The following is a 166793-nucleotide window of genomic DNA, read 5'->3' on the forward strand; positions in this document are numbered from 1 at the left end:
ACGTATAGTAAAAAATCAACAAGAGATGTTAAAAAGTGGAGAATTATTGGGGGATAAGACAACTCCAATGAGAGAAAGAGTAGTTAGCCTCTTACTAAAGATAGGAAGATTCCCCTACTCTACTAATAATGAAGTTGAAGTTTATAAAGATGGTATAGAAAAGTTTTCTAGAATGATTGAGGATATGGAAGCTGCTAATGACCATATACATTTGGAGTACTTTATTATAAAAGATAGTAAAATAGCAAGAAAAATTCAAGACGTTTTGATAAGAAAGGCAAAAGAAGGCGTAGAGATAAGGATACTTTATGACGATTTAGCCTGTTGGAGATTTAAGGTACATAGGTCATTTTTAAAAGAGTTAAAAAAGGCAGGAGTAGAATGTGCAGCGTTTTTCCCTACAAAACTACCTTTGATAGGTGGTCAATTAAATTATAGAAATCATAGAAAGATAGCTATCATTGATGGAAAGATTGGATATACAGGAGGACTCAATATAGGAGATGAATATATGGGAGAAGACAAAAAGTTTGGATATTGGAGAGACTCTCATATTAGAATCAAGGGAGCAGGTACTCATATGCTTCAGATTATATTTCTTATAGATTGGTACCTTACAACAGATGAGATAATGACAGAAAAAAGATATATGCCAAAGATGCCTGAATTAGGAGATGTTGCCTTGCAGGTAGTAGGAACTGGACCTGATAGTAAATGGGAAGATATACACTATGCATTTTTTTCAGCTATTAGTCAGGCACAAAAAAGAGTTTATATTGAAACGCCATATTTCATACCAGATGAAAGTATACTTAAAGCCATTAAAACAGCATCTTTGAGTGGTGTAGATGTGAGAATAATATTTCCAGAAAAGATTGACCATTTTATTGTAAACATTGCATCTTATTCATACTTTGATGAAATATTGGACGCAGGTGGCAGAGTGTTTCTGTATCAAAAAGGATTTATACATTCGAAGCTAGTTATTGTGGATGATGAGATAGCCTCTATTGGATCTTCAAATATGGATCTAAGAAGTTTTATGCTTAACTTTGAAGTAAACGCCTTTATATATGATAAGAAAGTAATAGAAGAAATTACAGAGCAATTTTATATTGATCAAGAAGATTCAAAGGAACTTTTAAGAGAAAACTTTAGAACAAGAAACATAGTTGTTAGATTGGCAGAGTCTATATCAAGATTATTTTCACCACTTTTATAAATTTATAAAAAAAATAGTCAGAAAATATCAAAATTAAGCTTTAGTTAAGCTTTTAGAATTATACTGTTAGCAGTTGAAGGGGTAGAGTGCTAATTGCGGTTTATCTCTTCAATTATATATAGCTTTTACGTAAAAGTTAAATTGATGTGCTAAAAATGAGATTTACAATTGTAAATTTTAATAGATAAAAATTAGAAAATTGGAGGGATATATTATGAAAATAAGACCTTTAGGAGACAGAATTGTATTAAAAAAAGCGGAGGCAGAAGAAAAGACTGCCAGTGGAATTATATTGACAGGAGCAGCTAAGGAGCAACCTCAGTTTGCAGAAGTAGTAGCAGTAGGTTCTGGAGTTGTAGATGGCAAGGAAATAACTATGGAAATAAATGTTGGAGATAAGGTAATCTATAGCAAATATGCTGGAACTGAAGTTAAGATAGAAGATGAAGAATTCATAGTAATCAAGCAAGATGATGTTGTAGGTGTATTGGAAGACTAGAAAAGAAAAAATCAAAAAACTAGATTTTAATTTATAGAAAATAATTTAGGAATTACTATTTAGATTAGAAAATATAGAAACTAAAGGAGTGGTAATTATGGCAAAAGAATTAAAATTTTCAAAAGATGCAAGAACTTCTCTAGAAGCAGGAGTAAATAAATTAGCGGATACAGTAAAAGTAACATTAGGACCAAAGGGTAGAAATGTTATATTAGATAAAAAATTTGGTGCACCATTGATAACAAATGATGGAGTTACAATAGCAAAAGAAATAGAATTAGAAGATAAGTTCGAAAATATGGGTGCTCAACTAGTAAAAGAAGTAGCTACTAATACAAATGATGTAGCTGGTGACGGTACTACTACAGCTACTGTTTTGGCTCAAGCAATAATAAGAGAAGGATTAAAGAATGTTACGGCAGGATCTAATCCTATTCCTTTGAGAAAGGGAATCAATAAAGCAGTTGAAGTGTCAGTAGAAGAATTAAAAAAGATTTCTAAAAAGATAAATACAAAAGAAGAAATTGCTCAGGTAGGTGCTATTTCCGCTGGAGATGAAGAAGTGGGTAAATTAATAGCAGAGGCAATGGAAATAGTTGGAAAAGACGGAGTAATTACAATAGAAGAATCAAAATCTATGGTAACAGAACTAGATGCTGTAGAAGGTATGCAGTTTGATAGAGGCTTCCTATCTGCATATATGGTAACAGATGTAGAAAAAATGGAATCAGTTCTAGAAAATCCATATATACTTATAACTGATAAGAAGATAAGTAACATTCAAGAATTACTTCCATTATTGGAACAACTAGTTCAAAGTGGAGAAAAGCTACTTATCATAGCAGATGACCTAGAAGGTGAAGCACTATCTACTCTAGTAGTCAATAAACTAAGAGGTACATTTGATGTTGTAGCTGTGAAGGCTCCAGGTTTTGGAGATAGAAGAAAAGAAATGCTTGAGGATATAGCAACTCTTACAGGTGGAAAATTTGTATCAAGTGAGTTAGGATTTGATCTAAAGGATATAGATTTATCTATGTTAGGTAGAGCCCAAACTGTAAAGGTAAACAAAGAATCTACTACAATAGTAGGTGGTGCTGGTGAAAAGCAAGAAATAGAAAACAGAGTAAATCAGATTAAGCGTCAAATAGAAGAAACTACTTCAGACTTCGATAAGGAAAAATTAGCAGAAAGACTTGCTAAATTATCAGGTGGAGTAGCAGTTGTAAAGGTAGGCGCTGCAACAGAAATAGAAATGAAGGAAAGAAAACTAAGAATAGAAGATGCTCTTAATGCTACAAAGGCAGCAGTACAAGAAGGTATAGTAGCTGGTGGTGGAACTGCATTTGTAAATATTGTTCCTGCAGTGGATGAAGTGATAGATTCACTAGAGGGTGAAGAACAGCTAGGTGCAAAGATAATTAGAAAGGCACTAGAAGAACCATTAAGACAGATTGCAAAAAATGCTGGACTAGAAGGATCTGTAATAATACAAAATGTTATGAACTCAGATACTCAGACTGGATTTGATGCAGCAAATGAAAAGTATGTAAATATGATAGAAGCTGGAATAGTAGATCCAACTAAGGTAAGTAGAAGTGCACTTCAAAATGCAGCTTCAATAGCAAGTGTATTCCTTACAACTGAAGCAGCGGTTGCAGATATAGCTTCTGATGATGATATGCCAGGAATGCCAGCTGGAATGCCAGGTATGATGTAATAAAATTTGCCAATAAAAGTCAAACTTAATTAAGAAAAATAAATTTATTAAAAAAATAAGAGAAATAAGCTTAAAAGCTACCGTATATACGGTGGCTTTTTTGTATATTTTTGCCAATAGACATTAAAAATATGATATAATAATGGGTATGTAAAAACGCAATTATTAAATATATATATATTGAAAGGAGCAAAATATGAAGCATGAGTTAGTTCTAGTCATCGATTTTGGTGGCCAGTACAATCAGTTAATAGCAAGAAGAGTAAGAGAAAACAATGTTTACTGTGAAATTCTTCCGTATACAACGGAAATAGAAAAAATAAAAGTTAAAAATCCAAAGGGAATAATATTTACTGGAGGTCCAAATAGTGCATACTTGGAAGAATCTCCAAAAATGTCTAAGGAAATATTTGAAATAGGAGTACCAATACTAGGTATTTGCTATGGAGATCAGTTGATGGCTCACCTATTGGGCGGAAAAGTTCAAAAGGGAGACAATCAGACTAGAGAATATGGAAAGACAAAGATAGATTATAAAGAATCTCCAATATTTGAAGGAGTAACTACAAATCAGGTATGGATGAGCCATACAGATTATATATCAGAAGCTCCAGCAGGCTTTGAAGTAACAGCTACAACAGCTAACTGCCCAGTTGCAGCTATGCATAATGTAGAAAAGAAGCTATATGGAGTTCAGTTCCATCCAGAAGTTGAACATAGCTTAGATGGAGATAAGATTTTAAGAAACTTCCTATATAAAATATGTGAAGTAAGTGGAGATTGGACTACAAGCTCTTTCATAGATGATAAGATAGCAGAAATAAAGGCAAAGGTAGGAGATAAGAAGGCTCTATGCGCACTTAGTGGTGGTGTAGACTCATCTGTTGCAGCAGTATTGATGCACAGAGCTATTGGAGATAATCTTACTTGTATATTCGTTGATCACGGACTTCTAAGAAAGAATGAAGGAAGAGATGTAGAGAATATATTTAGAGAAAAGTTCAGCATGAATCTTATAAAGGTAGATGCAGAAGATAGATTCCTAGGAAAGTTGAAGGGAGTAACAGAGCCTGAAGCAAAGAGAAAGATAATAGGAGAAGAATTCATTAGAGTATTTGAAGAAGAATCTCATAAGCTAGGTAGAATGGAGTTTTTGGTACAGGGAACAATATACCCTGATGTAGTAGAAAGCGGTCTAGGAGATTCAGCTACTATCAAATCTCATCACAATGTTGGTGGACTACCAGAAGATGTTGACTTCCAGGAAATAATAGAACCATTAAGAGAACTATTCAAGGATGAAGTTAGAAATATAGGTCTAGAATTAGGAATAGAAGAAAATCTAATATTTAGACATCCATTCCCAGGACCAGGTCTTGGAATAAGAGTAATTGGCGAAGTAACTAAGGAAAAATGTGATATCCTTAGAGAAGCAGATGCAGTATATATGGATGAACTAAGAAAAGCTGGCCTTTACAAAGAAATCTGGCAGGCATTTGCTACACTACCAGATGTTAAGACTGTTGGTGTAATGGGAGACGAAAGAACTTATGCACATCTAGTAGGTATAAGAGCCGTTGCTTCAAGTGATGGTATGACTTCTGATTGGTATAAGATTCCTTATGAAGTATTGGAAAGAATATCAAATAGAATAATAAATGAGTGTGAGGGAGTAAACAGAGTAGTTTATGACATCACAAGCAAACCACCGGGAACAATTGAGTGGGAGTAGTTGTAGGAGAGCCAGAAATCCTTGTTTATCAAGGGTTTCTGGCTCTTCTTATTTTTTTACTGCACTTTTATTGCACTTTTTTCATTTCTTTGTTTCGCAAGTAGTCTACAGTAAATTGATTCTTTGGTGAAGTATCATAATTTTGTTTTGCTTCTTTAAAGGAAATGGCTCCATTTAATTTGTTAGCTACCTCAAAATTACTGTTAGGATAAAGATGTCCATACGTTCCTAAAGTCGTCTCAATATCTTCATGTCCTAAACGGTCTTTAATGATGAGTGGGTTTTCTCCCATACTGATTAACAAGGAAGCATGAGAATGCCGTAACCCATGGATTCTGATTCGATGGATACCAGCCAGCTTAGCATAGCGTTCAATAGCATATGATAGTGTATGTTTTTGGGTAGGAATACCGTTATAGCTCATTACAAAGTCTGTCTGAATTAGATTTTGTTGTACTTCCTTCCATTCGGATAAATAAGTTAATGTGCATTTATCTAATACAATATGACGAACGCTCGCCTTTGTTTTTGGTTCAACAAATCTATAATTCGATTGATTCTTGTAATAGAGTGTTTTGTTGATGGTTAGTACTCCTGAGTCAAAATCAATATCTTCCCATTGAATGGCAGTAGCTTCACCAATTCGCATTCCAGTCATAAATAAAAACCACAGAGAGATAAATAAAAAGTGTTGATAGTAATCTTCTTTGTAAATTAGAGAGATTACTTTTTCAAATTCTTCTTTTGTCCAAAATTCAATTTTAGACTTTTGCTTTTTCACATTGCCAATAATCTTAGATGGATTTGTGGTGGTTATCCCAAGGACAATTGCTCGATCCATAGCAACTGAAAATAGTCCTTGAACAGCTCTTACATAAGAAGACTTACACTTCTTTGATAATTTTAGTTGCCAATTTTGCACATCAATAGGCTCAATATCGGAAACAGCCATTTTATCAAAATAAGAGAAATGCTTCTTAATAGTTGGTAAGCGATTTTCATATGTTCTGAGCTTTACCTGTGTCTTATACCATGGAAGGAAAATTTCAAAGATATAATGTTTAAACGTCATTTTATCCTTATTCTCACTTAATTCTTCTGGTTTCATCAATAGCAGTTTCGAATATTCTTCTCTTGCTTCTTTTTTAGTAGTGAATCCACTACGATATTTTTGAATTTTTTTCCCTTTAGAATCATAACCTAGATTTGCACGAAAATAATAGGTTCCATTCTTTGCTTTTTTTATTGGGTCTTTAACCATAGTTTTTACTCCTTACTGTGCAAAAACTACTCAGACCTGTTTTCATTTGAAAACCGAATTCCTAGAATTTCTTCAACAGCTTCACGAGGGACTCTATCTAGCTTTCGAGATTGATAGTAGATATGCCCTTTTGTAATCATCAATTCTTTTGCTTTTTTTATGATGTCTGCTGAAAAAGAAGTTCCATATCCTAGCTCAACTAAATCCTTTTTTGTGACCGTTATCATTATTACTCCTTTCCCAATTATAGGCTAGGAAAACTCCAATATTCACCTATAATTATATCAAATAGTTTTATAATAATACACTGACAAGAGAAGAATATCTTAGCAATCGAACAGCTCTAGCAAAGCTCACAGGAATTTCACTTCTGCATGGTTCTCATGTAGCCGTACCCATTGCCTGTGACGCTTCTAACGCTCGGACTATGGCTATACGGGAGTATCATTATCACGATAAGAAAGTCATGGCAGCAATCCTGCTAAAGATTACTTTCGAATTACTAACATGAATCGCTCACTAATTTTGTAGGTCATGGCGTGTTAGTTCATCAGCTCTTTTCTTACCGAAACGTATTCGATTGCCTTTATTTGGTTGTCAAAGAACGTTTGGCTTGTTAGCCTATCAAAACCTACTGAACACACAATATGCTTTGATGGAATAACAAACCTCCCAAATCGGGAAGCGTGGATACGATTCGACACGCTTCCACGAAAAAATGGGACTATTTAATTTCGAACGATAAAATCTTAGAGATGAGTTTCGTTTCCATTCTGCCACGTAGGGTTTCATCAATAACCATATGAGAATTTCCATATTCGTCTGTCATGCGACGTAATGAACGTTTTGAGGTATACCCTCGATAATGTTTAACAATCTGATTAATTGCTTCCACGTCGCCATCTGTCGCCTTTACAATGAGGGGGAAGGGGACCCTTGGATAGGCTGTTTTCATTCTTTACACTCCTTCATGAATTCTTTAATCATGGCTAGTCCACTTATTCGATGACGATAAACAGTCGAACGATTCAAATTTAGTAACTCCGCAATCTCCACATCACTCATATCCATAAAGTAATGAAGTAAAATAATGTTCCGTTTTTTCTCTGAAAGATGACGCAGGGCTTCACTTAATAAATCACTTTCAACATTGATTCTTAATCCAAATAATTTAAATAGTTGGAAATCAGTGACGTACGTATCAACAGTAGAAAAAGAGTTGACAAGGTAGTTATCTATATCAGAAAACGAGACTTCTTTTGCTGATAGTCTGTCTAGATGTTTGAAGTAATCTTTTCGTTCATCTTCAATAACTTGTTTGCAGATATAGTCAAACTGATTTTCTATGGTTTCTTGAAAAGAAGATGGTTTCATGCTTTTCACCCCCTTTCTGTCGTGAAAGGGAGTGGCATGTGCTTCTTTATCTCCCTTCATACTAAGCCCCGACACGAAAGGGGGATTTGTTGCATAAATGAAGAGAAATCCTAAAAGATATTTATTAAGTGACCAAAAAAGCACATAAACAGATTGTTTTCTCTGTTCATATGCTTTGATTTTTCTATCTATGTAATCTGCAAAACCACATTGATGGTCATATCTATCCAGTACAGGTGGATAAGTTTTTTTGATAAGAACTTAATTAAGAGAACTAGATGACAGATTATCTTTCTCATGGCGACTTTTCCCTCCATTAAGTCGCCAATTTTATCTACTTTCTAGGAGTATGACTAAATTTTATAAAGTTGTATAGGTAAATAAAATCAGCGACCTTTCTATTTGAAATTGGATTCATCGCATTAATAAATTCCACAGTGTTCTATAGGAACTCATAAACTATATAACATGTTTTTCTATACCTGTTTATGGTTATATAGGAACAGTAAAATGTATAGAGGTGATTTAGTATGCGTAAAAAAGAAGATAAATACGATTTTAGAGCCGTTGGTTTAGCGATTAAAGAGGCTCGATTGAAACGAGGTTTAACTCGTGAACAAGTGGGAGCATTGATTGAAATTGACCCACGGTACTTAACTAATATTGAAAATAAAGGGCAACACCCCAGCATACAAGTTCTTTATGACCTTGTATCGTTACTTCATGTTTCCGTTGATGAATTTTTCTTACCTGCTAATAACTTGGTAAAAAGCACCCGACGATTACAGATAGAGAAATACATGGATAGCTTTACAGACAAAGAACTATCCTTAATGGAATCTTTAGCCAGCGGTATCAACGAAGCAAGAAACATCGAAGACTAATTAAAAGAATCCATACATAACGGAAAGAGCCGATAAAATGAGATTGTATTAATCTCATTTTATCGGCTCTGCGTCTTTGCGTCTGGCTCTGTAATCACAGTTACTTTGAACTGCTTTATTTCAATTAAATTTTCTTGTCTGCATTTCGGACAATAGAGGGGGAATTTTTTAATTCAGTATCTTCCCTTATCTTTAATCGTGTTTTATTTCCACATACAGGACACAATATCCACTTGTAGTTTATAATAACTATCTCCTCCTTTACACTTTAATTCAAATCTTTATTAAAAAATATTTCATCTTATTTAACAAGAAACCATATTTATATAACAACATAAAATACACTAAGTTATTTTATTGAACATATATCGTACTTTATCTATCCGACTATTTGGACGACGGGGCTGGCAAACAGGTTCACCGGTAGTAACATGGTACCCTTTTAACTCTGTTAAACAAACACTACGTCCATTTGTAAAGAAAGTTAAATCACTACGATATTCTTGAATACACCGAGCAGGAATTTCTCCAATAATAATGACCTCATTATTTTTCAGTTGAGTATTTACGATATTTGCACAATATTTGGGAGCATCGTTATATGCCCGTGAAAGATATTCCTGTGGTGCATAAACTTTAAAACTAAGATATGGCTCTAACAATTCTGTTCCAGCTTTTCTAAAGGCTTGCTCCAGTACAATAGGAGTAAGCATCCGAAAATCTGCTGGAGTACTAACAGGGCTATAGTATAAACCGTACTTAAAACAGATTTTACAATCCGTCACATTCCAACCATATAATCCTTGTTCGCAACCATAGCGTATCCCTTCCATAACTGCATTTTGAAATGATTGATTTAAGTATCCAAGAGAAACCGAGCTCTCATACTGCATTCCACTTCCCAACGGAAGCGGTGATACAGATAAACCAATGGAAGCCCAGAAAGGATTTGGCGGCACTTCGATGTGAATGGTATATTCTGCATTTTTTAACGGTCTCTCCATATAAATGACTGTAGGCTCTTTTAGTTCTATCTCCACATGATACTTTTCTTGCAACAGTGCACTAATCACTTCCATTTGTACTTTCCCTAAGAAAGAAAGTATAATTTCATGTGTCGTAGAATCCACGTAATATCGTAGAAGCGGATCACTATCTGAGATTTCCAAAAGGGCATCAAGCAACATTTCTCTCTGTTCAGGTTTACTCGGTTCAACAGTTGTTTGTAGTAGAGGGTGCGGATTTTCAATCTTTTTTCTCTGTGGCAATAGTTTTGTATCTCCAAGAACACTATTTAACTTCAAAAACTCATTTTGCAAAATAACAATTTCTCCAGAATAAGCTCTATCAATCTTACATAATTCACCATTTATTGAAGTATACATTTCTGTAACTTTTATTTTTTCTTTTTCTGATACTCTAACCGAATCTCGTAAATGTAGTACTCCACTATAAAGGCGTATATATGCAAGACGTTGTCTTTTTTTTGTATATTCAATTTTGAAAACATTTCCGCAAAGTTCAGACGGACCTCGATGTGTTGATGAATAAAATTTATTAGTAATAACTTCTATAAGGTTATCAATCCCTATATTACTTTTTGCACTTCCATGATAAAGAGGGAACAGAGAACAATTCTGAAATCTTATGCTTTCCTCTTGTTCGAGTTCCAATGCTTCTAATGATTTACCGGACATATATTTCTCTAAAAGGTCATCGTTTCCCTCTATTACCGTATCCCATTGTTCAGATTCGGTAAAGTTCGTCACACACATATTAGGATACAGTTCTACCTTCTGTTTGATTACAATTTCGGCAGAAAGTTTCTCTTTAATATCCTGATAAACCGTTGATAAATCAATTCCATTTTGGTCAATCTTATTGATAAAAAAGATTGTGGGAATCCCCATTTTCCTAAGTGCATGAAATAATATACGAGTTTGTGCTTGTACGCCATCTTTTGCAGAAATCAGTAGAATTGCCCCATCTAAAACTGATAATGAACGATATACTTCTGCTAAGAAATCCATATGTCCTGGCGTGTCTATGATGTTCACCTTCGTATTTTTCCACTGAAAAGAGGTTATCGCCGTCTGAATTGTAATTCCTCTCTGACGTTCTAAAAGCGTATTATCCGTTTTCGTTGTACCTCTGTCCACGCTTCCTAATTCTGTAATCGCTCCACTGTTATATAATAAGCTTTCTGTTAAGGTAGTTTTTCCCGCATCAACATGAGCTAAAACTCCAATATTAATAATTTTCATGTGATTTTCCTCCATTCAAAAACCCAAAAGGGCATAAAAAACTAAGCCCTCCTAAAAAAGGACATCTAATTATTTGTTCCCGCTATCAAATTGACAGTTTATTTAAGAATACCTTGCCGCATATTTATTAACTCCTTTTAAATAGTCACTTAAATAATAGCACGTAAGAGCATATTTGTAAAGGAATCTCCAATTTTTTATCAAAGAGAGTACGTGATTACAAAGTATCTGTAATCATGTACCAATATTTGTTATTTTACAATCTTCCAATTATCTTGTTTTTCTAATATCAACTCAAATTGCGAGATTTGGGTTGCCTTTGTTTCTTGATCTAAATATTTCACAGCGACATTCACGATTACTTGGTTATCTTTTCTGGTAAAGATAGGATTCACCAATTCCTCGAAAACATATTCCTTGTTAATCATAGGTAACACATGATTACTTACATAGTAAGTCAATTCTTTTTCTGTGGCGGTAGGATAGAGCTGGAAGAACGTTTCTAAAAAGCTAATGATTTCGTCCATCGTTTCTGTATCTACTGTATGGTCACTTTCTAGCTGTTTGGGTTGGTAGTCCGATTTTTGAGGTTTCTTACTCATTGTCGGATTTTTGATAATAACCATATTATCTGATTCATCTATATGGACAACCACATGAAAGCTAGACGATATAGTTTCCTTGTCTTTGTCTTCGGTAATAACTTGTTCAACAGAAAACAGTACCTCAAAGGTGTTCTCATTCACTTGAGAAACCTGCCACACCTGTATATCGTTCACACTAGAACTAGTAGGAATATCCTTACGAATCATTTCTTCATTTAATACCTGCAATTCTTCCGTCAAATAATGGGTCAATTTCTCATTTCGTTTATCAATGGCTTCTTGGGATTGTTGCCACGAAAAGTAGTCTTTCGCAAAGGATTTCACAAAACTTTCTACTTGGTTGGTATCGACAATCTGCTGTTTAATGATTTCTGTTTCACGGACAGTATGAGTGTCAATGGCAGTAAAATTTTTATAGATTCCAAATCCGACACTACCAATCAATAAAACCCATAAAACAAAGGTTAATTTCTTATGCGTGCCAACTTTAATCATCGGAACTTTTCTTTGCTTGCTCGGTTTTTTAGATTTCTTTGGTTTCTCCTTCTTTTCTTTTCGCTCGATTTTTATAATCATTTGATTCATTCCTTTCTTAGTTATGAATAACACGTCTAGCCCCAATCAGATGGTCTTGCCAATAACGACTGCTTAAGTCGCCATAACCGATTGGGTCGCCTGCATGATAAAAGCGATTTCCCTCTAAATATATCGCCACATGAGTCACATATGTGCCTGCATTATAGGTTGAATGAAAGAAGATAAGGTCGCCTGCTTGGGCTTCTTCCATAGAGATTTCTTGCGTAGCGTCATACTGATCTTGGGCGACACGAGGGAGAGAAATGCCAGCTTTGTCATACACCCATTGTATTAAGCCACTACAATCAAAAGAGGTGGTAGGCGACGCCCCTCCAAAGACATAGGGAAACCCTTCGTATTTCAAGGCTTCGTCCATAATGACTTGCACGGTTTCATCATCAAATTCTGTTGGGGAAGTGTCGGTTAGGTATTGTGAAACCAACTGAACATAAAACTGATTTCCATAGTTATATCGCCAACCACCATTCACAGGTATGGCTATGGGATTGGGATAGTCTGCTTTTTGACCACCCGACTTCTCTTTAGAAAACTGTTCGGCTAATTCATAGGTATATTTTTTCCCATGACTCCTCACATAATTTAAAAAGCCACCGCCATAATTATAAGATTGGATAACAGAATCTATATCCACTCCTTGTTGTTCTGCACTGGTTAATAATTCACTGAAATATTTAACCCCTTGTTTGATGGACTCTTCGGTACTCAAACTGTTGGGCGGTAAACCCAAAGATTCGGAACTTTGCATAACATCTTCTGCTGTACCGCCCGATTCCACTTGCATAATGGCTAAGATATAAGAAACATAGTCTTCAATCCCATATTCCTTACCATATTTTTCAATCAACGGACGGTGTGCCAACACTTCTGGTGAAACGGTCACACCGCCTTGTGAAATAGAAGAATCCTTGTTGTTTTCGCCACTGTCCGTATCATCTGCAAAGAAAATGACTAGGAATAATAAGAGAAAAAAGAAGAGAGAGAAGACCACACTACAAATCACTGTTATTTTTAGCTTCATGTTTGTTGTCCTCGCTTATCCGTTCTTTTATTTAGCTTCCTCTGATTGAATTGCTTCGGTGGTGTCTTTTGTTTTTGCTCTTTTTTCAATGGTCGCTGATGATTTTCACGTTTAGTGTTTTGTGACAAAACAGGCGTGACGGTTTGCTGACGCTTGCGAACATGCTGCTGGTTATTCTGAACAGGAGATGATGGGTTTTCTTTTCGTCTTTTTTCTTTTGCTTTATCCAGCTCCAAACGCTTTTGAGCAATGTTCTTTCGTTTTTGCTCCTGCTGGTTCATACGCTGTTGTTTGCGTTGAGCTTTGGTATCTGCCATAGATTGTTTAAAGTCTGTTACATTATGAGTGACATTCTCTTTTCCTTGATGAAGGGCATATTTGACATGGGTTGGTGTCGCCTGTATCTGTTGTTTAGCCTGCTTTCTTTTATTGACTAGACGATTTTTCGTGTCCAATACATGGGCTGTCTTTTCACCTAATCGTTGCCCGATACCGCCTTGTTGCTTTTTCACATTGGAAAGTGCTGTTTCTTTCTTTGGTGTAGTCCGTTCATTTTGACGAGTATGGTTAGCTTTATTGGTTTGATTCTGCTTTGTTGTCATTGTCTTTTGCTTCGTTGACCCTGCTTTTCCACGAAAAATCTTACTCATACTGCGTTGAAATCTTCTGGTTTGTCGATTCATCATTTGACGAGGTCTGCGAAACACTTGTCTGCCCATGTTTTGAGAGTCGTTGCTTTGTAAAGAGAATAGGCTCATTAAATCGCCCAGTTTAAAATAAATCCCTGCAAAGGTCACAATTTGTAAAAACATAATCATGAAAAAGGGAGAACTTGCTGACAGCGAATAAAGCATAGTGGAAATACTAAAGGCAACGGTAATAATCAAGGTAATACCAGCCCTTGTCATAATCACATTAAATAACTTGGTAATGGCATGCCTGCCCATGCCATCAAAACTCGGCAACATACTTAATAGGAAACTGATTGGCAAAAACATAGCGAAAATAATAAATAGCACTTGCGAAAAAATCATGATTCCTGTTAGAAGGAAAACAAAAATCGAGATACCAATATTGAATACAAACAAAAAGAAGACTGTTCCTAATCTGGAAATCGTCTTCGGTAGGGTTAAATAGGTATTGTCATGATCTTCAATTTCTTCAATCACTACATTTTCTCTATCTTCACCATTGTTTGTATCTGGACTGGTAGACAATAAACTTTCCACACGTTCTTCCCCTAACGCTTCTACATCAGTGGAGCCATATTGAAGCAATAGCCATGGTTGCTTTACTTGAACAGAGAATAAGCTGTCACGTATCATGTCCACACTGTCTTTCCCTTGACTATCCGTGTTAGGAAGAACAATTTTTGTCCCAATATTCAGACTGGCGGTACTGACATCTTTGGAAAAATCATTGATTTTCGCAATATAATCGGGTGCATACGCAATAAAGGAAGCCGATAGAATAAACACCACGACAAAGTTTAAAACAGCTCGTATCACTTTCGTCGTTTCTCGCTTAACCAATCCTGTATAGGCAACATAGATTCCAACAATGAGAATAAAAAGAAGGAGGAAACCGACATAAAACCCTGAACTGGAAAAGCCATTCGGTGTAATGCCTGCAATCGTCTGCATGTTTTCGCCAATTGCTTGGGATGTTTGACTAATGAAATCTAAGGCATAGGCTTCTTTGACCAAATAGCCTGTGGCGTTGGAAAGATAAAGAGAAATCGTCCAAATGAAATTGGTAATGGCATACAGTCCATACATCACTGATTGCCCTATGCCGTCACTCCAATTCCACGGCAGCCAGCCCCAGCTATTGTCCACATAATAATCAAGCTGATAATGATTTAAACCATACTTGGAATACTCGTTGCTTGTATCAATGGTTTCATCAACTAAGCCTGTTGCTTGTACTGCATTGCCCAGCGTGCCTAATAAAAGTAAAATAACGCCCACACAAAGGAGCGTTATCCAACTATAGTGAAGAAATTTCTTTTGTTTTTGTGTCATTTTTCCCCCTCATTTCGCACAGGCGGTCTGGTATCAAAGGCATGAAGCAACTCTTCAAAAATCGGGTGAAACTGCATAACCCCTACACGACCATAGATGTCTGAAACTAAACATTGTCCATTTTCTAATTCACGTAAGCGTTTCTGATTGTTTTCATCTTCCTTGTCCACGCCAAAAAATTCTAAGGTCTTTTTGATTTCCACTAGGTCAGTGGAACGAAAGGCGAATTTCAAGCCAATATTATTCTTCATCTTTTCATCTAGTAAATCGTCGGCGTTTTGAGTAACGAAATAGACCCCTGCATTCATGGCACGCCCTGCCCGAACTAAACGCATAGATAGAGCTTTTCCTTGTGCCACTTGTAAAAAACTCCAAGCTTCATCAAGGTCAACAATTTTAAAAATGGAACGGTCAGAGTGGATAAAGTCTAAAGCAAAGGTACTAATGACAATCAGCATTGCCACACTTAATAATTCCATGGTGGTGTATTCTTCAAAAGAGCTATTGGAATCGGGTAAGACCAAATCTGCCACTTGAATAATATTGAGTTGTTTTTCCAAGCTAATGGATTGGGTGACATTGCCATCACTGAATAACAGATGGGCAAAATCATAATCGACAAAGCTTTCGATATGGTCAGCAATACTATTGCTGATGGGTGTATCTTCTTTTCGCAATTCATCAATTACCAATAACAACCCTCGTTGTTCGCTTTGAGTGACACTCCGAATCGCTTTACGCAGGACAGGAAACTTCTCGCTATCTCGGCTGGAAATGCCTGTTAAGAACGTGAGAATATCAATGGCTAGGCTTTCTGAATCTTTCGGGAGTTTTAAGATCACATAAGGGTCAAGTAACCCTTTATTGTCGTTCTCACTCGTGAGATTAACGATATTGATTTCATGGGCAATATCAGGTAAGGTTTCTTTCCATTTGCCACGTTCAGCTTTTGGGTCTACAATGATTGCCTGTCCGCCAAAGAGTACCGAATAATAGACCAGCATATTGTTAGAGAATGATTTTCCGCCACCTAATGAACCAATAAAAGCAGACGCTAACGCATTCGTCACAGAGCCTTTAATTCCTTGACTTGCAAGGCTGGGTTGGAGATAAATATTTCTGCCTGTATCGAGATTGTAACCGACGTAAATACCAGAATTTTCACCAAGCATTTGTGTAGCTCCGAAACCAAGACCAGCCAAAAAATCCGACGTGACATATTGAATATAGTCATTGATATATCGCTTGCTTGAGGGAATAAATTCATTATGCAAGCCTAGCATATCGCCAAAAGGTCGTACTAATTTGATAGACAAATCATCATAAAAATCTTTTACTTCATCACAACGTTGTTTCAACTCGTCCAGATTTTTTGCCGATACCCGTACCACATAGCTTAGTTTGTACATGGATTCTTTGGTTTGGTCTAGGTTGGTTTCTAATTCGTCGACAGATTCTAAAGCGTCCACCACATTGGTACTGGTTTCATTGTCGCTTTCCCATGCGTGACTATCCAAGTCTTTCAATTCTTTCTTTTTGTTGCGAACGGTAGACAGAGCTTTTTTATTAGCAACAATTTCAACATTCATGCTGGTATCAATCGGGAAAGTGAACTGTTGTTGCTGGTAATAAAAAATCTCACTATTGGGGAAATCCAATTCGCCGACGATACTGTTAATCGTAAAATACGCCACATAAGTGGTAGTATCTTCCTGTTCCATCCGTAAGTAGCGTTGCTTTTCTTCGATTAAACAGCGAGTGGGTTTAATAATATCGTATTTCTTTACCAACACTTTTTTATCTTCATATCGTTTGGGTAAATGGTAGTCGTAGTCATCAAAAGGAATCCCTGTTTGACCGTAAAGGTGGGCAATGATATACCCAAAATCATCTTTCCCCAATGGGCGAATGTGAAAGCGTCTGGATAATTTACTTTCTAATAACTGTTCCATTTTAGAAAAGCGTTCGATTTCTGACATAGGCATAGAAACAAAATCGCCCATCAACTTGTGATTCACGCCATGAAAGAATTCCGCAAATGCTTTTTGAATGTCTTTGCCAATATTTTTGACCGATACTTCCTGTTCATTCAGCAAGAGTTTAAAACCAATAAAAAAGCGATAGTCCACTTGATTGTCACCAATCATAGAAACTAACGCTTCGGTCTGTTCATCTATTTTTTCGTAAGCTATCTCTTTTAATCGTCCAGTGATTTCTTTTTTCGATTGTTCCTGTGTCGCTCGAATACTTGATTCGGTTGCTAGTTGCAGGGCATGAATCTTACCATCACGATTTTGGGCAATCAATTGACGGAAATTATCATGAACTTGAACTTTTTCATCGGAACTTAAAAAACTGTAATTATAGGGAATTAATTCATAATAAGCAAATACTTCGCCATCATGATTAAATACGAGATTATCTTCGATATATTTAATGGGGTGTGCCATTTAATTGTTCACTCCTTACAATCGTGATTGATTCATTCATTTTTTCTTTATTTAATCGTATTTGTTTGCCAGCATAGGTTATTTTAGGGCGTAGAGCATAGGTAATAATAGATTTTAAAAATCCATAGGGTTTCTTCCCGTCAAAGGTTTTTTGACACATGAACCAAGTGAGGACAACGGGAATCCCTAAGTATTTGAGTAGTGCTCCGTCAATCAAGGAAAGTGGTGGTAAACTGCCAAAGATTATAACGACAAACAAAGAAACGATAAACCATGTCATTTGTGTAAAGGTTATGGGAAAAGGGAGTTGTAAATCATTAATTGCATAAATCACTTTTTCTACTGACCAAATACTGGTGTAACTTCTTATTTTTTTCATGTCTTCACGTCCTTTCCGTAAAAATAGAAAAAGAGCAATCAAAATAGGTGATTGCTCTATAAAATAATAATTATTTTGTGACTTTTAATTGTTGAAAAATAGTTATTCTGAGTAAATCATCTAAAAGACAGCAGGTATGAAGTAATACCCAATTTAATCTACTGTATTCTGTATAGTCAAAATGAAAGTGTTTCATAAATTTTTGAGCGAATTTTTCTGCTTTTTCGTTAAAACCTTTGAAATCACCATGTCCGATTTTATTTCTCATTTGTCTTAATAATTTTGCTACTTCACTCGAAACCTCTCCATATTTCTTATCAAGATAAGGTATTAGTAATTTGTCAATTTCATTTGTATTCTGATTTGGTTTTAATAATACAAGTTCTAACAAAGTAAAAGTCTTTAAATAATGATTTTGATTATAACTATTATCACTATATATCCCGTTCATAATATAATCTAATTTGTAATAATCGTTTTCCGATTTTAGTATAGAATCAATTCGGTTGCCCATTTTTTTAAGTTCCGTAATGTAGTCGTCTGTAGTCCTGCACCCTTTAAAGTTTGAATCAATTCTAAAACTTAGATTTGATAATATCCTAGTATGCTCTTTAGGATTCATATTACTTGTATAAATGCAGTTCATATGAATACCATTTTGTATATCATGATTTACAAAGTTACTAAAATACATCACTTTTTCAGCGTAATCCTCTTCACAAAAACGACCATCAAAGCAATTGCTTGTCCAATCAAAAAAAGGCATATCCTGATATTCATAGTCAAAGAATAGACATATCATATTATCAACAAGGCATTGAAGACATGACTCAATAGAATCTAAATTATATTTTGTATAGTCTTCAACATTGGCGTGAACGATTTCTTTCAAATAAGATATAGAATATTCTGTTTGAAATGTTTTACCATACCTTTTCAAATTATCTGCCATGTCAACTTTTTGTTGTCGAATTTCTTGTAACATGTCTTCTATAATGCTTTCCTTCCAGTCATCAGAAACATTAGATATATATAGTTTCAATTTATCTGACAATTTTATTTTTGTTATTTTCCCATAAACATCTATTATTACCAATTGAACAATCCTCCTTAATTCAGAATGTATAAAATTATTATAGCAGTATTGCTAGTTTAGAGTAATCCATGTTAATTAGAATACTCAAATACTCCATGAGAGGTGATAAGATAATTTCCCTCTATTTCCATATCACGTCCCAAAGCTTGATAATCAATATAATTTTGTAAATTAGAAGGTACTTCACCAAGCTGTCCTGTTTCTTCCACGTAATAACGGGCGACATCTTCCATCGAATCACAATCACTATAACAATGAATATTCTCTTTGTTTTCCAGTAATTCTTCCAAGCTACTAAACCACATGCCTTGAATTTCTTTGAGTTCATTATAAATAGGTGTACCTTCGATTTCTTGAATGGCTTCACATAGACGGTTGATTTCACTAATCGGCGTGTATTCGTCCACATCAAAAGGAAGCTCAAAATCATGTATGGCGTATTCTTCGTAGTTCTCATTTAAACCGATTCTTTCTGCCATTTCTTCCTCATCAATTGGTGGAGTAAACCATGATCCAACTAATTCACCTTCATTATACCGTCCCAAATTTGCCACATAGACTTTCAATTCCAATTCTTATCACATCCTTTTTATAAAATATAGTCAAAAAAAAAGTAGCAATCAGTTAATGACGCTACTTATCAAGGTATCCGCTAATATAATCTGTAACTGTACTTGAAATACCTATTATTAGTTTTGCTTCTCTCTTTCCAATAATATTTGTATTAGGATGTGCAAGTGAATGCCTATTTCTTGCTTCATTAAGAGAGCTAATCATTCCATTTGATGACCTTATCGTTGTCTTCACTATATCAGCAAGTTCAGTAGGTTGAATTTCTTTTTCAATTAATTGTTGTATCCTACTATATAATTTAGATAGATTTTCGTCTCTAGGAACTGTAATTTCATATTTTTTTAGTATTTCAATTAAATATCCATGAAAAGCAGTGTGAACTCTGTCAAAGGCACGTTGATATTCACCATTACTCATGAAAGACTCAGCGTCTTCAATAGCTTGTGAAATCACATCACTAATTTTCAACTGACTAAAGTTAATTACTTCGTAATTCTCTGGAAGTGGTACTAAAATAGTATCCACTAATACATTATCACCTTGTTTATCATATATGGAGCTTGCTGTCTGGGTAAGCAAATCTTTATGACTTTCAAAAAAGTCTAAATCATCAAAAGGAGCTCTTATTTTAAGATAGGTGCAAAGCGTATTCCAATCCCTTTTGTATCCTTTATAATAAGTAAACTCGTTAGTCTCATCTAAAGTTACCTCTGATATTTTCATTTTAGAAACAATCTCGTTACCTCCTTCATAATAATTTGAAGAGCTCTTTCTTTCTAATGTTTTAATTAAAAGAGATTTAAATTGATCATTTGTAAACATATTCATGGATCCTTTCATAACAAAATATATACTTCCTATTTTATCATGAAAAATATCTGTTAAGCACCAATGATTCGGTTAAATAAGTTTAATAACACATCTTTCACGCCAGCTGCATTGAACACAAGTCCGACGGCGATTAAAGCAATAATCAAAAAGCCAATAAGTTTTGAAAATTCTCGTTTAAAACCTAAAAACAGTCCAATGACGACAATCGCTAACAATACCAATGACTGTGCATTATCCAAGAACCAGTTGTACAAATTCTGCCCAAAATTCATGTGATTGTCCTCCTTTCCTTAAGATATTTTTCTCGATAGTAGATATAGCTTTTTACACGCTTTAATAATTGAAAAGGAGTTAAATGCTCTCCATAAACAGTTATTCGACTGGTATAATTCTTATAAAATCTCACTTTGTAAAAATCATAGGTATAGATGGTATCACCAGCTTGCCGTTTTCCCTCAATAATGAGAGACGTATATTTCCCTGTATTTTGTATATACGCTTGAAACCCTAACTTCTTTAATTCTTCTGTTAAGAGGCTCATGTAATCAAATCCTCCATGCCTAGATGTTGTTGTTCAATTAATTTCTCATGTTTTTCTGTCAGTTTGGCTTCATGAATCATGGTGGAAATAATGGTTGTACCGTTGAGAATATCTAAAATGCTTGCGACTTTTAATGTAGGGGCGACTTGATGATGTAACCAGTTCAATGTTCGTTCAAAAGAATAAGGTTCTGGCTGTATGGTTAGGCGTAATGCTCCACGATTTTTGCCGATAAACCATTCCCAGCGTTCATTGGTTTGCCAATCACTCCGTCGCTTGGTTTCGTCCTTATCGGCAAAGCGAATATAACGATTGATAATCTCAAACGCTGTTTTTTCTGCATTTTGATGTTCCAACAAATCTTTCATGGCTTGAGTGGCTCTGTCGTTTTTCAAACGAATTTCAAAGCGATTCTTTACTTCTGCGTCTTCTAAGGCAATATCATTTTTCACGTATTGCTCATAATCTTTCTCATATATACAGAAATAGACTTCGCTTTTTAATGAGCCAATATAAAGGGTGTTTCCCATGTCCGGTTTTTCATCACGGTGAACCAATTCACCACTGCGATAATTTTTAAAGCTCCGAAAGACGGAAATACATTCTTCCTGTTTACATTTCTTTGCCAATTCTGGAATATTCAAAATCCCTGTTTTATCGTTGATGGCTAAATCCAAGCGTTTGAAAATACCTTTATGTTCCATGCAATCTTGAAAGAAACCATACCAGCTCCGATGTTGAGCCAATAGAAAGTTTTCAAATTGCCGACAGCCTTTTCCTTTCAGTTCTAATAAAACCCCTTTACTTACATCATGAGAGACTAGGACAACAATATCACCGAAACGATAGTGTTCGGGATAAGAATAATAGCCAAAGTCTTCGTGTAGCATATAATCCATATTCAAGCGTAAAACCTCACCGATAATTTGAGACACATCATTGGTAGGGAATCGAATCCGTACATAGTCGAATAACATCTCCAATGGGTTATCGGGATTGAAGCGTTCCAAAGCGTTCAGTAAATCTTCTTTCACCTGTTGAGTAGGGACTGCCTTGCCTGTTTCAATATCCGATAGGTAAGGTCTGGTAATATGAGAAGCAACCGCCAGTTTATTTTGAGAAACGCCATAAGCCAGTCGCTTTTCTTTCAATTCCTTAATCCAAATTTTTTCGTTTTCCATTCGCAAACCTCCAATCTAAAAAAGATGTAAACTATGACCCTTGAGTTTACATCTTTCCTATTTTCCGCAATTCCTTGTACCATCAACATTGGTTGATGAGAATTGCCTGTTTTCAGTTGTATTTGTGCCCCCCTGTTAGGTAGAGGGGGCTAAAGGATTGGCGTGGCTAACGCCACACCAATCAAAGCAAGTCTGAACCTGTACCTTTCACTTCGTGCGGTACAGGCTCAGATTGCTTTTTTTGAATGACTTTTCCTATTTCTCCTAAGAAATCATACCTTTTTGGTACAAGGGGTGTATAAAACTCACTAATCACACTTTTTCCTGTATCCACATAACCTCTTCCCTTGATGGGTTTTAAGAAAAATTGTTTTTGTGTATCGCTTCCAAACATCATACCGAAGCCCATTTCAGACATACGACCCAAAGCCACACGGAAGTTAAAGTTATCTCGAATACCATCACTAAAATATTTTGCGTCTGGACGCTGACAGGCAAGAATTAAAAAGAAGCCTGCTTGTCGTCCGAGCATAACAATTTGTTTGAGTTTATTCATAACTTGTGCACTATCACGACCTAACATATCCATCATCGCCACATATTCATCAAAAATCAGGAAGTTCGCAGGTAGACCAAGATACGCATAATTTTCTCCTGTTTTGTAGTTCGGGTGTTGCTTCATGGTTTCACTACGGGCAATCATATCGTCGTAAAATTGACTAATACATGCCAGCATATCGTCTTTACGGTAATAGACATTATCTATGACCGCTCCTAAGTCTGCCAAATCAGCATTTTTAGGGTCGAGAATATAAAGCTTCGCATTTGTATGCAGGAGAGATTCAATCAATGTGAGAATAAAATAGGATTTTCCACTACCCGTGCCCCCAGCAATTAACATGTGAGGGAGAGAATCAAACTCCCAATAGACCGATTCCATCAATTTGACACGTCCATCTTGAGCTACCACATCTTCAATGCCAATTCGATTGCCAATGGTGTCATAAAGTAGAACATACTCTACATAAGAATCTTTCAACGTTTTTTCCACTAATTCACAATACAAGCCTGTTTCTAGTTTGTTTTCTAAGTGCAAGAGCTGATCTTGATATTTCCCTAAAGTGATTTCTACATGAATATGGATCAGTCCATCTTTCATTCGGTAATACATTTTAGGAAAATGGCGGATTCGTTGTTTGGTTTTCTTGCTGGATAAGTCTTTAAAGAATCCCTCTGATTGAGTTTCTTCGGCTTCATACCAATGGTTTTCTAAAATCATACGAGCTAACTTTTGACGGTGCTCTAACTGTTTTATAGAATCTATGCGATAGTGATAATAGAGCCAGCTGATGAGTCCGCATACAAAAAAAGCAGTGAGAATACTGCTCCAAAAGTATGGCGTATGCAGTTGATAGAAAAATGTATCTAACTGAACTGTTTGCCAATTCACCGATTGTAACGTTCTCCAATGAAAAGGGAGTAGAACGACTAGAAAAACTATCAGCAATGAAATCAGCACAAAATGATAGACCAAGTCCTTATCGTTGGCTTTGATTCGCTTTCCTCTGTCATGAAGCAATGGCATAAAAATCCTCCTTTCCATCTATCAAAATAATTGTGTATTGTAGATACGAGCCTGTTTATCAAAAGTTGGTTGAGAAATGGCTTCATATTTCCGATAAGCGATTCGCTTTTCAAAGCGTAAATCTTTTTCTTTCGGATAATAATGACGTCGATAGAGCGTGTGTCCTAACAGTTTTTTCGCTTCTTTTGTCAACGGATAGAGATAGCGAAACATGCGTCCATTGATTTTCTCAATCCCTTTGTATTCGCAAAATGCCTGGGAAAGCCAATGCTTTTTCTCTACCTGTTCAAAACGAGCATTTTCCTCTAATAAAAGGCGAGCACTTCGAGGGTGTATCTTTTCCCATGACTGTTTATCACGATAGACACTTGTCTTGAAATACCCGCAGTAAAAGAAGTTGGACGCTTGATAGACATAGCCACATTTTCCCTCAATTCCATCTGCCAATGTATATAAAAAATGACAGTCCGTATGTTCTTTCAACCACTTAATTAGAGCTGAAAGAGCTTGACTGCCAAAATAATTGGTTTGATTCATTTCTGGAAGAAAACACATCTTTCCAATTTCTAAATAATCTGTGGTTTGAAGGGAACTGTCGGGAAAGAGTTTGCGTATGGTTTGTAGGGGTTGCGTACCCCAGCCTAATTCCACAACGCCTAATAATTTTTCTTCTGAAAAAATCCCTAGAAAGTATTTACACAATCTAGGGAGTATCTTTGAATAATGGTATTGCCGAATAAAAGAAATGGCTTCATCTTTCGGAATTTCTTTCAAAATCAATGGTGTGTTTGTCATAAGCAACACCTATTTTTCACTTTCGGACGCTTCTTTTTTATATTTCTGATGAGGTTTTGTCTGTCCTTTTAATACAAGATCGTCTGCTTTCACGTACCAATCAACGTCTGCCCCTCGAAAAGTAGCCGTCGCTACGGTATCTGCCACAGGATTGATTAATTCCACTTCTGCGTTGTAGTCAAATTCTTTCAAAGGAACAGAAGCGGGGATACTGACTTGTATCATGCGTCCTTGTCCTTTTGATTTTAAGTCATAGGTACGTTCTTTAATTTCTTCGGAAACCGAACCATCTTCATTTTGAATACGAACCTCACGACGTAAAGCGGAAAATTTCAATGTGCCAAATGTCTGGTCTTTTTCAATCACAATACCTTCTGCTAATCTCATATTTTTTCACCTTTCCTTTCTTAAGCTTTCACCATATCGTCTGCGTGCATAATGTAATTGGTAAATCCTCTATTGCCAATTTTATAACCTTCTGCGGTAATACGTGGGTTGATGAGTCTGACTTTTTCGTCGGATTCAAAATGTTTCTCGCCAGCTTCGGAGGGAAGAATGACAACAATATCATCTGCTCGTTGAATCGTTGAGTATAAATTGTAGCTACGAGAGAGAATAGTTGGTCTGCCATTGACTCGACGTTGTTCAATATTCCCTTCACCAGCATATTCTAATTGACCAAATGTTTTTTCCATATTGGGAATGACATATTTAAGTTCCATATTTTTACCTATCCTTTCTGTTTTTATGTTTGAATGAATCTTATTTGTGTGATGGTTTTAAAGGGGGGAGAGCGACCTTTTGATTCTTGATTTTTTATTTTCATAAGTTCACTTCCTTTCAAAATTGGGTAAAAAAATAGACGCTCCGTACTGAGCGTCCGATTCCTACTATATTTAAAACAACGACTACCTAGGTATTTTAAATATTATAATCAAATTCTATTTTATCTAATAATTGAGTGGGATAAAGCAAGTCTCCTTTACTCGTAAAATAACCCACCTCTGAGAAAAGAAATAAATTATTTTTTGCTCTTGAACAAATTACGTATAGTAGTTTTCTCGCTGAACTAATTCCTTTATCAGAAACATTAAAAATTTCATTCCAATGAGGAATTTTCCCGTTTAGAAGATTAATAGCGATAACAGTATCATACTCATTTCCTTTAACTTTATGTGCTGTAGTAAGTGTGATACCATCTCGAGATTTAAACATCTTCTTAAAACTAGATACACTACTAGATAATGAATTATTTTTTATCCGATCTTCTACTTCGTTAATAAAAAATAGATAGTGCTTAAAAATAGACGGGTAATTTTTCTCGTCAATATTAAGATTAACAAATATATGTTTGGTAACAAATTTGTATAAATCAACACCGTTGTCGTCTCCACTATACATTCTTTTCACACTGTTTATTAGCTGTAATAAATCTAAGTCAATAAAATAATCTTTAACTTCTATTCCAAATTCATTTTTTAATATAATTAAAATATCGTTTGCAATTAGCTTTCTTCTTCGAACCTTTTCACCTGATTCAGTAAAGTACAAAATTGCTAACTTGAAAAATAAACTATGATTATTTACCTTAATTGGTGATATATTTATAGCATCAAAATTGCAATACGGTAATTCTTTCTTTAAATACTCACCCAGTGAAAACAGAGGATAGTGTTGAGGAGCAAGTACACAAATATCTTTTTCATGAATGCCGCTTTCAATCTTTTCCTTTATTATATTTTTTATTATGTTGGGTAAATCCTCCTTAGTAACTTTGCAATCATAACTTATAAAACCACGGTCGTTTTTATTATTCCCTCTGCTTTCAATCTCGTAAGGACAACTCTGAAAATTAGAGTAGAAGTCTACTAATCTCTGATTAGACCTGTAACAGCCATGTAGCGTCTTTGATTGAAAAGTGTGACTAGTTAGCATTTCTAGTTCTTCAACTGATTTAGCTATACCATCTAATGATCCATAAATTGCTTGGTCAATATCTCCAACAAACATTGACTGAATTTGAGGGTTGTTTTGAAGTAATTTAGCTATTACATTGTATTGTAATTCTCTAGTATCTTGAAATTCATCCACATAAATCGCCCTTATATTACTAGCAATATTACGTGCAACGTTACTGTTTACAGTTAAAATTTTATACGCTACTAGTAAAATCATATCAAAATCAATTTCTTTATTTTTTTCCAACATAGTGTGATACATTTCAGAAACTTGAGTATACTGAACTTCATTAATTTTAAAATCATGAGAAAGTGACAAATCAATTTTGTTCAGTTCATACGTTTTGAGATTTAAATTCAGCATATTATTAATTTGGCTGACGTAAGCTCTTTGAGTATAATCATCAATAATTGTAAATCCTTTTGATACTCTTGAGAGATTCATTTTAAAAGGATAAATAATAAATTCAAGACAAAACTGATGTATTGTCCCCACCCAAATATTAATATCATCATCTATACTAAGTAAACTTAGGCGTTCCTTAATTTCTTCAGCAGCTCTATTAGTGTATGTGATAGCAATTATTCTTTTTAGTGATCCATCGTGTTTAATTGCTTGGTAAGCAATTTTCCTTGTAAGTACCCTTGTTTTCCCACTCCCAGGACATGCATTTACATAAAGGTTATCTTCACTTTCCACAACATCTTTTTGTTCTAAATTTAAATCATTTACGATTTTTTCGAAGATATTTGTCATTTTGAAACCTCAGCATAAAGTATTTTTGTGTAATTTTCTATCTGATTGATTAGATACACAACATCCTCATCTTTACCAAAGTACTCTAATAAAGAAATTATTGCTATATTCAAATCAGCTGTATCACTTGTTTTTAAACTAGCTGATAAAGCTGACAATTCTGTAGTTTCCTCGTACAAGTCGATTGTATGGAGTAGAATTTTTTTATAAATTGAGAGATCTACTATTTCCTGACATGCAAAAGCAATAGCATTAAGAATATACTTAGGAATTTTGATTAAAAAGTCAATTTTTTCACCTAACTCAATTGCAAACCACCCCTTACCAACATGATTGGCTAGTTTTAACATCGCTAAATTTCTTTCTAAATATTGTTCACTTTGTATTTCTTCTTTATAAGCAGTTATTGTTTTTTTATCTTTGAATGCGTCATCTATAATTGGACTGACATAAGTTAGAATATTTTCTTTATTCACATCTAAAAACTCAATTTCAAATGTTGTATTAGCATAAAAACAATTAACCCAATTGTTTTCATTAAAAAGGGAGGATAATTTTTCTTTTCTTGCTTGACCTTTCTCTTGTGCAGTGCTTTTATACAATCGATGTTCTGATGGGATTGCCTGTTCATCTAAATCAGTTACAATAGCACACTTTCTCTGTATTCTATCATCGTCAAACAAGCTAGCGATATATTCAAACGAAGTACTACCAACATTAATCAAACCTATTCCAAGTTCGTCTAAGTTTATACCAAATAATTTTTTTACTATTTGAGGAATAAGTATTTCTTCAGCATCTCCTTCAACTAAGATAACACCTTTAGAAAAAAGCAATCCATTTCTTTTAACATCTAAATATCTCTCTACTGCGTTTATTAGATTTAGATTGTTCTTTTTTAACTTTTCTTTAGCAAATGAGTTCAGATTATTTGCTGGATTCATAACGATAGATTTGCCATTAAACGATTTTAATACATTCATCCGAGATATTTCAGACACTTCAGCTAAATGTACAGAATGTGTGGTCATGAGAATCTGAGTATAGTTTTTTTGAAGATTTAATCCTTCGAACAGAGTTTTTTGAATATGATGATGAATATGAGCTTCTGGTTCTTCAATCAACATAATATTAAGTAGTTCTCTTGAACGACACGCTTCAAATTCGACTATTTTCAAAGCTAAATAAATCATATTTAGATGTCCTAACCCTAGTAAGTCTAAGTCGATATTTTGTTCTGGCTTCATTGAAAGAAATTTTGCTAAAGAACCCATATCATCTGACATAGTTGAGGAAAGAAGAAGATTAGGAGAATACACTGAACCAATTATGCTATTTAGTTGCCGATTAATATTTTCGCCAATTTTCCTAATTTCAGGAACACTGGTAATAGTCTCATTTAATTGCTGTATAATTGTTTTTAATGACTCAACATTATCTGATGATATTTTTGATTCAATTGTTTCCATGATTCTTTTGACAGGGTTTCGATTGTTTTTCATTTCTCTAAGAACATCTCGAAGAGCGTCAACATAAACAACCGAAATATGCTTGAAAATATCTGACATGTCAATTCTTGAGCCCAAAAGAGCTTCATCGTCTTCTTCAGGATTACTAGCTATATTGTCATTGAGTCTTCCTACCAATTTATCATAATTTTCATTGATACAGAAATTTAGATTTGATTTAGATGTGTAGTAAAATTCATAGTCGGATAGACGAATAGAATTTCTAAATTCGTTAAATTGATGAGAGTCTAATTCAGTGGAAATATCAAATAATTGCTTTCTAATAGCTTTGTTAGGTCTAATAAATAGAGAAATACTACCTACACCTTTATCTGCATTTGAAATCAATTCTTCTAAGATTGTTTGACTTTCAGAATTTAAAGAAATGGAAGCACAAATCTCATTGTCAAATTCTTCTTCGCTGATTCCTTCAAATGTCGCAGAGATAATAATCCAATGCCCTTGCCACCCATTTTGAATTCCATGAAAAAAATCTGATTCTTTCAGTGTTTTACTACTATAGTAATAACTATCATCTAATAAGATTCTCAATGCAGTAAGAGCATTGGTTTTCCCTGAATCATTCTCACCTATAATAGTATTTGTCTCATTATCGAATCGAAAGATTTCGGATTCATAATTTCTAAAATTTCGAATTTGAAGAGTAGATATAAACATAAGCAGATCTCCTAACTATTTAATTAATATGATTATATAGTAAGTTTATCATAAATTATGTTAGTAAAAGTTCTCATTATAAGGGAGCGTCAATAATTTTGTGTAAATGATTCTTCCCTACTGCAGATTGTTTCTAATTCTCAATCAGTTGGCTTAGCATTTGTTCAAGTTCGCCTTCGGCCTGTTGAAAGCCTTTATGACTGCGACCTAGGAATTTTTGGTTGTAAGTATCAAAAGACGAGACTAAGAAACGTTCCATCGACTCTTCGTTTTGGAACTGTTCCTTGCGGTGGCTGTATTTCTTGATTTGCTTATTAAAGGATTCAATCAAGTTCGTAGAATAAATACTCTTGCGTATGGCCAAGGGGAAATCATAGAAAGTGAGCAAGTGATCGTTCGAAAGAATCGATTCAACCACTTTTGGATAGCTGGTTTTCCTTTTTTCCGCAAAAGCACCACGTGCTTCCAACGCCACCTCTTTAGATGAGGCTTGATACACCATTTTAAAATCATCACAGACTTCCTTACGATCATCGACACGCACTTTGTGACTGATATTACGGGAAACGTGTACACAACAATGTTGAAAACGAGCTTTGGGATAGAACCGACTAATCGCTCCTACCATCCCCTTTAAGCCATCCGTGATGAACAGGAGGACATTTTTCAAACCGCGCTCTTGAAGGTCCAATAAAATTTCCTCCCAAATCGTGATGGATTCAGTCGGTGCAATCGCATAGCTCAATACTTCCTTTGATCCGTCCGGGCGAATGCCAACTGCGATATGAATAGCTTCCTTGGCGACGGTTTTCCGCTTTAACGGAATATACGTTGCGTCCATATAAATAGCAGCATAACGGTCATGAAGCTCCCGCCCTTTAAACGCCGTTACCTCTTCTGTAAATGATTTTGTTATATTGGACATGGTTTGGGGCGTGTAGTAATGCCCATACATTTTCTCAATCAAGTCTGCGATTTCCGACATGGTAATACCTTTTCGGAAGAGGTGAATGACGGTCTCCTCTAACGTGTCATTCGTCCGTCTATAAGCAGGAACAGTCTGTTGCTTGAACTCACCATTGCGGTCGCGCGGAATCTGGAGATGAAGTTCCCCATACTCGGTCTTGACCGTACGGTCATAGGAGCCGTTACGAGAATTACCCGTGTTAAAACCAATGCGATCATACTTTTCGTAATCTAGGAAAGCCGTTAACTCCGTTTTGAGAAGCGTATTGACTGCTTTCTCCAAATGGACACGGAATAATTCATTCAAATCGCCTTTGTTCGCTAGAGTCTTTAGAATTTCTGTAGTAAAATCGTTCATAGGGAAGTCCTCTCTTCTGTGAATGTGTTGTGGTAACTCTATTCTACAGAAGGGACTTCCTTTTTTCTATTTACACAAAATATTTTACACTCTCCATTATAACAATTGGGTTAAAAAGAAAATAGATAGTATTCTACCTCATATTTATTTGAAAGTAATATATAAAAGACGTTCAAATTCGAACGCCTCTCGTTAACCAAATATTGGATTCAGAATCTAGTTTTCATATATAAACAGAGTATGATTAGGTGCAAAAATTGCACTTTTATTGCACTTTTATTTTTATTTATAGTGTTTTACTGTTCTGTATATTGTTTTAACTCCCTTGATAGTATCGCATTCTGTTTTATACACTTTACGTTGAAAACAGAGTGGGAGTAGTTAAAAACAAACAAGAAAACCCATAAAACCAATGTTTGTAAATCTTTGAAATTCTCAACTGGAACGAAATTGGGTAAAAAAGTTTTTTAGAATAACTTCATAAATAGTGCCTAGTGGCTTACGAATAGAAACACCATAGAGATCTGAATAAGATTCTATGGTGTTTTTTGGTGTGTGTATTTATTTTTAAATCTAAACAGATTTCTAAAGGTATCGAATTCGATACGGTTAAAACTTGGGTTAAAATAATTGGATTATATACTTAGTATTGAATTGTTTTTAAACTAGTCGATTTCGACCAGTTTAAAATGAGGCTATACATTTATAGTGTAATAATTATTTTTTAAACCTAGACTTTTTAGGATAAGACAATTTCCAATTACTAAGTCCTACCTGCACCATGAAATGGCTATGGGAAGCAAAAAAGCTGTGTTTAAAGGGATTAGAGTTCATGATTTAAGGCATTCCCATGTATCTTTATTAATTGAATTAGGATATTCAGCAATAGCTATAGCATATCTATAGGTCATGAATCCATCGATATAACCTATAGATATGCTCATTTATTCCCAAGCAAACAAAATGATATGGCTAACTCCCTATCCACTATAAGAAAAAGCAACTTAGATGATGAATGGGAAAAATTATTGGAGGATGAAGATGAGTAAGGAAATAAAAAAACAAGTTAAAAGAAAGAGAAATAAGATAATTTCTTTTAGGGCAACAGAAAAAGAAGCTGACCTATTAGATAAGAAAGTAGAGATAAGTGGACTCTCCAAACAAGACTATATTATTAGTTCATTAACTGCCTCTACTGTGTCTATTAAAGCTGATTATAGACTTGAAGATAAATTTACTCTAGAAATATTTAGACTAGCAAAAGTTGTAAAGAAATATGGAAGATTGGAAGAGGGAGACCAAGAGATTTTAAGGTTTTTAATAGAAATTTACTATGAAATCAAAAAAGAAAAAAGCCTTTAGCACAAAGGCCAAAGGCACACCCCATATGGAATGTTTCTACCAAATTCATTTTACCATATGGGGTCTGTTTTGAACAGCATAAGGAGGTAAAAAGAATGGAAAAATATAAATATCTACCAGAAGAAATGAAAAAAAGAAAAAGATTTGTAGGTTGGAGAAAGGAAGAATTAAATGGTAAAGTAGCCAAGCTTCCCTTTTCCCTAATTGATGGAAAAGCTAATGATTGGAATCATCCAGAGCGATGGATAGCTTTTAATGAAGCTAAGACTATGAATGAGCCTCTAGGCTTTGTTTTAGTGGAGGAAGATAGGGTTATCTGTATAGACTTAGACCATGCAATTCAAGATGGAAAGCTAACTTCTATGGCAAAAAAAATTATAGAGAGTTTTACAGGGACATATATGGAGTTATCCCAATCAGGCCAGGGAATCCATATTTTTGTCCAAGGGACTATTCCAGATAATCTTAACTTATCAAGTAGAGGAATTGAGATATACAAGAAAAATAGATATATAGCTCTTACAGGAAATATAGGAGATGGATCCCTCTTTCCTAGAAGTAATAAACTTTTAGAAAAAGAAGATGAATTAAATAAGCTTTATAAGAAATGGACACAGGGGAAAGAATCCACCTTAAAACAAATTAGAGAGTATAAGTATGAGCCTTTAAACAAGTTTTCTAGACTTGATGACCTAAGCCTAGATGAAATACTAACCACCATGGAAAGAACCAATAGCAAGGCAAGTATGCTTATCTCAGGAGCTAGCCTAACAGGTGACCATAGCAGGGATGACTTTACCTTTCTAGTACTTGCTAGAAACTATACAGATGGAAATCCCAGCTTAATGAAAGAACTCTTTTTAATGACACATTTAAATCGCCTAGCCACCAATGAGAAAAGAAGGGATGATAGAAAGTATCTTGAATATGTAGAAAAGACTATAGAGAAAGTCTTAGGCCTTGGAAATTTTGTGGCCTTTGACTGGAGCAGACACTTTGAATACAAGAAAAGGACTAGGGCCTATGAAAGAGTTTAAACTAACTTTTCCTGAAATAGACCATTCCTATTCTTTAATCGATTTACAGAAAACAGTAAAAGGTAATGTAAAGCAGATTACAGGAAATATCGTCACAGTACTTCTTAATCCAAAATATTGTAGGGCTAAGAAAATATATGAAGGACAAATCTTCTATGATAAATTTACCAATGAGATTAAATTTCAAGGCAAGATTATAGGAGAAAAAAGTATAAAACCAAACCAAATTAGGCTATGGGATGACTCACTAAATAACAGGCTAGGACTTGAAATAGAAAAGCATTTTGGGCTTAATTACAATGCTAATAAAATGTGGGATGCAGTTAGTTTTGTAACCCATCAATATGAGATAAGTCCACCAAGACAGTATCTAAAAAATATTAATTGGAAGGGAGATAAAAATGCAATTCGAAAACTTCTTCCAACTTATCTAGGAACTGAAGATACAAAACTAAATGCCTGGATTATGGAGCATATGATTTTAGGTTTAGTAAAAAGAGTCTTTGAGCCAGGGTCTAAGTTTGATGAGATGATGGTCTTAGTAGGTGGTCAAGGAATAGGAAAATCTACCTTTGCTAGATACTTGGCTATTAAAGATGATTGGTTTTGTACCATTGAAAACATTCAAGGCAAAGATGCTGTCATGAACTTAATGGGAAAGACGGTTGTAGAAATTGAAGAATTTGTAGCCTTAAGAAATGCAAAGTCTGCCAATGAAGCGAAATCATTTTTATCTAAACTTAGTGATAGAATAAGAATCCCTTATGAGAAATTTTCAACAGATGTTCCTAGGACTTGTATTTTAATTGGAACATTAAACGAAAGAACTTTTTTAAATGACCATACAGGAGAGAGAAGATATTTACCTGTAGAATATCACAAGGAAAATAGAAAGAAGGCTATTTATCTAGACAAAGATTTTCAAGGTGAACAATCAGAAAAAGATTATTTAGATTCTATTAGAGAGGATTTTAACCAAGCCTTGGCCTATGGATACAAACTTTATAAAGAAAAGAAACATTCTTGGACCATGCCAAAAGAGCTACTTGAAGATTTTTATCAGGAACAAGAAAAGTTTAAGTATCTCAACCCAGATGTAGAAGATATTCGCTACTTCTTAGAAGAATACAAAGTAAAAACACAAGAGCCAAATATAACTTGTTTTAAGGAATTATCCATGCAAGGCTATCAGATTAAATCAAAATCCTTTTCTGAAATCATGGACAATTATTTTCCAGAATGGAAGCCAGTTCGCTCATCAAAGACTAAAAGAATTTCCCCTAGTGGAATATCTATACCAGTAAAACTTTATTATAAGAAGGAAGAAAAGATAGAAGAAAGTTTTGTAGAAGTAGATAAGGTTGATTTACCAAAAGAATGGCAAGAGTCGGAGCAGATAGAAATGGACACAGGAGAGAATGATAAAGAGAAATTGTAACTATGTAACTTGTAACCGAGATTTTAAAACCCTTAGAATTAGGCTGGTAGAAATGGAAGTCTAGTAATATCAAGGCTTGTAGGAATCAAAATAAGAATCAATGCCTTATTTGAGGACTTTTGAAATAGTAGGTTACAGTTACAATCCCCCTGTGCCTATTAAAACTTTAGTAGCAAGCACAGTAGCTGTACGGACAGCTACGGGAAAATTGTAAAAGTAAGTCCTGTTGGGCTTACTTCTACATATAAAATTTTCTACTTGTTCCTATCAGAATGATTTAGGGGTTCCCCCTAAGACCCTGTTTAAAATATAAAAGAAAAGGAGAAGAATATGGCGAATAGATATAGAAATGAAAGAATTGAAATCAAGCTGACCAAGGAAGAAAAAGAACTTTTCAAGAAAAAACTTGAACTAAGTAAATCAAAATCAATGGGACATTTTATAAGGAAAAGTGTTTTAGAAGCCCCTATATTTGTAATAGATATGAATGTTTTTAGGAAGATGCAGACCCTTATTGGGAGGAATGCAAACAATCTTAATCAGATAGCTAAAAGAATAAATACTACAGGAGTAATCTATAGGGAGGATATTTAGGATTTTAAAAAAGAAAATGATAATATATCAAAAGAGATAATGAAGATACAGAATATCCTAGCGAGAAAATATATTTAAAACTACTTACAGGTGTAATAAGAAAGGAAGTCTGTTATAATTATAGTAATGATTGAATTTACAGAAGGAGACAGGGATATGCAAGATTTTGGACAGGTGGTTTTCAAGATTAATCAAGTCTTGGAAGATAAAAACATAAGCAAAAACAAACTAGAAAAGGATGCTAATTTACAGAGGATTCAGCTCAATTCATATTGCAACAATAAAGTTAAGCGAGTAGATCTAGCTACACTAGCAAAGATTTGTTATGTTTTAGATTGTGAATTAAAAGATATTATGGAATATAGAAGAAAGTAAATATAAAATAAAAAGGAGAGAGAATATGACAGGAAAAATTTATAGTCAAATAGTCAGTTTTATTTGGTCTATTGCAGATGATGAATTAAGAGACGTTTTTGTTAGGGGAAAATATAGGGATGTAATTCTACCTATGACTGTACTAAGAAGATTGGATGCTGTATTAGAAGATACAAAAAAAGAAGTTATGGAAATGAAAAAAAGGCTTGATGAAATGGAAGTTTTAAATCAAACAGAGGCACTTTGTTCTGTATCAGGACAAGCTTTCTATAATGATTCTCCCTTTATACTTAAAGATCTAACCTCAAGAACTAAAAAACAGCAATTAGAAGCAGATTTTTTAGCTTATTTGGATGGATTTTCACCAAACATACAAGAAATATTAGAAAAGTTCAGATTTAGAGAACAGATTAAGGTTATGACAGATGCAGATGTTTTAGGAGATGTAATAGAAAAATTTGTAAGTCCCAGAATAAATATAAGTCCAAACCCAGTATTGGATGACAATGGAGATATATTACTACCAGGTCTTGATAATCATACTATGGGTACAGTTTTTGAAGAACTAATAAGAAAATTTAATGAAGAAAACAACGAAGAGGCTGGGGAACACTTTACACCAAGAGATGCTGTAAGACTTATGACTGATTTAATGTTTAAGCCTATAGCAGATAAAATAAGTGATGGAACTTATCTTTGCTATGATGGTGCTTGTGGCACAGGGGGAATGTTGACTATAGCAGATGAAAGGCTTAAGGAATTAGGGAAAAAGAATAATAAAAACTTTTCAATACACCTTTATGGTCAAGAAAGCCAACCAGAAACCTATGCTATAGCTAAGGCTGATATGATTTTAAAAGGTGATGGTTCACAAGCTAATAATATATCTTATGGCTCAACCTTGTCTGTAGATGCTAATCCAACTACGGAATTTGATTTTATGATATCAAACCCGCCTTATGGAAAGTCTTGGTCATCTGATGCAAAAAAAATGGGTGGAAGAAATAAACTAACAGACTCTAGGTTTGTGGTTAACTTTGGAGATGAAGAAGAGTTTAGGATGGTTCCTTCTCAATCTGATGGTCAAATGTTATTTCTAGCCAATAATATTGCTAAGATGAAGCACAGTACACCACTTGGTAGTAGAATAGTTCAAGTACATAATGGATCGTCATTATTTACTGGAAATGCAGGAAGTGGAGAGAGTAATTTAAGAAGATATATAATAGAAAATGATTACTTAGAGGCAATAGTAGCCTTACCTGAAAATATGTTTTACAACACAGGAATAGCTACTTATGTTTGGGTTCTTTCTAATAGGAAAGAAGATGGAAGAAAGGGTAAAATCCAGTTAATAGATGCTACTAGCTTTAAAAAACCTCTTAGGAAAAATCTAGGGAATAAAAACTGTGAAATATCAGAAGAATTAAGAGAAGAAATAATGAAAATGTATTTAGATTTCGAAGAAAATGAATTCAGTAAAATATTTGAAAATGAAGAGTTTGGATACTATGAAATAACAGTAGAGAGACCACTTAGGTTAAAGGTAACCCTAAGTCAAGAAAATTTAGACAAGCTAGAAGAAAGTCTAAAGAAGAATGATAAATATATATTTGACCTAGTATTAAAGCTAAAAGAGAAAGAAAGAAAAGAAGAATATTTAGATTATAATTTATATATAGAAAAATTAGAAAACCTAGCAGAAGAAAAGGATGAAAAATTTTTAGCTAGGCATAGAAAACTTATACAGGACAACTTAACTATAGCTGATGAAAAGGCTAAAAAGCTTATAAAGTCCTCAAAGAAAAAAGGTAAAGAAGATCCCATCTATGGAGTATTTAGAGAGGATAATCTATATATAGAATATGAACAAGATACAGATCTAAGAGATACAGAAAGAATTCCTTTAAACTATAATGGAGGAATAGAAGGATTTTTCAAGGAAGAGGTTATTCCCTATGTTGGGGATGCTTGGATAGATGAAAGTAGAACTAGAATAGGCTATGAAATAAGCTTTACAAAATATTTTTACAAGCCAGTAAAATTAAGATCATTAGAAGAAATAGTAGAAGATATAAAGGCTTTAGAAGAAGAGACAGACGGCTTATTAGATGAGATAATAGGGGGCTAGATAGAAATGAAATTTAAGCCTTATGAAGAATATAAAAAAGTAGATTTACCATGGATAGATAAAATACCAAGTCATTGGGAGATGAGTAGGATTAAGGATTCTATAAATTATAATACAAATGGTTACTGGGGAGAAGAACCAGAGGGTAATAAACATGACTATATATGCATTAGAGTTGCAGATTTTGATATGAAGAACTATTCTGTTACTAAAAATAAGCAGTTAACTAAGAGAAATATAAGGTTAGATAACAATGATAGAAGATTTTTAGAAAAAGGGGATCTCTTGATAGAAAAATCAGGTGGAGGAGAGAAACAACCAGTTGGTAGAGTTATACAATACAATATGAAAGAGAAAGCAGTATGTTCAAATTTTATATCTAAAATTAATATTAATAAAAAAAATATTAATAGTAAATATGTATTATTTTTATTAAATAATATTTGGGACACTAGACATATAATGCCATATATTAAACAAACAACTGGAATACAAAATTTAGATGATAAATCTTTTTTTAGTAATTATATTCAGATTCCCCCAAAAGAAGAACAGGATAAAATATCAGACTTTCTAGATTATAATTTAGGTAAAATAGATAAATTTGTAGAGCTAACAGAAAGGCAGATAGATCTTTTAAAAGAGCAAAAGGAAGTTATAATTAGTGATGCTGTAACTAAGGGAATAGATAAAGATGTAGAGTATAAGGATAGTGGTATAGATTGGATAGGAGAGATACCAGCGCATTGGGAAGTTACTAGGGTGAAATACATCGGTAAAATTTTAAATGGTGGCACTCCAAATAGTAGTATATCAGAATTTTGGAATGGAGATATTTTTTGGGTAACTCCTAAAGATTTATCTAAAGTATCCAAGTATATTTATTCTTCCGACAGAAAAATAACAAAAGAAGGATATAAAAATTGTTCTACATCATTAATTCCCAAAAATAATATAATAATGGCGACTAGAGCTCCTATAGGTAACATAAAGATAAATAAAATAGAAACAACAATAAATCAAGGATGTAAAGCTATCTTAGTGGATAAAAATCTAATTGATTTAGATTACTTATATTTTTTATTAAATAACTATCTAGAAGAATTACAATTACTAGGAAATGGGGCTACATTTGTAGAACTATCAACAAGTAATTTATCTCAATTTAAAATAAATATTCCTCCAAAAAAAGAACAAAAAGAAATTGTATCTTATATTGAAAAAGAAACTAGTAAAATAGATAGGACTATAGAGCTTTATAAAAGTCAAATAGAGTTAATTAAAGAATATAGGACTAGCTTAATAGCTAGTGCAGTTACTGGAAAGATAGATGTTAGGGATTTCTAGGAGGCGAATTGTTTGGCTATTACAAAACAAATTCCAATACCAGCTGATTTAGATGGATATATACTTTTGAAATGTCCATATTGTAAAGAGTTTTTTAAATTAAAAGCATCAGATATTAAGGCAGAGGAATATTATCAAATTTGGTGTCCCTCTTGTGGATTTATAGCTGATAACTATCATACAGATGAAGTCTATGACTTAGCTGAAAATATGGCTATAAATATATTTAATGATCTTATATTTGATGAATTGAACAAGATGAGTAAAAAGGTAAATAGAAATAATAAATATATTAAGCTGGAAACTGGGAAGAAACCAAAAGCATTGCCAGAGAATCCTATTAAAAGTAGGATAGATTTGTTAGAAATACAGACTTATAAATGTTGCAATAAAAAAGTTAAAATAAGTCCATTAGTAAAGTTTACAGTAAGTTATTGTCCTTTTTGTGGGAGGGATTATGATGAATATCGATAAAAAAGAATTGAAACAAACATCCTATGAATTTAGGAGTAAATCTAGTAGGTTATTAAGTTGCAATTTTGATAGCTTTAGTAGAGATTTAAATAGATTTGTAAATTTCATAGAAGAGGAAGAATTAATTTATGATTTTATTAAATCTTTTAATATAGATAATTTTAATATTGAAGATAGAATTCAAGAAGATATAGATAATAACAATAAATTTAATATTGGAAACACGGAGGAAGAAGAGATATATATAATATATCACCTTTTAAGATATTGTATTAAAATCGAAGGCCTTCCATATAGCTTATTATTAAAATATGCAAATGGTAGTAGGAGATATGATGATATGATTAAAAACTTTAATGATGAAGTTTCATTAATTTTTATAAATCATATTGGAGATTATTTGAATAAAATCAAGTTGGAAATGGGGTATGATGAGGAAATGAAGTACAATATTCACATGGGAAATAATGGACAAGTAAATATCGCTGAAGATAAGTCCACTATAAATGCTGTTCAAAATAATAATACTAATGATTTAGAAAAATTATCTAAGAATATAAAGGATATTTTAAGGGATTTAGATTTAGATAACCAAATTAAAGAAAACATAGAAGATAATATTGAAGTATTAGAATCTGAATTATTGGAAGAAAAACCTAGAAAAGGATTTATAAGGACAGCTATAGATGGTCTTCAAAATTCACTACCAAATATAAAGGATCATATAGAATTAACTGCAAATATAACAAGTATTATAGGATTTGCAATGGCTGTAATTAAATAAATAGGGGGTGAGATAGTTGTTTACTAATGTAAAAGAAGAGGGACTTGAAGATATAATTGTAGAATATCTTGTGGAAAACAACGAATATGAGCTTGGAAATACTGGAGATTATAACTTAGACTTTGCAGTAGATGAAGGAAGACTTATAAGGTTCTTAGAATATACACAGCCTCAACAAGTAGAGCTTTTAGGCATAAAGGAAAGTGAACATAAGAAGAAACAATTTTTTGATAGATTATCAAAAGAAATCACTAAAAGAGGAATTATAGATGTACTTAGAAATGGTATAAAAGTATATCCAGCCGATTTAATAATGTTTTATTTAACTCCGTCAGATATGAACCTAGAATCACAAAAAAACTTTAACAAAAATATTTTTTCTGTTATTAGACAGCTACAGTATTCTAAAAGTAATAGAAGATTGGCTTTAGACCTGGCTATTTTTATAAATGGTTTACCTGTAATTACTATGGAACTTAAGAACACCCTAACTAATCAAAACTATAAGGATGCTATATATCAATATAAAAATGACAGGGATTCAAAAGATTTACTTTTTCAGTTTAAAAGATGTATGGCTCACTTTGCAGTTGACGATAATGAGGTATATTTTTGCACAAAATTAAGTGGGAATAGTTCTTGGTTCTTGCCTCTTAATAAGGGTTTTCAAAATGGTAGGGGCAATCCTCCTAATCCTAGTGGCATAAAGACAGATTATTTGTGGAAGATAATATTAGAAAAAAATGAACTTACTAATATTATAGAGAACTATGCTCAACTAGTAGTAGAGGTGGATGAGCAAACTAAAAAGAGGAAAGAGAAACAAATATTTCCTAGATACCATCAGTGGGATGTTGTAAAGAAACTGTTAGCAGATGTTTATAATAATGGAGTGGGGAAGAAATATTTAATTCAACATTCAGCGGGAAGTGGAAAGAGTAATTCTATAGCTTGGACAGCACATCAACTAGTTTCTCTTGAAAGAGAAGGGAAAAACCTAGTTGACTCTGTAATAATAGTTACAGACAGGGTTATACTTGATAAGCAAATAAGAGATACCATAAAGCAGTTTATGCAAGTTTCTAGTACTGTAGGTCATGCTGAAAGCTCTGCAGATTTGGCAAGGCTTATTAATGAAGAGAAGAAGATAATTATAACCACTGTTCATAAATTTTCATTTATATTAGACGAGATTGGAACTTCTCATAGGGATAATAAGTTTGCAATCTTAATAGATGAGGCACACTCTAGCCAAAGTGGTAGTTTATCAGCCAATATGAATATAGCTCTTTCAGGAATTGATGAAGAAGAAACTACGGAAGATAAGATTATTAGAATAATGGAAGGCAGAAAGATGCTTGATAATGCTAGTTATTTTGCCTTTACTGCTACACCTAAGAATAAAACTTTAGAGATGTTTGGAGAAGAAGTTCTTAAAAATGGAGAAACAAAACATGAGCCTTTCCATAACTATAGTATGAAACAGGCCATAGAAGAAGGATTTATATTGGATGTATTACAAAACTATACAACTATAAAAAGCTATTATAAATTAGCAAAGATAGTGGAAGATGACCCTATGTACGATACAAAAAAAGCTCAGAGAAAGCTAAGAAATTATGTTGAGTCTAATGAATATGCTATAGGTCAGAAAGCAGATATAATGGTAAATCATTTTCATGAACAAGTAATAAATAAGGGCAAGATTAATGGACAGGCTAGGGCCATGGTTATAACCAGTAGTATAGAGAGGGCTATAGAGTATTATTATGCAATTGAAAAATCTTTGGCTGAAAGAAAAAGTCAGTATAAAGCTATTGTTGCCTTTTCTGGAGAGAAGGAGTTTAAGGGGCAAAAGTTAACTGAATCCAAAGTCAATGGATTTCCAAGTTCTCAAATTGAAAAGAAAATAAAACATGATCCCTATAGATTTTTAGTTGTTGCAGATAAGTTCCAGACAGGTTATGATGAGCCCTTACTCCATACTATGTATGTAGATAAACCTCTTTCTGGAATAAAAGCTGTACAAACGCTTTCTAGGTTAAACAGGTCTCATCCTGGTAAGGTTGATACATTTATTTTAGATTTTGTAAATGATGTTGATCTTATAAAAGAAGCTTTCCAATCCTACTATACAACTACAATTTTATCAGAAGAGACGGATCCTAATAAACTATATGATATACAAAGTGAGCTAGAATTTCATCAAGTGTATTCTGATTATCAAATTAAAGAACTAGTTGAAAAATATATTAATGGGGTTAGTCGTGAAAAATTAGATTATATATTGGATACTTGTGCTAAAGAATATAAGAAACTTGAAGAAGATCAACAAATAGATTTTAAAGGTAATGCAAAGGCTTTTGTAAGAACCTATGGTTTTTTAGCATCAATATTGCCTATTGGAAATATTGAATGGGAAAAACTTAATATATTCTTAAGATTATTAATTCCGAAACTACCTTCACCTAAGGGGGAAGACTTATCTAAGGGCATATTGGAATCCATAGATTTAGATAGTTACCGAGTTCAGGCACAAAAAAGTTTATCTATAGTTTTAGAGGATGAGGGTGATTATGAAATAGATCCAGTACCTACAAGTGGAAAGGCTTATATTGATAATCCAGAACTAGATTATTTAAGTAAAATATTAGACGTTTTTCATGATATGTTTGGAGATATAGATTGGAAAGATGAGGACCAAGTTAAAGATCATATATCAAAAATTCCAAAGGCTGTAGCAAAGGATAAAGCCTATCAAAATGCTATGAAAAATTCAGATAAACAAAATGCTAAACTAGAAAGTGAAAGAGCATTAGGTAGGGTTATTATGAACATGATGACAGATAATATTGAAATTTTCAAGCAATATCAAGATAACGATTCATTTAAAAAATGGCTTTCTGACTTAGTTTTTGATGTAACTTATAATACTGAGGGGAAAGAGTTTGATAGTGATTTAAGGATTTAAATAAATAAACAAGATTGCATCTATCTCAAATTTAAGGTAGGGTGATAACTTGATAGATTTTGATGATGATTTATTAGAAAAAATAAAATATAAGATTGATGTTAATGAAAACATAAAAGACTTTGTTTTAAATAATAATAATTATTTTATTATAAGTAGCTACGCACAATTGAAAGATTTAAATAAAATATATAGATTTATTAACATATTAAATAAGAAAAAGTCGGATAGTGAAAAATATGATGCTGAATTAGAAAAAGTGCTAGAAAACAATTACTTCATTATAAATTTTGACTTAGATTTAAAGAAAACTAAGGTAGAATTCTTAAACAAGGGTAATTTTCTTTATATAAGAAATAGCATCTTTTTTGGAGAACTAACAAATATTGTAGACATAGAAGATGAAGAGTGTTTTGAAGGTAAGTTGATATTAGATGATTGTTTTGTTAAAAAAGAAATAGATTTTATTTTTGACCCAGTTTATTTTGAAGCTAAGGGATGTAAATTTAAAAATACAATAAAAATTCATGATTTACCGGATGGTTTTGTAGCATCACATTCAGAATTTAAAGATATAGATTTAGAATCTTTTTCTTTGGATAAAGCTTATCTTTATGGCTGTTATGGAGATAGATTAAGTATTAACTTTGATTATTATGAACCTGATTTTAAATCATTAAAAATGGAAGATTGCACTTTTGAAGAAGTGATTGTTAATTCCAATGAATCTGCGAGTAAGGTCATAAGTGAAGAAATAATTTTAAATCGATGTAATTTTGATTTGTTTTATTTTAATAAATTACTAGGATTAAGATTAATAATCGATGGAAATAACATAGGAAATATTAGCGTTATAAAATCAATAATTAGTCAAGAATTTATTTTTACCAATCAATCATTTAACAGTATAAATCTAATTGATACTTACTTTACTGGGAAAACCTTATTTGATTTAGATTTTGTTGAATATGCAGATATGGACAAAACACTTAAGAATGATCTAACAGACGAAGAATTTCTTTATAATATTGAATCCTTTTTAAGAATTGCGGTGAATGAAGAAAATCCAGAAATAAAATTAAAACTAAAGTATTTTAAGGATTACCAAAAAAACAAAGTATATAATAGAGGCATAACGAGATTTTCAAACAATCTGTTGGATCTTACTACTGGATATTTTACAAATTATAAAAGAATAGTGATTACCATGGTTAGCATTATAATTATATTCGGGTTTATATATTCATTGTTTCCACGGAATATTTTAATAGATGGGCAATCGTTAAATTTCATTGCAAGTGGTGATTATTTGAGTATCTTATACAATTCAATGTATTTTTCTTTAATAACTTTTACTACTATTGTTTACGGTAATATATCTCCTATAGGAATATTAAAATTATTTTCAGGAATTGAAGGATTACTAGGTGTCTTAACTACTGCCTCTTTAATTACTGTTTTTGCAAGAAAGTTCACTTAAAATATAATATTTATTGAAGAATAAGAGCAAATAGGGAGGATGCAAGAATGGACAAGGATAAAATGTTTAATCTTATTCAAAAAGACATTGGTAAAATTGAACAACAGCTTAATAATAGAAATGGATCACAAGAACTTTGGAATGATTTACAAGTTAGATATTCAATGATTTTATCAGATCTTGTAAAACATGTGAAAGTTGGTGGCAAAATAGCAGCTGTAGGGCAGGAGTTTGATTATAGGCCTGAATTAAAGAAGCTGAAAACGGCTTTACTTACTTGGATAATGATGAATGAGGATAAATTAGAATTAAGCAAAGAAAATATAGATAATGAAGCGAAAGATTTACTGAATGAAGTGCAACAAGAATCAATAGAATCAGAATTAAGAAGTTTGATTATGGAATCAAAATTGTATATTCTTAAAAAAGATTTTACAGAAAAGAAAATTGGACTTGATAAAATATGGGATGCTTTTGAGCGATTAAAAACCATGAAATCTTCAGATAAGAAAAATTCTATAGAGCGAATTATTGATGAGATTTCGGGTGGGGATGAAGAATTAAAGCTTCAAATGGATGAAGAGTTTAGACTATTAACAAAGATAGGCAACGCTTATTCCATTAGACATCACGAAGTTGATCAAAAAAAATTTCCAAACAATGAATATATAGAATATTTTTATTTCCGTATGTTAGCATTAGTATCTTTTGTTTTAAATATGCTCAATATGGAGGAGTAAATTACACATCTTATTGGAACTGGGACTGGAACGGGTAAAATTAAGTTGAAATACATCTAAACTAGACGGATAGAACATAAATAAACGGCCAAATAATGGCTAATTTAAAAGCTTTTGCATATATTTGATGATACAAAATGTAGAGTGGGAATAAACTAAAAGTTTATAAATAATAAATTTTAAAATCAAAAGGGTTAAATATCACTTATACCAATGTGATATTTAGCCCTTTTTAATAATATTTTAATATTATGCGTATATAATTAAGAAAGCAGGTGATTATTATAGATACAATAATAAGTTTTTTAAGAATAATAATAGTAAATCTGGTAATATTTCAAATATTACCAGAGAAGTTTTCAAGCTTTAACTTTCTGATATCCTTATAAATTTAATAAGAAAGTAATTCAAGTATGTTTTATAATGTGTATTACAGCCAATTATAGATTAGTATTTAGTAATAAAAATAATATAATAGTAGTATTAAAGAATCTTACTAAATATGGAATTAGTATATCTATAATAATAATTATTAGCTTTTTATTTGATTCATTATTTGAATTTGGAAAAAAAGAAGAAACAAACAAAGAAAAACTACCTATATTAATTAGAGAGAGAGGATATGACCTAAATAGATTGAAATTGTATTTAAAGGAAAAAAATACAAATATAATAGGATTAAATGGGGATTTTGGCACAGGAAAATCACTTATTATAGAATATTTAAAGAAAGATTTGGGAAGTGAATATTATATTATAGAAATAGACGTTTTATCCTCTAACTCAGATGATATTCAAATTATATTAATGAATGAAATAGATAAGATTTTAAGAAATCATGGTATTTTTTCTAGATATTCACCTAAACTTAGAAGTTTTTTTAGTGAAAATAATATTTTAAGAAATATAGAGTTAGGTTTTTTTATGATGACACAATTTTTATAAACATGATAAAAGGTATAAAGAAAGAAATTCATTTATTAGAAAAACCTTTATTAATAATATATGAAGACTTAGATAGAATAAATAATTTTGAAGTTATTCAAAAGATATTAGGAATTTCTGAAAAGCTATCTTCTGAACATATAAAGATAATTTATCAATATTCTAAGAGAAATTTGGAAGGGATACTTGAAGTTGAACTTGGTAACCTTGAGTTATCAAGTAATTATCTAGAAAAATATATTCATAAAAATATAAATTTGACTAGTATAGGGCTATTAGAAATGATTAAATTTCAGTTAGATGCTAATAAGAAATACAATGAATATATAACATCAGATTTAATGATAAAAATACTACTTGTTCCTAAAGAATTTCAAATTAATGATTATAGGGGATCTCTTAAAATAGAATTTAAGTCTCATTTAATTAATATGCGTAGGGTGGAAAAATTTTTGAGTAGTACGTATACTTATATAAAAAATAATAACATAGACCCTGAAAAAGAGATTTTAATAAGAACAGCAACTGTCTTTTATTTGATTGAATATTTTTTACCAGAAAATTATTCTAATATAGCTGAAAATAGAGATTTAGAGGACATTTTTATATTTAAATATAATAATGAATATTATACTTTAAGCCAGATATATCAAAATAAATTGGATATAGAAACAATTTTTGAGGATCATTTTAACAAATTAAATATTTGGATTCTGGAATCATTAGGATACAAACTAACATTTAACTATCTAAATGAAGATCTAGCTCGAGAGCAGATAAATGACAATAAAAAGATAGAAAAAAGATTTAAAAATATATACTCAGCAGGTTTATTAAAATATACTAATTATGAGCTATATGCTAATAAGCTAATAGAAGATGTTTTAAGCTATGATAAAGTATTATAGAAGTCTAAATATAAATTATTTAAGAATTATATAAATAGTAGAGATGAATTTAGTATATTCTATTTTGGTATTAATGAAACCATTTCAATATCTAAAGCATTTAGTGTGATTTCTGCTAATCAAAAAGATTGGTTGAATTTACTTGAGTTTTTTCAGTTAGAAGATATGTTTGAATTTATAGATAAATCTATGTTTGAAGTTTTTTCGTATATAAATTTAAATGATATAGAAATAAATATAAGAATAGGTGAAATTATATCGGATGCAACAGTTATTGGAAATTTAAATGAGGATAAATATTTTATTATGTTTTTGAAAAGATATTATAGGAATTGGTATGGATTAACAACTTTGCCAAGTATAAAATTAATAGAATATAATAAAGTAGATTTGAAAAATTTAAAAGATCAAAAAATAATTATTGATATTTTAAAAGAACATATACAAATATTAGAAAAAATGAAAAATGATACATTGACTAAGGTTTTAAATAATAAATCTGAAATAGAAACAAACGTAAAAGTTACGAAGAAATTAATTGAAATTATAAATGAAAAGGAAAAAATAAAGGAAAAAGGAGTTTTAACAAAAGTAAGATCAATTGAACCAGAAGAAATCAAGTTATTAAAAGCCCTGAAAGAAGATGGAAACTTAAAAGAATTTGAATTAAAAGCAAGAGAGTATTATTCTGAAAAGAAGATAACAAAACTTCAAATACATAACTTATTAAAATAGAAAAAAGGTTTTGATTAGATCTCTATTTAGTTATTAGTGTATCAGAACTAATAAAATAAAAATAGTTATAGTTTTAAGATTTCACTTTGATCCTCCAACTAGCAATATAAAAAAAGATGTGTGGATTCCACACATCTTTTTAATTATACTATTTCTCTATATACAGTCGTGATCTATTTCCACTAAAGAAAATAAGAAATAACTTAAAGTATAAATTCTACAATTCAATGCCATCCAGCTTTTCTCCTGTAAGTGCTGTATATGACAGTTTAGGATTTTCAATAGTATATATTTCAAATACGCCGTCACCAACAGAGTATCCCATTTTAGAAAGCATAGGGAAAGACTCTATTGCTGCCTTTTGAGAGTCTTCTGTTGTAATAAATTTGGCAGAACATTCTATTCTTAGTGTGTTCATTTTTTCATCAATTGCACAAATTTCCATTTTTGGGTTTACTTGAAGTTGCTTGTAAATATTTTTTCTTTTATCAGAATAAAATGCTAGTTCTCCATTGTATTCCATAACAAAACCTAGGGGTCTAACATGTGGCTGATCCTCATCTACTGTAGCTGAATAAAACACCTTTGCATTTTTTAAAAATTCGATTACTTTCATTTCACTACCTCCAAAAATATATTGAGTTGTCGACTACTCTTTATTATGATATTATCAAAGATGTAAGTTTTATACAAGTACGCATTTTTTATTGATTAAGTACCAAAAAAGATACTATATATTAAGGAAGTGACCTAGTTATGATTGAAGAATTGAATTTTGATGGAGAAGAAAAATTAAATATTAAGAAGAAAGAAGAGTTGATCTGTCCTGTGCGATATTTTCTTGAGGTTGCAGGTGGAAAGTGGAAAAGCTCAATACTTTGTATACTATCCGACTGTGAATGTCACAGATATAGTAGGATAAAAAGAAAGTTAAATGGAATTACAAACACTATGTTGGCCAAATCCCTAAAAGAATTAGAAGCAGATGGAATGCTTGAAAGGATTCAGTATAATGAAGTCCCACCTAGGGTTGAGTATAAACTCACAGAAAAGGGTGAAGGAATAATGCCTATATTGGAAGATATGGCAAAGTGGGGATTTAAAAATGTTGGAGAAGATGCTTTTTGTGGAAAATGCAATTCTATAAAATAATATATAAGTAATATTTGCATATTTTAAAAAGACCTTATTTTAGTAAAGGTCTTTTTTATTTAAAAAAAATATTATCAATTAAACTTATCTTAAAGATCTTTATTTTTCAAACTTTTTCTGAGCAGAAATATTAATTGAGTAATAGAAATCAACATAATTAATAAACAGAGTATCAGATATACAGTTTGGACCATTTTATAATTTTGCTTAGCCCTCAACTCTTTGGTAATCAAATTAAAAAGAGCAAATAGTGTTATTGGTAAAGAGATAGCATTTTTAAAAATAGCACTCTGTTCATCTGAGGGAATATTATTTTTAGTGAGTAAAGTGCTTCCAAATATAAAGGCATTAAATATAATTAAAAGCATAATACAAAGTAGGATATAAAACTTGTTTAGTAATAATATAGTTAAAACTAAAAAAATGAAACTAAAAGGAAATGAAATAAAAATAGAACATACTAAAGAAACAAAAAAAGTAACAAAAAGGTTAAAAAATAACAATAAAGTTAGAAAAATAATGGAAAACAGAAAAAAATAAAGTATTTTAATGAAATTTATTTAATTAGAAAAAATAGATGGTATAAAGAAAAATAGGACAAAAAATAGAAAATTCTGAAAAAAATAAGGAGGTGTTTGTATGAAATACAGAAAAAATTTAGTACTGGCTTTATCAACATGTGTTTTGCTTGCTTTTTCGGCAGTCAATGGTCAAGCAGAAGGTAAGACTCTAGAAGTTAGAAATTTTGAAGAACTTCAAAATGCTGCAGCTGATGAAAATATTTCCAAAATTATGTTAATGCAAGACATTGAAGTTGATAAAAGTATTATTATCAATGCAGCAAAGAATATTGAGGGTGCTGAAGGTGTAAGTTTGAAGGCCAAGGGAAAAATAGCTATGATAAGGTTGGAGAAAAATGTAGATCATTTTGATATATCTAATATACAATTTGATGGTAATGAGATTTCAAGCGAGGGTATAGGCATAGGTAGAAATAGTTATAGGAAAGATATGGATATAAAAATAGAAGACTGTAAGTTTAAGAAATTTGAAGGAAGTGCATTAAGATTATCTTATGATTCTAAAATAAACAAAGCGGATATAGATATACTAAATTCACAATTTAAATCTATTAATGATAATAACAACACGAAAAATAGAAGTTCTGCCATAGTGGAAGTCAGGGCTATAAGAACAGATTTAAATGTTGAAAATTCTGTATTTGATAATAATACTTCGTCAATGGGTTCTGCAGGTATACGTGTATTAAATGATGATGATAAGACTGAAAAGGATTCATTGGGAAATATAAATATAACTGGAAGTGAATTTAAAAATAGTTCAACAAAAGATGAAGTTTCGGGAAATGGTGGAATACTATATTCAAATATCCATTCCACCTAAAATATTTAAAATAGTTGATTTGCCAGCACCAGAAGCGCCCAATATAACTACAAGTTCTCCTTTATCAATAGAAAAAGATACATTATTATTAGCTATTATTTCGCTATTTCCAGTTTTGTATCTTTTGTAGCAATTTCTAACTTCTATATATGACATTTATATATCCTTTCTTTTTAAATTTATTTTTTATAAAAGTTTAATTGAATTTTATTATCTTAGTAAAAAGTTTACAATATCAATAATTCTACATAATATTATTATATAGCATATATAGTTATGCCGCAATTAAATAGATTGAAAAATCAGAAAATAAATAAGCAAGATTGACAACTGGATTTCTATGTGATAATATTTAGGGGTAAAATTTTACCGCCGGGTATTACCTGTCAGCATTCCATTAGGCCATAGAAGGAGTGTTTGATGGGGATTTTTTTTGTAAAAATATTCATGAATTAATATTAATAGTTGTTCTATATTCTAAGTTGCAAGGAAAAGTAAATAAAATAATAATGATTTATTATATATTTTAAACATCAATATAAAAATAGTAAGATTAAAAAGAGTAGTAATAAATAATAATAAAGTAATAAATAATAAAGCAATAAATAATAAAGCAATAAATAGTAATAAAGCAATAAATAGTAATAAAGCAATAAATAGTAATAAAGCAATAAAGGATTATTAACAGTAGATAAGAGAAAAATAAGGAGGGGTTTATGACAAAAGATACAAGTATTTTTAAGCAATTTGCTAGATATTCATCATTAAATGTGTTTGGAATGTTGGCTTTATCTTGCTACATACTAGCAGATACTTTTTTTGTATCAAAGGGACTTGGTACAAATGGATTGACGGCACTAAATCTTGCAATACCAATATACAGTTTCATACATGGTTGTGGACTGATGGTTGGAATGGGAGCTGCTACGAAGTTTTCAATATATAGGATACAAGGTAAGAAAAAAGAGGCGAACGAAGCTTTTACACACTCTATTTTTTTAGGAGCAATAATAGCATTGATATTTTTCATGATAGGATTATTTTTATCAGAAGATATAATTAGATTGTTAGGAGCCAATAAAGATGTTTTTGATATGAGTAAAACATACTTACAAGTAATTTTATTGTTTGCACCTGCTTTTATGTTAAATGAAATTATGCTATGCTTTGTTAGAAATGATGGTGCACCTCAGCTTGTTATGCTCGCAATGCTTACAGGAAGCGTAAGTAATATAATATTAGATTATATATTTATTTTTCCATTTGGAATGGGAATTTTTGGTGCAGTACTAGCTACGGGAATTGCCCCAATAATAAATTTAATAGTACTGTCTCCATTTTTTATAAAAAAGGAAAATTCATTTAGTTTAGCTAAGTGTAAAATCTCTTTCGGCTTCATAACAGAGATACTTTCTACAGGCTTACCATCTTTGATAACAGAGGTTTCCACAGGTATAGTAATAATAGTTTTTAATACAATTATACTCTCTTTAATGGGGAATATTGGGGTAGCAGCATATGGAGTAATTGCAAATTTATCTTTGGTAGTTATATCTACATATACAGGTATAGCACAAGGAATACAACCACTTATAAGTAACTACTATGGTGGTAAAAAATATTTAGAATTAAAGCAAATATTAAGATATGCTATGATTACAATGTTGATTTTATCAATAGTGGTATATATAGTAATATATTTTGGAGCACCAGAAATAGCAGGAATATTTAATAGTGAAAATAATATGGATTTACAGAAAACAGCTGTAGAAGGATTGAAAATTTATTTTATAGCATGCCCATTTGTAGGATTCAATATTATAATGTCTGTTTATTTTACATCCACAGAGAAACCAAAGCCTGCAAATGCTATTTCTCTTTTAAGAGGATTTATAATTATTATACCTCTTGCATTTTTACTATCATATATGGTGGGTATGTTAGGTATATGGTTTGTATTCCCGACAACGGAATTAACAGTCAGTATAGTAGCTCTAGCCTCCTATATTTTGCTAAAAAAAAATAAGTAATGTTAGTAAGTAATATTTGCTAAATAAAAACTAATAAGTAAAAGTTAGTAAATAAAAGTGAGTGATTAAATAATAAATAATAATTAATAGGAGATACAAAAGAGTAAAATATTCGTATTTAAATTAATTAAAGTGAAAATATAGTAGGTTGAATTAACTTACTACATTTTTATATAGAAAAGCTATTACTTTCAAATTTATTTTGAGTTATCATATAAAAATGTTTAAGTAGACTATAGATATTTTTTAATAAAAAAGATATATTATATATAATTTAATAAATATAGAGATATGTATTTAATTAAAAAAAATAAGTAATGAAAAAGTAGAAAAATAGATTATTATTTATGAATGTGAGTATATCAGTATAGATAAAAATGGTTAGTTTAAGAATATTATGTTATAATATTCTTAATAAACTAACACTATATTTTTCAATAAATCTAGTTAAAATATTAGATTATATATTTCGAGCAAGGTGTTAGAAAATATTTTTTAGGAGGGATAAATATGTCAAAAGCTTTGATAATAGTTATTGCGATAATAGTTATAATTGCTCTATGGTTGATGAGTTCATACAACAAATTAGTAGGCTTAAGAAATAGTGCAAAAGAAGGTTTTTCTACTATGGATGTGTATTTGAAGAAAAGATTCGATATGATACCAAACCTTGTAGAAACAGTAAAGGGGTATGCATCTCATGAGTCCAAGACTTTGGAAAGTGTAATTCAAGCAAGAAATAGTATAGCAAATGCAACAAATATAAGTGATCAGTTAGAAGGAGAAAATATGTTAACAAATACCCTTCGTTCTTTATTTGCTTTATCTGAGGCATATCCAGATTTAAAGGCTAATCAAAACTTTATAGATTTGCAAGAAAAGATTCAAGGTGTTGAAGAAGATATTGCAAACTCAAGAAAATATTATAATGGAACTGTATTAGCACTAAACAATGCTATAGAAATGTTTCCTAGTAATATAGTAGCAAAAATGTTTAGATTCGAACAAATGTCTATGTTTGAAGTTTCTAATAAGGAGGAAAGGGAAAATGTTAAGGTTCAGTTTTAGTCACTTCAAAAAATATATGACTAAAAGTGAAATTTTCCATAAATTTGCATCAATATTATCATTAGCTACTTTATCTATTGTAATGTTTTTTGGACTAATGTCTCCTTCATATGCAGAGCTAGTAGAAGATAAGTCATATATTACAGATAGCTTTGTAACTGAGATACAGGCAAATGAAGATTATAGCTTTGATGTAACAGAAACTATAGATGTTGATTTTATTACACCTAAGCATGGTATTTTCAGATATATCCCAGTATCTACAGGAGAATACAAGGTAAAAAATGTTAAGGTAATTGGAGATGATTATGACGTAAGCAGTAATTATGATTCAAATAAAAAGTCTATAGAGATTAAGATAGGCAATAAGGATAGAGTACTTAATGGAAAGATGCAGTATATTATTAAGTATAAAATAGTAGGTATAAAGGCAGACAAGGCTTCAAGAGATTTTTTGAAGCTAGACCTTTTACCAACTGAATGGAATACATCTATAGGTAATGCAAAATCCACATTAAAGATGCCCAAGAGTGTAAATTGGAAAGATGCTGAAATTTTTTATGGTAGTTACGGATCTACATCGAAGTTAAATGATAATAATAGCAAATTTAAAATATCATCAGATGATAAGCAGATAACAGTAAGTGCTATGGGATTAAATGCATTCGAGGGAGTGTCCATAAGAAGTTATCTTGATAATGGATATTGGGTAGGAGCAAAAAATTATGATAGCTCAAAGAATATAATAAGCATTCTATTCATATTGTTTGCGACGCTAACATTTATACTATGGTGGCTATTTGGTAGAGATCCTCACTTTGTGAGAACTATTGAGTTTTACTCACCAGAAAATATGACTCCTGCAGAGATAGGAACATTTATTGATGGAAAAGTGAATAATGCTGATATGACTTCTATGATTGTATATTTTGCCAATAAGGGATATATGAAAATAGAAGATATAGACAAAGAAAACTTTAGATTTATAAAAGTTAAAGATATAGATCAAAAAGAAAAACCTTTTGCTAAGGTACTGTTTAATTCTATTTTTAAAGAAGGCGATTCTGTAACTACAAAATCAATGCCTAAAGACTTTGGAGATAAATTTGCTGTAGCAAAGGACTCACTTAGAGGCTTGTTTACTGGAGATAATAAAGTATTTTCAACAGGTTCGACTGTAGCGAAATGGATTTGCTCAGCCTTACTAGTAGTATTAGCGGTTACGATAGTTACTCTGTCAGTATCTGTGTCAGGAAAGATATACTATATATTATTTAGTGTAGCCCTGATACTATTTATAGTATTAGGTTTGGCGTTTTCTTCTATTGTAGTTTATGGAAAAAATTCTCTCAGTAAGAAACAAAGAAGCGGATACTTATTCTTTGGAGTATTGTCACTTTTAATAAGTAGTTTTATAATTGCTGTTTTATCCATAAAAGTTGTACAGAGTAATATGCTAGGACTTATATCAGTACTATGCTTTGTAATTTCATCTATATTTATTATTATAATGAGAGCCAGAACTAAAAAGAGTGCAGATTTATATGGCAGAATTATTGGATTTAGAGAGTTTATTAAAACTGCAGAGTTAAATAAACTAGAAGCTCTTGTTGAAGAGGATCCTAAATATTTTTTCAATATATTACCTTATGCATATGTGTTTGGCCTATCAGATAAATGGATTAAGAATTTCGAAAAGATCAAGATAGAGCAGGCAGACTGGTATAGTAGTAGCAATGAATTTGGAATGTACAATATGTTTATATATGCAAATATGATGGGAAGTATGAGTAAGTCATTTGAAAACACAATTGCATCTCAAGCATCGTCTATTTCTTCGGATATTGGAAGTGGAGGCGGCTTTGGTGGTGGTGGATTTTCAGGAGGCGGCTTCGGTGGAGGCGGCGGAGGAGCTTGGTAAATTAGCGACTCAAAACTGTGAATTCGTCATTTAAGCAAAGAATTGTTTTAGATAGAAGTTTATAAGAATAAATAAAAGGAGCAGATTTTCTGCTCCTTTTTTATATAAATTTATGCAAGATTTAATAATTTTGTAGCAACATTAAAATATACAAGTATAGATCCTGCATCAACGATTGTCGTAATCAAAGGTGCAGCCATTATAGCTGGATCAAGGTGTAATTTCTTTGCAAATAGTGGAAGTATCGATCCGATAATTTTTGCCATCAAAATAGTGGCAATAAGAGATATTCCAACTAAAAGTGCAATCATAGGATTTTTATATCTTATCATTATATATATTCCGTTTGTTATAGAAAGAGCTAAACCAACTAGTACAGCGATTCTAAACTCTCTAAACATTATTTTGAAAATATCTTTAAACTGTATTTCATCAAGTGCAATACCCCTGATAATTAAAGTTGAACTTTGAGAACCACAATTTCCACCAGTATCGGTCAACATAGGTATAAAAGAAACTAATAGAGGAAGGGCTGCAAAGGCATTTTCATATTTAGCAATAATTGTTTGGGTAATCATAGCAGATAACATCAAAAACATTAGCCAACCTATACGATTTTTAGCGTGGGTAAGGACTGATGTTTCAAAATAAGAAGTTTCACTAGGATTTAAGGTACTCATCAGCTCCATATCTTCAGTCGTTTCATCCAACATAACGTCCATAGCGTCATCTACAGTTACGATTCCGACCATAAAGCCCTGTCTATCCACAACTGGAATAGCAAGAAATCCGTATTTTGAGAATAGCTTTGCCGTTTCTTCCTGATCAGTATGTGTAGTAACAGATAAAAATTCTGTTGTCATAAGTTCTTCCATAGTCATATCACTATCCATAGTCATCAATTCTTTAGCAGTAACAATTCCGATTAACTTTCTATTCTCTAAGACATAACAAGTATATATAGTTTCCTTATGTATTCCTGTCTTTTTAATATGCGCAAGAGCCCCTTCAACTGTTGTATGTTTTTTAAGATTAACATATTCAGTTGTCATTATGCTTCCAGTACTGTCTTCTGGGTAGTTTAAGATCGTGTTTATTTGCGTTCTCTTATTAGAATCAACGTGTTCAAGTATACGAGTTACTAGATTTGCTGGAAGATCCTCAAGAAGGTCAACTGTATCATCCATATATAGATCATCAAGTATATCTTTTAATTCTTTTTCAGTAAACATTTCAACCAGATATGCTTGCATTGAGTTGCTCATTTCTGAGAATACATCAGCTGCTTTGGATTTTTCGATTAATCTAAACGCTTGAATGAGCTCTTTGTCATCTAAATCTGAGAGAACATCTGCAATATCCACCGTATTCATAGCTTGCAAAGCGCTTCTTACATCTTTAAACTTCTTTTCATTAAGAAGTTCTAAAAATTTTTCTTCATTCACAAAATCTCTCCCTTCGTATTTAAAATTTTATATATTTCAGTAAGCACAGAGTTTTAATAAAAAAATAAATTATAAAAAGAAATTAGTGCCAGTATACACAAATAACTCTTTATAATTAGAAATAAACTCGATAACTTTTGTTGAAAATCTATTTATAGGATAAGTAGATTTATTTTAAATAACTTTTCAACAGATAATTATACTTTATTAGAAATATTTATAGCTAACACAATTATAACTTGAAGAATAGTCTTAGTCAAGGAATAAAGCCTTACATTAAAAAGCTTCTGTATTGAGCTAAAAAATAAATATGTAAAGATAGCTAAAAAACTTTATATAAAAGATTAGTAAAGGAATTTGTAAAGATGTATGAAAAGTTTTATATACAAGACAGTAAAGTAATATGTAAAGATATGTATGAAAAGTCTTATATACAAGACAGTAAAGATGTATGAAAAGCTTTATATACAAGACAGTAAAGTAATACGTAAAGATGTATGAAAAGTCTTATATACAAGACAGTAAACAAATATATAAAGATAGTTGAAAAAGTTATCTGTATAAGAAATAAGAAGCCATATATATAAAAGAAATCAAGAAATATAAGTGCAAAAAAAAAGAATATATGTTATTCTATTCTATGCAAAAATTACTAAGGAGTGTGGTTTGATTTGTTAAAAAAAATAAATTTAAATAGAAACTTTATTAGAGAGTTTTTAAAAAATGCTTATAAGTTTTCAATTATGATGCTTTTTATATTAGCCTATATTAAAATATTTGGAGATGAAAATACTTTAATAGGTGTGAGTATATATGTAGGTTTAGCTATGTTTCCAGTCTGTGATAGCAATATGAAGAGATCTTCTATGTTATTAGTTATTGCCATAGTTTTTATTGGTTCAGGATTGGTTTCTCAGTTGGACGCCCTATCACCTTGGATATCTTTTCCTATTAATTTTTTATTTGTTTACTTGGTAATGATGATGACGAGTGAGCCGACGTATTTGAAGTTAAATATAGTAATGCTGCTTCCATTTTTATTTTGTCAATCCGTTCCAGTATCTCTAGAACAGTTTCCTACAAGAATGATAGGGATATTAAGTGGAACATTTTTGATGATTTTGGCAACATATTTTGGCTGGAAAAAAAGAGGTTTTGGATCAGAGGACTCAAAAAGCTTTAGGCAACAGTTATCACTAAATAAAAAACACTATAAAACAGGCATAAGAATGGCTACAGGTATTTCTATAGCAATATTAGTATCCTCAATACTAAAAACAGAAAAGGTACTTTGGATAACACTTGTTGTGATGTCACTTACTCAAATTAATTCTGAAGAAATGCTATCTAGAATAAAGTATAGGATATTAGGTACAGTTTTAGGGTCAATATTTTTCTTTTTAGCATTTGAGTACTTGTTAGGAAGGGAGTATGCTATTTTTATAGTATTATTATTTGGATTTATAGGATTCTTTTCTGATGAATATAAGCATAAGCAGTTTATAAATACAGTGTCTGCCATAAATGCATCTTTAATATTATTTAATACAAAAAATGCTATATGGAATAGATTTGCTGGGCTTGCTCTTGGTATAGCTATAGTTTTAATTCTATACTTTATAGAAAAGTTAATGGTGAAGAAATTTACTTTAGTTAGAGAAGAAAGTACAGTATAAACAAAAAATATTATAGAAAATATGCATTGTAGAAAAGATAGATCATAGAAAAAGATAGATCATAGAAAAAGATAGATCATAGAAAAAGATAGATCATAGAAAAGATATATTATAAATAAAAAAAGACAGATCACAGAAAAGATAGATTATAAAAAATATAAATCATAAAAAATATAAATCATAAAAAATACATATTATAGAAAATATATGTTATAGAAAATATATTATAAATAAAAAAAGACAAAGTCCTACTAAATTTCAATAGGCTTTGTCTTTTTTATATATAGGATAATCTAGTTTAGTATATATCGTTTTTATTTTTATTCATCATAAGACCAGTTTGCCTTCCAAGACTCATACTCTTCAGTTGAAATCTCTTCAGCCTTATGTTTATTTTGCATATCTCTCCATTCCTCTAGGGCATGATTAAAAACCTTGATATCTTCTCCTAAGAAGAATACACCATTAAGGCTAATATCTCTCTTTGAATCAATTATGATAGAACTAATTGAAAGAGGTATAGAATCCTCCATCTTAAATAGCAGACGTATAATATCTTCATTGCTATATGGATACTGTGCTTCTTTAAAATATTCTGATCTGACATCCAAAGCTGATGATATATTATTTAAAACATCATCTTTTGGTGATCTTATATCTAGCTCATATTGTCTAATACGAACATCATCTAAATTGGATTTTTCTCCTAATTTTTTCTGTGTTAAACCACGTAATTCGCGGAATTTTTTTAATAGATGACCTATTTTCATATAAATTCTCCTTTATCACTCATTATAAGAAACAAATTTGTTTCTATATATATACTACTATATAAATATACAAAAAGCAAATTAAAGATAGAAAGAGTCTATAAAGATAGTTCAAGTATCTTATTTTCGTATGAGGGCATATTTCTAGATTGTAGGAAGGTAAAAAATATAAAAATAGATATAAGTATCTTGTTTTTCGTGTGAGGGAAGTGCTTTTAGAGATATTTAGCATATAATTAAGAGTCAGAAAAGTATAAGTATATAAAGAATAAATATATATATGTATAGATTATAAAAATAATACAGATGTCTTGCTTTGAGCTGACAGTAGTATTTCTAGTTCTTATTTAGTATGTAGAATATCCAAAAAATAAAAAAGATAAAAAGGTAAATAAAAAATAGTACACCCAACTATTGATATAGCTTAGGTGTACCATTAAAATAAATAAAGTAAACATATATTTATACAGTAACAATCAGCTTGTTCTGTTAGAATATATTTAGGTTGAATATAGAAGAAACGGCTAAATTTACAAGCTGATTGTACAGTATTTTCAAACTAGAACTCATCTATAACTGTCAATTCTTCATTAACAGCAAATCCAAATCCATCATTACGTATTCTTCTTATAGTTTCTTTTACAAATTCATCGGCATTTTCTATAGCTTCTTCTGGAACCATTATACCTGTCTTTGTAACCTTGCCCTTTCCTAACATTTCAGCACCAATTATTAATGGAACAGCAGTAAGTGGAGCCATATTTCCAGCAACTCTACCTATATAGACTCTATCCTGTCCATCTTTTTTACCGTGTATTTCTGCTGCAGCACAGGCAGTAACACCCTTAAGAAATTCCTTAAGTTCTTCTTCGCTCATTTCTTTTCTAGAACTTTTTTGTGCAACTAATACTGCTAAGGCAAAATCTCTAGGTGAGATTGGAGTTCCCTTTATATTTAGTTCCTGCTCAGAAGTTAAGCCAGAAAGACCAATTTTTTTGAAACCTTCGTAGGCACTTGTTGGCTCAAGGCTAAATCTAACAGATACATTTTCTATATTAGGAATGTATCTAGGGAAAGTAAATACTTCTGGATGACCGATTCTAGAAACTTTTCTCACACCATATGGTTTACCAAAGTCAAAGTCCCACTCTCTTAAGAATGATGGTTCATTTTTCTTAACACCATCTTCTATATAAGGTGCGTTATGTATGCACTCTAACATATGTCCTAGCACAGCTGGTCCACCAGGTTCTTTCTCATCCGTAGCAAAATAGAAAATAGCTTCATTGATTGAGTCAAAATATCTTTCATTTGCACTACAAGCTAGCACAGATAAAAATCCTGGGCTTGCACCTAGTCCCATAATCATACTCAATCCTTTTTCTTTAGCTCTCTTAGGAAGGTCAGATTCAAATATATGATTAAAGGCTTCTATATCATCACAGAAATCTATATAATGTTTTCCGGCCTTGATTGTTGTGTCGATTATATCATATGCAAAAAGATGGTATGGTCCAGTACAGTTGGCTACAACATCACAGTCTTTAATCACTTCATATAGAGCATCTTTGTCTGTAACATCTACTTGAGCAGCACTTACTTTCGGGGAGTTTAACTCAGCAACGACCTTTTTATTTCTTTCTATGTTTCTTGATGATATTACTATTTCATCAAAAATACTTTCATGATTTAGCAAATCTCTTATACCATATAGTGCTTGAGATCCCGCACCGCCTAATACAACTAATTTCATAGAATAACCTCCTTAAAATTAATATAGCTATAAATCAGAAAACATTATATCAGTGTGATTCAGTAAACATCAAAAAACTATAAGCTTAGCAAATAACACATAATTAATAGAAGCTTAGCAAATAGTATATAGTCAAAAATTTTGATATTATTGATAAAATGTTTATCTAATTCATAAAAAATAATAGACAATATTACATAAATAATAATTAGTTAGTAATATTACTTCTTTCACTAATTATATCACTAAAACATTCAAATATCCATAGAATTGTCAAAAAATAAAGAATAATTAAACAATAAAAAAGAATTTGTCTGAATAAACAAAGGGTTATATTTTACAAAAAACCTATGTAAAAAAGAAAATTTAAAAAATATATAGAAATTTCTGATATATTTGATATAATATTTTCTATATGCTTTTTTAGAGTTGAAAAAAATGAAAAATATATTAAGGCTAGTAATTTTAATAGTTTATAAAATTAAATATATGGGAGGTAGAAAAATGGGATTTTTAAAAGGTAAAACAGCTATAATAACAGGTGGCGGAAGGTCAGTTTTAAAAGATGGTAGAAGTGGTTCTATTGGATATGGAATAGCAACTGCATATGCAAAAGAAGGAGCAAATATAGTTATTACAGGAAGAAATATTCAAAAGCTTGAAGATGCAAAAAAAGAGTTAGAAAGTCTATATGGAATAGAAGTTTTGTTTATACAAGCAGATGTGAGTGCTGGTGCAGACAATGAAGCTGTAGTAAATGAAGTAGTTTCAAAGACTATTGAAAAATTTTCTTCTATAGATGTGTTGATAAATGTGGCTCAGGCATCAGCTTCTGGTGTTACAATAGAAAATCATAGCTTAGAACAATTTGATTTAGCTATGTATTCAGGTTTATATGCTACTTTCCATTATATGAAGGCGTGCTATCCTTATTTGGCAAAGTCTAAAGGATCAGTAATAAACTTTGCATCAGGTGCAGGATTATTTGGGAACTATGGTCAGGGATCATATGCTGCTGCAAAAGAAGGTATTAGAGGACTTAGTCGTGTAGCAGCTACAGAATGGGCAAAAGATGGAGTAAATGTAAATGTAATTTGTCCTTTGGCTTGGACATCAAAGCTAGAAGAGTTTAAAGAAAAATATCCTGAAGCTTATGAAGAAAACGTTAAAACTCCACCAGTTGGATATTTTGGCGACCCTGAAAAACATATTGCTAGAGTGTGTGTTCAACTTGCATCACCAGATTTTAAATATATGAGTGGTGAAACACTGACATTGGAAGGTGCATTAGGACAAAGACCTTAGAATAAGAGGAATTATATTTTTTGCATGAATTGAATTATTAATCAAGTATAGATGATATAATACTAATATTAAGCAGAAAATATAGGAGGTCGAATATGAAAAAAATATTATCTAGTTTAGTGTGTTCGGCGATTTTATTGTCGCTAGGAGCTGTATCAAATGCAGCAGATATAGATGTTCAGAGAATTTCAGGTGTTAGCAGATATTCAACACCAGTAGAGATAAGCAAAACATATTTTGAAACAGCCCCAATAGTTGTTTTGGCAAGTGGGGAAGGTTATGCAGATGCTTTGGTAGGTGGATCGTTGGTTTCACAAGAACAAATACCGATGTTGCTTACAAGAGCGGCTAGTTTACCTAAAGAAACAAAAGAAGAATTAATTAGATTGAAAACAAAAAAAGTCTATATACTGGGTGGAATAAATACAGTTTCTAAAAATATTGAAACTTCATTAAAATCTATGAATATAGAAGTAAAAAGATTAGCAGGTAAAAACAGAATGGATACAGCAGGAGAAATAGCCCGCGAAAGATATCTTATAAATGCAAATGGGAAAGATGTACCGATGGGAGATTCTTATGTTGGTATAAATGCATATAATTATGCGGATGCTCTAGTTGCTGGATCTTTGATAGGTCAGATAAGAGGAGAAGTGCTATCTTACATATATCCATATAGTTCATCTAATCCTATGCCATACTATTTGGTGTTTGGAGGTAAGGCTTCAATACCAAGTTTTGATGAATATACTCAAAGAATAGCAGGTAAAAATAGATTTGAAACAGCAGTAGAGGCTGCAAAAAACTTCAAGACTCTTACGGGAAAAGATTTAAAGACTGTAATTTTGGTAGATGGAACTAACTATCCTGATGCTTTGGCGGCATCAACTGTGGCGGGAAAAGAATCTGCTGCAATAGTAACCACTTCACCAGAAAATCTATATAAAGAAAGTAAAAAATTTATAAGAAACAATGATATAGAAAAAGTAATAATAATAGGTGGAGAAAAGTCAGTTTCAAAATCAGTTGAATCGGAAATTAATGACTCTGAAGATGTATCCTCATCAACATTAGGTGGTTGGAAGGTAGAAAATAATAATAAGTATTATTATAGAAATGGTGTAAAATTAACTGGATGGCAGATTATAGAAGGAAGTAAATATTATTTCAACTCAAGCGGTGTTATGCAGACAGGATGGCACTTTGAAGATTATAATTCAAGCAAATACGGCAGAGTAAGTAATGCTAGATATCATTTGATGCCAGATGGAAGATTGGCTGAAACGGGAAGTGAATTTGATGGTTGGATTACAACAAAGGATGGTGTATCTGAGATACTAAGTTCTAAGGCAAGGGAAAATATTCTAAATAAAGTATCGAAAGATAGCCCTCAAGTCTTTCAAGAAATAAATAATAATACTATGATCTTATTTAGAGATAGCCAGATTAGTGGAGTATATGATATTTACCACATATCAAAGATAGAAGATTACTGGTCTGTACCATATGAAAATGGAATAAGAGAAGGATCAAACGAAATACTTGCTACATACAGCATAAATAGATATACAGGTGATGTAGCAAAGAAGTAAAAAGATCAACTATTAAAAATTAAAGACCAAATAATAAAAAACAAGTTAAATAGAATTTAAAAGTAAGTGAGTCAGTAAAATAAAAATAAGTAAAGAGCTAAAGAAAAAATAAAAAAATAAGTAAGTAGAAATTTAAAAATGATTAAAAAAAGTAAAAAAAAGAATATAGGAGCTCCTATATTCTTTTTTTTATTAGATTTTATTTTTTCATGATACTTGACAGGTCATCTATGACGTGTTATACTATGAGTAGTCAATAGTTGACGAGTCAATTGTTGATGTTTCATTTTTTGTCACATTATAAAGTGTAGATATTTTGTGATAAAATTTAAAAAAGTGATTTTATTGGGGGAACGATGGAACTAAGAGAGTTTAGTAGTTTACTGCATCGAGTCAAAAATCTAGAAAACAGATTAAGCAAGAATTTTGAAAAAAATACGGGCTTTAGTTTAACTAGATATGAGATGATGATGTTTTTAAAGGAACATAATTCCTGTTTGCAAGTAGATATACAGAGCTACTTAAAAATAGACCAAGCTGCTATTACGAGGCATCTAAAAATATTAGAGAAAAAAGGACTTGTTACTAGAGTTCGAAATGCCAAGAACAATAGAGAAATTTTCGTTTCACTGACAGACGCGGCTAGAAAGGAACTGGCAAATTGTCAGTTGAGCAGCGAGGAGAATAATGAGTTTATAAGATTAACGATAGCTAGGCAAGACTTAGAAGAACTAGAGGATGTTCTTGATAGAATAGAAGAAATTCTTGATAAATAATATAAATTATTTATCTTTAAATTTATAAAAATTGCACTAAAGACTGAACAGATTTGAAAAAATTGTATTATTTTAGAAGCATTTAAACGCAGGCAGGAAAATAAGTGTTTAAATATTAAGAGGCTATATAAGCGCTCAATAATTGAGCTATATAGTTGGTCAAAGTATAAATACTATCCTACCTGTATAAGATGTAGAATGTTTATATGGAGGAAATATAATGTTAGTAAATAATGATTTCTCAGATATTGTATTTAATAGAAGATCAGTAAAAGTATTTGATGAAAATTATAAAATCAGTAATGACGAAATGTTAGAAATGATAGAAGAGGCAACTAAAGCACCTTCTTCAGTAAATATGCAACCTTGGAGATTTATGGTAGTGCAGTCTCAAGAGGGAAAAGATAAGTTACGTCCATTGATAAGGTTCAATGTCAGACAAAATGATACATCATCAGCGATGGTGATTATATTTGGAGATATGAAGTGTTATGAAAAGGGCGAAGAAATTTATGGAAGAGCAGTTCAAGAGGGCCTGATGCCAAAAGAAATTAAAGATCAGGCTATGGGGTTATTTATGCCAGCATACAAATCCTACTCCAGAGAAAAAATGAACGATGTCGTTAAGATAGATGGTAGTTTAGCAGCAATGCAGTTTATGCTTGTAGCAAGAGCACATGGATATGAAACAAATCCTATAGGTGGATTTGAGGAAGATCAATTAGCAGAAGCATTCGGTCTAGACAGTGAGCATTATGTTCCTGTGCTAATCATTGCGATTGGTAAGGGAGAGTACGAAACTCACGGTTCCGTAAGATTGAACCCAAAAGAAATCACAACTTTTAAATAAAAAATTAAAAGATAGACCATATAAAGGCTGTTTCTTATGTAAAAACTAAGAACAGTCTTATTTTGTTTTCAATTAAATATAAAGAAAGTTAGAAGGTAAAATATAAAAAATAATTGTAGGTGCAGGTAATAGCAAAAGTAGTAATAAAAGATAGCTATGATAAAAAACAAGAGTAATAGCAAATAGATAGAATTAGTAACTATAAAATAAAAAGCAGTAATAACACAATCAGTAAAAACATTAGATATAATAAAAAATAAATCAAATAGCAAATAAATCAAATAGCAAATAAAAAAGGTGCTAGTATATACTAACACCTTATTATAATCATATATAAATTTACTTTTTAATAACAGTTACCACTGAGGATACAATGACACCAGCCAAAATAGCTTCTGGCAATCCATTTGTAACTGCGATGGCAGTGATAATCTTAGCAGGAGAACCAATCTGTCCTATAGCTTCAACATATCTTTGTCCATATATCAAATAAATTAATCCTAGTACGCCGACAGTATTAATTAAAGAAGCTAAAAAACCAGTTATCATGGCAGATATTTTTTTATTCTTACTTGATTTGAAAATACCTGTGAAAATATAATATGAAGCAAATCCCATAACAACTCTTGGTAATACTGAAATAATTGGATTCATCATTAAAAATGAAGTAACCGTTGGCATTGTAAAGGCTCTGATTAGGCTTGTCAATCCGAATATCAGGCCAATGGCAAGACCTACTATAGGTCCTTCAATAACTGCACCGATTATTACCGGTATATGCATAATAGTTGCATTAACTGGACCAATCGGTATAAAACCTAATGGGGTGATAGAAAGCATTATACAAATGCCTGATAGCACACCAATAACTACTAATCTTCTTACATCCAACCTTTTTTTTGTGTAAACATCACTATTCATAAGAAACCTCCGTTCCAGCTCATAAAAGATGCCGGACTTAACCTATTAAAATTATTTGCCTATTGGTCATATTCAACTGATATATGCCATTAAACATACTAATTTTAACAAAAAAAGTCTATAAATGTCAATCACTTTATAAAAGGGACTTATTTCAAAAATAATGTAAAACTTTAATTGTTAAAAAATAGATATAGTTTTTTCTTATTTAGATATATTAATTGATATAAAACAAGAAAAAAAGTATTTTATAATAGAAAAACAAAAAATAAAAATAAAGCTATATTTAATTGAATTTTCAAAAAAACAAGAAGGAATTCTATAGATTTAGCTTTAAAGAATCATAAAATTAATGATAGAAAGTAAGATATATGATAAACTTATTAGTAATTAAAATGTTTGGTGGTGACCATAATGATAGATAATTATGTGATTGATAGAAAAAAAGATATGTCACATTTAGCTAGAGCACTTATTGCTCAAGGTTTGATTTTTAATATTGTAGGATTTTTAATTTCAGACTTTATTAAAGATCAGGGAATATCAATAATATTTACAGCCATTTTAGGAATTTTGCCACTTTATTTGTATGCAGGAAGAGATAACTTTAATGTATATATAAAATCTGAAAGAAAAAAGTTTAATATAGTAGATATTTTGATATTATTTAGTATTATGATGCTTTTAAATACGCTATTTTCACAGATTTTTGATTATATAGAAGTATTTTTGAATTTATTTGGTTTAAGTGCTGTTTCAGAAGCTAATTCAGGTGAGGCATCTGCAACTGTGTCTATGATTGTATATGGAATAGTCATAGCACCAATTGTAGAGGAAATCATATACAGGGGCGTTCTTATGAGAAGTCTTGAAAAGTATGGTTCTTACTCGGCAATTATTATATCGAGTATTTTATTTGGGACAATGCATCAGGATATACTACAATCGCCTGTCACTATGTTTGTAGGAGTAATTCTAGCGTATGCAGCCTATAAATACTCAATTAAACTTTCAATAATACTGCATATATTAAATAATTTAATAGTGGAAATGTCTGCTCAGCTTAGTGGCTCAAAACTATTGTTGGTATATATATTTAATATATCTGTAAATATATTAATATCTTTTATATTTGTTGTATTTATATTTAAAAATAGGCAAAAGATAAAAGAAAAGTTGATTGATTTGAAGAAGTTATACTTGAGGATTAAAGAAAGAAATAAAGAATTTAAAATTAAAGGAAGTATAAGGACATTTTTCAGAACTAAATCAGTAATTGTACTTTTAATACTTGACTTTATTGTTATGTTTGCGGGTATTGTGCCAATGAAGTAATCTGAGTAAACTCGTTAAAATACTATTAATAGTTCACTTTTTTGTTTTTTTTTGGTAAAATAGAGCAAGCAAACGTATTCGCGCGCCGGTGAATATTGCTAAAATTAAATATTTATAAGCGAGGTGTAAGTTTTGAACAGTTATTTTTATAAGGATGAATTTCTAGGGGAATTCATCGGAACGTTCTTCTTAGTACTTTTTGGTTTAGGAGCTATTTGTGCATCTACAATCTTTGGATCTCACAGTGGATTATTTCAAGTAGCATTACTGTGGGGAGTGGCAGTAACGATTGCCGTATACGTGGGCAGACACCTCTGTAATGCACATTACAATCCAGCAGTATCAGTAGCTATGGTAGTGAGTGGAAGAATGGATGCCAAGAAGTTGCCAACTTACTTGTTATCGCAATTCCTTGGAGGATTTGTTGGAGCTTTGATGGTTTACATATTATTTAATCCTTCTATTGTAGCATTTGAAGCTAGCAATGGTATTGTAAGAGGCAGCTTTGAGTCTGTTACAACAGCCAAAATGTTCGGAGAGTTTTATGTTCAGCCTGGCGCTACTTCACAAGTAAGTTTTGGGCTTGCTATGTTTGCAGAAGTTTTCGGTACCTTTATGTTGGTATTGACTCTATTTTTGCTTACAGATAGTGCTAATGTTGCTAGACCAAATGACCAACTAGGACCATTACTTGTGGGACTTGCAGTTACTTCTGTGATTTGTCTGATAGCACCATTAACTCAGGCTTGTATAAATCCTGCTAGAGACTTAGGTCCAAGAGTTGTAACTATGATATTTGGTTGGGGTAAAAATGCCTTTCCAGATTCACAAGGTGGCTTTATATGGATATATGTTCTAGCTCCAATACTTGGTGGAGGTTTGGCAGCTGTGGCATTTTCAAAGGTTATTGAACCAGCTCTAAATAGAAGAAGTAAACTTCAGGAGAATGAACTTAAAGATATACTTGATGAGAAGTCAAGTATAGAAATTGCTGAATAATAGAAACTTCATGGCGCTTTTAAATTTTGTTGATCGTAGAAATCTCTCTAAATATAATTTAGGGGGGTTTCTTATTTTATAGATATAAAATACAGTAAAATACTGTAAGAGTATGAAAAATCAAGGCAAAAGATTAAAAGTGATTATTTATATTAAAATAATAACAAAAATATTTTAAAATAAAATTATAAAAATGAAAATTAATTTTATAACATGTTTTTATATTTTTATACAACTAAATATAAAAACATGTTATAATTATATATAAGTAGTTTATTAAATAATTATGTTGTATTTTAATCAAAAAATTTAATTAGTCAGCGGGGAAAGCGATATGGGTGAAAAAACAAAAGAATTGATTCATATTAATGAAGAGAAAACAGATGATGAAATATCCAGTAAATATAAAAATGAAAATATGGATATTTATACAGATATAAATGTGTTATCATATAACAAAATATTACACAAAAAAGATATATCTCCCCTTGAGTATTTAAAAGAAAGTTATCCAGAAGATATTAAAAAGGTTACAATGGATGACATTTTTTATAGTAAAATTTATATTGATTTTATTAAATATTGCTCTAGTAATGAGATTATTACACTATATGATTTAACGGATAGTTGTATAGAGAGTTTTTTAGAGAGTGTGGAGAACTTATCTGATAGAAATAAAATTGAGTTTAAAATAGAAAATATACTAGAAGATATGAAAGAAAGCTTCAATAGAAATTTCTTTGAACTAGACTATTTAAAGGAAAATTATGAGGATATCCTTAGAAATAGTCTTATTGAAAGTATTTTTGACGAGCGAAAATATTTGTTATTTAGAGAATTTTGCGTCAAAAATAAAATTGTAACGTTAATGGATCTTAGAAAAGAAGCTTTGGTTAGATTCACATTTAGCAAAAGTATAGGAAAAAGAAAGAAAGAAGAAATAATCCTAAAGATTGAACATTTTCTATTAGATATTTTAGGAGATGATGAGGATGGGAGTATTTTTAATTACATAAAAGAAAACTATCCAGAAGATCTTAAGGATTTGAAAATAAATGATATATTTAAGGAGTACAAGCATATAATGTTTAGAATTCATTGTGAAGATAATGATATTATCAGTTTGTATGATTTAAATATAGAGGCTCAAAAGGATTATTTTAATAAATTTAATATTAAGGATTCTAAGAAAAAATTAATAATAAACGCTCTTAAAAAAGAGTATTTATCGATTATAAAGAAAAATTTAATTTTATCTAGTGTTATACCGCAAGAAAAGAAAATAGGTATTGATGAATATTCACATATCAATGTCGAAAAGAATTATTTCAAGTTGATTCCTATAGATAATCTACTTCCAGATAAATATCTAGCATACGAATATATGAAGAAAAAACTTGAAGAAGATGGTGTTGAAAATTTACTAGATTTGATGGGATATGATATATCAAAGCTTAGATATGTTCCTGGAGTAGGTGAGAAGAGATATTCTGAATTTTTTGACCATATAAAGGAAAATATTAGAAAGGCAAAAGAAACTGTTAGAGTAATTGAAACAGAAAGATTTTTGCTTGAAGAAAATATTTACTCTGTGGTATCAGAAAAGACTGTTTGGGAAGTAATATCTGGAGTAGGGCTTAAGGTAGGTAGAAAGTCCTATAATCAAGATGAGATATCTCAGTATCAGGGTATGAGATATATTGATATCAAGGATTATAGTTTGATAAGATATCTTATTAACATAAAAAAGAATTTAGAAAAAATAATGAATATAGAAGAAACTGTAAGTGAGATGAAATTTTCTGAATATAGCGAGTTAGAGAAGACGATGCTTTTTGATAGAATAATTGGCAAAAAATCTTTAGAAGAAATATCTGAACTTACAGGGGAAAGTACGCTAAAATTAGACAAAATAGAAAAAGAAATTATTCAAAACATAAACAGGGTTTTAAAAGAAAAAAAATTCACAATAGCTTTGAGGGCTATATATGATAATTATAAGAGAATGCCTATAGAAAAATTAGATGATTATCTTGGAGAAAACGAGAAAATACTGATAGATTTAATAAAGGCAAATGTAGTCTATAATATATTTTATATAAAAGAATATAAAAGCATGGCCTATTTCAATTTAGAAGGAATAGCAAGTAATGTTGAGTATGAAAAAGAGCAGCTAGACTCATTCGGCGAAATTAGAAGTATTAAAAATATTTTTAGAAAATATAATCAAGTAAGTGTTGAGGATACTATATTTGCAGAAATATTTAAAAACTCGGAATGCAAAAGATTTATGAGGGAAAATGGTGTTTACTTAGTAGATGATTATTATTACAAAGAAGGAATAAGTAAGATAGATTTATTTGAATTCTATCTTAGATACTATCACAAGGAGCCTCTACGTCTGAATTCAAAAACTGTTCCAGAGTACAATAGATTTTTTAAAGAGAAGCTTGGAATAGAAATGAAGATGAACAGTAGAAGCCTTGAAGGTCTGGCTTCTAGGTCAGATAAAATAATACTTGTAAATCCTAGGACCTACTCACATATAGATTTGGTAGATATAGATGAAGTGACACTTTTACATATGAAGAAAATATTAGATTTAAGGTTATCAAAGAAAAACTATGTAAATGCCAAGGAAATATATGAAATTATGGAGGAATATTATCCAGGAACTTTTTATGGTAAGCATCATGTATATTCTTTGATCAATCATCATTTTGATGACTATAATACTAGTAAAGGAAACTCACTAGATATTACAACCAAAGGGAATCAAATATCAATGAAAACAGATGTTATTTTTGATATCTGCAAAGAGAATAACTCCATCATAAGTATAAAAGATTTAAAAGATAAGACTGATTGGTCTACAAATAGAATATATAATGCTATTGATAACTCCGAGGAAGTAATAAAAATGGGACCTAGCAAGTGTGTAATTATAGAAGATATACTAAATGAAGAAATAAAAGAAAAAATAAAAAAAATATCTTTGGAAGCATTTAAAGAAGGATATGCTTTTACAAAGAAACTATATAGTGAGTATATTTTAAAAGATGATGTTTTATCTGAATTTGTAGATAGATATGATATAAAACATCCCAAAGAGATTGCATCATTGATTAAATATATGAATGAAAATATAGTGGGAAATAATAATTTTCTATACTGTAAAAATCAAGATATAAAAAGTATAGAGGATGTAATAAGACTTAAGTACCCAAAATATTTGACGGTTGATAATCTAAGAGAACTTTTATCTAAGTTTGGATATTCTCAGATATCTATATATCAAACTGTTGATAGAATAGTAAATAAAGGAATATATATTCAGGTAGATAAGGAAACTTTTTTGGCTAAGGATAAATTCTTACTTGAGAATAAGGAAGTTGAAAAATTAGTAGAATTTGCTAAAGACACAATATCTAAAAATGGATTCTTTATTCCAAAAGAGTATATAAAAGAAATACAAAAAGATATAGATTTTAAGGAATTTGAGATAAATCAATTTACGATTTCAAATATATTGGAAGAAAATGGATTTAAAAAACTATTTAGATATAAGATGAAAAATTCTATGGATGTTATAGTTTTGGTGGATGAAGAATCTGAGTATAAGGACATAGATGAGCTAGCATATGATATTTTAAAAGAATCATATGAAGGTAATATGAATGAAAGAGATGTTTATGATTTTCTATCAGAAGTTGGTATCTATGAAGAAATTGAAGATCCAATATATAAAAAGATGTATAATGATATGAAGATGAACGGATATATATCAGTTGACGATGAGGGAAAGGTAATTTTAAAATAAAAATCAAAATATATAAAAAAGGCATAGAATTTATTTTATGCCTTTTTTAATATTCAAATTTATTACTTAATTAGATTTAATTTAAGTGAAACGCTAGCTATTAAAAATAATCTACGGACTTGCATACAAGATATAGATAATAATAGGAGCATGTGCTATAATAATAACTACATATTGAATAAGAAAAATAGAAATAAAATAAGATTGTTTATAAAATATTAATTAAATGTATTATATATTTAATTAATATAATCGATATTTTTTAAAATTTTAGAAAGAATTATAAAAAGATAGAGCTCCTTATCTATAAAAATATTATAGTAAGGCATTGCTATGTGAAGATTGCACCTTAACAAAAAGTTGAAAAAAATAAAAATAGTACGACGTTTATAGAATTATTTTAAAAATAAATATATAAATATTCGTAAAAAAATGGCTTCTTTTATAGAGTATTTTATTGAATTCGATGAAAAAATAAGTAAAAATATAACAAATAACTTATTTCAAAAAACTATTGAATATTGTATACAGCTATGTTATTATGAAGGTAATCTTTAATGATATTGAATATCATTAAAGCCTTATAGATTTATATTAAAACTAAATTAGTATTTGTATGGAGGTAGAAATATGACTGCTTGGAATGGATTTAAAAATGGAAAATGGTCAGAAAATGTGGATGTTCATGACTTTATTGATTTGAACTACACTCCTTATGAAGGTGACTCTAGATTTTTGGAAGGCGCTACAGAAAATACTGAGAAGCTTTGGGAAGAAGTTTCAGAATTATTTAAAAAAGAAAGAGAAAATGGTGGTATGTTAGATGTAGATGTGGATACAATATCTCAGATAGATGCATATGCACCAGGTTATATAGATAAAGATAGAGAAAAAATAGTAGGTTTACAGACTGATGCTCCTCTAAAAAGAGCAGTTATGCCTTTTGGTGGTATAAGAACTGTTGAAAATTCTTGTGAGGCATATGGATACAAACTAAATCCAGAAATTGAGGAGATATTTACAAAATATAGAAAAACTCATAATCAAGGTGTATTTGATGTATACAATGATGAGATGAGAGCTGCTAGAAAGTCAGGTATAATTACTGGACTTCCAGATGCTTATGGTAGAGGAAGAATAATTGGTGATTATAGAAGAGTTGCATTATATGGAGTAGATTTCTTAATTGAGAAAAAGAATGAAGAAAAACTTTCATTGGCAGATAAGCCAATGACTGAAGAAGTTATTCGTTTAAGAGAAGAATTAACTGAACAAATTGTAGCTTTAAAGAAGCTTAAGAATATGGCAAATTCATATGGATATGATATATCTAAGCCAGCAAAGAATGCTCAAGAAGCAGTTCAGTGGTTATACTTTGCATATCTAGGAGCTATAAAGGATCAAAATGGTGCAGCGATGTCTATAGGTAGAATTTCTACATTCTTGGATATTTACTTTGAAAGAGACTTAAAAAATGGAGTAATAACAGAAAAAGATGCACAGGAAATTATGGATCACTTTGTTATGAAGCTAAGAATGGTAAAATTCCTTAGAACACCTGAATACAATGAGTTGTTCTCAGGAGATCCAACTTGGGTTACTGAATCAATTGGTGGAATGAACGCTGATGGAAGAACATATGTAACTAAAAACTCATATAGAATGTTAAACACTTTATATACACTAGGGCCATCACCAGAACCAAATCTAACTGTTCTTTGGTCAACTAAACTTCCAAAGGAGTTTAAAGATTTCTGCTCTAAGGTATCTATAGACACTAGTTCAGTACAGTATGAAAATGATGATTTAATGCAGAAATTTACTGGAGATGATTATGGAATAGCTTGTTGTGTATCAGCTATGAGAATAGGAAAGCAGATGCAGTTCTTTGGAGCAAGAGTAAATCTAGCAAAGACACTTTTATACGCTCTAAATGGTGGAATAGATGAAAAGTCTGGTGCTCAGATAGCACCAAAGATGGATCCAATAAAGGGAGATTTACTTAACTATGAAGAAGTAAATGAAAGATTTGAAAAGTATTCTGAGTGGCTAGCAGGCCTATATGTAAATACTTTAAATGTAATTCATTATATGCATGATAAGTATTCATATGAATCACTTGAAATGGCCCTTCACGATATGGAAATTTTAAGAACTATGGCTTGTGGTATAGCTGGACTATCAGTTTGTGCAGACTCTTTATCTGCAATAAAGTATGCAAAGGTTAAGCCAATAAGAAATGAAGAAGGCGTAATAGTAGACTTTGAAACTGAAGGAGATTTCCCTAAATATGGAAATAACGATGATAGAGTAGACCAGATAGCAGTAGACATAGTGAGTGGATTTATGGATAAGATAAGAAAGCATAAGACTTACAGAGATGCTGTTCACACTCAGTCAGTTCTTACTATTACATCAAATGTTGTATATGGAAAGAAGACAGGAAACACTCCAGATGGTAGAAAGTCAGGAGAACCATTTGCACCAGGAGCAAATCCAATGCACGGTAGAGATTCAAACGGAGCACTTGCATCGCTTTCATCAGTAGCAAAGATACCTTATGAAGAGGCACAGGATGGCATATCTAATACATTCTCAATAGTTCCTAAGGCTCTAGGAAAGTCTGAAGAAGATAGAATGAGCAATCTATCAGCTATGATGGACGGTTACTTTATGCAGAAAGCTCAGCACTTAAACGTGAATGTATTTGATAAGGAAACTCTTCTAGATGCTATGGAAAGACCTGAAGAATATCCTCAGTTAACTATCAGAGTATCTGGATATGCAGTTAACTTTATCAAGCTAACAAGAGAACAACAGTTAGATGTAATAAACAGAACTTTCCATGATAAAATGGCTTAAAAGCAAAAGCAAAAGCAAAAGCAAAAGCAAAAGCAAAAGCAAAAGATAAAAATTGAAAATTTAAGAAGGGGGTTATGCTAAATAGTATGCCCCCTTTTATTAAAATATATATTATGTATTGGGGGATAACAGATATAGGAGGAGCATTATGATCAAAGGAAGAGTACACTCAATAGAAACATTTGGAACTGTAGATGGTCCTGGAATTAGATATGTGGTATTTACCCAAGGATGTAATTTACGATGTAGATTTTGTCATAATAGAGATACTTGGGAGTATGGAGAGGGCAAGCTAATGTCAGCTCAAGAAGTAGTAGATGATATGATGAAGTATAAAACTTTTATAGATGCATCTGGTGGAGGAATTACTATCTCTGGTGGAGAGGCAACTACTCAAGCTGAATTTGTCGAAGAGATATTTAGACTTGCAAAGGAAAAAGGCGTTCATACTTGCCTTGATACGAGTGGCTTTATAGATATTAAGTCTGTAGAATCTCTATTAAAGTATGTAGATTTAGTTCTTCTAGATATAAAACATACGGATACAGAAGTATCTACATGGCTTACAGGTCAATCATCTGAAAAAGCAATGCAACTGGCAAGATATTTAGATAAGGAAAACATAGCAGTATGGATAAGACATGTCTTAGTTCCCACAATAAGTGATGAAGAAGAGTATCTAAAAGATTTGTCTGACTTTGTAAAATCATTAAAAAATGTAGAAAAATTTGAGTTGTTAGCATATCACACTATGGGAATACATAAGTGGGAGCAGATGGGAAAAGAATATTCGCTAAATGATATAGAAGCGGCAACAGAAGAAGACCTTGAAAGAGCTTATAAAATTATGGATATAGATAATTTAAGATAAAATACTAGAATAATATTGACGATATATTTGGAAAAAGTATAATCAGTTAGTAGTTAGTAGTTAGTAGTTAGTAGTTAGTAGTTAGTAGTTAGTAGTTAGTAGTTAGTAGTTAGTAGTTAGGTAGATAAAATAAATGTTATCAATATAAATAATCCACAAGCTAAGATTAAATTCAAATTATTGTGGATTATTTATATTGTTTTTGATACTGTTATCAAAAACAATATATAAAAGCTTGGAATTTATAATATATATAAAGAAAAAAGTTATTATATTACTCTTAGATTATCCTAAAAAATTAGGGATATATAATATAATAAGAGTAAGATTAAAAGTAAGTGAAAAGAGTAAGTGAAAAGAGCAAATTAAAAAAGTAAGTAATAAGAGCAAGTAAAAGAGCAAGTAATAAAAGTAATAATTAAAAATAATAGCACAAAAAATATAAGTGAAAAATATAAGTAAATAAGTATATAAGAGGGGTAAATTATGGGGAAAAAATACCTACATATTCTATCTTATGACGGACTTTCAAAGGTAGATATAGATAAATTGAAGAGATTGACAAATTTTAAAAAGTACTTAAAAGAGGCATCAGGATGTCTAAATGTGTCAAGTGTATATCCAAGTCTAACATATTGTGCTCATACATCAATTACAACAGGAGTATATCCAAGTAAGCATAAAATTGTAAGCAATACCAAGCTTGAGCCATATAGAAAAAGTCCTGATTGGTATTGGTATGATAGAGATATAAAAGCGGAAACATTTCAAAGTCTAGCCAAAAAGTCTGGATATGATATATTATCTATATTTTGGCCAGTAACCGCAGCATCAAGAGATATCAAGTATAATATGCCAGAAATATTTGCGAATCGCTGGTGGAAAAAACAAACTTTTGTATCACTTTTTAATGGTAATCCATACTTTCAGTTTTTATTAAATTCTAAATTTGGAAAGCTAAGAAAAGGATTGAAAGAACCAGAACTCGATAATTTTTCTCATCAGTCATTTCTCTATTCACTAGAGCATTTTAGGGCGGATATAAATATGATTCATTATATAGACCTTGATTCCCAAAGACATGAGTTCGGATTTAACTCAAAAGAAGCGGATGCAGCATTGATGAGATTAGATATAAGACTAGGAGAGATAGTTGAAAAATTAAAGGAAATGAATATTTATGAAGATTCAGTAATAGTTATACTGGGGGATCACAGCAGCAAGGATGGACATAGCAATATATATCTAAATAATTTATTTTATAAGGCCAATTTATTAGAAAAAAATAAAGATGGAACAGTTAAAAAATTTAAAGTAATATGTAAATCTTTGGATGGCTCAGCTTATATTTATTCAAAGAAAAAATCAAAGGATAAAGAGATAATGGAGCTTCTCCTACCTTTGCTTAAAAATAAAATAATAGAAAAAATATATAGAGGAGAAGAAGCTGAAAGACTTGGAGCAGATCCTAACTGTAGATTTATGTTAGAAGCATCAGAAGGCTATTTCTTTGTAGATGGAGTAGCTGACGAGTTGATAGTAAGTGTAGATGAGATAAATAGCAATCGATCAATCGGGCAAAAAAAGGCACATGTTAATAATCATGGATATAATTCATCATTGAAAGAAGATTATAAGACAGTTTTTTTGATTTCGGGAAAAGGAATAAAGAAGAATATCTCTATAAATGAAATGAGCTTAATTGATGAAGGACCAACTTTTGCTAAAATAATGGGATTTGAGATGAAAAATTGTGACGGAAGAGTAATAGAAGAATTTTTGGAAGAGTAGATAGTTAAAAAGATGATATTTTTAAGAGTATTTTATTATATAGAAGGGAGCTAGGTACTATAGTTCTCTAGTGAATATTTAATAAATTCATAATATGAGTATTTAAAAAAGCTGTTGAGTATCTCAACAGCTTTTTCGGAGGTTTAGGATTTTATGCCTCAATATGAAATTTTAAAAAATGAAAATATTATGCTTATTAATAGTATAATATACTTTTCAGAAAATTTGTTTATTTAGAGATATTAAGAAGAGTTAAAGTAATTTATGAAGTATAATTAAAGATAAAAGTATTTTAAGGGATCTAAAAAATAAATATTAAAGATAGTAGTGTAGTAAAGTTAGTTACATAGTGAAAATAGTTAGATAGCAAAGTCAGTTATATAGTAAGGTCAATTAATTATCAAAAAAGTTAGATGACAAAGTCAGCTATATAGTAAAGATAGTTATCTAGTTATATAGTAAAGGTACTATATAGTAAAAATAGTTAGATAGTAAAAAAGATAGATATACAATATAAATAGATAAAAAAAGACAGCAGATATATCTGCTGTCTTTTTTGCATTAAAAATTTAGATGCAGTTCATTCCAATGTGGAGGTTCATGATGCTATAATAGAATTAAGAAATAAAAGAAAAGCATTAAACTTAGTTATAAGAAATAAAAAATACTAAAGTTGGTGTTATCAAAAATAATAGAACATAATATTATGTTCTATTATTTTTCTCAATAATTTATAACAATTACACTGTTTGAAATGTCAATACCAGAATACCACAACACTTTATATTATTGAGAACATATTAAATACCATACCTTTTTAAAATAGTTTATAGTAAGGAAATTAGTTGTTTTTAATGATTCAATACCAACCAATAAAATATAGATATAAATAATAACAACTAATTTTCGGCTATATTCTATATGCAAAGTAAATACAGTTTAGATGAAACTTATATATTATATAAGTTTTATATTAATTAAAATAAGTGATAATAATTTAATTATAACATGAAATCAAATAAAGATGAATAGCAGGTCTATAATAAAAAGAATATTTTAAATATTTTATAGAATTATTTCAAGATAGTTAGAAATTTATTAAAAAATTTATATTTAAAACACAGAAAATTTGGAATTATTTGCACTTTAAGATAAGAAATATAGTAAAGTTTTTTAGAATATTATAAAATTAATTTTATAAATAAAAATAATGAAAAGGAGGATATAGATGAGGATTTTAATGAAATTTAGTATGGATGAGACTTTTATGCCTACTGATTATCACAAAATGATAATTAGTTTTATAAAAAAGTCAATTAGTGAGTATTCTGAAGGAAGCTTTTTTGATGAGTTTTACAATGAAGATATTTCACAAAATACAAGAAAGGATTTTTCATGGAGTATGAAATTGATGAATCCTGAGTTTCATAGAAATAGAATAGAGGTTTTAGATAGGAAGTTTGATCTTACATTTGCAGCAGCAGATAAAATGAATATCTTGATCTTATTTAATTCTTTTTTAAATCAGAAAGGAAAAAAATTCAAAATTTCTAAAGAAAATTCAATAAAATTGGAAAAAATAAGCATTTTAAAGGAAAAAAATGTGGAAGGAAATGTTGCTCAGTTTGCACTTTATTCGCCACTAGTTATAAGAGAGCATAATAAAGAGAGTAATGTAGACAGATATGTAACTGTTGAGGATGAAGATTTTATTGAAGCATTTAAGTTAAATCTAGAAAGAGCATATCCAGCTTTAAAGAATGAAATTCAAGAAATGAAAATAGATACTTCTAGAATGAAAAAGCAGGTAATTCCATTGTTTGGTCATATGATAGAAGTTTCTTTAGGTAATTTTCTTGCTATGGCAGATAGAAACTTACTAAATTCTATGCTAATCAATTCAATTGGAAGTAGAAAAAGTGCAGGGTTTGGTTTACTAAACCTTATAGATTCGTGGGAGATGAGACTATGATAAGAAGAGATTTAGAAGGAAAATTTGATACAGTTTTAGAGTTTTCCGACTGGAGGTATTCTGCATCAGCAGTAGGTCTTATGAGATATTTTGAAGAAGAGGGAATAGACTATTCTACTAGCTATGAAGAAGAATACACTCTTGATGGAGAAAATAAAAGTAAAGTAAGAAATGATGTTTTATGTTATAACACAAAAGATATTTTATTAGATGATGAAGAAAATAGGGAAAGATATCTAGATTTTGTTGAAAAGTATTTTAAGTCTAAGATGCATCATTTAGGACTAAAGGCTTTGATTAAAAATGACACTTTAAGTGATGAGGATGTAAAGTCTATAAAGGATTTAATGAAGGCCAATGTCATAATGAAGAAAGTATTTAAAGGAATTGATATAGATATTAACTCTGATAAATCTTTTAAAAATAATGTATTAGATTTGATGGAAAAAAATAGATATAGCTTGATAGAAGAAACTTATAAAAATGGTATGGCGACATATAGAAATTTTTGCAATCAGAACTCTTTAGGAACAGCTGAGGGGAATGTTTGCAGACTAGTTGGCTACTATGTTGACTTACCTAAAAAGAAAAAATCAATGGCTTTTAATTGGGATTATGATACATATGTTTATGAAGACTGTCCAGAGTTTGACTATATTCCTTTTGGGTTCAGTAAAACTAGAGATGCATTTTTCATAAATAATAATTTTAGTTCAAAGGAATTATTAAAGGCCAATAATAACTTAAACAATTCTTTGTATCAAGAAAACGATATAAAAGACGATAATAAAAATGCTAGAAGTGCTTTGTTTTTATCTTCGTCAAAAGCCGCTGAATTTATAAATTATCAAGTAGAAATTGTAGTTAAAAATAGGGATAAAGACTATTTTGAAACAGTATTTGTAAGAGATTTAGCAATAGATGTATTTAAAAAGATATCTGACTCTGAAGATGAACTTATTGTAAAGGCACTTAGTAAAGCTTGTAAATACGGAAGGGATTCTTATCTAAATATAACGGATATTGTGGTCAATTCTATACTGAATATGGTAAGGCTAGACCAATTGATTGATAGACTTTTAAAGGATAAAAATGATCATAAGTTTTTAATTAGTCAATTGATTAGAATAAATACATATCTATATGAAAAAATAGATGGTGCAAGTGCTTTAGAAGAATTAAAGAAAAATATTAGTTTAGAAAAAGGAGTGTATAAGAATATGAATAAAGGTAATTACTTTGCTAAAAAAGCAGCTGATGAAGTAATAAGTAAAATTGAAAAAAATAAGGTTATAGGCTATAGAAATAAGTTAATATCTTGCCTTACATTCAAGGACTACGATCGTTTCTGTACAGTTTTGTTACAGCTATCAGCCTATAGTACTGTAAGTTTTGGATTTGCATATGATCTATTTGAAAACTTTGAAGAAAATAAAAACCTAGCATATACATTTGTAAATGCACTAAAAAAGAATGAAGTAGCTAAGGAAGTAAATGAAAAATAATAAATATGTAAACTGTTGTAAAAAATAGCTAAGTTATAAGAATAAATCATTAAAATAAAGCTTTTATCACGCTTTAAATAATATAAGCTTAAAGATAAATTGAAAAACCCAGAGTAAATTTACTTATAACAAAGGGTGATAAAGGCTATTAATATAATAAAATCAGGAGGAAAAATCATGAAAAATAAAGCTTTAACTATGACAATTGTAGCAAATATGACATCAAACTACGGAGAAGGTCTTGGAAATATATCTTCTGTTCAGAAGGTATTTAGAAACGGAAAAGTATATGCAACTAGAAGTAGAGAAAGTTTGAAAAATGCAATAATGGTTCAAAGTGGAATGTATGAGGATCTGGAAGTAGTAGTAGATGGAGCAACTCAAAAGAAAGTTGACGAAGAAAAAAATGCAAGTAACTGTAGAGCTCTAGAAGGTGGATATATGAGTACATCTCCTACAACAAAGATTAGAAAGAGTTCTTTTTATCTAACAGATGCAGTGGCTTGTGATGAGTTTGTAAATGAAACAAGATTCCATAACAATTTATACTTAGCATCTAGCTATGCAAAGGCAAATAATATAAATCTTCAAGAAGATGCCAAAAAATCTGGTTTGATGCCATATCAGTATGAATATGATAAATCAATGAAGCAGTATAGTATTACATTTGATTTGGATAAAGTGGGAGTAGATGCAAACTATGATGTAGAAGCTAGTAAAGAAGAAAAAATATTAAGAGTAAAAACTATATTAGATGCTATTGAAAATTTAGCATTAGCAGTGAAAGGAAATTTAGATAATGCAGAGCCACTATTAGTATTTGGTGGAATTGGTGACTATAAGACTCATTACTTTGAAAATGTAGTTAGGGTTGATAGAAATAAACTTGATATAACAGAAGATTTAAAGAGAAGATTGGATAATGGATATAGAGTGGGTCTTTTAAGAGGTGGAAACTTTGATAATGAAATGGATATTATTGAAGAATTAAAGCCTATTAGTATGGCAGAGTTCTTCAGTAAACTTGAAGAGGATGTGAAGGAATACTATGAATAAAAAAATCTTAAGGATAAAGTTACACCAAAATAAAGCTCATTATAGAAAAGAAGAAACTATAAATAATAAGATGACATATCCCCTACCACCATATTCAACAGTAATAGGTGCAATACATGCAGCCTGTGGATATGAAGAGTATAGACCTATGGATATAAGCATACAGGGGAGATATGAATCCATGGATCAAGAAATTTATAAAGATCTTGGATTTTTAAATAGTGTGATGGATGATAGAGGAGTGCTAGTAAAGCTTAAGAGCCCTAATAAATTAAATGACGGCTATAAAGAAATAGCAAAGACTCTAAAATCTAAGGGAAATAGCTTTAAGAAGAAGATAACAATTGATATATTAGATGAAGAAGAACTAGATGAATATATCAGGATATCAGATCTTAGAGAAGTTTTTCAGGAAGAAAATGCTCTTCTTAAGAAAGAGGATAAGGAAATAAAGGAAAAAGTTAAAGCTCTAAAGGCAAAGCAAAAAGAAGAGGACAAGTCTTCTCATATATATGAAATGATAGATCAGGAGATAAAGGAATTAAATAATTCTATAAAAGCCAAGAAAAAAGAGCTAAAAGAAAAAAAGGATAAAGAGTACACAGAACCAATGTCTTTTTATGCAAATTTAACTACTTCTATCAAAAGATATGAAATTTTGTATGGAGTAGATTTAGTACTACATATTAGAAGTGATGAAAAAACTATGGAAGAAATAATGGACAATGTATTGAATATTACTTCTATAGGAAGAAGCGAGGACTTTGTAGATAGTGTGGAAGCCAAGTTTGTTGAGATATCAGAAGATGAGGACTTTGTAGAGGAACCTTCAGAGTTACTTAGAAATTACAGTGGATATGTAGATTATGATTCTTTGAATGATGATATATTAGATGAAGAAAGCATATACTATCCAGAATCAATAAATACAGCAGCTTCTATAGCTACTAGAGGAACTTGTTACTATCTCAATAAAGATTATGAAATAATAAAAAATAAAAGAATTTTCAATAAGAAAAAGGTAGTATATTTATCAGGCTATAAAATAAATATAGATAGCAGCGAATACAATAGCGCCTACCCTGAAAGAGGAATATACATAGATGAAGACGGCTATGTAATAAGTTTAATGTAGATTTTTAGATTATTGCCCTAGTATTTATTAATATTGGGGCAGTAATTAAAACTTATATGAAATTGAGCAAAATCTAATATACTAATAAAAGTAAGTAAATAAATGAGAAGTAAAAGTAAGTAAAATAATAAATAAAAAAAATATAAAGCTTGAGTAAGAAATAAAAAGATAACTTTTATTTTAAGGTTGAATGTATAAATAAACAATAAAAACTAAAATGGAGGAGTATATGAAGAAAATAGATTACTTATATGTTGGAGATTATCTAGCTAAGCCTGATGAAACAATCAAAGAGCATACTGAAGAATTATTAAAAAGAAAGTCAGAGCTAATATCAAATGGATATTTAACTGATAAAAAAGAAATTGAAATGTTGGAAAAAGCGATAAAATTGCATGATATAGGTAAGTTTAATAGTCATTTCCAAAATAGGTTAATAAAAGGTGGAAATTTTAATCTTCAAATAGAAGTGCCTCATAATATACTATCCTATTATATATCAGATACAGATAAGAGTGAATTTATTGTGGACAAGGCAGTTATTGACCATCATAGCTATGACGATAACTTTAAAGTAGGATATGACGAACCTTTAGAACTAGTTAAAAGAGATATTCTTGAATTATACAATATCGATGAATTAAATTTATCTGCTGATGAAAAAAAAGAATTTATATCAAAACTAAAAAAAGAAATTAAAAAAAAGAGAAATTATTTAAATAAGATAAAATCTAAGACAAATGATCTTATAGATAATGGAGATTTAACTCCAGTTAAAATACTGGGATTACTAAAAAAGTGTGATTACTCTGCAAGTGCCCATATGCCAATAGAGTATCCAGCAGATTTTCTAGAAAATAAATTAGATGAAATGATGAATAGATGGAAATGCGAAAATAATTCTTCTTGGAATGAACTACAAAAATTCTGCATTGAAAAAAGAGAAGAAAATATCATAGCAATAGCATCTACTGGAATGGGAAAAACAGAAGGAGCACTATTATGGATAGGTGATAATAAAGGATTTTTTATATTACCACTTAAAACAGCTATAAATTCAATCTACAAAAGAGTTGTAGATTCGGTAGTTTCTGGTGAAGATATCAATAAAAGAGTTGCACTTCTTCATGGTGATAGTATGAATATATATCAAGGTACAGATAAAAAAAATGATATAACTGATATTATTTCATATTATAATGAAAGCAAAAGATTTTCAATGCCTTTAAACATATCTACTCCGGACCAGCTATTTGACTTTATATTTAAATCAAAAGGCTATGAACTTAAGTATGCGATGATGTCTTATTCAAAGGTTGTTATAGATGAGATTCAAGCATATAGTCCAGATTTACTAGCATCTATGATTTTGGGAATACAAAAAATTATAGATATAGGAGGAAAGGTTTCTATATTTACGGCGACTTTTCCACCATTTATTAAGGATCTTTTAATGAAGACAAAGAAAAATGGGAAAATTGTTGATAAATATAGATTTGAAGAGGCAAAGTTTGTAACTGAAGTTGATAGACATAATGTAAAAGTAATTGAAGAAGAACTTAATTCCAAAGATATTATAAAACATTACCAAGAAAATAATTCTGACCATAAGAAGTATCTAATAGTATGCAACACTGTGAAAAATGCTCAAAAGATATATGAAGACTTGAAAAATGAAGGCTTTGAAAATATAAACATATTGCATAGTAAGTTTATAAAGAAAGATAGATCAGAAAAAGAAGACAAAATTATGGATACTGGATCTACATTTTTAGAAAATGGTGAGTTTAATAATAAAGATGAGATATGGATATCAACACAGATTGTAGAAGCAAGTCTAGATATAGACTTTGACTATTTATTTACGGAATTATCAGATTTAAATTCATTCTTCCAAAGACTGGGAAGAGTCAATAGAAAAGGTAAGAAATCAATAGATAAATTTAATTCATTTATATACACAGAGATTGATAACAAGCTTTTGATAAATATCTATAAAGAAACAGGTTTTATAGATGAAGGCTTGTATAAACTAAGTAAAGAAGCCTTGCTTGAATTTAAAGAAGGAGTACTTACAGAAAGAAAGAAACAAGAAATGATAGAAGAGTACTTTACTACAGAAAAAGTAGTCGCCAAAGAAAGTAGATTTATGGATAAGTACTGGGAAACATATAATTATTATGAAGATCTTAATGAGTTTGAACTGTCAAATAAGATAGTTAATAGGAAGTTTAGAAATATTATTTCTTTTGATGTATTTCCAGTAGATATAGAAAAAGGACTAATCAATAAAGAAGAGATAGAAGAAATAATATCTCAGATAGAAGAAAATAATGAAAAAATATATACTTGTGAAAATAAAGAAGAAAGAAAAGGAATTATTTTAAAAGGATATGAACTGAAAGATAAGCTAATGCAGTATACTGTGTCAGTCGGAATATACGATATAAATAAAGGCGACTTAGAAAATGCCGAAAAGATAGAAATATCCAAGCATAGATTCATAAGAAAAGCAAACTGTCATTATAATGAGAAGGGCTTTCAGAGGTTGAATAAAGAGGATTATGATAACTGTGCAAATAGTAAAAAAGAAAAAGAAGAAGAATTTGATAGCTTTATATAAAATAGTATAAAAATTGCATCTTGAAAACTAAATATATTTTTGAATAGACATCTTTAGTAAAAAGCAAAGATAGCTTGAAGGGAAGTTCATATGAAAAAAGAAATAACAGGAATAATGATGTATTACTATATAGTATGTAAAAGAAAGCTCTGGTATTTCAATAGTGGATTGAGTATGGAACATACAAATGAAGATGTTTCAATTGGAAAGGCAATCGATGAAGAGTGTTACTATGATGAGGAAAAACATATAAATATAAGAAATATCATAAACATAGACTATATAAAAGATAAAAATGTAATACATGAAGTGAAAAAAAGTAAAATTGTTGAAGAAGCATCAATCCAACAAATAAAATATTATTTATGGTTTTTAGAAAAAGAAGGTGTTAAAGATGTAATGGGTATATTGGATTATCCCCTAATAAGAGAAATAAGGAAAGTGAAGTTGGAAGATGATGATAGAAGTAATATAGAAAAAAACTTAAATGAGATCCAAGAAATAATAGAAATGAAAACACCTCCAGAATTATGTAAAAAAAGTATATGTAAAAATTGTGCATATCATGATATTTGCTTTATTTAAGATAGTCGACATCAGATAAGTCAAAAAGACTGTTGAGTCGACTAAAGAAAGAAGTGTGTAGTATCAAATGCTCTGAACTTTATGATATACTAAAGGTATAAATTAGAGGAGTATCTCCGAGGTCGACAGAAATGGAACTTGAAAGCCAGTAACAGCAAGGCATTAAATCGTAGCTGTATTAAACTAACCAAAGTGGAATGTAAAGATTTTAGAAAGAAGCTGATAGCGCTAGAAATAGATAGTATTAAACTAACCAAAGTGGAATGTAAAGTTTCAATAATGGAGTTTCCACTTGCGTTTTGATTTGGGTATTAAACTAACCAAAGTGGAATGTAAAGTTCTTCCGCCTTTTAAGCTACCGGCTACTATGTTATGTATTAAACTAACCAAAGTGGAATGTAAAGATCGAAGCCATAAACTCATTTATAAAGGGATTAGGTGTATTAAACTAACCAAAGTGGAATGTAAAGTATAGTTACTGCAATGATACAACAATTGCAGTATGGGTATTAAACTAACCAAAGTGGAATGTAAAGACTACAAGTTGAACTAAACCAGTAAATAACGTTTTTGTATTAAACTAACCAAAGTGGAATGTAAAGTTGCGTCTGTAAATAGTAGGTTCGCTTTAATAAATACGTATTAAACTAACCAAAGTGGAATGTAAAGTTTGAATCCTCATTTACTTCTTTCTTTTCATCATTGTGTATTAAACTAACCAAAGTGGAATGTAAAGTGCTTTTGCATCTGAGAGATCACTATTTTTGTCAGGGTATTAAACTAACCAAAGTGGAATGTAAAGAAAGAAAGAAGATTTTAATAATTTCAAAAATGCACTTGTATTAAACTAACCAAAGTGGAATGTAAAGACCTTCTAAGCTCTGCATAAGCTTCATCAAGTGGGAGTATTAAACTAACCAAAGTGGAATGTAAAGTTAGACGACTCAGTAACATATACTATGACTCTAGAGTATTAAACTAACCAAAGTGGAATGTAAAGAATGTTGTAGACATTATAGTTGAGGATAAGTGGGTGTATTAAACTAACCAAAGTGGAATGTAAAGCTATTTTAAAAGAGGTTCTTCCACATATCTTATTGCTGTATTAAACTAACCAAAGTGGAATGTAAAGCTAGTTCAGTTAGTTCTCTCTTTATTATAGCCTTTTGTATTAAACTAACCAAAGTGGAATGTAAAGTATGCTGTGGTAAAAGTCACTTTAAAAGACTTAAGGGTATTAAACTAACCAAAGTGGAATGTAAAGATTGACGCCTCACCAACTAAGGCGATGTATATCGGGTATTAAACTAACCAAAGTGGAATGTAAAGAATCTGAAATCACTAACATGTCATTAAGATTGGCTGGTATTAAACTAACCAAAGTGGAATGTAAAGATGATTGCCGGAATAGGGGCTACAGTTAAAGTTGCAGTATTAAACTAACCAAAGTGGAATGTAAAGTAAGAACACGTTATTCTTACGTATTTACACGTTATTGTATTAAACTAACCAAAGTGGAATGTAAAGTTTTGTGTAAACTCGTAAAAATAAGCACCCTTATTAGTATTAAACTAACCAAAGTGGAATGTAAAGATTGCTATAACTATTCCAGTCAATGTGATTATGAATGTATTAAACTAACCAAAGTGGAATGTAAAGCTAAATTCCCAAATCTTTTCCCCCTCTGGAGATATCTGTATTAAACTAACCAAAGTGGAATGTAAAGAGTTCTTTCTTTATTTCAGTTATTGCTTGTTCACTAGTATTAAACTAACCAAAGTGGAATGTAAAGAAAGTGCTAGAGTCAATCACTACCGAGGCGGTGATTAGTATTAAACTAACCAAAGTGGAATGTAAAGGTCACCCATTTTTTAAAACGCTTAGCACTCTCTAGCGTATTAAACTAACCAAAGTGGAATGTAAAGACTATAGATACATTAAGGGTTTACTTGGCTAGTGGAGTATTAAACTAACCAAAGTGGAATGTAAAGAACGTTTCATTTTCTAACAATGCTTTAATACTATTAAGTATTAAACTAACCAAAGTGGAATGTAAAGGAGGGTATGGCAGTTGGTGTTGAGAGAAACACAGGAGTATTAAACTAACCAAAGTGGAATGTAAAGTCTTATCTAAATCACCTTTTGCAAGTATTTTAAATGGTATTAAACTAACCAAAGTGGAATGTAAAGTTATACGATTTTTAAATAATTCTTCAAGCTTAACATGTATTAAACTAACCAAAGTGGAATGTAAAGGCACTGCTAGATTATGAATATGAAGATAAAGATAAAGTATTAAACTAACCAAAGTGGAATGTAAAGACGACAGATTTAACTTTATCAGCTAATTGAGATGCTGTATTAAACTAACCAAAGTGGAATGTAAAGGTTAATAAGGCAGGTAATACATTTACAATCCTTATGTATTAAACTAACCAAAGTGGAATGTAAAGTGATTTATCAGCATAAAGTAATCATTATTTAGTGCAGGTATTAAACTAACCAAAGTGGAATGTAAAGTTAGCTATGTTAGTCTTAAAAGTCGCTTTGAACTTAGTATTAAACTAACCAAAGTGGAATGTAAAGTTTGATGTTGACTTTCTCAATAACATAAAAGTTAGAGTATTAAACTAACCAAAGTGGAATGTAAAGTCTGAATGCTTTGAACAACTTTATGCAACTAATATAGGTATTAAACTAACCAAAGTGGAATGTAAAGGGAACGATTGTAACAAGTCCCTCATCTATTGCTCTAGTATTAAACTAACCAAAGTGGAATGTAAAGAACTATAAAGGTTGTGCGATACTTCTACATCTGATTGTATTAAACTAACCAAAGTGGAATGTAAAGAATATATATTGGGTGTATATATAAATATATTAAGTCGTATTAAACTAACCAAAGTGGAATGTAAAGGTCACGCACACTTGCATAGTCAATTGCTCCTACAGTATTAAACTAACCAAAGTGGAATGTAAAGGAATATCTTTCAGAGTGGTTTCTAAATGAAGTTAAAGTATTAAACTAACCAAAGTGGAATGTAAAGACTATTGAAAAGATATTTGCTGATGAAAACTTGATAGTATTAAACTAACCAAAGTGGAATGTAAAGCAATTGTACTGCAAACACGGGATTCTCATTAAGTATTGTATTAAACTAACCAAAGTGGAATGTAAAGACTCAAAAGCCAGTCGGATTATTGAAAAAGTTAAGTATTAAACTAACCAAAGTGGAATGTAAAGACATTTGTAGAGTGGACTATTCAGCACTTGTATTTAAGTATTAAACTAACCAAAGTGGAATGTAAAGTTTTTATCTTTTACTTCATCTACTGTTTTTCTAACTCGTATTAAACTAACCAAAGTGGAATGTAAAGTAATATAATTACGATTAAGCCACTCTTTCTGTGAGTGTATTAAACTAACCAAAGTGGAATGTAAAGTTTAGTATAACAGTTATCTATTATAATACTTCTTTAGTATTAAACTAACCAAAGTGGAATGTAAAGAATTCTTTCGCGACAACGTCTAACACTGTCGTTTTGTGTATTAAACTAACCAAAGTGGAATGTAAAGACTTCTTTTTGTATAATCTCAGCTAACTGTGGAGCGCGTATTAAACTAACCAAAGTGGAATGTAAAGTTGTAAGTTGATAGATGTTGAAACTGGTGATAGCTTGTATTAAACTAACCAAAGTGGAATGTAAAGAAAAAAAGAATGGAAATGCTAGTTTTTATCCTTTGTGTATTAAACTAACCAAAGTGGAATGTAAAGGAAATAGAATTAAACAATTTACTGAGATTATTTAGGTATTAAACTAACCAAAGTGGAATGTAAAGTCAAATAGCTCTCCTGACATCTGTAAAAGCTGACTTGTATTAAACTAACCAAAGTGGAATGTAAAGCTTACTTTGAGCTTTTTTAAGAGCTTCAGTAACCCTGTATTAAACTAACCAAAGTGGAATGTAAAGTCTGCTTCTTCAATTATTTCAGATGTATCTTTTTCGTATTAAACTAACCAAAGTGGAATGTAAAGAAACTACCTTTGAAGATGTATATAACACTATTGGAGGTATTAAACTAACCAAAGTGGAATGTAAAGTACCACTAATGGATATGTAAGGGGAGCAGTATTAGAGTATTAAACTAACCAAAGTGGAATGTAAAGTATTCTTTTATTTCATTCTCAATGTCTCCAATTTCAGTATTAAACTAACCAAAGTGGAATGTAAAGCTCAATCCTTTTTTCAAGCTCTTTGTTTTTTTCTTCGTATTAAACTAACCAAAGTGGAATGTAAAGCTTTGACGGCGTCTAGCACTACTGCAGACTGTTGAGTATTAAACTAACCAAAGTGGAATGTAAAGGTCATTTGCCCCCATTTTCGTATTTGGCAGGTTTGAGTATTAAACTAACCAAAGTGGAATGTAAAGTTTGCTTTCTCCTTTTCGATTTTTTTTGTGTTTGTCGTATTAAACTAACCAAAGTGGAATGTAAAGCGAATCCACATATTACCGCTAGAGTCAACAGTCATAGTATTAAACTAACCAAAGTGGAATGTAAAGCTAACTTAGTAGCTTCCGAAACTCTCTTTTCTTCCGGTATTAAACTAACCAAAGTGGAATGTAAAGACGATTGACACATTAAGGGTTTATCTAGCTAGTGGAAGTATTAAACTAACCAAAGTGGAATGTAAAGTAAATTATATGGAAAATCAGATGTATTAGAGGGAACGTATTAAACTAACCAAAGTGGAATGTAAAGTTAGAAGGTCTAGCAGTCCCTTGATATTTCTTTATAGTATTAAACTAACCAAAGTGGAATGTAAAGTATGTCTTTCAAGCTAAAAAGGAAAACGTTCTTGATTTAGTATTAAACTAACCAAAGTGGAATGTAAAGTCCGAAAATACTTGTTTCACTCCGTCAAAAAATGCGGTATTAAACTAACCAAAGTGGAATGTAAAGCCATTTATTTTTAAATCTTTATAGTCTATCACTCCGTGTATTAAACTAACCAAAGTGGAATGTAAAGTATATTACGAACATTTTAAAGCTTTAACATTGCATCGTATTAAACTAACCAAAGTGGAATGTAAAGCAAGAAGCGATTTTAACGTGTGAAAATGGAATGCAGGTATTAAACTAACCAAAGTGGAATGTAAAGACTGAGGCTTGGTCTAGTAATTTTTGATGATCTTCAGTATTAAACTAACCAAAGTGGAATGTAAAGTACTTGATACGTATAGACAGTCATCATATCTTGTATGTATTAAACTAACCAAAGTGGAATGTAAAGGCTCATCTTTCTTGGGATATAGAGTTCACATATAGAGTATTAAACTAACCAAAGTGGAATGTAAAGAATGACAACTATTCTCAATGATATTTAAGAAACACAGTATTAAACTAACCAAAGTGGAATGTAAAGGAAAAGTATAAATGATTAGAGGTGATAAAGATTGTCGTATTAAACTAACCAAAGTGGAATGTAAAGGATAAACACGGACGGCGTAGCATTTTGTGGCGGTAAGTATTAAACTAACCAAAGTGGAATGTAAAGAGGTTAGTATTTTAGATGTGTAATGTAAATATAGTGCGTATTAAACTAACCAAAGTGGAATGTAAAGTATCCTACCCCCTGCACATCTTTTCAATATGATAAAGTATTAAACTAACCAAAGTGGAATGTAAAGAATGATTACTTTATGGGAGTAGGATTTAAGGGCGGGTATTAAACTAACCAAAGTGGAATGTAAAGGACACTATCCCTAGAAAGCTTCAGTTGCTTGTTGGAGTATTAAACTAACCAAAGTGGAATGTAAAGACATACATTATCTTTGCCAAATTTATTAGAAAGGACGTATTAAACTAACCAAAGTGGAATGTAAAGATATAATATCACAATATATATACTATTGTCAACTAAGTATTAAACTAACCAAAGTGGAATGTAAAGTACTTGTAGCACAATCCCTTCGAATTTCAAAAGCTATGTATTAAACTAACCAAAGTGGAATGTAAAGAAGAAAGAAGAAAAGGACACTATGACTACTACATCAGTATTAAACTAACCAAAGTGGAATGTAAAGTGAAATTAAATGGCACATCTGGGAAGGGCTATGGATGTATTAAACTAACCAAAGTGGAATGTAAAGCTAATAATGAATTCTACTTCATTCAATCTTTTTTTAGTATTAAACTAACCAAAGTGGAATGTAAAGATCTATGTTAAACTTTGCTTTATAGCTAGGCTCATGTATTAAACTAACCAAAGTGGAATGTAAAGATTGCTATATTCTCAGCTATTAATTGATTTAAAAAAGTATTAAACTAACCAAAGTGGAATGTAAAGTGTAGTGCAGATGTCATAAAAGAATGTCAAAAGCAGTATTAAACTAACCAAAGTGGAATGTAAAGATACTATTAATCTTGTTACTTAAAAAAACAGTTGCGTATTAAACTAACCAAAGTGGAATGTAAAGCAGGATGTCCATTGGGTGAAACCAAACGAACTAAAGGTATTAAACTAACCAAAGTGGAATGTAAAGCTGTTTTTTCGACTACTTCATACTTTAAATCCATTACGTATTAAACTAACCAAAGTGGAATGTAAAGTGGCTTGTATTGACCGTATCATTTTTAGAAGAGTTCGTATTAAACTAACCAAAGTGGAATGTAAAGTAAGTCATCGGTTAGTTCTTCATTCTCGCATTTATAGTATTAAACTAACCAAAGTGGAATGTAAAGCTTACAAGAGTATGGAAATGCTGTATATTACAAAGCGTATTAAACTAACCAAAGTGGAATGTAAAGATAAGTATGGATTTATTTATACTAAAAAAGCTTTAGGTATTAAACTAACCAAAGTGGAATGTAAAGATATAATCACCATGCTGGAGAAATGTTTACGGCAACGTATTAAACTAACCAAAGTGGAATGTAAAGGTTGCGGACATGCAAAATAACGTAAACAAACTTATGGTATTAAACTAACCAAAGTGGAATGTAAAGGATGGTGGGACTGCTGGGTATATTGCTAAGGTGTGGTATTAAACTAACCAAAGTGGAATGTAAAGACATTTATACCGTTTAGCTTAACTAGGTGTGAGTGGTATTAAACTAACCAAAGTGGAATGTAAAGTATTGTTTCATTTTGCTACCTCCTAAAATATTATTTAGTATTAAACTAACCAAAGTGGAATGTAAAGAGAGTACACTTATAGAAGTATGAGTGGTGAAAAATCGTATTAAACTAACCAAAGTGGAATGTAAAGATAGATGATAATATTGTATTTTAGACATAAAAATAAGGTATTAAACTAACCAAAGTGGAATGTAAAGAGGGATCTCTTATTATGACGTGACTCCGCATGGCGAAGTATTAAACTAACCAAAGTGGAATGTAAAGACTGACGGTCAAATAGGGCAATGGGATAAGTTTGATTGTATTAAACTAATCAAAGTGGAATGTAAAGAACTCTATTATATTGCCAAACTCTTCAATCTTTACTGTATTAAACTAACCAAAGTGGAATGTAAAGATAGACTTGGATACTCAAAGATAGCAAATGCGATAGCGTATTAAACTAACCAAAGTGGAATGTAAAGTTTTTTGATGATGCAATAGCAGCACTTAGATATGGGGTATTAAACTAACCAAAGTGGAATGTAAAGATCAATCATTTCCGGAGTATAAAAATAATCAAAAGAGCATTAAACTAACCAAAGTGGAATGTAAAGGCTGTTGTTAAAATTATGGATAATTTATTTTTATTACCGTATTAAACTAACCAAAGTGGAATGTAAAGACAGAGCAATAAGGGCTATAAATTGGGTTATTAAAGGTATTAAACTAACCAAAGTGGAATGTAAAGATTTTTATTAAAAAATAATATATTGTTATTTTACTTAAGTATTAAACTAACCAAAGTGGAATGTAAAGAATAGAGTGTGTCGAGAAATTCAATAAATTAAAGGTGTATTAAACTAACCAAAGTGGAATGTAAAGATTTGATAATTATGAGGATATTCATGTATCTATAAGGTATTAAACTAACCAAAGTGGAATGTAAAGCATCAAGATGCTACTTATGACTTTATAGATGTAAGTATTAAACTAACCAAAGTGGAATGTAAAGAGGACTTGGTGCAATAGGTGCTTTTGTAATTGATTTGTATTAAACTAACCAAAGTGGAATGTAAAGGGACAATGCACATTTACTATTATGCAAGAAACTGCGTATTAAACTAACCAAAGTGGAATGTAAAGGATGCACTGATTTAAGGAGGGAGCTAATGGAGGATAAGTATTAAACTAACCAAAGTGGAATGTAAAGAACAATAAGATAGTTAACCCTTATCCAAAATACATTGTATTAAACTAACCAAAGTGGAATGTAAAGATTAATCAAGTTTGCGATAAGATATTATGACGTTGGGTATTAAACTAACCAAAGTGGAATGTAAAGAATAGAATCTGAGATAAGAATGAGATTAGATGAATAGTATTAAACTAACCAAAGTGGAATGTAAAGTTGGCTAAAGCTAGGGGAGAGAAAAGACTATATTATGTATTAAACTAACCAAAGTGGAATGTAAAGTAGTTAGACATATGGAACGTCTAAAAAGATATGACCGTATTAAACTAATCAAAGTGGAATGTAAAGGTCTCTTTTTATTTAACTCAGTCCCTACAAAATTTTGTATTAAACTAACCAAAGTGGAATGTAAAGTTTTTGTCTTATATGATATTTTTATCAAACAACTTAGTATTAAACTAACCAAAGTGGAATGTAAAGTACACAATTAATATCATACGCCATTATCAATTACTTGTCAGTATTAAACTAACCAAAGTGGAATGTAAAGGTTGATTTGAACTGCTTTAACCTACGATAAATTTCTGTATTAAACTAACCAAAGTGGGATATAAAGGTTTTAAATTATTTCCAAATCAAACATGAATACAAGGTATTAAACTAACCAAAGTGGAATGTAAAGTCTACTTCTCTTTTAAACAACAAGCCGACTCCAATAGTATTAAACTAACCAAAGTGGAATGTAAAGACCCACCAACTGATACATTAAACATTACACTAATTCCAGTATTAAACTAACCAAAGTGGAATGTAAAGTTAATCTTTACGTTCTATTATCTATAGATGCAATTAAGTATTAAACTAACCAAAGTGGAATGTAAAGGATTTGAAAACACATTAGGACAACCTAATAAAATTGGTATTAAACTAACCAAAGTGGAATGTAAAGAATAGACTTGTACCAATTATCTTTACAAAACTAAGTAGTATTAAACTAACCAAAGTGGAATGTAAAGGTTGATTTGAACTGCTTTAACCTACGATAAATTTCTGTATTAAACTAACCAAAGTGGGATATAAAGGTTTTAAATTATTTCCAAATCAAACATGAATACAAGGTATTAAACTAACCAAAATGGAATGTAAAGTGTTTCTATGATTTTTAATTCAGTATTAATTATTAAGCTAAATAATAATCCACAGAAGGAGGAGTCTTATGAAGAAAAACATCTATATATACTCAGAATCTCAACTTAGGAGAAAAGACAACACAATTCAAATAAATTTGGATGGTGGAGGAAAAAAAGATATACCGATAGAGAGAGTATCTGATATTTATGTTATGACAGAGATGAGTTTTAATACTAGTATTATTAATTTGCTATCAAAATATGGAATTACCATGCATTTTTTTAATTACTATAGTTATTATACGGGAAGTTTTTATCCTAGGGAAACAAATGTATCAGGTAAGCTGCTAGTTCATCAAGTGGGGCATTTTATAGATGAAGAGTTGCGTTTAGAGATTGCCAAAGAGTTTGTACTAGGTGCTACAGATGGAATTTTAAGAAATTTAAAATACTATAATAATAGGGGAAAGGATCTTTCAAAATATATTAAGGACATTGATTTTCTTAGGAAAAAAATAAAATTACAGAATAATGTATCTGAATTGATGGGAATTGAGGGAAATATTCATAAGATTTATTATGATTCTTGGAATATTATAGTAAATCAAGAAATTGATTTTGAAAAAAGAGTAAAGAGACCTCCAGATAATATGATTAATACTATGATTTCATTTGTGAATAGTCTAATATATACAACAGTTTTATCTCAAATATATATTACTCAACTTGATCCAACGATTAGCTACTTACATGTTCCAGGTGAAAGGCGTTTTTCTCTTGCTTTGGACATAGCAGAGGTATTTAAACCTTTAGTTGGAGATAGGCTTATATTTTCATTGCTAAATAGAAATCAAATAACTGAAGATTGTTTTAGTAAAGACTTAAATTATCTCCAGATGACAAAGAAAGCTTCTCAGATAATTCTTAGGGAATTTGACGAGTCTCTCAAAAGGACTATAAAGCATAAGGAGTTAGGAAAAAGTGTAAGTTATAAATATTTAATGAGATTAGAGGCTTATAAGTTAATCAAACATTTATTGGGTGAAAAGGAGTATCAGAGTTTTAAGCTTTGGTGGTAATTTGTGTGAGGTGGATTATGTATATTATTTTGGTATATGATATAGCTTTGGATGAGAATGGAGCAAAAGTTTGGAGAGATACATTTAAAATTTGCAAAAGATATTTAACTCATGTGCAAAACTCTGTATTTGAAGGAGAAGTATCAAAGTCTCAGTTATTTGAACTGAAAAAAGCTTTCAAAAAGGTGATAAGAAAAGATAAAGATTCCTTGATTATATTTTCTAGTAGGGATCAGAGGTGGCTGGATAAGGATATTTTTGGTATATATAATGAGGATATGGATAATTTTATATAGACTTTAAAGAGTAAACTTCTTTTAATAAAGGTATTTACAAGAATTAAAGTTATATTTATTTATATAAAAAACATGGTTGATATTGACAGCTATGTTTTTTTGCTGTAAAATGAACAGTGTTCAGAGGAGGCGATTAAAGATGAATATAACATCTATTTCAAGGGAGAAAATCCTTGAAGAAAGTAAAAAAATAGTTTCGAATGAAGGTTTATCAGCAGTAAGTATTAGAAAATTGGCTTCTGAGTGCGATGTATCGATAGGTACTATATATAATTATTTTGAATCAAAGTCAGATCTTGTGCTTGCTGTGATAGAGGATACTTGGAAGGATATATTCCATATGTCTGAAGAAAATCTATACTTTGAAAATTTTTCTGAATGCGTTGACTTTATATTTAAGGCAGTGGAAAAAGGTGTTCTTGAATATAGAAACTTTTTTGATTTTCATTCAATGAGTTTAGCTGCTGTCAACAAAGAAAAAAGTAAAATGATGATGGAAAAGTACTTTATGCATATAAAGCATCAAATGTTTGAGACTTTGGACAAAGATAAGGGAATTAGAGAAGGTGCTTTTGATAGTAATTTTTCAAAAAAAGATTTTGTGGAAATTATATTTTCAATGTTGTTATCTTCAGTAATGGATAAGACTAACAATAGCGATGTTGTTGTTGAGATAGTGAGAAGGTGTATATACTAGGTATGTAATAATATTCTAGTATATTATTTTTAGAGGAATATGAACAGTGTTCATATTTGGCTTTACTAGATTATCTAGTTATTAAAGTTTTCTAGTTATTGAAGTTTTTAAGTTATTGAAGTTTTCTGGTTATTTAAGCTTTAGTAAGAGATATTTATATGTAATAAGAGTTAGGGGTGTTTTTATGAAAGTAAAAAAAATCAATTTATTGGCAATAGCATCTTTAGTGTGGTTGATAGCGGGATTTAATATTTTGAGAATAGGTGTTATATCTTATAAAAATCATGTGACAGTTCTGGGAATAGCAATATCTATAATTGTTTTTTTGTTATTCTGGACAAAAGTGTTTCATAAGCTTGTAAAAAAACATACGACTAGAATAATAAATTATAAGGAAGAAAAGCAATTGTTTTTTAAGTTTTTTGATAAGAAATCATTTCTTATAATGGCATTTATGATGACTTTTGGGATAGCATTGAGAGTGAGTAATTTGCTAGCAGATGTATATATTGCAGAATTTTATACAGGTCTTGGTACTGCTCTTAGTTTGGCAGGACTATTATTTGGAGTAAACTATATTAAAAATAGTAGTTGTCCTATTTTAAATTAGCTTCAGTTTTTATTAGGAAAGTACTGAATTTATATGCATTTACTTATATTAGGTCATTCATATAAACAATAAATTATTTTATAAATAAGGAGGTAATTATTTTGAAGAAATATATTAATCTATCATTTATATACTTTATATTTGCTATGATTGCGGGTGTATTTTACAGGGAATACACAAAATTTGTAGGATTTACAGATAGGAGTAGCCTTTCACTTGTTCATGGGCATTTACTGGCTTTGGGTATGATTATGTTTTTAATAGTGGCTTTATTTAGTATGAAGTTTGACTTTGAAAATAATAAAAAAATAAAGCTTTTCTATAAAATATACAATTCTGGAGTTATTTTGACGGCAGTGATGCTTTTTGTAAGAGGAATGGTTCAGGTAAATAACACTGTAATATCAAAGGGATTAGACGCTTCTATATCTGGTATATCAGGTATTGGTCATCTACTACTTTTGGTAGGTTTGGTGTTTATGTTTTTAGCTTTAAAGGAAGAGGCAGGAAAGCTCGAGTAGTTTTCTAGGGTTAAAAAATAATAAGTATTTAAATAAAGAGAGTATTACAAGGGAGGAATTAATATGCAAGCAATATTTGAAACTATTTTTGATATAGTTTATCTGCTAAGTGTAATTAGCTTGGGAATTATTATGATTAGAAAGAGTAAAGGAAGAGAAGAAATAAGGTTATTTGGACTGATGGCAGTAGTACTTGGGCTTGGAGATGCCTTTCATCTAGTTCCAAGAGCGTATGCACTTTGTACAAATGGATTGGAAAATCATGTAGTAGCTTTAGGAGTGGGTAAGTTAATAACTTCTATAACAATGACTGTGTTTTACTTTATACTTTATAAGATCTGGTGCTTGCGATATGATGTTGATATGGAGAAGGCTGGACTTACAAAGACAATATATTCTTTGGTGCTTTTGAGAGTAGTTCTATGTTTATTGCCACAGAATCAGTGGACAAGTGCAACTCCGTCGCTAGCTTTTGATATATTGAGAAATATTCCTTTCGCTATATTAGGAATAGTGATTATAGTAATATTTTATAAGAAGTCAAGAGAACATAATGACCACGCATTTAAAAATATGTGGCTAGCAATTGTTTTAAGCTTTGCCTTTTATATTCCAGTGGTTTTATTTTCAGGAGTATTTCCTCCTATTGGAGCCTTGATGATACCAAAAACTTGTGCTTATGTGTGGATTGTATGGATGGGCTACAAGGATATGAAAAATAAGGAACTAGTATAGAAAGTATTGTATAAAGTTAAAGTGCTAAAAATAGTATTAAATAAAAAAACTAATTTTAGATAGTATTAACAGAAAGTCAAAGTGCTGAAAAAGTTTTTATAGAAATAAAAAATTGAATTAAAAAGTATTATGAGAAATAAAAAACTGATTTAGATAGTATTATTAAAGATAATAAATTAGTATAAAGATATAAAAGCAGTCAAATATATTATTGGCTGCTTTTTTATTTAAACAATTAGAGATTAGTATATAGAAGTAAGAGTGTGTATTTATTAGAAGAATACTAAATAGATATATCTAAGAAATGACAGAGAATATATAAAAAAACAGTAGATAAAATAAGAATGCAAAAATATGAAAGTAGTTGATAATAATTATTATTCTTTGGGTATAGGTACTAATATCTCGTGTAGATATTTTAGATCTACAAAATGTTAATAATTTTAGGAGGACAAAATGTCAGATATTTTTGCAGTTAAATTAATAGATATAATAGATGAGGGAGATAAGAGAGTAAGCTTGTATTTTGATATACCAAAAGATTTTGTATGGGAAGCTGGTGCTCATATATCTCTTGCTTTAGAAGGTTATGACAAAAAAGGAAGTGTTAACAAGGACTATGTAAGAAAGTTTTCTATACAAACACTTATGAATGAGGGAAAGATAGGAGTAACTACCAGACTAGATAGCTCAGATTCTGTATATAAGGAGAAGATAGCTTCTCTTAAAATAGGAGATTATTGTTATATTATAGAGTCAGGATGTAGAATGAGTTTGAGAAGAGAAAATAAGGATATAGTACTTATAAGTATGGGGGTAGGTATGGCCACTATGAGACCACTAGTTCATGCTTTTGAAGAGTGCCCAGATGGAATTAGATCTCTTACAAATATTTGTGTAAATAAAACAGATAATATCTTATATAAGAATGAATTTGATAGTATGAAAGATATTTGTGATAGTCATTGCTGTCACAATAGAGAAGAGTTAAAGGTAGACTTGGCAGAGATATGCAAGGAAAGTAAAGATAAGATATTTTACCTTGTAGGAAGTAAGCCTTTTGTAGAAAATATGGTCTCTCAGTTGAGGGGACATAATGTAGCGAAAGAAAATATAGTGATCGATAAAAAGACAGGAGTTCTAGATGGAATTTATGCAGGTGCTAGTTTTAATTCCTACAAAGATTTCAAGAGTTCTAGTTCTTTTAAAGCTATAGAATTACCAAAAAAGCCTTGCGACTGTAATGGAAATTGTACTTGTAAGTAAAAATACATAAATGCTAATATAAATTTAAATATTTGAAAGTAATGATTTAGTTAGTCTGTGAAAGAAAATTAGCTTTTAAAAAAAGGTTTAAATAATAGTATTTTTTTTATTGAGAGGGTGTAATAAGCCCTCTTTTTTTATTTCAAATTTTAAAAATACAACATACAACTATTGATAAAAGTAATAGTTGTATGTTGATTTATAGTTATTTTATATAAAAACTATTATTTATTGTTATATTTTTATATAAATGCTATTCTTAATTAGAAGTATATCTATAAATTACTATATATATGCTTTTTAGTTATTGACTGTACTAAAAAAGGGGGTGGAAAGTTGATATATTTGGATAATGCGGCTACATCTAAAACAAAACCAGATGAAGTTATACAAGCAGTTATAGATGCTATGCACTCAGCTGGTAATGCTTCTAGAGGTGCAAGCAATGAAAGTCTTTCATCTGATAGAATAGTATTTCAAGCCAGAAAAAAAATATCAGAGCTATTCAATGTTTCAAATCCTCGACAGGTAGTATTTACCAAAAACTCAACGGAGGCAATAAATATAGCATTACAAGGCATTATTGAAGAAGGTGACCATGTAATTACAAGTTGTATGGAACATAATTCTGTTTTAAGACCACTTAATTATCTTAAAAGAGATAAAAATGTAGAGCTTGATTATATTCATATAGACGAAAATGGAGATCTTAAATATGAAGAAATAAAAGGACTAATAAAACTTAATACTAGAGTACTCGTACTAAACCATGCGTCTAATGTTACTGGGAATATAAACAATTTAAAGCTTGTAGGCGATATTTGTCGTGCAAAAAATATTATATTTATAGTAGATGTATCTCAAAGTGCGGGTTCATTTGATATAGATATGATAAGAGACAATATAGATGTAGTTTGTTTCACTGGACATAAGTCACTTTTGGGACCACAGGGAACTGGCGGTTTGTGTGTTAGGGATTATATATATATAAATCCATTGATGTCTGGAGGAACAGGGGTACATACATATGACTCATATCAACCAGATAGGATGCCAACTAGATTGGAGTCAGGAACACTAAATGCTCATGGAATTGCAGGTCTTGCTGCAGGTATTGATTATATAAACTCCAAGGGTATAGATAATCTTACAGAAAAAGCTACATTTCTTAGCAAAAGATTTTTTGAAGGTATTAAATCACTGGAGAATATAAAACTATATGGAAACTATAGCACAGATTATAGAGCTCCTATAGTATCTATGAACATAGGAGATATGGACTCTTCAAAGGTGAGTGCTATCCTTTCAGAACAGTATGATATTTCGACTAGACCAGGTGCACACTGTGCTCCACTTCTTCATAAATCAATGAATACTGTAGATCAGGGGATGGTGAGATTTAGTTTTTCTCATCAAAATACAATAGAAGAAGTTGATATAGCGATAAATGCAGTAAAGGAAATAATAGAAAAAGAAAACGTTACAACAATTTAGTAAGAATATTAATCAGTCAATGAAATCAGTCAATAACGTGTAATTATTAAATAATATGTTTGTAAAATTAAAAAAAGGAGAGTATTTTAAATGAATTTTGACAGCAAAAAAGGTTTGTTTTCATTAGGTATTATAGCTGGTATTGGTGCGGCTATACTTGCTGCTTTAGGAAATCCAAAGAATATGGCTTTCTGTATAGCTTGTTTTATAAGAGATACAGCAGGATCTATGAAGTTTCATCAGGCAGAAGTAGTACAGTATTTTAGACCAGAGGTAGTAGGTATTATTTTAGGGGCATTTTTGATTTCCCTTTACAAAAAAGAGTATAGATCAACAGCAGGATCATCACCAGCAATAAGATTTTTATTAGGTGTTATAATGGTTGTTTGTGCTTTGGTATTCTTAGGATGCCCGCTTCGTATGGTATTAAGAATGGCAGCAGGTGATATAAGTGCTTACATAGGACTTATAGGTTTTGTTGCTGGAGTATATACAGGGGTTGTATTCCTTAAAAAGGGATTCACACTTGGAAGAGCACATATAACAAAGAAGGAAAGTGGATATATACTTCCTCTTGTAGTAACAGTATTATTTATACTTAGCATAACAGTAACAACTTTATTTGTTACAAGTGTTAAAGGACCAGGTAGCATGCACGCTCCAGTAATTGCTTCTCTATTAGTAGGTTTACTATTCGGTGTAATATCTCAAAAGACAAGAATGTGTTTTGCAGGTTCAGTAAGAGATGTATTCCTAATAAGAGATTTTAGCTTACTTAGTATAATCGGTGGTGTATTTGTAGCAATGCTAGTATATAATGTTGCAACAGGTAACTTTGAATTTGTAGCTTTTGGACCAGTAGCACATGCACAGACACTTTGGAATATACTATCTATGTATGCAGTAGGATTTGCAGCAATATTATTAGGTGGTTGCCCTCTTAGACAGTTGGTAATAGCATCTACAGGATCTTCAGATGCAGTATTTACAGTGATAGGTATGTTTATCGGTGGAGCACTTGCTCATAACTTTGTATTAGCATCTGCACCTGCTGCTGCAGCAACAGCAACAGAAGCAGCTAGTATAGGTGGACCAGGACCAAACGGTAAAATAGCTGTAATAGTTTCTATAGTATTATTATTCATAATAGCTATGTGGGGACTTAAGAAAGAAAAAACAGCATCTAAGTAATTTTTAGTGAAAAATTAAGACATTTAATATAATTGATAAATATATTTGTATATAAAATAGGGAGGAATAGGAATGAAGGAAGTAGATGTAAGAGGACTATCTTGCCCAGAACCAGTGATAAGAGTAAAAGAGGCAATAGATAACAATAGTGCTGAAGAACTTAAGGTATTTGCTAATGAAGCTCACACAGTAAAAAATATTACAAAGTTTTGCAAGAAATTAGGAAAGGATGTTCATACTGAAGAGGTTGGTCTTGAATATGAACTAATTATAAAATAATGAATAGCAAGGAGAAAAATCTATTCGTAACTTTTTATACTACTGCTGAAGCGATGGCAATAGAACAATCGTGCAGCGATAACAATATAGAGGGTAAGCTAGTACCAGTTCCAAGAGTTTTATCTGCAGGTTGTGGAGTTGCTTGGAAGGGGAGACCAGAAGATATAGATATTACTACTCAAATATTAAAAGATGATGATATTGAGTGGGAAGAAATTACTATTTTATAAAATATTAGGGGACAGTTTTTACTGTCTCCTTTTTATATAGTTTGATTAAAAAGTAAGTAACTTAAAATAAAATACAATATATTTTTAAATATATGATATAATTTATTTTGTGACTAAAATTAGAATAGAGGTGAAAAATGAGTAGAGAAAATGAAAATAAATATATATTAGTACAGTTGTTAGGTATAGCCTTTCTTTGTAGCGCTGGTATTTGGGTCAAGCTTTCATCAGTAGGACCAATCAATCAGGGCTTTTATAGAATGCTTCTAACACTTATTATGATGTTTCCTTTTACCTTTAAAAGTTTAAAAGGAGTTACGAAAAGGCAGTTTGTCATGTCCTTTTTGGCAGGAGTATGCTTGGGTGGAGATGTTTTATTCTGGAATCTATCACTTATGAAGACATCAGTTGCAAATAGTGCACTGTTGGTCAACTTAACAGTATTTATAGTATCTCCAATTTCTTTCTTTTTATTTAAAGAGAAAATCAAAAAAGAGTTTGTTATAGGGTCTGTGATTGGATTTATAGGTGTAGTAATAGTAATATTTGCATCTGCAAGTGGGCATGGACAATCCAGTATTTATGGGAATTTACTAGCTATGTTGGCATCGGTATCATATTCGGGTTATGTTTTATTTGTTTATAAGGTAAGAGATCATCTAAACAACAATGCAGTAGTTCTTATTAGTACTCTTGGAGCAATGGTATTTTTATTTGGAACAATGGTCCCAACGGAAGGGATTCAAGTACCACCAAACACTAAAGAGTGGTTAATTGTTATAGGTTATGCGATTTGTACACAAATACTAGGTCAAGGCTTGGTTTCAATGTGTCTAGGAAAGCTAAATGCTACACTTGTAACTGTAATATCACTGATTGGAATAGGGATATCTTCAATATATGCATATATTATATTTGGTGAATCACTTTTAATGATGGAAATAGTAGGTATGGTGATCACTATTATAGGTGTATTTATAGCGAAAAATTCATCTCAAGGATAATAAACTTGATATTAAAAAAGAGATAATTGCAAAATGCAATTATCTCTTTTTAATTTAAATATTATTTTTCTAATTTTTCAACGGCTGACCATCTGTAGAAAGATTCGTCATAGTTTTTAACATTGTCATATCCTAGCATATTTAGGACCAGCTTCATGTGTGCAGAACGTATTCCTGCAGTACAGTAAGTTACAACATTATCTGATGGTTCAATTCCTTTTTCTTTAAAAATTTTCTTCAACTCATCATTACTTTTCAGATATCCGTCTTCATTGAATAAACTAGTAAAGTTTATATTGATAGCACCTGGAAGATGCCCACCATTTTTTTCACCGTATTTTGTAGCACCATCATACTCATCTTTTTCACGTACATCAATTATTTTATACTTATCATAATCTTTTTTAAGTTCTTCTGTATTTATAATCCCGCTATTATCAATAGAATCTATTTTAACATTGGCAGGTTTTATATCAGTCTGACCTTTTTGAGTTTCAACACCTGCTAATTTTATAGCATTGTATCCACCATCAACTATTTTAACATCTTTGTATCCAGAAGCCATTAATTCCCAAGCTATCCTTCCATCTTCGCCCCAGCCTTGATCTGCAGACGCAAATAAAACTACTGCTTTATCCATAGATACTCCTTTTTCAGAAAGTCTCTTGCCTAGCTCTTCTTTATCTAGTATACAACCCCAGTTTTCGTCTCCAGGCTCTCCAGTCTCAGTAGTAGCTAAATATTGCCAATCAAGTGGAATTGCACCCTTGACGCTTTCCTTTTTAGCAGCTTTTTCACCTCTAGCATCAATCAAAGTAATATCATTTAGATTATCCTTAACATAATCAGCACTTACTACATAGTCTCCTTTAAAAAGCTCAGTTTGACTAGTATTGTTTTCGCTCTTTTTCTCAGTAGTAGTATCGTTGGAATTACAAGCAATGAGAGAAAGACAAGCTGTAAGAAGTATAGCAGTTAAAATCTTTTTCATTTTTAAACCTCCAAGTAAATTATAGTGTAATTCAATCTTATAACATATAATAAATAGTGTAAATGAATAAAAAGTTGTATTGATTAAAAGTATACTTATAAAGCTTATAATATAGATAGGCTATAGAAATGAGTAAATTTATAGCTTATGATTTCTAAAATATAAGTTGTAAAAAAGTGATATTTGGACTATAGTATATTTAATATTAAAATCGAACAATTATAATAATAAGATAAGATATATATAAGGGAGGAAAAATCATTGGAAAAAAAATGGGCTTTGATTACGGGCGCAAGTTCTGGAATAGGAAGAGAGTTTGCAAGGCTATTGAGTGCAAATGACTATTCATTAATTTTAGTGGCAAGAAGACTAGAAAGATTAGAGGATCTAAAAGAAGAATTAGAATATAATTCTCAGGATGAAGATTTTGAGTGTAGAGTTATTCAAAAGGATTTAAGGGGAGTTTATGCTCTTAATGAACTTTATGATGAAACAAAGGATCTGAATATAGATATACTGATTAATAATTCAGGGTTTGGAGATCATGGTGAATTTGTAGATACGGATTTACAAAAAGAAATGGATATGATAGATGTAAATATTAAGGCTATGCATGTCTTAACCAAAAAATATTTGAGAGATTTTGTTAAGAAAGATAGTGGGTATATATTAAATGTATCGTCTAGTGCTGGTTTGATGCCTGCAGGACCTTATATGGCTACATACTATGCTAGTAAAGCTTACTCAACTAGCCTAACTTCTGGAATAGCAGCAGAACTTAGAAAGAGAAAAAGCAATGTATACATAGGGGCTTTGTGTCCAGGGCCAGTGGATACTGAATTTAATGATGTTGCAAACTGTAAATTTAGTATTGGTGGAATAAGCCCAAGATTTTGTGCTAAATATGCTTTAGAGAAGATGTTTTCTAGAAAAGAAATTATTATACCTTCTGTAAAAATGCAAATAGCAGCAAAGGTTGGTAAAGTAGCTCCTAGAAAATTGGTGATTGATATTTGTGGAAGACAGCAAAAAAGAAAAAATGGCGAAGTATAGTAGAAAGTAAGTTCTAGTAAAATGCTATTAAATATGAAAAGAGTTAGTAAAAATAGATATTACTTGATAACAATAAAATGCTACTAAATTAGGAATATAACTAGTAAAAATTCATATTGTTTAATAAGAATAAAGTGCTATTAAATAGGAATATAGCGAGTAAAAATTCATATTGTTTAATAAGAATAAAATGCTTTTAAATAGGAGTACTATTAAAGTTTTGTATTACTAACATAGCAAAATAAAGTTATATTAATTATTAATAGCTAGCAAAATTTTGAGGTTATTAAAGAAGAAAAATAACAATAAAATAATAAAAAATATTCTAAAAACCCCTTCTAATATTGCTTAGCAGGGGTTTTTAATTAAAGATCTAGATATTTTTTGAAAAGATAGAATAATTAATATTTTTTTTTAGAAATATGGAGTATAATGTATATTACAAAATATGGAATATACTTTATAATTATATTTAATTAGATTGTAATTAAATATAATATCAATAGCTAGCTTTAGTAAAGCCGTATAAATTAGAAAAAATTAAAACGATAGTCGATAGCTTAGGTGTGAAAAAATAAAGATGGATGTTATTTAAATAAAGATGGATATGTTTGAAAGAGATAGATGTATTTGAAATAAAGATAGATATGCTTTAAATGAAGGCAGCTATGTTTGAAATAAGATAGAGATATTTAAAATAGAAGTGGATAAATTTGTAAGGACAATAGATATATTTTAGAAAGGGGAGCAATTTTAAGTTGCTGTATAGATATGAAAATAAAAGAATATAAAGAGTTAGTAGATTATACTATGAAAAGAAAAAAATCGGACCTTGTATTGAAAAATGCAAATGTATTAATGCTTCAAACATCGGAAATTATAAAGGCAGATGTAGCTATTAAAGGTAAATATATTGTAGGCGTGGGAGAATACAATGGAGATATAGAGATAGATTGTAGTGATAAGTTTCTAGCTCCTGGATTTGTGGATTCTCATCTTCACTTTGAGTCTACAATGGCAAATCCAAATGAATTAGTTCACTATGCATCAATGAATGGAACGACAGCATTTATAGCAGATCCGCACGAGGCAGCAAATGTATCAGGTTTAAGAGGTATTGAATATATACTAGAGCAGACAAGGTTCAGCACTGGAGATGTATTTATTATGCTTCCGTCATGTGTTCCGTCCAAAGATAGTGAGGATACAGGGTATATAATGAACTCTGATGATATGAAAAAAATTATAGACAATAGTAGAATTTTAGGATTAGGTGAAGTAATGGATTGCAAGGCAGTTCTAGACTGTAAAGATTCTATGATGGAGAAATTAGAATTATTTGAGGACAAGCCAAAAGATGGTCATGTACTAGGTCTCAATGATTTGGAATTATCAGCCTATGCAATGTCTGGCATACTAACAGATCACGAGTGTTCATCATATGATGAGGCAATTAAAAAAATAAGAAACGGTATGTATATACATATTAGAGAAGGGTCTGCTGCAAAAAATTTGAAAAATATTGTAGAAGGTATTGTATCTAATGATATGGATATATCTAGGTTTAACTTTTGCACGGATGATAAACATATAGAAGATATTCAAAGAGAAGGGCATATCAGTTATAATATTAGAAAATCTATAGAGCTTGGAATGAAAGCGATCGATGCCTACAAGATAGCTAGCTATAATCCATCGCTATGCTATGGACTGTCTGATATAGGAATGATAGCTCCTGGGAAAAAGGCCAATCTTGTAATTTTAAATAACTTAGAAAAAGTTGAGATAGTAGATGTATTATTTGAAGGAAATATTATATCAAAAAATTATAAACAGACGACTAATAATAGAAAAATAGAAGATAAAAAAATAAAAAATAATAAGCTGGAAAATGACAAAATTAATTCTAGCAATCACATAAATTCTGATGATTTACATAGGGAAAATATTAAAAAATCAGCAAATATAAGCGAAATTATTGATGATAAATTTGATGATTTAATGGACACAATTCATATAGGTGAATTTAATAAGAGTATGCTTGCCTTTAAGAGTGAAAACTATGCGATTGAATTAGTAGATGGAGAGCTATTGACCAAAAAAATAAAGGCTAGTTCTGGAAAAGGGCATTTAAATAAGGTGGTAGATATAGAAAGACATCATAATACTGGGAAATATCATGTAGCTAAAGTTTTTGGATTTGCTATTAAAAATGGAGCTATTGCATCGAGTGTATCTCATGATTCTCATAATGTTATAGTAATTGGAGACAATGATAGAGATATAATGATAGCAATAGAAAAGTTAAAAGAAATAAAGGGTGGATACGTTTTAGTCGAAAATGGAAGTGTATATCAGTTTGTACCGCTTCCTGTTATGGGACTTATGAGCAATCTTTCAAGTGAAGAAGTTAATATCAGGATTTCTGATATGACCAAGAAAGCACATGAGATGGGAGTAAATGAGAATATAGAAGCCTTTATTACACTTTCATTTATAGCTCTTCCAGTTATTCCAGAGATAAGAATTACTACAAATGGACTTTATGATGTGATTGAAGACAAGTATTTAGATTAAGACCGAAATAAAAGTGTAAAGAATTTATATTAGAGCTAGAAGTAAAATATTTTTAGCTCTTTTTTAATGAAGAATTATTAAATGGCTTTAATAATAGAAAGTCAGCAAATAAAATTAAGTATTAAAAATTTCTATTGATAAAAAAATAGCTTTAAAAAGTATCCGATAATAAAATATAAAATAATATAATGTTAAAAAACATAAAAAAAGAGAGGATATGAGTAAGTTTTATCAATAAAACATAGTAAAAATATATTATGGAGTTGACAATAAAACTTACTCATAATATAATCAAGTTATAAATTAAAAAGGAGGATGTCGATGATTTTATAATAATATGGAGAAGTTGAAAATTTTAATAGGCCTTAAGGGCTTTATTTTAGTTGCCATATTATTAGTAGAATAGTCGTATTATCCTTATCTGTATATTTTGAGAAAAATATACTTTTTGACTAATCTGCCTAGAGCAGATTTTTTTAGTTATACAGAATTTAGCGAGATTAATTTGATGGAAATGATTTAATAATATATTTCTTGAAGATTAAGTTATAAGCATATCTGACTGACTTTACGACTCTATAAATAGTGGCAATATTAAAGGAGGAGTAGATATGTTTTATATAAAGAATTTAAATATATACATGAAAAAAGATTTAAGAAAGTTAATAGAAAATTTTAGTTTTTCTATAGAAGAAGGTGACAAAGTTGCTCTTATTGGAGAAGAGGGAAATGGAAAGTCAACACTTCTAAAAGCAATATATAATAAAGATTTATTAGAGGATTATGCAGATATTGAGGGTGAAATAAATAAATCAAAAGAGATTATAGCATACCTATCTCAGCAGCTTAGCAAAGAAGAGTTAGAGAGTACAATGACACAGTATCTGCTTTCTAAAGTAGATTATGAAGATATAGATTATAGTTTAGCATATAGGCTAAATGATGAGTTTGAACTAGAAGATCATTTATTTGATAATAGCAAGACTTTGAAGGATTTATCGGGTGGAGAAAGAGTTAAGTTTATGCTTTTATGTGAACTTTTAAAAAATCCAACGATATTACTATTAGATGAGCCAAGTAATGACTTGGATATGGAGTCTGTTTTATGGTTAGAAAATTTCATAAAAAATAGTAAGGAAAAAATTATATTTGTATCACATGATGAAGATTTAATAAGAAATTGTTCAAATGTAATTATTCACTTTGAACAGATTAAAAATAAAAGTGAGTTAAGATACAGTGTCTCTAGAATGAGCTATGATGAATATATCAAGAATAGAGATAGCATAATAGCAAGTCAAATAAAAAATGCAAAGAAAGATGAAGAAGAGTACAATAAGCAGATGGAGAGGTTTAGAAAGATAAATCAAAATGTCGAAAATGACCTAAGAAGTGTTTCAAGGCAGGATCCAGTTGCAGCTAAAAATCTAAAAGATAAAATGAGATCAGTGAAGTCTATGGGAAAAAGGTTTGAAAAAGAAAAAGAGAATATGACTAAGAGACCAGACTTTGAAGATAGCGTGCTTGTGAAATTTGAAGATGTAAGTATATCAAATAGTAAGCAGATTTTAGATCTTTACTTGGAAGAGTTGTCAGTAGAAGAAAAAATACTGTCAAAAAGCATAGATTTGAAAATATTTGGCCCACAAAAGATAGCAATTGTAGGTAAAAATGGAGCGGGAAAGACAACTTTATTGAAAAAAATATTAGAAAACCTTGATAGTAATAAAATAAAATATTCATATATGCCACAAAATTATCTAGAGGAGTTGGATTCAGAGATTACTCCTACTGAATATCTATCAGGGGAAGCGAGTAAGGATGAAATTACAAGGGCTAGAACTTATTTAGGATCAATGAACTTTACTAGAGAAGAGATGTTTCACCCTATAGAGAATCTTTCAGGAGGACAAAAAGCAAAGTTATTTTTTATAAAAATAATATTTGATAAAGTAAATGTTCTTATTTTAGATGAGCCAACTAGAAATTTATCTCCACTTTCAGCTCCAGAAATAAGAAGAGAGCTTAAAAAATTTAATGCTTGTATAATATCTGTATCACATGACAGAAAATATATAGAAGAAGTTTGTGATGAAGTATTTTATTTGGATGAAGAAGGATTGCAAAAAATAGATAAAGATGATTATTTGAGAGGCTTGAGCAAAGTAAGCGAAAAATCAAAGTAAAAAGCTTACTAAAGAAGGCAACTTGATGTAAAAAGTGAGTGCAAAACTAGAGTTAAAAGCTTATAAGAACTCGTTTGAAGAAAAAGTAAGTGCAAAAGTAGAGTGAAAACTTATAAGAGCTTATTTAAAAAAAGCAAGTGCAAAAGTAGAATGAAAATTTATAAGAATTTATTTGAAGAAAAAGTAAGTGCAAAAGCAGAGTGAAAGCTTATAAGAATAAGAACTTATTTGAAAAAAGAAAATAGAAAAGTAAATAGAAAATAAATTAATAAAAACTATAAAAGGTCGATTTCAACTAAATAGTGAAATCGACCTTTTATTTATAAATCTTTGATATAAAATTATATTTTAATCTGTTGTATTATCCGATTTTTTAATACTATATATAGAGCTATCAAGTATTTGAGGTGGTATAGAGTGAGTCATAGCAGGTACTGAATCTATTTTAAACTCCAGCTTTTCATTTTCAGTTATATTTTCGATTAAATTATTATTCTTTATTTTTTCTTTACTTATATTTAGCATTATCCTATCATTTGAAGTAATCATTTTTTCTCCTTCATTATCTCCGCTTATCAAGGATAAATCGCTAAGTTCAAAGGAGTAAGTATGGTCATTTTCTAGGATACTAACAATTTCTCCTTCATATGTAGAATACTTTTCTTCCTTCTTTTCCTTACTTACAGAATTAGAGTTATCCTTTTCTGTTTTTTGGTTGTTATTATTAGATGAACATGATATTAAACTCAAGCTAATTACTATTAAACTAAAAAACAAGCCGACTTTTTTCATATTATTTACTCCTTTTTATATATTCTTTATAAACAATATGTTATCAACAAAATAGAGTATAGTCAACAAAATAGAGTGAATAAGCAGAAAATTCAAGGAGCTTTAAAGTAGAAATTATTTAACTAAAAAGCCTAGGTTATCTAGTATATGCTCAACATCTAGTAAGGTAGATTTATTTTTTGCCGAAATGGTGTGATAATGATAATTTTCAGTGAGCTTTTTTAGTGGTTTGCTAATTCCAGACTCTATCTCAAATAAAAAATCATCAACATCTTTTCTACAGCTAATATTTAGATCAACTTTAATCACGCCATATGCCCTGTGAGATATAAATACATCTTTTACAGTGGCGCCTAAATCAACTATTGAGTATAGTTCATCTTTCATTTCTTGGTCGCTATGTGACACTTTAAATACTTTAGAAATTTCATTATTACATGTTTTTTCTAAGCAATAACCTTTATTAGTAGAGATTATTCTATTTTCCTCAGCCTTTAGTATTGCAATATCTTGTACAATAACCTGCCTAGATACTCCGAGTAGCTTGGAAAGTTCAGATCCACTAATTATATGATTGCTTGATTCGAGCAGTTTGAGAAGTTTCTCTCTTCTAGATTGAGTTCCATTCATCTATGTACCTCAGATTCTTAAGACTAAAGTCAAGACTTTTAGCAGAATGTGTAAGTGAACCACTAGATATAAAATCTATTTTAAGATTTCTAAATCTAGATATATTATCGATTTCAATATTTCCAGAACACTCTATAAGAGCCTGACCATCGACTATATTTATAGCCTCTTTTATAGTATCTATATCCATATTATCCAGCATAATAATATCCACATTTGAGTCTAGAGCTTCTCTAAGCATATCTAGATTCTCAACTTCTACTTCAATTTTTTTTATAAATGGTTCAGCTTTTCGAACTAACTCTACGGCTCTTTTAATTGAGCCTGCTGCATCTATGTGATTGTCCTTTAGCATTATTCCATCTGATAGATTATATCTATGGTTATTTCCTCCACCTACGCGTACAGAATATTTTTCAAAGATTCTTAGATTTGGAGTAGTTTTTCTAGTATCAACAATAGCTATATTAGGATCATCAAGTGCATCAATCATATTTTTAGTTAAGCTTGCAATACCACTCATTCTTTGGAGAAAATTCAGGGCAACTCTTTCGCCACTAAGCATAGAAGAGGCCTTACCTATTATTTCTAAGATAAGGTCACCGTGAGAGACTTCATCTCCTTCTTTTTTATAATCTACAAAAAATATTTCATCATCTAGTATTTTGAATGTTCTTTTGAATACATCTAAGCCAGAAACAACTCCATTATCTTTTGATATTAAAGAGATTTTGGCAAGTTTATTATCTTCGTATATAGCATTTGTTGATAAATCCCAAGAGGTAATATCTTCTCTAAGAGCGGATTTTATCACATCATCTATTTGAAAATTATTTAGCTTTGGCAAGTTCATCTTCATAAATCCTTTCTTTTATTATAAGAGATATCTCAGCATCTGATATAAGTGTTTTTTTAGTTAAATCCTCCATATAAGTTATAAGGGGAGGATTTTCTTTTATTATTGATTTTGCCGATCTTTTGGCAAAGACTACTCCTTCTAGTAGAGAATTACTTGCAAGACGATTTTTTCCGTGAACTCCTGTGCAAGCAACTTCGCCGATAGCATATAGGTTTTTCATTGAAGTTTTAGAATCCATATCTACCTTTATACCTCCCATAGTATAGTGCTGAGATGGTACAACTGGGATTGGGTCTTTCAAAGGATTTAAACCTATTTCAATTATTTTATTATATATATTTGGAAAACGCTTTTCTATTGAATCCTTCAAAGGATTTAAATCTAAGAGCTCATATTTTGTTCCATCTTTTTCCATTTCTTTTAGTATTGCCTTGGAAACTATATCTCTAGGATTAAGTTCATTAGTGAATCTTTCGTGCTTATGATTTATTAGTTGTGCACCTTCACCTCTCACTGATTCAGATATTAAAAATCTACGTCCTAATTTTTCTTCATATAGGGCAGTAGGGTGTATCTGTACATATGATATATCCTTAAGCTCAATATTATGCTTGATTGCAAGAGCTATTCCATCGCCTCTAATATGTGGGAAATTAGTTGAATTTTTATATATTCCTCCAATTCCACCTGTTGCCAAAACTGTAGATCTAGAATTAATTACTAGATTTTTACCGTTATGAATTGCATATATTCCCAGACACTCTTCATTTTTTTTGGATATTAAAAGATCAGTCATACTACAGTTTTCCATAATATTAATATTTTTACGCTTTTTCATTGTCTCTATAAGAGATTCCATAATAGATTTTCCTGTTACATCATCGTGGTAAAGTATTCTAAAGTTACTATGTCCACCCTCTCTAGTATAATAGGGTCCATTTTCATCTCCAGTAAAAACAACTCCTAGCTCTTGTAAGGTTTTTATAGCTGCATTTGATTCATCAACAAGTATTTCCACAGCTTCTTTGTCATTTTGGAAGTGACCAGCACGAAGAGTATCTTCAATGAAGCTATCTCTATCAGAATCACCTCTCATCACGCAAATACCACCTTGTGCAAGATAGGAATTTGAATCTATAAGACTTTTCTTTGTTATCAGTACTATATTTTGATCTTTTGGCAGGCTAAGGGCACATACTAAAGCAGCAACGCCTGAACCAACAATCACAACGTCGCAAGTAATATTTTCAAAATTATTCATTTTACTGCCCCATTTCTAGCATTCTATTTAGAGGAATTTTAGCCTTATCCACAATGCTTTTATCTACTATCACTTCTGTAGCTTTGCTTTTAAGAGCATCTATTATCTTACTTACTGAATTTAGTTTCATATCATGGCAGATCATACTGTCTATAAAATGAAAGTTCTTATTTGGACATTCTTTTTCAAGCATATATGAAATACCCTTTTCCGTAGCAATAATAAATTCCTGACAGTCATCTTCTTTTGCCATCTTAATTATCCCCTTAGTACTTCCAATAAAGTCAGCAAGAGATAATATATCACTATGACATTCTGGATGAGCTAGTACTTTTGCTTTTGGGAACTTAGATTTTAGTTCTTTTAATTCATTTACATCTATATTGTTATGAACAGGGCAGTAGCCGTCATTTGCTATAACATTTTTACTCTGAACGGACTTTGCCACATATCTAGCTAAATTTCCATCAGGTATAAAGAAAATATTTTTTTCTTCTAAGTTTTCGACTATTTTTAAAGCATTTGATGAAGTGACACATACATCACTTAGGGCTTTAATATTAGCAGTGGAGTTAATATAGCATACTACTGCCAAATCATCATATTTATTTCTCATCGCCTCAATTTTTTCTTTTGTTATCATATGAGCCATCGGACAGTCAGCTGTTTTATCAACTAGTAAAACATTTTTGTCTGGATTTAATATCTTTATACTCTCTCCCATAAAGTAAACACCAGCCATTACAATTGTTTTATTTTCCAACTTGCTCGCTAATTGAGCCAAAAAGAAAGAGTCGCCAATATAATCAGCGATTTCCTGAATCTCACTATCTACATAATAATGAGCAAGTATAACTGCATCTTCTTTTTCCTTTAATTGATTTAATATCTTGATTGTATTTTTTTCCAAGATAATCACCCCCCTAAACTTTTCTCAATCAGTATAACATAAGTATATACATGTGACAAGACATAAAACCATATACAAAATATTAATAATAAAAATAGTAAAAAATATAAAGAAAATTAAATGAAATTAAAGAATAAAAGAAAGAAGTAATACAAGGAAGTCTCCAGATAAAAGTTACGAGGCTAAGAATATTAAAAAATCTTCTGGAGATAACTCAAGTCCAACTAAACTAGTAAAAACAGCTGAAAAGGACAATTTTGTATTCAAGCGGATTGGAATATTATTCTTATTAGTAGGAGTATTTGTCTTTAACAGAAATAAAAATTAGGTAGAAATAAAATATGTTAAGTAATAAAAAAAGGGGCTTTTAAAAAGCCCCTTTTTCATATAAAAATCAAATTAATAAGTGATTTATAGACAATAGATTATTAAGATTATAATTTTTCATATAAAAATCAATAATCTATTTTTATGCTATATTTTCATTATCCTTTTTTTGAGTAAATTTCTTCATGAAAGGTATAAAGAAGCATGCTGTAACAGTTGCAGAAGTAATATCAGCTACTGGAGCTGCATATAAGACTCCATCTATACCAAAATATTTAGAAAAAATAACTATACAAGGCATCAAGACTATTACCTGTCTTAAAAGTGTTAATACCATTGCGCGTTTTGGCATTCCTATTGCTTGGAAGAAATTGGCAGCTATAATCTGGAAGCCAGCAACTATAATTCCCATAAACCAAATCTTTAGTGCATATACACTAAATTTCATCAATTCAGGTTCTCTATTAAACAATGATACTAGCAATTCTGGTATTAATCTTGAAAGTAAAAAGCCAACTGTAGAGATAATAAGTCCCGCTATTATAGCTAGTTTTACAGCTCTTTTTACTCGATCATACTTTTCAGCACCATAGTTGAAACTTACTATTGGTTGAAGCCCTTGATTTAGACCGATAATCGGAAGTATAAGTAGCGTTTGTAAACTATTTACTATTCCCATACCGGATACTGCGATATCACCACCGTATCTTATAAGATAAGTATTAAGTAGAAATGCTAATAAACTGTTTGCTAGCTGTAATAAGAATCCTGGCATACCAAGAGATGTAATCTCTAGAGCTAAAGAAGCTTCTAGTTTTAAATATTTCTTCTGTATTCTGTGCATTGCATCTTTTTTTAGAAAATGATAAATACTCCAAACCATTGATACAAACTGAGATGTTATAGTAGCTATTGCAGCACCGCTCATACCCATATTGAATCCGAAAATTAATATTGGATCTAGTATTATATTTATTCCTGCACCTATAAACATAGTAGTCATAGCAAGTTTTGGTTTACCATCTGCTCTAAGAAAGTTATTCATTCCCATACCAATTACTTGAAAAAGTGTTCCTAGCAGTATGATTCTCATATATTCACGTGCGTATGGAAGTACAGTTTCGCTGGCACCAAATATAATTAGAAGTTTATCTAAAAATACCTGTCCAAATATCATAATAAAAAGTCCCAAAATAATTAATAGAGAAGTTGAATTTCCTAGTGCTTTATCTGCTTTTTCTATATCACCTTTTCCTAGACTTATAGAAAATAAAGTTGCACCACCTTGTCCAAATAGTATACCAATTGACATCATTATAATCATAGCCGGGAAACATATAGTAATAGCTGCCAATCCATTTGCACCTAGATCAGGGCTATTACCTATAAATATTCTATCGACAACATTATACAGTGCATTTACGGTCATACCTATAATCGCTGGAAGAGAAAATTTATAAAGAAGACTAGAAATTTTCTCAGTACCTAAGGGATTGTTATATTGAACTTTTACTTCTTGAGAAGTAGTGTTGTTTTCCAATTTTATCACTCCTTTTTAAATAAATAATAACGCAAATCTGCGTTTTAAAATATTACTGTAAAGAAAAATACCTTTATAAAGAAAACAAGCAAAAAAATAGACTCATATTTAATATATGAATTTGCTCGTAAAGAGATATTTATAGCTCTTAATTTTTTAAATACAGTAATAAAAAGTTTTAATTAAGTTATTTATAATTAAACTCTTTTTTCTTTTCATCTATATATTCTTCTACGTTTTCTACCATTCTCTCTAGACAAGAGTAGGCAAGATCTTTTTCTTCTTGTGTCATATTATTAGTAAGTATCGCACTCCAAGCATCTAACACCTCAAAAACATCACTTTGGCTATTTTTACCTTTGTCAGTAAGGTAAATTCTATTAATTCTTTTATCATTTTTGTCTTTTTCTTTAGTTACAAAACCTTTTTTTATTAAAGATTGTATAACTCTAGCAGTTGAAGCCTTATCCATATATAAGTACTTGCATAATAAGTCTTGTGAGACTCCATCTTTATGATAAAGAGCATTTAAAAAGGGTTGTTCTGAAGCTGTTATATTATGTTTTTTTAAGTAAAAATTCTTATATACTTGACCTTTTCTATAAAGGATAGATATCAATCTTCCTGGACTTTTAATTTTTCTCATCTCCTATTTTAGTATAAATTATTATATGAACAAAAAATTTCAATATAGTTGTTATATCAACCATTATTTATTATACGGCGAAGTAGTTGCGTTGTCAACTATTTTATTTTGGGAAAACGAAGTCTTTTTTATTATTTTGAAAAGAGCAAAGATAAATACTAGTAGGTATGTTAAAAGCTAATAAAAAATAGCTTTATTATAGTATTTATTATATTGCGTTTAGAAAAATTATATGAAGAGTATAAATCCAATAAATCAAGAAGAGTATAAATCTAATAAATCAAGAAGAGTATAAACCTATAAATCAAGGAGGGGATAGATCTAATAAATTAAAAAAATAGAAATCTATAATTTATACAGTTTAGATATATATAAGTCAGATTTGCAATATAGCTTCTAATATTTTATAATAGAACTTTGAATAGTTTTTTGATTAACGAATAATTATAGAGTCTTGATAATAGTTTTGAAGGAGGAAAGATTATGATAAAGGCAATTTTTTTTGATATAGATGGAACTTTAATAAGTTTTAATACACATAAGGTTCCCCAGAGTACAAAGGATTCACTAAATAAATTAAGAGAAAATGGTGTGAAATTATTCTTGGCAACAGGGAGATCTCCTATGTGGCTAGAAATGATTAAGGATATGGTAGAGTTTGAATTCGATGGATACGTTATGATCAACGGTCAATACTGTATATTGAATGATGAAGTAGTCCATGAAATGAAAATACCTACTGAATCAATAGAGAAATTAATTCCTTATTTAGATGAAAAAAAGATTTCTTGTGAGTTTGTTGAACTGGATTATATGTATATAAATCATATCAATGACAGGGTAAAGGAGTTAAGAGAGTATTTAGGTGCTACAGCTCCAGAATCCCCAATTGAAAGTATGGAGAGAATATATAAAAATGATATTTTTCAGTTGTGTGCTTATATAAAAGAGGAAGAGGAAGAAGAGTTTTTGGAGAATCTACCAAAGTGCAGAGCTGTTAGGTGGAACCCAGTATTTGCAGATATAATTCCTGAAAGAGGCGGAAAAGATGTAGGAATAGGTAAAATATTGAAGCATCTAGGAATAAAAAGAGAAGAATGTATGGCATTTGGAGATGGTGGAAATGATATCTCTATGTTGAAATATGTTGGTCTAGGAGTAGCAATGGGAAATGCTGGCGAAGATGTAAAAGCTGTAGCAGACTATGTTACAGAAGATGTGGATAACTCAGGTATAAAACTTGCGCTTGAAAAATATAACATTCTATAAATCAAATAAATAAATTAGACAATAAATGATTATCTATTAAGGATAATATATAAATAATGTTAAGTAAGAAAAAAATCAATGAAAAATAAAAAATATATGTTTTATAAAAGAGTAAATTTTTTGAAAAATGTGTATTATAATGTGGACAATGTGGATAAATAAAATTAAATAATAGTATTTTAGTGAGATCTAAGATTTTATTTAAAATATTTACTGCTTAAAAATACAATAAAATAAAGAAAAAGACCGATAGTTTTTTTATCGGTCTTTTTATATTATACTAAGTGAAGAATAAATCTTCCTATTAAAGTAACAAAAATAAGTGAAATAATGGTTCTTTCTACAAATATAACAAAAATTTCCCATACTTTTACAGGTATCCTAGATCCAACAATTAAAGCTCCAACCTCACTCATATATATAAGCTGGGTAACTGAAACAGTTGCTATAACGAACCTTGTAAGTTCACTATTTATTTCCTTGCCTGCTATAATAGATGGAATAAACATATCAGTAAATCCAACAAGAATAGTCTTAGATGCAGATACAGCTTCTGGAAGTTGTAAAAGCTCTAATAAAGGTATAAATGGTCTTCCAATAATTTCAAATATTGGAGTATAGTTAGATACTATAAGTGCAATTGTTCCAAAAGCCATTACAACTGGAAGAACTCCAAGCCACATATCTATGGCATTTTTAATACCGTTTTTCATAAATTGAGCAAATCCATCATGACCCTTGGCCTTTTCAACTGCCTGATACAAGCCCCAGCTAAAGTAAGTTTCTCCTTCTGGTATACTTTCATCTAGTTTTTCAGCATTTCCATAATAGACATCCTTTTTTAGTGATAAAGGTGGTATTCTAGGAACGATTATGGCACATATAACACCAACTATACATATAGTAATGTAATATGGGACAAATAAATGAGCCATATCAACCTGTTTAAGGACTACAAGGCAAAATGTAATTGATACAGCAGAAAAAGTTGTAGCAATTATAGAAGCTTCTCTTTCTGAATAAAATCCTTCTTCATATTGTTTTGCAGTAAGCATTACACCTAAAGTACCATCTCCTAGCCAAGATGTAAAACAATCTACAGCAGATCTTCCAGGCAAAGTAAAGACAGGTCTCATTATCTTAGCGAGTAGAGTACCAATAAATTCTAATAGACCAAAGTCTAAAAGTAGAGGTAATAATAGGCCTGCAAATACAAATATAACTATAAGAGTAGTCAAAAGATTATTTAGTATAAAGTTTCCAGTATCATCAGAAATTATATATTCAGGTCCTATTTTTAATATACACATAATAACAAATATCATAGCTAAAATCCTAGTAATAAACCATATAGGACTAGGGTTAAACATATTCATTAGATACTGACTCTTTGGCTTATAAATTTTTAGCTTGACGAGTAAAGTAGCGATTGCCGATAACATAAGTACGGCAACTATAATTGCAGGAAGAAATGAGCCGATATGCTTCTGTATGAAAGATGCTATATAAGCGATTGGTATTGTAACTTTATTTTGATTTATATCAGGGTCAAACTCTGTTATAGGCAGCATAAAAATTACTATTCCTATAATAGATGGAATAATAAATTTTAAAATATCTGATACTTTATAATTCCTATTATTTTTTTGGGGAGAAGGATTCTCTCCGTTTTCTTGATTAAAAAAATTAAGTTCCTTATTGTAGATGCTTTGTGAAGGGTTACCACCGTCAGATGCAACTTTTTTTAAGGTTAACTTTTTTTGTTTTTTTTGCATTTTCATCTCCTTTTTAGCAGTTTTATTATATTATTAATTTCATAGATTATTAGAAAAGTCGCTTAATTTTAAAAATCCACTAAATTGATTATTGTAAATGATATAAATAATAATTGTTATACTCCAATCTGTTTATAAAAGTATGAAATCTATATAGATCTACAGTTAAATAATCTCATCGGGTATATCATCTGAATTATCAGCAGAAAGAGCGCTATTCTCTGTTAGATATTTTTTTATTAGGAAAAGTCCACCTATTGCGACTACACCCAATAAAATTTCAAACATACTATTACTTTTAGGAAGTAGCAACATTTTTCTGGCTATACCAAACAATAAAACTTCTAAAAGGGCAGTTTGTATATGTAGAGTTAGCATGACTGCAATTTCAACACCGATAACAAGTAGCAGAATCTGAGCGAAAATCTGGTTTAGTTGCGTATAATCTACAGGGCTATTAAAATTAATGATATAAAAACCATATATGATTCTTATAGTGTCAAAGATGCCTAGTAATACAGCAATTAAAATAACTATAGCTAGTATTGTTTCAAAAGCATAGGCAATTTTAAGAATATTTTTTTTCTTCTCTTGAGTTTTCATAAGTATTATCACAAAAAATGTGAATATTTCACCTCTCTTTCTAGTATTTTTACTAGTAGTAAAACAAAGCGACTTAATAAAAATAAATATCTAAAAAATATAGTATACTTAATATTATCATAAAATCATATTTATATATAGTATAAAATATATAGAATTAATTTAAAAACAGCAAACGATTTATAATAATTTATTTTTTCTTAATAAACTAAATATAATAATGATTAAATTTAAAAATACTTCAAATAATATTTTCATAAAAAATAGATAAATTTACTTTTTTTATATTTTGCTCTAAAATATAATTATAAATAAAAAATAAAAAATAAAAAATAAAAATAAAGGTTGGTGTGATTATGAAGCTAGGTATTGCAGGGGCAGGTATGATAGTAAAGGAAGCACTAGGAGTATTAAATGACTTAGACATAGATCTAAAGGGTATTTGTGCAAGAAAAAACTCAGAGGAAAAACTAAAAAAATTGTCTGAAAAGCACAATATAGCAAATTATTATACTGACTTTGATGATATGTTAAGAAATAGTGAGATTGATACAATTTATGTAGCAGTTCCAAATATACTTCACTATGAATTTTGTAAAAAAGCCTTAGAAGCAGGAAAAAATGTAATATGTGAGAAGCCCTTTACAGTAAGTTTAAATGAGCTAGAAAAACTTAATGATTTAGCAGTTAAAAATAACTTGATATTGATTGAAGCAATTACAACATTGTATCTAGAAAATTTTCTAGAGATAGAAAGGATTGTTAAAAATGGAGAGATTGGAGAAGTGAAACTAGTGTGTGCCAATTTTTCCCAGTATTCTTCTAGATATGACAACTTTAGAAAGGGAATTATATCACCTTCTTTTGACCCTAAATTTGCAGGTGGATCCTTGATGGATTTAAATATATACAATATACATTTTATATGTGCCATATTTGGGCAAGCTAGAGAAGTAAGATACATTCCAAGTATAGAAAAAAATATCGATGTATCAGGAGTGTTAATTCTTACTTATCCAGATAAGGAGTGTGTATCTATAGCTAGCAAGGCTTCAAATTGTACTAAAAATATGCAGATACAGGGAAGCAAAGCTACTATAAGTATGGATGTTCCAACTAATGGATGTGAATCATTTTCTATATATAAAAAGGGTGAAGGCGAAGAAGAGTTTAATCTTAATAAATATAATCATAGAATGTGTAGAGAATTTATAGAGATTGAGAAAATAATAGATAATAAAGATTTTAATATGGCTGAAAAAATGATGGAAAAATCATTGATAGTTATGTCAGTCGTTGAAAAAGCAAGGAAAGTTCTTTAATAAATAAATCCCACAAGGTATATACTTTGTGGGATTTTTATTGTCTAAGCTATTATAGAAGTAGCTTTTTAAAAGTGACTATTAAAATAAAAATATATTAGGCTTTATCTAAAAGCTTTTTATTTTTACCTCTATTCAAATTCTTTTGAACAATCAAGGCATTTGTCATAGCACCACTTACATTTAGCATAGTTCTTCCCATATCTAGCAGTGGATCAATAGCTATTATTGGATTGATTAGTGCAAAATGCTGACCTAAACCAACACCTGAAATACTTACAGATGCTGATGTGATAGCAGTTCCAGGTATTCCGGCAATTCCTATTGAACCAAGAGAAACTACTATAATACTAGTTACTATAAGATTGAAATCAATAGGAACTCCAACAGAGTTTGCTACAAATACTATCAACATTGCAGGGTATATACCTGCACAACCTTGCATACCAGCAGTTGATGAGAAACTAGCGACAAAACTTGCAGTGGCATCATCAACATCTAGATTATCAGTAAGTGTAGTGATAGTAGATGGAAGTACTCCCATACTTGATCTAGAAGTAAAAGCTAAAATAAGTGTTGAAATAGCACCCTTAAAGTACCATATAGGATTTATTCCGTGAATCATAAGGGCTACTGATTGAACAAGCAACATAATTATAACTGAAATATAAAGTATTACCATAAAAGCTACTACATCTATCATTGCTGAAAGTCCATTTTCTGCAATAGTGTTTGCAAGCAGAGGAACTACCGCAAAAGGCATAAAGCCAAGTATCATATCTGCCATATAAGATATTATTTTATGAAGATCATCAATTAAATTTCTAAATGTTGTTAATTGATACTCTGTATGTTTCATAATTCCACGAGCTGATATTCCAATAAGTATTGAACATATAACTATTGCTATAACATTAAAGTCCAATATAGCCTGGAATGGATTGGCAGGCAAGATATTTCTAAAAGTATCAACAACATTCTTTGTTTCCACGATCATACTTTCTCCACTTGATGATACTGAAGAAGTACCTAAACCATAGAAATATGATAGTAAAAAACCTATAGCAGCAGCTATTGCCAACATTATCAATGTAGTTATTATTGTATAGTTGGTTAACTTACTGATATCTGTGTTGGCGTCCAAGTTTATAATAACGTGTATTATAGAGATAGTGATCAGTGGTATAATCAACATTCTGATAATATCTATATAACCTCCACCAAATAATGAAAACCACTTTGTTGTTTCTGCTACGAACCCAATTTTCATTGGATCATCAGCAAATCCAGAAAAAATCTGAATTACAAGTCCCAACAAAAGACCTGCTATAGTACCGATTATTACTAGCTTAGAATAATCGAATTTCTTTATTAACTTTGCGATAATAAAGAAAATTAATGCTAAGAGTATAAGAAATCCTATTGTTTCAATATGAGAAATCATTAGAAAATCCTTTAAAAAACTTCCTTTCACTTTTTCTTCCTCCTGATTTTTAATTTTGCAATTTCCGAGCATTTACATCAGCCTAATCCCGAATAAAACGGATGTCTGAAATTCATGTCTCACTAAATTAAAAATTTAGCCAAACGATTATGCATAATCATTGTACTTTTAGTTAAATAATATATATATCAAAGAGTGTACTCTAAATATTTTATAAAACCAGTAAAAAACACTTCAAAATATTGCATGGATATATTATATATCAAAAAAAAGGAAAATGAACAAAAGATATTATATTTTTAGTAGATATAAAGAGAAACAATATTTCCATCCGTTAAGCATAGATTAAAAGTATAATTCAGGTAATAGCTAAATATACTTTATATTTTCTCGTTGAAAACGTTATTTTAAAAAGCATGACAAAAAATAGAAGAAATTTCATTATAAAATAATGCCAAAGCTTAAAAAGCTTACTGTTTATAATTCCTATAAAAAAGAAATAGTATATAATCTAGTTAATTTTTATAGGGATATATTTATGGGTATGTATAATATGGAAGGATAAATATTATAAATATATTTAATTCTAGATATAAGGATAGAATTTTGATATGTAAAAATATGGAGAGTAATATGATAAGAAAAATAAATAAAGATGCAAAAGGATTGATTGGTATTTTACTAATTGGAGATGAGCAATTAGATATGATAGAGAAATATTTATATCGAGGAGATGTTTTTGCAATATACAATGATAAAAAAATAATAGCAGCTTGTGTTGTAACTAAGGAAGGAGATAGAATATATGAGCTTAAGAATATCTCAGTTGATATAGAGTTTCAAAAGTGTGGAATTGGTCAAAAAATGATATCATTTTTAGAAAAATATTATTCAGATAAGGCGGATATATTACTTGTAGGAACAGGTGAAAGCCCTATAACTCTAGGTTTTTATAGAAAATGTGGATTTAAAGAATCTCATAGAATTAAGGATTTTTTTGTAAATAATTATGATCATCCTATATATGAGTGTGGAAATCAATTAATAGATATGATTTATTTTAAGAAAGAATTATGATTATATTTTTAGTTAAAGTTTTTTTAGAAAGATATATGTAGATACTTATAATATAAAAATAGTAAGTATAAATATTTTATTTACAAAAAAAGGATTATTTTCAAAAGAAGATCTAATAAAAAGGTGATAGAATTTAATTGAGAATACTTTCAATTGACAATCAATTGAAAAGATGTTAAATTATGATATAGTATTTAAAACAAAATAAGAATTTATAAAATAGGTCTAATTATTGATTAGATTATTTTATGTTTAATTAAAATATACTAAAGATAGTAGAAAGTTATATAGAGAATAAAAATAAGGGAGATGATTTGATGAGTGATAAGGGTTTAAGTGAGAAGCAAATATTGGAAAATAAAATGATAAACAAGGTATCTACAGTAGGTATATTTGGAAATATAGTCCTGACTGTATTTAAGTTATTTGCTGGTATTTTTGCACATTCAGGTGCTATGGTATCGGATGCAATGCATTCTCTTTCAGATGTATTTGCTACTTTGCTAGCTTTTGTTGGCGTAAAGGTAGCTAAGAAAAAGCCAGATAAAAACCATCCATATGGTCATGACAGGCTAGAAAGTATAGCAAGTATATTGTTGGCACTAATTTTAATAGGAACAGGCGTTGCAATAGGTATATCTGGAGTAAATAAAATTTTAAATAGAAATACTATTGCCATAGAAATTCCAGGAGTAATAGCCTTGGTAGCTGCTGTAGTATCAATAGTTTCGAAAGAGGCTATGTTTTGGTATACAAGATATTATGCAAAAAAACTAAATTCTCAGGCATTTATGGCTGATGCTTGGCATCATAGGTCAGATGCTATATCTTCTGTGGGATCGCTAATAGGTATTGGATTTGCAAGAATGGGATATCCAATCTTTGACCCTATAACAAGTATTTTGATTGCACTTTTAATACTAAAGGTAGGCTACAATATATTCACAGATGGATTTAGCAGAATGATAGATAGAAGTTGTGGTGAAGAAGTAGAAGAAAAAATAAGAGAAGTTGTAATAAGCCAAGATGGAGTAGAGGGAATTGATCTTTTAAAGACAAGAGAGTTTGGATCTAAGATGTATGTAGATATTGAAATATTAGCTGATGGAGATTTGAGTCTAAGAGAGTCACACTCAATAGCTCAGCGTGTACATGATGAGGTTGAAATACATATACCGGACTGTAAACATTGTATGGTTCATGTCAATCCAACAAAGAAAAATCCTTCAGATAATAAAAAAAATATAATATAATTAAAAAAATCCTCGCAGTTAAAATGATAATATATGTGGGGATTTTTATTTTTGAAAGAAATAGATATTGTTGTATAATATATTTAACTAAAGAATTTGATTAAAGGAAATGATTTTTAGAAATAGATATATAAAAAAGAAAAAATAGAAATAAAAAGTAGGAAAATTGAAGTCTCGATAGAAATTAAAAGTCTAACTAGAAATAAGGGAGAAATAGAAACTAAAGGTCTAGTTAGAGCAAAGAAGTATATAAATAAAAAAAAGTATATAACTAAAGAAGTATATAACTAAAGAAGTATATAACTAAAGAAGTATATAAATAAAAACCTAAATAGAAACTAAAGGTCTAGCTAAAGCAAAAAAAGATAGATAGAGAAGAATGTAGATAAAGAAGTATGAAAATATATAAGGTAAAAGTATATATTTTATGAGAAAAAATTATAGTGAGCAGGCTTTATAAGAGAGAATTTTATTAAAGATTGGAGAAAAGATATGTTGACAACAGTGTGTTACTTAGAAAGAGATAATAAAAGATTAATGCTACATAGGACAAAGAAGAAAAATGATATAAACAAGGGAAAATGGATAGGTGTAGGTGGCAAACTAGAAAAAAATGAAAGTCCTTTAGAGTGTATTAAAAGGGAAATAAAGGAAGAAACTGGGTATATAGCAAATACTTGTGATCTTAAAGGCTTGGTAGTTTTTAATTACAATGATAATGAATCGGAATTTATGTATTTGTATACTTGCGAAGATTTTTCAGGTGAAATGATAGAGTGCAATGAAGGAGATTTAAAATGGATAAGAAAGGAAGATATCAAGGATTTAAATCTTTGGGAAGGTGACAGAATTTTTATAGACTTAATTCATAATAATGCAGAATTTTTTTATCTAACATTAAACTATAAAGACGATGTCCTAGTAGATCACCAGCTAGAGTTTGAAGAGGATGAATTTGCAAGATTTGAAGTATTTGTTCCAGAAGACTATGTTCAAGCTATTGTAGATGAGCTAGGAAAGTACAAACTTATAGATCAGGGATATTATGGTTCAGCGTATTCAACTGTAAGTGTCTTGGGTCATTGGACTTCTCTAGATGGAGCTAATCCCTTTGATGGAGAACTTGGTAAGGAAACAGTGGCAAAAGAAAGTTTGATGAAATTTAGAGTGAAAAAAGAATTCAAAGAATTGGCTTATTATTTGGTTAAGAGAGCACACCCTTATGAAACGGCAGTAATAAATATTTTTTAATTCATAGTAAAAGTCAGTAATTTGTGTGAAAGAGCAGTGATAAATTTTCTAATCCATAGTAAAATCAGCAATATATATGTAAAAGACTCTTAATTCAAAGAAAAAATTATGAGGACAAAAATATAGCTATATGAAAAATGATGGACAAATCTATGAAAAGTAAAATATAGCCTGTAAATTTGGCAATAAATGAACTTGAAAAAGTTAAATAAATCTTATAGAAAGCTAGACAAATTAGGAGGGGTATAAATGATAGAGCTTATGAATTTAAAAATGATATGTGATTTTGAGTATAGAATAATAAAAAGTGATGAAAAAAATATGGATATATATGTTGATTTGGATTACAGAACTGTTGATATAAGAGATGATAAAATGGAGTTTTTTAATTCAAGGATACAGTTTCCAAAAGTAAAAGCTATGATAATGAGAATAACTTCAGACAGTGAAGTTATGACAATACACCTTTTGAGGGACATAGATTTACTGTCTGCATTTGCAAATTTTGAAGTGGATTATTCGGAAAACATTTTCAAAATTATAAAAAAGGATGAATATGTAGTTCTTGAAAAAGAAGAAATATAGTATTAAAATAAAAAAGCATATTTTACAACTTGAAAACGTTTTTAAAATTTAATTTAATTTAGAAAGTAAAACAAAAGTTTAGTAATGAATTGTTATGTTAGAAGTTGAATTTTTTTTGAAAAAAAGGCAACAGAAGTGTCTTTTAATGTTAAAATAGAAGTATGTATATAGTGAAATATATTTTCGTAGATCTAGATATTTTAAAGGTGAAATAAAGTTATAGTTAAAGAAAATTAGAATGCTTTTTAAGAAAATTATTAAAAAATATTTTAAAAACATAAACTATGACTCTTAAAATCAGATTATTTACAAAATAAAGAAAAAAAGATTTCTTATTGGATGAAAAAAATTTGTATTAGGGGGGGAATATATGTATAACTGAAATAAAGTTTTTTAGGGGAGCATATATATCTGAAATAAAGTTTATTGGAAGAAGATAAATAAACTAGAAAACACTATATATTAATTATTATTTTGATAGAAAAGGAGTTTTATAGCAATGGAAAAGTTAACAGTAGATTTCAACAACTTAGAAACACTTGATCAGTTTCATGAATTTATCAAGAAGAATTTAAACTTATCTTCGGAATATGGTGGCAATTTGGAGGCACTTCACGATGTAGTAGTTAATAGCAATATAAAGTTTGAAGTAATAAAGGGCGGACCTATTTTGATGGAAATGCAGGAAATAATTGCTGATTTACTAGGCCATAATATAAAAAATTAGAGTATTTGAAAAATATTAGGTAACTAAATTTATAATGTAAACTAGATAAAACTTAAAAAAATAAAATAAATTGTGCTTTTAAAATAAATAAAAATAAAAGATAATTAAAAATATTATTTATTAAAAGATAGATTTCAATTATTTTTAGTGTAGAAAATTTTCTAATCACTTTATTTTGCTTAAAAAATATTTTATGGGGTATCTTTCATAAGGAATAAACTTAATACTGACTAATACTAGCTATGGATTGGAAAATAAATAGCTAGTTGATTATAAAAATTAAACTATGAAAGGAGATGTGTATATTTATGGATTTTTTTAAAAGATTTAAAACAAATACGCATAAACCCGTTAAAGGAGTTAGAAATTTTTTGAAGTATGTAGGTCCAGGGCTATTGGTTACGGTTGGATTCATTGATCCAGGTAACTGGGCGTCAAATATATCTTCAGGAGCTGACTATGGATATGTACTACTTTGGATGGTAACTCTCTCTACAATTATGCTAATTGTACTGCAGCACAATGCAGCTCATTTGGGTATTGTAACAGGGGATTGTCTATCGGAATCGGCTACTAAAAATTTATCGAAAAAGGTATCAATTCCAGTATTAATAACATCTTTACTAGCAGTTATTGCAACCACAATGGCAGAAGTATTGGGAGGTGCAATTGCCTTAAAAATGTTATTTCACCTACCGATAGAACTAGGTGCAGTCTTAGTATCTATATTTGTTTTACTTATGATGTTTTCTCATTCTTATGCAAAATTGGAGAGATACATTATTGCTTTTGTATCTTTGATAGGTATATCTTTTATTATAGAGTTGGCTATGGTACCAGTAGATTGGAATGCAGCGGCAAAGGGATGGGTTACAGTATCTCTACCAGATGGTTCAATACCTATAGTAATGGCTGTTTTGGGAGCTGTAGTAATGCCTCATAATTTGTTTTTACATTCAGAGGTAATACAGTCTAGAGAATTTAACACAGCAGATGATAAAGTGATTAAAAAGCAATTAAAATATGAGTTCTTAGATACATTGTTTTCTATGATTGTTGGCTGGGGGATCAACTCGGCAATGATAATACTTGCAGCAGCAACTTTCTTCAAAAATGGAATTGCTGTTTCTGAATTAGAAAGTGCACAAAGACTTTTAGCACCGATGCTTGGAAATATGGCTTCAGTAATATTTGCATTAGCCTTATTATTTGCAGGTATATCATCAACTATGACAGCTTTGATGGCAGGTGGATCAATATTTGCAGGAATGTTTAATGAACCATATGATATAAAAGATTTTCACAGTAAATTTGCGGTTGTTGCGACATTAGTAATATCTACAATAATAATATTTTTTGTATCTGATCCCTTTGAGGGATTAATATATTCGCAAATGCTACTTTCTATACAGTTACCAATTACTGTATTTTTACAGATATATTTAACATCATCTGAAAAAATAATGGGTAAATACAAGAATACAGCATTTACAAAAGTATTATTGATAATAATTGCTATTATACTTACAATATTGAATGTTATGCTTTTCAAGGAATTATTATAGGAAATAAGATTTTTTAAAAAGTTTTTAAATAAAATTGATAATAAAATGAAAATATACAAATAAAAAGAGTCTGCATATGCGGGCTCTTTTTATTTAGATATTTATGTAAATTTTAAAGATATATATGAGATTTCTCTGGATGTTTATCAGCCCAAACTCTAGCATAACTACAGTCTAGATATGTTTTCCAGTTATTTTTCTCTATTATCTTAGCAGCCTCTTCCATTAACTTGCTAGCAATTCCCTGCCCTCTAAGAGAGGATGATACATAGGTAGAATCAATATTTACTGTATCTTCATCTACCATAGGAAATGTGATTTCAGCTACTATATGTCCATTCTCATCTTCTAAATATATTCTATGTTCTTCATATTTAAAATCCATATTCAAACCTCCTTAATATTTTCTTATATTTAATTATATCATATTAAGAGAAAAAATATTTAAAAATATAAAATTTTGAGAAAATTCAGCGTCTAAATTTTGCTTTTATCCAATGAGCGTTTAACAGCTGTGTATATAAGTAGTGAAGTGACTATTCCAAAAGTAGCCTGTAGTGAGTTTGCAGGAACAGCTGCCAGAGATGTTTGTATTCCATACATAAAGATCTCTCCTATAAAGTATCCTGATACCATAACTATTCCGCCAATAATAGTTCCAATAACATTTCCTTTTTTACCAGAAACCTTCTCTGCTATTAGTCCACATAGAAAACCTTCTAGACCTTTTGCTACAAGGGTAACTGGTGCATAAATAGCATAGCCAAGAATAACATCTGCAAGTGCAGATCCAACACCGCCTATAATTCCACCATGTTTTTTACCTAAATAAAGCCCAGAAAATAATACCACTGTATCTCCCATATTTACATATCCGTGAGCACCTACAACAGGTATTTGTACAATCATAGTCATAATAGTTGTAAGAGCCATTAAAATTCCACATATAACAAAATCTTTTGTTTGAAACTTATTTGCTTCATAAGTATGACTGCTCATAGTCTACCTCCAATTTATTTATAATATAGTTTTTTCTTTAACTATACTATATTATAAAAAGATACAATAATCAATTTGTATGTCAATAAAAAATACATTGTATCGATTCATTAATAAGAAAGTAGAAAAAATAATTCTTTGGAAAACAAAAATACTAAAAAGTAATGTATAATGAATATAGGAGTTTGTTTAAAAGGAGGTTCTAAATGTTAACAGAAGAACGTTTTAAATATATTTTAGATAAAGTGAAAATAAAGGGGACTGTAAAACTAAAGGATCTAGTTTCTGAGTTAGATGTGAGTGAGTCCACTATTAGAAGGGATCTCGATGAGTTAGAGGAGATGGAACTTCTAAAAAGAGTTCATGGTGGAGCAGTAGGAACTAAGAGTAATTTTGCAGCAGATAACACGATAACAGAGAGGATAACTCAGTATTCCTCTGAAAAGAAAAGGATTGCAAAGTATTGCTCTGAGTTGATAGAAGACGGTGATTTTATATATATCGATTCTGGTACAACGACTTATGAGCTAATACCATATTTAAAGGATAAGAATGTAATAGTTGTAACAAATGGTGTTTATAATGTTGAGAGATTACTAGAGTACAATGTAAAAACATATATACTTGGTGGAGGAATAAAAGAAATTACTAGGACTGTAGTTGGAGAGCAGGCTTTGAAGCAAATTGAGGACTTCAGATTTAATAAGGCCTTTATAGGTGCAAATGGAGTAACATTTAACGCAGCTATAACAACTCCAGATATAAGTGAGGCGGTCTTAAAAAGAGAAGCAATACTAAGGGCAGAAGAATCTTTTGTCTTGGTAGATTCAAGCAAGTTTGGCAAGGTATCATTTTCTAAAATCTGTGATTTAGAAGACGTTTCAATAGTTACAGATGCAGATAAAGATGAGATGGATGAGGATATATTAGAAGCTACAAATGTAATATTGATTTAGCAGTAAGCAAAATTTATATTTAAAAAAATAAAAAATATATCTTGAAAAGTACCTAGTTATTTATTAGGTACTTTTTTAATATTTATAAATTATAAAATTGACGAATTATGAAAGAAAGTGATTGTAAATAATGGTAATGAAGAGATATTTTGATAAAATATGAAAGAAAGTGATTGATTTATTACAATACAAATGCTATAATCAAATCAATCAATATAAAAAGATAAAAAGGGTAGTTATAAGTATAAGATGATTAAAATCTTTGTATGAAAAATATATGATTATACTTTGAAAGGTGGGAAAAGGATGATATATACTGTAACTCTTAATCCTTCAATAGATTATATAGTGCATGTAGAAAAGTTTATAGAAGGAAGTCTAAATAGATCCACAAAAGATTATATAAATGTAGGTGGAAAAGGAATAATGGTTTCAAAGCTTTTAAGAAATATTGGAGTTGATAATGTGGCTCTTGGATTTTTAGGTGGTTTTACAGGGGCATATATTAAAGATTGGTTTGAAGAAAACGATTTTAAGGAAAATTTCGTAGAGCTTGAAGAAAATACAAGAATTAATGTAAAGCTAAAGTCAGACAAGGAAAGTGAGATAAATGCTCAAGGACCACACATTTCAAATGATAAAAAAGAAGAATTTATCAAGAGTGTAGAGAATATAAAAAAGGGAGACACTATTATTGTATCAGGAAGTAATGCTTTAGGACTTGATGAAAGTATATTTTTCGAAATTATAAAAGAGTGCGATAAAAAAGGTGCCGATTTTGTAATAGATACAACAGGAAAGGCTTTACTTGAGTCAATTAAAAGATCTCCACTGCTTATAAAACCGAATATAGATGAGTTTGGAGAGTTATTTGGAAAAATATTTACAAGTAAAGAAGAATTAGCACCATATGCAAGGCAATGTTTAGATATGGGGGCCAAAAATGTAATTATTTCTCTAGGAAAAGATGGAGCAGCCTTCTTCAATAAAGATATTTCATACTATGCACCAAGAGTTGAAGGTCAGTTAGTAAATTCTGTTGGGGCTGGTGATTCTATGATAGCTGGATTTGTAGCTAGTATAAAATCAGGCAAATCTGAACTTGAGAGTTTTAAGTATTCGGTAGCGTGTGGAAGTGCTACAGCTTTTTCTCAAGATATAGCTGATAAAGAAAAAATTGAGGAGATACTTAAAAAAGTTAAATTAGAAAAAATATAAAATAACCATCTTAAAAATAAAGAGGGTTGTATTTAGAAAAAGTAAAGAGTGATTGTATTTAGAAAAAGTAAAGAGTGATTATATTTAGAATTAATATAGAATAATTATATTTGGAAAGGACGGTTATTATGAAAATTTCTGACTTATTGAAAAAAGAAATTATGATCATGGATTTGAGTGCAAAGACTAAGCAAGATGCAATTGAGGAAATGATTGCTAAGCTAAAAGAAAAAGATATGATAAATGATGTTGATACTTTTAGAAAAGAGATAATGAATAGGGAAGAATTATCATCAACAGGCTTGGGCGATGGAATAGCAATGCCTCATGCAAAAACTAGTGCGGTTAGTACTCCTTGTGTCTTGTTTGCAAGAAGCAAAGAAGGTATAGACTATGAATCTCTAGATGGACAGCCAGCATATTTATTTTTTATGATAGCAGCAGAAGATGGAGCGAATAATACTCATATAGAAACACTTGCAAATCTTTCAAGACTATTATTGAAGCCAAACTTTATTGAAAAATTAAAAAATGCTAAAACAGAAGATGAAGTATTAGAAATAGTGGCAATAGGGGAAGAAGAAAACAAGGAAAAGGAAAAAAAGAGAGAAGAAAAAAAGAAGGAAGAGGCTAAAAAAGAAGGAGTAGCTGAAGTTGCTCAAAAGCCACTTATAGTAGCGGTAACTGCTTGTCCAACGGGAATAGCACATACTTATATGGCAGAAGATGCACTAAAGGAAAAGGCAGAACAGCTAGGTATAGATATAAGGGTAGAAACAAATGGAAGTGATGGAGCCAAAAACGTATTGACATCAAAAGAGATTCAAAGGGCAGCGGGCGTAATAATTTCTGCAGATAAAAATGTTGAAATGGCAAGATTTGATGGAAAAAGAATGATCAAAACTCCTGTCAGTGAAGCTATAAGAAATCCAGAAAAGCTTATAAATAAGATTTTAAATGGAGAAGGAAAGCTATATCACTCAGATGAAAAGTCAAGTGGAGATGACGAGGAAGAAAAGTTATCTATAGCAAGTAAGATATACAAAGATGTTATGAACGGTGTAAGCCATATGCTTCCTTTCGTAGTTGGTGGAGGTATATTGATAGCAATATCCTTTATGGCTGAGCAAGCATTTGGGTCAAACAGTGAGATATTTAAGTTTTTACAAGAAATAGGTGGGAATGGTGCATTTTCATTTCTAATACCAATTCTTGCAGGGTACATCGCTATGAGTGTAGCAGATAGACCAGCCTTAATGCCTGGTATGGTTGGTGGATTGATGGCAGTGCATACAGGTTCAGGATTTATTGGAGGACTTGCAGCAGGTTTTATAGCAGGTTATGTAATATTGTTATTGAAGAAAATGACAGCTGGAATGCCGAAATCATTAGAGGGTGTAAAACCTATGATAATATTCCCAATATTTGGTTTATTGATTACAGGTGCAATAATGTATTTTGCTGTTAATCCAGTTTTTTCAGGGATTAATACTTCTATGAACAATGCACTTACAAACTTAGGTACAGGAAACGCAGTAATTTTAGGAGCATTGTTAGCAGCTATGATGGCAGTGGATATGGGAGGACCTGTAAATAAGGCGGCATATACATTTGCTATAAGTGTATTCACATCTACTCAGCAAGGCTACTTGATGGCAGCTGTAATGGCTGGTGGTATGGTCCCACCTTTAGCAATAGCACTTGCTACTAGCTTATTTAAAAATAAATTTACAGAAAAAGAAAGACATTCAGGTCTTACAAACTGGATATTAGGTTTAACTTTTATAACTGAAGGTGCCATACCTTTTGCAGCAGCAGAGCCATTAAAAGTAATAGCTAGCTCAATTATAGGTGCAGCAATAGCAGGAGGACTTACACAATTTTGGCATGTAAATGCACCAGCTCCTCATGGTGGAGTATTAGTAGCATTTGTAATGGAGCCTCAACATGTATTATTCTTCCTACTATCAATAGCTATTGGAACAGTTGTATCAGGTTTAATATATGGATTTTGGAGAAAACCTTTAGAGTTAAAGGAAAGTTAAAGGTTTATAGATTTTAAAAATAGATTATAATTAAAAACAGGGATTATAATTAAAAACAAAATACAAATAGGCAGCCATATGGCTGCCTATTTGTATTTTATATATTAAAATTCTAGTATTTATATTAGGATTGTTTCTAGTATTTATACAAAATCAATTCTTTATTTAGATATTCTCCATAGAAAATTTCAGATATAGATTCATAGCCCTTTTTTTGGACTTCAGCTTCTAGCCATTCCTTAGATTTGTTTAATCTAAAGAGGTCAAGGTAATTAATTTGTCCATCCTCTATTAATACCCAGCCAGTGTTGTCATCATACTTCATAATAGTAGTGAGCTGTCCGTTTGGTTCTAGCCAGATGGTATCAACTTCTGAGATACTGTGAATTCCCTTTTGATGAAGCCTTGACATAATATCATCCAAGTTAACCTTATTTTTCTTAAATTCATCTGTAAGAAATTTATTTGATTCCATTAGGAGAGTAGGATGACCCTTTATAGCTCTTTTTGCACGAAGATTTTTTTGTGTTATAAAATTTACCAATAGCATTAGACTTGTCCAAATAATTATAGCCATAAAAAACTTATAAAACTCTAAATCAAGATTATAGATTATTCCACCGAGAATTCCACCAAGTATATAGTTACCAATCTGATCAACTGCAGATTGTGGTGAAAGTTGCATACGTCCAAGCAAATTCATATATATAATAAGTGCTAAAAGTCCAATAGCTAGTCTTAATGTCATTTTTATAAATATAGAAAACATTATAAATACACCCTCCTAAAATATTCAAATAACTAATAAAAATTTTGAAATATGATAATTTTATATTAATATAAAATTCTATATAAATCAAGAATCAGAAGTAAATAGCTTTTTGAAAGGTGAATAAAGTAATATATAAAGCTGAAGTTAGAAACTCTAAAAATACAAATTTTTGATAGTGAAATTATGCTAAAAATAAAATTGTGATATAAAGTTGTAAAGAGAGCAAAAAGTATCAAATTCTGTGATATAATCAAAAATGTATGTAATTTTTTAAAAAGGAGAATAATTATGAAATGGGTAAGTGATAAAGTTGATTTTAAGAGCAGTATTGTGTTTAGTATTGCCATTTTAGGTTTTGGATTTATAATAAAGGGAATAGTGGATATTATAAAATCTATGTTAAAGTTGAATTTTACTAATTGGACAAGTGTAGTTACTAGGGGATACTTTTTTACAATTGCAGTAGTTATAGTTGGCACAATATTTATATTTTATAAGATGTATACTGAAACAGAAGCGAAGACTCAAGAAGAAAGCAATAGAAGGCAATTATTTTATAAAATGATAATGCTTTTGATGCTGCTTGCTACAATGCTTTCTTATTCAAAACCAGTATTTACAGTAGTTTTATTTACAACATCTTCAATAAATCTTATTATGCTAGGATTTATAATAGCGGTTACTTTTAAATTTTTAAAAAGACGTTTATAGTAAAAGATTGGATATTTTAAAAAGAATTTAAAAAAGAAGAGGGAAGGGAAATAAATGAAAAAGATTTTGCTAATTGCAACAGGTGGTACTATAGCTTCTAAACCAACAGATGTTGGCTTGGTACCAAGTATTACGAGTGATGAAATTTTGGCTTTAGCACCACATATTGCTGATTTATGTGAGGTAAGTGCTATTCAGTTGATGAATATTGACAGTAGTAATATGAGCCCAAATGGTTGGATAAAGATAGCCAATTGTGTTAAGGAAAATTATGACAAATATGATGGATTTGTTATTACACACGGAACGGATACTTTATCGTATACAGCATCAGCACTTTCATACTTGATACAAAATTCTCCAAAGCCCGTAGTTATGACAGGATCACAAAAATCTATTTATCTAGAAGATACAGATGCTAGAAAAAATCTGTATGATGCTTTTATATATGCCTGTGATGATAGAGCTTGTGGTGTGCATGTAGTATTTGATGCAAAGGTAATAGTTGGAACTCGTGCTAGAAAGACTAGAACTCATAGCTATAATGCATTTGATAGTGTTGATTATCCTATGACTGCGATTGTATTTAACGGAAGAGTAATATACTACATAGAGGAAAAAGTAAGTGGAGAGCCTATGTTTTTCGATAAATTAAATACAAATGTTAATATATTGAAGCTTGTTCCTGGAATTAGCCCAGATATATTTGAGTTTATAGGAAAGGCATCAGATGTCTTAATAATTGAAGGCTTCGGTGTTGGTGGAATACCTTGTTATGAAGGAGATAATGCCTTAGTTGAAAAAATGCAAGAGCTAAAGGCGCAAGGGAAGATTATAGTTCTATCAACTTCTGTTCCACATGAAGGAAGCAATATGGAAGTATATCAGGTAGGATATGAGATAAAGGGAAATCTTCATCTTCTTGAAAACTATAATATGACAACAGAGTCTACTGTATGCAAGATGATGTGGATTACAGCTATAACAAAAGATCCCAAAAAAGTTGAAGAGATGTTTTACCTTCCTATAGCTCATGATATTGTGTATTAATTTATAAGTTTGGAATTTTAAGTAGAGATTGAGTAGTATTATAAATAAAAAAGAGTATTATTTTTTAATAATACTCTTTTTTAATGAAAACAATTTTGAAATTTAAGCTAATAATATAAGTACTATTAAAATTTGCTTCTATGATATTTAAATAAGAAGTCCGACTCTAACTCCTTGTTCAATACAGCAGTAAGATTACTAGCTAAAAAATTTATTTCATATTTATTTTTTCATCTGAATCAAGTAATATCATGATGAAAGCTTGGCAAATCGTGCTGATAGAATAGTTAGAATACAAGATGGAAAAATTATTTAGTTTAAAGTAAAATCAATATTGATGTAATATTCTAAAAAATATGTTAAAATATAAATATGTACTAGATTTAGTATATTCATTTTCATGCATGAAAAGGAATATACTTTTATTTGTATAAATAATTTTCTGATTGATATTTAGAAAATACTATTGAGTGATTTAATATTTTAAGAAAGAGGTGATAAGATGTCAGAGAGTATATACAATGAAATACGAAGCGCATTTCAGGAATTTAACGAACTCCCTTACCAGTTTCAGCTGCTTCCAATGGCAGGAAAAGTAGAGGTAGACTATATGTTATGGAGTGAAGAAATTCTATCAAATGAAGACAAGGAAAGACTTTCTATCGCCGCTCTTAATAAAATAAAGGAGTTAATAGATAATAATAAAACAGAAATAAATCTATTAATGTATCTAAGGGAAAATCCATTGCATGAGTATATATATGCTTTTACAGATTTATTAAGAGTATATATTGAAGAGGAGTTTTTTAAAGTCGATGAAATCTATAATTTTGCTATAAAATTGGCGACTCAAAGTATATATGATGACTTGGTTAAGCTAGGTATTATAATACTTGGTAACTTTGAAAATGATTATAGTAAAAGGGTGCTTTTAACTTTAGGATATCATAGTGAGTTCACTTTATATGTTTTAGAGGCTATAAATAGATTTTCAGATTATAATAGTATAGTATATAACTTATTGAAAAATACTGATGGCTATGGTAGATTATGTTCTTTAATAAAGTTTAAAGCAGTGAAAGAAGAACAAAAAAAAGTATTAATTGAAGAAATTGTAGAAACTACGACCTGTGTAAAAAGGGATTGTAGCTTATTTATAATGACAAATACACTATTGGAAGATTATATCGACAATATAGTCATAGATAAAAATAACTTCACTGGCATTTCCTACCTCTTGGCATATTCATCATTTGAAGCTAATTTTAAGATGTTTAAGGTTAGCAAGCGTCTAATAGAAAAGTATCTCTTTAGTGCTTATAAATATGCAAAAGACTATATAGACTTTGCCGCAATAGCTATTATTAAATCAAACATAGCAACTGACTGGAGAGATTCCATTGACTCTGAAGAAAAGAATAATGGATGGTCCTTAAATGTTGAAAAGTCTATGGAGAAAAACTGCGAGGACCTAATAAAGAGATTTGATTATGAAAAGATAATGACAGAGGAATTAATAAATAATAATGATTTTGAAGTAGAAGATGCAAGTATGATGTTGTATTTACTAAAAGAGCTTCAATTTTCTTATGATTATATAGTAGATTCAAAAATATTTGAAATGATGTTTAGTAGAATGCCTTTTTATTTTGACATGATAGAGTATTTTCTTATAAATAATGAAAGAGTATATTATAAAGATATATATAACTTTATTATAGATATGGTTCCAGAAGAGGTGTTTAGTGAAAGTAGAAATGTTGATGATCCTAGTGTAAAGTATCTTCCAGATGTATGGATAGTGTATATTTTACAAGCGTTTAAAAATTCTAGAGATTATAATGAAGAGTTTTTTATTAAATGCTTATTTGCAAGATTTAAAGATGTAAGAATAAAAGCTGCAACAGTTTTAAAATACTTTAGAGAAGACTGGAGCGACAAGGTAATTATTGCTCTCAAAGAGATGATTAAAGAGGAGCCAGATAAGGATTTGGTCAAATATATAGAAAAAATGTTGATAAAATTCAAGCTTTTTAATATGAATGAAAGAAGTTCTGGATTAAGTGCGGGGCTTAATTCAAAAGTATCTATAGATAATGTAGATATTATAAATTTAACAGAGGATGGAAATGTTATAGCTCTAGAAGTCAATGATAAAAAGAATACTTCAAAAGTAGATAAGAAAGAAAAAAAGATAGAATTCTCTGAAGAAAGTACAGCTAAAACTGATGATGAAAAACATAATGAAAAAGAAAGTGATAGTGTAAGAAAAATAGATGACAATAAAACTATTATTGTAAAAAAACAAAGATATGTGGATGTATTTACTGATTTTGAAAAATCAGAAGATGATGTCAAAATATTATTATCTATACTAAAGGGTACTGAAGATAGAGACCTCTCAGTTCTTGAAGGAAGTATAAATAAGGGAGATATTTTGTATCTAAAAGCAGATCCAAATGATATATATGAGAAAAATACTATTTTAATTTGTAGCTCAAAAGGTTATGTTATAGGATATATATCAAAGACTCACGGGGAAGTGTTATATCCTCTTTTGAAGGATAGGAACAGCAAAATTTATGCTATTCTCAGGGATGATATCGGTGCACATAAGCCTAGAGTGGATATATACCTTCATGTAGAATAAAGACTATTGTATCAATCTAAATATTTTTTACAGAAATAAAGTTTGCTCATAGATAAAAAGCTTATATGCTTAATATATTGTCTCTAAAAAGATATGTATTTCCAAAGAGTTTAGACCATAAACATAAAATTTATCTAAATAGATATGAAAACTAATTCGTAAGTATAAAAACTATTCTTCCGATACATCACTGCTATGGGATTTAATTCATAAGCAAAAAGATTGTAGGGTGTGGATTTAAAAAGCATAAAATTTAAAACTCAATATAAGAAAAACATAAGAAATTAATATTAAAAAAAGAAGATAATATAGAAAGAAATATAAGAACTCTAAAAAAATTTAATAAACAAAAAACCAGTGTCTAGCAAGTCGAAAAAATAAGATTTGCTAGGCACTAAATTTTTGAAAAATACTGAATAAATAAAAAATACTTACAAAATTAATTTTTCTATGTTCCAATATCTATCTATGTTTGCTATAATTATGTTGATTCTAAAAATAGGAGGTATAGAGCTATGAATAAAAGAGTTGCTGTTATAAGTGCAATATTGGAAAGTCCACTTGCTTGTCAAAGTGATTTCAATAATATAGTTTCAGAATATAAGGATATTGTTAGGGGAAGAATGGGAATTCCTTTTGAAAAAGAAGGTATTTCTGTTGTTAGCATTACGGTACTAGGGACACTAGATGAAATCAATGGTTTGACTGGTAGATTAGGGAGTATAGAACATGTAACTGTCAAAACTGCTATTTCCAAGAAGGAAGCAATATGTCTATAATAAATAGTGAAAATAAAAAGAAAATAATAAATAAAGTTGAGGGAGTTTTAGAAAACTCTTATGCAAGAAGTTCTATATCTGATAAAGATATAAAAATAATAGATAGAGATGATTTAGATAATAAATCAATTTCTCTTAGCTTAATAAATAATGGCCTTTCAAATGAAGAGATAGCTAAGAAATTAATAGATATACTATATGCTGAAAATAATCTTTGTGATGAAGATTTGGCTTGGTTGATAGATAATTTGGATGAAAAAGGTAAGAAATATTTATTTAGCTTATCAAAGAAACTAAGAGATAAATATTATGGCAATAAAGTCTATTTAAGAGGACTTATAGAGTTTACAAATTATTGTAAGCGTGAATGTAGATATTGCGGTATAAATGTGTTCAATAAGAATGTGAATAGATATAGATTGACAAAAGACGAAATTATGAAGTCATGTTTATTAGGAGAAAAGCTGGGATATAACACATTTGTTTTGCAGGGTGGAGAAGACCCATACTATACTGATGAGATGTATGTCGATATAGTCAAAAGTATAAAGTCTTTAATACCTGACTGTGCGGTTACCCTTTCTATAGGTGAAAAAAGTTATGATAGCTATAAAACTTTAAAAGAGGCTGGGGTTGATAGGTTTTTATTGAGACATGAAACTACAAATGAAGAGCTTTATAGATGGCTTCATCCTTTATCTGAATTTAGGACAAGAAAAAAGTGCCTAGAAGATCTTAAAAGTCTTGGCTATCAAACTGGTGCAGGATTTATGGTTGGACTGCCATGGTACACGACAAAAGATTATGTGGCAGATTTAAGGTTTATTAAAAATCTAGAGCCTGAAATGGTGGGTATAGGTCCATATATTACTCATAAGGATACTCAAATGAATCACTATAAAAGTGGAGATTTGGATACGACTATACTTATGTTATCTCTAGTGAGAATGTTACTTCCAAGAGTTCTTCTACCTGCGACAACCGCACTATCAAGTATTGACCCGAATGGAAGAGAGTATGGATTAAATGTGGGTTGTAATGTTATTATGCCCAATCTTTCACCAGAAGACCATAGAGGTGACTACTCTTTATATAATGACAAAAAGAGCAGTGGAAGTGAGTCAGCTCAAGCTTTAAAGCTAATAAAAGATCAATTAAAAGATTTTGGATATGACTGTGATATGGGCAGAGGAGATAGTAAAATGTTGACTGGATTTGAAAAAATAGAAATTATTAAAAATTAATTAAGTATAGAAAATTCAAAATTAAAATGTTATAATGAAAAAGCATGAAAACATTATATATCAAGCAGTATAAAAAATATTAAATCATAGTTATTATGCTAATAAATAATTATTTTTGTCTGACAAAAAAGAATATAATCTGATTTGAAAGGTGGTAAAAAGAATGACAAGAAAAAGATTTGATGAGGATATGAAGATAGATAGAGATTATATACTATCTTTAATTGAAAATGCAAAAGAAACAACAGAGGAAGACATTGATAGAATCCTTGAAAAAGCAAAGGACAGAAAAGGCTTAGAACATTCTGAAATTGCTTCTTTACTAGAAATTAAAAATGAAGATCAAGTAAAAAAACTATTTAAGATAGCTGGAGAAGTAAAAAAGGATGTATATGGTAATAGAGTGGTTCTTTTTGCACCATTATATATCAGTGATTATTGCGTAAATAACTGTGTTTACTGTGGATATAAATGTAAGAATAAATTTGTAAGAAGAAGACTTACAATGGACGAGATAAGACAAGAAGTAGAGATTTTGGAAGAGATGGGACACAAAAGACTAGCTCTTGAAGCTGGGGAAGATCCTGTAAACTGTCCAATTGATTATGTTTTAGAAGCCATTGATACTATATATGATACATACAATAACAATGGAAAAATAAGAAGAATAAATGTTAATATAGCAGCTACAACTATAGAAAATTATAAAAAATTAAAAGATGCTCAAATAGGTACATATATCTTGTTCCAGGAAAGTTACGATGAAGTAGCATATAGAAATATGCATCCGAATTGTATAAAAGGAAATTACGACTATCATACGACTGCCTTTGATAGAGCAATGGAAGCTGGAATAGATGATGTTGGTGCGGGTGTTTTATTTGGATTAGCAGACCCTAAGTTTGAAGTTTTAGGATTGATGATGCACAATGAACATCTAGAAAAGAAGTTTGGAGTAGGATTCCATACTATTTCTGTACCTAGACTAAGACCAGCGGAAGGAGTAACTCTTGAAACATTCCCACATCTATTAGATGATGATATGTTTAAAAAGATAGTTGCTATTATACGTCTAGCTGTTCCATATACAGGTATGATACTTTCTACTAGAGAAGAGGCTGAAGTAAGACAGGAATTACTTGAATATGGTATATCTCAGGTAAGTGCGGGATCATGTACAGGTGTTGGCGGATATGAAGAAGCTGCAAACGGAAGAAATATAGATCAGTTTGAAAAGGCAGATGAAAGAACTCCTATAGAAGTAATAGAAGACCTTATAGATCGTGGATATGTTCCAAGTTACTGTACAGCTTGTTATAGAACTGGAAGAACTGGAGAAAAATTCATGAATATAGCAAAGTCTGAAGAAATACACTATATGTGTAAGCCAAATGCCCTTACAACTCTAATGGAATATGCCGTTGATTATGGGGATGAAAGATTCTTAGAAAAGGCTGAAAACTTTGTAAGAGAACAGGCTTCTACAATAGATAGAGAAGATATTAGAGAGTTTATCTTAGGAAATATAGAAAAGTTGAAAAAGGGTGAAAGAGATTTATTTATATAAGATAAGTAAATTGACTGATTAATATATTTAATTATCTTGACTTGATTTTTAAAATTAAATCTTTTGTTAGCTAATTTTCAATAGAGTCTAACTTAAAAATAACCCAATATAATTTTATATTGGGTTATTTTATATATTATTATAAATGTATTTTATATAGGGATTATAAGAGGTAGAGATGAATAATACACCGATTGGAAATAGAAAAAGTATAGTGCTAGTAGGAAATAGAAATGCAGGGAAATCTACTATATTCAATAAGTTACTTGGATTTGATAGATCTATTGTTTCTTCTGTTGCAGGTACTACAACAGATCCTGTGTGGAAGGCTTCAGAGATGATAGGATATGGAGCAGTTAGAATTGTGGATACGGCAGGTCTTGACGATATAGGAAAGCTTGGATCACAAAGGGTGGCAAAAAGCGAAGAGGAAATGCGTGATTCAGATCTTTTGGTATATATCTTTAATATTGAAGACCTAGTAAATATTGAAGAAGAAATTATAAGAAAAAAAATAATAGATATTAAAAACAAATATAAGGATAAAGAATTTATTTTTATAGCAAATAAAATAGACCTACTAGATGAAAAAATATTATATGATATAAAATTAAGATATAAAGATTTTATATTTATATCAACAAAGTCAAAAGAGAATGCTTGGCTAGAGAATTTAAATAATAAAATTATTGAAAAACTAAAAAATACTGAAGAAGAAAAAAGCTTATTAGAAGGGATGTTAAGCTATGGTGACACTGCTCTTTTAGTAGTTCCAATAGATAGTGAAACACCTAAAGGTAGGCTGATACTTCCGCAAGTGCAGATAATAAGGGCCTGTCTAGATGAAGGTATAAAAGTGATTGTCTGCAGAGACAGTGAGTTGGAGGAAACATTGAAAGAAAATAAAAATATAGACCTTGTGATTACTGACTCCAAGGTATTTGACAAGGTTGCAGATATTGTTCCAGAGAGTATAAGCTTGACAAGTTTTTCAATATTGTTTGCAAGAGAAAAAGGAGATATAGAAGAGTTTTTAAAGGGAGCAAGGCACTTAGAAAGACTAAAAGATGGAGATAAAGTACTGATAGCGGAATCTTGTACACATACTGTATCTCATGAAGATATAGGTCAGGTACTCATTCCGAATCTGATAAGAAAGAAAACGGGAAAGAAGATAGAGTTCGAGTTTGTATATGGAAAATCCCTCCCAGATGATTTAGAAAGATTTTCTATGATAATTCAATGTGGTGGATGTATGATGACTAGAAATAATATGATGAATCGAGTATATGCTGCAAGAGAGCATAATTTAGCGATTACAAATTATGGAGTAACACTGGCATATTTAAAGGGTGTATTTGATAGAGCAGTATATTAAGTTTATCCAAAAAATAGATTACAATTATTGTTTGTATTTTTAAAAGAGTTAAAATAATAATCAATTTTATGATATAATATAAAAAACGATTTTAATTTTTTTAGGAGGAAATTATGAGTATGTTATTTGCTTTAGGTCTTGGTACTGGTATATTTTGCGGTATATGGGGTCTAATATCATCAATTCCATCTTTGGGATTAGTAACTTGGATTGGGTTTGCAGGATGTACGGCTTATTTTGCTTCAGGTAAGCATGGCCTAGAGGGAGTTAAAACTTCAATATTTTCAACTATGTCTGGTATGATCTCAGCTATGTTGGCGATGTTTATATCTGGATTTGTTCCAGGTTCATTTGTTTTGAGTGCATTTATGACTGGACTTATATCTGCTACAATGTGTTGGCAGGCTAAGGCAAAGGTTTTATGGTTTATACCAGGTGCGTTTATGGGATGTTTCTCTACATTTGCAGCTGCATCTATGGGCTTAGAAGTATTGGGGGCAGACCTATGGAGAGTAGTTGTATCATTTTTATGTGGAGCGATACTTGCTTTATGCTGTGATAAGAGCGGTGAATGGTTCTTTGAAAAATTCGGTAAAAAAGAAGAGTTAGAAACAGCAGAATAGTTATGATTGTGTTATAATTTGAGTGTGGAGATATTTATTTAAATATCTCCACACTTTTTAAATAGATAAGATTTTTTCTTATTTTAGCAAAATTAAAGGCTAATATAGTATAATAATATTAGACTGTTAATGATAAATGATTTCAATAAAACAGTAGATAAGTTATTTTTATTATCAGTTTGATTTTTATAATATACAACTTTTAATAATGTATGTATTTATTACATATAAAAAATAGCTTTGATATGAGGAATAATCATATAAATTTATAAAAAGTAATAAAAGTTCTATATAATATTAACTTTATCAGCTTTCAAAAATTAGTGTATAATAAAAATATGGAAACTAAATTTATAAAAATAATAAAATAATAATTCAATTTGGAGAGGAGAATATTACAATGAAAAATGAAACAATAGAAAGAGCACTGTCTCACAGAAGTATTAGAGCCTACAAGGAAAAAGAAATCGAAGCGGATTTAGTGAAAAGCTTATTGGAGGTTGCAAACCACACATCTACTAGTATGGGAATGCAGTCATATAGTATTATCAGAATAACAGACAAGAAAAAGCGTGAAATGATAGCGAAAGTATGTAATCAGAAGTATGTTAATCAAGCTCCAGAATTTTGGGTATTTATAGTTGATGTATATAGAAATGCAGCCATAGCATCAGAACAGGGCTCTTTCTTGGATAGTAGAAATGACATGGATAGATTCTTCCAGGGGTTCACAGATGCATCTCTTGCAGCACAAAATGTTTTGTCAGCAGCAGAATCAGCAGGTTTAGGAGGGGTATTCTTTGGAAGTATACTAAATGATCCTGCAAAGATGATAGAAATATTGAATTTACCAGAATATACTTTCCCAGTAGTAGGTTTGGGTATGGGGTATCCAGATCAAGATCCACTTCTAAAGCCAAGAATGGATATAGAACTAAAGGTATTTGAAAATGAATATAAAAAACAAGATAGTTATTTAGATGCTATTAAAGACTATGATGAAAGAATGAAGAAGTATTATGACTTAAGAAATCCTAGTAAAAATTTGGATGAATTTTCTAAGCAAGTAGTATCTATATTATCGAATGCAACAGAAAAAAGAAGTAAAATAATAAATGACGTTAGAAGACAAGGGTTTGATCTTCAGTTGGACTATATTCCAGAAGCTGATATAAAGACAATGTACAAGCCAGCTCCTAAGGATATAAAGGAAGAGGTATTTGAAGAAAGTGAGCTAGGATTTAGAATGGATACAAATATCAAGGATTTATTTGATGAGTATCCATACATTAAAAGCTATATTCTTTCAGTAAATCCTAAGTTTAATAAATTGAGAAGTTTGAGTGCATCAAACAAGCTTAAGGATTTGACAATAGAAGATGTTGCCAAAATAGGTGAAATGCCAGCGGATTCACTAATATATATGATTGAGTCAAGAATCAGTGAGGAATAAGGGTAAGAAAAAAATGAAATGGAATGATAATGATTTTGATAAGCCCAAAGTCTTTGATAGCAAAGATTTGAGCCAAGATACTCAAGAGATTAAGCTAGATAAGCTCAGGGAAAGTATGGAAGATGAAGAATACACCGATGAGTTTAAGGCTTATGAAAAATATGTTAAAAGAGAAAAGAAAAAAAGAAAGAAAATTTTTATTATACTTTCTATAGTTATGGCAATATTGATTGCAGGAGTAAGCTTTGTTGCAGTAAAATACTTATCTAGGATATCAAATTTAGAAAGTGATGCTCAAGAGTATTTAGAACAAGGTCAATATGAGCAGGCTGCAGATATATATAAGATGCTATATGATGAAACAGGTGAAGCTGAGTATATGCAAAACTATAAGTATATATCTAAAAATGTTGAAAATAGGGAACTCTTGAAGGAGGCCGATAATAGCATTAAACTTCAGGACTATGAAGGTGCTATAGAAGTGCTTTTGACTATATCTACTAATGAGGATAAAATAGTAGATCAAGTAAATGAAAAGCAAGATCTGGCAGCTAAAAAATGGTTAGAGGAAATAGAGGCTTGCTATAATAGTGGAAAATCTTCTCATTGTTCCTCAGAGATTAATAAGTTTGTAAATCTTTTACCTGATAATATTAAGGGGATAAATCTTAGAGAAAAGATAATGAAAAGAGAAAGTGAAGAAGAATCAGATAGTAGGAATATGGACAGTAATAAAGAACAAGCTGATTTAGATAAATTGAATTCTAGACTAAATAAAAAAATGTATGAAAAGTCTAAGGCAATAGTTGGAACTAAACAGTTCGTAACAGTTGAAAATGCAAATGTTAGAGAGAATCCTAGTAGGGACTCGAAGGTATCTGGAACTATACACAAAGGAGAAAGTGTATATATAGAAGATACTAAAGTTGAAAGCTCAAACAGTATTTGGTGCAAGATTACATACTATTCGAGTGATAGGCTTTATACTTCAGGTTGGATATCATACAACATAATAAATGGATCTGAAGGTCAAAGTTCAGTTATAAATCAGTAATTATTGACGACTATCTATAGTAAAAATAGGAGGGTTTAGATGGAAGTTTTAGATTGTATACAGGGAAGAAGAAGTGTTAGAAAGTTTTCTGATAAAAAATTAGAATATAATACAATTGTGGATTTAATCAAGATAGGAACCTATGCACCAACAGCTCAGATGAGGGAACCTTGGGGGTTTGTAGTTATACAGGATAAGGAAGAATTGAAGCGTTTGTCAGATATAGCCAAGTTGGATATTTTGGAGAGAATAGATGAGCTTCCTCAATTTAAGGCTTATGAAAAATTCTTCTCTGACCCAGAATTCAATATATTTTACGGGGCAGAAAATATATTGATAGTATATGGAGATACCACTACTAGATGGTATAAAGAGGATTGTTCAGCTCTAGCAGAAAATATAATTTTGGCTGCCTTCAGTCAGAATATAGGAACTTGTTGGATTGGATTTGCAAAAGACTTGTTTGACTCAAAACAATTTAAAGACACATATAATATTGAAGAGAAATATGAGTCTGTAGCAGTATTAATTATGGGTTATATGACTTATGTTCCAAACCCTCCTAAAAGAAGAGAACCTATTATTTTTTCGAGAGGAAAATAGTAGAAGTAAAGGAGGAGTGCAATGAATTTTTCTATGACATTTTCGATTGCATTAATAATTTTTTTAGGAGTATTTTCCCAGTGGATAGCTTGGAAAATATCGAAACCAGCAATAGTAATAATGAGTATTTGTGGACTGCTAGTAGGTCCTCTTCTAAATATTGTGGTTCCAGCACAACTTATGGGAGAGGAAATCTACAAGTCTATAATATCTTTATCTGTGGCAGTTATTTTATTTGAAGGAAGCTTGTCTTTAAATTTCAAGGAAATAAGAGACACTAGACTTACAATTAAAAGAATTGTTACTATAGGAGCCTTTATAGCTTGGATTTTAGGAAGTTTAAGTGCATATTTTTTGGCTGGTCTTTCTATCACAAGCTCTTTGGTTATAGGAGCGATACTAATAGTAACTGGTCCAACTGTAATTTTGCCATTGTTGAGACATGCAAAGCTTGATAAAAAGGTATCCTCTATATTGAAGTGGGAAGGCATATTGGTTGACCCATTAGGAGCAATTCTAGCTGTTTTTTCTTTTGAAATTGCTAGAATATTTACATCTCCTACAGCTAATATGGTAAATGTATTACACTTTGCATTTGGAGTTTTTATGGCACTTATTGTAGGGCTATTGTTTGGATATGCAACTGCGAAGGCTTTAAAAGAAAACTACTTTCCAGAGTACCTAAAGGCAGCGATGGTCTTATGTTTAGTTATAGCATCATTTACAGTTAGTGAAGTAATATCTCATGAAACTGGTCTTTTGGCAGTAACAGTAATGGGTGTAGTAATGGCAAATATGGAAATTTCTTCCCTTGAGGAGATAACTCACTTTAATGAAAATATATCCATAATATTGATATCTTCAGTATTTATTATGTTGACGGCATCTCTATCTAGAGAGGTTTTAGTAAATATATTCCAACCAGGAATTATATTATTTGTTTTATCAATGTTATTTATAGTGAGACCTTTATCTATATGGATATCAACAATAGGTGCAGATATTACAAATAAAGAAAGAGCCTTGGTAGGATGGATAGCACCTAGAGGAATAGTGGCTTTAACAGTTACTGGATATTTTTCAAATTTATTAGTTGAAGAAGGATATCAGGATGCAGAAATGCTTCTAGCATTAACCTTTGCTTTAGTAATAGTAACCGTTTTAGCGCATGGTTTTTCAATACAACCTTTAGCAAAAAAATTAGGACTTGCACATTCAGGAAAGCCAGGTCTGGTGATAGTAGGCTCAAATAAATTTTCTGTTGCCTTGGCAGAGTTTCTTAGGGAAGAAGAAATACCAACACTTATTGTTGATTACAGTGATTATGATTTAGGAAATGCGGTGGAAAGAGGAATAGAGTACCATCAAGGAGAAATTTTATATGATGTGTCAAACTATAATTTAGACTTAATTATCTATAAAAAGATGCTCCTAAATACACCGATACCACTCTATAATGTAATTGTATCTCGTCAATTTTCTACAAAGTTTGGCAGAGGAAATATCTGTCTAGTAAATGTTTTGGGAGATAAATTTAAAAATGATTTCAAGGAACTTAAGCATATAGATGTTCCTAGATTAGGAGATTATAGAGCAACATATTTAAAGCTTATCGGACTTATAAATGAAGGTTATCAGTTCTCAAAAGTAGAAATAACAGATAGCTTTAAAGAAGCGGACTATTATAAGAGTATGGACTATAGAAGAGTAAATATAATGGTTATAGATAAAAGTGGAGACATAGAATTCTTTACAACAAGAAAGCATCCTAAGGTCTCTAATGGTGACTTTATAGTATCTCTAGCACCAAAAGAGATACATGATGACGGTGAAGATCAAAATCTAGATGGCTTTGAATCTGATTTCAATAATTTGTCTCAGGTGTAAGATTTATCTATTGCCAATTTTAAAATAATATTTCTTTTAAGAAATAAAAAATATTAAAAAGTTTTTTTATATTTATAACTTTTTAAGAAATAAAAAAAGAGCAATTTCATAATAAAAAATATCAAAAATAGAGATTAAAGATGGAAGTGATAGTTTGCAATATATATTTGATTATTTTGAATATTGACAAAATGCTTGAGCGATAGTATACTAAATGTAAATATATGAATAATAAATGTTTATACCTAAAGTTGGAGAAAAAGCAAGAAATATGTCGTATGTCGAGATGAATAGCAAATAATTTTCTACCACTGATAATCTGATTTTAGTTTTGAAGTTTTAATCTCTCCTAGTGCTAGGTGTTAGCACGGTATAAACATTGAAAAAGAGGAAGATTTTTCTTCCTCTTTTTGTTTTGAATAAATACATAAAATATTGTTTTGAATAGATATATAAAATAAACTAACTACTTATTAGATATAAAAATAAATTCATTTTCTGTTGAGTATTCTTCTGAAAATACAAATCCAGCTTGATTAAATTTTTTCAAATCTTCAGGATCTAATATCTTGTTTTTTACTATATAATTTACCATCAATCCACGTGCCTTTTTCGATGAGCTAGATTCAAGCTTTAGTTCTTTGTTTTTTAAAACCTTGAAGAAACAAGATATATATTTCTCATCTGTAACATAATTTTTAATAGCTTTTGAATACTCATCTGAGGCAAGATTAACTATCACATTGTCTGAGTCTCTTTTTATTGAATTAAAAATCTTATCTCCCCAAAATTTATAGAGATTTGGGAAGTCTTCTGAAGGCAATTTTCTAGACATTTCTAATCTATATGGATATATAGAATCCATAGGCTTTAAAAGTCCATATAAAGCTGAAACTATTCTTAAATGCTCATTTGCAAAAGATAGATCTTCTTCATTAAAATCTTTAGCTGCAATATTTTTATATTGAATACCACTGTATAACAATAAGGCGGGTCCGCCTAGCATATCAAATTTAAATTTTTCAAACCTTTCTTTATTTAATAGACTTAGCTTTTCATTTATTTTCATTATTTTAGATATTTCTAAGACACTAAGTGTTTTTAGATAATCAATTAGTAGTTGTGATTCATCAATAAATTCTGGAAGCGACTCTGCTTTAATATTTTTCTCATTGAATCCCTTTGCAGGAGATATAAATACTATCATAAAATAATTTCCTTTCTTAGTATATAATTACCTTAATAATATACCTATTTTTGACTTATCCAAACAAAACTGAACAATTAGATGATTTAAAAGCTAAATAATTCGTAAAAAAGCCAATAATTTTGACTATTTTTCAAAAAACTATTGAAAAAATCTGTATATTAAGTTATGATTTTAGTATAAAGTTCGTATTTAATAGAATGTTTAATAGAAAGAAATTATCAAATATCAAGAAAAAGTGAAAAAATATTCTATAGAAAGTAAATATAAAGCTAAAATATAGTAAAAATATAATTGGTGAACAAAAAAGTCTAAGTAAGATGATTATTGTTCGTATAAATACTTTAAAAAGGAGAATGAATCAAATTATGAAAATTGCAGTAGTGATGGGATCAAAATCGGATTTACCAAAGTTAGAGAGTGGTATTGAATTAATGAGAAATTTTGGAGTTGAGGTAGCGGTAAGAGTTTTATCTGCTCATAGAACTCCGGTAGAGCTATCTAAGTTTTTAGATGAAATTAAAAATGATACAGATGTTATAGTGGCAGCGGCTGGAAAGGCGGCTCATTTGCCAGGTGTAATTGCAGCTCAAACATTAATCCCAGTAGTTGGACTACCTATTAAGTCTTCTACAATGGACGGATTAGATTCATTATTATCAATGGTTCAGATGCCTAGTGGAATACCAGTAGCTACAGTAACTATTGACTCAGGTACTAACGCAGCTTTGATGGCTTTACAAATTGCAAGTATAAAGTATCCAGTTTTGCGTGATAGATTATCAGATTATAGAGATGAAATGGCAAAGAAAGTTTTGCTAGATGATGTATCTGTTCAGTAGATAGCAATTCAAAAAGATTACAAAGTTCAACTTGATTTTGGGGATTTAGATTGATCAGCTTGAACTTCAAACGATAAATATTAATTAGGAGAATGGGAGATGGCAATGTTAACTTATAAAAATTCTGGTGTAAATATTGATGAAGGAAATAGAGCAGTAGATTTAATAAAGGGAAAGATAAAGCAGACATATGATTCAAATGTTGTTGGAGATCTTGGAAGCTTCAGTGGACTATATTCTTTAAAGGATTTTGTGGGAATGCAAGAGCCAGTACTTTTGGCATCAACTGATGGTGTAGGAACTAAGCTTAAAATTGCACAGATGATGGACAAGCATGATACAGTAGGTATAGATTTGGTAGCGATGTGTGTTAATGACTTAATATGTCAAGGAGCTAAGCCACTGTTTTTCCTTGATTATATAGCTTTAGGGAAGTTAGTACCTGAGCATATAGAAAAAATAGTTGGGGGAATAGCAGATGGATGCAAGATGAGCAGCTGCTCATTAATCGGTGGAGAAACTGCTGAAATGCCAGGAATGTACGGTGAAGATGATTATGACTTGGCAGGATTTTCTATAGGTATAGCAGATAAAAAAAATATAATAAGTGGACAAGATGTAAAGGCAGGAGATGTTTTGGTAGGTATATCTTCTAGTGGTGTTCACAGTAATGGATTTTCTTTTGTAAGAAATATATTTTTAGATGAATATAAGTATGATTTAAATAAACATATAGATATGTTGGATATGAGCCTTGGTGATGCACTTTTAACACCTACTAAAATATATGTAAATTTAGCTTTGGAAGCTATAGCAAATAATAATATTAAATCAATTGCACATATAACAGGTGGTGGGTTAGTTGAAAATGTAGTAAGAGTAATACCAAAAGGGCTAGGAATTGACGTAGATACAAAATCTTGGAAAAAACCAGCTATATTTAATATGATAGAAGAGTTTGATGCCATAGAAAAAAGAGAACTTCATAAGAGTTTTAATATGGGAATTGGACTTGTAATGATAGTAGATAAGGAAGAAGCAGATAAGCTTGTAGATTTTATAAATAATAGAAAAAATGACAACGCAGAGTATGTAGAAGATAAATATAAGGACTTAATGAAAGATGAAGCCTTTATTATAGGCAAGGTATCAGATAGTCATGATGGGGTAGAATTAATATAATACTCATATAGGGTGAAAGATCAAAAGCTATAAGCAAGTGAGATTTAGATTTTGATATATAAAGACAAACCCTAATACAGTAAGATTTGGAGGATTGTTATGAAAAATATTGCTGTTTTACTATCTGGCGGAGGTACTAACCTACAATCAATAATAGATGCCATAGAGGCTGGAAAAATTAATGGTCGTATCAAGTTGGTTATTTCGAACAAGAAAGATGCCTATGGACTAAAAAGAGCAGAGAAGCATAATATTAAAGCTAGTTTTGATAATGATGAAAGCTCTATAATAGAGCGTTTATTGAGTGAAGAGATAGATTTAGTGGTATTGGCAGGATTTTTAAAAATTCTTAGTCCAAAATTTACCAAAACATTTGAAAATAAGATAATAAATATTCATCCATCTTTGATTCCATCATTTTGTGGTGTTGGCTATTATGGTCTAAATGTCCATAAAGCGGCTGTAGACTATGGAGTAAAGGTGAGTGGAGCAACTGTTCACTTTGTAGATGAAAACGCAGATACAGGGCCTATAATAGCTCAAGAAGTGGTTGAAGTGTTAGCAGATGATACTGCAGAAACTTTACAAAGAAGAGTATTGGAAGTAGAGCACAGTATATTGCCGATGGTGGTTGAAAAATATTGTGATGACAAGATAGAGGTAAGTGGAAGAAGAGTCTATATAAAATAGTCGATATATTATGATATTAGCAAATATATAGATTATAAAGTAAGAATTTTATTATTGAAAGGGGTTTATTTACGATGAAAAGAGCGCTTATAAGTGTTACAGATAAAACAGGTGTAGTAGAATTTGCCAAGAAGCTTAATGAACTTGGATATGAGATAGTATCAACAGGAAATACTTTTAAGAAATTAAAGGAAAATGGAGTAAATGTAATAACTATAGAAGATGTTACTCACTTCCCTGAAATACTAGATGGAAGAGTAAAGACTTTAAATCCATATGTACATGGTGGGATATTATATAGAAGAGATTTAAGCTCTCATGTTGAAACAGTAAAAGAACACGAAATAAATTCAATCGATATGGTTGTAGTAAGTCTTTATGACTTTGAAGGTGCGCTAAGAAGTGGCAAGACTCACGAAGAAATCGTAGAAAATATAGATATAGGTGGTCCTTCAATGATAAGATCAGCATCTAAAAACTACAAGGATGTGACAGTTGTTGTAGATATTGCTGACTATCCAAAGATTATAGAAAAGTTAGAGTCTGGAGAGCTAACTCTTGAAGATAGAAGAAAGCTGGCATATAAGGCATTTGCTACAACTGCTAGATATGACACTTTGATATCTTCTTATTTTGCAAAAGTAGTAGGAGATGAATACCCAGAAATATTAAACCTTACTTTTGAAAAGGATACTGAATTAAGATATGGTGAAAATGGACATCAAAGAGGTTTCCTATACTCTCAGCCAAATGCAAAAAATCCTATACTTAATTTCAAACAGTTACACGGAAAGGAATTATCTTTCAATAATATAAATGACTTACATGGTTGTTTAGAATTTATGAGAGAATTTAAAGATAACGAAGAAGTATGTGCAGTAGCTATCAAGCATGCAAATGCCTGTGGTGTTGGACTAGGAAAGACTTCTTTAGAAGCATATAGAAAGTGTTTTGAATCAGATAAGGTATCAATATTTGGTGGAATAATAGGTATTACATCAACTGTAGATATAGAAACTGCAAAGATGCTAAATGATATATTCTTTGAAATAATAGTTGCATATGACTTCGATGATGATGCACTAGAGCTATTAAAATCAAAGAAGAATTTAAGAATATTAAAGCTAGCAAAAATAGAAGATAGCAAGCAAAAGTTAGATATGAAATATCTAGATGGAAAACTTTTGATACAGGATAAGGATAAAATAGAAAATGAAAAGCAAGAAGTAGTCACTAAGCTAGCTCCTACAAAAGAGCAGTTAAAGGATATGGATTTTGGAATGAAGGTAGTAAAAAACCTAAAATCAAATGCCATAGCAATAGTGAAAGATGGTCAGACGCTTGCAATAGGATGTGGTCAGACTTCAAGAATTTGGGCGCTAAGTAATGCAATAGAAAATAACAAGGAAGAAAAGAATTTTGAAGGAGCAGTTTTAGCTTCAGATGCTTTCTTCCCATTTGACGACTGTGTAAGACTTGCAGCAGAGTATGGAATAAAGGCAGTAGTTCAGCCAGGTGGATCTATTAGAGATGAAGATTCTGTAAAAGCTTGTGATGAACTGGATATGACTATGGTATTTACAGGAGCTAGACACTTTAAGCATTAAAAATCAAAGTGAGTGGATATAAAATATAGCAAGAAAATTATGTGAAGATAAAAAGTAAGTTTTATGTGAAAATTAAAAATAAGTTTATATATACTTGTGAAAAGAAGACCATAAGGATAATATTTGCAATTATATTAGAATTGGGGGATTTATTATGAAGATTTTGGTAGTAGGCGGTGGAGGAAGAGAACACGCAATCTGCTGGAAATTAAATGGTGAAGAAAATGTAGAAAAAGTTTACTGTGCACCAGGAAATGCAGGGATTTCAAAAGTAGCAGAGTGTGTTGATATCAAAGCTACTGATATTGAAAAGTTGGCAGATTTTGCAGAAGAAAATAGAATTGATTTGACTGTAATAGGTCCAGAAGTGCCTTTAGTAATGGGAATTAGCGATGTATTTAAGGAAAGAGGATTAAGAGTCTTTGGACCAGATAAGGCTTGTTCACAGCTAGAAGGAAGTAAGCTATTTTCAAAAGAATTTATGGTAAGACATAATATAGCAACTGCAAAATACAAGGAATATACTGATATAGACAAGGCGATAGAAGAAATTGATAGCTTTGGATATCCAGTGGTAATAAAGGCAGACGGATTGGCTGCAGGTAAGGGAGTAATAATACCTACGAACAGAGAAGAGGCTATTGAAACACTAAACACTATTATGAAAGATAGAAAGTTTGGGGAAGCTGGAAACTTGGTAGTAGTAGAAGAATTTCTAGAAGGTGTTGAAACATCTATACTGGCTCTTGTAGACAAAAACACAATAATAGCTATGGAAAGTTCAAAAGATCATAAGAAAGTATATGAAAATGAAACTGGACCAAATACAGGTGGAATGGGAACATTTTCTCCAAGTACAATATATACAGATGAATTAGCTGAAAAAGTATATAATGATGTGCTTGTAAAGTCACTTGAAGGTTTTAAAGAAGATGGATTGGACTATAGAGGAATATTATTTGTGGGACTAATGATTACAGAAGATGGCGAAAAAGTACTTGAATATAATTGTAGATTTGGTGATCCAGAGATACAGTCTATATTGATGAGATTAGATTCTAGCCTATCTGAGATTATGATGGCAATCACGGAAGATAGATTATCTGAAATAGATATCAAGTACTCAAAAGACGCTGCTACTTGTGTAATAATGGCATCTGGAGGATATCCAGATTCATATGAAAAGGGAAAGAAGATTTCTGGACTTGAAGATTTAGATGATGACATAGTAGTATTTCACAGTGGAACAAAAAAGGACGGAAATGATATTTTGACAAATGGTGGAAGAGTACTAGGAGTATGTGCTAAGGCTAAAGATGTAGAGTCAGCTGCTAAGAGAGTATATGAAAATATAGAAAAAATTAGTTTTGATGGAAAACACTATAGAAAGGACATAGGTATTAAATATGAGTAAAGTAAATAGATTGTTTGTAGAAAAGAAGGAAGGATTCAATCTTGAATCGCTAGCAATGAAAAATGATATAGAGGATAGCTTAAATATAAAGCTTCAAAATATAAGAGTAATAAATAGATATGATGTAGAGGGAATTAGCGAAGATTCATATAAGAAAGTTGCTGAAACAATATTGTCTGAACCTAATCTTGACAATATATACTATGAAGAAATTCCTGATGTAAAATCAAGCAGGATATTTGCAATAGAGTACCTTCCTGGGCAGTATGACCAAAGAGCCGATTGGGCTTCAATGTGTGCTGAAATAGTAAACGGAGGACATAGACCAAATATTAACTCTGCAAGAGTCATCATAATAGATGGAGAAATAACAGAGAGTGAGTTTTATAAGATAAAAAAATACTTGATAAATGCTGTAGACAGTAGAGAGGCTTCTCTTAAAAAAGCAGATACACTAGAAGTGAATTATGATAAGCCAGAAAATGTAGAAATTTTAGATGGTTTTATAGAATTAGATATAGAAGGTCTTGAAAAGTTTTTAACTGATAGAGAGCTTGCTATGTCAATAAAGGACTTAGAACTTATACAAGAATATTTTAAAGATGATGAAAAGAGAAACCCTTCTATCACTGAAATAAAGGTGTTGGATACTTATTGGTCAGATCATTGTAGACATACAACTTTTATGACAAAGCTAGAAGAAGTAGAGATTTCTAGTGGGAGATTTACAGATCCAATTAAGGAAACATATGATAGATACATAGACGATAGAAAAGAAGTATATGTAGATAGAGACAAAAATATATGCTTGATGGACATAGCAACTCTAGCTATGAAAAAATTAAAAAAACAAGGAAAATTACAGGATTTAGATGAGAGTGAAGAAATAAATGCCTGCAGTATTAATATAGATGTTGAAATAGATGGAAAAAATGAAGAATATCTTTTGATGTTTAAAAATGAAACACATAATCATCCAACAGAGATAGAACCTTTTGGTGGTGCAGCAACTTGCCTAGGTGGAGCTATAAGAGACCCATTGTCAGGCAGAAGCTATGTATACCAAGCTATGAGAGTAACAGGTTCAGCAGACCCAAGAACAAGCATGGAAGATACACTAGAAGGCAAGCTTATGCAAAAGAAAATAACTACAGAAGCTGCTGATGGTTATAGTTCATATGGAAATCAAATAGGTGTAGCAACAGGTCAGGTAGCAGAGTTATATGATGAAAACTTTGTAGCTAAAAGAATGGAAGTTGGAGCAGTAATAGCTGCAGCTCCAAAGGAAAATGTAATTAGAAAAAGACCAGAAGCAGGAGATGTAATCATCTTACTTGGAGGAAAAACTGGTAGAGATGGCTGTGGAGGAGCTACTGGTTCATCAAAGGAACATAGTGAGGAAAGTATATCTACTTGTTCAGCAGAAGTTCAAAAGGGAGATGCACCTAACGAAAGAAAAATTCAGAGATTTTTTAGAAATTCACAGGCAGTGAAGATGATTAAAAGATGTAATGACTTTGGTGCAGGTGGTGTATCTGTTGCAATAGGAGAAATCGCTGATAGCTTGGACATTAATCTAGATTTAGTACCTAAAAAATATGATGGATTAGACGGAACAGAACTTGCTATATCAGAGTCACAAGAGAGAATGGCAGTTGCTATAGACAAAGAAAATATGGAAAAGTTTATTGAACTAGCTCATCTAGAAAATCTTGAAGCAACTCATGTTGCAACAGTAACTGATACTGGATATATGAGACTATTCTGGAGAGGTGACGCAATAGTAGATATTAAAAGATCTTTCTTGGATACAAATGGACATCAGCAAGAAGCAAAAATCAAGGTAAATAGTATAGATGAAGACTCAAGATATACAGACCTTAGAGAAATTACAAATAAAAAAGAGACATTGGAAGAAAAATATATAGAAGCAATGAAGGATCTAAATGTTTGTTCACAAAGAGGATTAGTAGAGAAGTTTGATAATACAATAGGTGGAAATACTGTAATTGCTCCTCTAGGTGGAAGATATCAGGCAACTCCTGCAAATGGAATGGTAGCAAAGATACCTGTATTATCTGGTGAAACTGATACATCTTCTATTATGACATTTGGATACAATCCAAAGATAGGTAAATGGTCACCTTTCCATGGTGCCTTAAACGCAGTAGTAGAATCTGTTGCAAAATTGGTAGCACTAGGTGGAGATTATTCAAATGCAAGATTGACTTTTCAGGAATACTTTGAGAAGCTTGGAAATGATGCTAGTCGTTGGGGCAAGCCATTTTCTGCACTTTTGGGAGCATATTATGCCCAAAGAGAATTTGAAATACCAGCAATAGGTGGAAAAGATAGTATGAGTGGTACTTTTAATGATATAGATGTTCCACCAACATTGATTTCATTTGCTGTAAATACTGAAGATGCAAAGAAAGTAGTATCTCAGGAATTTAAATCTGCTGGAAATCTTTTAGTACTAGTAGAAGCTCCTCAGAAAGATTACGCCTTCCCAGACTTTGATATAATGAAGAAAAACTTCAATGTAATACATTCAGCTATGCAAAATAATAAAATAAAGTCTTCATATGCACTAGGATATGGTGGATTAGCCGAAGCAATAGCAAAGATGGGATTCGGAAATAAAATAGGACTTAGCTTAGATGAATCTATATCAGAATTATACTCTGACTATGATAATTTATTTGAGCAAAGTTATGGAAGTATACTATTAGAAGTTTCAGAAAAGGATATAGATTCTCTAGAAGGATCTAATTATATAATAATAGGAAGAACAACAGAAAATCCTGAATTAGATATATTTGGAGAAAAAATACATCTTGATAAGTTGTATAGAGCTTCATCTCAGACTTTGGAAAATATATTCCCAACTAAGGCTCAGAAGGAAATAATGGCTCCAATAGAAAACATAAGCTATAAAAAAACAGAAAATATATCTAGAAAGTCTTTAAATATAGCTAAACCAAGAGTATTCATACCAGCATTCCCAGGAACAAACTGTGAGTATGACTCTGCCAGAGCATTTGAGAGAGCTGGTGCACAGACAAGCGTAGGTGTATTTAGAAATATGTCTTACAAAGATATAGAATCATCAATTGATATGATGGTTGATGAAATAAATAAGAGTCAGATTATAATGATTCCAGGAGGATTCTCAGCTGGAGATGAGCCAGACGGATCAGCTAAGTTTATAGCTACAGTATTTAGAAATCCTAAGATAGAAGAAGCAGTAATGAATTTATTAAATAAAAGAGATGGATTGATGATAGGTATCTGTAATGGATTCCAAGCACTAATAAAATTAGGACTTGTGCCATATGGAGAAATTAAAACTCCTAGTGCTGATATGCCAACTCTTACATACAATGATATTGGACGTCATCAGGCAAAGATGGTACAGACTAGAGTAGCATCTAATAAATCACCATGGCTAGCAGATACGCAAGTAGGAGATATACATTCAATAGCAGTATCTCATGGTGAAGGAAAGTTTGTAGCTAGTGATGAAGTCATTAAAAGCTTGATTGAAAACGGTCAAATAGCAACTCAATACGTAGATTTTGATGGAAATGCAAGCTATGATATCGACTTCAATCCAAACGGTTCTTACTATGCAGTTGAAGGCATAACTTCACTTGATGGTAGAATACTTGGTAAGATGGGCCATTCTGAAAGAATAGGAAATGAAGTAGGAAAGAATATAATAGGAGAAAAGGACCAAAAGTTATTTGAGTCTGGAGTAAAATATTTTAAATAAGCGAATCAACCAATTCACATAATTGCAATTAATAGGGCAGCTGGATTAATCCAACTGCCCTATTTCCATAAAAATAAGAAAAAGTATCATATAGTGAAAATATACCAATATAAGTTTATTATATTCATAGTAAGTTTAATGAAATTATATATAAAAAAAGAGGAAACTTTAAAGGTGAATTATATATAAAAATTTGATATAATGAAATAGTAAGTTAAAATAAAGGAGGAGTATATGGAAAAAATTGAAAAAACGATTGAAGAAAAAGATTTAGAGAAAAAAGATTTGAAATTATATTTTATAATAGCATTTTTGTTACCATATATTATGGGAATTCCCTTGTATATGGCAAAGAAAAAAGGGCTAGATGTAACAGCATTTCCGACAGCTCAGATGTTTATGCCAGCAGCGGCGGTCGTATTAATAATACTTAAAAGAAAATTAAAAGAGGATTTAATTCCTAAGAAATTCTTCTATCTTTATCTTTTATCTACAGTATTTATGTTGTTTACTTGTATATTAACATTTATACTAGATAAAAAAACAATTATCAATATAACAAATATATCGATGATGATATTTAGTATAATAGGCTTGGTATTGCTAATAGCAGAGGGTAAGGAAAAGAGAAAGGCCTATGGATTAGATTTAAAAAATGTTAGAAAAATATTATTATTATCATTACTATTTTTAATTTTAATGATAGTTAGAATAGTCTTGGCAGCAGTTATAGAAGGTGAAATGGATGAGTTATCAAAAGTATTAACAAATCCAATTATATGGGTGACAGCTTTGCTTATGTTTGTGAATATATTTTTTATATATATGCCATTTTTGGGGGAAGAATATGGATGGAGATACTACCTGCAACCGATGCTTCAGAAAAAATATGGTATGGTAAAAGGTGTTTTCATACTAGGTATTTTATGGGGAGTTTGGCATTTACCTTTGAACTTATTTTATTATTCTGATGGAAAAACAGGTGTAATAAGTTTGATTGTACAAATAATAGTGTGCATTGGTCTAGGAATATTTTTCGCATATGCCTATGCAAAGACACAGAGTATTTGGTCAGTAGTACTTTTACATATGCTAAATAACAACTGGGTAGCAGTATTTTCTGGAGATTTAACAGGTAAAAGTATAGAAAATCAGGTATTTGATTGGAAATCTATACCATTAATTTTGGGGTTAGTTCTTATCACTTATGCTGTATTTGCATTTAGTAAGTATGTAAAGGATAAAAAATATAGAATGCCTACAATGTATGAAAGATTAGAAGATGAAAATATATAATAATTCATTAAATAAATTATTATAATAAACAGATAAGGCCCCGCTATTTTAAATAGAGGGGTCTTTATTTTATGAATGATTTTTTGTGATTTTAAGTAATCTTGGAGTTGCAAGTGATACAATAATTGCACTAAATATGTCCTTAGCAATAGCAAAAGGAAATAAACTAGCTAGACAAGCCCAATATGGTATAGGAGTATTGGCTACCTTATTTAGTATAAAATAAGTGTAGAGTGTTCCAATTGCATAAGTTACAATCATTGCCAAAATACATCCAACAATAAGCTTATTAAGAGATTTTGTGCCAAACTTTTCTCTAGTTAAACCTGCGATATAAGAGGCCGCAATAAAAGCTATTAAGTATCCAAATGTAGGCTTTAGCACATAGCCAAGTCCTCCTCCTTCTGTAAAAATTGGGAAACCAAGTAATCCAATTACAACATAAAGTAGGGAAGATAGAGCTCCAGCTTTTGAACCTAAAATCATTCCAGATAAAAGTACAAATGTAAATTGAAGTGAAAAAACAGTCACTGGAAGTGGGATTCTTATAAATGCTCCGATAGCTATTAAGGCAGTAAAGAAAGAGCATAAAATCATTGTTTTTGTATTGTTTTGAGATCTAGTCAAAGATTTACCTCCTAAAGTAATGTATATTTATAGTATAAAAAATAAATATTTTTATCATTAAAATAAATTGAAATATACTTTTCTTTATTTTAATATATTTTAGTTTAACATATAAACAAAGTCTTGTAAACCATTTATAAATAGCAGTTTACAAGAGAGGCTTTTGAACTCTAGAATTGTATATTATAGAATATAGAAGTAATTGCTAGAAAATAAAATAATTAAATGTACTATTTTAGAAATTGAGATATAATTTTTATAGGAATAGGAATAGGAA

At 30.5% G+C, this 166793-nt stretch carries 129 protein-coding genes, 3 pseudogenes and 1 CRISPR repeat array (1 of these 133 only partly in view); of the genes and pseudogenes, 87 read left to right on the top strand and 45 right to left on the bottom strand.

Features of this window, described 5'->3' with window-relative positions:
• The 4 genes from cls to guaA all read left to right on the top strand — a co-directional run.
• Positions 1 to 1222, top strand: partial view of a cardiolipin synthase gene (cls, locus tag UF10_RS00270; protein WP_106775873.1) — the 3' portion only. Its footprint begins 272 nt before the window's first position; only the last 1222 of its 1494 coding nucleotides appear in the window; its start codon lies beyond the left edge, outside the window; it ends in the stop codon at positions 1220 to 1222.
• A 214-nt stretch (positions 1223 to 1436) separates the two neighbouring features.
• Positions 1437 to 1721 (top strand): co-chaperone GroES, encoded by a 285-nt coding sequence (locus UF10_RS00275; protein ID WP_106775874.1) that lies wholly within the window; start codon positions 1437 to 1439, stop codon positions 1719 to 1721.
• 97 nt (positions 1722 to 1818) lie between these two features.
• On the top strand, positions 1819 to 3441 hold the full coding sequence (gene groL, locus UF10_RS00280) for a chaperonin GroEL (RefSeq protein WP_106775875.1): 1623 nt from the start codon (positions 1819 to 1821) through the stop codon (positions 3439 to 3441).
• A 196-nt stretch (positions 3442 to 3637) separates the two neighbouring features.
• Complete coding sequence (gene guaA, locus UF10_RS00285) at positions 3638 to 5173, top strand: glutamine-hydrolyzing GMP synthase (protein ID WP_106775876.1); 1536 nt, start codon at positions 3638 to 3640, stop codon at positions 5171 to 5173.
• A 67-nt stretch (positions 5174 to 5240) separates the two neighbouring features.
• On the opposite strand, the gene UF10_RS00290 is transcribed toward guaA, so the two are convergent.
• The 4 genes from UF10_RS00290 to UF10_RS00310 form a co-directional block, all read right to left on the bottom strand.
• Entirely contained in the window at positions 5241 to 6434 is a 1194-nt protein-coding gene (locus tag UF10_RS00290) for a site-specific integrase (RefSeq protein ID WP_000237797.1), read from the bottom strand.
• A gap of 26 nt (positions 6435 to 6460) precedes the next feature.
• Positions 6461 to 6661, bottom strand: a complete 201-nt coding sequence (locus UF10_RS00295; RefSeq protein WP_000633907.1) for a DUF3173 family protein — start codon at positions 6659 to 6661, stop codon at positions 6461 to 6463.
• Between the two features lie 497 nt (positions 6662 to 7158).
• Positions 7159 to 7389 (bottom strand): helix-turn-helix domain-containing protein, encoded by a 231-nt coding sequence (locus UF10_RS00305; protein WP_000845143.1) that lies wholly within the window; start codon positions 7387 to 7389, stop codon positions 7159 to 7161.
• On the bottom strand, positions 7386 to 7868 hold the full coding sequence (locus UF10_RS00310; RefSeq protein WP_000675479.1) for an RNA polymerase sigma factor: 483 nt from the start codon (positions 7866 to 7868) through the stop codon (positions 7386 to 7388). The genes UF10_RS00305 and UF10_RS00310 overlap by 4 nt, the downstream gene beginning before the upstream one ends.
• Before the next feature lie 470 nt (positions 7869 to 8338).
• Here UF10_RS00310 and UF10_RS00320 point away from each other — a divergent pair, with 470 nt between their 5' ends.
• Positions 8339 to 8692 (top strand): helix-turn-helix transcriptional regulator, encoded by a 354-nt coding sequence (locus tag UF10_RS00320; RefSeq protein WP_106775877.1) that lies wholly within the window; start codon positions 8339 to 8341, stop codon positions 8690 to 8692.
• A 59-nt stretch (positions 8693 to 8751) separates the two neighbouring features.
• Here UF10_RS00320 and UF10_RS00325 read toward each other — a convergent pair.
• The 19 genes and pseudogenes from UF10_RS00325 to UF10_RS00425 form a co-directional block, all read right to left on the bottom strand.
• Positions 8752 to 8918, bottom strand: a pseudogene (locus UF10_RS00325) (cysteine-rich KTR domain-containing protein).
• Positions 8919 to 9036: 118 nt separating this feature from the next.
• Complete coding sequence (gene tet(M) / locus UF10_RS00330) at positions 9037 to 10956, bottom strand: tetracycline resistance ribosomal protection protein Tet(M) (protein ID WP_106775878.1); 1920 nt, start codon at positions 10954 to 10956, stop codon at positions 9037 to 9039.
• A 251-nt stretch (positions 10957 to 11207) separates the two neighbouring features.
• The gene (locus UF10_RS00340) at positions 11208 to 12146 is read right to left on the bottom strand and encodes a conjugal transfer protein (protein WP_078377190.1); all 939 of its coding nucleotides are present in this window, start codon (positions 12144 to 12146) and stop codon (positions 11208 to 11210) included.
• Positions 12147 to 12153: 7 nt separating this feature from the next.
• The gene (locus UF10_RS00345) at positions 12154 to 13176 is read right to left on the bottom strand and encodes a bifunctional lytic transglycosylase/C40 family peptidase (RefSeq protein WP_000768374.1); all 1023 of its coding nucleotides are present in this window, start codon (positions 13174 to 13176) and stop codon (positions 12154 to 12156) included.
• Complete coding sequence (locus UF10_RS00350; RefSeq protein ID WP_106775879.1) at positions 13173 to 15200, bottom strand: CD3337/EF1877 family mobilome membrane protein; 2028 nt, start codon at positions 15198 to 15200, stop codon at positions 13173 to 13175. The genes UF10_RS00345 and UF10_RS00350 overlap by 4 nt, the downstream gene beginning before the upstream one ends.
• Positions 15197 to 17650 (bottom strand): conjugal transfer ATPase TcpF, encoded by a 2454-nt coding sequence (tcpF, locus tag UF10_RS00355; protein WP_000941001.1) that lies wholly within the window; start codon positions 17648 to 17650, stop codon positions 15197 to 15199. Before tcpF ends, UF10_RS00350 begins: the two co-directional genes overlap by 4 nt.
• A complete protein-coding gene (locus UF10_RS00360; protein WP_000723886.1) occupies positions 17634 to 18029 on the bottom strand; it encodes a conjugal transfer protein in 396 nt (131 codons plus the stop codon). Before UF10_RS00360 ends, tcpF begins: the two co-directional genes overlap by 17 nt.
• A gap of 70 nt (positions 18030 to 18099) precedes the next feature.
• On the bottom strand, positions 18100 to 19125 hold the full coding sequence (locus tag UF10_RS00365; protein ID WP_000234705.1) for a hypothetical protein: 1026 nt from the start codon (positions 19123 to 19125) through the stop codon (positions 18100 to 18102).
• Between the two features lie 71 nt (positions 19126 to 19196).
• A complete protein-coding gene (locus UF10_RS00370) occupies positions 19197 to 19697 on the bottom strand; it encodes an antirestriction protein ArdA (RefSeq protein ID WP_106775880.1) in 501 nt (166 codons plus the stop codon).
• Between the two features lie 61 nt (positions 19698 to 19758).
• Positions 19759 to 20538, bottom strand: coding sequence for an abortive infection family protein (locus UF10_RS00375; protein ID WP_000678782.1), 780 nt, complete (start codon positions 20536 to 20538; stop codon positions 19759 to 19761).
• A 41-nt stretch (positions 20539 to 20579) separates the two neighbouring features.
• On the bottom strand, positions 20580 to 20801 hold the full coding sequence (locus UF10_RS00380) for a hypothetical protein (protein ID WP_001009054.1): 222 nt from the start codon (positions 20799 to 20801) through the stop codon (positions 20580 to 20582).
• 265 nt (positions 20802 to 21066) lie between these two features.
• Complete coding sequence (gene mobT, locus UF10_RS00390) at positions 21067 to 22251, bottom strand: MobT family relaxase (RefSeq protein WP_002388719.1); 1185 nt, start codon at positions 22249 to 22251, stop codon at positions 21067 to 21069.
• A 181-nt stretch (positions 22252 to 22432) separates the two neighbouring features.
• A complete protein-coding gene (locus UF10_RS00395) occupies positions 22433 to 23836 on the bottom strand; it encodes an FtsK/SpoIIIE domain-containing protein (protein ID WP_001130247.1) in 1404 nt (467 codons plus the stop codon).
• A 21-nt stretch (positions 23837 to 23857) separates the two neighbouring features.
• Positions 23858 to 24631, bottom strand: coding sequence for a Mom family adenine methylcarbamoylation protein (locus UF10_RS00400; protein WP_000185760.1), 774 nt, complete (start codon positions 24629 to 24631; stop codon positions 23858 to 23860).
• 9 nt (positions 24632 to 24640) lie between these two features.
• Positions 24641 to 25018 carry a YdcP family protein gene (locus UF10_RS00405; protein ID WP_001234189.1) on the bottom strand — a complete coding sequence of 126 codons (378 nt, stop codon included), beginning with the start codon at positions 25016 to 25018 and terminating at the stop codon, positions 24641 to 24643.
• Positions 25019 to 25038: 20 nt separating this feature from the next.
• Complete coding sequence (locus UF10_RS00410) at positions 25039 to 25353, bottom strand: YdcP family protein (protein WP_000421280.1); 315 nt, start codon at positions 25351 to 25353, stop codon at positions 25039 to 25041.
• Between the two features lie 199 nt (positions 25354 to 25552).
• Positions 25553 to 27346 (bottom strand): ATP-dependent helicase, encoded by a 1794-nt coding sequence (locus tag UF10_RS00415; protein ID WP_000181735.1) that lies wholly within the window; start codon positions 27344 to 27346, stop codon positions 25553 to 25555.
• Positions 27343 to 29532 carry an ATP-dependent nuclease gene (locus tag UF10_RS00420; protein ID WP_000470931.1) on the bottom strand — a complete coding sequence of 730 codons (2190 nt, stop codon included), beginning with the start codon at positions 29530 to 29532 and terminating at the stop codon, positions 27343 to 27345. The genes UF10_RS00415 and UF10_RS00420 overlap by 4 nt, the downstream gene beginning before the upstream one ends.
• Before the next feature lie 133 nt (positions 29533 to 29665).
• Positions 29666 to 30856, bottom strand: a complete 1191-nt coding sequence (locus UF10_RS00425) for an IS256-like element ISLgar5 family transposase (RefSeq protein WP_000997693.1) — start codon at positions 30854 to 30856, stop codon at positions 29666 to 29668.
• Between the two features lie 1041 nt (positions 30857 to 31897).
• Between UF10_RS00425 and UF10_RS00440 the strand changes: the two genes are divergently transcribed.
• The 15 genes and pseudogenes from UF10_RS00440 to UF10_RS00510 all read left to right on the top strand — a co-directional run bounded on the left by UF10_RS00440 (position 31898) and on the right by UF10_RS00510 (position 48177).
• Positions 31898 to 32218, top strand: coding sequence for a plasmid mobilization protein (locus UF10_RS00440; protein ID WP_242968995.1), 321 nt, complete (start codon positions 31898 to 31900; stop codon positions 32216 to 32218).
• 95 nt (positions 32219 to 32313) lie between these two features.
• Complete coding sequence (locus UF10_RS00445; protein ID WP_106775881.1) at positions 32314 to 33255, top strand: hypothetical protein; 942 nt, start codon at positions 32314 to 32316, stop codon at positions 33253 to 33255.
• On the top strand, positions 33215 to 34693 hold the full coding sequence (locus tag UF10_RS00450; protein ID WP_242968996.1) for a virulence-associated E family protein: 1479 nt from the start codon (positions 33215 to 33217) through the stop codon (positions 34691 to 34693). The genes UF10_RS00445 and UF10_RS00450 overlap by 41 nt, the downstream gene beginning before the upstream one ends.
• A gap of 330 nt (positions 34694 to 35023) precedes the next feature.
• Positions 35024 to 35365, top strand: a pseudogene (locus tag UF10_RS00455) (plasmid mobilization protein).
• Between the two features lie 48 nt (positions 35366 to 35413).
• Positions 35414 to 35662 (top strand): helix-turn-helix domain-containing protein, encoded by a 249-nt coding sequence (locus UF10_RS00460; RefSeq protein ID WP_242968997.1) that lies wholly within the window; start codon positions 35414 to 35416, stop codon positions 35660 to 35662.
• Between the two features lie 25 nt (positions 35663 to 35687).
• A complete protein-coding gene (locus tag UF10_RS00465) occupies positions 35688 to 37793 on the top strand; it encodes a type I restriction-modification system subunit M (RefSeq protein WP_106775883.1) in 2106 nt (701 codons plus the stop codon).
• 6 nt (positions 37794 to 37799) lie between these two features.
• A complete protein-coding gene (locus tag UF10_RS00470) occupies positions 37800 to 39140 on the top strand; it encodes a restriction endonuclease subunit S (protein WP_106775884.1) in 1341 nt (446 codons plus the stop codon).
• A gap of 12 nt (positions 39141 to 39152) precedes the next feature.
• Positions 39153 to 39614: a hypothetical protein gene (locus UF10_RS00475; RefSeq protein WP_106775885.1), complete on the top strand. Its 462-nt coding sequence runs from the start codon at positions 39153 to 39155 to the stop codon at positions 39612 to 39614.
• Positions 39601 to 40398 (top strand): hypothetical protein, encoded by a 798-nt coding sequence (locus UF10_RS00480; RefSeq protein ID WP_106775886.1) that lies wholly within the window; start codon positions 39601 to 39603, stop codon positions 40396 to 40398. The genes UF10_RS00475 and UF10_RS00480 overlap by 14 nt, the downstream gene beginning before the upstream one ends.
• Positions 40399 to 40414: 16 nt before the next feature.
• Positions 40415 to 43369 carry a type I restriction endonuclease subunit R gene (locus tag UF10_RS00485; protein WP_106775887.1) on the top strand — a complete coding sequence of 985 codons (2955 nt, stop codon included), beginning with the start codon at positions 40415 to 40417 and terminating at the stop codon, positions 43367 to 43369.
• Between the two features lie 49 nt (positions 43370 to 43418).
• Complete coding sequence (locus UF10_RS00490; RefSeq protein WP_106775888.1) at positions 43419 to 44849, top strand: potassium channel family protein; 1431 nt, start codon at positions 43419 to 43421, stop codon at positions 44847 to 44849.
• 47 nt (positions 44850 to 44896) lie between these two features.
• Positions 44897 to 45589 (top strand): hypothetical protein, encoded by a 693-nt coding sequence (locus tag UF10_RS00495; protein WP_106775889.1) that lies wholly within the window; start codon positions 44897 to 44899, stop codon positions 45587 to 45589.
• 423 nt (positions 45590 to 46012) lie between these two features.
• Complete coding sequence (locus UF10_RS00500; protein ID WP_106775890.1) at positions 46013 to 46534, top strand: hypothetical protein; 522 nt, start codon at positions 46013 to 46015, stop codon at positions 46532 to 46534.
• A 2-nt stretch (positions 46535 to 46536) separates the two neighbouring features.
• Positions 46537 to 47442, top strand: a complete 906-nt coding sequence (locus tag UF10_RS00505) for a P-loop NTPase fold protein (protein WP_106775891.1) — start codon at positions 46537 to 46539, stop codon at positions 47440 to 47442.
• A 189-nt stretch (positions 47443 to 47631) separates the two neighbouring features.
• Positions 47632 to 48177: a hypothetical protein gene (locus UF10_RS00510; protein ID WP_146130750.1), complete on the top strand. Its 546-nt coding sequence runs from the start codon at positions 47632 to 47634 to the stop codon at positions 48175 to 48177.
• A 217-nt stretch (positions 48178 to 48394) separates the two neighbouring features.
• Here the strand turns inward: UF10_RS00510 and UF10_RS00515 are convergent, their stop codons facing one another.
• The gene (locus tag UF10_RS00515; protein ID WP_106775893.1) at positions 48395 to 48793 is read right to left on the bottom strand and encodes a pyridoxamine 5'-phosphate oxidase family protein; all 399 of its coding nucleotides are present in this window, start codon (positions 48791 to 48793) and stop codon (positions 48395 to 48397) included.
• A gap of 140 nt (positions 48794 to 48933) precedes the next feature.
• On the opposite strand from UF10_RS00515, the gene UF10_RS00520 reads away from it, so the two are divergent.
• The gene (locus tag UF10_RS00520; protein WP_106775894.1) at positions 48934 to 49329 is read left to right on the top strand and encodes a winged helix-turn-helix transcriptional regulator; all 396 of its coding nucleotides are present in this window, start codon (positions 48934 to 48936) and stop codon (positions 49327 to 49329) included.
• A 639-nt stretch (positions 49330 to 49968) separates the two neighbouring features.
• Complete coding sequence (locus tag UF10_RS00525; protein WP_106775895.1) at positions 49969 to 50733, top strand: pectate lyase-like adhesive domain-containing protein; 765 nt, start codon at positions 49969 to 49971, stop codon at positions 50731 to 50733.
• Here UF10_RS00525 and UF10_RS00530 read toward each other — a convergent pair.
• Positions 50719 to 50889, bottom strand: a pseudogene (locus tag UF10_RS00530) (ATP-binding cassette domain-containing protein); the annotation flags it as partial. The gene UF10_RS00525 and the pseudogene UF10_RS00530 overlap by 15 nt on opposite strands.
• A gap of 560 nt (positions 50890 to 51449) precedes the next feature.
• Here UF10_RS00530 and UF10_RS00535 point away from each other — a divergent pair.
• The 3 genes from UF10_RS00535 to UF10_RS00545 all read left to right on the top strand — a co-directional run bounded on the left by UF10_RS00535 (position 51450) and on the right by UF10_RS00545 (position 55752).
• Positions 51450 to 52763 (top strand): MATE family efflux transporter, encoded by a 1314-nt coding sequence (locus UF10_RS00535; protein ID WP_106775897.1) that lies wholly within the window; start codon positions 51450 to 51452, stop codon positions 52761 to 52763.
• Positions 52764 to 53273: 510 nt separating this feature from the next.
• Complete coding sequence (locus UF10_RS00540; protein WP_106775898.1) at positions 53274 to 53831, top strand: LemA family protein; 558 nt, start codon at positions 53274 to 53276, stop codon at positions 53829 to 53831.
• On the top strand, positions 53812 to 55752 hold the full coding sequence (locus UF10_RS00545; protein WP_106775899.1) for a DUF2207 domain-containing protein: 1941 nt from the start codon (positions 53812 to 53814) through the stop codon (positions 55750 to 55752). Before UF10_RS00540 ends, UF10_RS00545 begins: the two co-directional genes overlap by 20 nt.
• Positions 55753 to 55862: 110 nt before the next feature.
• Here the strand turns inward: UF10_RS00545 and mgtE are convergent, their stop codons facing one another.
• Positions 55863 to 57197, bottom strand: a complete 1335-nt coding sequence (mgtE, locus tag UF10_RS00550; protein WP_106775900.1) for a magnesium transporter — start codon at positions 57195 to 57197, stop codon at positions 55863 to 55865.
• 671 nt (positions 57198 to 57868) lie between these two features.
• On the opposite strand from mgtE, the gene UF10_RS00555 reads away from it, so the two are divergent.
• The gene (locus UF10_RS00555; protein ID WP_106775901.1) at positions 57869 to 58873 is read left to right on the top strand and encodes an FUSC family protein; all 1005 of its coding nucleotides are present in this window, start codon (positions 57869 to 57871) and stop codon (positions 58871 to 58873) included.
• A 320-nt stretch (positions 58874 to 59193) separates the two neighbouring features.
• Here UF10_RS00555 and UF10_RS00560 read toward each other — a convergent pair whose 3' ends face one another.
• Complete coding sequence (locus UF10_RS00560; RefSeq protein ID WP_106775902.1) at positions 59194 to 59643, bottom strand: helix-turn-helix domain-containing protein; 450 nt, start codon at positions 59641 to 59643, stop codon at positions 59194 to 59196.
• A gap of 559 nt (positions 59644 to 60202) precedes the next feature.
• Positions 60203 to 61396 carry a saccharopine dehydrogenase family protein gene (locus UF10_RS00565; RefSeq protein ID WP_106775903.1) on the bottom strand — a complete coding sequence of 398 codons (1194 nt, stop codon included), beginning with the start codon at positions 61394 to 61396 and terminating at the stop codon, positions 60203 to 60205.
• A 504-nt stretch (positions 61397 to 61900) separates the two neighbouring features.
• Here UF10_RS00565 and UF10_RS00570 point away from each other — a divergent pair.
• The 4 genes from UF10_RS00570 (at position 61901) to UF10_RS00585 (ending at position 65919) form a co-directional block, all read left to right on the top strand.
• On the top strand, positions 61901 to 62701 hold the full coding sequence (locus tag UF10_RS00570) for an SDR family NAD(P)-dependent oxidoreductase (protein ID WP_106775904.1): 801 nt from the start codon (positions 61901 to 61903) through the stop codon (positions 62699 to 62701).
• 95 nt (positions 62702 to 62796) lie between these two features.
• The gene (locus UF10_RS00575; RefSeq protein WP_106775905.1) at positions 62797 to 64293 is read left to right on the top strand and encodes a cell wall-binding repeat-containing protein; all 1497 of its coding nucleotides are present in this window, start codon (positions 62797 to 62799) and stop codon (positions 64291 to 64293) included.
• A gap of 356 nt (positions 64294 to 64649) precedes the next feature.
• On the top strand, positions 64650 to 65069 hold the full coding sequence (locus tag UF10_RS00580; RefSeq protein ID WP_106775906.1) for a MarR family winged helix-turn-helix transcriptional regulator: 420 nt from the start codon (positions 64650 to 64652) through the stop codon (positions 65067 to 65069).
• 220 nt (positions 65070 to 65289) lie between these two features.
• On the top strand, positions 65290 to 65919 hold the full coding sequence (locus tag UF10_RS00585; protein WP_106775907.1) for a nitroreductase family protein: 630 nt from the start codon (positions 65290 to 65292) through the stop codon (positions 65917 to 65919).
• 339 nt (positions 65920 to 66258) lie between these two features.
• On the opposite strand, the gene UF10_RS00590 is transcribed toward UF10_RS00585, so the two are convergent.
• Positions 66259 to 66840, bottom strand: coding sequence for an ECF transporter S component (locus UF10_RS00590; protein WP_106775908.1), 582 nt, complete (start codon positions 66838 to 66840; stop codon positions 66259 to 66261).
• A 414-nt stretch (positions 66841 to 67254) separates the two neighbouring features.
• Here UF10_RS00590 and UF10_RS00595 point away from each other — a divergent pair, with 414 nt between their 5' ends.
• The 24 genes from UF10_RS00595 to UF10_RS00710 all read left to right on the top strand — a co-directional run bounded on the left by UF10_RS00595 (position 67255) and on the right by UF10_RS00710 (position 106244).
• Positions 67255 to 68175 (top strand): CPBP family intramembrane glutamic endopeptidase, encoded by a 921-nt coding sequence (locus tag UF10_RS00595; RefSeq protein ID WP_106775909.1) that lies wholly within the window; start codon positions 67255 to 67257, stop codon positions 68173 to 68175.
• 132 nt (positions 68176 to 68307) lie between these two features.
• Positions 68308 to 69174, top strand: coding sequence for an MIP/aquaporin family protein (locus UF10_RS00600; RefSeq protein WP_106775910.1), 867 nt, complete (start codon positions 68308 to 68310; stop codon positions 69172 to 69174).
• 334 nt (positions 69175 to 69508) lie between these two features.
• Positions 69509 to 72994, top strand: coding sequence for a hypothetical protein (locus UF10_RS00605; RefSeq protein ID WP_106775911.1), 3486 nt, complete (start codon positions 69509 to 69511; stop codon positions 72992 to 72994).
• Between the two features lie 630 nt (positions 72995 to 73624).
• On the top strand, positions 73625 to 75856 hold the full coding sequence (gene pflB, locus UF10_RS00610) for a formate C-acetyltransferase (protein ID WP_106775912.1): 2232 nt from the start codon (positions 73625 to 73627) through the stop codon (positions 75854 to 75856).
• Between the two features lie 148 nt (positions 75857 to 76004).
• A complete protein-coding gene (gene pflA, locus UF10_RS00615; RefSeq protein WP_106775913.1) occupies positions 76005 to 76727 on the top strand; it encodes a pyruvate formate-lyase-activating protein in 723 nt (240 codons plus the stop codon).
• A 486-nt stretch (positions 76728 to 77213) separates the two neighbouring features.
• The gene (locus UF10_RS00620; RefSeq protein WP_106775914.1) at positions 77214 to 78518 is read left to right on the top strand and encodes an alkaline phosphatase family protein; all 1305 of its coding nucleotides are present in this window, start codon (positions 77214 to 77216) and stop codon (positions 78516 to 78518) included.
• A 1228-nt stretch (positions 78519 to 79746) separates the two neighbouring features.
• Complete coding sequence (gene cas6 / locus UF10_RS00625; protein ID WP_106775915.1) at positions 79747 to 80490, top strand: CRISPR-associated endoribonuclease Cas6; 744 nt, start codon at positions 79747 to 79749, stop codon at positions 80488 to 80490.
• Positions 80487 to 81995: a type I CRISPR-associated protein Cas8a1/Csx8 gene (cas8a1, locus tag UF10_RS00630; RefSeq protein ID WP_106775916.1), complete on the top strand. Its 1509-nt coding sequence runs from the start codon at positions 80487 to 80489 to the stop codon at positions 81993 to 81995. The genes cas6 and cas8a1 overlap by 4 nt, the downstream gene beginning before the upstream one ends.
• Positions 81996 to 82172: 177 nt before the next feature.
• The gene (gene cas7i, locus UF10_RS00635) at positions 82173 to 83051 is read left to right on the top strand and encodes a type I-B CRISPR-associated protein Cas7/Cst2/DevR (protein ID WP_106775917.1); all 879 of its coding nucleotides are present in this window, start codon (positions 82173 to 82175) and stop codon (positions 83049 to 83051) included.
• Positions 83044 to 84186 (top strand): CRISPR-associated protein Cas5, encoded by a 1143-nt coding sequence (gene cas5 / locus UF10_RS00640; protein WP_106775918.1) that lies wholly within the window; start codon positions 83044 to 83046, stop codon positions 84184 to 84186. Before cas7i ends, cas5 begins: the two co-directional genes overlap by 8 nt.
• Before the next feature lie 229 nt (positions 84187 to 84415).
• Entirely contained in the window at positions 84416 to 86809 is a 2394-nt protein-coding gene (locus tag UF10_RS00645; RefSeq protein ID WP_106775919.1) for a CRISPR-associated helicase/endonuclease Cas3, read from the top strand.
• Positions 86810 to 86899: 90 nt separating this feature from the next.
• Complete coding sequence (gene cas4, locus UF10_RS00650) at positions 86900 to 87394, top strand: CRISPR-associated protein Cas4 (protein WP_106775920.1); 495 nt, start codon at positions 86900 to 86902, stop codon at positions 87392 to 87394.
• Between the two features lie 175 nt (positions 87395 to 87569).
• Positions 87570 to 96860: direct repeats of the CRISPR family, unit length 30 nt; unit sequence GTATTAAACTAACCAAAGTGGAATGTAAAG.
• 68 nt (positions 96861 to 96928) lie between these two features.
• Positions 96929 to 97921: a type I-B CRISPR-associated endonuclease Cas1b gene (cas1b, locus tag UF10_RS00655; RefSeq protein ID WP_106775921.1), complete on the top strand. Its 993-nt coding sequence runs from the start codon at positions 96929 to 96931 to the stop codon at positions 97919 to 97921.
• A gap of 17 nt (positions 97922 to 97938) precedes the next feature.
• Positions 97939 to 98217, top strand: a complete 279-nt coding sequence (gene cas2 / locus UF10_RS00660; protein ID WP_106775922.1) for a CRISPR-associated endonuclease Cas2 — start codon at positions 97939 to 97941, stop codon at positions 98215 to 98217.
• 139 nt (positions 98218 to 98356) lie between these two features.
• Complete coding sequence (locus tag UF10_RS00665) at positions 98357 to 98914, top strand: TetR/AcrR family transcriptional regulator (protein WP_170062414.1); 558 nt, start codon at positions 98357 to 98359, stop codon at positions 98912 to 98914.
• 184 nt (positions 98915 to 99098) lie between these two features.
• Positions 99099 to 99524, top strand: a complete 426-nt coding sequence (locus tag UF10_RS00670; RefSeq protein WP_106775924.1) for a hypothetical protein — start codon at positions 99099 to 99101, stop codon at positions 99522 to 99524.
• A gap of 101 nt (positions 99525 to 99625) precedes the next feature.
• A complete protein-coding gene (locus UF10_RS00675; RefSeq protein WP_106775925.1) occupies positions 99626 to 100045 on the top strand; it encodes a DUF2871 domain-containing protein in 420 nt (139 codons plus the stop codon).
• A 63-nt stretch (positions 100046 to 100108) separates the two neighbouring features.
• Positions 100109 to 100780 (top strand): hypothetical protein, encoded by a 672-nt coding sequence (locus UF10_RS00680; RefSeq protein WP_106775926.1) that lies wholly within the window; start codon positions 100109 to 100111, stop codon positions 100778 to 100780.
• Positions 100781 to 101236: 456 nt separating this feature from the next.
• Positions 101237 to 102046, top strand: coding sequence for a ferredoxin reductase domain-containing protein (locus UF10_RS00685; protein ID WP_106775927.1), 810 nt, complete (start codon positions 101237 to 101239; stop codon positions 102044 to 102046).
• A gap of 336 nt (positions 102047 to 102382) precedes the next feature.
• On the top strand, positions 102383 to 103540 hold the full coding sequence (locus tag UF10_RS00690) for an aminotransferase class V-fold PLP-dependent enzyme (protein ID WP_106775928.1): 1158 nt from the start codon (positions 102383 to 102385) through the stop codon (positions 103538 to 103540).
• 90 nt (positions 103541 to 103630) lie between these two features.
• Positions 103631 to 104731 carry a YedE family putative selenium transporter gene (yedE, locus tag UF10_RS00695; RefSeq protein WP_106775929.1) on the top strand — a complete coding sequence of 367 codons (1101 nt, stop codon included), beginning with the start codon at positions 103631 to 103633 and terminating at the stop codon, positions 104729 to 104731.
• Between the two features lie 72 nt (positions 104732 to 104803).
• On the top strand, positions 104804 to 105010 hold the full coding sequence (locus UF10_RS00700; RefSeq protein ID WP_106775930.1) for a sulfurtransferase TusA family protein: 207 nt from the start codon (positions 104804 to 104806) through the stop codon (positions 105008 to 105010).
• Positions 105010 to 105240, top strand: a complete 231-nt coding sequence (locus UF10_RS00705; protein WP_106775931.1) for a DUF3343 domain-containing protein — start codon at positions 105010 to 105012, stop codon at positions 105238 to 105240. The genes UF10_RS00700 and UF10_RS00705 overlap by 1 nt, the downstream gene beginning before the upstream one ends.
• A 137-nt stretch (positions 105241 to 105377) precedes the next feature.
• On the top strand, positions 105378 to 106244 hold the full coding sequence (locus UF10_RS00710; RefSeq protein ID WP_106775932.1) for a DMT family transporter: 867 nt from the start codon (positions 105378 to 105380) through the stop codon (positions 106242 to 106244).
• 61 nt (positions 106245 to 106305) lie between these two features.
• Here the strand turns inward: UF10_RS00710 and UF10_RS00715 are convergent, their stop codons facing one another.
• A complete protein-coding gene (locus tag UF10_RS00715; protein WP_106775933.1) occupies positions 106306 to 107235 on the bottom strand; it encodes a sulfurtransferase in 930 nt (309 codons plus the stop codon).
• Positions 107236 to 107496: 261 nt separating this feature from the next.
• Between UF10_RS00715 and UF10_RS00720 the strand changes: the two genes are divergently transcribed.
• From UF10_RS00720 to UF10_RS00730, 3 genes are all read left to right on the top strand, one after another.
• Positions 107497 to 108288, top strand: coding sequence for an SDR family NAD(P)-dependent oxidoreductase (locus UF10_RS00720; RefSeq protein WP_106775934.1), 792 nt, complete (start codon positions 107497 to 107499; stop codon positions 108286 to 108288).
• 771 nt (positions 108289 to 109059) lie between these two features.
• Positions 109060 to 110865, top strand: a complete 1806-nt coding sequence (gene ade, locus UF10_RS00725; protein ID WP_106775935.1) for an adenine deaminase — start codon at positions 109060 to 109062, stop codon at positions 110863 to 110865.
• A gap of 611 nt (positions 110866 to 111476) precedes the next feature.
• Complete coding sequence (locus tag UF10_RS00730; protein WP_106775936.1) at positions 111477 to 113051, top strand: ATP-binding cassette domain-containing protein; 1575 nt, start codon at positions 111477 to 111479, stop codon at positions 113049 to 113051.
• Positions 113052 to 113399: 348 nt separating this feature from the next.
• Here UF10_RS00730 and UF10_RS00735 read toward each other — a convergent pair whose 3' ends face one another.
• The 7 genes from UF10_RS00735 to UF10_RS00765 all read right to left on the bottom strand — a co-directional run bounded on the left by UF10_RS00735 (position 113400) and on the right by UF10_RS00765 (position 120016).
• Positions 113400 to 113843, bottom strand: a complete 444-nt coding sequence (locus UF10_RS00735) for a hypothetical protein (protein WP_106775937.1) — start codon at positions 113841 to 113843, stop codon at positions 113400 to 113402.
• Positions 113844 to 113957: 114 nt separating this feature from the next.
• Positions 113958 to 114473, bottom strand: coding sequence for a transcription repressor NadR (locus UF10_RS00740; protein ID WP_106775938.1), 516 nt, complete (start codon positions 114471 to 114473; stop codon positions 113958 to 113960).
• On the bottom strand, positions 114454 to 115332 hold the full coding sequence (nadC, locus tag UF10_RS00745) for a carboxylating nicotinate-nucleotide diphosphorylase (protein WP_330403873.1): 879 nt from the start codon (positions 115330 to 115332) through the stop codon (positions 114454 to 114456). Before nadC ends, UF10_RS00740 begins: the two co-directional genes overlap by 20 nt.
• Complete coding sequence (locus UF10_RS00750) at positions 115304 to 116593, bottom strand: L-aspartate oxidase (RefSeq protein ID WP_106775939.1); 1290 nt, start codon at positions 116591 to 116593, stop codon at positions 115304 to 115306. Before UF10_RS00750 ends, nadC begins: the two co-directional genes overlap by 29 nt.
• A 1-nt stretch (position 116594) precedes the next feature.
• A complete protein-coding gene (nadA, locus tag UF10_RS00755) occupies positions 116595 to 117503 on the bottom strand; it encodes a quinolinate synthase NadA (RefSeq protein ID WP_170062415.1) in 909 nt (302 codons plus the stop codon).
• Positions 117504 to 117972: 469 nt separating this feature from the next.
• The gene (locus UF10_RS00760; protein WP_242968998.1) at positions 117973 to 119370 is read right to left on the bottom strand and encodes an MATE family efflux transporter; all 1398 of its coding nucleotides are present in this window, start codon (positions 119368 to 119370) and stop codon (positions 117973 to 117975) included.
• A 187-nt stretch (positions 119371 to 119557) separates the two neighbouring features.
• A complete protein-coding gene (locus UF10_RS00765) occupies positions 119558 to 120016 on the bottom strand; it encodes a MarR family winged helix-turn-helix transcriptional regulator (RefSeq protein WP_106775941.1) in 459 nt (152 codons plus the stop codon).
• Positions 120017 to 120499: 483 nt separating this feature from the next.
• On the opposite strand from UF10_RS00765, the gene UF10_RS00770 reads away from it, so the two are divergent.
• On the top strand, positions 120500 to 121285 hold the full coding sequence (locus UF10_RS00770) for a Cof-type HAD-IIB family hydrolase (protein WP_106775942.1): 786 nt from the start codon (positions 120500 to 120502) through the stop codon (positions 121283 to 121285).
• Between the two features lie 275 nt (positions 121286 to 121560).
• Here UF10_RS00770 and UF10_RS00775 read toward each other — a convergent pair whose 3' ends face one another.
• Both UF10_RS00775 and UF10_RS00780 read right to left on the bottom strand, forming a co-directional pair.
• Positions 121561 to 123060 carry a YjiH family protein gene (locus UF10_RS00775; RefSeq protein WP_106775943.1) on the bottom strand — a complete coding sequence of 500 codons (1500 nt, stop codon included), beginning with the start codon at positions 123058 to 123060 and terminating at the stop codon, positions 121561 to 121563.
• Between the two features lie 165 nt (positions 123061 to 123225).
• Positions 123226 to 123663 (bottom strand): phosphate-starvation-inducible PsiE family protein, encoded by a 438-nt coding sequence (locus UF10_RS00780; RefSeq protein WP_106775944.1) that lies wholly within the window; start codon positions 123661 to 123663, stop codon positions 123226 to 123228.
• Between the two features lie 356 nt (positions 123664 to 124019).
• Here UF10_RS00780 and UF10_RS00785 point away from each other — a divergent pair, with 356 nt between their 5' ends.
• Positions 124020 to 124985, top strand: coding sequence for a Gfo/Idh/MocA family protein (locus UF10_RS00785; RefSeq protein WP_106775945.1), 966 nt, complete (start codon positions 124020 to 124022; stop codon positions 124983 to 124985).
• A gap of 97 nt (positions 124986 to 125082) precedes the next feature.
• Here the strand turns inward: UF10_RS00785 and UF10_RS00790 are convergent, their stop codons facing one another.
• Positions 125083 to 126459 carry a cation:dicarboxylate symporter family transporter gene (locus UF10_RS00790; RefSeq protein ID WP_106775946.1) on the bottom strand — a complete coding sequence of 459 codons (1377 nt, stop codon included), beginning with the start codon at positions 126457 to 126459 and terminating at the stop codon, positions 125083 to 125085.
• A gap of 603 nt (positions 126460 to 127062) precedes the next feature.
• Between UF10_RS00790 and UF10_RS00795 the strand changes: the two genes are divergently transcribed.
• From UF10_RS00795 to UF10_RS00820, 6 genes are all read left to right on the top strand, one after another.
• Positions 127063 to 127506, top strand: coding sequence for a GNAT family N-acetyltransferase (locus UF10_RS00795; protein WP_242968999.1), 444 nt, complete (start codon positions 127063 to 127065; stop codon positions 127504 to 127506).
• Positions 127507 to 127823: 317 nt separating this feature from the next.
• On the top strand, positions 127824 to 128759 hold the full coding sequence (locus tag UF10_RS00800) for a cation diffusion facilitator family transporter (RefSeq protein WP_207654537.1): 936 nt from the start codon (positions 127824 to 127826) through the stop codon (positions 128757 to 128759).
• 492 nt (positions 128760 to 129251) lie between these two features.
• On the top strand, positions 129252 to 130010 hold the full coding sequence (locus tag UF10_RS09420; RefSeq protein WP_106775947.1) for an NUDIX domain-containing protein: 759 nt from the start codon (positions 129252 to 129254) through the stop codon (positions 130008 to 130010).
• A 249-nt stretch (positions 130011 to 130259) separates the two neighbouring features.
• On the top strand, positions 130260 to 130595 hold the full coding sequence (locus tag UF10_RS00810) for a hypothetical protein (protein WP_106775948.1): 336 nt from the start codon (positions 130260 to 130262) through the stop codon (positions 130593 to 130595).
• A 499-nt stretch (positions 130596 to 131094) separates the two neighbouring features.
• Complete coding sequence (locus UF10_RS00815) at positions 131095 to 131322, top strand: barstar family protein (protein ID WP_106775949.1); 228 nt, start codon at positions 131095 to 131097, stop codon at positions 131320 to 131322.
• Between the two features lie 371 nt (positions 131323 to 131693).
• A complete protein-coding gene (locus UF10_RS00820; RefSeq protein ID WP_330403874.1) occupies positions 131694 to 132887 on the top strand; it encodes an Nramp family divalent metal transporter in 1194 nt (397 codons plus the stop codon).
• A gap of 112 nt (positions 132888 to 132999) precedes the next feature.
• On the opposite strand, the gene UF10_RS00825 is transcribed toward UF10_RS00820, so the two are convergent.
• On the bottom strand, positions 133000 to 133272 hold the full coding sequence (locus UF10_RS00825) for a GNAT family N-acetyltransferase (RefSeq protein WP_106775951.1): 273 nt from the start codon (positions 133270 to 133272) through the stop codon (positions 133000 to 133002).
• Positions 133273 to 133364: 92 nt separating this feature from the next.
• Positions 133365 to 133886: an ECF transporter S component gene (locus UF10_RS00830; RefSeq protein ID WP_106775952.1), complete on the bottom strand. Its 522-nt coding sequence runs from the start codon at positions 133884 to 133886 to the stop codon at positions 133365 to 133367.
• Positions 133887 to 134092: 206 nt separating this feature from the next.
• Between UF10_RS00830 and UF10_RS00835 the strand changes: the two genes are divergently transcribed.
• The 3 genes from UF10_RS00835 (at position 134093) to UF10_RS00845 (ending at position 138105) form a co-directional block, all read left to right on the top strand.
• On the top strand, positions 134093 to 134842 hold the full coding sequence (locus tag UF10_RS00835; RefSeq protein WP_106775953.1) for a DeoR/GlpR family DNA-binding transcription regulator: 750 nt from the start codon (positions 134093 to 134095) through the stop codon (positions 134840 to 134842).
• A gap of 306 nt (positions 134843 to 135148) precedes the next feature.
• Entirely contained in the window at positions 135149 to 136060 is a 912-nt protein-coding gene (gene pfkB, locus UF10_RS00840; RefSeq protein ID WP_106775954.1) for a 1-phosphofructokinase, read from the top strand.
• 128 nt (positions 136061 to 136188) lie between these two features.
• Positions 136189 to 138105: a PTS fructose transporter subunit IIABC gene (locus UF10_RS00845; protein ID WP_106775955.1), complete on the top strand. Its 1917-nt coding sequence runs from the start codon at positions 136189 to 136191 to the stop codon at positions 138103 to 138105.
• 136 nt (positions 138106 to 138241) lie between these two features.
• Here UF10_RS00845 and UF10_RS00850 read toward each other — a convergent pair whose 3' ends face one another.
• Entirely contained in the window at positions 138242 to 138874 is a 633-nt protein-coding gene (locus UF10_RS00850) for a DUF421 domain-containing protein (protein ID WP_106775956.1), read from the bottom strand.
• A 291-nt stretch (positions 138875 to 139165) separates the two neighbouring features.
• On the opposite strand from UF10_RS00850, the gene UF10_RS00855 reads away from it, so the two are divergent.
• The 12 genes from UF10_RS00855 (at position 139166) to UF10_RS00910 (ending at position 153876) form a co-directional block, all read left to right on the top strand.
• Positions 139166 to 139588 (top strand): hypothetical protein, encoded by a 423-nt coding sequence (locus tag UF10_RS00855; protein ID WP_106775957.1) that lies wholly within the window; start codon positions 139166 to 139168, stop codon positions 139586 to 139588.
• A gap of 54 nt (positions 139589 to 139642) precedes the next feature.
• Complete coding sequence (locus UF10_RS00860; protein WP_106775958.1) at positions 139643 to 140638, top strand: asparaginase; 996 nt, start codon at positions 139643 to 139645, stop codon at positions 140636 to 140638.
• Between the two features lie 502 nt (positions 140639 to 141140).
• The gene (locus UF10_RS00865; protein WP_106775959.1) at positions 141141 to 143288 is read left to right on the top strand and encodes an HIRAN domain-containing protein; all 2148 of its coding nucleotides are present in this window, start codon (positions 141141 to 141143) and stop codon (positions 143286 to 143288) included.
• A gap of 515 nt (positions 143289 to 143803) precedes the next feature.
• Positions 143804 to 144067 (top strand): TM1266 family iron-only hydrogenase system putative regulator, encoded by a 264-nt coding sequence (locus tag UF10_RS00870; protein ID WP_106775960.1) that lies wholly within the window; start codon positions 143804 to 143806, stop codon positions 144065 to 144067.
• Positions 144058 to 145311, top strand: a complete 1254-nt coding sequence (hydE, locus tag UF10_RS00875; protein ID WP_106775961.1) for a [FeFe] hydrogenase H-cluster radical SAM maturase HydE — start codon at positions 144058 to 144060, stop codon at positions 145309 to 145311. Before UF10_RS00870 ends, hydE begins: the two co-directional genes overlap by 10 nt.
• A gap of 163 nt (positions 145312 to 145474) precedes the next feature.
• A complete protein-coding gene (hydG, locus tag UF10_RS00880; protein ID WP_106775962.1) occupies positions 145475 to 146878 on the top strand; it encodes a [FeFe] hydrogenase H-cluster radical SAM maturase HydG in 1404 nt (467 codons plus the stop codon).
• 178 nt (positions 146879 to 147056) lie between these two features.
• Positions 147057 to 148256, top strand: a complete 1200-nt coding sequence (hydF, locus tag UF10_RS00885) for a [FeFe] hydrogenase H-cluster maturation GTPase HydF (RefSeq protein WP_106775963.1) — start codon at positions 147057 to 147059, stop codon at positions 148254 to 148256.
• A 113-nt stretch (positions 148257 to 148369) separates the two neighbouring features.
• Positions 148370 to 148879 (top strand): DUF1097 domain-containing protein, encoded by a 510-nt coding sequence (locus tag UF10_RS00890; RefSeq protein WP_106775964.1) that lies wholly within the window; start codon positions 148370 to 148372, stop codon positions 148877 to 148879.
• Between the two features lie 400 nt (positions 148880 to 149279).
• Positions 149280 to 150332: a nitroreductase family protein gene (locus tag UF10_RS00895; RefSeq protein WP_106775965.1), complete on the top strand. Its 1053-nt coding sequence runs from the start codon at positions 149280 to 149282 to the stop codon at positions 150330 to 150332.
• A gap of 13 nt (positions 150333 to 150345) precedes the next feature.
• Complete coding sequence (locus tag UF10_RS00900) at positions 150346 to 151386, top strand: SH3 domain-containing protein (RefSeq protein WP_146130752.1); 1041 nt, start codon at positions 150346 to 150348, stop codon at positions 151384 to 151386.
• A gap of 39 nt (positions 151387 to 151425) precedes the next feature.
• Positions 151426 to 151989 carry a nitroreductase family protein gene (locus UF10_RS00905; protein WP_106775967.1) on the top strand — a complete coding sequence of 188 codons (564 nt, stop codon included), beginning with the start codon at positions 151426 to 151428 and terminating at the stop codon, positions 151987 to 151989.
• A gap of 21 nt (positions 151990 to 152010) precedes the next feature.
• A complete protein-coding gene (locus UF10_RS00910) occupies positions 152011 to 153876 on the top strand; it encodes a cation:proton antiporter (protein WP_106775968.1) in 1866 nt (621 codons plus the stop codon).
• 466 nt (positions 153877 to 154342) lie between these two features.
• Here the strand turns inward: UF10_RS00910 and yaaA are convergent, their stop codons facing one another.
• Positions 154343 to 155083 carry a peroxide stress protein YaaA gene (gene yaaA, locus UF10_RS00915; protein ID WP_106775969.1) on the bottom strand — a complete coding sequence of 247 codons (741 nt, stop codon included), beginning with the start codon at positions 155081 to 155083 and terminating at the stop codon, positions 154343 to 154345.
• A gap of 368 nt (positions 155084 to 155451) precedes the next feature.
• Here yaaA and purE point away from each other — a divergent pair, with 368 nt between their 5' ends.
• The 7 genes from purE (at position 155452) to UF10_RS00950 (ending at position 165889) form a co-directional block, all read left to right on the top strand.
• Positions 155452 to 155925, top strand: a complete 474-nt coding sequence (gene purE / locus UF10_RS00920) for a 5-(carboxyamino)imidazole ribonucleotide mutase (RefSeq protein ID WP_106775970.1) — start codon at positions 155452 to 155454, stop codon at positions 155923 to 155925.
• Positions 155926 to 156030: 105 nt separating this feature from the next.
• A complete protein-coding gene (gene purM / locus UF10_RS00925; RefSeq protein ID WP_106775983.1) occupies positions 156031 to 157107 on the top strand; it encodes a phosphoribosylformylglycinamidine cyclo-ligase in 1077 nt (358 codons plus the stop codon).
• Between the two features lie 99 nt (positions 157108 to 157206).
• Complete coding sequence (purN, locus tag UF10_RS00930; protein ID WP_106775971.1) at positions 157207 to 157797, top strand: phosphoribosylglycinamide formyltransferase; 591 nt, start codon at positions 157207 to 157209, stop codon at positions 157795 to 157797.
• 74 nt (positions 157798 to 157871) lie between these two features.
• The gene (gene purH / locus UF10_RS00935; RefSeq protein WP_106775972.1) at positions 157872 to 159404 is read left to right on the top strand and encodes a bifunctional phosphoribosylaminoimidazolecarboxamide formyltransferase/IMP cyclohydrolase; all 1533 of its coding nucleotides are present in this window, start codon (positions 157872 to 157874) and stop codon (positions 159402 to 159404) included.
• Positions 159405 to 159558: 154 nt separating this feature from the next.
• On the top strand, positions 159559 to 160818 hold the full coding sequence (gene purD, locus UF10_RS00940) for a phosphoribosylamine--glycine ligase (RefSeq protein ID WP_106775973.1): 1260 nt from the start codon (positions 159559 to 159561) through the stop codon (positions 160816 to 160818).
• Positions 160811 to 164593 carry a phosphoribosylformylglycinamidine synthase gene (locus UF10_RS00945; RefSeq protein WP_106775974.1) on the top strand — a complete coding sequence of 1261 codons (3783 nt, stop codon included), beginning with the start codon at positions 160811 to 160813 and terminating at the stop codon, positions 164591 to 164593. Before purD ends, UF10_RS00945 begins: the two co-directional genes overlap by 8 nt.
• 234 nt (positions 164594 to 164827) lie before the next feature.
• Positions 164828 to 165889, top strand: coding sequence for a CPBP family intramembrane glutamic endopeptidase (locus UF10_RS00950; protein ID WP_106775975.1), 1062 nt, complete (start codon positions 164828 to 164830; stop codon positions 165887 to 165889).
• A gap of 69 nt (positions 165890 to 165958) precedes the next feature.
• Here the strand turns inward: UF10_RS00950 and UF10_RS00955 are convergent, their stop codons facing one another.
• Complete coding sequence (locus UF10_RS00955) at positions 165959 to 166516, bottom strand: biotin transporter BioY (protein WP_242969000.1); 558 nt, start codon at positions 166514 to 166516, stop codon at positions 165959 to 165961.
• Positions 166517 to 166793 lie beyond the last annotated feature (277 nt).

Origin of the sequence: Peptostreptococcus russellii (assembly GCF_003012055.1) — a bacterium.
GTDB classification, from domain to species: domain Bacteria; phylum Bacillota; class Clostridia; order Peptostreptococcales; family Peptostreptococcaceae; genus Peptostreptococcus; species Peptostreptococcus russellii.

Bases quoted from the DNA above. Each gene is read 5' to 3' on its own strand.
- UF10_RS00275 (WP_106775874.1), top strand. From the start codon at position 1,437: ATGAAAATAAGACCTTTAGGAGACAGAATTGTATTAAAAAAAGCGGAG.
- groL (WP_106775875.1), top strand. From the start codon at position 1,819: ATGGCAAAAGAATTAAAATTTTCAAAAGATGCAAGAACTTCTCTAGAA.
- guaA (WP_106775876.1), top strand. From the start codon at position 3,638: ATGAAGCATGAGTTAGTTCTAGTCATCGATTTTGGTGGCCAGTACAAT.
- UF10_RS00290 (WP_000237797.1), bottom strand. From the start codon at position 6,434: ATGGTTAAAGACCCAATAAAAAAAGCAAAGAATGGAACCTATTATTTT.
- UF10_RS00295 (WP_000633907.1), bottom strand. From the start codon at position 6,661: ATGATAACGGTCACAAAAAAGGATTTAGTTGAGCTAGGATATGGAACT.
- UF10_RS00305 (WP_000845143.1), bottom strand. From the start codon at position 7,389: ATGAAAACAGCCTATCCAAGGGTCCCCTTCCCCCTCATTGTAAAGGCG.
- UF10_RS00310 (WP_000675479.1), bottom strand. From the start codon at position 7,868: ATGAAGGGAGATAAAGAAGCACATGCCACTCCCTTTCACGACAGAAAG.
- UF10_RS00320 (WP_106775877.1), top strand. From the start codon at position 8,339: ATGCGTAAAAAAGAAGATAAATACGATTTTAGAGCCGTTGGTTTAGCG.
- UF10_RS00340 (WP_078377190.1), bottom strand. From the start codon at position 12,146: ATGAATCAAATGATTATAAAAATCGAGCGAAAAGAAAAGAAGGAGAAA.
- UF10_RS00345 (WP_000768374.1), bottom strand. From the start codon at position 13,176: ATGAAGCTAAAAATAACAGTGATTTGTAGTGTGGTCTTCTCTCTCTTC.
- UF10_RS00350 (WP_106775879.1), bottom strand. From the start codon at position 15,200: ATGACACAAAAACAAAAGAAATTTCTTCACTATAGTTGGATAACGCTC.
- tcpF (WP_000941001.1), bottom strand. From the start codon at position 17,650: ATGGCACACCCCATTAAATATATCGAAGATAATCTCGTATTTAATCAT.
- UF10_RS00360 (WP_000723886.1), bottom strand. From the start codon at position 18,029: ATGAAAAAAATAAGAAGTTACACCAGTATTTGGTCAGTAGAAAAAGTG.
- UF10_RS00375 (WP_000678782.1), bottom strand. From the start codon at position 20,538: ATGAAAGGATCCATGAATATGTTTACAAATGATCAATTTAAATCTCTT.
- UF10_RS00380 (WP_001009054.1), bottom strand. From the start codon at position 20,801: ATGAATTTTGGGCAGAATTTGTACAACTGGTTCTTGGATAATGCACAG.
- mobT (WP_002388719.1), bottom strand. From the start codon at position 22,251: ATGGAAAACGAAAAAATTTGGATTAAGGAATTGAAAGAAAAGCGACTG.
- UF10_RS00395 (WP_001130247.1), bottom strand. From the start codon at position 23,836: ATGCCATTGCTTCATGACAGAGGAAAGCGAATCAAAGCCAACGATAAG.
- UF10_RS00400 (WP_000185760.1), bottom strand. From the start codon at position 24,631: ATGACAAACACACCATTGATTTTGAAAGAAATTCCGAAAGATGAAGCC.
- UF10_RS00405 (WP_001234189.1), bottom strand. From the start codon at position 25,018: ATGAGATTAGCAGAAGGTATTGTGATTGAAAAAGACCAGACATTTGGC.
- UF10_RS00410 (WP_000421280.1), bottom strand. From the start codon at position 25,353: ATGGAACTTAAATATGTCATTCCCAATATGGAAAAAACATTTGGTCAA.
- UF10_RS00415 (WP_000181735.1), bottom strand. From the start codon at position 27,346: ATGACAAATATCTTCGAAAAAATCGTAAATGATTTAAATTTAGAACAA.
- UF10_RS00420 (WP_000470931.1), bottom strand. From the start codon at position 29,532: ATGTTTATATCTACTCTTCAAATTCGAAATTTTAGAAATTATGAATCC.
- UF10_RS00425 (WP_000997693.1), bottom strand. From the start codon at position 30,856: ATGAACGATTTTACTACAGAAATTCTAAAGACTCTAGCGAACAAAGGC.
- UF10_RS00440 (WP_242968995.1), top strand. From the start codon at position 31,898: ATGAGTAAGGAAATAAAAAAACAAGTTAAAAGAAAGAGAAATAAGATA.
- UF10_RS00445 (WP_106775881.1), top strand. From the start codon at position 32,314: ATGGAAAAATATAAATATCTACCAGAAGAAATGAAAAAAAGAAAAAGA.
- UF10_RS00460 (WP_242968997.1), top strand. From the start codon at position 35,414: ATGATTGAATTTACAGAAGGAGACAGGGATATGCAAGATTTTGGACAG.
- UF10_RS00465 (WP_106775883.1), top strand. From the start codon at position 35,688: ATGACAGGAAAAATTTATAGTCAAATAGTCAGTTTTATTTGGTCTATT.
- UF10_RS00470 (WP_106775884.1), top strand. From the start codon at position 37,800: ATGAAATTTAAGCCTTATGAAGAATATAAAAAAGTAGATTTACCATGG.
- UF10_RS00480 (WP_106775886.1), top strand. From the start codon at position 39,601: ATGAATATCGATAAAAAAGAATTGAAACAAACATCCTATGAATTTAGG.
- UF10_RS00495 (WP_106775889.1), top strand. From the start codon at position 44,897: ATGGACAAGGATAAAATGTTTAATCTTATTCAAAAAGACATTGGTAAA.
- UF10_RS00500 (WP_106775890.1), top strand. From the start codon at position 46,013: ATGTGTATTACAGCCAATTATAGATTAGTATTTAGTAATAAAAATAAT.
- UF10_RS00505 (WP_106775891.1), top strand. From the start codon at position 46,537: ATGATAAAAGGTATAAAGAAAGAAATTCATTTATTAGAAAAACCTTTA.
- UF10_RS00510 (WP_146130750.1), top strand. From the start codon at position 47,632: ATGTTTGAAGTTTTTTCGTATATAAATTTAAATGATATAGAAATAAAT.
- UF10_RS00515 (WP_106775893.1), bottom strand. From the start codon at position 48,793: ATGAAAGTAATCGAATTTTTAAAAAATGCAAAGGTGTTTTATTCAGCT.
- UF10_RS00520 (WP_106775894.1), top strand. From the start codon at position 48,934: ATGATTGAAGAATTGAATTTTGATGGAGAAGAAAAATTAAATATTAAG.
- UF10_RS00525 (WP_106775895.1), top strand. From the start codon at position 49,969: ATGAAATACAGAAAAAATTTAGTACTGGCTTTATCAACATGTGTTTTG.
- UF10_RS00535 (WP_106775897.1), top strand. From the start codon at position 51,450: ATGACAAAAGATACAAGTATTTTTAAGCAATTTGCTAGATATTCATCA.
- UF10_RS00540 (WP_106775898.1), top strand. From the start codon at position 53,274: ATGTCAAAAGCTTTGATAATAGTTATTGCGATAATAGTTATAATTGCT.
- UF10_RS00545 (WP_106775899.1), top strand. From the start codon at position 53,812: ATGTTAAGGTTCAGTTTTAGTCACTTCAAAAAATATATGACTAAAAGT.
- UF10_RS00560 (WP_106775902.1), bottom strand. From the start codon at position 59,643: ATGAAAATAGGTCATCTATTAAAAAAATTCCGCGAATTACGTGGTTTA.
- UF10_RS00565 (WP_106775903.1), bottom strand. From the start codon at position 61,396: ATGAAATTAGTTGTATTAGGCGGTGCGGGATCTCAAGCACTATATGGT.
- UF10_RS00570 (WP_106775904.1), top strand. From the start codon at position 61,901: ATGGGATTTTTAAAAGGTAAAACAGCTATAATAACAGGTGGCGGAAGG.
- UF10_RS00575 (WP_106775905.1), top strand. From the start codon at position 62,797: ATGAAAAAAATATTATCTAGTTTAGTGTGTTCGGCGATTTTATTGTCG.
- UF10_RS00580 (WP_106775906.1), top strand. From the start codon at position 64,650: ATGGAACTAAGAGAGTTTAGTAGTTTACTGCATCGAGTCAAAAATCTA.
- UF10_RS00585 (WP_106775907.1), top strand. From the start codon at position 65,290: ATGTTAGTAAATAATGATTTCTCAGATATTGTATTTAATAGAAGATCA.
- UF10_RS00590 (WP_106775908.1), bottom strand. From the start codon at position 66,840: ATGAATAGTGATGTTTACACAAAAAAAAGGTTGGATGTAAGAAGATTA.
- UF10_RS00595 (WP_106775909.1), top strand. From the start codon at position 67,255: ATGATAGATAATTATGTGATTGATAGAAAAAAAGATATGTCACATTTA.
- UF10_RS00605 (WP_106775911.1), top strand. From the start codon at position 69,509: ATGGGTGAAAAAACAAAAGAATTGATTCATATTAATGAAGAGAAAACA.
- pflB (WP_106775912.1), top strand. From the start codon at position 73,625: ATGACTGCTTGGAATGGATTTAAAAATGGAAAATGGTCAGAAAATGTG.
- pflA (WP_106775913.1), top strand. From the start codon at position 76,005: ATGATCAAAGGAAGAGTACACTCAATAGAAACATTTGGAACTGTAGAT.
- UF10_RS00620 (WP_106775914.1), top strand. From the start codon at position 77,214: ATGGGGAAAAAATACCTACATATTCTATCTTATGACGGACTTTCAAAG.
- cas6 (WP_106775915.1), top strand. From the start codon at position 79,747: ATGAGGATTTTAATGAAATTTAGTATGGATGAGACTTTTATGCCTACT.
- cas8a1 (WP_106775916.1), top strand. From the start codon at position 80,487: ATGATAAGAAGAGATTTAGAAGGAAAATTTGATACAGTTTTAGAGTTT.
- cas7i (WP_106775917.1), top strand. From the start codon at position 82,173: ATGAAAAATAAAGCTTTAACTATGACAATTGTAGCAAATATGACATCA.
- cas5 (WP_106775918.1), top strand. From the start codon at position 83,044: ATGAATAAAAAAATCTTAAGGATAAAGTTACACCAAAATAAAGCTCAT.
- UF10_RS00645 (WP_106775919.1), top strand. From the start codon at position 84,416: ATGAAGAAAATAGATTACTTATATGTTGGAGATTATCTAGCTAAGCCT.
- cas4 (WP_106775920.1), top strand. From the start codon at position 86,900: ATGAAAAAAGAAATAACAGGAATAATGATGTATTACTATATAGTATGT.
- cas1b (WP_106775921.1), top strand. From the start codon at position 96,929: ATGAAGAAAAACATCTATATATACTCAGAATCTCAACTTAGGAGAAAA.
- cas2 (WP_106775922.1), top strand. From the start codon at position 97,939: ATGTATATTATTTTGGTATATGATATAGCTTTGGATGAGAATGGAGCA.
- UF10_RS00665 (WP_170062414.1), top strand. From the start codon at position 98,357: ATGAATATAACATCTATTTCAAGGGAGAAAATCCTTGAAGAAAGTAAA.
- UF10_RS00670 (WP_106775924.1), top strand. From the start codon at position 99,099: ATGAAAGTAAAAAAAATCAATTTATTGGCAATAGCATCTTTAGTGTGG.
- UF10_RS00680 (WP_106775926.1), top strand. From the start codon at position 100,109: ATGCAAGCAATATTTGAAACTATTTTTGATATAGTTTATCTGCTAAGT.
- UF10_RS00685 (WP_106775927.1), top strand. From the start codon at position 101,237: ATGTCAGATATTTTTGCAGTTAAATTAATAGATATAATAGATGAGGGA.
- yedE (WP_106775929.1), top strand. From the start codon at position 103,631: ATGAATTTTGACAGCAAAAAAGGTTTGTTTTCATTAGGTATTATAGCT.
- UF10_RS00700 (WP_106775930.1), top strand. From the start codon at position 104,804: ATGAAGGAAGTAGATGTAAGAGGACTATCTTGCCCAGAACCAGTGATA.
- UF10_RS00705 (WP_106775931.1), top strand. From the start codon at position 105,010: ATGAATAGCAAGGAGAAAAATCTATTCGTAACTTTTTATACTACTGCT.
- UF10_RS00710 (WP_106775932.1), top strand. From the start codon at position 105,378: ATGAGTAGAGAAAATGAAAATAAATATATATTAGTACAGTTGTTAGGT.
- UF10_RS00715 (WP_106775933.1), bottom strand. From the start codon at position 107,235: ATGAAAAAGATTTTAACTGCTATACTTCTTACAGCTTGTCTTTCTCTC.
- ade (WP_106775935.1), top strand. From the start codon at position 109,060: ATGAAAATAAAAGAATATAAAGAGTTAGTAGATTATACTATGAAAAGA.
- UF10_RS00730 (WP_106775936.1), top strand. From the start codon at position 111,477: ATGTTTTATATAAAGAATTTAAATATATACATGAAAAAAGATTTAAGA.
- UF10_RS00735 (WP_106775937.1), bottom strand. From the start codon at position 113,843: ATGAAAAAAGTCGGCTTGTTTTTTAGTTTAATAGTAATTAGCTTGAGT.
- UF10_RS00740 (WP_106775938.1), bottom strand. From the start codon at position 114,473: ATGAATGGAACTCAATCTAGAAGAGAGAAACTTCTCAAACTGCTCGAA.
- nadC (WP_330403873.1), bottom strand. From the start codon at position 115,332: ATGAAGATGAACTTGCCAAAGCTAAATAATTTTCAAATAGATGATGTG.
- UF10_RS00750 (WP_106775939.1), bottom strand. From the start codon at position 116,593: ATGAATAATTTTGAAAATATTACTTGCGACGTTGTGATTGTTGGTTCA.
- UF10_RS00765 (WP_106775941.1), bottom strand. From the start codon at position 120,016: ATGAGAAAAATTAAAAGTCCAGGAAGATTGATATCTATCCTTTATAGA.
- UF10_RS00770 (WP_106775942.1), top strand. From the start codon at position 120,500: ATGATAAAGGCAATTTTTTTTGATATAGATGGAACTTTAATAAGTTTT.
- UF10_RS00775 (WP_106775943.1), bottom strand. From the start codon at position 123,060: ATGCAAAAAAAACAAAAAAAGTTAACCTTAAAAAAAGTTGCATCTGAC.
- UF10_RS00780 (WP_106775944.1), bottom strand. From the start codon at position 123,663: ATGAAAACTCAAGAGAAGAAAAAAAATATTCTTAAAATTGCCTATGCT.
- UF10_RS00785 (WP_106775945.1), top strand. From the start codon at position 124,020: ATGAAGCTAGGTATTGCAGGGGCAGGTATGATAGTAAAGGAAGCACTA.
- UF10_RS00795 (WP_242968999.1), top strand. From the start codon at position 127,063: ATGATAAGAAAAATAAATAAAGATGCAAAAGGATTGATTGGTATTTTA.
- UF10_RS00800 (WP_207654537.1), top strand. From the start codon at position 127,824: ATGAGTGATAAGGGTTTAAGTGAGAAGCAAATATTGGAAAATAAAATG.
- UF10_RS09420 (WP_106775947.1), top strand. From the start codon at position 129,252: ATGTTGACAACAGTGTGTTACTTAGAAAGAGATAATAAAAGATTAATG.
- UF10_RS00810 (WP_106775948.1), top strand. From the start codon at position 130,260: ATGATAGAGCTTATGAATTTAAAAATGATATGTGATTTTGAGTATAGA.
- UF10_RS00815 (WP_106775949.1), top strand. From the start codon at position 131,095: ATGGAAAAGTTAACAGTAGATTTCAACAACTTAGAAACACTTGATCAG.
- UF10_RS00825 (WP_106775951.1), bottom strand. From the start codon at position 133,272: ATGGATTTTAAATATGAAGAACATAGAATATATTTAGAAGATGAGAAT.
- UF10_RS00830 (WP_106775952.1), bottom strand. From the start codon at position 133,886: ATGAGCAGTCATACTTATGAAGCAAATAAGTTTCAAACAAAAGATTTT.
- UF10_RS00835 (WP_106775953.1), top strand. From the start codon at position 134,093: ATGTTAACAGAAGAACGTTTTAAATATATTTTAGATAAAGTGAAAATA.
- pfkB (WP_106775954.1), top strand. From the start codon at position 135,149: ATGATATATACTGTAACTCTTAATCCTTCAATAGATTATATAGTGCAT.
- UF10_RS00845 (WP_106775955.1), top strand. From the start codon at position 136,189: ATGAAAATTTCTGACTTATTGAAAAAAGAAATTATGATCATGGATTTG.
- UF10_RS00850 (WP_106775956.1), bottom strand. From the start codon at position 138,874: ATGTTTTCTATATTTATAAAAATGACATTAAGACTAGCTATTGGACTT.
- UF10_RS00855 (WP_106775957.1), top strand. From the start codon at position 139,166: ATGAAATGGGTAAGTGATAAAGTTGATTTTAAGAGCAGTATTGTGTTT.
- UF10_RS00860 (WP_106775958.1), top strand. From the start codon at position 139,643: ATGAAAAAGATTTTGCTAATTGCAACAGGTGGTACTATAGCTTCTAAA.
- UF10_RS00865 (WP_106775959.1), top strand. From the start codon at position 141,141: ATGTCAGAGAGTATATACAATGAAATACGAAGCGCATTTCAGGAATTT.
- UF10_RS00870 (WP_106775960.1), top strand. From the start codon at position 143,804: ATGAATAAAAGAGTTGCTGTTATAAGTGCAATATTGGAAAGTCCACTT.
- hydE (WP_106775961.1), top strand. From the start codon at position 144,058: ATGTCTATAATAAATAGTGAAAATAAAAAGAAAATAATAAATAAAGTT.
- hydG (WP_106775962.1), top strand. From the start codon at position 145,475: ATGACAAGAAAAAGATTTGATGAGGATATGAAGATAGATAGAGATTAT.
- hydF (WP_106775963.1), top strand. From the start codon at position 147,057: ATGAATAATACACCGATTGGAAATAGAAAAAGTATAGTGCTAGTAGGA.
- UF10_RS00890 (WP_106775964.1), top strand. From the start codon at position 148,370: ATGAGTATGTTATTTGCTTTAGGTCTTGGTACTGGTATATTTTGCGGT.
- UF10_RS00895 (WP_106775965.1), top strand. From the start codon at position 149,280: ATGAAAAATGAAACAATAGAAAGAGCACTGTCTCACAGAAGTATTAGA.
- UF10_RS00900 (WP_146130752.1), top strand. From the start codon at position 150,346: ATGAAATGGAATGATAATGATTTTGATAAGCCCAAAGTCTTTGATAGC.
- UF10_RS00905 (WP_106775967.1), top strand. From the start codon at position 151,426: ATGGAAGTTTTAGATTGTATACAGGGAAGAAGAAGTGTTAGAAAGTTT.
- UF10_RS00910 (WP_106775968.1), top strand. From the start codon at position 152,011: ATGAATTTTTCTATGACATTTTCGATTGCATTAATAATTTTTTTAGGA.
- yaaA (WP_106775969.1), bottom strand. From the start codon at position 155,083: ATGATAGTATTTATATCTCCTGCAAAGGGATTCAATGAGAAAAATATT.
- purE (WP_106775970.1), top strand. From the start codon at position 155,452: ATGAAAATTGCAGTAGTGATGGGATCAAAATCGGATTTACCAAAGTTA.
- purM (WP_106775983.1), top strand. From the start codon at position 156,031: ATGTTAACTTATAAAAATTCTGGTGTAAATATTGATGAAGGAAATAGA.
- purN (WP_106775971.1), top strand. From the start codon at position 157,207: ATGAAAAATATTGCTGTTTTACTATCTGGCGGAGGTACTAACCTACAA.
- purH (WP_106775972.1), top strand. From the start codon at position 157,872: ATGAAAAGAGCGCTTATAAGTGTTACAGATAAAACAGGTGTAGTAGAA.
- purD (WP_106775973.1), top strand. From the start codon at position 159,559: ATGAAGATTTTGGTAGTAGGCGGTGGAGGAAGAGAACACGCAATCTGC.
- UF10_RS00945 (WP_106775974.1), top strand. From the start codon at position 160,811: ATGAGTAAAGTAAATAGATTGTTTGTAGAAAAGAAGGAAGGATTCAAT.
- UF10_RS00950 (WP_106775975.1), top strand. From the start codon at position 164,828: ATGGAAAAAATTGAAAAAACGATTGAAGAAAAAGATTTAGAGAAAAAA.